Origin of the sequence: Parvimonas pharyngis, from assembly GCF_046569675.1 — a bacterium.
In the GTDB taxonomy this organism is placed as follows: domain Bacteria; phylum Bacillota; class Clostridia; order Tissierellales; family Peptoniphilaceae; genus Parvimonas.
The window spans coordinates 288,358-483,404 of record NZ_JBKICJ010000001.1; the positions used below are offsets into that span (position 1 = coordinate 288,358).

The 195,047-nt window shown below is 26.9% G+C and carries 182 protein-coding genes, 10 tRNA genes, 3 rRNA genes and 1 other annotated feature (1 of these 196 running past the window's edge); of the genes, 13 read left to right on the top strand and 182 right to left on the bottom strand.

Annotation, left to right across the window (positions count from 1 at the left end; all coding sequences use genetic code 11):
- The 9 genes in view from ACLGL0_RS01350 to rsmD are tightly spaced (at most 11 nt apart) and all read right to left on the bottom strand, a layout consistent with a single transcriptional unit that may run on beyond the window.
- Positions 1–177, bottom strand: the start of a protein-coding gene (locus tag ACLGL0_RS01350) for a DNA recombination protein RecO (RefSeq protein ID WP_411013335.1). The gene continues 522 nt to the left of window position 1, outside the view; only the first 177 of its 699 coding nucleotides appear in the window; its start codon is at positions 175–177; its stop codon lies beyond the left edge, outside the window.
- The gene (gene era / locus ACLGL0_RS01355; protein WP_314557624.1) at positions 158–1,054 is read right to left on the bottom strand and encodes a GTPase Era; all 897 of its coding nucleotides are present in this window, start codon (positions 1,052–1,054) and stop codon (positions 158–160) included. The genes ACLGL0_RS01350 and era overlap by 20 nt, the downstream gene beginning before the upstream one ends.
- Position 1,055: 1 nt before the next feature.
- Positions 1,056–1,457, bottom strand: coding sequence for a cytidine deaminase (gene cdd / locus ACLGL0_RS01360; protein WP_411013336.1), 402 nt, complete (start codon positions 1,455–1,457; stop codon positions 1,056–1,058).
- Entirely contained in the window at positions 1,458–1,829 is a 372-nt protein-coding gene (locus tag ACLGL0_RS01365; protein ID WP_411013337.1) for a diacylglycerol kinase, read from the bottom strand.
- Entirely contained in the window at positions 1,813–2,283 is a 471-nt protein-coding gene (ybeY, locus tag ACLGL0_RS01370; RefSeq protein ID WP_411013338.1) for an rRNA maturation RNase YbeY, read from the bottom strand. Before ybeY ends, ACLGL0_RS01365 begins: the two co-directional genes overlap by 17 nt.
- Positions 2,283–3,251, bottom strand: a complete 969-nt coding sequence (locus ACLGL0_RS01375; RefSeq protein WP_411013339.1) for a PhoH family protein — start codon at positions 3,249–3,251, stop codon at positions 2,283–2,285. The genes ybeY and ACLGL0_RS01375 overlap by 1 nt, the downstream gene beginning before the upstream one ends.
- Before the next feature lie 11 nt (positions 3,252–3,262).
- Positions 3,263–3,736 (bottom strand): ATPase, encoded by a 474-nt coding sequence (locus tag ACLGL0_RS01380; protein WP_411013340.1) that lies wholly within the window; start codon positions 3,734–3,736, stop codon positions 3,263–3,265.
- 2 nt (positions 3,737–3,738) lie between these two features.
- The gene (gene coaD, locus ACLGL0_RS01385; protein WP_411013341.1) at positions 3,739–4,215 is read right to left on the bottom strand and encodes a pantetheine-phosphate adenylyltransferase; all 477 of its coding nucleotides are present in this window, start codon (positions 4,213–4,215) and stop codon (positions 3,739–3,741) included.
- Positions 4,187–4,759 (bottom strand): 16S rRNA (guanine(966)-N(2))-methyltransferase RsmD, encoded by a 573-nt coding sequence (gene rsmD, locus ACLGL0_RS01390; protein ID WP_411013342.1) that lies wholly within the window; start codon positions 4,757–4,759, stop codon positions 4,187–4,189. The genes coaD and rsmD overlap by 29 nt, the downstream gene beginning before the upstream one ends.
- Before the next feature lie 257 nt (positions 4,760–5,016).
- Here rsmD and mgtE (ACLGL0_RS01395) point away from each other — a divergent pair, with 257 nt between their 5' ends.
- Positions 5,017–6,411, top strand: coding sequence for a magnesium transporter (mgtE, locus tag ACLGL0_RS01395; RefSeq protein WP_411013343.1), 1,395 nt, complete (start codon positions 5,017–5,019; stop codon positions 6,409–6,411).
- A complete protein-coding gene (gene mgtE / locus ACLGL0_RS01400) occupies positions 6,401–7,777 on the top strand; it encodes a magnesium transporter (RefSeq protein ID WP_411013344.1) in 1,377 nt (458 codons plus the stop codon). Before mgtE (ACLGL0_RS01395) ends, mgtE (ACLGL0_RS01400) begins: the two co-directional genes overlap by 11 nt.
- 65 nt (positions 7,778–7,842) lie before the next feature.
- On the opposite strand, the gene ACLGL0_RS01405 is transcribed toward mgtE (ACLGL0_RS01400), so the two are convergent.
- Positions 7,843–8,481, bottom strand: coding sequence for a helix-turn-helix domain-containing protein (locus ACLGL0_RS01405; RefSeq protein ID WP_314557634.1), 639 nt, complete (start codon positions 8,479–8,481; stop codon positions 7,843–7,845).
- Positions 8,482–8,647: 166 nt separating this feature from the next.
- Here ACLGL0_RS01405 and ACLGL0_RS01410 point away from each other — a divergent pair, with 166 nt between their 5' ends.
- Positions 8,648–8,779, top strand: a complete 132-nt coding sequence (locus tag ACLGL0_RS01410; RefSeq protein ID WP_269836885.1) for a hypothetical protein — start codon at positions 8,648–8,650, stop codon at positions 8,777–8,779.
- 145 nt (positions 8,780–8,924) lie between these two features.
- Positions 8,925–9,539, top strand: coding sequence for a Maf family protein (locus ACLGL0_RS01415; protein ID WP_411013345.1), 615 nt, complete (start codon positions 8,925–8,927; stop codon positions 9,537–9,539).
- A gap of 88 nt (positions 9,540–9,627) precedes the next feature.
- Here the strand turns inward: ACLGL0_RS01415 and truB are convergent, their stop codons facing one another.
- The 17 genes from truB to ACLGL0_RS01500 form a co-directional block, all read right to left on the bottom strand.
- Positions 9,628–10,518: a tRNA pseudouridine(55) synthase TruB gene (truB, locus tag ACLGL0_RS01420; protein WP_411013346.1), complete on the bottom strand. Its 891-nt coding sequence runs from the start codon at positions 10,516–10,518 to the stop codon at positions 9,628–9,630.
- On the bottom strand, positions 10,508–11,497 hold the full coding sequence (locus ACLGL0_RS01425; protein WP_411013347.1) for a DHH family phosphoesterase: 990 nt from the start codon (positions 11,495–11,497) through the stop codon (positions 10,508–10,510). The genes truB and ACLGL0_RS01425 overlap by 11 nt, the downstream gene beginning before the upstream one ends.
- Positions 11,475–11,867: a 30S ribosome-binding factor RbfA gene (gene rbfA, locus ACLGL0_RS01430; RefSeq protein ID WP_314557640.1), complete on the bottom strand. Its 393-nt coding sequence runs from the start codon at positions 11,865–11,867 to the stop codon at positions 11,475–11,477. Before rbfA ends, ACLGL0_RS01425 begins: the two co-directional genes overlap by 23 nt.
- 8 nt (positions 11,868–11,875) lie before the next feature.
- Positions 11,876–14,554, bottom strand: coding sequence for a translation initiation factor IF-2 (gene infB / locus ACLGL0_RS01435; RefSeq protein WP_411013348.1), 2,679 nt, complete (start codon positions 14,552–14,554; stop codon positions 11,876–11,878).
- 15 nt (positions 14,555–14,569) lie between these two features.
- Complete coding sequence (gene rnpM, locus ACLGL0_RS01440) at positions 14,570–14,839, bottom strand: RNase P modulator RnpM (protein ID WP_314559233.1); 270 nt, start codon at positions 14,837–14,839, stop codon at positions 14,570–14,572.
- Positions 14,840–14,847: 8 nt separating this feature from the next.
- Positions 14,848–15,963, bottom strand: a complete 1,116-nt coding sequence (gene nusA / locus ACLGL0_RS01445) for a transcription termination factor NusA (RefSeq protein WP_314559235.1) — start codon at positions 15,961–15,963, stop codon at positions 14,848–14,850.
- 10 nt (positions 15,964–15,973) lie between these two features.
- The gene (gene rimP / locus ACLGL0_RS01450) at positions 15,974–16,438 is read right to left on the bottom strand and encodes a ribosome maturation factor RimP (protein WP_314559237.1); all 465 of its coding nucleotides are present in this window, start codon (positions 16,436–16,438) and stop codon (positions 15,974–15,976) included.
- Positions 16,439–16,567: 129 nt separating this feature from the next.
- The gene (locus ACLGL0_RS01455) at positions 16,568–16,912 is read right to left on the bottom strand and encodes a DUF1667 domain-containing protein (protein ID WP_314559239.1); all 345 of its coding nucleotides are present in this window, start codon (positions 16,910–16,912) and stop codon (positions 16,568–16,570) included.
- Between the two features lie 2 nt (positions 16,913–16,914).
- The gene (locus ACLGL0_RS01460; RefSeq protein WP_411013349.1) at positions 16,915–18,180 is read right to left on the bottom strand and encodes an NAD(P)/FAD-dependent oxidoreductase; all 1,266 of its coding nucleotides are present in this window, start codon (positions 18,178–18,180) and stop codon (positions 16,915–16,917) included.
- 1 nt (position 18,181) lies between these two features.
- Positions 18,182–19,627 carry an NAD(P)/FAD-dependent oxidoreductase gene (locus ACLGL0_RS01465; RefSeq protein ID WP_411013350.1) on the bottom strand — a complete coding sequence of 482 codons (1,446 nt, stop codon included), beginning with the start codon at positions 19,625–19,627 and terminating at the stop codon, positions 18,182–18,184.
- Positions 19,628–19,642: 15 nt separating this feature from the next.
- Positions 19,643–20,272, bottom strand: coding sequence for an MBL fold metallo-hydrolase (locus tag ACLGL0_RS01470; protein ID WP_411013351.1), 630 nt, complete (start codon positions 20,270–20,272; stop codon positions 19,643–19,645).
- A 9-nt stretch (positions 20,273–20,281) separates the two neighbouring features.
- Positions 20,282–20,731 carry a D-aminoacyl-tRNA deacylase gene (dtd, locus tag ACLGL0_RS01475; protein WP_411013352.1) on the bottom strand — a complete coding sequence of 150 codons (450 nt, stop codon included), beginning with the start codon at positions 20,729–20,731 and terminating at the stop codon, positions 20,282–20,284.
- Positions 20,731–22,884 carry a RelA/SpoT family protein gene (locus ACLGL0_RS01480; RefSeq protein ID WP_411013353.1) on the bottom strand — a complete coding sequence of 718 codons (2,154 nt, stop codon included), beginning with the start codon at positions 22,882–22,884 and terminating at the stop codon, positions 20,731–20,733. The genes dtd and ACLGL0_RS01480 overlap by 1 nt, the downstream gene beginning before the upstream one ends.
- Positions 22,885–22,896: 12 nt before the next feature.
- Entirely contained in the window at positions 22,897–24,642 is a 1,746-nt protein-coding gene (gene recJ / locus ACLGL0_RS01485; protein ID WP_411013354.1) for a single-stranded-DNA-specific exonuclease RecJ, read from the bottom strand.
- Between the two features lie 70 nt (positions 24,643–24,712).
- A complete protein-coding gene (gene yajC, locus ACLGL0_RS01490) occupies positions 24,713–25,030 on the bottom strand; it encodes a preprotein translocase subunit YajC (RefSeq protein WP_411013355.1) in 318 nt (105 codons plus the stop codon).
- A 143-nt stretch (positions 25,031–25,173) separates the two neighbouring features.
- Positions 25,174–27,741: an ATP-dependent Clp protease ATP-binding subunit gene (locus ACLGL0_RS01495; protein WP_411013356.1), complete on the bottom strand. Its 2,568-nt coding sequence runs from the start codon at positions 27,739–27,741 to the stop codon at positions 25,174–25,176.
- A gap of 120 nt (positions 27,742–27,861) precedes the next feature.
- A complete protein-coding gene (locus ACLGL0_RS01500) occupies positions 27,862–28,767 on the bottom strand; it encodes a DnaJ domain-containing protein (protein WP_411013357.1) in 906 nt (301 codons plus the stop codon).
- Between the two features lie 188 nt (positions 28,768–28,955).
- On the opposite strand from ACLGL0_RS01500, the gene yedF reads away from it, so the two are divergent.
- Positions 28,956–29,555 carry a sulfurtransferase-like selenium metabolism protein YedF gene (yedF, locus tag ACLGL0_RS01505; RefSeq protein ID WP_411013358.1) on the top strand — a complete coding sequence of 200 codons (600 nt, stop codon included), beginning with the start codon at positions 28,956–28,958 and terminating at the stop codon, positions 29,553–29,555.
- A gap of 37 nt (positions 29,556–29,592) precedes the next feature.
- On the opposite strand, the gene tarQ is transcribed toward yedF, so the two are convergent.
- Genes tarQ through dnaE form a run of 11 tightly spaced genes read right to left on the bottom strand, consistent with a single transcriptional unit; the run spans position 29,593 to position 43,693 of the window.
- Positions 29,593–30,627: a teichoic acid biosynthesis protein TarQ gene (gene tarQ / locus ACLGL0_RS01510; RefSeq protein WP_411013359.1), complete on the bottom strand. Its 1,035-nt coding sequence runs from the start codon at positions 30,625–30,627 to the stop codon at positions 29,593–29,595.
- Between the two features lies 1 nt (position 30,628).
- A complete protein-coding gene (locus tag ACLGL0_RS01515) occupies positions 30,629–32,104 on the bottom strand; it encodes an O-antigen polysaccharide polymerase Wzy family protein (RefSeq protein ID WP_411013360.1) in 1,476 nt (491 codons plus the stop codon).
- A gap of 13 nt (positions 32,105–32,117) precedes the next feature.
- On the bottom strand, positions 32,118–33,218 hold the full coding sequence (locus ACLGL0_RS01520) for a glycosyltransferase (RefSeq protein WP_411013361.1): 1,101 nt from the start codon (positions 33,216–33,218) through the stop codon (positions 32,118–32,120).
- A gap of 9 nt (positions 33,219–33,227) precedes the next feature.
- Positions 33,228–34,073, bottom strand: coding sequence for a LicD family protein (locus tag ACLGL0_RS01525; protein WP_411013362.1), 846 nt, complete (start codon positions 34,071–34,073; stop codon positions 33,228–33,230).
- Between the two features lie 21 nt (positions 34,074–34,094).
- The gene (locus ACLGL0_RS01530; RefSeq protein WP_411013363.1) at positions 34,095–35,114 is read right to left on the bottom strand and encodes a zinc-binding dehydrogenase; all 1,020 of its coding nucleotides are present in this window, start codon (positions 35,112–35,114) and stop codon (positions 34,095–34,097) included.
- Complete coding sequence (locus ACLGL0_RS01535) at positions 35,107–35,823, bottom strand: IspD/TarI family cytidylyltransferase (RefSeq protein ID WP_411013364.1); 717 nt, start codon at positions 35,821–35,823, stop codon at positions 35,107–35,109. The genes ACLGL0_RS01530 and ACLGL0_RS01535 overlap by 8 nt, the downstream gene beginning before the upstream one ends.
- Before the next feature lie 3 nt (positions 35,824–35,826).
- Positions 35,827–36,828, bottom strand: coding sequence for a glycosyltransferase family 2 protein (locus ACLGL0_RS01540; RefSeq protein ID WP_411013365.1), 1,002 nt, complete (start codon positions 36,826–36,828; stop codon positions 35,827–35,829).
- Entirely contained in the window at positions 36,818–37,531 is a 714-nt protein-coding gene (locus ACLGL0_RS01545) for a sugar transferase (protein ID WP_411013366.1), read from the bottom strand. Before ACLGL0_RS01545 ends, ACLGL0_RS01540 begins: the two co-directional genes overlap by 11 nt.
- 60 nt (positions 37,532–37,591) lie before the next feature.
- Positions 37,592–39,343 carry a pyruvate kinase gene (gene pyk, locus ACLGL0_RS01550; protein ID WP_411013367.1) on the bottom strand — a complete coding sequence of 584 codons (1,752 nt, stop codon included), beginning with the start codon at positions 39,341–39,343 and terminating at the stop codon, positions 37,592–37,594.
- A 9-nt stretch (positions 39,344–39,352) separates the two neighbouring features.
- Complete coding sequence (gene pfkA, locus ACLGL0_RS01555; RefSeq protein ID WP_314558035.1) at positions 39,353–40,312, bottom strand: 6-phosphofructokinase; 960 nt, start codon at positions 40,310–40,312, stop codon at positions 39,353–39,355.
- 12 nt (positions 40,313–40,324) lie between these two features.
- A complete protein-coding gene (dnaE, locus tag ACLGL0_RS01560; RefSeq protein WP_411013368.1) occupies positions 40,325–43,693 on the bottom strand; it encodes a DNA polymerase III subunit alpha in 3,369 nt (1,122 codons plus the stop codon).
- A 120-nt stretch (positions 43,694–43,813) separates the two neighbouring features.
- Here dnaE and ACLGL0_RS01565 point away from each other — a divergent pair, with 120 nt between their 5' ends.
- Positions 43,814–44,203: a GrdX family protein gene (locus ACLGL0_RS01565; RefSeq protein WP_314558039.1), complete on the top strand. Its 390-nt coding sequence runs from the start codon at positions 43,814–43,816 to the stop codon at positions 44,201–44,203.
- A 153-nt stretch (positions 44,204–44,356) separates the two neighbouring features.
- On the opposite strand, the gene ACLGL0_RS01570 is transcribed toward ACLGL0_RS01565, so the two are convergent.
- From ACLGL0_RS01570 to ACLGL0_RS01595, 6 genes are all read right to left on the bottom strand, one after another.
- Entirely contained in the window at positions 44,357–45,715 is a 1,359-nt protein-coding gene (locus ACLGL0_RS01570) for a hemolysin family protein (protein WP_411013369.1), read from the bottom strand.
- 146 nt (positions 45,716–45,861) lie between these two features.
- On the bottom strand, positions 45,862–47,871 hold the full coding sequence (locus ACLGL0_RS01575) for a sodium-translocating pyrophosphatase (RefSeq protein ID WP_411013370.1): 2,010 nt from the start codon (positions 47,869–47,871) through the stop codon (positions 45,862–45,864).
- Positions 47,872–47,889: 18 nt separating this feature from the next.
- Positions 47,890–48,114 carry a preprotein translocase subunit SecG gene (gene secG, locus ACLGL0_RS01580; protein WP_314558045.1) on the bottom strand — a complete coding sequence of 75 codons (225 nt, stop codon included), beginning with the start codon at positions 48,112–48,114 and terminating at the stop codon, positions 47,890–47,892.
- Positions 48,115–48,207: 93 nt separating this feature from the next.
- Positions 48,208–48,843 carry a prepilin peptidase gene (locus ACLGL0_RS01585; RefSeq protein ID WP_411013371.1) on the bottom strand — a complete coding sequence of 212 codons (636 nt, stop codon included), beginning with the start codon at positions 48,841–48,843 and terminating at the stop codon, positions 48,208–48,210.
- A 1-nt stretch (position 48,844) separates the two neighbouring features.
- A complete protein-coding gene (locus ACLGL0_RS01590) occupies positions 48,845–49,588 on the bottom strand; it encodes a peptidylprolyl isomerase (RefSeq protein ID WP_411013372.1) in 744 nt (247 codons plus the stop codon).
- A gap of 14 nt (positions 49,589–49,602) precedes the next feature.
- Entirely contained in the window at positions 49,603–50,442 is an 840-nt protein-coding gene (locus tag ACLGL0_RS01595) for a CvfB family protein (RefSeq protein ID WP_314558049.1), read from the bottom strand.
- Positions 50,443–50,677: 235 nt separating this feature from the next.
- On the opposite strand from ACLGL0_RS01595, the gene ACLGL0_RS01600 reads away from it, so the two are divergent.
- Positions 50,678–51,514 carry a hypothetical protein gene (locus tag ACLGL0_RS01600; protein WP_411013373.1) on the top strand — a complete coding sequence of 279 codons (837 nt, stop codon included), beginning with the start codon at positions 50,678–50,680 and terminating at the stop codon, positions 51,512–51,514.
- Between the two features lie 75 nt (positions 51,515–51,589).
- On the opposite strand, the gene ACLGL0_RS01605 is transcribed toward ACLGL0_RS01600, so the two are convergent.
- From ACLGL0_RS01605 to ACLGL0_RS01615, 3 genes are all read right to left on the bottom strand, one after another.
- Positions 51,590–52,093, bottom strand: coding sequence for a hypothetical protein (locus tag ACLGL0_RS01605; RefSeq protein WP_314558053.1), 504 nt, complete (start codon positions 52,091–52,093; stop codon positions 51,590–51,592).
- Positions 52,094–52,105: 12 nt separating this feature from the next.
- A complete protein-coding gene (floA, locus tag ACLGL0_RS01610) occupies positions 52,106–53,089 on the bottom strand; it encodes a flotillin-like protein FloA (RefSeq protein WP_269836886.1) in 984 nt (327 codons plus the stop codon).
- Between the two features lie 102 nt (positions 53,090–53,191).
- Complete coding sequence (locus tag ACLGL0_RS01615; RefSeq protein WP_411013374.1) at positions 53,192–53,593, bottom strand: ATP-binding protein; 402 nt, start codon at positions 53,591–53,593, stop codon at positions 53,192–53,194.
- A 124-nt stretch (positions 53,594–53,717) separates the two neighbouring features.
- On the opposite strand from ACLGL0_RS01615, the gene rodA reads away from it, so the two are divergent.
- A complete protein-coding gene (rodA, locus tag ACLGL0_RS01620) occupies positions 53,718–54,818 on the top strand; it encodes a rod shape-determining protein RodA (protein WP_411013375.1) in 1,101 nt (366 codons plus the stop codon).
- A gap of 66 nt (positions 54,819–54,884) precedes the next feature.
- Here the strand turns inward: rodA and alr are convergent, their stop codons facing one another.
- From alr to ACLGL0_RS01790, 34 genes are all read right to left on the bottom strand, one after another.
- Positions 54,885–56,066: an alanine racemase gene (gene alr / locus ACLGL0_RS01625; RefSeq protein ID WP_411013376.1), complete on the bottom strand. Its 1,182-nt coding sequence runs from the start codon at positions 56,064–56,066 to the stop codon at positions 54,885–54,887.
- Between the two features lie 4 nt (positions 56,067–56,070).
- Positions 56,071–57,294, bottom strand: coding sequence for an NAD(P)H-hydrate dehydratase (locus ACLGL0_RS01630; protein ID WP_411013377.1), 1,224 nt, complete (start codon positions 57,292–57,294; stop codon positions 56,071–56,073).
- Entirely contained in the window at positions 57,294–58,673 is a 1,380-nt protein-coding gene (locus tag ACLGL0_RS01635; RefSeq protein WP_314558062.1) for a GTP pyrophosphokinase, read from the bottom strand. The genes ACLGL0_RS01630 and ACLGL0_RS01635 overlap by 1 nt, the downstream gene beginning before the upstream one ends.
- A 92-nt stretch (positions 58,674–58,765) precedes the next feature.
- Positions 58,766–59,956 carry a MalY/PatB family protein gene (locus ACLGL0_RS01640; protein ID WP_411013378.1) on the bottom strand — a complete coding sequence of 397 codons (1,191 nt, stop codon included), beginning with the start codon at positions 59,954–59,956 and terminating at the stop codon, positions 58,766–58,768.
- Between the two features lie 30 nt (positions 59,957–59,986).
- Positions 59,987–61,165, bottom strand: a complete 1,179-nt coding sequence (gene metK, locus ACLGL0_RS01645) for a methionine adenosyltransferase (protein WP_411013379.1) — start codon at positions 61,163–61,165, stop codon at positions 59,987–59,989.
- A gap of 10 nt (positions 61,166–61,175) precedes the next feature.
- Entirely contained in the window at positions 61,176–61,649 is a 474-nt protein-coding gene (ispF, locus tag ACLGL0_RS01650) for a 2-C-methyl-D-erythritol 2,4-cyclodiphosphate synthase (protein ID WP_411013380.1), read from the bottom strand.
- Positions 61,650–61,651: 2 nt separating this feature from the next.
- Positions 61,652–62,338: a 2-C-methyl-D-erythritol 4-phosphate cytidylyltransferase gene (gene ispD / locus ACLGL0_RS01655; RefSeq protein ID WP_411013381.1), complete on the bottom strand. Its 687-nt coding sequence runs from the start codon at positions 62,336–62,338 to the stop codon at positions 61,652–61,654.
- 156 nt (positions 62,339–62,494) lie between these two features.
- Entirely contained in the window at positions 62,495–62,905 is a 411-nt protein-coding gene (locus tag ACLGL0_RS01660; protein WP_411013382.1) for a rhodanese-like domain-containing protein, read from the bottom strand.
- A 100-nt stretch (positions 62,906–63,005) separates the two neighbouring features.
- Positions 63,006–64,217: a glycosyltransferase family 4 protein gene (locus tag ACLGL0_RS01665; RefSeq protein WP_411013383.1), complete on the bottom strand. Its 1,212-nt coding sequence runs from the start codon at positions 64,215–64,217 to the stop codon at positions 63,006–63,008.
- Between the two features lie 158 nt (positions 64,218–64,375).
- Positions 64,376–64,648, bottom strand: coding sequence for a 30S ribosomal protein S20 (rpsT, locus tag ACLGL0_RS01670; protein WP_233055671.1), 273 nt, complete (start codon positions 64,646–64,648; stop codon positions 64,376–64,378).
- 133 nt (positions 64,649–64,781) lie between these two features.
- On the bottom strand, positions 64,782–69,077 hold the full coding sequence (locus ACLGL0_RS01675) for a PolC-type DNA polymerase III (RefSeq protein ID WP_411013384.1): 4,296 nt from the start codon (positions 69,075–69,077) through the stop codon (positions 64,782–64,784).
- Position 69,078: 1 nt separating this feature from the next.
- Positions 69,079–70,134 carry a flavodoxin-dependent (E)-4-hydroxy-3-methylbut-2-enyl-diphosphate synthase gene (ispG, locus tag ACLGL0_RS01680; RefSeq protein WP_314558077.1) on the bottom strand — a complete coding sequence of 352 codons (1,056 nt, stop codon included), beginning with the start codon at positions 70,132–70,134 and terminating at the stop codon, positions 69,079–69,081.
- Positions 70,134–71,171, bottom strand: a complete 1,038-nt coding sequence (gene rseP / locus ACLGL0_RS01685; RefSeq protein ID WP_411013385.1) for an RIP metalloprotease RseP — start codon at positions 71,169–71,171, stop codon at positions 70,134–70,136. The genes ispG and rseP overlap by 1 nt, the downstream gene beginning before the upstream one ends.
- Positions 71,171–71,953, bottom strand: coding sequence for a phosphatidate cytidylyltransferase (locus ACLGL0_RS01690; RefSeq protein WP_411013386.1), 783 nt, complete (start codon positions 71,951–71,953; stop codon positions 71,171–71,173). Before ACLGL0_RS01690 ends, rseP begins: the two co-directional genes overlap by 1 nt.
- Positions 71,953–72,669, bottom strand: a complete 717-nt coding sequence (gene uppS / locus ACLGL0_RS01695; protein WP_411013387.1) for an undecaprenyl pyrophosphate synthase — start codon at positions 72,667–72,669, stop codon at positions 71,953–71,955. The genes ACLGL0_RS01690 and uppS overlap by 1 nt, the downstream gene beginning before the upstream one ends.
- On the bottom strand, positions 72,669–73,226 hold the full coding sequence (gene frr, locus ACLGL0_RS01700) for a ribosome recycling factor (protein WP_314558082.1): 558 nt from the start codon (positions 73,224–73,226) through the stop codon (positions 72,669–72,671). Before frr ends, uppS begins: the two co-directional genes overlap by 1 nt.
- A gap of 2 nt (positions 73,227–73,228) precedes the next feature.
- Positions 73,229–73,942, bottom strand: coding sequence for a UMP kinase (pyrH, locus tag ACLGL0_RS01705; RefSeq protein ID WP_314558083.1), 714 nt, complete (start codon positions 73,940–73,942; stop codon positions 73,229–73,231).
- 189 nt (positions 73,943–74,131) lie between these two features.
- Complete coding sequence (locus tag ACLGL0_RS01710; protein WP_411013388.1) at positions 74,132–74,728, bottom strand: hypothetical protein; 597 nt, start codon at positions 74,726–74,728, stop codon at positions 74,132–74,134.
- A gap of 105 nt (positions 74,729–74,833) precedes the next feature.
- Positions 74,834–76,861, bottom strand: coding sequence for an ATP-dependent DNA helicase RecG (gene recG, locus ACLGL0_RS01715; protein ID WP_411013389.1), 2,028 nt, complete (start codon positions 76,859–76,861; stop codon positions 74,834–74,836).
- 86 nt (positions 76,862–76,947) lie between these two features.
- Positions 76,948–78,570: a DAK2 domain-containing protein gene (locus ACLGL0_RS01720; protein WP_411013390.1), complete on the bottom strand. Its 1,623-nt coding sequence runs from the start codon at positions 78,568–78,570 to the stop codon at positions 76,948–76,950.
- A gap of 9 nt (positions 78,571–78,579) precedes the next feature.
- The gene (locus ACLGL0_RS01725; RefSeq protein ID WP_233055682.1) at positions 78,580–78,933 is read right to left on the bottom strand and encodes an Asp23/Gls24 family envelope stress response protein; all 354 of its coding nucleotides are present in this window, start codon (positions 78,931–78,933) and stop codon (positions 78,580–78,582) included.
- Between the two features lie 72 nt (positions 78,934–79,005).
- Positions 79,006–80,370: an MATE family efflux transporter gene (locus tag ACLGL0_RS01730; RefSeq protein WP_411013391.1), complete on the bottom strand. Its 1,365-nt coding sequence runs from the start codon at positions 80,368–80,370 to the stop codon at positions 79,006–79,008.
- 163 nt (positions 80,371–80,533) lie between these two features.
- Positions 80,534–82,552: a bifunctional 4-hydroxy-3-methylbut-2-enyl diphosphate reductase/30S ribosomal protein S1 gene (locus ACLGL0_RS01735; RefSeq protein ID WP_411013392.1), complete on the bottom strand. Its 2,019-nt coding sequence runs from the start codon at positions 82,550–82,552 to the stop codon at positions 80,534–80,536.
- The gene (locus ACLGL0_RS01740) at positions 82,533–83,120 is read right to left on the bottom strand and encodes a lysophospholipid acyltransferase family protein (protein WP_347714112.1); all 588 of its coding nucleotides are present in this window, start codon (positions 83,118–83,120) and stop codon (positions 82,533–82,535) included. The genes ACLGL0_RS01735 and ACLGL0_RS01740 overlap by 20 nt, the downstream gene beginning before the upstream one ends.
- Positions 83,113–83,769 carry a (d)CMP kinase gene (gene cmk, locus ACLGL0_RS01745; protein WP_411013393.1) on the bottom strand — a complete coding sequence of 219 codons (657 nt, stop codon included), beginning with the start codon at positions 83,767–83,769 and terminating at the stop codon, positions 83,113–83,115. Before cmk ends, ACLGL0_RS01740 begins: the two co-directional genes overlap by 8 nt.
- A gap of 2 nt (positions 83,770–83,771) precedes the next feature.
- Positions 83,772–85,010, bottom strand: coding sequence for a BaiN/RdsA family NAD(P)/FAD-dependent oxidoreductase (locus tag ACLGL0_RS01750; protein ID WP_411013471.1), 1,239 nt, complete (start codon positions 85,008–85,010; stop codon positions 83,772–83,774).
- Between the two features lie 212 nt (positions 85,011–85,222).
- Positions 85,223–85,429: a 50S ribosomal protein L28 gene (rpmB, locus tag ACLGL0_RS01755; RefSeq protein ID WP_009448982.1), complete on the bottom strand. Its 207-nt coding sequence runs from the start codon at positions 85,427–85,429 to the stop codon at positions 85,223–85,225.
- An 86-nt stretch (positions 85,430–85,515) separates the two neighbouring features.
- Positions 85,516–87,495, bottom strand: a complete 1,980-nt coding sequence (ligA, locus tag ACLGL0_RS01760) for an NAD-dependent DNA ligase LigA (RefSeq protein ID WP_411013394.1) — start codon at positions 87,493–87,495, stop codon at positions 85,516–85,518.
- A gap of 2 nt (positions 87,496–87,497) precedes the next feature.
- Positions 87,498–89,750 carry an ATP-dependent helicase gene (locus ACLGL0_RS01765; protein ID WP_411013395.1) on the bottom strand — a complete coding sequence of 751 codons (2,253 nt, stop codon included), beginning with the start codon at positions 89,748–89,750 and terminating at the stop codon, positions 87,498–87,500.
- Positions 89,751–89,807: 57 nt separating this feature from the next.
- Positions 89,808–91,052, bottom strand: a complete 1,245-nt coding sequence (locus tag ACLGL0_RS01770) for a CdaR family protein (protein ID WP_411013396.1) — start codon at positions 91,050–91,052, stop codon at positions 89,808–89,810.
- Positions 91,033–91,977, bottom strand: a complete 945-nt coding sequence (gene cdaA, locus ACLGL0_RS01775) for a diadenylate cyclase CdaA (RefSeq protein ID WP_314558098.1) — start codon at positions 91,975–91,977, stop codon at positions 91,033–91,035. Before cdaA ends, ACLGL0_RS01770 begins: the two co-directional genes overlap by 20 nt.
- A gap of 106 nt (positions 91,978–92,083) precedes the next feature.
- Entirely contained in the window at positions 92,084–93,028 is a 945-nt protein-coding gene (locus tag ACLGL0_RS01780; protein WP_314558099.1) for an ABC transporter ATP-binding protein, read from the bottom strand.
- The gene (locus ACLGL0_RS01785; RefSeq protein WP_411013397.1) at positions 93,000–94,646 is read right to left on the bottom strand and encodes an ABC transporter permease; all 1,647 of its coding nucleotides are present in this window, start codon (positions 94,644–94,646) and stop codon (positions 93,000–93,002) included. The genes ACLGL0_RS01780 and ACLGL0_RS01785 overlap by 29 nt, the downstream gene beginning before the upstream one ends.
- Positions 94,647–94,687: 41 nt before the next feature.
- Positions 94,688–95,734: an ABC transporter substrate-binding protein gene (locus ACLGL0_RS01790; protein ID WP_233055694.1), complete on the bottom strand. Its 1,047-nt coding sequence runs from the start codon at positions 95,732–95,734 to the stop codon at positions 94,688–94,690.
- A 217-nt stretch (positions 95,735–95,951) separates the two neighbouring features.
- Here ACLGL0_RS01790 and ACLGL0_RS01795 point away from each other — a divergent pair, with 217 nt between their 5' ends.
- A complete protein-coding gene (locus ACLGL0_RS01795) occupies positions 95,952–97,346 on the top strand; it encodes an MATE family efflux transporter (protein ID WP_411013398.1) in 1,395 nt (464 codons plus the stop codon).
- A gap of 436 nt (positions 97,347–97,782) precedes the next feature.
- On the opposite strand, the gene tsf is transcribed toward ACLGL0_RS01795, so the two are convergent.
- The 17 genes from tsf to ACLGL0_RS01880 all read right to left on the bottom strand — a co-directional run bounded on the left by tsf (position 97,783) and on the right by ACLGL0_RS01880 (position 113,920).
- On the bottom strand, positions 97,783–98,853 hold the full coding sequence (gene tsf / locus ACLGL0_RS01800) for a translation elongation factor Ts (protein WP_314558103.1): 1,071 nt from the start codon (positions 98,851–98,853) through the stop codon (positions 97,783–97,785).
- A gap of 87 nt (positions 98,854–98,940) precedes the next feature.
- Positions 98,941–99,708, bottom strand: coding sequence for a 30S ribosomal protein S2 (gene rpsB, locus ACLGL0_RS01805; RefSeq protein WP_411013399.1), 768 nt, complete (start codon positions 99,706–99,708; stop codon positions 98,941–98,943).
- Between the two features lie 197 nt (positions 99,709–99,905).
- Positions 99,906–100,184, bottom strand: a complete 279-nt coding sequence (locus ACLGL0_RS01810) for an HU family DNA-binding protein (RefSeq protein ID WP_004833235.1) — start codon at positions 100,182–100,184, stop codon at positions 99,906–99,908.
- A 119-nt stretch (positions 100,185–100,303) separates the two neighbouring features.
- The gene (locus tag ACLGL0_RS01815; RefSeq protein WP_411013400.1) at positions 100,304–101,290 is read right to left on the bottom strand and encodes a peptidylprolyl isomerase; all 987 of its coding nucleotides are present in this window, start codon (positions 101,288–101,290) and stop codon (positions 100,304–100,306) included.
- A gap of 75 nt (positions 101,291–101,365) precedes the next feature.
- Positions 101,366–104,872 carry a transcription-repair coupling factor gene (mfd, locus tag ACLGL0_RS01820; protein WP_411013401.1) on the bottom strand — a complete coding sequence of 1,169 codons (3,507 nt, stop codon included), beginning with the start codon at positions 104,870–104,872 and terminating at the stop codon, positions 101,366–101,368.
- A gap of 36 nt (positions 104,873–104,908) precedes the next feature.
- The gene (gene pth, locus ACLGL0_RS01825) at positions 104,909–105,496 is read right to left on the bottom strand and encodes an aminoacyl-tRNA hydrolase (RefSeq protein WP_411013402.1); all 588 of its coding nucleotides are present in this window, start codon (positions 105,494–105,496) and stop codon (positions 104,909–104,911) included.
- A complete protein-coding gene (locus ACLGL0_RS01830) occupies positions 105,486–106,448 on the bottom strand; it encodes a ribose-phosphate diphosphokinase (RefSeq protein WP_411013403.1) in 963 nt (320 codons plus the stop codon). The genes pth and ACLGL0_RS01830 overlap by 11 nt, the downstream gene beginning before the upstream one ends.
- A 16-nt stretch (positions 106,449–106,464) precedes the next feature.
- Complete coding sequence (gene glmU, locus ACLGL0_RS01835; protein WP_411013404.1) at positions 106,465–107,850, bottom strand: bifunctional UDP-N-acetylglucosamine diphosphorylase/glucosamine-1-phosphate N-acetyltransferase GlmU; 1,386 nt, start codon at positions 107,848–107,850, stop codon at positions 106,465–106,467.
- A 191-nt stretch (positions 107,851–108,041) separates the two neighbouring features.
- A complete protein-coding gene (locus tag ACLGL0_RS01840; RefSeq protein ID WP_411013405.1) occupies positions 108,042–109,010 on the bottom strand; it encodes an ABC transporter transmembrane domain-containing protein in 969 nt (322 codons plus the stop codon).
- A gap of 207 nt (positions 109,011–109,217) precedes the next feature.
- Positions 109,218–109,913, bottom strand: a complete 696-nt coding sequence (gene rplA / locus ACLGL0_RS01845; RefSeq protein WP_233055706.1) for a 50S ribosomal protein L1 — start codon at positions 109,911–109,913, stop codon at positions 109,218–109,220.
- A 44-nt stretch (positions 109,914–109,957) separates the two neighbouring features.
- Complete coding sequence (gene rplK / locus ACLGL0_RS01850) at positions 109,958–110,383, bottom strand: 50S ribosomal protein L11 (RefSeq protein ID WP_233055707.1); 426 nt, start codon at positions 110,381–110,383, stop codon at positions 109,958–109,960.
- 101 nt (positions 110,384–110,484) lie between these two features.
- Positions 110,485–111,024 (bottom strand): transcription termination/antitermination protein NusG, encoded by a 540-nt coding sequence (gene nusG / locus ACLGL0_RS01855; RefSeq protein WP_411013406.1) that lies wholly within the window; start codon positions 111,022–111,024, stop codon positions 110,485–110,487.
- A gap of 33 nt (positions 111,025–111,057) precedes the next feature.
- Entirely contained in the window at positions 111,058–111,264 is a 207-nt protein-coding gene (gene secE, locus ACLGL0_RS01860) for a preprotein translocase subunit SecE (RefSeq protein WP_233055709.1), read from the bottom strand.
- 22 nt (positions 111,265–111,286) lie between these two features.
- Complete coding sequence (rpmG, locus tag ACLGL0_RS01865) at positions 111,287–111,436, bottom strand: 50S ribosomal protein L33 (RefSeq protein WP_009372623.1); 150 nt, start codon at positions 111,434–111,436, stop codon at positions 111,287–111,289.
- Positions 111,437–111,597: 161 nt separating this feature from the next.
- Positions 111,598–112,377, bottom strand: a complete 780-nt coding sequence (gene udp, locus ACLGL0_RS01870) for a uridine phosphorylase (protein ID WP_411013407.1) — start codon at positions 112,375–112,377, stop codon at positions 111,598–111,600.
- Entirely contained in the window at positions 112,378–113,217 is an 840-nt protein-coding gene (gene rsmI, locus ACLGL0_RS01875) for a 16S rRNA (cytidine(1402)-2'-O)-methyltransferase (protein ID WP_411013408.1), read from the bottom strand.
- A complete protein-coding gene (locus ACLGL0_RS01880) occupies positions 113,201–113,920 on the bottom strand; it encodes a tRNA1(Val) (adenine(37)-N6)-methyltransferase (RefSeq protein ID WP_411013409.1) in 720 nt (239 codons plus the stop codon). The genes rsmI and ACLGL0_RS01880 overlap by 17 nt, the downstream gene beginning before the upstream one ends.
- 82 nt (positions 113,921–114,002) lie before the next feature.
- Here ACLGL0_RS01880 and ACLGL0_RS01885 point away from each other — a divergent pair, with 82 nt between their 5' ends.
- Positions 114,003–115,862, top strand: a complete 1,860-nt coding sequence (locus ACLGL0_RS01885; protein WP_411013410.1) for an ATP-dependent helicase — start codon at positions 114,003–114,005, stop codon at positions 115,860–115,862.
- A gap of 66 nt (positions 115,863–115,928) precedes the next feature.
- On the opposite strand, the gene ACLGL0_RS01890 is transcribed toward ACLGL0_RS01885, so the two are convergent.
- The 9 genes from ACLGL0_RS01890 to ACLGL0_RS01930 all read right to left on the bottom strand — a co-directional run bounded on the left by ACLGL0_RS01890 (position 115,929) and on the right by ACLGL0_RS01930 (position 127,195).
- Positions 115,929–117,668: a flavocytochrome c gene (locus ACLGL0_RS01890; protein WP_411013411.1), complete on the bottom strand. Its 1,740-nt coding sequence runs from the start codon at positions 117,666–117,668 to the stop codon at positions 115,929–115,931.
- A 66-nt stretch (positions 117,669–117,734) separates the two neighbouring features.
- Positions 117,735–118,685: a tRNA dihydrouridine synthase DusB gene (dusB, locus tag ACLGL0_RS01895; RefSeq protein ID WP_411013412.1), complete on the bottom strand. Its 951-nt coding sequence runs from the start codon at positions 118,683–118,685 to the stop codon at positions 117,735–117,737.
- Between the two features lies 1 nt (position 118,686).
- Positions 118,687–119,466 carry a type III pantothenate kinase gene (locus ACLGL0_RS01900; RefSeq protein WP_411013413.1) on the bottom strand — a complete coding sequence of 260 codons (780 nt, stop codon included), beginning with the start codon at positions 119,464–119,466 and terminating at the stop codon, positions 118,687–118,689.
- 153 nt (positions 119,467–119,619) lie between these two features.
- Positions 119,620–120,084, bottom strand: a complete 465-nt coding sequence (locus ACLGL0_RS01905; protein ID WP_411009629.1) for a hypothetical protein — start codon at positions 120,082–120,084, stop codon at positions 119,620–119,622.
- Between the two features lie 120 nt (positions 120,085–120,204).
- Positions 120,205–121,809, bottom strand: a complete 1,605-nt coding sequence (gene pyrG, locus ACLGL0_RS01910; RefSeq protein ID WP_411013414.1) for a CTP synthase — start codon at positions 121,807–121,809, stop codon at positions 120,205–120,207.
- A 166-nt stretch (positions 121,810–121,975) separates the two neighbouring features.
- Complete coding sequence (locus ACLGL0_RS01915) at positions 121,976–123,235, bottom strand: Glu/Leu/Phe/Val family dehydrogenase (RefSeq protein WP_411013415.1); 1,260 nt, start codon at positions 123,233–123,235, stop codon at positions 121,976–121,978.
- A 9-nt stretch (positions 123,236–123,244) separates the two neighbouring features.
- Positions 123,245–125,140, bottom strand: coding sequence for a ribosomal protection-like ABC-F family protein (gene abc-f, locus ACLGL0_RS01920; RefSeq protein ID WP_411013416.1), 1,896 nt, complete (start codon positions 125,138–125,140; stop codon positions 123,245–123,247).
- A gap of 11 nt (positions 125,141–125,151) precedes the next feature.
- Complete coding sequence (locus ACLGL0_RS01925; RefSeq protein ID WP_411013417.1) at positions 125,152–126,339, bottom strand: O-antigen ligase family protein; 1,188 nt, start codon at positions 126,337–126,339, stop codon at positions 125,152–125,154.
- A 208-nt stretch (positions 126,340–126,547) separates the two neighbouring features.
- Positions 126,548–127,195, bottom strand: a complete 648-nt coding sequence (locus ACLGL0_RS01930; RefSeq protein ID WP_411013418.1) for a redox-sensing transcriptional repressor Rex — start codon at positions 127,193–127,195, stop codon at positions 126,548–126,550.
- Positions 127,196–127,460: 265 nt separating this feature from the next.
- Here ACLGL0_RS01930 and ACLGL0_RS01935 point away from each other — a divergent pair, with 265 nt between their 5' ends.
- On the top strand, positions 127,461–128,102 hold the full coding sequence (locus ACLGL0_RS01935) for a Crp/Fnr family transcriptional regulator (RefSeq protein WP_411013419.1): 642 nt from the start codon (positions 127,461–127,463) through the stop codon (positions 128,100–128,102).
- A 55-nt stretch (positions 128,103–128,157) separates the two neighbouring features.
- Here the strand turns inward: ACLGL0_RS01935 and ACLGL0_RS01940 are convergent, their stop codons facing one another.
- The 10 genes from ACLGL0_RS01940 to ACLGL0_RS01985 form a co-directional block, all read right to left on the bottom strand.
- The gene (locus tag ACLGL0_RS01940; protein WP_411013420.1) at positions 128,158–129,138 is read right to left on the bottom strand and encodes an acyltransferase family protein; all 981 of its coding nucleotides are present in this window, start codon (positions 129,136–129,138) and stop codon (positions 128,158–128,160) included.
- Between the two features lie 12 nt (positions 129,139–129,150).
- A complete protein-coding gene (rlmD, locus tag ACLGL0_RS01945; RefSeq protein ID WP_411013421.1) occupies positions 129,151–130,470 on the bottom strand; it encodes a 23S rRNA (uracil(1939)-C(5))-methyltransferase RlmD in 1,320 nt (439 codons plus the stop codon).
- Positions 130,470–131,549, bottom strand: coding sequence for a ribonuclease E/G (locus ACLGL0_RS01950; RefSeq protein WP_411013422.1), 1,080 nt, complete (start codon positions 131,547–131,549; stop codon positions 130,470–130,472). The genes rlmD and ACLGL0_RS01950 overlap by 1 nt, the downstream gene beginning before the upstream one ends.
- A gap of 9 nt (positions 131,550–131,558) precedes the next feature.
- Positions 131,559–131,819 carry a hypothetical protein gene (locus ACLGL0_RS01955; protein WP_411013423.1) on the bottom strand — a complete coding sequence of 87 codons (261 nt, stop codon included), beginning with the start codon at positions 131,817–131,819 and terminating at the stop codon, positions 131,559–131,561.
- Positions 131,820–131,900: 81 nt separating this feature from the next.
- Positions 131,901–133,532, bottom strand: coding sequence for a chaperonin GroEL (gene groL, locus ACLGL0_RS01960; protein ID WP_411013424.1), 1,632 nt, complete (start codon positions 133,530–133,532; stop codon positions 131,901–131,903).
- Between the two features lie 11 nt (positions 133,533–133,543).
- Positions 133,544–133,828 carry a co-chaperone GroES gene (locus ACLGL0_RS01965; protein WP_347714345.1) on the bottom strand — a complete coding sequence of 95 codons (285 nt, stop codon included), beginning with the start codon at positions 133,826–133,828 and terminating at the stop codon, positions 133,544–133,546.
- 209 nt (positions 133,829–134,037) lie between these two features.
- The gene (locus tag ACLGL0_RS01970) at positions 134,038–135,960 is read right to left on the bottom strand and encodes a hypothetical protein (protein WP_411013425.1); all 1,923 of its coding nucleotides are present in this window, start codon (positions 135,958–135,960) and stop codon (positions 134,038–134,040) included.
- Positions 135,961–135,969: 9 nt separating this feature from the next.
- On the bottom strand, positions 135,970–136,953 hold the full coding sequence (locus ACLGL0_RS01975) for a metal ABC transporter substrate-binding protein (protein ID WP_411013426.1): 984 nt from the start codon (positions 136,951–136,953) through the stop codon (positions 135,970–135,972).
- A 147-nt stretch (positions 136,954–137,100) separates the two neighbouring features.
- On the bottom strand, positions 137,101–138,141 hold the full coding sequence (locus ACLGL0_RS01980; protein WP_411013427.1) for a ribonucleotide-diphosphate reductase subunit beta: 1,041 nt from the start codon (positions 138,139–138,141) through the stop codon (positions 137,101–137,103).
- 12 nt (positions 138,142–138,153) lie between these two features.
- Positions 138,154–140,679 (bottom strand): ribonucleoside-diphosphate reductase subunit alpha, encoded by a 2,526-nt coding sequence (locus ACLGL0_RS01985; RefSeq protein WP_411013428.1) that lies wholly within the window; start codon positions 140,677–140,679, stop codon positions 138,154–138,156.
- A gap of 237 nt (positions 140,680–140,916) precedes the next feature.
- On the opposite strand from ACLGL0_RS01985, the gene trmB reads away from it, so the two are divergent.
- Positions 140,917–141,567 carry a tRNA (guanosine(46)-N7)-methyltransferase TrmB gene (gene trmB, locus ACLGL0_RS01990; protein WP_411013429.1) on the top strand — a complete coding sequence of 217 codons (651 nt, stop codon included), beginning with the start codon at positions 140,917–140,919 and terminating at the stop codon, positions 141,565–141,567.
- A gap of 52 nt (positions 141,568–141,619) precedes the next feature.
- On the opposite strand, the gene ACLGL0_RS01995 is transcribed toward trmB, so the two are convergent.
- The 6 genes from ACLGL0_RS01995 to hrcA all read right to left on the bottom strand — a co-directional run bounded on the left by ACLGL0_RS01995 (position 141,620) and on the right by hrcA (position 148,738).
- Complete coding sequence (locus tag ACLGL0_RS01995) at positions 141,620–142,321, bottom strand: HAD family hydrolase (protein ID WP_411009613.1); 702 nt, start codon at positions 142,319–142,321, stop codon at positions 141,620–141,622.
- 88 nt (positions 142,322–142,409) lie between these two features.
- Positions 142,410–143,093, bottom strand: coding sequence for a hypothetical protein (locus ACLGL0_RS02000; RefSeq protein WP_411013430.1), 684 nt, complete (start codon positions 143,091–143,093; stop codon positions 142,410–142,412).
- A 144-nt stretch (positions 143,094–143,237) separates the two neighbouring features.
- On the bottom strand, positions 143,238–145,211 hold the full coding sequence (gene tkt / locus ACLGL0_RS02005; protein WP_411013431.1) for a transketolase: 1,974 nt from the start codon (positions 145,209–145,211) through the stop codon (positions 143,238–143,240).
- A 130-nt stretch (positions 145,212–145,341) separates the two neighbouring features.
- A complete protein-coding gene (dnaK, locus tag ACLGL0_RS02010; RefSeq protein WP_411009610.1) occupies positions 145,342–147,162 on the bottom strand; it encodes a molecular chaperone DnaK in 1,821 nt (606 codons plus the stop codon).
- Positions 147,163–147,178: 16 nt separating this feature from the next.
- On the bottom strand, positions 147,179–147,709 hold the full coding sequence (gene grpE, locus ACLGL0_RS02015; protein WP_411013432.1) for a nucleotide exchange factor GrpE: 531 nt from the start codon (positions 147,707–147,709) through the stop codon (positions 147,179–147,181).
- A gap of 15 nt (positions 147,710–147,724) precedes the next feature.
- Positions 147,725–148,738 (bottom strand): heat-inducible transcriptional repressor HrcA, encoded by a 1,014-nt coding sequence (hrcA, locus tag ACLGL0_RS02020; protein ID WP_233055747.1) that lies wholly within the window; start codon positions 148,736–148,738, stop codon positions 147,725–147,727.
- Between the two features lie 357 nt (positions 148,739–149,095).
- Here hrcA and ACLGL0_RS02025 point away from each other — a divergent pair, with 357 nt between their 5' ends.
- The gene (locus ACLGL0_RS02025; protein ID WP_233055748.1) at positions 149,096–149,521 is read left to right on the top strand and encodes a flavodoxin; all 426 of its coding nucleotides are present in this window, start codon (positions 149,096–149,098) and stop codon (positions 149,519–149,521) included.
- 60 nt (positions 149,522–149,581) lie between these two features.
- On the opposite strand, the gene ACLGL0_RS02030 is transcribed toward ACLGL0_RS02025, so the two are convergent.
- From ACLGL0_RS02030 to ACLGL0_RS02320, 59 genes are all read right to left on the bottom strand, one after another.
- The gene (locus ACLGL0_RS02030) at positions 149,582–150,307 is read right to left on the bottom strand and encodes an HAD family hydrolase (RefSeq protein ID WP_314558955.1); all 726 of its coding nucleotides are present in this window, start codon (positions 150,305–150,307) and stop codon (positions 149,582–149,584) included.
- 8 nt (positions 150,308–150,315) lie between these two features.
- Positions 150,316–150,612, bottom strand: coding sequence for a hypothetical protein (locus tag ACLGL0_RS02035; protein ID WP_314558953.1), 297 nt, complete (start codon positions 150,610–150,612; stop codon positions 150,316–150,318).
- A 1-nt stretch (position 150,613) separates the two neighbouring features.
- Positions 150,614–151,159: a class IV adenylate cyclase gene (locus ACLGL0_RS02040; RefSeq protein WP_411013433.1), complete on the bottom strand. Its 546-nt coding sequence runs from the start codon at positions 151,157–151,159 to the stop codon at positions 150,614–150,616.
- Between the two features lies 1 nt (position 151,160).
- A complete protein-coding gene (locus tag ACLGL0_RS02045) occupies positions 151,161–151,850 on the bottom strand; it encodes a metallophosphoesterase (protein ID WP_411013434.1) in 690 nt (229 codons plus the stop codon).
- 8 nt (positions 151,851–151,858) lie between these two features.
- Positions 151,859–152,683 carry a patatin family protein gene (locus ACLGL0_RS02050; protein WP_411013435.1) on the bottom strand — a complete coding sequence of 275 codons (825 nt, stop codon included), beginning with the start codon at positions 152,681–152,683 and terminating at the stop codon, positions 151,859–151,861.
- 110 nt (positions 152,684–152,793) lie between these two features.
- Complete coding sequence (gene leuS, locus ACLGL0_RS02055; RefSeq protein ID WP_314558945.1) at positions 152,794–155,205, bottom strand: leucine--tRNA ligase; 2,412 nt, start codon at positions 155,203–155,205, stop codon at positions 152,794–152,796.
- A 36-nt stretch (positions 155,206–155,241) separates the two neighbouring features.
- Positions 155,242–155,429: a binding site (T-box leader), on the bottom strand.
- Positions 155,430–155,479: 50 nt separating this feature from the next.
- Positions 155,480–156,832 carry an MATE family efflux transporter gene (locus ACLGL0_RS02060; RefSeq protein WP_411013436.1) on the bottom strand — a complete coding sequence of 451 codons (1,353 nt, stop codon included), beginning with the start codon at positions 156,830–156,832 and terminating at the stop codon, positions 155,480–155,482.
- Between the two features lie 9 nt (positions 156,833–156,841).
- Positions 156,842–157,726, bottom strand: coding sequence for an Hsp33 family molecular chaperone HslO (locus ACLGL0_RS02065; RefSeq protein ID WP_411013437.1), 885 nt, complete (start codon positions 157,724–157,726; stop codon positions 156,842–156,844).
- A gap of 67 nt (positions 157,727–157,793) precedes the next feature.
- Positions 157,794–158,360 carry a GrpB family protein gene (locus ACLGL0_RS02070; protein WP_411013438.1) on the bottom strand — a complete coding sequence of 189 codons (567 nt, stop codon included), beginning with the start codon at positions 158,358–158,360 and terminating at the stop codon, positions 157,794–157,796.
- 126 nt (positions 158,361–158,486) lie between these two features.
- Positions 158,487–158,687 (bottom strand): cold-shock protein, encoded by a 201-nt coding sequence (locus ACLGL0_RS02075; protein ID WP_233055758.1) that lies wholly within the window; start codon positions 158,685–158,687, stop codon positions 158,487–158,489.
- 91 nt (positions 158,688–158,778) lie between these two features.
- Positions 158,779–159,390, bottom strand: a complete 612-nt coding sequence (locus ACLGL0_RS02080; RefSeq protein WP_411013439.1) for a thymidine kinase — start codon at positions 159,388–159,390, stop codon at positions 158,779–158,781.
- Between the two features lie 2 nt (positions 159,391–159,392).
- The gene (locus ACLGL0_RS02085; RefSeq protein ID WP_411013440.1) at positions 159,393–159,992 is read right to left on the bottom strand and encodes a peptidylprolyl isomerase; all 600 of its coding nucleotides are present in this window, start codon (positions 159,990–159,992) and stop codon (positions 159,393–159,395) included.
- Positions 159,970–160,515: a GNAT family N-acetyltransferase gene (locus ACLGL0_RS02090; protein ID WP_411013441.1), complete on the bottom strand. Its 546-nt coding sequence runs from the start codon at positions 160,513–160,515 to the stop codon at positions 159,970–159,972. Before ACLGL0_RS02090 ends, ACLGL0_RS02085 begins: the two co-directional genes overlap by 23 nt.
- The gene (locus ACLGL0_RS02095) at positions 160,497–161,429 is read right to left on the bottom strand and encodes an RluA family pseudouridine synthase (protein ID WP_411013442.1); all 933 of its coding nucleotides are present in this window, start codon (positions 161,427–161,429) and stop codon (positions 160,497–160,499) included. Before ACLGL0_RS02095 ends, ACLGL0_RS02090 begins: the two co-directional genes overlap by 19 nt.
- A 3-nt stretch (positions 161,430–161,432) precedes the next feature.
- On the bottom strand, positions 161,433–162,098 hold the full coding sequence (locus tag ACLGL0_RS02100; RefSeq protein WP_411013443.1) for a uracil-DNA glycosylase: 666 nt from the start codon (positions 162,096–162,098) through the stop codon (positions 161,433–161,435).
- 2 nt (positions 162,099–162,100) lie between these two features.
- Positions 162,101–162,553 carry a signal peptidase II gene (gene lspA, locus ACLGL0_RS02105; protein ID WP_411013444.1) on the bottom strand — a complete coding sequence of 151 codons (453 nt, stop codon included), beginning with the start codon at positions 162,551–162,553 and terminating at the stop codon, positions 162,101–162,103.
- On the bottom strand, positions 162,550–163,329 hold the full coding sequence (locus ACLGL0_RS02110; protein WP_411013445.1) for a YlmH/Sll1252 family protein: 780 nt from the start codon (positions 163,327–163,329) through the stop codon (positions 162,550–162,552). The genes lspA and ACLGL0_RS02110 overlap by 4 nt, the downstream gene beginning before the upstream one ends.
- Before the next feature lie 4 nt (positions 163,330–163,333).
- Positions 163,334–163,804 carry a cell division protein SepF gene (locus ACLGL0_RS02115; RefSeq protein ID WP_233055766.1) on the bottom strand — a complete coding sequence of 157 codons (471 nt, stop codon included), beginning with the start codon at positions 163,802–163,804 and terminating at the stop codon, positions 163,334–163,336.
- 88 nt (positions 163,805–163,892) lie between these two features.
- The gene (locus ACLGL0_RS02120; protein ID WP_411013446.1) at positions 163,893–164,588 is read right to left on the bottom strand and encodes a YggS family pyridoxal phosphate-dependent enzyme; all 696 of its coding nucleotides are present in this window, start codon (positions 164,586–164,588) and stop codon (positions 163,893–163,895) included.
- Positions 164,588–165,724 (bottom strand): biotin/lipoyl attachment domain-containing protein, encoded by a 1,137-nt coding sequence (locus ACLGL0_RS02125; protein WP_411013447.1) that lies wholly within the window; start codon positions 165,722–165,724, stop codon positions 164,588–164,590. The genes ACLGL0_RS02120 and ACLGL0_RS02125 overlap by 1 nt, the downstream gene beginning before the upstream one ends.
- A gap of 26 nt (positions 165,725–165,750) precedes the next feature.
- Positions 165,751–167,034, bottom strand: coding sequence for an adenylosuccinate synthase (locus tag ACLGL0_RS02130; RefSeq protein WP_411013448.1), 1,284 nt, complete (start codon positions 167,032–167,034; stop codon positions 165,751–165,753).
- A gap of 14 nt (positions 167,035–167,048) precedes the next feature.
- Entirely contained in the window at positions 167,049–167,660 is a 612-nt protein-coding gene (locus ACLGL0_RS02135) for a phosphatase PAP2 family protein (protein WP_313962134.1), read from the bottom strand.
- The gene (locus ACLGL0_RS02140; protein WP_411013449.1) at positions 167,660–168,289 is read right to left on the bottom strand and encodes a phosphatase PAP2 family protein; all 630 of its coding nucleotides are present in this window, start codon (positions 168,287–168,289) and stop codon (positions 167,660–167,662) included. The genes ACLGL0_RS02135 and ACLGL0_RS02140 overlap by 1 nt, the downstream gene beginning before the upstream one ends.
- A gap of 242 nt (positions 168,290–168,531) precedes the next feature.
- Entirely contained in the window at positions 168,532–168,762 is a 231-nt protein-coding gene (locus tag ACLGL0_RS02145; protein ID WP_314558907.1) for a glutaredoxin family protein, read from the bottom strand.
- A gap of 141 nt (positions 168,763–168,903) precedes the next feature.
- Positions 168,904–169,746: a 16S rRNA (adenine(1518)-N(6)/adenine(1519)-N(6))-dimethyltransferase RsmA gene (gene rsmA / locus ACLGL0_RS02150; protein ID WP_411013450.1), complete on the bottom strand. Its 843-nt coding sequence runs from the start codon at positions 169,744–169,746 to the stop codon at positions 168,904–168,906.
- A 1-nt stretch (position 169,747) separates the two neighbouring features.
- Complete coding sequence (gene rnmV / locus ACLGL0_RS02155; protein WP_347714261.1) at positions 169,748–170,299, bottom strand: ribonuclease M5; 552 nt, start codon at positions 170,297–170,299, stop codon at positions 169,748–169,750.
- Position 170,300: 1 nt separating this feature from the next.
- On the bottom strand, positions 170,301–171,071 hold the full coding sequence (locus ACLGL0_RS02160) for a TatD family hydrolase (protein WP_411013451.1): 771 nt from the start codon (positions 171,069–171,071) through the stop codon (positions 170,301–170,303).
- Positions 171,071–173,029: a methionine--tRNA ligase gene (gene metG / locus ACLGL0_RS02165; protein WP_411013472.1), complete on the bottom strand. Its 1,959-nt coding sequence runs from the start codon at positions 173,027–173,029 to the stop codon at positions 171,071–171,073. The genes ACLGL0_RS02160 and metG overlap by 1 nt, the downstream gene beginning before the upstream one ends.
- An 11-nt stretch (positions 173,030–173,040) precedes the next feature.
- A complete protein-coding gene (gene mtaB, locus ACLGL0_RS02170) occupies positions 173,041–174,351 on the bottom strand; it encodes a tRNA (N(6)-L-threonylcarbamoyladenosine(37)-C(2))-methylthiotransferase MtaB (RefSeq protein ID WP_411013452.1) in 1,311 nt (436 codons plus the stop codon).
- 7 nt (positions 174,352–174,358) lie between these two features.
- On the bottom strand, positions 174,359–175,087 hold the full coding sequence (locus ACLGL0_RS02175; RefSeq protein WP_411013453.1) for an RsmE family RNA methyltransferase: 729 nt from the start codon (positions 175,085–175,087) through the stop codon (positions 174,359–174,361).
- Positions 175,080–176,018, bottom strand: coding sequence for a 50S ribosomal protein L11 methyltransferase (prmA, locus tag ACLGL0_RS02180; RefSeq protein WP_411013454.1), 939 nt, complete (start codon positions 176,016–176,018; stop codon positions 175,080–175,082). Before prmA ends, ACLGL0_RS02175 begins: the two co-directional genes overlap by 8 nt.
- Complete coding sequence (dnaJ, locus tag ACLGL0_RS02185) at positions 176,018–177,148, bottom strand: molecular chaperone DnaJ (RefSeq protein WP_411013455.1); 1,131 nt, start codon at positions 177,146–177,148, stop codon at positions 176,018–176,020. Before dnaJ ends, prmA begins: the two co-directional genes overlap by 1 nt.
- Before the next feature lie 155 nt (positions 177,149–177,303).
- Positions 177,304–177,429, bottom strand: coding sequence for a hypothetical protein (locus ACLGL0_RS02190; RefSeq protein ID WP_314558886.1), 126 nt, complete (start codon positions 177,427–177,429; stop codon positions 177,304–177,306).
- Positions 177,430–177,433: 4 nt separating this feature from the next.
- A complete protein-coding gene (locus tag ACLGL0_RS02195; protein WP_411013456.1) occupies positions 177,434–177,994 on the bottom strand; it encodes a hypothetical protein in 561 nt (186 codons plus the stop codon).
- Between the two features lie 185 nt (positions 177,995–178,179).
- Complete coding sequence (locus tag ACLGL0_RS02200; RefSeq protein WP_411013457.1) at positions 178,180–179,151, bottom strand: gluconeogenesis factor YvcK family protein; 972 nt, start codon at positions 179,149–179,151, stop codon at positions 178,180–178,182.
- Positions 179,145–179,996 (bottom strand): RNase adapter RapZ, encoded by an 852-nt coding sequence (gene rapZ, locus ACLGL0_RS02205; RefSeq protein WP_411013458.1) that lies wholly within the window; start codon positions 179,994–179,996, stop codon positions 179,145–179,147. The genes ACLGL0_RS02200 and rapZ overlap by 7 nt, the downstream gene beginning before the upstream one ends.
- A 3-nt stretch (positions 179,997–179,999) precedes the next feature.
- A complete protein-coding gene (gene murB / locus ACLGL0_RS02210) occupies positions 180,000–180,887 on the bottom strand; it encodes a UDP-N-acetylmuramate dehydrogenase (RefSeq protein WP_314558879.1) in 888 nt (295 codons plus the stop codon).
- A gap of 9 nt (positions 180,888–180,896) precedes the next feature.
- The gene (gene hprK, locus ACLGL0_RS02215) at positions 180,897–181,829 is read right to left on the bottom strand and encodes an HPr(Ser) kinase/phosphatase (RefSeq protein ID WP_411013459.1); all 933 of its coding nucleotides are present in this window, start codon (positions 181,827–181,829) and stop codon (positions 180,897–180,899) included.
- A 1-nt stretch (position 181,830) separates the two neighbouring features.
- Positions 181,831–183,693 (bottom strand): excinuclease ABC subunit UvrC, encoded by a 1,863-nt coding sequence (uvrC, locus tag ACLGL0_RS02220; RefSeq protein ID WP_411013460.1) that lies wholly within the window; start codon positions 183,691–183,693, stop codon positions 181,831–181,833.
- Positions 183,678–185,453, bottom strand: a complete 1,776-nt coding sequence (locus ACLGL0_RS02225; protein WP_411013461.1) for an aminopeptidase P family protein — start codon at positions 185,451–185,453, stop codon at positions 183,678–183,680. The genes uvrC and ACLGL0_RS02225 overlap by 16 nt, the downstream gene beginning before the upstream one ends.
- Before the next feature lie 130 nt (positions 185,454–185,583).
- Positions 185,584–185,898: a YerC/YecD family TrpR-related protein gene (locus tag ACLGL0_RS02230; RefSeq protein WP_233055786.1), complete on the bottom strand. Its 315-nt coding sequence runs from the start codon at positions 185,896–185,898 to the stop codon at positions 185,584–185,586.
- A 94-nt stretch (positions 185,899–185,992) separates the two neighbouring features.
- Positions 185,993–186,089: transfer RNA gene (locus tag ACLGL0_RS02235), tRNA-Sec, on the bottom strand.
- Between the two features lie 98 nt (positions 186,090–186,187).
- The gene (locus ACLGL0_RS02240; RefSeq protein WP_411013462.1) at positions 186,188–186,673 is read right to left on the bottom strand and encodes a threonine/serine exporter family protein; all 486 of its coding nucleotides are present in this window, start codon (positions 186,671–186,673) and stop codon (positions 186,188–186,190) included.
- 8 nt (positions 186,674–186,681) lie between these two features.
- Positions 186,682–187,476, bottom strand: a complete 795-nt coding sequence (locus ACLGL0_RS02245) for a threonine/serine exporter family protein (RefSeq protein WP_411013463.1) — start codon at positions 187,474–187,476, stop codon at positions 186,682–186,684.
- Positions 187,448–188,230, bottom strand: a complete 783-nt coding sequence (locus tag ACLGL0_RS02250; RefSeq protein ID WP_411013464.1) for a hypothetical protein — start codon at positions 188,228–188,230, stop codon at positions 187,448–187,450. The genes ACLGL0_RS02245 and ACLGL0_RS02250 overlap by 29 nt, the downstream gene beginning before the upstream one ends.
- Before the next feature lie 97 nt (positions 188,231–188,327).
- The gene (locus ACLGL0_RS02255) at positions 188,328–189,713 is read right to left on the bottom strand and encodes an APC family permease (protein ID WP_411013465.1); all 1,386 of its coding nucleotides are present in this window, start codon (positions 189,711–189,713) and stop codon (positions 188,328–188,330) included.
- A gap of 37 nt (positions 189,714–189,750) precedes the next feature.
- Complete coding sequence (locus ACLGL0_RS02260; protein ID WP_411013466.1) at positions 189,751–190,488, bottom strand: gamma-glutamyl-gamma-aminobutyrate hydrolase family protein; 738 nt, start codon at positions 190,486–190,488, stop codon at positions 189,751–189,753.
- A 286-nt stretch (positions 190,489–190,774) separates the two neighbouring features.
- A tRNA-Arg gene (locus ACLGL0_RS02265) sits at positions 190,775–190,851 on the bottom strand.
- 33 nt (positions 190,852–190,884) lie between these two features.
- A tRNA-Gly gene (locus ACLGL0_RS02270) sits at positions 190,885–190,959 on the bottom strand.
- 5 nt (positions 190,960–190,964) lie between these two features.
- Positions 190,965–191,040, bottom strand: a tRNA-Thr gene (locus tag ACLGL0_RS02275).
- Positions 191,041–191,052: 12 nt separating this feature from the next.
- A tRNA-Asp gene (locus tag ACLGL0_RS02280) sits at positions 191,053–191,129 on the bottom strand.
- A gap of 5 nt (positions 191,130–191,134) precedes the next feature.
- Positions 191,135–191,210: transfer RNA gene (locus ACLGL0_RS02285), tRNA-Val, on the bottom strand.
- 21 nt (positions 191,211–191,231) lie between these two features.
- Positions 191,232–191,308 (bottom strand) — tRNA-Met (locus ACLGL0_RS02290).
- Between the two features lie 14 nt (positions 191,309–191,322).
- Positions 191,323–191,397 (bottom strand) — tRNA-Glu (locus ACLGL0_RS02295).
- 8 nt (positions 191,398–191,405) lie between these two features.
- Positions 191,406–191,494 (bottom strand) — tRNA-Leu (locus ACLGL0_RS02300).
- A 4-nt stretch (positions 191,495–191,498) separates the two neighbouring features.
- Positions 191,499–191,573 (bottom strand) — tRNA-Asn (locus ACLGL0_RS02305).
- Positions 191,574–191,689: ribosomal RNA gene (gene rrf / locus ACLGL0_RS02310) — 5S ribosomal RNA — on the bottom strand. It lies immediately after the preceding tRNA gene.
- Between the two features lie 244 nt (positions 191,690–191,933).
- Positions 191,934–192,049 (bottom strand): 5S ribosomal RNA (gene rrf / locus ACLGL0_RS02315).
- A 65-nt stretch (positions 192,050–192,114) separates the two neighbouring features.
- Positions 192,115–195,014: ribosomal RNA gene (locus ACLGL0_RS02320) — 23S ribosomal RNA — on the bottom strand.
- Positions 195,015–195,047 lie beyond the last annotated feature (33 nt).

Genomic DNA, 195,047 nt, shown 5'->3' on the forward strand with positions numbered 1-195,047 from the left:
TTTAAAATTATAGTTAGAGTACAAAGATAAAAACATCTCTGAATTTTTTGTATATATAGATATAAATCCAAATTCATCTGTATAAACTTTATAAATTTTTCCTTTATTAATATATGTATTTTCCGAAATAACAAATCCATTTACACTATTATAAATACTATTTTCTAAAATATCCAAATTCTTTCACCTTAAATGATTTACTTCTCCAATCATCATCTATTTTAACAAATAATTTCAAATTTACCTTTGATTCTAAAAAGTTTTCTATATCTAATCTAGCAGATTTTCCTATTTTTAATATCATACTTCCGTTTTTACCGATAACCATTCCCTTATGAGATTTTTTTTCAACACAAATTACTGCATCAATGTCAACTATTGGTTTATCTTTTCTTAAAGAAAATTTTTCAATTAAAATATTGATACCATGTGGAATTTCATCTCTTAATAGATTAAGTGTTTTTTCTCTTATTATTTCTGCAACTATATCTCTTTCTGTTAGATCTGTAATCATATCATCAGAATAGTATCTTGGTCCAAACGGTAAAAAAGATTTTATACTATCAATTAAATTATATACATTAGTTCCTTCTGATGCAGATATTGGTATAATCTCGTCAAATAAGTTCATATCTTCATATTTTAATATAATTTTAGATAAATCTTCAGAATTTAAAGTATCAATTTTATTTATAACACAAATTTTTGGAAGATTTATCCTTTTAAGAATATCAATTATTTGATTATCTAGTACTCCAATTTCTAAATTACTATCAACCATATACAAAATTAAATCTACATCTTTTAAAGAATTTTTTGATTCTTTTAGCATAAATTCTCCTAATTTATTTTTAGGATTTTGTACGCCTGGAGTATCAACAAATACTATTTGAGAATCAAGTGAATTGTATATTAACTTTAAATTAAATCTTGTTGTTTGAGGTTTATTAGATATTATTGAGATTTTTTCTCCAATAATTCTGTTTAATAAAGTTGATTTCCCAACATTAGATCTGCCAACAATACTAACAAACCCTGATTTTAAATTATTCATACTATAAATCCTCTGGTCCAAAACTATAAGGTAATAATTCTAAAAAATTAATTATCTTATATTCATTTTCACTTTTTACTAGTATAATTTCACAGTCTTCTGTACAAAATTCTCTAATAACTTGCCTACAAACTCCGCAAGGATATGTGAAAGAATTTTTCTTTCCAACAACTGCAATTTTTTTGATTTTCATTTCTCCATCAAAAATAGCTTTAAATATAGCCACTCTTTCTGCACACACTGTTGGAGTATATGATGCATTCTCTATATTACAACCACCATAAATTTTTCCGGATTCTGTAAGCACAGCAGCTCCAACATTAAATTGTGAATATGGAGTATATGCTCTATTTTGACTATTTAAAGCACAATCTATCAAATCTTTATAAACATTTAAATTCATTTAATCACCAATAAAAACTATTATTTTAGGAATAAAAATTAGTATCCCAACAATTATTGCAATAAAAGCTGATACTAGAACTGCTCCTGCTGCCATATCTTTTATCAATTTTACACTTAAATTATAATCTTTACATAAAAAATCCATAATATTTTCAATGATAGTATTAATAATTTCTAGTACCAAAACAATAGCTATCATAATAAATATTATAGATAATTCAATAAAAGATATTTTTAGAATTAAAGATAATGCTATAGCTAGCAAAGAAAAAAATAAATGAACTCTAAAATTTCTCTCTGCATTAATAACATGTATTATTCCTTTAAACGCACAAGTTAAGCTCTGTATAAATTTAGAATTCTTTTTCATTTTTAAAAATTCCCATTATTTTCATAGTTTCTTTTTCCTTATTTCTCATAATCATTTTATCTGATTCATCAATATGATCATATCCTAATAAATGAAACACCGAATGACAAACTAAATATAAAATTTCTCTTTCGATACTGTGTCCAAAATCTTTTGCTTGTTCGATTGATCTTTCTGTAGAAATTATAATATCACCTAACATATACGGCATATTTTCTTCATAAAATTCAAAATCCATTGGAAATGATAAAACATCTGTCTCTTTATCTATACCTCTAAATTCTGAGTTTATATGTTTGATTTCTTCACTTGTTACAAAAGAAACTGAAACTTCAATATTATTCCTAAATTTATTCTCAACTTTTAATGCTGTTTCTATACATTCTATTATTTTTTTTTTAAGAATATCAGATATTATAAAATAATCTTGCCTATTATCAAATAAAACATTCATTATTTATTCTCCACTATATTATCTTCATATCTAGTATATGCTTCTATTATTTTCATGACAATACTGTGTCTTACAACATCTGAACTATCAAAATAATTAAAATTAATCCCTTTAATATTATTTAAAATTTTACTTACTGAAACAAGTCCGGAATTTTTTCTTCTACCTAAATCAATTTGAGTAATATCTCCAGTGATTACCGCTTTAGATTCAAAACCAATTCTTGTCAAAAACATCTTCATTTGCTCATTTGTAGCATTTTGGGCTTCATCAAGAATTATAAATGCATCATCTAAAGTTCTCCCTCTCATATAGGCCAAAGGTGCAACCTCAATAATACCTTTTTCTTTAAGCTTAAGAAAATTATCATATCCTAATATGCTATATAATGAATCATACAGCGGTCTTAAATAAGGGTCTATTTTTTCTTGCAAATCTCCTGGTAAAAAACCTAAATTTTCACCTGCTTCAACTGCGGGTCTTGTTAAAATAATTTTAGATACTGAATTATTTTTTAAAGCTTTAGCAGCCATCGCTATAGCCAAAAAAGTTTTTCCGGTACCAGCTGGTCCTATACCAAAAGTTATTATATTTTCTTCAATTGCTGAAATATACTTTTTTTGCCCTAATGTTTTTGGCTTAATAGGTTTAAGTTTTGAATTTAAACATATAACATAATCGAGCCAATCATTTAATATTTCTTTGTTTTCAGATTTTACTTTTTCTATAATATAAGATACTTTTTGCCTATCTAAATCTTCGGAAGGATTATCTTTAACAAGAAATTCGATTGTTTTTTTACATAACAATACCATTTTTTCATCCCCACTAATAGATAAACCTTCTTCATTATTTTTTATTGATACATCAAATTTTTTAGAAATATAATTTATATTAGAATCTAGATGTCCAAATAGATTTCTAGTATCATCAATATCTAAAATTAAATTTTCAGTAACTCTATTCATCTGTTCTCCAATTATTTTCTTAACTCGCTTCTGTTATTATCTAAAACAGTAATTAAATCTCTTAATTTTTCTTGAGTTTTAGCTAAAACATCATCAACATAAGTATTAGTTTGCATTTTTATAGTTTTTGCATTTTGTTCTGCTTTTAATAATATTTCATTTGCTTTACTTTCGGCAGCAACAACTACATCATTTTCATTTATCATTTTTTCATATCTTGCTTCTGCATCAGATTTAATTTGGGACGCTTCTTTATTTGCTTGTTCTAAAATTTGATTAGCATCTTTAGTTGCATCATTTAAAATTCTATCTTTTTCTTCATGAATCCATTCAGCTTGTTTAATTTCTTCAGGAATACTTTCTCTCATTTCTTTTAATATGAAAAATAATGCTTCAGAATCTACCATTACTTTCTTAGAAAACGGTAAACTTGAGCTTTCTTCCACTAAATCTTCAATACGATCAATTAATTCTAAAATTTCCATAACTATTTCCTCCTAAATTTTTCACTTAATATATCTAAAACAATTTTATCTACGTATCTAGCTATACTACCTCCATTAAAATAAATATCTTTAACTACTGTAGAGCTTATATGTTCATCTGAACTATCAGAAAAGAATAAAACTGTTTCTACACCACAAAGTTCTTTATTTACTTTAGCATTAATCTTTTCAGATTCAAAGTCTAAAGTATTTCTAACTCCTCTAACAATAATATTAACATCATTATTTTCAATATACTCACTTAACAATCCTGAATATAATTCAACACTAACATTATTATAATCTTTAAATATATTTGAAATAATATCTTTTCTTTCTTCTAGTGTAAAAAGTGATTTTTTATTTATATTATTTAAAATTAAAATATTAACAGATTCAAAAATTCTTAAAGCCTTTAAAATAATTCTTTTATGTCCATTTGTTAAAGGATCAAAACTTCCAGGAAAAACTATTTTCATTATTATCTTTCCTTTCTAAAAATAAGACTCTAATTTTAGAGTATTTTTTTTCTTTTATAATACTAAAGTTTTTTATAGAAATATCTTTATCTGTTTCTATAATTATGATTCCGTCAGTATTCAAAATATTCTTATTATAAATAAATTCTAATGTTTCTTCTATATATTCAAACTTATATGGAGGGTCTAAAAAAATATAATCAAATTTTAAATTATTATTATAAAAATAATTTAAACAATTCATAAAATCCATATTAATAATAATAGAATTATCATTAAATTCACAATTTTGAAGATTTTTCTTTGTAATATTTACACTTTGTTCTGAAATGTCACAAAAATAAACCGTTTTAGCTCCTCTACTTAAAAATTCAATTCCAATAGCACCGCTTCCGCAAAATAAATCTAAAACTAGTGAATTCTCATCAATATCAAATAATATATTAAAAATAGACTCTTTAATCTTATCCGTAGTTGGTCTTATATTATTATCTAATGGAGATAATAACTTTAATCCTCTTTTTTTCCCAGATATAACTCTCATTTTTTAACCCTAATTTTATAAATTTTTAAAAATAGTATACATAAAACAAAAAAATATCATTTACATAAATATATACTTATTGAATTATATCATAAAAATATTAATTTTTCAACATTTAATTATTAAATTTTACATGTTTTTTCTAATTTATTTTTTTGTTATTTATTTATTTTTTTACAAAATATGTATATTATTAAATCTAAAATATGTTATAATATAAAATAATAGAATTTTATTATAGAAAAAGGAGGATATATATGAATTTAAAAGAGAATTCTTTGGAAAAAAGCAAAATAATAGCTAATGAGCTAAAAAATTCTTTAGAAGAAAAAAATATTTTTCATTTAAGAGATTTAATTTACAATACAAATGAAGTTACTCTTGCAAATATTTTTGAAGAATATTTTGATATTAAAGAAATTTTATTTATGTTCAAAGTTATAAAAAAAGAAAAATCTTCAGAGATTTTTGCTTATCTTCCTCAAAATATGAAGCAACAAGTAATAAACGGTTTGCAAGATCATGAAATCAAAGTAATGCTTGATTATATGTTTACTGATGATATTAGTGAATTTTTAGAAGAATTACCTGCTAACATTGTTAAAAGAGTTTTAAATTCTGCTTCTAATCAAAGAAGAAGCGAAATTAATATGATATTAAATTTTAAAGAAAATAGTGCTGGTTCTGTAATGAGTACAGATTACGTAGAACTTGATCCTGAAATCACAGCTGACGAAGCTTTAAAAATGATAAAAGATAAAGAAAGACTGGCCGAAACAATCTCCTACTGCTATATAACCAACGATCAACATATTCTTCTAGGATTTGTTTCAATGAGGAGTATATTATTAGCTTCCTCAAATACATTGATTTCTGATATAATGGAAACTGACGTAATTTCTGTAGAGTGTGATGAAGATCAAGAGCAAGTAGCTAAAATATTTTCGAAATATGACTTATTAGTTTTACCTGTTGTAAATGATCAACATAGACTTATTGGAATTATAACAATTGATGATGTTTATGATATTATTCAAGATGAAGTTACAGAGGACTTACAAAAAATGAGTGGTATCACTCCTATTGAAGGTTCCTATGTGAATATGCCAATATTAGAAATGGTAAAAAGTAGAATTACATGGTTACTAATACTTATGATTTCTGCTACAGTTTCTGGTCTTATTTTATCTAAAAATAGTGATTTAACTTTAAAATTTCCGTCGTTAGTAATTTTTATACCTATGTTAATGGATACTGCTGGTAATGCTGGTAGTCAATCAAGTTCAATGGTAGTAAGAGGAATTGCCATTGATAATTTAAATATTTCTGATTTTAAGTATGTAATTAAAACAGAATTTCTAATTTCTTTAATATTAGGTGCAATATTATTTACTGTAAATATTCTTAGAATTTTATTATTTATGCCAAATATTTCACTTTCAATTGCAATCTTAATATCTGTTACTATTTATATAATTGTAACAATTGCTAATTTAATTGGTGGAATTTTACCATTATTAGCTAGTACTCTTAAACAAGATCCTGCATCAATGAGTGGACCAATATTGACAACCGTATGTGATGCAATTTCTCTTACAATATATTTTGCATTAGCATCTATGTTTTTAGGAGGTGTAATATATGGAATATAATTTTTTAGAATATAGTAAAGAGCAATTATCTTCCCTACTTCCTGAACTCATAAAACAAAAAAAAGTTCTATTAATTAGAGAAATTTTTGATGAATATAATATTGTTGACTTAAGTGAAATATTTAGTGAATTAGAACTTGATGAAGCAATGTTTGTTTTCAAAATTTTACCAAAAGATATTTCAGCTGATTTATTTACTTATTTAGATTCAGAACATCAAGAAAGGTTAATTTCAGCATTATCATCTATTGAACTTCAAAGCATGTTAGATAATATGTTTAGTGATGATATTGTAGATTTCTTAGAAGAAATGCCAGCAAATGTAATTAAGTACATTCTAGAAAATGTACCAGCTGACCATAGAAAAGAAATTAATACATTATTAAGTTATGGAGAAAATACAGCTGGATCAGTAATGAGTACTGACTTTGTAGAGCTTAGAGAAGAGGATACTGTTGAAGAGGCTATTGTTAAAATAAAAAAACAAGCATCTATAGCAGAAACAATTAATGTTTGTTTTGTAATAAATAAAAGAAGAGTATTAGTCGGTATTGTAAACTTAAGAGATATAATAATAGCAAAAAATGATAAATTAATATCCGAAATAATGGATAAGAATATTCATTATGTTTATACAAATACAGATCAAGAAGAGGTTGCTAGTTTACTAAGCAAATACGATTTAACTACAATATGTGTTCTCAATGATCAACACTGCTTAATAGGAATTGTAACAGCAGATGATGTTTTAGATATTTTGACAGAAGAAGCAACAGAGGATATTCATAAAATGAGTGGTATTAGTCCTACAGATGGATCATACTTAAAAACAAGTATAAAAGAAATGGTTAAGTCAAGAATATCTTGGCTATTAATTCTTATGATTTCTGCTACTTTTACAGGATATATATTACAATTTTTTGAAGATAAACTTAGTGCAGTAACGGTGCTCTCAGCATCAATACCAATAATAATGTCAACTTCAGGAAATGCAGGCACCCAGAGTTCAACTATGGTAATTAGAGGTATTGCTATTGATGATTTAAATATAAAAGATATTTTTATAGTTTTTAGAAAAGAGTTATTTGTTGGTTTACTTTGTGGTGCAATTTTATTTGTAACAAATTTTATAAGACTATATATATTTGGGTCAAAAAATACTACATTTTCAATTAGTTTTGTTGTTAGCCTCACAATAACCATATCTCTTATTTCAGCAAATATAGCAGGAGGTATTCTCCCGTTAATTGCTAAAAAGTTAAAAATGGATCCTGCTAGTGCTGCGGCTCCATTAATTACAACAATTGTAGATGCTACTAGTTTAATAATTTATTTTATGCTAGCTATAGCTATCTTGAAAATCTAGATATTATTTTATATTATAAATAAAAAAGTGTAGATAAAAATCTACACTTTTTTTATATAAAATAATTATAAATTTACACAGTACATAACAACTTTACCTAATATACTAAATTCATCATCTTTAGAAAATTTAAAATCTGTAAAGGAGTGATAAGTAGAAGCTGGCCTAAAAATAATATCTTCACCATCTCTAAAAAATAATTTTAAACTATACTCACCATTATTAGAAAACACAACAATGTCTTCATCTTCTAAATTATATATTGGATAGTTCATTTTAACAGCAATATAGCTCCCATTAGGAATTATTTTATTCATACTTTCTCCATTAACATGCATTATTAAAATATCATCATCATTTGCATATGGCCCCATTACAGAATCACTAATCTCTATTTTCTCTAAATCTACTTCATAGTTCGGACCATCTGGAGTTCCTGCTGAAACACCATATGGTAAGTAATTATATACTGAAGCTTTTGTTGAATTTGGATTATTAGAATAATGCTCCCAACCTAAAATTTCAATTGGACTTGTATTATATATTTCTGCTAATTTAACAAGTCTATCAATCGGAATATTAGTAATTATATCGTTCTCATATTTAAATAAATTTTGCTTACTAGTTCCTATTAATTCACCAGCATCTTGTAATGTAAGATTAGCTTTTTGCCTAAGTTCTTTTAATCTATCCCCTGTAGTCATATTATCACCCCTATTATTCTATATTAATTATACACTAAAATAACTTAAAAAGCAATTTATTTTAAAATTTTTTTATTTTTTTTAAAAAAGTCGCTTGACAAGTTATTTTTTTAAGTGTATAATATAAGTAACTTATAAAGTGATTTGTTGATTGGAGGAAATTACAATGCAAAAAAGAAAAACTAGAAATTCAGATATTAATACTTTAGAAATGTTTAAATTACTACTTACATTTACAACTTTTACTTTATCATGTTTTTTTATGATAATGTATGGGGTAACTGGTAAGTTGATTTAATGAAAAATAAATTATTATGAAATAATTTTATTTATAATAACATGTTGAGCAATCCTGGATTTTAGAAGCGTCTTAATTATTTTATATATTGAGATGCTTCTTTATTTTTGATATAATTTATATAATAAAAATTAAGGAGACTTTTATGAAAGATTACGATATTATACTTGCAAGTAATTCTAAGCAAAGAAAAGATTTATTAAAATATATTTTTAATGAATTTAAAATAATTCCAGCAAAAATTGATGAAAGAAAGTTAGAAAAAGATTTTTTAGAATCTAATTTTAATGATAATATATCAAGATTTAGTGAATTATGTGAAAAATTATCTTATGAAAAATGTAAATATATAAGTAAAAATTATAATAATTCGCTTATTATTTCTGCTGATACTATCGTTTTTGATAATAATGTTATATTTGGAAAGCCAAATAATATTTTAGAAGCAAGAAGTATGTTAGAATATTTATCTGGTAAAGAGCATATAGTTCAAACATCTGTTACAATATTTTTTAAAAATATTTATCATACATTTTCAGTAAAAAGTTATGTAACTTTTTACGATTTAGATTCATTACAAAAAAGAACAATAGAAAGCTATATAAAAACAGATTCACCATATGATAAAGCTGGAGGTTACGGAATACAAGATAATGGTAATTTTTTAATTAAGAGTACTAAAGGTGATTTTTATAATATAGTAGGCTTACCCATTTCAAAATTGAATAGAAAAATAATAGAAGTAACAAGTTTAAATTAAAAAAAATCTAATGATAAAGTCATTAGATTTTTTTCATTAATATACCTCTCTATATTTTAGATATTTAATTTAATAATTATTCTAAATATTAAACATTATTTTTATAAAATATATTTAACATCTTTAAAATTTTCCTGTCTTGTTCAGGAACTAATTCACCAATTCCAATAAAAACATTATCACAATATATTTTGAATGTGCCACATTTGTCTATATAAAATGATTTTCTTAATCCATTAGAGATATGCTTAAAATATTTTTTTTCAAAATTAATTTTGTCATATTTTAATACATCTTCTATCTTTAGTAAAGATTCTTTTAATTGCCTGTTATCAAGTCTTTTAAGTCTTTCAATTGAAATCGAATTTTCAATTTTAAAAATTCCATATTTATTCCTACATAAAGAACTCATATACGAATAATTATTTGTATCAAATCCTATATCATTAAATAAACTTCTTATATATGTTCCTTTAGAACAGCTAACTTCAAATCTTATCTTATTATCATAGAAATTTAGGATTAAAAGCGAATAGATATCAACCTCTCTTTTTTCTCTTTCAATTTCAATTCCATTTCTAGCTAACTCATATAATCTTTTTCCATCTTTCTTTAAAGCCGAAAACATTGGAGGTGTTTGCATTATTTTTTTATTATCATAATTTTGTATAACATCAAAAAAAATATTTTTATTAAAATTAATAACCTTTGAATCTATACTTTTCCCCCAAATATCTAAAGTATCTGTTTCTATGCCTAAAGTCATTTCTCCTATATAAGATTTTCCCATTGTTTGAATATAGTCTACAATTTTTGTAGCATTTCCAATAGCAATTGGTAAAACCCCTGTAGCATTAGGATCAAGAGTTCCAGCATGTCCAACTTTTTTTGTATTATATATTTTTCTAACGATATTTACTACATCTCTACTAGTAAATCCTTTTGGTTTATAAACATTCAATATTCCATTAAAACTCATCTGGATACTCACTTCTTAGTTTCTCTAAAAATAAATTAACAACTGTTTTATAATCACCCTCTATAACGCAACCTGCAGATCTTGTGTGTCCTCCACCATTGAAATAAGAACAAACTTTTGAAACATCAACAAATTCTTTACTTCTTATACTACCTTTAAAAATATTATCGTTAATTTCTTTAAATAGAATAGATACTTCAAATCCATTTATGTCTCTATAATAATTTACTATATCATCTACCATTTCCATAGTTAAATTAGTACCTTCAAAATCAGATTTAAACATACCAATTACAGCTACTTTATTATTAAAATATAAGTCAGCTCTAGCTATTAATTTATTCTTTAACATTTCAACTTCAAAACAGTTATTTTGATATAGTTTTTTATAAATATAGTCTTTATTCGCTCCTAAATCATAAAGATTAGCACATGCTCTTAAAGTAGAAGATGTGGAGGATTCGTATAAAAATCTATACGTATCAGTATTAATCCCTATTAACAGTGCATTTGCAACATCTTTTGAAATATTAAAATTAAATTCTTTAAATAAATTATATATTATTTCACAAGTTGAACTCATGTTAGGAAATACATAATTTAAATCTCCAAAAAAATTATTAGTCTTATGATGATCTATATTAATTATTTTTTTAGCTCTTTTTCTAAAAAGTTCACCAATATCTCCAGGTCTATCTATTTCTCCACAGTCAACATATATTAACAAATCTAAATCCTGTTCTGAAACTTCTTTTATATTTACAAGAGTATCTAAAAATAGTATATTACTTGGAAATTCATCAACTTTTATTCCAAATATTGATTTATCTAAATTTTCCCTTATACCAAGAATTATAGAAATTGTAGATCCAATATTGTCTCCATCAGGATTTTTATGTGAGATTACTCCAATTTTACTTGAAGATTTTATCAATCCTAATATTTCTTCAGGACTATTATTCATCTTCATTATTACCATATATTTCTCTCTTTTCTCTATCTTCTTTTGATACTTTTATTATTAACTCGTTCATTAATGCTGCTTTTTCAAAAGATTCATCAAGTTTAAAAACTAATTTAGGAGTATGTCTTAAATCTAAGGTTTCTGAAATTCTTTTTTTCATAAAACCTGTAGCACTTTCTAGTCCTTTTATAGTTTTATCTTTAGTTTTTTCATCTCCAAAAATACCAATGCTAACGTAACAAATTCCTAAATCATTTGTTACGCTAACTTTGGTAATATTTGTAATAGATGGATCTATTCTATTATCTTTAATACCGTTGTAAATAGCATCTGATAAAACTCTATTAATTTCAGATTCAATTCTTCCAAGTCTTTTTATATTCATAAAAACCTCTATCTTTCAACTTCCTTATCAATATAAGCTTCAATTATATCAGTTTCTTTTAAATCATTATAATTAGAAATTCCCAATCCACCTTCATATCCAGTTAAAAGTTCTTTAGCATCATCTTTAAATCTCTTCAACGAACTTATTTCTCCTTCATGAAGAATAATTCCATCTCTAAGAAGTCTTACTTTTGCATTTCTAGTTATCTTTCCATTTAAAACGTATACTCCAGCGACAGTACCAATTCCTGGAACTTTAAAAGTAGCTCTAACTTCAGCTCTACCAATTACTTCTTCAACAAAAGTAGGAGCTAACATTCCTTTTACTGCTAATTTAATATCTTCTATTGCATCATATATAACTCTATATGTTCTTACATCTACATTTTCATGTCTTGATAAATCTATGGCTCCTTGTGAAGGTCTAACATTAAATCCAATAATAATAGCATTACTTGCTGCTGCAAGCATTACATCAGATTCATTTATACCACCAACAGCTCCATGTATTATATTAACTTTTACTTCTTCATTACTTAGTTTTTCTAACGAATTTTTAACAGCATCAACTGTTCCTCTAACATCTGTCTTAATAATAATTTTTATTTCTTTTAAATTTCCATCTTGTATCTTATCAAACAAATCATCTAATGATACTTTATTTCCAGAAGCTATCATATTTTCTTTTTGAACATTAATGATCCTTTGAGCATAACCTCTTGCTGTTTTTTCATCTTTAACAGCATAAATAAAACTTCCTGCTTCAGGTACTTCTGATAACCCTAAAATAACAGCTGGTGTTGATGGAGTTGCTTTTTTAATTTTCTTTCCTTTATCATCAAACATCGCTCTTATTCTACCAGTAGAAGTCCCTGAAATTACCATATCACCAGAATTAAGAGTACCTTTTTGAACTAAAATTGTAGCAACCGGACCTCTTCCTTTATCAAGCTGAGCTTCAATTACTGTACCTATAGCCATTCTGTTTGGGTTTGCTTTTAATTCTTCAACTTCTGCAACCATAAGAACCATTTCTAGTAATTCATCAATTCCTTGTCCAGTTTTTGCAGATACTGGCATTGTTATTACATCTCCACCCCAATCTTCAGGTAACAAACCGTTATCTGCTAATTCAGTTTTTACTCTTTCAGGATTTGCTCCATCTTTATCCATTTTATTTATAGCAACAATTATTGGAACTCCTGCCGCTTTTGAATGGTTTATTGCTTCTATAGTTTGAGGCATAACACCATCATCAGCAGCTACTACTAAAATAGAAATATCAGTTACTTTTGCACCTCTTGATCTCATAGCTGTAAAAGCTTCGTGACCTGGAGTATCTAAAAATACAATTTTGCTATTATTTACGTTTACTGTATATGCACCAATATGTTGTGTAATACCACCAGCTTCTTGAGTTGTAACTTTAGATTTTCTAATATAATCTAATAAAGATGTTTTTCCATGATCGACATGGCCCATTACTGTTACAACCGGTGGTCTTGTTACTAAATCTTCTTTTTTATCTTCGTAATCTAGAGAAAGAATTTCATTCTCTTCTGTTATTTCTGGAGTTTCTAAGACAGTTACTTTTCCAAATTCTTCTGCTATTAAACTTGCACAATCAAAATCAATTTCTTGATTTATTCCTGCCATTACACCAAGTGATATTAATTTTGAAATAACTTGTGAACTATTAACTCCTAATGCTTCAGAAAATTCCTTAACTGTTATACTTTCAGGGATTTTAATTTCTCCAGTATTTTCTACTTTATTTTCAAATTCTAAATCACTATCACTTTTAGTTTTATGATTAGCTTTATTCTTCTTTTTTGCTGGTTTTAAAATAATATTTGGATTTCTATCTTCTCTCTTCTTATGTTCGTTTATAGACTTATTTTTTTTGTTCTTTTCTTGACCTTGTAAATGAGTTTTTCTTGCATCTCTTTTTTCAATAGCAGGATCAACAACTTCTACCACATCATCTAAAAATTCTCTTTTTCTATCATCAAATTTCTTTCCAAAATCTTTTTTATCTTTATTATAAGGTCTATTGTCTTTGTTGAAGCCTTCTTTCTTATCTTTATTATAAGGTCTATTGTCTTTGTTGAAGCCTTCTTTTTTATCTTTATTATATGGTCTATTGTCTTTGTTGAAGCCTTCTTTCTTATCTTTATTATATGGTCTATTGTCTTTGTTGAAGCCTTCTTTCTTATCTTTATTATATGGTCTATTGTCTTTGTTGAAGCCTTCCTTCTTATCTTTATTATATGGTCTATTGTCTTTGTTGAAGCCTTCCTTCTTATCTTTATTATATGATCTATTGTCTTTGTTGAAGCCTTCTTTCTTATCTTTATTGTATGGCCTATTATCTTTGTTATAACCTTCTTTTTTATCTTTGTTATAGCTTTCTTCTAAATTTTTATTATCTTTATTAAAATTTTCTTTTCTATCCTTATTAAAACTATTTTTTTTATCTTCAGTTTTAACTTCCTTTTTTTCTTCCTTTTTTGATTTTTCAGATTCAAGTTTTCTAAAATGTCCTATTACTACTTCTAAATCTTTACCTTCAAGAATTGACATATGACTTTTAACATCAACTCCTAAACCAGTAATTATATTAATTAATTCCTTGCTTTGTAAATTTAAACCTTTTGCAAGTTCATGTACTCTAACTTTACTCATACTAGCACCCCTTTGCTATTCAATAGAATCTACATATCTTTTCAGTTCGTCATAAAATTCACTATTTATCTCTGATTCTAATGCAACATTTAACCTCTTATTCTTCTTAGCCTTATCTATACATTTACTAGAATTACAAATATAAGCACCTCTTCCGTTCTTTTTACCTGAAATATCTAGTAAAATACCTTCTTCTTTATTATTTACAATTCTTAATAATTCTTTCTTTTCTTTTTGTTCACCACAGGAAACACATTTTCTCATAGGAATTTTCTTTGCTTTCATATAATCACCTATAATTCAAATCCATTATCTATAAATTCTTGTTCTCCATCAAAACCTACTTCAATATTTCCATTTCTTAAATCTTCTTTATACTTTTCTAATCCTTTAATATCTATTCTCCAATTAGTTAATTTAGCTGCTAATCTAGCATTTTGTCCTTCTTTTCCTATCGCTAATGATAATTGAGAATCTGGTACAATAATTCTTGCTCTATTTTCACTTTCATTTGTAAAAACTGCTATAACTTCTGAAGGACTAAGAGAGTTAGATAAATATTCTTTTACATCTTTACTAAAAACAATAATATCTATTTTTTCTCCTTTTAATTCATTTATAATTGAACTTACTCTTGATCTCTTATATCCTACACATGCACCTACAGGATCAACATCTTCATTTTTAGAAAAAACGGAAATTTTTGTTCTACTACCTGGTTCTCTAGCAATTGACTGTATTTCTACCGTTCCATCTAATATTTCAGGAACTTCTAATTCGAATAATCTTAAAACAAAATTAACATCTGATCTAGAAAGCAAAACTTGTGCCCCTTTTGTTGTGTTTTTTACTTCCTTAACATAAAATTTTAATCTTTCACCAACACGATAAACTTCATTCTTAATTTGTTCAGGTGGTGTTACAATTGCTTCAAGTTTTCCAAGATTTACAAATAAATTGTTTCTATCAATTCGTTGAATTTGTCCGGAAATAAGTTCTCTTTCTTTATCTTGGAAATCATTGTATATTACTTCTCTCTCTGCATCTTTAATTTTTTGTATTACAATATTTCTTGCAGTTTGAGCAGCAACTCTTCCAAAATCCATAGTTTTAAGTTTAATTGAAACTTCATCACCGATAGAATACTTTGAACTAATCGCTTTAGCATCTTCCAAAGATATCTCCGTTATATTATCTTCAACGACTTCAACTACTGTTTTTAATGAAAATAATTCGACTTTACCATTTGTTCTATTAATATTTATTTTTACATTTTCATACTCGCCAAAGTTTTTTTCATAACTTTTTAAAAGTGCTTTTTCTAATGAATCAAAAATTATTTCTTTTGATACACCTTTATCACGTTCTATTTCATCTAATGCTCTTAAAAAATCTGTTGTTCCTTTCATAATTAACTCCTTAAATTTCTATTTGTGATTTTATTATTGCTATATCTTTTCTATAAAGAACAACTTCTGATTGCCCCACATTCAAAGTTAAGTTTTCTTTATCAAAAGATTTTAAGTATCCAATAAACTCTTTTTCATTATTTATCTTTTTATAACACTTTACTAATATCTTCTTATCAATATATTTCAATAATTGTTCATCGCTTTTTATTTCTCTCTCAGCACCAGGAGATGAAACTTCTAAGAAATATGAATCATCTATTGGATCTACTTCATCTAGCCAATCGCTAACAAGATTACTAGCTATCTCACAAGAATCTAAATCAACACCGTCATCTTTATCAATATATATCCTTAGTACATTTCCCTTAGGTTCCTTAACATACTCTACATCAACAAAATAAATACCTTTTTCAAGAAATAACTTAGTAAAGGTATCCTCAATAGTTTTTAATAATTCATTTTCTTTTTTCAAAATTATCTCCTTTTAAACATAATTTAAACTAAAACGAAAGAGTGGGCTTACCCACTCTTCTCATAATAAGAATATTTTTTTATTATTATAACACAAATCATATACAAAATCAAGCAATACTATAATAAATTACATATCTCTTGTTGCTATAATATCAGCACCTGTATTTAGTATATTTTTTAATACCACATCACCAACTTTAATTGGAGATGAAACTTCTAATTTATTTAATTCTCGCATGATATCAAAAATCATATTTTTCGGAATTTCTGTAGAAGTTTTTACAGGTAGTCTATTATGAATTGCGTTTTTTATCTTAATAGTTGAAGTGATAGTTCTTGTTGGAAAAGTCAACTCCTTTTTTCCGTAAGTTGCTCCTTTTGGGCACTTATTTCCAATTACTGAATAATCATTTTCTTCATCTACAGAGATTCTACACCCAACTGGACAAACAATACAAACCATATCTTTCATTGTTATTCTCCCTTTTTCATTGAAATAAACACCTTATTAGTTGATACCATCTCAAATTGTTTTTTTGTTAATGTAATTTTCTCCATTTCAGCAGGTGCAACATGAGGTTTTTTAAATTCTTTTAGTATTTTACCATCTTCATCAGTAACTGAAATAATTACATTTTTTTCAACACTTTTAACTCTAAAAAATATTTCAAGCTTACTATCCATATTTTCAACTCTAACTTTTTGTGGAACAGTATAAAAAATGCCTTCTCCATTATTAATTTCAATAGTAGTTACTTTAGAATTAGAAATACCATTAATATACTTCGCAGCTGATCTTCCAGCTTTTTGACTTTCTCCAGTAACAAAATCAACTAAATCATGTACATGACATACATTTCCACACGCAAAAACTCCATCCATACTTGTTTCCATATTTTCAAATACAAATGCACCTTTTGTTCTCGTATCAATATTAATTCCTACTTCTCTAGTAATTTCATTTTCTGGAATTAGTCCAACAGATAATAAAAGTGTATCACATTCTAATTCTATTTCTGTACCTTTAATTGGCATTCTATTATCATCAACTTTACTTATGACAACTTTTTCTAGTCTACATTTACCTACTATATCAGTAACAGTATGAGACAATAGTAAAGGAATATTATAGTCATGTAAACATTGAACAATATTTCTTGCTAATCCATTAGAATATGGCATAAGTTCAACACAAGCAATAACTTCAGCCCCTTCTAAAGCTAATCTTCTTGCCATTATTAATCCAATATCACCAGAGCCTAAAATAACTATTTTTTTTCCACACATAAGACCTTGCATATTTACATACATTTGTGCTGAACCAGCTGTTAAAACTCCAGAAGGTCTATCACCTGGAATTGAAATAGCACCTCTTGTTCTCTCTCTACATCCCATTGCAAGTATGATAGCTTTAGATTTAATAATTTGATAGCCATAATCTTTACTTACTGCCTGTATAATTTTTTCATTATTAAACTCTAATACCATTGTATTTAATCTAATTTCAACTTTGTACTCTTTAGCTAAATCTATAAATCTCTGTGCGTATTCTGGTCCTGTAAGTTCCTCTTTGAAATAATGAAGTCCAAAACCGTTATGAATACACTGATTTAATATTCCACCAGCTTCTTTATCTCTTTCTAAAATTAAAACTTTATCTATTCCATTTTTCTTAGCTTCACAAGCAGCGGCAAGTCCTGCTGGGCCACCTCCTATTACAACCAAATCATAAAATTCCATATTAGCTAATTTGCTCCTCTTCTTTTGTCTTTCCAGTTATAATATAACTACCAAAATTTGTATTATATACCTCTTCCGGTGGAATATTTAATTCTCTTGAAATTATTTCTAGCACTTTAGGTCCACAAAAACCACCTAAGCAACGTCCCATGCCAGCTCCTGTTCTTTTCTTTACAGCTCCAAGTGTTCTTGGAGGTAGAGGCATCATTAAAGAGTCTATTATTTCTCCCTCAGAAACCGTAATACATCTGCATATTATATTACCATACAGTGGATTTTCTTTAATTTTTTCAGCTCTTTCTTCTGGAGACAAATGTTTAATTCTAATTACTTTTCTACTATCGTTATAGCTATCTTTTTTAACAAAAGTTACTCCAATTTTTTTTAATATATCTAAGCACATTAAACCAATGGCAGCACATGAAGCCAATCCTGGAGATTTTATTCCAGCTAAATCAATAAAATTCTTACAAGTTTTTGCTTCTCTAATAATAAAATCCTTCTCAGTACTATTAGCTCTTAAACCAGAAAAATTATTAATATTTTCCCAATACGGAACATTAGATATTGTTTTTGAAACTTTATCTTTTACTTCGTTAAGACCTTCAAATGTTGTTGACTTATCATCAACTATAGAATTACTTTCTGCATTTGGTCCAATAATAATATTATTATGTGATGTAGGAGCAATTAATACACCTTTTCCTACTTTTGAAGGACATTGAAATAAAACATGTTTTACTAAATCTTTTTGACTTTTATCTAAAATGTAGTATTGACCTTTTGAAGGAAGTATTTCAAACTCTTTTTCGCAAACCATATTATGAACTTTATCAGAATTAACTCCAGCTGCATTAACAATATATTTTGATGAGTAAGTATTATCTTTAGTTTTTACAATAAAATTATCCCTTACTTTTTCTATACTAGTTACCTCACTGTCTAACTTAATTTCTACCCCATTAGAAACTGCAACTTGTGACATCGCTATACACAATTCCCAAGGATCAATAACTCCAGCACCAGGTGAAAATAGCGCTTTGGTAACTGTTTTATTTATATTTGGTTCAATTCTTTCAACATCTAATTTATCAATAATTTTTAAATTTTCTACACCATTTTTAATTCCATTATCTAGTAATTTTTCTAAAGTTTTTTCATCTTCTTCATTAAATGCTAAAACTAAAGAACCACATTCATTATATTGAACATCTAATTTTTTTACAATATCTTTAATCCTTCTTGAACCTTCAACGTTAAGTTTTGCCATTAATGTTCCTGGTTCCGGATCATAACCTGAATGAAGTATACCGCTATTTGCTTTTGTGGTTCCCTCAGCAACATCTATTTCTTTCTCTAACACTAAAACTTTTAGATGATACTTTGATAATTCATATGCAACATTACTTCCTATTACTCCACAACCGATTACTATAATATCATACATCTTTTGTATCTCCTATCAACCATTTAAATTCTTCATAAATGGATTATTATTTTTTTCAAAACACAAATTACTTTCTGCACCATGCCCTGGTAATACTCTGTAATCATTTTCTAAATTAAATAATTTTTTTACTGAATTCATTATTTCCTCAGTATTACCTGTTGGAAGATCACTTCTTCCAATACTCATTCTAAAAAGTGTATCTCCTGAAAAAATTACATCTCCAAATAATGCACATATACTTCCGTCTGTGTGACCTGGTGTTTCCATAATCACAAGAGTATCTCCATAAAAATCTATTTTCTCATTATCATACAGCCATCTATCCGCTTCTAACTCAATACCTTTAAATGGTGGAATAGACTTAGATAAATTGATTATACAATTATTTAATAATGATTTTTCCTTTATACTAGCATAAACTGGTAAATTATACTTCTCCTTTAACAATTTCACTGCTCCTATATGATCACCATGTCCATGAGTAAGTAATATAAAATCTAAGTTAATATTTTCTTGTTCTATAAAATTAATAATGTCCTCACTATCTCCACCTGGATCAACTATAAATCCTTTTTTGTTATCATTAAATACTATATAGCAATTTACAGCATAAACTCCAACAACTATTCTTTTAACATTCATAACTAACTCCTAGTAATTTTTTTTAGAATCTAATTGTATTGTAACAGGTCCGTCATTTTCTAAAAGTACTTTCATATCAGCTTGAAAAATTCCTGTTTTAATTGAAATATTATTTTCTTTAAATATCTCTAAAAATTCCTCATATTTTTCTCTAGCTTCAATACTAGATAAACTATTATCAAAACTAGGCCTATTTCCTTTTCTACAATCACCATATAGAGTAAATTGTGATACAATTAAAATTTCATATGATTTATCAATAACAGATAAATTCATTTTAGCATTATTATCTTCAAATATTCTGAGATTAACAACTTTTCTAAAAATATAATTTAAATCTTCAATAGAATCATTTTTTCCAAATCCAACAAAAAGAAGAAGTCCATTATTTATTCTTGACACTTCTTTTTTATCAACTTCTATACTAGCAAAATTAACTCTCTGTAATATAGCTCTCATTAGGCACCTACTCTATAAACATCAAGAATACCTTTTAAAGATTTTATTTTATTAATTAATCTATCAAGTTCATCAAGATTCTTAATTTCTACAACAAAATTTGTTATAAAAGTCTTATCTTTACCTGTTTTCGCGGTGATTCCTACCAAGTTTAACTTTGATTCTGAAATGATATGAGCAACATCAGCTAATGCTCCAACTTGATCTAGAGATATAACGGCAACTTCAACTTTATAATATAAGTTTTTAGCATTTGTCCACTCTACAGAAATTAGCCTATCTCTATTTGAAATACTTTTCACATTAGGACAATTACAATTATGAACGGAAATTCCTCTTCCTTTTGTAATATACCCAACTATTTCATCTCCTGGAAGAGGATTACAACATTTTGCAAAACTAACTTCTATATTGTCAATACCTTTTACAATTACACCTTTTGAATTAAGCTGATTTCCTGATTTTTCACTCTTAACTCTATTAATAATATCATCAGCAGATTCTTGATAATATTCTGTATAAAACTCTTTTAATTTTGGTATAATTTGTTTTATACTAATGCTTCCAAATCCTATACCTGCATACATTTCATCAATAGTATTAAAACTTAGTTTTTTTGCAATCTGTAATAACCACTCATCTTTTAAAATTTTACTATAAGTAAATCCTAGTCTCCTAACTTCTTTTTCAAGCATATCTCTACCTTGAACTATATTTAAAGCTCTATTTTCTTTTTTGAACCATTGTTTTATTTTTGTTCTTGCTTGAGAAGATTTTACTATTTTAAGCCAATCTTTACTAGGTCCAGAAGAATTTGGATTTGTAAGTATTTCTACAATATTTCCATTTTTTAATTTGTGATTTAATGGTACTATTCTTCCATCTACTTTTGCTCCTACACAGTTATTACCAACTGCAGTATGAACTTTATATGCAAAATCAATAGGTGTTGCACCAGCAACCAAATTAATAACATCACCCTTTGGAGAAAAAACGAATACTTCATCAGAAATAAAATCCTCTTTAAATGATGTAATAAATTCTCTATTATCATTTACTTCTCTTTGCCAGTCCATAAGTTGTCTAAGCCAAGTTAATTTATCATCAAAACTGGTACTTCTATCTACTCCATCTTTATATTTCCAATGAGCAGCTATTCCATATTCAGCAGTTTTATGCATTTCAAAAGTCCTAATTTGAACTTCAAAAACATCTCCTGAATTACTTATTAAAGTATTGTGTAATGATTGATATAAATTAGGTTTTGGTACTGCAATATAATCTTTAAATCTTGAAGGTATAGGTTTCCATTTTGAATGAACAATTCCTAGAACTGCATAACAATCACTAATAGTAGGAACAATTATTCTAACAGCAGTTAAATCAAAAATCTCATCAAAACTTTTGTTTTGTTTATACATTTTTTTATAAATGCTATATAAACTTTTTGGTCTTCCACTAATTTCACCTTGAATATTATGTTCTTTTAAACTAATAGTTATCTCATCAATAATATCATTAATTATTTTTTCTCTTTCGCTTCTTTTTTTCTTAACTCTCTCAGCTAAATCATAATAGATTTCTGGTTCAAGATATCTTAGAGATAAGTCTTCTAATTCCCATTTAACATTACTCATACCTAATCGATAAGCTAAAGGTGCATAAATTTCTAAAGTTTCTTTCGCCTTTTCTAATTGCTTAGCTTTTTTCATATATTCTAAAGTTCTTATATTATGAAGTCTATCTGCTATCTTAATAATAATAACTCTAATATCTGAATTCATAGCTAATAACATTTTTCTTAGATTATCTGCTTGAGATTCTTGTTTACTTTGATACTTTATTTTCTTTAATTTAGTAACACCATTAACAAGATTAGCAATTTCCTCATCAAACATTTCTGCAATCTCTTTAAATGTTACTTCCGTATCTTCCAAAACATCATGCATAAGTCCTGCTATAATAGTAGCATCATCCATATATAAATCAGCTAAAATATTAGCAACAGCAACAGGATGAATAAAATATGGCTCTCCTGAATTTCTAAATTGTCCTTCATGGCACTCCTTTGTAAAATTATATGCTTTTGAAATTTTTTCAAGATCTGAATTAGGGTTATAGCTTTTAATTTTTAATAATAATTCATCTAACATTACACTCACCTCCTACCTTAAATCTTTTATTAATAATTGAATAGACTTTGTATTCATATATTCATTAATTACAGGTGTATACAAAATATCTATAAATTTATTTTTTATATTATATTGTTCATTTACTATATCACTGGTTTCAAATTTCTTATTTAGATACATAATATACTTATCAAAATTTGTAAAAATAATTCCACTATACTCATTTTCATCTTGACTTAAAACTAGTTTAATAACATTTTTATTATTCCCAATAATAGATAAAGATTTTATTTCTACATTTCTAGTACCAAATAAAGGCTCAGGATTTGCTTTACCATATGGTTCTAGCAATTTTAACTCTTCTACTATATTAAAATTTAGTAATTTAAAATCTAATGAACAATCTATTTTAACCTTTTCTATAAAATCTTCTGAATTTAAACCAGAATTTTTATTTAGTTCAACTCTTAATACGTCTAAATTATTTATATTAATTGTAAAACCAGCAGCCATTGCATGTCCACCTAATTTTTCAAATAAATTTGGAAATTCTCTAAGCTTTGAAATAATGTCATAATCTTCAATACTTCTTGCACTTCCCTTTAACATACCTTCTTCTTTCGCATTAGTAAAAACTAAAGTTGGTTTATAATAAAAATCTTTAATTCTTCCGGCAACAATTCCAGCAATTGATTCATGAATAGATTCGTCATAAACTACTATAATATCATCTTCATAGTACATATTTTCTTTTATTTTTAAAATCACCCTTGAATATGCTTCACTAGTTAAGCTTTTTCTTTTTTCGTTTAGGTCAACTAATTTTTTTGCATAATTTTCAGCAACTTCTTCATTATTTTCTAAAAATAAATCTACTCCAATACTTGCAGATTCAAGTCTTCCAGCAGCATTAATACATGGTCCTAATTTAAAACCTAAGGAAGTAGTAGTAACTTTAGTTACTCCATTTTCATCTTTTAATTTGTTTATTCCGATATTATCACTTCTATTTAATATTTCTAATCCTTTTTTTACAAAAAATCTATTTTCATCAACCAAATCAACAACATCACAAACGGTCCCCATAGAAACGAACTGTAACAAGTCAATTAAATAGTTTTCATCTCCACCTAGTTCATCGAATAATGCTTGCATCAATTTAAAAGCTACACCTGCACCACATAATTCTTTAAAAGGATACTCACAATCTACTCTATGAGGATTTATAACAGCCATAGCTTTAGGTAATATTTGATTTCCTTCATCGTCAAAACACAATTGATGATGATCAGTTATAATCATTTGGATATTTAGTAAATTTGAATATTCAACAACATCAAAAGCTGAAATTCCATTATCACAAGTTATGATTAAATCAACACCATCTTCTTTTGCCTTATCTACAATACCTTTAGAAATCCCATACCCATCCTCAATTCTATGTGGAATAGCAAAACTTATATTATCTGTAAAATAGCTAAGTCCTTTATATAAAACAACTGTTGCTGAATTCCCATCTTGATCATAATCACCAACGATTTGAATATGTAAATTGTTATCTATTGCTTCTACAAGTATTTCTATTGCTGTATCTAAATCTTTCATCAAAAAAGGATTATGAAGGTATTTATAATCTGGATATAAAAATTTTTTAACATTATTATAGTCGATTTTTCTATTTGCTAAAAGTTGGCAAGTAATATATGAAAATTCACTATTATTTAAGAAATTTTCCTTAGTCAATCCATTATCAGATTTTATAAACCATTTTTTCATAAATACCTCCTAATTATTAATATATTATTTATAAAGAAAAAATAGACGCAATCCGTCTATTTGTTTTAAATTAATTTTCTTCACTATTATTATCTTCATCCTCATCTTCTAAAAATGATTCTGATTCGTTAATTGTAGAATGAATAGCAGATTTTATAAATTCTAATTTAGTACCATCATCAGATGTTTCAATTACAACATCAGTATCAGTTAGCTTTACAATTTTACCTTTAATACCACCTATAGTTATAATACTATCTCCTATTTTCAAATTATTTCTCATTTCCATTATTTCTCTTTGTCTTTTCTTTTGTGGTTTTATCATAAAAACATATGCTAATAACATAAAGCCACCAATCAAAACAAATTGCATTGTTAATTGATCCATATTATTCCTCCTAAATTGAAATATATGTCTATATTTTAACATATAATTGATTATAATTCAAATATTTCTAAGATAATTTATAAATAAAAACTTTAAAAAAGCTAAGAAAATTCTTAGCTTTTTTAATTATTTATTAATATTTTTTATGAAATACAAATTTTTCCATCTACATTTACAAATTTAATTGTAGAATTAGGCTGAATTTTACCTTCTATTATCTTTGTAGCTAATTCAGTTTCTATATGTTTTTGAATATATCTTTTTATTATTCTAGCTCCATAATTATAAGAGTAAGTTGAATCTAAAATTAACTTTTTACAGCTATCATCTAAAATTATTTTTAAACCAATATCTTTTAATCTATCCTCTATTTCTGAAATAGTCATATCAATTATCTTGTAAAGCTCTTCTTTTTGTAAAGGTTTAAATAATACTATATCATCAACCCTGTTTAAAAATTCAGGTCTGAATGAATTTTTTAATTCATTCATAACTTTATCTTCAGCTTCTTTAATTATTTTACCATTTTCATCTATTCCGTTTAGCAAGTAGTCAGAACCTATATTAGAAGTCATAATAATGATTGTATTTTTAAAATCTACAACTCTTCCTTGATTATCTGTTAGTCTTCCATCATCTAATACTTGTAATAGAATATTAAATACATCAGGATGTGCTTTTTCTATTTCATCAAATAAAATGACACAATATGGATTTCTTCTAACTCTTTCTGTAAGTTGTCCTCCTTCATCATAACCTACATATCCTGGAGGAGCTCCGATTAATCTTGATACAGAATGTTTTTCCATATATTCACTCATATCTATTCTAACTAAATTTTTCTCGCTATCAAACATACTTTCACATAATGTTTTTGCTAACTCTGTTTTACCAACACCCGTAGGACCTAGGAAAATAAATGACCCAATAGGTTTAGTTTCATCTTTTAATCCACTTCTTGATCTTAATATGCATTCTTTTACTAAATTAATAGCTTCGTCTTGTCCAACTACTCTTTTGTGTAAAATTTCTCCAAGGTGTAATAATTTTTCTTTTTCACCTTCTACTAATTTCTTAATAGGTATATTTGTCCACTTAGAAATTACCTCTGCGATAGTTTCCTCAGTTACTTCTTCTTTTAAATAACTTTCTTTTTCTTTCTTTTTCTCATTAAGCTCAGCTAATTTTAATTCCAGATTTGCAAGCTTGCCATATCTCAATTCTGAAAGTTTTTCAAAGTCATATTCTCTTTCTGCTTTTTCAATATCAATTCTAACTGAATCAATTTCTGATTTTACAGTCTTAATTTCATTAATATCCTTTTTATCACTTTCCCATTTAGCAAGCTCAACATTATATAGATTTTTAACATTAGAAAGTTCAATTTCTAAGTCTTCTAATCTTTTTTTACTAATTTCATCAGTTTCTTTAATTAAACCAGCTTTTTCAATTTCTAATTGAAGAACTTTTCTTCTTAAATCATCAATTTCTTGAGGCATTGAATCTATTTCAGTTCTTATCATAGAAGAAGCTTCATCCATTAAGTCAATAGCTTTATCTGGTAAAAATCTATCCGTTATATATCTATCACTTAAAGTTGCACAAGCAATAACAGCAGCATCTGTTATTTTAATTCCATGGTGAATTTCGTATTTTTCTTTAATTCCTCTAAGTATTGAAATTGTATCTTCAACAGTAGGTTCTTTTACTAATACTTTTTGGAATCTTCTTTCTAATGCGCCATCTTTTTCAATATACTTTCTATATTCATCTAATGTTGTTGCTCCAATTGTATGCAATTCACCTCTAGCAAGCATAGGTTTTAACATATTAGAAGCATCTAAAGCTCCATCAGTTTTTCCTGCACCAACAAGAGTATGAATTTCATCAATAAATAAAATAATTTCTCCGTCTGAATTTTTTATTTCTTCTAGAACTACTTTTAGTCTTTCTTCAAATTCTCCTCTAAATTTAGCACCAGCAATTAAACTTCCCATATCAAGTGAAAAAATTATTTTATCTTTTAAACCATCTGGAACATCATTATTAACAATTCTTTGAGCTAAACCTTCAACAATTGCAGTTTTACCAACACCTGGCTCACCAATTAATACGGGATTATTTTTTGTTCTTCTTGATAATATTCTAATTGAATTTCTAATTTCTTCATCTCTACCAATAACTGGATCTAATTTACCATTTTTGGCTTCTTCAGTTAAATTTCTTCCATATTTTAGTAATTCTTCACTAGTACTACCATCTTTACGATCATTTTTCATATTCTTAATTCCCATTAATGCATATTTGAACGAATTATAAGTGATATCATACTTTTTAAAAATATCTGATGATTTTATATTTTTTTCTTTTAGAAGAGAAAGATATATATGCTCAGGTAAAACTAAACTATCTCCAGTTCCATTTATCTCATCTTCAGAATTAAGTAGAATTCTTTGATAAATAGTATTTGGATAAATGTTAGTTGAGCCATATTGTGATGGTAAATTTTCCAGTGCTACCTTTACATCATTTCTATAATCTTCAATTTTTACATTCATAATATTTAAAATCTTAATAATAATATTGTCTTTATTAATTAATGCGCTATGTAGATGTAAATCTGATATTTCTACATTCGCATTTTTAATTGCTATACTCTGTGATTCTTCAACTATATTCATTGCATCACTACTAAATTTTTCTAAATTCATCGTATTCCTCCTTTTATTTTGTTAATATTTTTCTATTAAACTTATAATAATTTTTTTAATATATATTATCAAAAAAATAAATTGTTTAATTTTAAAAATAAAAATTTTATTCTTTTCATACTAATTCTCCATTAATTTCTTATATAATTCTAATTTTTCTCCAGATAAATTCTTAGGATTATTTATTAAAATTTCTAGATATAAATCTCCAGTTCTTCCTTTTAAATCTGTATATCCTTTATTTGGAATTCTAATTTTTTTCATACTTTCAATGTTTGCTGGTATTTTTACTCTAACATTTCCATTTAAAGTTTTAATAACTTTTGTAACTCCAAAATACGCTTCCCATGGATACAAACTAACAGTTTTTATTAAATCTAAATCTTCTAATCTATATTCATCATTTATAACATTTATTTTTACAAAAATATCTCCATCAAGTTTATATTTATCTCCATTAACTTTCACTTTTTTTCCTGATGTAATTCCTTTAGGAATTTTTACGGTTATTTTTTTAGGAGAATTATTTATATTTACATAAAGTTCTCTCTCAATTCCAGAATATGCTTCCTTAACCGATAAGTTAATGCTTGTTTCATATTTTTGTCTTTGTGGTTGTCTTTCAAAGCCTGAAAATGATCTAGAATTAGTAAATCCATCAAAACTAGAAAATCCACTAAAACTAGATGAATTTTCACTACCAAAAAACATATTAAAAAAATCAGAAAATTCTCCCATATTACTTGAGTTATAGGATGTTCTAAACCCATAATTTCTTGGGTCAAAATTATCTCCACCATTAAAATTATAATTAGAGCCAAACATATCATACTGTTTTCTTTTTTCATTATCAGATAATACCTCATAAGCTTCATTTATTTCTTTGAACTTATTACTTGCAGACTCATCATTTTGATTAACATCTGGATGATATTTTTTTGCTAATTTTCTATATTCTTTTTTAATTTCCGCATCAGTAGCTGTTTTATCAACACCTAATATTTTATAATAATCTTTATATTCCATATATTCCTCCTTATTTGACTATCTTTGACCTTTAATTTTATTATACCCTATATAATTATTTTAAACAAGATTATAATAAAAATTTTTTTCTATTATATATCCTAAATATTATAATTATAAAATCACTTGTATTAATATTACTTATATTGTATAATAACATTGTTAGATGATATTTTAGGAGGTAAAATATGAAAGAAATAAACGCAAAAGGTTTAGCATGTCCTCAACCTTTGATTTTAACAAAAAAAGCTGTTGAAAGTTCAGATGAAAAAGAATTTTTAGTAATAGTTGATAATGATACTGCTGTTAAAAATCTTGAAAAATTTGCTAAAAGTAGTAATCTTGATTTTAAATTTGATAAAAAATCAGATCAAGAATTTAATGTTTATGTATCAAAAAGTAATAATACAGAAATAAAAAAACCGACTCAATTTTGCTCAGTTAACAATTCTGACAATACTGTTATCGCAATATCAAAAGACTTTATGGGAAATGGCTCTGAAGAATTAGGTAAATTATTAATTAAAGGATTTATTTATACTTCAAGTGAATATGATAAATTACCAAAAACAATCGTATTTTTTAACTCTGGAGTTAAATTAACTACTGAAGGTTCTCCATGTTTAGATGATCTTGAAAAACTTCAAGATAATGGAGTTGAAATTATTTCCTGTGGTACTTGTCTAGATTATTATGGACTTAAAGAAAAACTTAAAGTTGGTGAAATAAGCAATATGTATACAATTTACGAAACTCTTTTCAATGCAGAAAAGGTTATTAATATATAAAAAAAACCGGCTAAATTAAGCCGGTTTTTTTATTATCTTATAATTTATATGTTACTACTCCAATTATATTTATATTATAATTATTAATATTTTGTAATAGTTTTTCAAAAGCTGAATATCTAGTAATTCCATATTCTTCAATAAATAAAACATTTTTTAAATTTATAATGTTGTTTAGATTATTAGAACTAACAATATTTATATTCTCAATATTCAAATTATTTATTTTTTTAATAATTTTAGAATTTGATGAAAGAATAGTTAATTCTTCTAAATTTTCTTTATTTTGTTTATATTTTAGAACCTCTAATAACTCATTATTGTTTTTTATTTCTTGAACAAATTTAATATTATATTTTCTATAATCACCTTCTCTATTAATCGTTGGATTAAATACATATATAATAAAATTCATTAATGCTACTAAAATTAATATAGCAATTTCTATTGCAACAACTTTTATCACTAGTTTTTTTAAACTATAACCTGAATTAACATTTTCTTTTGAGCTTAACTCTTTAGAATAATTTGATTCAAGCTTCTCTATAGTTACATCGCTATATACATTTTTATATTTATTTATTAATTCATCAAACTTTTTTTCAATTAAATCATTAACTAATTTACTAGGAGTTAAAATTTTTGCAGAAACTCCTAAATTTGTTGAAATGTAATTTATCACAACTTTTTTGTCCCAATAATCAAAATTAGAATTCTTTAAAGTAGTAGCGGATGTATCCAATTCTTTAGCCATTTGATTTAAATCTTCATCACTAACATCATTAAATAAAAATGCTCCATTTAGATTTAAAGTTAATAATTTTTCATAAAAATCAGAAAATCCTCTTCTACTATACATCCAATTTAAATTATCATTTTCAGGTGCTGTAATTTTATAAGAAACATAAGTGGAATATTTTACCCCTTCCTTAGTTACAGTTTTTTTATTTATTGTTTTCAAAACTAATGGACAAACTAAAGCAATACTCAAAACTATAAATGTAATAATATTCAACAATCTTTTTTTGTAAATATTGGAAAATAAATCTCCTATTGAATAATTTTCAAACATATCAAATCTCCTTAATTTTATAAATTGTATACGAATTATCTTTCGATATTAATTTTGCTACTACAAAAATTAAAACTATTAAAAACCAATATTGGAATGTTAATAGAATTGAAAAGCTTTCAGAAAAGCTACTTCTAGGCATAAAGAATAAATTATTAAGTATAATTAATGTACAAATAAATGGTAAAGTTTTATTATTATATGAAACATTTAACATTCTTATAAACAAAAATCCTAAAAACATACTAAATAAAAACACTCCTATAAATCCATAATCAGTATAATTTTCCATTATAAAGCTACTTCCTAATCCATGTCCTTGTAAATAATCATCTTTTATTGCAATATATGATATATTATGAGAGTAGCTATTACTTCTTATACCAAATTCTATACTATTTGTTGTTGCTGTATAAGGTGTTGTATTAAATAGTAACATACCAAGGTTCCCATGAGTAAAATACTCAATTATTGGTCCAAATGTAAAATTAGTAAAACTCCTTACTGCAATATTACTATTATATAGAAAACCTCTAGCTAATACTCCAAAACTTGTTCCTTGTTTATATATAAAATCAACAAAAATATCAAAAAATCTAAAGGTGGAAACAGATAAATTATCTCTAATATAATTTAAAAGTCCCATTCCAACAACTATAATTGGAATACTTGTATAGATTGCTAATCTCTCTTTTAAACCTATCCATTTGTTGCTAACATCTTCTTGTCCTCTAATAAAATAGTAAATAAAAGAAAATATAAGAGTTAAAATAAATGGATTTCTTGTTCCAATTAGTAAATAGATTGAATTCGCAAACAAATTACTTAATAATACTATGGTTGCATTTCTTTTATTCGGTTTAGATGCCAAGTAAATACACATTGAATACACAGTAAAAACTGATAAAATATATGTAAAATATGGCAAACTACTTTTAAACTCTGCATAATAAGTGTAATAATCAGTATTTAGTTTAAATATTAACCTTTCTACTAATCTTATTACATAAAAAGGATAAGTTAACATATATACAGTAAGCGAAACAACCCTAACATTTTTTAACCATATTGTTTTATCTTTTTTTTCAGTTATATTAAAATTATTACTCTTTTTTGTATTAATTAGCGATCTAGAAATTAAGCCTCCTATAAATAAACCTAATAGAGAAATCATAACAACTATAAATGAAAAAATATAAGCATCTTTCTGATAAGTGTTAAAACTGTTTTCTCTTAAATAATCTATTGTTGGTCTAGAAACCAAGAAAATAAAAATAGTAATATAGAAAAATACATGTATTATATAATATTTTATATCAGTAAAACAAAATATAATCAAACTTACAAAAAATGATAATAGTGTAAATAACAATACATCTAGTCTATCTGTATATAAATAACATATACCAATCAATAATGTAAATATAAAAGATAATGCTACAATTAAAGAATAAATTTTTTTAAAACTAATATTCATATAATTATCTCCACTAATCTAATAATTCATCTACATTTTTAATTTGTTCAGGAATAGTAAATTTAGATATATAACTTGACATTTCAGAATAATTAATCTCTTTTTTGTTTTCAAAAAAATCAATTATATGATTGCAAGCATCATCTGTAGAATAAATTATTTTTCCAAATTTACCATTATTTGATAATTCTTTAATGCCACCAACATCAGTTGATATAAAAGGTACTCCTAAAGCCAAACCTTCAACGATTGCCCCCGAAAAACCTTCTTGTTTTGACATTGATAACATTAAATCCATTCTTTTTATATACTTATACGGATTTTTTTTATATCCTAAAAAATGTATATATTTATCTAAGCCATCTTTAGCTGTCAACTCTTTTAAACGTAACTCTAAATCACCTGAACCTATAAAATATAAATGATATTTTTTATTTTTTTCAATGTGTAATCTTTTAATTGTTTCATAAACTTCTAAAGATCCTTTTAATTTTTCAATTCTTCCAATTACACAAATTGAATTATTTTCAATTTTAAAATCAATATCTTCTTTTGACTTATCCATTATACTTTGGAAATCATATCCATTATATATAGTAATAACTTTATCTTTGTACTCAGGATATATTGAAATTATTGATTCTCTAGTTTTTTCAGATACTGAAATTATTTTATCAACATTTTTTAAGTATTCTCTATGACTGTTTCTTTTCTTACTATCATTGATAAAATCTTCAATACTACCATGGATCCATGCAATTTTTTTTACATTATCATCTTTTGAATATTCAAAAGGCGGATTTATAATAGTAAATGAAATTTCAATATCATACTTATCTTTAACCATTAATTTTCTTACTAAACCAGGAAAAAACTTTCTTATTCTCCATAGAATAGCCCTTTTTACCTTTGATTGTCTATAATCTTGCCAAGGTTTCAATATTCTTATACTATCGTTAACAGGTTCATATCCTTTATCAAAATGTTCTATTTCAAGAATATCAATCTGATATTTTTCTGGATCTAGATTATTAACAATAGTTGATAATATTTTTTCTGCTCCTCCTCCTAAAGAAAAAGACCACAAAAAAAACAAAACTCTTTTTTTATTCATTTAATCACCCTATTTCCAAAGTTCCTTATAATTGATGTATCCATTATTTAAGTCTAAGAAAAGTAAATCATGATGAGGTAATTGCTTTTCTTTAGGCGGTAATGTCATATAATCTCCAAAAGCAGTTTTTAAATAACCATCATATCCTATTGGAATAGGCATTTTTATATCTTCAAAATCAATATATATTTTATCAATAAACCATTTTTTTTTATATTTTTTTTTCATATAATATGGCCCCGAACATAATTCAGTTATATAATCTGAATCTTTAATTTTATACTTAGTCATTTTTTTCTCTGCAATTTTCCATATCTTATATCTTATTTTTTTTGATTTAAATATAGATAGTAAAATTTTGGATACTTTTTTCTTAAGACCACCATGCTTTTCAGGTAAAACCTGAGCGCAAAATAAAGAATAAATTAGCCCCCACATTAACTGAAATTTTCGTTGAAAATTTCCAGAAGGACATCCATCAAGTGGTATTATATCCAATGCAACTCCATGACTAATTTCTAAACCTTTCTGATAAGGTTTAATTGCTGTAGTATCATTATCTCTAATAGTAATAAACAAATTATGATCAACTAAATTTTCATTTGCTTTAACAAGTGAATATTTTTTTGTATTAGCTTTTTCGTTCCATAGTAAGGCTAATTTTTCGTAATCTTCTCTTGGCATGAAAAAATCTAAGTCGTCATCCCAAGGTATAAATCCAGAATGTCTTAAACTACCTATTGCTCCACCACCACATAGATAACAAAGTAAATTATTTTCTTCACAAAAAGAAACAAAATATTTACCCATTTCTAAACTTTTTAGTTGTAACTCTCTTAAATTTATTTCTTCCATAGTTTTATAAATTATATTTAACTAAATATTCCATTTTGCAACAGTCTTGAAAGGTGTATTTAAGTCATTCTTGAAAAATCTATGAATATCATCTATATTTTTTATTTCATCATCTTCAAAAACAATAGACTTAAATCTATTTTGTATTTTTTTATTTTCAAGCATTTTTACAGCTTCTATAAAATCCTTTCTTCCTGATCTAGAACATCCAATTAATGTTAATCCTTTCTCTAATATATCTCTAGTATTAATAGCTACTTTATTTTCACTAACACCCATAAGCATAACAGATCCTTGAGGTTTAATGTATTTAATTATATTATTTATTGCGTCCTCACTACCCGGTCCACCTGCACATTCAAATGCATGATTTGTACAAAAATCAGCAGGTATATCATCAATAGAATAAACATGATCAACAAAAGAAAACATCTTTAATTTTTCTAAATTCCTACCAACTACAACAATTTTACTATTAGGTAATTTGTATTTTAGAACATTAGCCATTATAAATCCTAGACTTCCATTCCCAAATACTGTAATAGTCTCTTTATCTTTACTACTATTTTTTTCAAATCTATCAAAAGCGTGAAAACCAACAGAAATAAATTCTAAAATAGAGGCAACCGAAAGATCAATATCATTAAACTTAACTAGCCTATCTGGAGAAATTTTTACAAACTCTCTCATAAATCCATCATGACCACTTGAAAGAAAATATGATCCTTTTACATAATTTTCATAAAAACTTTCATCATAATCTTCAGGAGGAGTATTTGGTATCATAGACACTTTATCTCCAACATTAAAAGTATTTGTAGGATCAAAAACTACTTCACCACATGCCTCGTGTATTGGTGCCATTGGTAATTTTTTTTCTAAAACTTTAGGATCTCTTTTTCCAAGATAATATCTTTGATCAGCATGACATAATGAAACATATAAAGGTTTAACAATTACTTTATCACCCAAAAAACTTTCATCAATATATTTTACAGAAATAAATCCTGGTTTTATTAATTGAAAAATTCTATTAATCATTTAAATTCTCCATAAGCATAGCTTTAGCAATCTTCAAATCTGTTACTGTTGTAATTTTTATATTTGAAAAATCTCCATTGACAAGAAATACTTTTTCTCCATTTAAAACAAATATTTTACATGCATCAGTTAATATATTCTTTTCTTCATCTGTTAATTTACTATAATATTCCATAAATTTATTAATTTTAAATGTTTGAGGTGTTTGTCCTTGAAACATTATTTTTCTATCTGGAATTGATGAAATAAAATTACCATCTTCAGAAACTACAATAGTATCAAATGCTGGAACAACAGTATCAATAATATTATAAGATTTACAATTTTCTATATTTTCTTCTATCATTTTAATTGATACAAAAGGTCTAACTGCGTCATGTGTAATTAAAACATCATCGTCTGTTAAACCATTATCTTTTTCAATAGCTGAAATTATATTAATAATTGTTGAATTTCTATCTTTTCCTCCATCCACAACTATTATTTTTTCTGATAAATAATTATAATCTTTTTCAATAATGTCAACAAGATACGTATTCCAATCAGGATTAACCCCAACATAAATTTTATCTATTTTATTACATAATAAAAACTTTTCAATTGTATGAATTATAATAGGTTTATCTCCAATATTCAGAAATTGCTTTGGCATATTAGAAATATTCATTCTACTACCAATTCCTCCTGCTAGAATCCCTGCATAAATCATTTTTTAGTCCTCCTTATTATATGTCTTTAAAAATGATGGAATTTTTAAAAATCCAATCAAAGTACCATATCCATAACTAATATGTAAAAGAAAAAAAATAATCGGTAATAATAGATTGTATGGATTAAATTTCCCTTTAAATATTGAACTCAACGACATTAAAATATTAACTATTAGATACGAACCAAATACTAAAACAAATAAATATTTAGTAAAAAACAATGCTATAGTTGAAATAAACAATGATACCAAAAAGGCAAATGGTATATAATGATATAAATTCAAACACTCAGGACAAACTGCAGTAGTAAGACCTATCCACATTCCATTAGCTTTTTTCTGTTTAATCATTTTAGAAAGAGAATTTCTAGTATGTTGATATGATACAATATCATCATCATAGCATAGTTTATATCCTGCATTTCTAATTCTATAGTGAAATTCATTATCTTCAGTTCTTAATAGTTTTTCATTAAATAAACCAACTTTTTCTAATACTTCTCTTTTATACATAGCATGAAACATTGATTTAACATATTTTTTTCCAGAAGTATTCCTGAATGGAGCAATACCACTACCAAACATAGAAGACTCAGCTTCTAATAACATTCTTTTATAAGGAGTATCCTCATCGATTATATTAGGTCTTTTCCCTCCAGAAACATATTCACCAGATTCAATATTTTTAACATTTTTTTCTATAAAATCTTTTGGAATGGAAGAATGCGCATCAATTCTTACTAACACATCTCCAGAAAAATTATTTATTACTAAATTCCAACCAGCAGATTGTATTTTTTTAGGATTATCTATAATTCTTATTTCTACAAAGTCATTATCGTTTTTGAAGTCTTGCATAATTTTTTTTGTATTATCTGATGAAATACCATCTATTAATATAATTTCAATTTTATCATGAGGATAAGTTTGCAATTTAAAATCCTCAAAAAGAGAAGGTAAGGTCTTTTCTTCATTTAAAGCAACTACACCTATACTAACCTTCATTATTTTTTCCTCCTAAAAATACCGATAAAAATGTTTTAAACATTATTTTCAAATCATATAAAAAAGAAAATCTTTCAATATATTCTATATTGTATTTCATTTTATCAGGTAAAATATAATTTACATATATATCATCTATATTTGCATTATCTTTCAAATGTTCAGAAATAATTTCATCTTCATCTTTATAATTTATACTAGAATATGAAGTAAGTCCTGCAGGTAATAACAAAGTTGCATACATATAATCTGAATATTTTTCTACATATTTTGTAACTTCCGGTCTTGTTCCAACAAAACTCATATCACCTATTAATATATTAAAAATTTGAGGAAATTCATCCAATCTATATTTTCTTAGGAATTTTCCAACCTTAGTAATACGATTATCTGATTTTACGGTTACAAGAGTACCGATTTTATCAGCATTTGTAACCATAGTTCTAAACTTAAAAATTCTAAATTTTTTGCCGTATTTTGTTACTCTTTCCTGTCTATAAAATACACTTCCATTCGAATCTATTATAATTGCTATAGAAATTATAATTATTGGAATAAATAAAATCAATAATATTAAAATAGAAAAAATTATATCAAATATTCTCTTAAACAATAAACTAATTTTCTTTCTAGAAACTATTTCATAATACTTTTTTACAGCATCATTTTGAAATTCTTTTGGTAAATCATTATATTTTATCAAAATATTTTCTCCTTATTTAAACTATGTATTATAATATCACATATTTAAAATAAAGTAAAATTATAAAACTTTAACATCTCCATCATAAACTAAGCCACCAACAGTATCAATTGTTACAATTTGACCATCATGGATTATATTATTAGCATTTTCAGCTCCTATTATTGTAGGAATATTGAAGTGTAGTGCAATAATAGCAGCATGTGACGTTAGTCCACCTGTTTCAACAATTATTCCAGAAGCTCGATCTATATATTCTATATACTCTCTATCAGTAAATTTAGATACAATAATATCTCCATCTTTAAATTTATTACTTAAATCATCTATATGATTTATAATACAACATTTTCCAGTAATAGATTCTTTTCCTACTCCGAAACCTTTTATAAGTATTTTCCCAACTGTATGAACTTTAATTAAATTTGTAGTTCCTGCGACTCCTACAGGAATTCCAGCTGTTAACACAACAGTATCACCATCACTAATATAATTTGCATTTAGTGCAGTTGAAATTGAACGTTCAATAACTTCATCGGTATGCTCTGACTTTTGTGAAATAAGAGAAGTTACCCCCCAGTATACTTGCAATTTTCTCCTAACTTTTTCTGAGTAAGTAACAGCTAAAATATCTACAAACGGTCTAAACTTTGAAATTGCAATTGGAGTAATACCAGAAGCGGTAGCACAAATTATAGCTTTTGCTTTTAAATTTTCAGCAATCTCTTTTGTAGATAAACTGATTGAATTCATTATATTCAAACTATCTTGTCTATTTTTATTTTTTATACTATTTTGGAAATCAAATGAATTTTCTGTAGTTATAGCAATATTATTCATAACTTTAACTGCATCAATTGGATATTTACCTGCTGCAGTTTCACCAGATAACATCACACAATCACTACCATCTATAATAGCATTTGCAACATCTGTTACTTCTGCTCTTGTAGGTCTTGGATTTCTAATCATTGAGTCTAACATTTGTGTTGCGGTTATTACTGGTTTTCCAATTAGATTACATTTTCTAATAATTTCTTTTTGAATTTTAGGTATAAATTCTGTCTTAATTTCAACTCCTAAATCCCCTCTAGCAACCATTATTCCATCAGATGCTTCTATAATTTTATCAATATTTTCAACACCCTCTTGATTCTCAATTTTTGAAATTATTTTAATATCTGAATTTTTTTCATCTAAAATTTTTCTAATTTCAAAAACATCTTCTGGTTTTCTAACAAATGATGCCGCAATAAAATCTAAATCATTATCTATTGCAAATAGAATATCTGATTTATCCTTTTCAGTAATAGATGGTAAATGAATAATTTCATTAGGAATATTAACTCCTTTATTGCTTTTTACTATTCCGTTATTCTTTACTAAACATTTTACTTCTTTATCAGTTTTTGAAATTACTTCCATTTCAACTAATCCATCATCAACTAATATTGTACCACCAACTTTAACATCATTAGGTAATAATTTATATGAAACAGAACAAATTTCATGGTTACCTAATACTTCATCAATTGTAAAAGTATATATATCACCAGTTTTCAATTCAACTTCATCAACACTAAATTTACCAAGTCTAATTTCTGGACCTTTAGTATCTAACATTATTGCTATAGGAAGATCTAATTCTTCTCTTGCTATTTTTATATTATCTATTCTAACTTTATGTTCTTCTTGACTTCCATGTGAAAAATTTAATCTACAAATATTCATTCCACTAAGCATTAATTTTTTTAAATTTTCAACTGAATCAGATGCTGGTCCAATTGTACATATAATTTTTGTTTTTTTCATATTATTCTCCTAAATTGATAGTTCATCAACTATATCATACATGCTTTTATTAAATATTTTTTTACTTGAAACAGCTTCTTCTATAGTCACATACTCAACTTGATTATTTTTAAAAGATAATGCTAAATCTGTTTTATCTTGTAATAACAATTTAACAGCAACACTTCCCATTTGACTTGCTATAATTCTATCAACTGAACTTGGAGTACCTCCTCTTTGAATATGTCCTAAAACTGTAACTCTTGTATCAATTTTTGCTTTTTCCTGTATCTGTCTTTTTAGCTCATAAGGACTTAATATACCTTCAGTTAATACAATTATATGATGTAATTTTCCTCTTTTTCTTCCACATATAATCTTATTACATACTTTATTTATATCAAATTCTACTTCTGGAACTATAATACTTTCAGCTCCACCAGCTAAACCAGAATTTAGTGCAATATCTCCACATTTTCTTCCCATAACTTCTAAAATATTAGCTCTTCCATGAGAAGAAGATGTGTCACGAAGCTTCGAAATAGCTTCAATTACTGTGTTAACAGATGTAAAAAATCCAATTGTGTAATCAGTATACCCCATGTCATTATCTATAGTACAAGGTATTGCTATTGTCTTAATTCCACGTCTACTTAATACATTAGCACCTCTAAAAGTTCCATCTCCACCCAAAACAACTAGTCCTTCTATTTCAAAATCTTGTAAATTTTTAAGTGCTTTTTCTTGTCCTTCAATCGTTAAAAATTCTTTACTTCTAGCACTTCCTAAAATAGTTCCACCTTTTTGGATTATATCAGCAACACTAGATACATTCATTTCAAAAATGTCACCTTTAATTAGCCCATCAAATCCAAATCTAATTCCATAAATTCTAATTCCATGATATATACATGTTCTTACAACAGCTCTAATAACGGGATTCATTCCTGGGGAATCTCCTCCACTAGTTAGAATTGCAATTTTTTTCAAAATATCCCTCCATCAATTAATAAGAAATTTATCTTTCCCAAAAATATTCTCTAAGTCTTTTATTAAATCTTTATTAGTTAAATCAAATTTATTGTCTAGCTTTAAAGTTTTATCTTCACTTAAAATATATAGGATAACTTGATTATATCCTTTATATTTTTCTGATAAATCACCCAATGTTTTTTTTGAATTTATATCTAAAATGTTCAATTTAATGTACAATTTTTTTGAGTATATTTCATTAATTTCATTAGCATCTATTATAGCGAAATTAGTATTTCCAAAGGAATTTACTGATATTTTTATAGAAATTTCATATATTTTTCCTTTATGAATATCTAAATCCTTTACATCTAATAATTCAATATTACTTGAAAAATCCTCTACATTAACAGTCTTTAATATAATATTCTTTTTATTTCTTCTTGTTTTAACAGAATTAACATAAACTATAGTCTTATATATACCTTTGTCTAAAACTTTTAAATCTAACAACTTCATACTATTGTTATTTATTATATAATTTTTATAATCATCTAATGGATGAGAAGATATATAAAATCCTAATATTTCTTTTTCAAATCCTAATATTTCATCTTTTGAATATTTTTCTGTTTTTGAAAAATTTTCTTGCATAAAATCTGTACCTATTAAAGAAAGCTGTCCAGATAATTCATTTTTACTTTTTGATACTATCTGAGTATATAGATTTTCAAAACTATTTAATATTTCTGATCTATCTTTTTCAATTTCATCAAAAGCTCCAGATTTTATTAAATTTTCCACAGATGGCATACTAATATTTTTAGAATTTTTAAGTCTTTCTAAAAATTCCTTAAAACTTTTAAATAAACCATTTCTTCTTTCTTCAAGGATATCATTAGCTAGTAATCTATTAAATCCCTTGATTTGAGAAAAACCAATTCTCATACACTCATTCTCTGTACTATTTTTATAAATACTAAGATTTACACTTGGTAGTAATATTTTTATACCCATTTTCTTTATTTCTTGGAAATATTGAAAAAATTGTCTTTCAAAGTTTATAACTGAATTTAAAAGACATACCATATACTCTAGAGGATAATAAAATTTTAAATAAGCAGTTCTATACGCATTTAAGGAGTAACATGCACTATGTGATTTGTTAAAAGCATAGTTTCCAAATTCAACTATTAAATCAAAAATATTGCGTGCTAAAGCCTCATCTACACCATTTCTAACACAGCCTTTAATTTTAATACTTCCATCTAAATCATCTAATCCATAAATAAATATTTTTCTATTATATTCCATAATTTCCATATGTTTTTTTCCTATGGCTTTTCTTAAATTATCAGCTTGCCCCCAAGAATAACCCGCAAGTTCTCTAGCAATTTGCATAACTTGTTCTTGATAAACAATAATACCATAAGTAGATTTTAGGTATTTTTCTAGACGTTTATCCAAATATCTTATTGCTTTTGGATTTTTTTTGTTCTTAATATAATTTGGTATTTGATTCATAGGACCTGGTCTAAATAAAGAGTTTGCAGCAATTAATTCATCAAAATTATCTGCCTTTAAATCCTTTAAAAACAGTCTCATACCAGTGCTTTCAAACTGAAAAACTCCAATTGTATCTGCAGTCTTAAATAAATTTAAAACATTTTTATCATCTAATGGTATATTATCAATATCTATAATTTGATTATAATTATTTTTTACTAATTTAATAGTATCGTCAATAACAGTTAGAGTCCTTAAACCTAAAAAATCCATTTTTAATAATCCAAGCTCTTCTAATTCCACCATATTATATTGTGTTACTATATTTTCTCCACTTTTTGAAAGAGGAATATATTCTGTAAGTTCTTCTTTTGTTATTACTATTCCAGCTGCATGGATTGATATATGTCTATGAAATTTTTCAAATTTTTCAGAAGTATTTATTAATTTTTTTATATTTATATCTTCTTCATATAATTTTTTTAGCTCTGAGTTATCCTCTAATGCTTTTTTAAAAGTTATATCTAAACTATTTGGAATCAGTTTGGCTACTTTATCTACTATAGATAATTTATATCCTAATACTCTACCAATATCTCTTATTGCAGCTCTTGGTTTCATTGTTCCAAATGTTACAATTTGTGAAACATGATTTTTACCATATTTTTGAATGACATAATTTATAACTTCTTCACGTCTTTCGTTACAAAAATCTATATCAAAATCAGGCATGGAAATTCTTTCTGGATTTAAAAATCTTTCAAATATTAATTCATATTTTATAGGATCAATATCTGTTATTTCTAGACAATAAGCAACTATAGAATTTGCACCAGATCCCCTTCCTGGTCCTACTGGTATTTTATTATTTTTTGCAAAATTAACAAAATCCCACACTATTAGAAAATAATCTATAAATCCCATTTTACTAATAACTGAAAATTCATAATCTACTCTTTTTTTTATTTCGGTAGTAATATTACTATACCTTTTTTTCATACCTTCAATAATTAGACAATATAAATAATCCTCTTTTGTACTTATTCCATCAGGGACTATATATTCTGGTAAATGATAGGTTGAAAAATCAAATTCAACATTACATCTTTCAGAAATAATTCTTGTATTATCAACAGCATCCTTTAATGAAGAAAAGATTTTTAACATTTCATTTTCACTTTTTAGATAATATTCAGATTGTGTAAAATTCTTATCTTTTAATTCTGAAAGAAGAACTCCTTTTGATATACATCTAGCTATATTAAAAAGATTAAAATCAGTATTTTCAATATAATGAACATCATTTGTTACAACTTTATTCAATGAATGATCATTTGCAAATTCTATATACTTATTTATCATTAGTTCATCATTTTCTTCAAAATGAAAATTTAATTCTAAAAACAAATCATCATGATTAAATATACTTTTAAAATTTATTATTTCATTTTTTGCATTTAAATAATCATCTGATAATAAACATTTTCTAATATAACTTCTTCTTGAACCTATAATTAGAATTAAATTACTAGAAAATTTTTCAAGTTCATCTAATGTTATATATTCTCTATTTCTATTTTCAACTGTATATAGATTAGAAACTAATTTACATAAATTTTTATAACCATGATTATTCTTAGCTAATAATATTATATTGAAAAATTCATTATTTGGGTATGATAAAGTAAGCTCACAACCTATTATTGGTTTTATTCCATTTTTTTTACATCTTTTGTAAAAATCTATAACTCCATACATATTATTATAGTCTGTAATTGCCATTGCTTTAAATTCTAGTTCTTTTGCTTTATCTATTAATTTCCCTATAGGATTATAATTGTTCAACAAGCTATACTCAGTATGAACATTTAAATGTACAAAATTATTAGCCAAATTTATCACCTCTTTATTGATTTTACCATATTTTACAATTTTTTTAAATATATTTAACTTAATCACTTTATATTTTTCTATTTTTATGTTACAATTTTATAGTATGAAGGGAGAAATGATATGAAGTTTACATTAATTACAAATAACATTGATTTATATGAAAAAGTAAAAGAAAAAAAAGATTTAGAAATAATATTTGATGAAAATTATACATATGGAGACATTTTGGATATAGTTAAAAAGAAATTACAAAATGGTTATGAATTATCAACACATCCTCTTTGTGGTAGTATAAAACCAAACGAAACACCTTATAGATCAATTTTAATAGCAAAAGCAAAAGAATTAGATGTCAATGGAATTATAATAATAGATGAAGCCATAGAGACATATAAGAAGTTTCAAAATAATATGAAAACACCTCTTTGGATAGATAGAGTTTTAAGAGATTTTAGATATATTGATTGTAATTTATTGTATCAAACAATTGAAAAATTGGACATTGAATAAGAACTACTACTCTTCCATGATGCTTTGCATCGGGTGCATTCCAGAGAACCTTGTTGTTTCACAATAAAAAAACCGCTAAGAAATTAGCGGTTTTTATTTTTATTTAAGTAAGTTTTCAAAATTTGAAAAATAATAACTAATTACAAGCTTATATTATTTTTCAGAATTTTTTTGATCATCTTCTTCAGTTTCTTCAACTTCAACTTTAGGAAGAATTATTCTAACTTTTTTTACTCTATGTTCATAAATTGATAGTATATTATAAATAACACCATTATCCTCAACAGTCAACTTTTCTCCATCATTAGGTATATATCCTAAAAGATAAATCAACATACCTCCTAATGTGTCATAATCTTCAGAATTTTCATCAAGCTTTAAATTACAAGCATTATTCACATCTTCAATTTCACAAGCTCCTGTTGCGATAAAATGTCTATCATCTATCTTTTTGATTGCAGGGTTAGTTTTCTTATCATACTCATCATCAATTTCTCCCATTACTTCCTCAATCAAATCTTCCATTGTTACTATTCCAGTAAAACCACCATACTCATCAATTAGAACTGCCATCTGGTTTCTTGAATTTTTTAGTTCTAAAAATAAGTCATTAATATTCTTTCTTTCAGGTATAAAGTAAGCCGGTCTTAAAATTGATCTTATATCAACTTTATCGAATCCAACTTTATAAGCTTCTAAAAAGAAGTCTTTGATATATAATATTCCAATTATATTATCAATATCATCTTCATACACCGGAACTCTAGAATATCTCATTTGCATTAAAGTTTCAAAATCTTCATCAGGTTCATCTACATCAATCATAAATACTTCAGTTCTAGGTGTCATTACTTCTTCTGCTAAAACATCATCAAATGAAATTACTCCATCTATCATCTCACGTTCAGTAGGATTAATTATACCTTGTTCCTGACCAACTTCTACTATAGACTTAATTTCCTCTAGTGTAACTTGTGCCTCAACTCCATTTGTTGGAACCGATAGTATTTTTAAAATAAGATTTGTAGATATTGATAGCAAATATACAAAAGGACTCATAAATTTATATACAAAATTTATTGTTCCTACAGAAAATAAAGCAAATCTCTCTGCGTTTTGTAATGCTATTCTCTTAGGTACAAGTTCACCAAAAACTAAGCTAAAAAAAGCTAAAATTATTGTTATTAATACAAGAGAAACTCTATTAGCAAAAGGAATTGATAAACTTTGTAAAAAACTACCAAATTTATCCGATAAGCCAATAGCTGCAGAAGCAGAAGTAAAAAAACCAGCGAAAGTAATACCAACTTGAATTGTTGATAGAAATTTTGAAGGCTCTTTTAAAAGCTTTTCAACCTTTATTGCCCTTTTGTCTCCTTGTTCAGACAATGCTAGTAACTTTTTCTTATCCATTGATACTATCGCCATTTCTGAGGCTGCAAAAAAAGCATTGACTAAAGTTAATAAAATTAAAATAATAATCTGAAAATAGACCTCGGGTCCACTATCCATAATAACCTCCTAAAAATTTTTATTTAAAAAAATTATATCAAAAATTTAATTATTTTGCAAATTTTTAAATCTCATAAAAAATTCTATAAAACAAAAAAATAAAAAGTGTATATAAATACACTTTTTATCAATTTTTATATTTAATACTATTTAATTAACATTCCACCATAATTTAAAATAACTTGAGCAAATACTAATGCAACTACAGTCATTAATTTGATTAAGATGTTTAATGAAGGTCCTGATGTATCTTTAAATGGATCACCTACTGTGTCTCCAACAACAGCAGCTTTATGTGGATCTGAACCTTTTCCGCCATGATGCCCTTCTTCAATATATTTCTTAGCATTATCCCAAGCACCGCCTGCATTTGACATAAAGATAGCCATTAAAACACCTGTTACTAATGAACCTGCTAATAATCCACCAAGAGCTTCTGCTCCGATTAAAAGTCCAACTAATACTGGAACAACAACAGCTAATAATCCAGGAATAATCATTTGTTTTAATGCTGCCATAGTTGAAATGTCAACACATTTTCTATAATCTGGAGTTCCTGTTCCTTCCATAATTCCAGGAATTGTTTTGAATTGTCTTCTAACTTCTTGAATCATTTCATTAGCAGCATTTCCTACAGCTTCCATTGTTAAAGCTGAGAATAAGAATGGTAACATACCACCTATAAACATACCAGCAACTACTTGTGGCTTAGTAACATCAATAGATGTTAATTTTACTGCTTGAGTGTATGATGCAAACAATGCTAAAGCTGTTAATGCAGCTGATCCAATTGCAAATCCCTTACCAATAGCTGCTGTAGTATTCCCAACAGCATCTAATTTATCTGTAATATTTCTAACTTCATGAGGTAATTCACACATTTCTGCAATACCACCAGCATTATCAGCGATTGGACCATAAGCATCTACTGCAATTGTCATACCACAAGTGGAAAGCATACCAATAGCTGCAACTGAGATACCATATAATCCTTGTCCTGCATTTGAGAATCCATTTGAAGCCATATAAGAAACTAAAATACCAATAGCAATAATTATAATTGGACCAGCAGTTGATTTCATACCAACAGCTAAACCAGAAATAATATTTGTTGATGAACCAGTTTCTGATTCTTCAGCTATATGTTGAACTGGCTTTTTATCTCCTGATGTGTAGTATTCAGTAAATTGTGAAATAATTAAACCTACCAAAATACCAGCAACTGATGAAATAAACGCTGAATTACTTCCTAAAATTTTACTACTTAAAAAGTAAGTAGCAACAATAGTTAAAATTGAACTAACTATAGTTCCCATATTTAAAGATTTTTGAGGATCTTTATCTCCTCTAACACAGAATAAGCCTATTAATGATGCTAAAATTCCAACTGCAGCAAGTGCTAATGCAAAAATTACTCCTTCTTTTCCAAAAGCAACTGAACCAAGTGTAATACCAGATAAAATTGATCCAACATATGATTCAAATAAGTCAGCTCCCATTCCGGCAACGTCCCCTACGTTATCTCCTACGTTATCAGCAATAACTGCTGGGTTTCTAGGATCGTCTTCTGGGATTCCAGCTTCAACTTTACCTACAAGGTCAGCTCCAACATCAGCAGCTTTAGTATAAATACCACCACCAACTCTTCCGAATAAAGCTATAGATGAAGCACCAAAACTAAATCCAGTTACAATATTAACATCTTCAACTAAGAAGTAACATACTGTCATACCTAAAATACCTAAACCAACTACAGAAAGACCCATTACAGCTCCCCCTGAAAATGCAGTTTGAAGTGCTTTTCCCATACCAAATTCTTTAGCAGCATTTGCAGTTCTAACATTTGCTTTTGTAGCAGCTTTCATACCGAAAAATCCTGCTAAAATTGAACAAATTGAACCAGCTAAGAAACATACTGCTGTAAGTAAATTAATGGCTGCTCCTAAAATAATTGCAACAACAACAACGAATATAACTAAATATTTATATTCACGAACTAAGAAAGCCATCGCGCCTTCTTCAATGTAACCTGATATTTCCTTCATTCTTTCATTACCAGGTTCAATTTTTGTAATGCTTAAATACTTAATATAAGCAAATACTAACGCAACAACACCTACGGCAATTGCACAATAAAAAATAAAATTAGTATCCATTTTATCCTCCTAAATGATTTATTTAATCGCAGCCATAGCTATAGCTACTATAAAAAACACAACTGATGCTATAATAGTAATTTGACTCAAAATAGCGTCTTTAGATTTTTTTCCACCTTTTCCTGAAATATTAGTTTCAGCAGTTAAAGATGCAACTCCATCTGATTTTGATTCTTGCATAAGAACTGCAACAATTATTACAATACTTGCAAAGAATAAAATAATTTCCATTAAAACTTGCATAATACACCTCCGTACTTTTATAATTAACCTGCTACTTATAATAACATATTTACAAGCAAAAATCAACTTAAAATATTGATTTTTAAGTTGATTTTAAAAATAAATTATAATTAAATAACTACATAAAATAAATGGAACTAGTGGTATTTCTTGTTCTTTAAACAAATTTAAATCTCTTATCAACAAAAATTTTATAAAATAAAAAATTCCTGCTATAACAAAAGTAAAAAGTCCGATATATAATACAGTATACCAATCACTTGAAATTCCAATAAGTCCTAACATGTATATATCTCCTATTCCAAAAGATTCCTTTCCATAAACTATTTTTGACACTCCGTAAATTAGTCCGTAAAATATAATTCCAGATAAAAATCCAAGAATAGAAATCTCGATATAATTACTAAAAATATTAAGAGTAATTATTGGAATAAAGAAGGCTATAACTATATTTAAAAATATATATTTAATAAAAATATCTGTAACTGAGCAAATATATAAACACAAAAAGCATAATAAATTTATAAAATATAATATAGTATTTGTTTGAAATATCATAATAAAGTAAAAATTAGTTAAACTTATTATAATCAAATGTATTAAATTATAGTTTTTTTTTATATTTTTAAATGAAATTTTAATAGTTTCTGTATTTATTAGATAATCTAAATCAATTATTGATACAAATAAATAAACTAGAAAACATATTATCCCACCTATTAGATACATATTAATAGTTTCTTTCTACATTACTCGCTTTCATTAAAGAATCCATTTTTGAAACATATGCAATTTGTTCTTTAGCTTTAATAATACTTTTTTCTATTTCATCTTTAACTTCTTCTAAACTTAATTGTTCAGGAGCAACTTTAGATTCTAATTTTATTAAATGATAACCAAACTGTGTTTTTACTGGTTCACTAACTTTTCCAACTTCTGAGTCTATACAAGCATTTTCAAATTCTAATACCATTTGACCTTGAGTAAATTCACCTAAGTCTCCTCCAACTTCTTTTGATGGACACATAGAACATTCCATGGCTAATTCTTCAAATGATTCTCCATTTTCAGCACGTTTTTTTAATTCTTTAGCTTTTTCTTCACTTTCAACTAATATATGTTTAGCCTTAAAAACATATTTACTCATAAATAAATTTTTATTTTCTTCATAATATTCTTTAATTTCTTCATCAGAAACTTTAATATCACTAAATAATTCATTTAAGAAATGTTTTGCTAAAATTGAACGCTTAATTTCAGTGATTTCTTTAACGAAAGCCTCACTTTCATCTAACTTTTTATTATAACAATCTTGAATAATAAGTTCTTGTTTTATAAGCTCTTCACATAATTGTTTTTTTCCTTCTGGATTCTTATATGGTAAAGCTCTGTTTCCCATTAAGTCAATAAATCTATCAACATCACTTTCTAAAATTTCTACTCCATTTACAACAGCCATTACATTTTTTTCCATTATAATTGTCTCCTTTATATTAATTTTATACCATTTCCTTCAAAAATAATCTTTTTTGTTTTTAAAAGTCTTCCTACAGCTTTTTTAAATGATGATTTACTCATACCGCAAATATCCTTAATTTTATCTGGATTACTTTTATCATTTAATTCCAAAAATCCATTTCTTTCTTTTAAAATTTTAAAAAGAATATCTGCATTGTCATTAATTTCTGCATGAGAAAAGTTTTTTAGTACTAAATTTAGACGACCATCTTTTTTCACTTTTGAAATCCTAAAATTTATAGGCTCACCAATTTCTAAAACACCTACAATATCTTTGTTCTCTATCATTGCATCATATTTCTTTTCAACTGCAACAAATGCACCATAATCTTTATGAATAGAATATATAATTCCATCAACCCATTCACCCTCTTTATATGGTGAATCTGATGTTAAGTAATCCCTAATTTTCATTGTTGCACAAAGTCTTTCAGACTTATCAATATATAATGCAACTAAATATTTTCTACCTTTTTCTAATTTCATAGTTTGTTCTTTAAAAGGTAAAAATAATTCTTTTTCTAAACCCCAGTCTAAAAAAGCACCAATTTTTGAAATATCCATAACTTCTAAAGTTTCTAATTTGCCCATAGAAATTTTTGGAATTCGTCTAGTTGCAACATATCTTGCTTGATTATCTTTATAAATAAAAACCTCTAATTCATCACCTAAGCTATCTGTTTCAAGAACTTCTTTTTTTGGTAAAAGTATATCCAATTTTTCATTCTTAATATCCTTTAGACCAATATATGCACCATTATTTTTAAAACGTTTAATTGTAAGTTTTTGAAACTCTCCTAAATTATACATAAATTCTCCTCTGTTTTTAAATTAAAAATATAAATAATTATATAATTAAAATTAATTTTTAAAATAAAATGTTAATTATAAACTGATTATTATATTGTTTTTTTAAAACTATAAATATTATATCATAATAGTTCAATTAATGTAACCATACTAATTAAAAATAATAATTAAATTTGAAATCTATTTAAAATGTAGTATAATAATTATATACTATTATTATTTTAGGAGTATTATTATGTTTAATCTTAGAAAAAAAATTATTTTTTTATTTTTGTGTTTCTTTGTGCTTACATCATGTAGTAAAACCGGAACAAAAAATGTAGATAAATTAAATAATGAAATTAAAAATTCTTCAACACAATTTTCACTTACAACTGAAGAAATAAATGTATTAAAAAAATCATACAGTGAATTTACTGATAGTGATAAAGAATTATTTAATAAAATATTAGAAAAATATAACAAATTTAAAAATGAATCTTCTAATGATATTGCTTTTGAAGCAAAAATTTTAGAAAAACTTCAGGAAATTGAAAATTTTTATGAAAAAAAATATATTAATTTTAAAAATGAATCATCAATTGATGTAAAAGTTGAGGAAAAATTATTAGATCAAAATAAAAAAATATCACTAAACAAAATGGATCTTACAAATGAAAATTATTTAATTAAGTTAACTGAAAAAGGTAAGTTTATTTATAGTGTTAATAATAAAATTATTTTAGAAGAAGTTTTGAAAGAAAATGATAAACCTCGATATGTAAGAATTAAAATTTTAGATAATTCAAATGTTGAATTTAAAGGGGATATAATTGGAATTATTTTTAAAGACAATATTAAATATAATACTTTTAAAAATTTACCAAGTGGAATTTATGATATTGATAAAGATATAAATGGTGGAACATATAGAATATCAAATTCAACAAAAGATACAAAGATAAAGGTAATGAATAAAAATAACGAAATAACTGTTCTTAAACTAGAGGACTATAATGAAGTTAAATTAGATACTGGAATGAAACTTATAATTTCTGGTGTTGATTATATAACGTTAGAAAAAATTGACTAAAAAAGGAGACTACATAGTCTCCTTTTTTAATTAACATTTTAATAATAATTTTTCTATTGAACAAAGATTGAAAAATTATTTTAATGATTTAGGTTTCCCAATTATTTCAGAGTATATAATAGCTTTTGAAAGACTTTCTTTACCCTTCATAGCAAATTTTTTTGTTTTTCTTTCAATTAATTCATCTAAAGTTAAAAGATCTTTTCTCATTGATACTCTTTCAGTCTTTTTAGAATTGTACATCTGACTTTTTCCTTCAATAGAAGAATTCATAATACTTTGACCTTCCAAAGAAGTTGTCATTGCAGTTTTTCCTTCGTAAGAATAATTCTCTTGACTATTACCTTCAATGCTAGTAGTCATTACACTTGTACCTTCTGGACTTTCAAAATCATCATATGATTTTAAATTTTTGTTGTTCTTATTTTTAGATTTTGACCTTGTTTTAGATTTTTTTGAACTAATTATATAATCTCTATTATAATCTTCAGTACTTACTTCATTAATTTGATTTTTTATATTATTAATCTCAGATTTTAAATCTTCAATAAAAGATAAAAAGCTAGTATCTTTTTTCATAGAAATTCACCTCTATTCTGAAAGTGATTCTCTCATTTTAGTATCAGATTTTAAATTCTTTAACTTTTCATATTCATATACAGAAATATTTCCTTCTTCAAAAGCTTTTGCAATAGCAAGAGGAATTCTACTTTCTGATTCAACAACTTTAGCTTTCATTTCTTCAATCTTAGCTTTATTTTCTTGTTCAACTGCAACTGCCATTGCACGTCTTTCTTCTGCTTTGGCTTGTGCTATTTTTTTGTCTGCTTCTGCTTGATCAGCTTGTAATTGAGCTCCAATATTTCTACCTATATCTACATCTGCAATATCAATAGATAAGATTTCAAATGCTGTTCCTAAATCAAGACCTTTTTTAAGAACTGTTTCGGAAATTGCATCTGGATTTTCAAGAACTAAGCTATGTCTTTCAGCACTACCTACAGTAGTAACTATACCTTCTCCAACTCTGGCTATGATTGTTTCTTCTCCAGCACCACCGATAAGTCTTGATATATCTGCTCTAACTGTAACTTTAGCAATAACTATCACTTCTATACCATTCATTGCAACTGCTGCAATTTTTGGTGTATTGATAACTTTAGGATTTACACTAACTTGAACAGCTTCCAAAACATCACGTCCGGCAAGGTCAATAGCTGTTGCCATTTCAAAAGTCAATTCAATATTTGCCTTTTGAGCAGCAATCAAAGCATCAACAACATTATTTACATTTCCACCAGCCAAATAATGCGCTTCTAATTCTGAAATGTTAATTCTAACATTAGCTTTTGTCGCCTTAATCAATGGATAAATAATCTTTGACGCTCTAACTCTTCTTAATTTCATCCCTATAAGATTTGATATCTTAACTTTAACTCCACTAAATAAAGCTGTAATCCAAAGACCTACAGGTACAAAATAAAAGAATCCAAACACCAAAACCACAACTAAAATAACAATAGTACTATTAGTATTTGGTAACAATTTCATAACTGTTTGCGGTAAAATTCTCATAATTAAACCCTCCAAAATATATTTACACCTTCGTGTATATTTTAATTATATCACTTTTTATAAAAATTTCAATAAAAAAAGAAATCAATTTTTTACTGATTTCTATATATCACTTGTTTCACATTTAATCTTTGCACTTATTTCATTATTATTGATTTCAAGTTCATCTACTAGTTGTTTAACAATTCTAAGTCCTCTACCTGAAGTAGTCATGTTTATATCCCTATTTTCATTAAATATATAATTAATACCATCACCTTCATCTTTTACATTTATATGAATACAGTCCATGTTTACACAAACTTTTAAATTAATTCCTTTTTCTCTATTACATTTATTTCCATGTTCATAACTATTAATTACAATTTCATTAATAACAATTCGTATATTAAACATTATTTCTTCATTTCTAATAACACTTGATAGTTTCTCTAAAACATAAGAAACAGCTTTATCTATATCATCTAAATCACTCTTAATAACCTTAATATATTCAAAGTCCATTTTTTTCTCCTAGTTTTTAATAACTGATATATACCCAACTAAAAATAATTTTTAACATTTTTTCATTATTATTTGCATATTTAAATTATTTTTAATATAATATATACATTATGAGGTGATTAAGATGTTTTTTAAAAATAAAAATATATATAAAATTGATTTATTTATTCTTGTTTCTTTAGTTTTAATTATTTTAATAGGTTTACTTAATTTGTATAGTGCTACAATTAGTTTAAAAAGAAATTTTATGTTATCACAATTAATTGCGACGCTTTTAGGGTTTATACTAATGTTTGTACTTATTGCAGTTAATATACAATTCTTAAAGAGGTTATATTTACCTATTTATATAATCTCTATAGGATTACTAGTTTTAGTACTTATAATTGGAACAGGAGATTCAGTTGGAGCTAGAAGTTGGATTAAATTTGGCCCTATATCTTTTCAGCCATCAGAATTCGTTAAATTAGCAATGATAATTTGTTTAGCCACAGTTATTGAAAAAAATAGTACCAAATTAAATGAGCCAAAAACATTATTAAAGGTTTTAACTTTTGCATTTTTACCTGTTGGATTAGTCCTTATGCAACCAGATTTTGGTACTGCATTTGTATTTATTTTAGTTATCGGAACTATGTTATTTGTAGCAGGAATTAGCTTACGACTAGTTGTGTATACACTACTAGCTGCTATAGCAAGTTTGCCTATATTTTACTTTAGTTTATCTCCTTATCAAAAAAATAGAATTCTAAACTTTCTACATCCAGAAAGAGATATAACAAATACTGGGTATCAAGCTGTTCAGGGAAAAATTGCTGCTGGCTCTGGTAAATTTATCGGAAGAGGATTATTTAAAGGACCTCAAAATCAATTTAATTTTATACCTGAAAAGCAAACAGATTATATTTTCCCTGTTTTTGTTGAAGAGATGGGATTCGTAGGAGGAACAATATTAATAAGTTTATACACTATTATGTTGTATAGATTTATAAAACTTTCGAAAAAAACAATTAATAAGTTCAATCAAATGTTAATTATTGGAATATTTGCAATGTTTTTAGCTCATATATTTGAAAATATTGGAATGACAATAGGTTTAATGCCTATAACGGGAATTCCATTACCATTTTTGAGCTATGGTGGCACATTCCAACTTGTAAATTTAATAGCTATGGGAATAGTATTATCAATATCATGTGAAAAAACTCCACTTGATTTTATGTAAAATATTATTACTATTATTACTAATTTATTTGACAATTGAAAAAAACTCGGTAGATACCGAGTTTTTTTATAATTCATAGTAATTTTTTTCAGTGGAAAGATAGTCAACAACCCTTACAACTTTATCACCCTCTAAATATACCCTAGGAATTCTCATATTTATTCTACAAATTAAATCATATACATTTGTATTTGCCATCTTAGCTATCTCAAATATATCAAGTTTCATATCTTTATATTCTCCATAAAGCAAGACTGTATCCCCAATCTTTACATCATCAATGTCAGATACATCTATCATTGTTTGATCCATACAAACTCTTCCTAATATTTTAGCTTTTTTATTATTAATTTTAACATATCCTTTATTACTTAATTCATATGGATATCCATCTGCATAACCTACAGAAATTGTTGCCACTTTTATTGTTTTATTCGCACAAAAGGCTCTACCATATCCTACTGTATCACCTTTATGAATATATTTTATATTACTTATAGTACTTACAAAGCTTACAACAGTATCCATTTTAATTTTAGAATTATCTTTCACATACTCTGAAGGGTAATGTCCATAAATACCAATTCCAACTCTTACCATATCATAATAATAACTATGAAGAAGTGAACCTCCATCATTTGCAATATGTAACATAGGAACTTTAAGTTTTTCATTTACTAAAATATGTTTAACTTTTTCAAATCTTTCTACTTGTAATTTAGTGAAAGAATAATCTTCAATATCTGAAACACATAAGTGAGTAAACATTCCTTTAACTACAATATTTTTCATAGAATAAATTTCTTTTAAATAATCTTTAAGATTATCGTCAATTAAAAAACCAAGTCTATTCATTCCTGTATCAATTTTTATATGAATCTTACATTTTTTTCTACATTTAGCAGAAATTTCGTTTAGTTCTCTTATCATTCCTATATTATAAACAGTTAATTCAACATTATTTTTTATTAACTTTTCAAATAGTGCATTCGGAACATAACCTAGAATTAAAATTGGTAATTTAATTTTCTTTTTTCTAAGCTCCATAGCCTCGGAAAAATTTGCAACACAAAAATAGTCAGCACCTTGTTTTTGCAAGAATTCTGCAACAGTACAAGCGCCAAGACCATACGCATTTGCTTTTAAAACAATTCCAACTTTCGCTCCATTACATTTTTCTTTAATTTTTAAAAAATTATCCTTTAATTTATCTAAATCCACAAAAATTAATGATTGATTTTCATACATACTATCACTTCCTAATAAATTTAATTGCCTTTGGTAAATATTTGATTATATCTGATGCTAGCAAAGAGTCTTCTCCTATTTCTTCTTCGGCAAAATCTCCAGATAAACCATGTAAAAATACTCCTAGTTTAGCAGACGCAAACGGATCTAATCCTTGACCTAAGAAAGATAAAATAATTCCCGTCAAACAATCACCACTACCTGCTGTTGCCATTCCTGAATTACCAGTTTGATTAATAAATATATCTTTACTTGACTTAACAATTGTATTTTTACCTTTTAAAACTAGAGTAAAATTTGTATTATTTTTATAAAACTTATTAATACATTCTTCTCTATTTACTTTGATTTCATTTAAATCATATGAGGAAAATCTTGAAAACTCTGCTTCATGAGGAGTTATAACTATATTATTCCTATTTATGATTTTAAAATCTATATCTTTCAAAAAATATATAGCATCAGCATCTATTACAATTGGTTTTTTATATGTTTTAAAAATGATTTCTAATAATTGTAAATTTTCTTTATTTCTACCCAATCCACAACCTATTGCTATTGCATCTAAATTACTAATTCTATTAAGTATATCGTCAATATATTTTAAAGTAAAACAACCTTTATTTTCATCAGAAATTGGTAATATAATATTTTCAATTGCTTTTACTTCTAAAATATTAGAAATAGATTTAGGACAAATATTATAAACAAGTCCACTTCCAGTTCTAAGAGAAGATTTGGCACACAAGTCAACACTTCCACTCATACCAATACTCCCACCAACAATTCCAACTTTTCCAAAGTCACCTTTATGTCCATCTTTCTTTCTACTTGGCATGAGTTTCTTTATTTCACAAATATCTATATTTTCATATTTAATATTTAAAAGTTTTACTTCTACAACTGCAATAGCATAATCTCCATCATGAGAAACTGAACATGAAATATCTTCAATTTTTTTAACTATATCATTATGAATAATTAAATCTGGTTTTCCGGAAAAATTGTGTGTAATTTCAACATCTATAGGTCTAACACTTCCAAAGCCAGTTCCAATAGCCTTAACAAATGCTTCTTTTAAAGAAAATATTCCAGCAATAGTCTCTTCCCTATTTCCAGTATTTAATATATAATTATTTTCATCATGAGTAAAATATCTATCTAAAAACTTGTCTAAATTTTTCATACTTGAAAATCTAGAAATATTACAAATATCTATACCTATCATTATTCAAATTCATCCACTTCTTTTTTTACAAAATTATTTTCTAAAGAATTATATAAATCTTCATAATTTAAAGCTAATATTTCTTCAGGTTGATCTATATTTTTTAAGAAATATCTTATTTTATTTTCAATTTCTTTCATACTTTTAAAAGTAATTAAGTTTGGAGAATATGAATTACAAATAAACTCCATTACTACATAAGAAATATCCCATTTTAATTTGCTCTTATCTTCATTTGATATATTCAAATCATCTACAGCTCTTTTTACTCTTTTTACAACTGCATAAACTATAAATTCAGAAAACAACACAAATTCTTCGGAAAATTCATTCTCTTCAATATCTCGAATTACCGAGAAAATTAAATTCCATTTAAAGTCTTTATTAACTAGATCTAAAAGACCTAATCCGAATTTTTCACATAAATCATTTTTAAATTCAATAGTATTAGCAATTTCAAAAGTTTCTCCAATTATAATTGTCCTAGAATTTGCTCCATTCAATCTATTTAAAAATTTAACAAAATAATCTTCGTATTTCATTGAATTATAATACTTGTTCTTAGAAAATATATAATCAACAATGATATCAGCACAATCTTTAAAGTCAACAACAAATCCTGTACTTTCTTTTATTTTAACAGAATATAAATCATGCAACATTTTAGACACTATTGTCTTTAACTGTATTTTTGAAGAATCATAATTACTTTTATCCTCAACATTTTTTAAATGATAATATACACTTTGAAGTTGATTGTCTATCATTGATAAATTTGCTTTAATAGAAAACATAATTGAACGAATAAAATCTTCTGTAACCATATAATTAAAATTCTTATATAATACTCTGTGATCTATCTCTCCCCAAAAAATATTGACTAATGATTTGATTTGAAGTTCAAAATTTACAAAATAGTCACCTTCAACAACGTAACGGCCATCTATTTTATATATCTCAAATCCATTTTTTTGAAATGTTGGTTGTTTTTCACTTAAATTCAATTCTATATTAGAATTTAATTCACTTCTAAAAAAACCATCTTCTAATTGAATAGTAAAATTTTTAGAAATTTCATCAAAAATTTTCTGTTCATCATCAATAAATCTACATTCAACTCTAATTCCTATTAAATCAGGTAGATTTTCAATTGCAACTTTATGATTTGGATATTTATAATAATAATTATTTCTTAATAATTTTTCTCTAATACTATCTTCACTCTTAATTCTAGTGGTTGTATTAATAAAAAAATCGCAATTCAAAAAAATATCATTAAAAAATTTTTTTAATGCATCTGAAGAAGTGGTAATAAATTCAATATTATTATCCATATGTTCTATTGATTTTTCTAAAAATTGAAATATTTCAAGCTTCAAAAAAACACCTCCAATCACAAAAATATTTTACCATAGATTGTTAATATTTACAATGATATACATTAAAAAAGACTGCATAAGCAGTCTTAATTTTATAAAGTATCTACAACTTTTTTTAATCTATTTAATCCGTCAATTAGCATTTCTTTATTACATGCTATATTCATTCTAAAGAAAAGTCTTGCATTTTCTCCATAGTTTATTCCGGAATTAAGTAATAATTTACCTTCGTTTATTAGTTTTTGATGTAATTCATCATGATCAACATCGAACTCTCTAAGGTCTAACCACAATAAGAAACTAGCTTGAGGTCTTTTTACTTTAACTTTTGGAATTTCTCTTTTAATAAAATCAATTGCAAAATCAATATTATCCTCAATATAACTAATACATTCTTCAAACCATTGTTTTCCATAAGTATATGCTGCAACAAAACCTACTGCTGCAAAACTTGCCATATGGAAAATTCCATAACCTACAAGACCTTCAATAAAACTATTTCTTAACTCTTCATTAGGTATAATCGCAACAGATTGAGAAAGTCCCGCAATATTAAAAGTTTTACTAGGTGCTGTTAAAGTAACAGTATTATATAGAAAATCTTCATTAATAGAAGCTATTGGAATATGTTTATAGTCTTTAAGAATTAAGTCGCCATGGATTTCATCTGAAACCATTAATACATTATGCTTTCTACAAATTCTTCCATATTCTTCTAATTCTTCTTTAGTCCATACCCTTCCTACTGGATTATGAGGACTACATAATACACTTAACTTAACATTATTTTCTATTATTTTCTTTTCAAAATCTACAAAATCTATTACATATTTATCTTCTAATTCAACTAGTGGATTTTCAACGACAATTCTTTTATTTAATTCAATTACATTAAAGAAAGGAGGATAAACCGGAGTGTTAATAATAATTGTATCTCCCTCTTTTGTATTTTTTAAAATTGTATTTGCGATCCCTGGAACTACTCCTGGAACAGGAACTATCCATTCTTTTTTTATTTCCCAGTTATTTTTTTCTTTTTGCCAATCTATAAATGAAGTAAAAAATTTTTCACAAGGACAATCATATCCTATTACACCATTTGAAATTGGCTCTTTTAAAGCATCTAAAATTTCATTACAACATTTAAATTCCATATCAGCAATAGACATAGACAAAATTGAATGATCATTTTTAGGAGCTCCGGCTGCTATCATATTATTCCATTTTTCAGCATGTGAATTTTTTCTATCTACATATTCGTCAAAATCATAACATTTACTCATAATATAATCTCCTGTAATAAATATGCTTAACTATATCAATTTTTTTATTTCTTCTATCTTATCTAATCTTTCCCAAGGTAAATCTAAATCATTCCTTCCAAAGTGACCATAAGCGGCAATTTGACGATAAATAGGTCTTCTTAAATCTAAAATATCAATAATTGCTGCAGGTCTTAAGTCAAATACTTTCTTAACAATTTCTATAATCTTATCATCTGAAATTTTTCCTGTTCCAAACGTATCTACATAAATAGAAAGTGGCTTAGCAACACCTATAGCATAAGAAATTCCAATTTCTAATTTTTCACAAATTCCACTAGCTACAATATTTTTTGCAATATATCTAGCCATATATGCACCAGATCTATCTACTTTTGTTGGATCCTTTCCTGAGAAGGCTCCACCACCATGTCTTCCAAAACCACCATAAGTATCAACAATTATTTTTCTACCAGTTAATCCAGCATCTCCCATTGGGCCACCAATTTCAAAACGGCCAGTAGGATTCACATAAATTTTTGTATTTTCATCTATTAAATTAGATGGAATAACTTCATTAATCACTACTTCTTTAATATCTTTTTCTATTTGTTCTGTTTTAACTGATGGACTATGTTGAGTTGAAACAACTATCGCTTCTATTCTTGTTGGAATCCCATCAATATATTCAACTGTTATTTGACTCTTACCATCTGGTCTTAAATACGATAATATATTATTTTTTCTAACATATGATAATCTCTTTGATAGCTTATGGGCTAATGTTATAGGTAATGGCATAAACTCTTCAGTTTCAGTACATGCATATCCAAACATCATTCCTTGATCTCCTGCACCAACTGAATTATATTTATCTTCATTTCCTTTTTTGTATTCTAATGCATTATCGACACCTAATGCAATATCTCTTGACTGTTCATTGATACTTGTAACTACAGAACAAGTTAAAGCATCAAATCCATATTTGGCTCTTGTGTATCCAATATCTTTTAAAACATTTCTAACTATACTTTGTATATCAACATATTCAGAAGTTGTTATTTCACCAACAACCATTACAATTCCAGTTGTTGTTAAAGTTTCACAAGCAACTCTTGCTACTGGATCAACTTTTAAAATTTCATCTAATACAGCATCAGAAATTTGATCACAGACTTTATCAGGATGTCCTTCAGTTACAGACTCTGATGTAAATAAAACTTTTTTCATTTTTACCCCCTTAAATTTTTTCTAATAAAACTACTGCATGAGAAGATATTCCTTCTTCTCTACCTTCAAATCCTAAATGTTCTGTTGTAGTAGCTTTAATACTTATATTTTCAATATCAGTTTCTAAAACCTTTGAGATATTTTTTCTCATTTCTAATATAAAACCAGCAAGTTTTGGCTTTTGAGCACAAATTACACTGTCAACATTACCAATTTTATATCCTTTTTCTTTCATAAGTCTAATAACTTCTTTAGTCATTATTAATGAACTTATATCTTTATACTTAGGATCATTATCTGGAAATAATTTTCCTATATCACCCAAACATAAAGCACCAATTACTGCATCATTAATAGCGTGTACTAAAACATCTGCATCACTATGTCCTAAAAGACCTTTATCATGTTCTATTTTAACTCCACCTATTATTAAATCACGACCAACAACCAATTCATGAACATCAAATCCAAGTCCAATTCTCATAATTAAATACCTCTTTCTAATAATACTCTAGCATAAAAAATATCTTCCTTAGTTGTAATTTTTATATTTGAATATTCTCCTTCAACAAGTTTTATTTTGACATTTAAGTTTTCTACAATTGAAGAATCATCTGTTACAAAACCATTATCTTTAAAATATTTCTTGTAGCCTTCCAAAATAACTTCCTTACTAAAAGCCTGAGGAGTTTGAATATTATATAAAGATCTTCTATCAGGAGTAGAAATTACCTCAAAATCATTAGAGACAACTTTAATTGTATCTTTTGATTTAACCCCTGTTATTACAGCTTTATAATTATCTAGTTCATTTATTACATTTAAAATAGTTTTTTTACTGATTAGAGGCCTTGCACCATCATGACATAATACAAATTCTGAGTTCCTTGATACTTCTAAAAGTCCATTATAAGCAGACTCCTCCCTAGAAGAGCCTCCTTCAACCAATTTTATATTTAAATAGAATTTTTTTAGTATGTTTTTGAAATCTTCAAAAAATTCTTTTTTGGTTACTAAAATTATTTCATTAATCTCAGGTATATCAATAAAAGCACTAATAGTTCTTTCTATAACAGTTTGTCCGCACAAATCTAAAAATATTTTATTTGTATCTAAACCCATTCTATTTGAAGAACCCGCAGCAACAATTATAGCAGAAATTTTTTTTGTCATAATTCCACCTCGACCTATATTGTATCATATTTTAAATTTCTTTTCTAGATTTAAAAGTAACTTTTTAAAAAAGTAAAATTAAATAAATTTAGAATAATTATCTAAGTGAAAATTATAAAAAATAAAAAAGCGATGAATAATCACCGCCTTTTAAAATTATTTTACAAGTTCATATTGATATTGTTTAACACCTTGTGCATTAAATACATTAGTATAACCTAATTTTTTTAATTTTTCTAAAGCTTTACCACTTTTATTTCCAGTGTTGCAGTAAAGAATAATTTTTGTGTCTTTTTTAGGGAATTTAGCTTCAATTTCTTTTTCAATTACATCTTCTGGAATGTTAAGAGCATCTTTAATATGTCCTTCACTGTATTGTGCAGTAGGTCTAACATCAATTACTGTAGCACCTTTTTTTTGTTCTTCTAAAAGAGTTTCCCCTTTCATAACTTCTGTTTTACTTTCAGCTTTATTGTCAGCTGTTTTGTTATCACTCTTTGCTCCACAACCAACTAAAGTAGTTGCTGTAATTAATGATAAAAGTAACATTTTAGATAATTTTTTCATAATTTTCCTCCTAAAATTTATTCATATAGATAATAACATATAATAAGTTATAAGTAAAATAGTATTTTCTTATAATCTACATCATTTTTATAAAAAAAACTTATTTAACTATATTTATTATGTCATTACATATATTTTCCCAGCTATATTTGATTATTTTTGCTGTAAAATCTTTTTCATATTGGTAATTATACAAATTATTTATCTGCTTTTCTAAACCTAAACTTAGCCTATTAATATAATCTTCAACTTCAGTTTCTAATATTTTATCTGTATCATAAAGAACTGGCATTTTTACAAAAACTATATTATTTGATTCTGTAATTTCTTTTCCCACAAAATCAATGAAATTCTCAAGTTCATTCATTACGACCTTCAATCCACATGCTAAAGCTTCTATTGTTACAAGTGAAAGTCCTTCATAAAAAGAAGGCATAACAAAAATGTCACAATCTCTAAATAAATCGGAAATTTCTCCTTTGCTCATATATCCATAAAGTTTGACCTTGTCTTTTAACTTATTTGAATAATCTATGATTTCTTCAAATTCATTACCCGTTCCACTTCCTGCTAGTATCAATTCTATGTTATATTTATCTTTAATCTTTTCAAAAGCTTTTAGTAGATATATTATTCCTTTTGATCTACTAAATTTTCCAGCATATATAAGTTTAATTTTAGAATTTTTATTGTATATCTTATCTTTTCCTTTATAGCAGAAATCTATATCATAACCTCCACCTATAACATAAATTTTATCTGGACTGTAATTAAAAACATTTATAATCTCAATTTTTTGTTTTTCAGATAAACAAAAAATACCATCTAGTTTTGGTATATTGCTGTATATAAATTCTTTATGAGTATCATTTTTATATAACTGTCTTAAATCAGTACCATGACAAAACCCAAAAACTTTACATTTTAGTTCTAAACTAGCTACAATTGATGACATTATGTACAAATGATTTGTAAAAATAATATCAGGATTAAAACTTCTAATTACATCTTTAATTCTATTTGTAAAAACATCTATATATTTTTCAAAACTATCACCTATTAGATTAGAAAATAAATATGACTCGTATGGCATTACATCACTCATTCCTACAACAGGGAATGGCAAATCATTAGTCTTAAAATTTATAATCTCATAATCATCAAAATTAGTCTCTATTATATCATCTTCGTTCATGCAACATACTACTTTTTGAATAAAATTCATTTTTTTTAAATTTTTATAAACTTCAGTTAAATATATTCCACTTCCAGTTTTTGATGGATATTGACTAATTAAATGTAAAACTTTCAATACAATAATTCTCCTTACACAACAACATTTTTTTAATTTAAAATAAATATCGACTTAACTGTTACTTGCTAATTATAACATATAATATAATAAAAAAAAAGCAAAAAAAAAGCTCCACACGGAGCATATATAATGTGTTGGATCCATACACACTATATTTACGCTTGTGTTGAAGCATCATGTAATTTTTTACTTAATTTGCTTACCTTTTTAGATGCAGCATTTTTATGGAAAACACTGTTTAAAGTAGCTTGTTTAAGTCTCTTATCAATCTTTCTTAATAACTCATTAGCAACTTCTAAATTATTTTCTTCTAAAGCTAATTCGAATTTTTTAATATAAGTTTTTATTTCAGATTTTCTACTTTTATTTTTAAGAGTTTCTTTTTTAGTAACATCAATTCTCTTAATTGCTGATTTTATATTTGCCATTTATTTCACCTCCTCAAAAATAACAGTAATATTATACTATAATAAGATATTTTTTTCAAGTCTTTTTTGTAAAATATTTAATTCAAATACTATAAAAATAAAGAACTGTGAAAATCCATCCACAGTTCTTTCATTACATTAAGTCAAACAAACTAACTTGATTAGTTTGCTGTAAATCATTTAAAACTCCATGTTCTTTTAAAGACTCTAAAGCATTTTTATTAATTTTTGTTCTTTCTTGAAAATCTTCTATTGAAATAAATGGTAATTTCCTAACTTCATCATATATTGAACTTGAGTTTACATCACTAACAAAATCTAACGCTCTAAACGGCGGTAAAATTTTACCTTTACCATCTATTAAAAATCTAGAAAAATGAGATTTTTCCAAGTCTACTTTACTTACAACTATTCCTCTAAGATACATTTCTTCAGCAACTTCAAGAATATCATAAACATCTTGATCTTTTTTTGAAGCTGACTTTCCTAATTCTAAAATTTCTTTCATTTTTGATTGAATCGCATTAAGTCCTTTATATATAAGATTTCCCGGATAGTTATCTATTTTTGTTGTAAAATAAGTAGCATAAAAAGCTTCAGGAAAATGTACTTTAAAATATGCAATTCTATAGCTCATCATTACATAAGCAACAGCATGAGCTTTTGGAAATAGATATTTTATCTTTTTACAAGATTCAATATACCATTCAGGTATCCCATTTTGTCTCATATATACTTCAGTTTCTTCATCAAGACTTTTTCCTTTTCTAACAGTTTCCATTATTTTAAATGAACGTTTATTATCTAAACCGTTAAAAATTAAATATGTCATTATATCGTCTCTAGTACATATTGTTTCATTAAGTGGTATCCCTTTTCTTATAAGTTCTTGAGCATTACCTAACCATACATCTGTACCATGAGAAAGTCCAGAAATTCTTATAAGTTCAGTCAAAGTTTTTGGTCTAGTATCAAGCAACATTTGTCTTACAAAATTAGTACCATATTCTGGGATTCCAAGAGTTCCAACTCCATCTTTGTTTTTATCATCTACAAACTTTAAACTTTCTGTTGAGTAAAAAATATTTAAAGTTTCTTTATCATCCATAGGAATATTTAATGGGTCTATACCTGTCAAATCTCCTAGATGTTTAATTATTGTAGGAACATCATGACCCAACAAGTCAAGTTTTAATATTCTACCACTTATAGATTTATAACTAAAATGTGTAGTCATAGTTTGAGATGTGGGATCATCAGCAGGATACTGAATAGGTGTAAAATCATAAATCTCTTTATCGTGAGGAACTATCATTACTCCACCAGGATGTTGACCACTCGTTCTTTTAACCCCTACAATTTTTCTTGCAAATCTTTTTATATTACCAGCAGTCAAATTTAATTCTTTTTCTTCTACAAATTTTTTAACATAACCAAATGCTGTTTTATCTGAAATTGTACCAATAGTTCCAGCTCTATAAACTTTGTCAGCACCAAATAATTTTTCTGTATACTTATGACAAGTTGATTGGTATTCTCCTGCAAAGTTTAAATCTATATCAGGTTCTTTATCTCCATCAAATCCTAAAAATACCTCAAATGGGATATCATGTCCTTCCTTAATCATATTCGTTTTACAATGCGGACACTCTTTATCAGGCATATCTACACCGGATTGTCCACTATATTCTTCATGAAATTCTGAGAATTTACATTTTGGACATATATAATGTGGTATCAAAGGATTAACTTCAGTAATACCAGCCATTGTTGCAGCAAATGATGATCCAACAGACCCTCTAGAACCTACTAAATATCCATCATCATTAGATCTCCAAACCAACTTTTGAGCGATTATATATAATACTGCATATCCATTCTTAATTATTGAACTTAATTCTCTTTCTAATCTATCATTAACAATTTTTGGTAAATTATCTCCATATATTGACTTAGCTTTATCATAACAAATTTTTCTTAATTCATCATCTGAACCTTCAATAAATGGTGGGAAAGTTCCATTTGGAATTGGTAAAATGTCCTCTAACATATCCTTAAATATATTTGTATTTTTAACAACAACTTCGTATGCTTCATCTTTTCCTAAATAAGAAAATTCTTCAAGCATTTCTGTGGTTGTTCTAAAATAGTAGGAACCTTCCTTTTCTAAGTTTCTATTACCTTGTCCATATAAAATAACATTTCTAAAAATATAATCATTCTTATCGAGATATTTAACATTTCCAGTAGCAACTACTAACTTATTCAGTTTTTTCCCTAACTTGAAAATTCTATTATTTATTTCCTTTAAATCGTCAAGTTCTAATACTTTTCCTCTATAATATAGGTGTTTTAAATTTGAAATTGGTTGAATTTCAAGAAAATCATAAAATTCAGCAATATTTAAAATTTCTTCCTCACTTTTTTCATCAACGAAAGCTCTAAATAGTTCTCCATCCCAATTTCCTGATCCTATCAAAAGTCCATCTCTATATTCTTTTAATCTAGACTTAGGAAATCCACCAACTTTTCTAAAATATTTCATCAAACCTTCAGAAATCATTTTATAAAAACCACTTAATGCTTTCATTTCCTTTACATATATTATTGAATTAAAAGAAATATTTCTTGATACAGGCCAACTTGTTTCAATACTATTTATATTCTTATCAAATATTTTACCATCTTTTTCAATTATTTTAATTAACTCTAACAAAATTCCAGAGCAAGCTTCAGCATCAGAATCTGCTCTGTGATGATTTAATAATTTAACTCCCAATTCTTTAGATAATGTATTAAGTTTATGATTTTTTAAATGTGGTAATACTGCTCTAGCAAAACCCATTGTATCTATGAATGTAGGGTTAAATTCAATATTCAATCTTTTACAATTTGTTCTTATAAAAGAAATATCAAATTCAGCATTATGCGCTACAAAAACTGCATCTTCAGCAAATTCAATAAATTTAGGTAAAATTTCACTTATTAAAGGTTTATCTGCAACCATTTCATTTGTTATACCTGTTAATTCTATAATTTCATCTGAAATTTCTTGTTCAGGATTTATTAATTCATTAAATCTACGTATAAGTTTTCCATCTTCAATTAGAACCGCTCCAATTTCTGTTATATTATTCTTTAAGTGAGAAAGGCCTGTTGTTTCGATGTCAAAAACTACAAATTTATTAAATTTTGTTCCTTCCTTGTAATTATACAAAATTCTTGGATTATCTTCTAATAAATTTAATTCAATTCCATATAGCGGTTTAATTTCTCCATTTCCAAATAAATCCATAATTTGTGGATATGCTTGAACAACACCAATATCTGTTACTCCAATTGCTGTATGACCCATATCTTGTAATCGAGTTTTTAATAATTCTAGATTTACACATCCATCAAGACCGCTCATCTGAGAATTTAAATGAAGTTCAACTCTCTTTTCAGTTGAATTATCACTATAAACAATTTTAGGAGCTTTTTCAATTCCATCAATCATCATAGCAATACATTTTGAATATTGATCGTATTCAACTCTACCTGTGACAGTTATATTAATTCCATTTTCTATGGACTTTGAATTTATATGTTCATTAAAAATAGAAAATCTTTTATCATCTAAGAAACACTTACAACTCATGGCAGAAGTCTCATCTTCTAAATCAAATAAAGCTAATTTTTTTCCATTCTTTAAATCTCTTATTTCTAACTCATATACTCTTCCTTGAATTTTACAATAACCACTATTTTGATCTAATTCAGAGATATTCAAAAGAGGTTCTTTATCTGATATTTTTTTCCCTATTTTAAAAATATCATTATCTTTAGTATTATCTTTAATAACTTTAACTTTATCTACTTTTACTTCATTTACTTTTATAATTTCTTTTCTTTTATCTTCAAGTTTGCTTTCGAACTTTTCAATACTCTTTTCATCTTTTGTAAGTAAACTATTTAACATAAGTACTTCTACTTCATCATTAAATTTTTGTGAAATAAATTCTTTTATATCATTTAAAAACGAATTAGAAAGTAGTTTGAATCTACAAATAGAATTTGATATATAAATCTCTATATAATCTTCTAAAAAATTTATTCTATCATTGTTAGTAAGAGAAAAACCGTGATTTTTTAATAGTTTTTGAACTTCATTAATAAATTCATCATATTTTATATAATAGAAATATCTTTTTGGATAATTCGAATCTATAATATTTTGAACTGAAAAATTTACTTCTCGTCCATTAAATATTTCATGAAGTTCTTTATCTAAAATGATAAGTTCATCTATTCCTATATCATTAGAGTCAGTAAGTAATTTAAAATCTATTTTATCATCACCAAAAATAAACTCATCAATAATAAAATCTTCTGACAAGCTATAATTTTTACGTTGTGAAAAATAAAAACTTTTTAAACTCCTATACATACTATTCCTCCAATTTGTTTATTTCATTAATTAGCTCTTTTAATAAGTCTTTTTCATCGACTTTCTTAATAATTTGTCCTTTTTTAAAAATAAGTCCTTTACCATTACCTCCTGCAATTCCTAAATCCGCCTCTTTTGCTTCTCCAGGTCCATTTACAGGACAACCCATAATGGCTATTTTTAAATTTTTCTTTATATGTTTTAATTCTTTTTCAGCTTGCTCAACTATATTAATTAAATCAATCTTTGTTCTAGAACAAGTTGGACAAGAGATTAAATCAATTCCATCTTTAAGAATACCTAAAGAACGTAAAATTTCTTTTCCTACTTTAACTTCTTCTACAGGGTCTCCTGTCAAGGATACTCTGATAGTATCTCCAATACCTTTTGCCAATATAATACCAAGTCCAACAGAAGACTTAATTGTACCTCTAAAGCTAGGACCGGCTTCAGTAATTCCTAAATGCAATGGATAATCACATAAACTACTTAAAAGTTCATATGATTCAACACAAATTGGTACATTACTTGATTTTATTGATATTTTAATTTGATCAAAATTTAGTGATTCTAAAAATTCAACTTGATCTAATGCACTATAAACAATTGATTCCTTATTAACACCTTTATATTTATCTATAAATTTTTGATTTACAGAACCTGAATTAACTCCTACTCTTATTGGAATATTATGATATTTACAACATTCCACAACTTCTTTAACTTTTTTTCTTCCTCCAATATTTCCAGGATTAATTCTTAAACAATCAGCTCCATTTTCTGCAGCCATTATCGCTAGTTTATAATCATATTGAATATCTGCAATAAAAGGTATTGTAGTTAATAACTTAATTTTCTTTATAGCTAAAGCATCATCTAAATCATTTACTGCAGAACGGCTAATATTACATCCTTCTCTGGCAAATTGATTAATTTGATTAACCGTTGAAATTACATCTTTTGTAATTGTATTTGTCATTGATTGTATAGAAATAGGAGAACCACCTCCAATAGGTACGTTCCCCACATAAATTTTCTTAGTTATTTTTCTTTCCATTAATTTGCTCCAAATATTCCTAATCTTATTACATCTTTAAAGGAAACGAATAAAATAAGTCCCATTAAAAATATAAATCCTATCGTATGAATTAGACCTTCTTTTGATCTTGAAATTGGTCTTCCTAAAATTAATTCTATAAATAGGAATACTAGTCTACCTCCATCTAAAGCTGGTATAGGTAATAAATTAATAAAACCTAAATTTACACTTAAAAATGCTGTTATATATAGTAGAGAATAAAATCCATTACTAGCAGCATTACTTATTGCACCAACTACTCCTATTGGCCCAGACAATTGTCCAACTCCTACTTTACCTGTAAATAATTGTCTTAATATATCAAACATTGAACTTATGAAATAAAAAAATGTATTTAAACTTTCTCTAAGAGAAACAATTATATTTCTCTCCAGTTTTGAAGTTACTCCTAACACTTTTTCTTTTGAATCATCAAATTTAACTTTGATTTCTTTTTCTTGTCCATTTCTTAAAACTTTGACTACTGTATCTTCTTTATCTAATTTTGATAATGAAGTTTGTACATCTTTCCAAGACTCAATCTTATAATTACCTATATTTACAATAATATCTCCTGATTCAATTCCATATTTTTGAGCAATTGAGCCTTCTTTAACACTTCCAATTGTAGTTGTTTGATGTCCTCTAATTCCAAACAATGCAAATAGAATTACAAAAGCTAATATAAAATTGAATAAAGGTCCAGCAAAAATAGTTAAGATTCTACCTCCTATTGATGCACCATTAAAATGTCCTCTTTTTGAAAAGTCTAATTCTTCGTCATTTTCTCCGTCAGATTCATCTTCACCTTCCATGGCACAAAAACCACCTAATGGTAATGCCCTGATTGAATATAAGGTATCTCCTTTTTGCTTTCCAATTATTTTTGGACCCATACCTACTGCAAATTCATTTACTTTTATTTTAGCTCTTTTAGCGAATATAAAGTGCCCAAATTCATGGACTACAACAACAACCATAAACACTAAAAGTGCAACTATTATTTTTAAAATCATTAAATACTACCTCCAAATATACTAAAAAGAATATATACTAAAGGAGTTACAAAAATAATACTATCAAATCTATCTAAAAATCCACCATGTCCTTTTATAATATTACTAAAATCTTTTATACCTATTTCTCTTTTAATTTTAGATGCAAACAAATCACCTATTTGTGCAACAATTGAAAGTAAAATTCCAGAAACTATTATAAAAGTATAATTATATTTTAAAACAAAAATATTAAATAAAATTAAAAGTAACAGAGAACCAATTATTCCTCCTATTGAACCTTCAACTGTTTTTTTAGGACTAATACTTGGATACAATTTATGTTTCCCAAATATCATGCCAAATAAATAAGCAAATGTATCTGTACCCCAAGAAATAAAGAAAACTACCCATAGTAGATATGTTTCTCCTAGTCTTAAAAAAACACCCATAGGTACAGTAATATAGATAAATGAAAATATTAATTTCCCTAAATTTACAATATTAATTTTATTAAAAAACAAATAATAAATTGATACTACAAGAAAATATAATGAAAATGAAGTTAATACTAAATTTTTATTTGAAGTTCCTATAAAATATAACACAACAATGGAAAATAAAATGCTAGTACATTCAATTAATATGTCGTTTAATTTAAATGTTTTAAACAACTCAACTAAACATAATAATGCTATTGCTATACTATAAGCAATAAGTGCAGAACCTTTAATATAGATACAAATAAAAGATATTACTAACATCAAAGCTCCACTTATAGTTCTGTTAATAAAACTATTCATTATATTCCCCCAAATCTTCTATTTCTATTTTGAAAATCATAAATCGCATCATACAAATCATCAGCATAAAATTCTGGCCACAAAACATCTGTAAAATAGAATTCAGAATATGCTAATTGATAAATTAAAAAATTACTAATTCTTTTTTCATTTCCTGTTCTTATCATTAAGTCAACATCTGAATTTTCTTTAGTATACAAATATTTTTTGAAACTATCTTCATTTAATTCATCTAAAGATAATTTTCCTTTTTCAATATCTTTATATAAATTTTTTATAGATGAAATAATCTCTGCTCTTCCACCATAATTAAGTGCTATGTTTAATACCATTCCATTATTATCTTTAGATTTATCAATACTATTATCAAGTAGCTTAACAATAGAACTAGGTAACTTTCTATAATCACCAATAACTCTAAAAATTATATTATTTTCTAAAATACGTTTCAATTGAGAATTTATATAAATAACTAAAATATTCATAAGACCATTTACTTCTTCCTCTGGTCTTTTCCAATTTTCAGTTGAAAACGCATATAAAGTTAAAGTTCTAACTCCAATTTTACAACATTCTTCAACAACATCAACTACTCTATTCATTCCTTCTTTATGTCCAGCAATTCTAGGCAAAAATCTATTTTTTGCCCATCTTCCATTACCATCCATAATTATACCTATATGTTTAGGTATATTTGTAAAATCTATATCTCTCATTAAATTTCCATTAATTCTTTTTCTTTAGACTTTGTAATATCATCTACTTCTTTGATAAATTTATCTGTAACTTTTTGAACTTCTTCTTCAGCTTGTCTTAATTCATCTTCACTAACTTCTTTATCTTTTTCTAATTTTTTTAACTTATCTATAGCATCACGTCTTAAGTTTCTAACAGCTATTTTTGCATTTTCAGCATAGCCTTTAACAACTTTAACTAACTCTTTTCTTCTATCTTCAGTTAATGCTGGGAATGGTAATCTTATAACTTTTCCATCATTAGAAGGTGTAATTCCTAAATTTGATGCTAAAATAACTTTTTCTATTGAAGTTATTAATGATGCATCCCACGGTTGAATAACAAGTAATCTAGCTTCAGGAACTGAAATTGAAGCAACTTGTTTAATAGGTGTATCAGTTCCATAATAATCTACACTAAACTGATCTAGAATTGCTGGATTTGCTCTACCAGCTCTAACAGTTGTTAATTCCGTTTCATAAGCTTCTATAGATTTTGACATTTTTCTTTCTAATTCTTTTATAATTTCTTTATGCATTATTATTTCCCCCTAACTATTGTTCCTACTTTTTCACCTTTTGCAACTGCAACTAAATTTTCTGGTTCATCAATTCCAAAAACTACTAATGGAATATCATTATCCATACAAAGTGAAGTAGCAGTAGCATCCATTATTCCTAAACCTCTATTTAAAATTTCTATATATGATAATTCTTCAAATTTTTTCGCGTCTTCAAATTTATTTGGATCTTTATCATATATACCATCTGTTCCTGTTTTACCAAGTAAAATTACGTCTGCATGCATTTCAGCAGCTCTTAAGGCAGCTGTGGTATCTGTAGAAAAATATGGCATTCCTGTACCCGCACCAAAAATTACGATTCTGCCTTTTTCAAGATGACGTTCAGCCTTTCTTTTTATGAAAGGTTCTGCAACTTCATGAACATTTATTGCTGTCTGTACTCTAGTTGGCACACCCATATTTTCTAGTGTTGCTTGTAACCTTAATGAATTTATTATTGTAGCAAGCATACCCATGTGATCTGAAGTTGATCTCTCAATTTTTTCACTAGAACGTCCTCTCCAAAAGTTTCCTCCTCCAACTACAATACAAATTTGAATACCTAAATCATATACGTCTTTTACTGATTTACAAATTTTTTCAATCGTTTCATCATCGAGTCCGTGTCCGATTCCTCCTGATAAAGCTTCTCCACTAAGTTTAATAACTACCCTTTTAAAATCTAAATCCATAAGACAGTCTTTCTCCTTTAATTTTATACAATAAGTGTATCATTTTTTCGAAAATTTTTCAATATTTAAATATATTTATAAATATATAAACTTCAAAAAATATATTAAAATTAAATTTTGTGTTTAAGAATTAAAAAAAAGATTGAAATATAATTTCAATCTTATCTTATTTTTTATCAATAAAATATTTTATTTTTTATCTTTTTTCATTTCTCGCTCTATTTCATCTTTAACTTTTGGAGAAAGTTCATCTTTATTATTCTCCATACCTTTAACTGTATTTTTATATTGATTAACTAAATCCTTAGCTTCTTTATAAGCATTTATATATTCGTTGTCATCACTCTCTATTCCATATTTACTCAAATTATCAACATATTCTATCCCCAAAAGTGTATCTAAAATCGTAAATTCATCTTTAATTTCAAATCTATAATTTGGATAAAACTTACTATCAGAATTTATATATTTTTTCCCGTTCCTTACTTCTATTTTTAGGTTAAAGGCTTCAAAGAAGGCTTCTTCTCTGTTTGGTTTTTTAAAAACTTCTCCATTTTTAGTAACTATAACACCTGAATTTTTGTTCCAACAATAGTCAGGATATTTTATATTAACTTTATCCATATGAAATACAATACGTCCATTGTCATTTGCTAAAAATACTTTATTTCTAAACTTTTCTATACTAATATTAGAACTTTTACAAGAAGAAAAAAGAATTAAAAAGCAAAAAGAAAATGTTGCCAATAGGACTTTAAAATCAAAAAGTTTAATTTTTTTACTCATAATAGCCACCTCTGTATATTCTCTTCCATTATATCACATTAGCGAAACGAATTCAATAATCATTACTGTAAATTATATAAAAAAAGACAAACAGTAATGTTTATCTTAATTCATAATTATATTTTCACTTAGATTTTTGATGAATTCGTCAACATTTCTTTTTACAACTTGATTTTCTTCTTTTTCAAAATTAAAATCATCCTTCAAAAGCTTATCAACATATTTTATAGCTAATTTTAAAAGCTCATAATCTTTCTGAATATTTAAAATTTTAAATCTTGCTTCTCCTGATTGACGATATCCAAGTATATCACCATATCCTCTTAGTAAAAAATCTTGTTCTGAAATATAAAACCCATCATTTGATGAACACATTATATCCATTCTCTTTTTAACATTTGTACTTTTATTATTGCTAACTAAAATGCAAAAGCTATCGTAATTTCCTCTTCCAATTCTTCCTCTAAGTTGATGTAACTGACTAAGACCAAATCTTTCAGCATTATAAATTACCATTATATTGGAATTAGGAACATTAATACCTACTTCTATTACAGTTGTAGCAACTAGAACTTTTATTTTTCCGTTTTCAAAATTTTTCATTATCCTATCTTTGTCAACAGGTTTTAACTTCCCATGTATAAACTCGATTTCAATGTTTTGAAAATATCTTTCTTTTAAACGTTCATATAAATTTATAACTGACTGTAACTCCAATGTATCGCTCTCATCGACAAGTGGACATACTATATAAGCTTGACGTCCTTCTGATATATGTTTTCTTATAAAACTCATGTATCTATCTTCATAATTTTCATCCACAAAATAAGTATTTACCTTTCCTCTTCCGCTAGGTAACTCATCGATAGTAGAAATATCTAAATCACAAAACATTACAAGTCCTACTGTTCTAGGTATAGGTGTTGCACTCATAACTAATATATCTGGATTTTTTGATTTTTTAGAAAGTAAAAATCTTTGTTTAACTCCAAATCTATGTTGTTCATCTGTAATAACAAATCCTAAATTCTTATATACGACTTTTTCTTGAAATACAGCATGTGTCCCAATTATGATATCAACTTGTCCATTTTCTATTTTTTCTCTTATAGTTTTCTTTTCTGATTCTTTCAAACTTCCTACTAGTAATTCAACTTTAATATTATGTTTTTCAAAAAGTTCTATAGCATTTTCAAAATGTTGTCTTGCTAATATTTCAGTAGGAGCCATTAAAACAGATTGAAATCCATTTTTAACAACATTAAACATTGCTATAAATGAAACTATCGTTTTACCACAACCAACATCCCCTTGAATTAATCTGTTCATTTGTCTATCAGAAGACATATCATTAAAAATATCCTCTAAAACTTTGTTTTGTGAATTTGTCAATTTAAAACTTAAAGAATTTATAAATTCTAATGTTTCATCTTTTATTTGAAAACTAATAGCATCATCATTTTTCTTTTTAAATTTTTTCATAGATAGTTGAAAATAAAAAATTTCATCAAAGGCTAATCTTCTTTTTGCTCTAATAAAACTTTCATTATCTTTTGGAAAATGAATGTTCCTAATTGCATTGTCATAGCTTTCTAAGTTTAATTCATTTAGAATATTACTAGGTAGTTTTTCTTCAAAATATGAATTCTTTTTTAATAAATTTTGAATAATCTTAACTAAGTCTAAATTTGAAATCCCTTTGCATAAATGATATTGTGGAATTACACTACCAATTATATTTACTTTGTTTTGCATAGTTGGAGATTGAATTTCAACATTTTTTCCAAGCAGTTTAGCTCTTCCATACATTTCATATACATTATTAATCTTTAAATTTTTTGAAATAAAAATATTATTAAAATATACAATAGTACAATAATTCATTTCTTCATCCATTGCCAAAAATTTTGTAACTCTAATATTCCTTTTCTTTCTATTTTCCATTAAAGAAATAATTTTTAATCTATATGAATAGTTTCCTTCTTCTGTTATTTCAGAAATTTTTTTAAATTTTGTGGTATCAATATATGAATACGGATAATATTCTAATAAATTGTTTATAGTAAAAATACCTAATTTATTTAGTAGCGCTAATTTTTTTTCTCCAATACCTTTTAAATCTTTTAATTCCATAATTATCCTTACAAAAAAAGTCCTTTCGGACTTTTTAATTTTTTAATGTAAAAGCAAAATAATAAATTATTTTAATATTAAGCTTATTATTCTACTGAAATTAAATAATAATATAGTGGTTGACCACCATATACTAATTCTACTTCAATATCTTCATATTTTTCTTCAACTAATTTCGCTAATTCACTAGCTTCTTCTTCTTTAACATCTTCTCCGTAATATATACTTACTATAGAAGAATCTGCATCAACTAGTTGATCTATAAGTTTTTCAAATGTTTCTTCAATTTTCTTTTCTGAAATTGTAATCTTATTTTCATTCAAACCCATAAAGTCATCTTTTTCAATTTTTACACCTTCGATTTCTGTATCTCTAAGTGCATATGTTATTTGTCCAACTTTTATATTTGAAATCGCTTCAGTCATAAGTTTAACATTTTCTTCTACAGATAAAGATTCATCGAAATTAAATAAACAACTAAAAGCTTGTGGTATTTGTTTAGTCTTAATAACATGAAGTCTTTTTTCTGAAATTTTCGCGGCTTGTTCAGAAACAAGTATTATATTACTATTGTTTGGAAAAACAAAAATATCATCAGCGTTAATCTTTTCAACTGCTTTTAAAATATCTTCAGTTGAAGGATTCATTGTTTGTCCGCCAGTTATAATTTCGTCTACTCCCATACTTTTAAAAATCTCATCGATACCTTCTCCAGTTGATATGGAAATAAAACCATATTTTTTATGTTCTTTTACTTCTTCAGAACTTTTGGCTTCTTCAACTTCTTTATCAGTATGATGTAAATGATTATGTTGCCTTCTCATATTATCAATTTTTAAGTCATGTAGAGGTCCAAATTCTAATGCCCATTCAATTGCTTGTCCTGGGTGGTTAGTATGAACATGTACTTTTATAAGATTATCTCCTTTAACAACAATTAAAGAATCACCAATACTTGCAAGCTTATCTCTTAAAATACCATATTCTTCTGAATCACTTGTAACCATAAACTCAGTACAGTATCCAAATTTAATATCTTCATCTTGTTGTGCTGCTAAATGTTCAATTCTTGCTGGTTTATTAAATTCATATGTGTTTTTAATTTCTACAACTTCATCTCCTAACGCACCTTCTAAAAGATACATTAATCCACGTCCACCAGCATCTACTACTTCAGCTTCTTTTAAAATAGGTAATATTTCAGGAGTTTTTTCCAAACTTCTAAATCCTTCTTTTAAAATTTCTTTACAGAACTCAAATTCATCATCAAATCTAGTATAATTAGCTTCAGCGTATTCTCCCATTTCTCTAATTACTGTAAGAATTGTGCCTTCAGTAGGTTTAATTACAGATTTATATGCTACTTTATATGCATTAACAAAACATTCTTTAATTGTTTCAACATCAAGAGTTACACTTTCTTTACTTCCTAAATAGAACCCTCTTAAAATTTGAGATAAAATTACTCCTGAATTCCCTCTAGCACCCATCAAGGCTCCATCACTTATTGCTTTTGTTACATCAGCACAAGTATTAACTTTTGAGTTTTCTAAATTCTTTATAGCAGACTTAATAGTCAATGACATATTAGTACCAGTATCTCCGTCTGGAACAGGAAATACATTTAAGCTGTTAACTATCTCTTTATTTGATTCAAGATAATTACGAGCTCTTACAAATGCCATTTGCAATTGTTCACTATTTATCATAAATTCCTCCTAATTATCTTCTAATTTAATTCCATGAACATTAACATTAACCTTTTTAACAGTTAATCCTGTTAAGTTTTCAACATTATATTTTACATTTTCTATGATATTTTCACAAACAGTTGATATTTTTATTCCATATTGAATAACTATATGCAAATCTATAAAAATACTATTTTCTTTAAGTACAACATGAACACCTTTACTAGAATTATCCCAACCTAAAAGTTGATAAATTCCATCTTTAGGAGAAACATTAGCTAATCCGCAAACTCCATAACTTTCTCTTAAAACATTAGCTACGATTGTTTTAACCACAACAGGATTAATAGAAACTTTACCTAATTCATTATTAAATTCCATATAAATACCTCCTAATTTATACATAAGTATATAGATTACTATATCAAATTTTAGAAAAAAAATCAATATATTTTACAAATCTTTAATTGCTGATTCCCATTTTACTCTTAATACAAAAAAGAAAAATATAAATGCTGCCATACAATTAGAAAATAAATTACCCCAAAAAATAGAATACACTCCTAAGTACTTTTCTGTAAAAATTATAAAAATATATCTTAGAAGCCAAACTCTCATTATACCTGTTAATAATGGCATTTTTGTTCGTCCAAGTCCTATAAATACTCCTTGTTCAACAGTAAATATTCCAAAACCAATAACCGAATACATATATATTGTAAGAGCTTTATTTGTTATTGTAGTAATCTCTGGATTCTTTTGAAATAGATCTACAATATATGGATTTAATGGTGTAAAAATAATTATGATTGAAAAGACAATCAATAATGAAATCAATATTCCATAATAAAAAATCTTTTTTGCATTTTTAGAATTACCATTTCCTATGTTCATACTTATCATTGTAGTAACAGTTGTTCCTACACTGGTTGGTAAAACAAAATAAATAGAATTTATATTTGATGCAATTGTAGAAGCATTTAAAGCAATTGAACCATATTTAACTACTTCTTTATTAATTAAAAAGAATCCAATATATACTAAAATATAAGATAATACACTAGGAATAGCTAACTCCATTGTTTTTTTTATAAACTCTAAATCAAATTTAAAATTATGTAAAGATAATTGCATATCAGATTTCTTTAAAAAAAGATCACAATACATCCAAATCCCTATTAAAAGATATGACATAAATGATGCTGATACTGCACCAATGACTCCTAAATTTAGTATAGAAAGAAATATAGTGTTAAAAATTACTTTTAAAACTAATAATATAATCATTCTTAAGAATGGTGCTTCAGGATGTCCCGTACCATTTTTTATAGAATTAAATATAGCAGCCATAAATAAAAATGGTAATACAAAAGAATATAATCCCAAGTATTGAAATACATGAGTTGAAAGCTCTTCATTTACACCTCTTGAAATTATATACGAAAGAATCAAGCAAATTGGAGAAAGTAATAATCCAATTATAAAAGATAAAACTAAAATTTGAACCGAAGCTTGTTTAGTTTTTTCAATATCTCCTTTCCCATATAGTTGTCCTATTATTGCAGAAGCTGCAACACTGAGCCCTTGAGAAAAAGCATTTAAAATATTTATAACTGATTGTGAAAACCCAATAGCCCCAGCTATGACATAACCAGCTTTATTATTTAAGAATAAGCCATCAGAAATAGGAATTAAAGATTGAACAATACCCATCATAAATACTGGTATAGTTAATAAGAAAATAGTCTTCATTACATTTTCACTTAAAATCATTTCTCTTCTTTCTTCAGAACTCTTGTTAAAAATTTTTGTATTCATAAAATCACTCCAATTAAATTATATACCTTAATAAAAATAATTTCAAATAAGAACCCCACACTTCCACGATGCTTCACATCGGATTAGTTCTCGGGAACCATGTTGTTTCACAATAATAAAAAAGCTACCGATTTAACGATAGCTTTTAAAATATTTTAAATTTTTATAATTCTATATCAAGTAATGCTCCAATTGAATTGTCTAATTCTTGATTTTCAAATTTTGCTTGTTCTTGTTCTTCTTCTATAACAACTTCTTCTTGTTCTTCTTCTACAACTTCTACTACTGGTTTTTCAAGAAGCTCTTTAATAGATAAAGAAATTTTTTGATTTTCTTCATCAATATTAATTATTTTAACTTCAACTTCATCTCCAATATTTAAAACATCAGCTGCTTTTTCAATATGATCATAAGAAATTTGAGAAATATGAACTAATCCTTCAACATTTTCTTTTAATTTAACAAATGCACCAAAATCAACTAAATTAATTACTGTTCCTGATACAACATCACCAACTGCATTATTTTCTAAGAATAATTCAAAAGGTTTCTTTGTCAATTGTTTTAATCCTAAAGAAATTCTATTTCTTTCTCTATTTAATTTTAATACAACTACTTCAACTTCATCTCCTACAGATAAAATATCAGAAGGTTTCTTAATTCTATTCCAAGATATATCTGATACATGAATTAATCCATCAACATCTCCTAAATTAACAAATGCACCAAAGTCAGTTAATTTTCTAACAGTTCCTGTTAAAACATCATCAACAGATAATTTGCTCCAAGCTAAATCTAATTTTTCATTAAGCTCTTTTTGTTCAACTTCTCTTCTTGAAAGAACAACTTTTTTCTTTCTTTCATCTAAACTGATTATTTCACATTCAATTTTCTTTCCAATATATGGTGTAAAATCTTTTACGAAGCTAGTTGTAATATGACTTGCAGGAATAAAAGCATTAATACCATCAACAGTAGCTAATAGGCCTCCTTTAACTTCTTTTACTACTTCAGCTTCTACCAACTCTTTATTGTTGAATTTTTCAACAAGATTTTGCCAATCTTTTAGAGATTCAACTCTTTTAGTTGATAAAACAACATTACCTTCTCCGTCATCAAGTTTAATTACATAAACATCAATTTCTTGACCTTCATGGAATAAATCCTTAGGTTTTTTAGTAATGTCAGAAGATAACTCATCAAGTTTAATAATCCCATCACTTCTATAACCTATATTTACCATAACTTCAGTTTCAGTAACATAAATTATAGTACCTTTCACTATGTCTCTTGGATAAATTTTCTTAATACTCCCTTCTATTTGTTCCATAAATTCATCCTTGCTTAAAATTTCCATACCTTCAACTACCTCCTCTATTAACCAATCCGGAGTTGAAGCGCCGGCGGTTAATCCTATTTTCTTATATTTTACCATATCTTTCAATGGTAAATCTAAAAATGTCTCAATTCGATATACATTTTTACAATGCTTTTTAGCTACTTCATAAAGCTTATTTGTATTTGAGCTACTGTATCCCCCAATAACTATCATACAATCTACTTTTTTAGAAATTTCTTCGCAAGAATTTTGTCTTTTTGAAGTTGCATCACAAATTGTATTTTCAATTATAACATTTTCATTTCTATCTTTTATTATATCAGAAAATTGAAAAAATTTCTCTACTAAATTTGTCGTTTGTGAAATAATATATAAATTTTTTTTATTTTTTATCATTTCAGCTTCTTCTTTGGTATTAATTACACAATATTTATCACCACAATAGCCAACCATTGCTTTTATTTCTGGATGATTTTCATCTCCAATAATAATAATTTCATAACCATCTTTTACTTTTTTTTCAATTTTTCTGTATATATTTAATAAAACTGGACATGTACAGTCAATACATTTATGTCCTAAGTTTATCATTTTTTCCTTAATACTTGGATGTATTCCATGAGAACGTAAAACTATAGTTCCTTTATTCTCTTTTTCATAGTCATTAATAATCTTAAGTCCTTTTTTATCAAATTTTTGAACAACTTGAGGATTATGAATTAACTCACCATAAGAATACACCTTTTCATTATTTTTATTTTCATTTAAAGTTTTTTCAGCTAATTTTACAGCTCTTTTAACTCCAAAACAAAAACCAGCATTATTAGCTATTAGTATTTCCATATTTTACTTGATAAATTTGATTGAATAATTCTTCTGTTAATTTATCAATTGCCTCCGAATCTTCCATATTTTCAAAATTATTAATTTCAATCATAGGATATATATCAACAGTTATTTTAGAGAAAATTCTATAGGTACCTTCTATATGAATTGGTAAAATATTAACTTTATTTTTTAAAGCAATAAGTGCTACTCCCTTTTTCATATTATTTATATCAACTGTTTTAACTCTAGTTCCTTCTGGAAATATACCAAGAATATTTCCAGCTCTAATGACTCTAAAACAAGATTTTATAGCTTTTATATCAGTATTATCTCTATCTATAGGAATTACTCCCAACTTCCCAAAAAACTTAGCAAATAATTTTTTTTCAAAAAGTTCTTTTTTTGAAAGAAAAAATATTTGTCTCTTAGTTAATGTTGCTAGGATAACCGGATCAAAAATATGAATATGATTTGCACTAATTATAAAAGGTTGATCATCTTTTAAATTTTCAATTCCATTAATTTTAACCCTATAAATAAGTTTAACTAAAACAGAAACTATTGAAACTAAAAACCTATACATTATTTTCGCCTCTTATATATGATAAAAATTCTAAAATTGTTTCTTTTAAAGTCTTATCTGTAGAATCTATTTCAATTGCATCTTTTGCCTTTTTTAAAGGAGAAGCAGATCTATTCATATCATCAAAATCTCTTTTTTCAATACTTTCTCTGACTTGCTCTAAATTAAGACCTTTTTTTCTTTCACTTTGTAAAAATCTTCTTTTTGCTCTTTCTTTTGAAGATGCAGTTAAATAAAATTTAAAATCTGCATTAGGAAAAATTACTGTACCGACATCTCTACCATCTAATACACAGCTTCCTTCCATCCCAATTTTTCTTTGAAGTGAAACTAAATGATTTCTTACATAATCATAACTTGAAACAAGTGATGCTCCCTTAGAAATTTCATCAGTTCTAATTTCTTTACCAAGCTTTACTCCATCTACATAAAGATAATTAGATTTATAAGTGAAATCAGTATCTTCAAGTATCTTCTTAATCTTATCATGATCATCTAAAGAAATATTATTAGAAATAACCTTGTATGCAATAGCTCTATACATAGCTCCAGTATCAATATAATTAATTTTTAATATCTTAGAAAGTTTTTTTGCTATTGTACTCTTTCCAACACCTGATGGTCCATCTATTGCTATAATATAATCCATATTTACTCTCCTTCTATACAAGAAACTCCTGCTAAATGTCCAGTTGAAAAAGCAATTGTTAGGTTATACCCACCAGTATTTGCATCAACATCTAAAAGTTCCCCTACAATATATAAATTTTTAATTAGTTTACTCTCCATAGTTGATGAGTTGACTTCTTTAACTGAAACTCCCCCAATTGTTATTATAGCTTCACTTAAAGGCCTTAAACTATTAAAATTAAATTCTAAATTTTTAATTGTTTCTACTAATTTCTTTCTATCATCTTTGCTTAGTTGATTTACACTAATTTCACCATTAACACCAGATTTTTCTAGTACTAGCTCAACCATTGCACCAATTAATACATTAGATAATACATTTTTTAAACACTTATTCTTATTTTGATCAAATTCTCTAAGTAATCTTTGATCTAAAGTATGATGATTAATCTTAGGTTTTAAATCAATAGAAACAATAAAATCTTTTGAATTATCAAAATACTTACTTGACTTTAAAACAATTGGTCCACTAAAACCAGTATGTGTAAAAAGCAATTCACCAAATTCTGAATGAATTAGTTTATGATTTGAATTATATATCTTAAAATCTACAAATTTTAAACTAACACCTGAATATTTTCTAATTTTTTCTTTTACATCTATACCTACCAGTCCTGCTTTTAAATCAGTTATCGTATGACCTAATCTGTTTAAAATTTCATGACCTTTACCTCTAGAACCAGTAAATGGATAAGATTTTCCTCCAGTTGCAAATACAACTTTATCGAAAAGACCATAATCTTTATTACAAACTAATTTAAATTTTTCTCCAACAAGTTTTACATCCTCAATTTCAGTATTCAAAATTACATTTACACCTTTTGAGTTTAACGCATTTTCTAAGGCTTTATTTACATCACTAGATTTATCAGAAATTGGAAAAACCCTTCCTCCTCTTTCAACCTTTGTTTCTAAGCCATTGTCTTTAAAAAATTTAAGTATATCTTCATTAGTAAATGAATATAAACTACTATATAAAAAATTTTTATTACTATTAATTTCATCAAAAAACTCATAAATCTCTTTTGAGTTTGTTATATTACATCTTCCTTTACCGGAAATATATATTTTTTTTCCAATTTTTTCATTACCATCAAATAAAAAAACTTCAGTATTTTCAGTTTTTGAAAAAATTGCACTCATTATTCCTGATGCTCCAGCACCAATAACTGCTATTTTTATAAAATCACTACCTTGAATCTAATAATTTACCACTTATAAGTATAAATTATTTTTTGCATTTAGTCAAATATTTTTAAAAATATTTTTGATTTTTTACATTTAAAAGAATATTATTAAAATGTAAAATCACGTTATATATCATCACAAGAAATTTCTCATGAGAAATTTTTATAAAAAATATATATAAAAAAATAGGGAGATAATCATCTCCCTAAAAATTTATTGTTTTATTATTCAGCTGAAGTAAATGAAGGTCTTTCAACAAAACCACTCTTTAAACATGTTGTACAAACATTAATTCTCTTTACAGAACCGTCAACAACAACTCTGACTTTTCTGATGTTTGCTCCCCATGATCTACTGCTTTTTCTATTTGAGAAAGTTACTTTATTTCCAAATAATTTTGTTTTATCGCAAATTGCACATCTTTTTGACATTTTCTTACCTCCTTTTACAAACTCATATTTAACACAAGTATTATACCACACTACACTTATCTTTGCAAGTACTTATGTTAATCATATTAAATTTTTTTTATAAAACTATCAAGGTTTTTCTCATCGATTATATCTATTCCAAGCTCTTGTGCTTTTTTTAATTTTGATCCAGCTTTTTCTCCAACAACTAAAAAATCAGTTGATTTGGCTACGGCAGATTGAACTATAAGTCCTTTTTGCGAAAAAATATCTTCTAAATCTTTCCTCTTATAATTTTCAAACGTACCAGTAATTACAATTTTTTTATCAGTAAATTCTGTTTTTGACACTTCTTCATATGGTATTATATTAATTCCTTTTTCAAGCAATTTATTTAAAGCATCTTTGCTATATTCATCGTTTAAAAATTCATAAATAGAATTTGCAACAATTTCACCAATATCATTAATTTGTAAAAGTTCATCTATCGTAGCATCTTTTAAATTATCTAAAATTATATATTTTTTTGCCAAATCTTTTGCAGTTTTTACACCAACATTTTTAATTCCAAGCGCATAGATAAAGTTCTCAAAATTTACATTTTTACTCTCTTCTATTGAGTTTAATAAATTATTAACTTTCTTATCCTTAAATTTTTCTAGAGTAATAAGTTCATCATATTTTAAATCATATATTTTATAAACTTTATCCACTCCCAATTTGTCATATAGTAGTTCAATAGTTTTTTCGCTTAGTCCTTCGATATTCATTGCATTTTTGCTTGAAAAATGAACAAGTGAAGATGTTAACTGTGGTGTGCATGCTAAAGTATTTGTACAGAAAAAATGTACTCCATCTCTAATTAATTCACTCTTACAATAAGGACAATGTGTTGGCATTTTAATTTCTATCTCATTTCCATTATCTTCATCCATAGTTCCAAGAATTTCTGGAATCACATCATTTGAACGTCTAATTAATACTCTAGAATTTATTTTTACTTTCTTTCTTAAAATATCATCATAATTATTTAACGTTGCTCTTTGAACAGTTACATCACCAATTTCAACTGGCTCTAAGATTGCCGTTGGAGTAACTTTCCCAGTTCTACCAACATTCCATACTACTTCTTTTAATATTGTTGTATATTCTTCTGCTTCAAACTTATAAGCTATAGCAAATCTAGGAAATTTATTTGTATATCCAAAAAAATCTCTCAGCTCAAAATCATTAACTTTTATTACAACACCATCTGTTAAATAGTCAACTTCTTTTCTTAAAACTTCTATCTCATTTATTTTATCTTTAATTTCTTGAATATTAGAACATTTTTTTTCATATTCATTTACTTTAAATTTATTTTGTCTTAAAAAGGATATCATTTCTTCTTGAGTCTTAAATTGATAATCAGATTTAAAACCAACATTATATATAAACGCATCTAAGTTTCTGCTAGCTGTCTTTTTAGGATCAAGATTTCTAATTGCTCCAGCTGCAGCGTTTCTGGCATTTTTCAAAGGAACTTCAGCGGTTTCATTATATTTAGAAAGTGCCGAAAGAGGCATAATAGCCTCTCCTTGAATTTCAACCAAACCCTTGTACTCAATTTCAAGAGGAATGCTCTTTATAGTTTTTACTTGTTCAAAAACTTCTTCTCCATAAACACCATTACCTCTAGTTGACGCTGATACTAAAACACCATTATTATATGTTAAATTAATTGTTAACCCATCAAATTTAAACTCAACAAAATACTCTAAAGTTTTGTTAGTATTATTTATGGAGTTATATTCATTCAATAGTTTAGTACACCTATTATGAAACTCCTCAAGTTCTTCAAAACTTTGAGCCTTTTGCAAACTATATAACTCTTTTAAATGTGTATGTTTTTCAAATTTTTCCAAAACTTCACCACCAACTCTTTGTGTAGGTGAATTTGGTAAAACTATACCTGTTTCTTTTTCCATTTTTAAAAGTTCATCATATAATTTATCATATTCTGCATCACTTACGATAGGATCATCCAATGTATAATACTGATAAGCCCACAGATTTAATTTTTCAACAATATTTTTCATTTTATCCATAATTAAACCCTCTTTATACGTTTATCCTTTTTTAGGTCAAATAGTTTTATTCCTTCACCATCAAATGCTACCATAAGCATTACTTTTGAACCAGCTTTGTCACATTTAATTACAGTTCCTAAACCATACTTTTCATGCATGATTTTTTCTCCAACTTTATATAAATCCTTAGAAACTGTCTTATTAGTTTTTTCATAGTGATTTAACGGTTTATCTAATTTTGTTCTTCCTATATCTGAATTTGATACATAAGTTCTAGAGTAATCTGTATAAGCATCATTTCTAATCTTAGAAGTAGCAACTCTTTCTTCATCAAAATTAAAATCAAGATTAATTGTCTTATCATCTACATAATTTATTATTTCATCAACAAAACTTGAAACCCTATAAAGATTTAATTTTCCATACATAGTCATGCTCTTTGTTGATGATATGAATAATTTTTCCTTAGCTCTAGTAATAGCAACATAAAAAAGTCTTCTTTCCTCTTCAAGTCCATCATCTCTTTCTTTTATTGATCTTTCACTAGGAAATATTCCTTCATTCATTCCTATTATAAAAACTACTCTATATTCTAGCCCTTTTGCAGAATGAATAGTTGTTAATGTTACTGTTTCATCCGAATCTTCAGTCTTATCAATATCAGATAAAAGGCTATTTGTTTCAAGATATTCTAATAGTTTAACCTCTTTATAATTATTTGATATCTCTTCTAAAAATAAGCCAATATTTTCAGATTTTTTTTCATATTCTTTACTTTCATTTTCTCTTAAATACTCAAAAAACTTAATAGAATCTAAAAGTTCCTTCACTAAAGTTTCAACATCTGTATCATCAACACAAGTAATAAATCCAAAAATTAAATCTCTAAAATTTTCAAATTCTACTCTTAATTTATTACTTATAGATTCTAGAAATTCATTTCTAAAAAGCCCATCAAAAAGACTTATATTTTCTGAATAGCAAAAATCTTCAAGTTTTTGTAAACTAACATTACCTATAGAACGTTTTGGATAGTTAATTATCCTTCTAAAAGCATTATCATCTTTAGGATTAGCTATTAACTTAAGATAAGCTAGTATATCTTTAATTTCTTTTCTATCGTAAAATTTAAGGCCACCAACCATTTTATAGGCAATAGAATTTTTCCTTAGAGCATTTTCAATAGCAAAAGATTGAAAATTTGCACGATACAGAATAGCAATATCAGATAAATTATAACCTTCGAATATTAACTTCGATATATTTTGTGCAACTTCAATAGCTTCATAGTTTTCATTTTGGTAACTTTTATATACTATCTCGTCACCACCCTCTTTTTTTGTCCAAAGATTTTTATCTTTTCTATTTATATTATTTTTTATAAGCTCATTTGCACAATCTAATATTTTCTGTGTTGAACGGTAATTTTCTTCAAGTAATATTATTTTTGAGTTTGGAAAGTCGTTTTCAAAATTTAATATATTTGAAATATTTGCACCTCTCCACCCATATATTGATTGATCTATATCTCCCACTGCACAAACATTTTTATACTTTGAAGCTAAAAGTTTTATTATTTCGTATTGAGCATCATTAGTATCTTGATACTCGTCAACATATATATATTTAAATTTTTCTGAGTAATATTCTAATACTTCTGGAGATTTTTTAAACAGCTCAATAGTTTTAAAAATTAGATCATCAAAATCTAATGCATTATTTTTAGTCAAAATTTCTTCATATTTCTTATAAATTTTTTCTACCACATCAGTATTGTTTCCAAAAGAAAAATATTTTGAAAATTCATTAGGTTTTACATTTTTTGCTTTAGCATCACTAATCATTCCAATAACGGCATTTTTATATTCTCCTAGTACAGTTTCCCATGTTGGATTTTGTTTAAAAATTTCTTTTAAAACTAATTTTTGATCATCTCTATCATAAATTGTAAAATTATTTGAATAACCTATTTTTTCTATATTAAATCTTAAAATTTTAGAACAGATTGAATGAAATGTTCCAATCCACATATTAGAAATATCTCTATTAAAAATATTTTCTATTCTTTCTTTCATCTCTTTTCCAGCTTTATTTGTAAATGTAATAGCTAAGATTTCATATTCACTAACATTTTTTTCTAAAACTGCATAAGCAATTTTTGTTGTTAGTACTTTTGTTTTTCCACTCCCAGCACCTGCTAGAACTAATAGTGGAGAACCAAAATGTTCAACAGCCTCCAATTGCTTATTATTTAAACCTTTTAATAAATCCATATTTACCCTCATTAACATCTATAAAAAAGCAATGGAATTACCATTGCTTAATTAAAATTATTTTCCAACAGCTTGAACAATATCATTTGAAATTCTTACAATTTCAATATTATCTATATTCTTAGCTTTAATCTGAACATTTTTACCAATATCTTCTTTTTTTACAGAAACATAAAGTTCTAGATTATCTGATCCAAAATTAGCTAAATCAGACTCATATCCTTTAACTGTAACTTTGACTTTGCCTACCAAACCTCTTAAAATAATATCTCTGCCAGATTCGTTTTCAATTGCTAATTTTGATGTATCTACTTCTAATACTTTTTCAATCTTTTTATCAACATCAATATTAACAACTATCTTTAAATCGTTGTTAACTAATGCTATATCAGTAGGTAATTCTAATCCAACACTAAACGATCCAGATTCTTTTATTTGAGATAGATCAAAAGGCTTAGTCTGAATTTCAGAAATTTGTTCTAAACTAGATAAATTTCCAACAATAGAAACTGTATTCGGCACAATATTTTTCTTCGTAATTCTTACATCACTATGAGGAGAATTAATCTCTATTAATTTAAGTGGAACTTCTTTAAAGTTTCTAAATCCTATGGAAACATTCGTATCTGTCTTACTAATACTAACTTTTTTTACTTCTTGATTAGTTTCATCAACAGGAATAATTTTTGTTAATACAACTTCATCACTATCCTTATTCGTTACATCTACAACTCCAAGAACTTTCTTTACTTTATTTACATAAGATACAGGTCCACTAACAATAACTTCAGTATCAGCCGGTTCCTTCTTTGAGATAACCTGATTTTTATTTTTTATCTGACCAACTGTTTCAACTTCTACTTTAAATGTCTTACTAATTTCTTCATCTAAAGTTACTAATAAATCACTTTCAGAAGAGGATTTAAATTGTACATTGTATGGAACTTTAAAATTTATAGAAATTCTATGAGCTCCAGATGTTGTTGCATTTTGTAAGTTAACTTCCGCAACAATATCGCTTTTATTTACAGAATAAACATCACTTCTTTTCCCTGTAATAGTAACTGTTACTGTTGGATTTTCAGGACTAATTCTTACAAGTTTTTTTGATTCTAAAACTGATTGATTTTTAAAACTAATAGGAACATCATAAAAGTGTCTTGTTACCACTGGATTTACTCCTCCAATAACAAGAAACCACATTACAACTCCAACAGCAAATGAAATTAATTTTAATTTAAAATCTTTCTTGATTGATTCTACAATTTTTTTAAAATTTATATTATTTAACAACTTTATCACCTTGATTTTCAACTATTTCATTAACTTCTTCTTTTATATCTTCCATTATTTCTTTCTTAACTTCTTGTTTTATTTCTTCTTTATTTACAATTTCTTTAGTCTCAAATAAACTTTGAATCATTTCTTTAAATGAATTAGTTGTTTTTTCTTCAACTACAAAATTTTCAACTAAATAATTTAATAAGAATTCTTTTGAAACATTTCTATTTATTGATGATTTTTCACAGATAGAAACATGACCAGTTTCTTCACTAACAACAATAACAATTGCATCAGATTTTTCTGATATCCCTATCCCAGCTCTATGCCTTGTTCCAAGTTCCATTGAAATTTCCTTACTATCAGTTAGTGGTAAAAAACAAGATGCTGCAATAATATGATCATGACTTATAACAACAGCTCCATCATGTAAAGGAGTATTTGGAATAAATATATTCATTAATAATTCGTAAGATATATCAGAATTTAACAAAATACCTGTTTCAATTATATCTCTAAGACCTGTCTTTCTTTCTAAAACCATTAAAGCACCAATTTTTTTATCTGCTAAGGAATAAGTTGCTTTTACAAGTTCTTCTATTCCTTTTGCATTTCCTGTTGCTACCTCAAAATTAACTGGCTTTAAAAGCTTATTATTACCAATATGTTCCAAAATCCTTCTAAGTTCTGGTTGAAATACTATTAGTATAGCTATAAATCCTACAGTAACAGCATTATTTAAAATCCAGCTTATAGTATAAAGCTTAAAAAATTCGCTTAGTTTAGAAGCGATAAAAATAAATAATATACCTTTTATAAGTTGTGTTGCTCTAGTTCCTCTAATTAAAACAAATAACTTATAGAACATAAAACTAACTATAAATATATCTAAAACATCTGATATCCTAATTGTAGATAAAAGAAAAAATAATTTATCAAACCACATAAAATCACATCTTCCTAATTTTAATATTATACATAATAATTATAATATAATATTAACTAAAATTCAACATTTGATTATTATCTAGATTAAATAAAAAAACTTTCAATTAATTTGAAAGTTTTTGTAATTCATATTCAATGTAAACATTGTCTCCAATTCTTTTTTCTTTACCTGTATTTAACTCTATAACTTTTAAAATATTGGAATTATTATCCAATTTTAGTTGATATTCAATAAAAGATCCTCTAAACTGTTTAGAAATAATTTCTGCAAAATTATCTGTTTTATAATCAACTATATTAATTTTTTCTGGCCTTATAAAATAATTGTTATCTAGTTTGTTTGAGTTACCAATAAAAGATAGAGAAAATTCACTATTAGGAGAATTGTATAATTCTGTAACAGTAGAATTTTGAATAATTTTACCTTCATTCATCAAAATAACTCTGTCAGCCATAATGAAAGCATCTTCTTGATCATGTGTAACAAGTATTGTAGTCATTTTAAAATATTTTACTAATTTCTTAATTTCATTTCTCATTGTAATTCTTAGATTTTTATCAAGATTTGAAAACGGTTCATCAAGTAAAATAAGTCGTGGACTTATGACTAGACTTCTAGCTAATGCAACTCTTTGTCTTTGACCTCCAGAGAGTTCATGAACTTTTCTATATTCATAACCTTCTAGACCAACAATCTTAAGAATTTCTAGTGATTTATTAATTCTATCTTGTTTTTTTACATTTCTAAATTTTAAACCATAAGCAACATTTTCTAAGACATTTTTATTGCTAAATAAGCCATAAGATTGAAAAACTGTAGATATATTTCTATCTTCAGGATTTAAAGAGCTTATATCTTCTCCATTTAAAAAAATTTGACCAGAATTGTTTTTAATAAAACCTCCAATGGAATTTAAAATAGTAGTTTTTCCACAACCTGAAGGTCCTAATATACATAGAATATTTCCTTCATCTAATGAGAAACTAACATCTTTTAGCACTTCTTTTTCGCCATAAGTTTTATTTAAATTTTTTACTTCTAAAAACATAAAAATCTCCTAATTTATCTAAAATATAATTTATAAACATAAATAGCAAACTAAAAATCAAACAAATAAGTATAATAATAATTGCTAAAACTGATGCTGTATTATATTTTCCACTGTTTATAACGTCAAACATAACTAAAGTCAGAACTTTCTGTGCAGGATATACAATAAAAATAATTGAACCTACTGTCGTCATAGTACTATTAAATCCATTTATCATACTTATAACAAAATTACTTCTCGTATGTGATAGTATTACATCTTTAAAAATAAAGAATTCATTAGCACCTAAATCTTTAGCACTTAAAATCTGATTCTTATCTATAGTTTCTAAACTTGAACTAAAAACTTTTGTTGAAAAAGGTAACTGTTTAAAAGTAACATTTAAAATAACAATCAATGCAGTCCCTGTAATATAAATTGGATATTCATTAAAAGCTAATATATAACCTATTCCAAAAAATGTACCTGGTAACATATATGGCATTGTAGCTATAAAGTCAAAGAACCTTAAAAATTTAACTTTTCTTATATGAATATAGTATTGAAGTAGTAAACCAATTAAACTTCCAAAAAAAGCAGAAATAAACGAATAATAAATACTTCTAAAAACTGTTTTATCTATATGATCCCTAATATCAGCAAAATGTTCAAAAGTAAAATACAATTTTCCCTTTGAATAATCAGTAAATGCAGAAATAATAATTGAACTATATTGCAAAACTAATAAAATTAGGAAAATTGAAGATAGAAAAACAGCTAAATAAAAAACTGTTCCCTTTTTTTCAATTCCGACCTCTGAAAGATTTGATCCAAAGTTTGTATTCGAAACAATTTTTGAATTTTTTATATAAAAAATAAATGTAAAAACAACAGGAATACAAAGTATTATATTCATTGCTCCAGCTTGAACTATATTCCCATTAGAAATAAATACATTGTAAGATCTTGAAGCTAATGTTTCAAAAGAACCACCTATAATTAATGGTGTTGAAAAGTCAGCGATACTTCTTATAAAACTTAATATTGCAACAACCTTAATACTTGGCAATAATTGTGGTAACATTATATCTAATATTATATTATTAGTTTTAGCCCCTAGAGATCTAGCACTATTAATTTGTTCCTTATCTATACTGTCTAGAGTTGAAATAATCATAAGAGCACTAAGTGAAATTAATCCAATACTTTGCATTAAGATAATTCCAAAAGAACCATAAGCATTTAATGATAAATTAAAAATATCATGTGTAATAAATCCCCTACGTCCAAAAAGTTTTATATACGCTAGGGAAGAAACAAACGGTGGTGAAATCATCGTAATCATTAATACAAATGAAATTAATCTCTTTATACTGTTTTTAATACTAAAGCAAAAAATACCTATAGAAACAGAAACAATAGTTGTAATAATAGTAGCAAAAAAAGCTACAAATATAGAATTATATAATAATTTACTTTGTGTTTTTAAAAAAGAAAATCCTTCTAAAGTAAATTTACCATCATAAAAAAATGTCGAAACAAAAACCTTTAAAAAAGGATATAAAATAAAAGTAAATAAACAAAAAACTAAAGTAAAAATTATAAGTCTATCTATAAATTTAAAATATTTTTTCATAACTTATATTAATTAAAAAGGGAGATTACTCTCCCATTTTTTTATTTTCCTTGTGTTAATTCTGCCCATCTCTTAAGGATAGCATCTCTTTGTTTTCCAAAACTTTCAATATCTTCTTTAATGAATTTATCTTTTGGTAATCCTAATTCAAAACCTTTAGTACCATCAATAACCATTTGAGCTCCATCTTTTCCATCAAGTTCAGCAATTAATTGTTGATTTTCTGGTCTTAAGATAAAATCTTCAAAAGCTTTTGCAAGTTCAAGGTTTGGAGTGTTTTTAAAAATAGCAACACCTTCTGGTACCCAACATAATCCATCTTCTGGATAAATTGCTGTTAAATTATTTTTTTCAGCAACATCAAAAGCAGATTTATCAATTGGAATAATACCAATTCCAAATTCTCCAGCTACAGTTTTTTCTTGAGGATCTTTTCCTCTTTTACCATAGAATTTAACATTATCATTTAATTTTTTGAAATATTCCCATGCTTTTTCTTCGCCGTATAAGTCAATAAGACCTTTAACATTTGCATAACTTGTTCCTGATACAGCAGGATTTGCCATGATTATTTCATCTTTATATTTTGGATCTGCAATTTCTGCCCAAGTTTTAGGAATTTCAAGTCCTTTTTCTTGTAAAATTTTATTATTTACTAAAAATCCTACAACAGTTACACCTTTAGAAATCCAATAACCTTCATTATCTTTGAATCCTTCTTTAATTTTATCGAATCCTTCTGGTTTATACATTTCTAAAAGACCATCTTCTTTTGCTTTCATAAAAGCATCAATTCCACCACCGAACCATACGTCAGCACTTGGTTTTCCACCTTCTGCTTTAATCTTAGCAATAACTTCCCCACTTGACATTGAAAGAAACTCAACTTTAGCTTTAGTTTCTTCAGCAAACTTATCAAAAAGTTTTTTGTATTTTTCTGATGTTGCAACAACATTTAATGTTTTGCCTTCGAAAGTTTTAGTAGCTTCTACTTTCTTTTCTTCTTTCTTTTCTTCAGCTTTTTTTGGTTGACAACCAACTAACATTAAACCTGCTAGTGCCAAAGATAAAAATCTTGATTTTTTCATAATTCCCTCCTTAATTTTTTTCATAACTATCTTTAATATGAAAAATAAGCTGTAAAAAAACAACCAATAATATTATATCATAAATTTAACATTTATCAATATTTTTTTATGCTTAAAATTATAAATATGATATAATATAAATATATTTTAATAAAGTTGTTTTATTATATAATTTTTGTGGAATATAATAAAGGAGTATTTTTTAGGGAGGAATTATATGAAAAAAGAACGTAGTGAAATGATCTTACACGGAAATATCTACAAAATAATTGCAATAATATCCATTCCTATTATATTAAATAATTTTATCCAACAATTATACTCATTGGCTGATGCTTTTTGGCTTGGAAAATTGGGTACAGCAGAATTTGCTTCGACTAGTTTTACATGGCCAGTTGTATTTTTATTTAATTCAATAGGTATTGGGCTTTCAATTGCTGCAATATCTTTGATTTCACAATTACTTGGAAGAAAAGATTATACTAATGCACAAAAATATGCAGATACATTAATAAATATTTCATTAATATTTTCTATTATGTTTATGATATTAGGATTTGTAAGTGCAGAACTTATTGTTAATTTAATGGGTGCAACTGGAGACCTTGCTAAATATAGTATTATTTACTTGCAATATAGTTATTTAGGAATTCCATTTATATTTTTATATTACATATATTCTTCAGTATTGTCTGCTCAAGGAAAAAATGCAATTCCAACAATGATAAGTGCTATATGTGTAATATTGAATATGATTTTAAATCCAATTTTTATATTTGATGTAATTCCATTCACTTCAATACCAGGTTTAGGCATTGGAGTAAAAGGTGCTGCATTAGCAACTGTTTTAACTCAAGGTATTATGTTTGTAGTTGGATTTATTCACTTAAGATTTAATAAAGATTTCATTAAATTAAATCTTAACAGTCTTCTATACATAAAATGGGAAAGATCAATATTAAAAAGAATTTATAGAATTACTCTACCTTCTGTTTTAGGACAAGTTGGAAGTTCAATAGGATTTATAATAATGAACTCATTCATTCAAAGCTATGGAACTGAAACTGTTGCAGCATATGGAATGGTTAATAGAATAAGTGGTCTATTAAATATACCTCCTGGCGGAATAGGTTCAGCAATAACTTCAATAATTGGTCAAAATATCGGAAACCACAATATTGAAAGAGTTAAAGAAACATTTAAAAAGGCATCAATTATAGTTATTATTATGTCTATAATAATTGCATTTATAAGCTTTATATTTAGATTCGAAATTTTATCATTCTTCATAAGTGCACCAAAGGACTCTGTACTTATGAAACAAGCAGATAGTTATATGTTCTACACTTTAATAACTCTAGTAATGTTAAATATGTTTTTTGTTTATCAAGGATTATTCCAAGGATCTGGAAATAGTAAATATTCAATGCTCATTGACATGATAAGACTTTGGATAATAAGATTACCATTAATTTTAATTTTTAAAAATTTCACTGGTTATGGAGCAACTGGCATATGGCTTGCAATGGCAATTTCAAATGTTTTAGTATCAATAATTGCTCATTTCATATACTTACAAGGTGGATGGCAAGAAGGTTCATTTTATAGATAAATATAAAAAAGGTTAGGAATATTAAGGTGAATCCAAAAATACGAATAGTTAAATAAATTATTCAAAGGAATGTAATCTAATCAATAGGATACATTCCTTTTAAATTCTCCTTAATTCTTTTCGTATTATATCATTTAATATACTTTTTTATATCTTCTATTTATTTTTCATAAGAAGAATAATTTCTCCATAAAACATTTTTATCCAATTTGAAATAGTTGTTTGTGGTATCTTATTTTTTTGATAATACAGATTGACTAATATTTTTTTCATATTCTTTAATTACTTTTATTTTTATACTTATATCATATTTTGACATTCAAAAACCCCCAAATCCTTTGTCTGGATTTAGGGGTTCATATCATATTCATAACCTTTTAATTTTTATACAGAATAATTAAAAAAGGCAGTTATTACCCACTGCCTTTAAAAGATATTATAATCCCATTTGTTTAGCAACTTCTTCAGCAAAGTTTTCTTCTTTCTTTTCTAGTCCTTCGCCTACTTCGAATCTAGTGTATTCTACTATTTCAATATTTCCACCTAATTCTTTAGCTTTATCATTAACAGCGTCTAAAACTGTTTTGCTATCATCTAAAACATATTGTTGGCTAAATAAAGCATATTGTTGGTCAATTAAAGTATTGTCTTGAATAAATCTTTCGATTTGTCCTGGTAAAATTTTATCCCAAATTTTTTCCGGTTTTCCTTGTCTCTTTAATTCTTCTTTTAATTCTTCTTCTTCAGCTTTTAAAACTTCATCAGTAATTTGAGACATTGAAGCATATTTTGGAATTCTCTTTAATTGTTTTCCTAATCTTACTAATTCTTCATTTTCTTTTTCAATTGAACCTTTTAGAGCTAAATATTCTTTTTCAACGAAATCAGCATCTAAATCTTTATAGCTTAAATATTGTGGTTTCATTGCTGAAATATGCATACAAATATTTTGTAATAATTCTTTTGCAGCATCTTTTGTAGCTTTACTATCACAGTTAGCTTTAAGAATAACACCAACTTTTTTATTAAAGTGAACATATCCACATACAATACTATTTTCACAACAAGCTTTAGCAAATGCTAATCTTCTAACTACAATATTTTCTCCAATTGATGATATTTGTAATTTTAAGAATTCTTCAAAATTAGTTCCATCTATATTTGATGCATTTAATTCATCTATATTCTTTAATTCATTATCAAAAACATGTTCTGTTATTTTTTTTGTTAATGCTACAAAGTTTTCATTCTTTGCAACGAAATCTGTTTGAGAATTTACTTCAGTAAGAGCAGCTTTAGTGTTGTTTTCATCAATAACTAAAGTTATTAAACCTTCAGCAGCAACTTTGCTTGCTTTTTTTGCAGCTTTAGCTAATCCTTTTTCTCTTAAAAATTCAATAGCTTTTTCCATATCTCCACTAACTTCCTGTAGTGCCTTTTTACATTCCATCATTCCAGCGCTAGTAATTTCTCTTAAATCTTTTACCATTTTTGCAGTAATTTCCATAAAACCCTCCTATAATATTATATAAAAATAAGGTAAGGATAAATATTAAAAATTTGAATCCTTACCCTTTAAAATTCTAATTACTAATTATTCAGCCACTTCTTCAAAAACTTCTTCAACTTTTACAGTTTCTTCAACTACAGTTTCTGATTCTTCAACTTCTACTTGTTCACCTTGTTTAGCTTCAACAATAGCATTTGCAATTGTACCAGTTAATAATTTAACAGCTCTTATAGCGTCATCATTTCCTGGAATAGCTATATCAACTTCATCAGGATCACAGTTAGTATCTACAACACCAACAACTGGAATACCTAATATTTTTGCTTCATTAACAGCAATTTTTTCATTCTTTGGATCTATTACGAAAAGTACATCTGGAAGTTTTTCCATTTCTTTAATTCCGCCTAAGAATTTTTCTAGTTTTTCAGCTTCTCTTCTTAATTTAATAACTTCTTTCTTAGGTAATCTTTGGAAAGTTCCATCTTCTTCCATAAGTTCTAATCTTTTTAATCTTTCAATTCTTCTTCTAATAGTTTTGTAGTTTGTTAACATACCACCTAACCATCTATGACTAACATAGAATTGTCCACTTCTTTTTGCTTCTGTTTCAACAGCTTCTTGAGCTTGTTTTTTAGTTCCTACAAAAAGAACTCTACCACCATCAGCAACGATATCTCTTACAAAATCATATGCTTGTTCAATTTGTTTTACAGTTTTTTGTAAATCTATAATATAGATTCCGTTTCTTTCTGTAAAAATAAATCTTGACATTTTTGGGTTCCATCTTCTAGTTTGATGTCCAAAATGAACTCCTGCTTCTAATAAATTTTTCATTAAAATTACTTGTGACATTTTCTTACCTCCTGTTTTTCGCCACCCATATTCATCATCTTGACAAGAACCTCTTTGGGCAACACTTGTTCAATCAGAATATGTGATTATTCACCTGAATATTATAACATAACAGAATATTTTTTTCAATATATAATTTTTATTTTTTACAAAAAAAAATCAGACCATAGGTCTGACTTTTTATTAGTAATCAAAAATTATTTGTTTACAATTTCTTTTAATGATTTTCCAGCTTTAAAAACTGGTGCTTTTGATGCTGGAATCTTGATAACTTCTTTAGGGTTTCTTGGGTTTCTTCCGCTTCTTGCTTTTCTTTCTCTAGCTTCGAAAGTTCCAAATCCAACTAATTGAACTTTTTCCCCTTTAACTAAAGTTTCTTCAACAGTTTGAATGAAAGCATTTAATGCTCTTTCAGCATCAACTTTAGTAATTTTTCCTTTTTCAGCCATACTAGCTAATAATTCAGATTTGTTCATTAAAATTTCCTCCTAAATACACTACTATATTTAATAATTGCCTATATAAATGGTCACTTAACCATTCTGCATTATTATTATATATTAATTTTCAAAAATAATCAAGCTATTTAGCTAATTTATTTGAAATTTTTAATTGGATAGTATCCAATTTCTTCTTGAATCTTTTTAAACTCCGTTTTAAACTTTTCAGCCATTATAGTTCTTTTTAAACTTTGTTTAATATTTTCTTTACTTTCATCAGAAAATTGTGCATAATCGTCAACAATTTTATTTACTTTTATTATATGGTAACCAAATTTAGTTTGTACTGGTTCACTTATTTCTCCTTCTTTTAATTTAGAAGCAGCATTATAAAACTCGTCAACCATAACACCCTTAGTAAATGTACCTAATTCACCTTTATTAGTTTTAGCAGATGGATCTTTAGAAACTTCAACAGCTACATCTTCAAATTTTTCTCCAGCATCTAAACGACTTTTAACATTTTTTGCTTCTTCTTCTGTTTCAACTAATATATGGCTTGCATCAATTTCAGGTCCATCAAATTCACTGCCTTTAAACTTATTAGCGATTTCTTCATCCGTAGGTGAAAAGTTATCTGAGAACCAAACTTGAAATTTTTGTGAATATAAATTATCTTTAATCTTTTCTTTTAATTCTTCTTCTGATAGTTTTGATTTTTCAAGTTCTTCATTGAATTTATCGCCTAATTGCTCTTTAATCTTTTCAATTTGTTCACTAACTTCTTTATCCGTTACAGTAACTTTTGAAATTTCTTCTTCTGATTTTCCTGCATCCTTATATTCTTTCTCTAATTTAGCAAATTTTTGCTTAACAACTTCTATATCAGCAAATGCCTCTAATATATTTTGTTTTAAATTAAGAGAAGCCATTTTACCTTCATCAGTTGATTCATCATATTTTGCTTTTTGTTCGTCTGAATAAGAAGACATTATTTTATCATATTCTTTTTTAACTTGTTCTTCAGTAATATATTTATCACCAATTTTTACCAAAGCATCTTTAGGAGCTTTAGCACAAGCTGTAAAAAGTATTGCAGATAGTGCAATTGCACTTGCAAATTTTACAAATCTATTATTCATATTGCTCTCCTTTTTTGATTAATATTTCAATCTTTTGATATTATACATTATTTTTTTAGTAATGTCAAAGCTTTTTTAACTTTTTTGCTTTAAAAATTGTAAATTTTCAACAAATTCTATACTTTCAGTTAATTTATTCTTCTCATAATTGAAAATTAACTCTGCATTTTCATTCATATTGAAGGCAATCCTCTTGAAAAATTTATCTGATATTCTGCCAATTAACTCTAATATATCTCTATTTGTCTGTTCAAACTTAAATACTACTGACTTATCTCTATCTATTATTTTAATAAAACTCAAATTAGTAGAAATTGATTTCAAATATGAAACATTCATGACATTTAATACTGTTGTAGGAACATCTCCAAATCTATCAGTTAATTCATCATATATTTCATTAAAATCTTCTCTAGAAGAAATTTCTGCTATTTTTCTATACATGTCAATTTTTTGATTACTATCTCCTATATAGCTTGATGGTATATATGCATCTACTGATAACTCAATTGTTGTTTGATTTTTAATCTGTAAAGTTTCTCCTTTTACTGTTCTTATACTTTCTTCCAACATTCTTACATACATTTCATAACCAATTGTCTCTATATGGCCAGATTGACTTTCACCAAGAATATTACCAGCTCCTCTTAGTTCTAAATCTCTCATAGCTATTTTAAACCCTGACCCAAACTCAGAGAAATCTCTAATAGCCATTAATCTTTTCTCAGATATTTCAGTAAGAACCTTATCTTTTTCATAAGTAAAATATGCATACGCTCTTCTAGTTGATCGTCCAATTCTACCTTTTAATTGATAAAGTTGAGATAATCCCATTTTATCTGCATCATATATAATCATAGTATTACAATTTTTTATATCCATTCCAGTTTCTATGATTGTTGTGCAAAGTAATATATCATATTCTCCTTCTTGAAAATCATACATGATATTTTCTAATTCTTTATTAGTTAATTTGCTATGAGCCATTGCAATTCTTGCATCTGGGACAAGTTTTGATAGTTCAACATACATTTTATCCATATCTTTAATTCTATTATAAACAAAATAAACTTGACCACCTCTATTTAATTCTTTATAAATAGCTTCCCTAATCACAGAATCATTATATTCTAATACGAATGTAGCTATAGTTACTCTTTCTTCAGGAGCATCATCTAAAATACTCATATCTCGAATTCCTACTAAACTCATTTGCATAGTTCTAGGAATAGGAGTAGCAGATAAAGATAAAACATCAATATTCTCTTTAATCTTTTTTAAAGCTTCTTTATGTTTAACACCAAATCTTTGCTCTTCATCAATAATCAAAAGTCCCAAATCTTTAAATTCCAATTTGTTTGATAGTAGCTTATGTGTTCCAATAAGTAAATTTACCTTCCCGTTTTTTACATTTTTTAAAATTTCTTTTTGTTTTAAAGGGCTCCTAAACCTACTAATCATTTCTATTTCAAGAGGAAAATCTCCAATTCTTTCACGAGCAGTATTGTAATGCTGTTGAGCTAGAATTGTTGTTGGAACTAGAAAAGCAACTTGCTTATCATCCATCATAGCTTTAAATGCAGCTCTTAAAGCAACTTCAGTTTTTCCGTATCCAACATCACCACAAAGCAATCTATCCATTGGCTTAAATTGCTCCATATCTCTTTTTATTTCATTAATAGCTCTTAACTGTGAATATGTTTCTTCATAAATAAAACTGTCTTCAAATTCTTTTTGCCAAGCCGTATCTTCAGAGAATGCAAATCCTCTTATCTTATCTCTTTTCGCATATAATTGAACTAAATCTAAAGCAATCTCATCTAAAACTTTTTTAGTACGAGTTTTTGTTTTAACCCATTCACTAGATCCTAATTTATTTAATTTAGGTCTATATCCATCTTTTCCAATATATTTTTGAATCAAATTCATTTGATCTGTAGGAATATATAACTTATCATTTCCTTTATATAGTATCAAAATATGATCTTTAACTATTCCATCAACATCAATTTGTTCAATTCCTCTATATTCACCTATACCATGATTTTCGTGAACAACAAAATCTCCCACATTTAAATCAGTATAGTCTAATAAATTTTCTTTACTTTTTTTCTTTGATTTTTTAGAAGTCTTTTTAACTGTTCCATAAATTTCTTTATGAGTTAAAAATAAAACTTTTTGAATAGGATATTCAAATCCAGACTCTAAATTAAGAGTTGAAATTCCAAGAATGGAACTTTTTAACTCAAATTCTAAATCCTCAAAAATATTACAATTAATATTTTCAGAATTTAAAATTTCTTTTAAATTATTTGCCTTTTCAAGTGAGCCAGCAAAAATAATTATTTTATAACCTCTTTGAAGTTTATATTTTAAGCTTTGAAACAGCATATCAAATTTTCTGTTGAAAACCTCTGTTTCAATAGTTTTTAAGTTTACAATACTTTTTGGATTAATAATCTTAGTTCTCTTTAAAAGTTGTGTAAAATTAACAATGCTAAATTCTTTTATTCTATTTAATATTTTTTCAAAAGGAATTAATATATCTTTATGTGAATCTAATATTTCGGCATTTTCAAATGAAAAAAGTACATTTTCATGAAATAAATTTTCTATTTCTAAATTTCTATCATATATTTTTAATATATCTTCAGTACAAACAATAGAATCTTGACTTAAATAATCCAAAAGAGTTGCAAAACTTCCCTTTTTTATATAAGGTGATATTAAGTCCATATTTGAAATATGATAATTCATCTTTAAATCATCATATATCTTATAAAATTTTTCAGTTGACTTTTCTATATCTTTACCAAACAATTTCAACTTTTGTAATTTTTCTATATCTTTTTTTAGTCCAGTTAGTATATTATCAACATCTTCTTTTGACAATACCATTTCCTTTGCAGGTATTAATTCAACACTTTGTAATTTTTCAACAGATCTTTGACTATTAATATCAAAACTACGAATAGAATCAACATCATCTCCAAATAACTCTATTCTAACAGGATTTTTAAAATTTACAGGGTATATATCAAAAATTGAACCTCTTATTGAAAACTGACCTTTTGCTTCAACAAAATCCACCCTATCATAATGCATCTTTATTAATCTTTCAGTTAATTCATTAAGATTAACTTCAGAATTTTCGTCAATATAAATATAATGTGATTTAAAAAATTTTGGAGTGCTAAGTTTTTTCGACAAAGCACTAGCAGTTGTAATTATTATGAATTTTTCATTAGAAATAAGCCTATTCATTATCTCTATTCTATGATTTTCGAGATTTGCTTCCAAACTATTAATATTGTGAAATCTAATTTCAAAATTCGGATAAACATCTACTTTATCTCCAATCAAATTTTTTAATTCATCACAAAGTTCATTAGCTCTAGCTTCACTTTCAACTAATAAAACTAGATTTTTATTAGGAATCTCATTAAAAATAGAATATATTAAATGGAATAAACTTTCTTTTATAAGTCCATTACAATAAATAGGAACATTATTTGATTTTAAATTTGAAATCATATCTAAATATGATTCATTATTTTTTAAAAAATCAATTAAAAAATTCATAACTAACTCCTTGTTTATAAAAAATATAGAGGAATATTATTCCTCTATATTAATTCCATTAAATTTACACATTGTTTTATCAACATCACTTTTAATAATTTCTTCAACTGCATCTGCTGAAATTTCTAATTCTTTCTTCAAAATTTTCTCTTCAGAAGATGAAAACTTGCTTAAAACAAAATCTTTTAAGTCCATATAAGAAGGACATTTTCCAACGCTTACTCTAATTCTAGGAAAATTTTCTGTTTCTAGATGGTAAATTATAGATTTTAAACCATTATGTGTTCCTGCACTTCCTTTTTTCTTAATTCTAACAGTACCAAAAGGAATGTCAATATCATCTACTATAACAATAATATTTTCAGGTTTTATTTTAAAATAATTAACTGCATCAATTACAGCCTCTCCTGATAAATTCATATAAGTAAGTGGTTTTAAAAATATGCATTTTTTCCCGAACATATTTATTTGACCGTAATATGATTTGAATTTTTCTTTGTTCATGTTGATAGTATATTTATCTGCTAAAATGTCAACAACACCATATCCTACATTATGTCTTGTTCCAACATAATTTTTACCAGGATTACCAAGGCCAACAATTAAATAAATATTATCTTCCATCAAATAGCATACTCACTGGTCTATTATTATTTATTCTATCAATTGCTTTTGCAAAATATTGAGCAACTGAAACAACTTCAATTTTCCCACCTAAGTTCTTATCTTGAGGAATTGTATCAGTTACAACACATTTTTCAACCTTAGAATTTGTAATATTTTCCAAAGCCTTTCCTGAAAATACTCCATGACTTGCAGTAATATAAACTTTTTTTGCTCCCTTAGCAATTAAAGCATTAGCAGCATTTGTTATTGTTCCTGCTGTATCTATAATATCATCAACGATAATACAAGTTTTTCCTTCAATATCACCAATAACATTCATTACTTCTGAAACATTTGGACGAGGTCTTCTCTTTTCTAAAATAGCTATTGGTAAATCTAAATAATTTGAGAATTTTCTAGCTCTTGTAACTCCACCTAAATCAGGAGATACTACAACCATATCATTTTTATCTTCATCCTTTAATTCTTCTTTGAAGAAATCAGCAAGTGGTTTTATAGCTGAAAGGTGATCTACAGGAATATCAAAGTATCCTTGAATTTGTCCTGCATGTAAATCCATTGTTATAACTCTATCAGCACCTGATTTTTCAATCAAATTAGCAACCAATTTTGCTGTTATTGGTTCTCTAGCTTTTGTCTTTCTGTCTTGTCTTGCATATCCATAATATGGAATTACGACATTAATTCTACCAGCTGAAGCTCTTTTAAATGCATCAACCATAATTAATACTTCCATAAGATTGTCATTAGTTGGATTACAAGTAGGTTGTATAATATAAACATCATATCCTCTAACAGTTTCTTCAACCGAAAGATTAATTTCACCATCGCTAAATTTACCGATATGTATTTCACCCAATGGCATGTCAAGACATTTACAAATATCTTCTGCAAACTTTTTATTTGCAGTTCCTGAAAAAATTTTCATAGGTCCAGTATAAGCTAACATAATTCCTCCTAAAATATTACTTTTTTATTTTTAAATTTTTTTTATAAACCCAATCTTCTTTTTCGAAAACTTCACTTCGCCCTATTATTAACGAACCTTCATTTTCTACATTAGATACCACAGTTGTTCCAGCAGCAATAAAAGTATCATTCGCAATTTTTACTGGAGAAACTATATTTGAATTACTACCTACAAAACAACCATCTCCAATTTCAGAAACATGTTTGTTTTTACCATCATAATTAACTAAAATAGTTCCACAACCCATATTAACTTCTTTTCCTACAATAGCATCACCAATGTAGGATAAATGTCCTGCTTTTGTATGTTCACCAATTGTTGTATTTTTAACTTCAACAAAATTACCTATATGAACGTCATTTTTTAGAATACTCTTCGGTCTAAGGTGAGCAAAAGGTCCCATAGTAACATCATCTCCAATAGTACTATACTCTATATATGAGCTTTTAATTATAACACCATTTCCTATTGTAGAATTTTCTATAAAAGTATCTCCTGTTATATAAACATTTTCTCCAATTGAAGTATTACCAATTATTCTAGCTCCACTTCCTATAAAAGTATCTATTCCTATACTTACTCCCTTTTCAATAACAGTATTTTCCGGATTTTCCATAATAACACCATTTTTCATATATTCAGCATTTATTCTATAACGCATAATTTTTTCAGCTTCAAATAATTGAAGTTTAGAATTTATACCATAAATTTCTTCAATATCATCCAATTTATATGTAGAAACTAGTTCTCCTTCTTGAACTAAAACTTTAATAGCATCAGTAAGATATAATTCATTTTGAACATTATTTCTATCAATTTTTGTTATAGAATTCTTTAGAGCCTTACCATTAAATACATAAATTCCAGAATTTATCTCTTTAACTCTTTTTTCTTCTATACTTGCATCTTTATCTTCAACTATTTTTAAAAACTTTCCATTATTATCTTTTATTATATGACCATATCCAGTTGTATCATCAATAAAAGCAGTAAGAACTGTTGCTTTAGAATTCATTGCAATATGTCCTTCTAATAATTTTTGTAGTGTTTCCCCTTTGATTAATGGTGTATCTCCACTAAGTATTAATACATTATCATCATCACTAATTTCATCTACAGTAAGCTGAACAGCATAACCAGTTCCATACGGATACTCTTTACCAATTTTTTGTTCTTTATAAAATACTTTATCACCAAATTTATCTTGAACTTCTAATTTATTTTTACCTACAATAATAATAGTTTTATCACTACCTGCATCACAACTAGCATCATAAACATAATCAATAAGTGTTCTATTAACAATTTTATGTAAAACTTTTGATTTTTTACTTTTCATTCTAGTTCCTTCACCAGCTGCTAATATGATTGTAATATTCATATACTAACTCCTAACTGTAAAATGTTATAATTTAAAATCTACTATAAATACCTATTTTAAGGTAATTAAGATGATTATTATTTAGTTCTATCTAAAGGCATAAAACTATATTAATTATATCATATATACTAAAAAAAAACAAAAAGAGATATAAATAAATATATCTCTAAAAAACTTGATTTTTATTATTCTTAAATTTTTTTAAAGTGTTTTTTCAAAATTATATTTCCAATTACAACACCTAATCCACCTAATATAAAAACAATCAAAAGGCTAATTAATCCATATGTTCCCGTTGAAAACTTAATCATTTCATTTAATGCGCTTTCAGTTACTCCACCTTTACCTAACCAAGTGTTTTTAAATGATTCTAAGAAAAAGTTAACTGGAATAATTTGACCACACGCACCTAATAATATAATTTGAAAAATAACAAAAGGATTTTTACAACTCTTACTATATTCATATGCTGATTTAGAATAATCAATGATGGAATCATAAAATGACTTAAAAGAGAAAATTGAAGCTTTAAAGATTTTTAAAACTTGCATACCTCTAACATATTCAACCGCCTCACTATTAACTCTTTCAAGAGATTTGTTATATTTATCCATAAACTTAATATCACCATACATAAGCATTGTAAATATAGCAGATAGTATAGTTAATACTACAGTAGCAATTCCTAAATAAATATCAACTGAAAACATTATAACAAATAAAAGTATTGGAGTTATCAATGCAAGAGTAATATCAGGAATTAAATGTGCAACTATCATATGTGTATCTGTTGCATTATCATCTATAATTTTTCTAATTCTACCTGACTGATTAACATCAAAAAAATAAAACGATGCATTCATTAGATGCTCTATTCCTTTTTTTCTAAGATTACTTTCTAATCGAAAAGCAAATAAATGAGTTAACCATGCTGCAAAAAAATAAATAAGTGACTGTAATACCATTATAATAAAAATTATAAATGCATAGTATTGAGCTTTTTCAAAATTTTTCATCAATATAAATTCATTTAAAAATTTATACAAAAACCAATATGGTAAAATTGAAAGTGCAGATGAAATCATGCTCATAAATATTCCACTATAAATAAGATACTTTTTATCAGGCACATACTTAAATAATTTCTTATAAATATCCATTTAATCCTCCTAAGTTTATACTATTCTTATTTTTCAACCAAATAAAAATTTTTATTAACATTCTTATCTTCAAATTTATTATAGCACTATTGATAATCCTTTTCAATAATTTTGATAATAATTTTTAATATAAATAAAAAAATAATCTAATAATATTAGATTATTTTTCACACAAAAAAGACACCTTTCGGTGTCTTAAATTTCTAATTATTCTCCTAATTTTGTAGAAGCTAATTTAATTCCAGGTCCCATTGTTGTAGCAATAGAAACTGATCTTAAATATTTACCTTTAGCTGCAGCTGGTTTAGCTTTAATAATAGCAGAAATTAATGTTCTTAAGTTTTCTTCTATTTTTTCAGCACCAAATGAAACTTTTCCTACTGGACAGTGAACGATATTAGCTTTATCTACTCTGTATTCAACTTTACCAGCTTTGATTTCTTTAATAGCATTAGCTATATCAAATGTAACAGTTCCTGATTTAGGGTTTGGCATTAAACCTTTAGGTCCTAAAACTTTACCTATTCTACCAACAACACCCATCATATCTGGAGTTGCAACTATTACATCAAATTCAAACCAGTTTTCATTTTGAATTTTTTGAATAAGATCATCTGCTCCAACATAATCAGCGCCAGCTTCTTGAGCTTCTTGAACTTTATTTTCTTTACATAAAACTAAAACTCTTAAAGTCTTACCAGTTCCGTGAGGTAATACTACTGTACCTCTAACTTGTTGGTCAGCATGTCTTGAGTCAACACCTAACTTAGCGTGTAATTCAACAGTTTCATCAAATTTTGCAGTTGAAGTCTTAACAGCTAATTCACATGCTTCTTTTAAATCATATAAATTTGTTTTATCTATTAATTTTAAACTTTCTAAATATTTTTTACCTTTTTTCATTTATATCCTCCTTGTGGTGTTCGCATTATTGCTCCCACTTTATATTACTCTTCTACAGTTACTCCCATACTTCTAGCAGTACCTTTAACCATGCTTATAGCAGCTTCAATACTTGCAGCATTTAAGTCTGGCATTTTTAATTCAGCAATTTCTCTAACTTGATCTTTTGTTAAATTACCTACTTTTGTCTTGTTTGGTACTTTTGATCCTGATTCGATACCTAATTTTTTCTTAATTAATACTGGTACCGGTGGAGTCTTAGTAATGAATGTAAATGATCTATCTTGGTATACAGTCAATACAACCGGAATGATTAAACCAGCTTGATCAGCTGTTTTTGCGTTAAATTCTTTTGTAAATTGCATTATATTTACACCATGAGGTCCTAATGCAGTACCTACTGGTGGAGCAGGAGTTGCCTTTCCTGCTGGAATTTGTAATTTTACTAATGCTTGTACTTTTTTAGCCATTTTATAGTTCCTCCTTAAAAACTAATGTGGTTTTCGGGTGCTAAACCCCTCCCACTCTCGTATATCTCTGTTTTGAATATTTTTTCAAATTATTTTCAAATTTAATTTTTTATTACGTCACTAAAATCTAATTCAGCAAGCGTATCTCTTCCAAATAAAGAAACGAAAGCTTTTAATTTACCATTTTCTTGAGATACTTCTATTACTTTTGCGGTTAAATCTTTAAATGCACCATCTATTATTGTAATAGAATCTCCTTCGTTAATTTCCACATCATTATATGGTTTTGTTGAAACTCCTAATGCTTCAACTTCTTTTTCTGATAGTGGTACAGGTTTATTACCTGACCCTACAAATCCAGTTACTCCTCTAGTATTTCTTACTAAATACCATGAAATATCTGTGATTATCATTTTAACTAAAACATATCCAGGAAATAATTGTTTTTCTTTAATTTTTCCAGTTTCAGTTTCTTCTTTAACCGTTGGAACAACCACTTCAAATATATCTATGTCATTCCCACGATTCACAACTAACTTTTCAATATTAGCCTTAACTTTGTTTTCATGCCCTGAATATGTATGTACTACATACCATTTGGCTTCTTTTTCTTTAATATCCTTTAATTCTTCTGTTGCCATATAAACGGACTAAAGTCCTTCCCTCCTTAGTAATTAATGGATTATGAAACCTAATAATTTTTTTAATACAGTATCCAATCCCCAAATCATTGCTGAACTAATTATAGAAATTGTAACTACTGCAAGGCTATAATAAAAAACACTTTTTTTTGAAGGCCAGATTATCTTCTTGAATTCAGAACGTACTCCACGCATAAAGCTAGTTTTCTTTTGTTTTTGATCAGTAGTTTTTGTTGCCATACTACTCTCCTCCAATCTCTAACTATTTTGTTTCTCTGTGAAGAGTGTGTTTTTTACAAAACTTACAATACTTGTTTAATTCAATTCTGTTAGTTGTAACTTTTTTGTTCTTCTTTGTATTGTAATTTCTGTTTTTACATTCTGTACATGCCAACACAACTTTATCTCTCATAGAAACACCTCCTTGATAGCTAAATTTGAACATAACTATACATTATATTACTCATAAAATAATATCATAAAGAAATACAATTGTCAAGCTATTTTAAACATATATTTAAACTTTATTTTTTAATTAATATGAATTTTATTAGTCTTAAAATTTTATAATTCTTATCTATTTTCTCTATCTTTTTTTATAATATTTTTAAGAGCAACAATAGCTGTTTTTATAGCTCTATCTGTATCTTCTACAATATTATTTGATAAGTTTTGTTTTACTCTTTCTTGATTATTTACAACTAAAAATATTGATCCAGCTCTAGTATTTAAATAACTCGAAACGACAAATATAGCTGCAGATTCCATTTCACTTGCCTTTGTATGAAGCCTTTTCCACGCTTCCCATTTATTCATCAAGTTATAACTAACAGGCTTATTTTCAGGTTGATGTTGGCCATAAAAAGCGTCTTTACATTGAACAACCCCAACATGATATTTTTGATTTGTTTCAACACATGCGTTTACAAGTTCATTCGTTATATTAAAATCAGCAACTGCGGGAAACTCAATTGGTGCATATTCTTTAGTAGTACCTTCCATTCTTATTGCTCCTGTAGCAACAACTAAATCTCCAGCCTCTACTTCTATATCTATTCCACCACAAGTTCCAACTCTTATAAAAGTATCTGCACCTATTTTATGTAGTTCTTCTACAGCAATGGATGCACTTGCACCACCAATACCTGTGCTTGTAACAGAAACTTTTTCTCCTTCTAAATAACCAGTATATGTTACATATTCTCTATTATCAGCAACTAAAACTGCATCATCAAAATATTTTGCAATTAATTTACATCTTTTAGGATCTCCTGGTAAAATTACATATCTACCTACGTCTCCTTCTTTCATATCAATATGATATTGTTTTTCCTTTAATAATTGTTCTGACATTTAATTTGCCTCCTTATTTTCAAAATTCAACACTAATTCATATGCTTCATTTTTAGAAATATTAAAATTATCTTTTAATGTTTTTACTATATCCTTATTACTGTACCCTTCTTTTTTTAATTTAAAAATTTCATTTGCTACATCAAAAGTTTCTTTTTCATCTACAATTTTTTCTATTACAAGAACAATTTCACCTTTTACCCCTTTTTCTTCATAATAAGAGATAATTTCATCAATACAACCTCTCTTATACTCTTCAAATAATTTTGTAAGTTCTCTACAAACACAAACATTTATATTTCCAAATTGAGCGTACAATGATTTCAAAGTTTTTAAAAGTCTGTGAGGACTTTCGTAAAAAATACCTGTTACATTCATATCTTTAAAATTTTTAAAAAATTTTTCTCTTTCAGCTTTTGTCTTAGGTATAAATCCCATATAAACAAAATTTGTAGTATCAAAACCACTTCCACAAATTCCATTAATTAATGCACATGCACCAGGTAAAATTTCATAAGATATGCCTTTTTTAATAACTTCTTGTAAAATAACAAATCCTGGATCATTTATTATTGGCATTCCTGCATCTGATATTACAGAAACAGTTTTTCCATTTTCAATATTACTAATGATTTCTTCAACTCTTTCACTTTCATTAAATTTATGATATGAAATTAATTTAGTATTAATATTATGAAATTTTAGTAAATTTTGACTATTTCTAGTGTCTTCACAATAAATTATATCGCTATTTTCTAAAACCTCTAAAGCTCTAAGTGTAATATCTTTCATATTACCAATAGGAGTTGGAACAAAATAGATGTTAGATACTCTTTCCATAATATATCTCCTTAATTTTATTTGTATATTCTCCGTTTTTATCATAGATATATATATTTTCTTCAACAAACAAATTACTATTTCCATTTTTTACTAATTCAACCATAAATAAATGAGGTTTTGAATCAACATTAGTAGAAATAAATTGTATTCTTTTTGGTTCTAATTTGTATTTTCTTGATTCACTTAAAACATCTATCAAACGTTCCATACTGTAAATCAAGTAAACTTTTCCATCTGACTTCAACTTTTTATACGAAAATTCTAAAATGTCTTCAAGTTTAAGAGAATATTCATATCTTGAAATCAGAAAATTTTCATCTTCATTTAGTATTCCTGTATTCATTTTTTTGTATGGAGGATTTGACACAATATAATCAACTGAGGAATTTGCAAAATCATCAAAACATAAATTTAAATCTTTATTTAAAAGTATAACATTACTTAACTTATTCTCTTCAATACTTTTTTTTATAAGTTCAGAATTTTCATTTTGTATTTCTATAAGATAAATAGATTTTAAATTATTTAAAAAATTAATTCTAAAACCTATAATTCCAGTTCCAGCACCTATATCAATTAAAATTTTATCTTTTTTTACTTTAGAAAAATGTGAAAGCAAAATAGAATCAATACTAAAAGAAAATTTTTTCTTATTTGCAAATATAACACCTTCAGTGTTAGGAATAAAATGTTTTTCCATGTAATAACCTCCGACTTATATTTTACCATAAATGCGCTTTAAAAGGAATTATTTTTATGTTAGAATATATTTAGGTGATTATATGAAATTTACAAATCAACAAATTGATGCTATTAACCATTTCAAAGGTCCAGCATTAATTTTGGCGGTTCCAGGTTCTGGTAAAACAACTGTTTTATTACATAGAATATTAAATTTAATAAAAAATCATAATATTGATCCTAGTGAAATTATTTCAATTACTTTTAGTAAATCACAAGGCATTGATATGGAAAGAAGATTTTTAATTCAAAATCCTGAATTTAAAGGAAAAATTACTTTTAAAACAATTCACGCTTTCTGTTATGAAATTGTTAGAAATTATATGAAACTAAAAAACATAAAAAAAACTTTAATTGAAGGTAATAATGAATTTAATAGAATGCTTATTTTAAAAAGAGCATATTATCAAAAATATTATAAGAAATTATCTGATGATGAAATAAATGATTTTTTCTCTATATATGACTTTATAAAAAATAAAATGTTTGATTTCGAAGAATATCTTAAAAAAAATCATTTCATTTCAAATAGAACTTTAATGTTAAAGTTATATGTTTTATACGACGAGATAAAGATTAATAACAATTTTATGGATTTTAACGATTTATTAATTTTAGCTAATGAATACATTTCATCAGATAAGAAACTTTTAAGAGCTTTAAAAAACAGATATAAGTTCTTTCAAATAGATGAAGGACAAGATACTTCTACTTTACAATTTGAAATTATTAGAAAAATTGTATTTCCAGAAAATAATGTATTTATCGTTGCAGATGATGATCAATCAATTTATAGTTTTAGGGGTGCAAGTCCTGAAAATTTATTAAATTTCAAAAGTATCTATCCTGACTCCAAAATATTTTTTATGGATAAAAATTTTAGATCCACAAAAAACATTATAAGTGTAAGCAATAAGATAATTCAAGGAAACAAAATAAGATATGAAAAATTCTCAAAATATACTACTGAAGAAAGTTCACAAATAATGCTTTTTAAAGTTAAAAATTCAATGATACAATCAAGAGAAATAATAAAAAAAATCTGTGAGATTAATCCAAACGAAACAATCGGAATTTTATATCGAAATAATATTTCTTCTTTGTACGTTGCAGAAGTTTTCAAAAATAATAATATAGATTTTTTTATAAAAGAAAATAAATTTGATTTTTATTCAAATCGAATACTTAATGATATTAAAAATATTATATTATTTTCTGAAGATACATCTGATTTAGAAGTGTTTAAAAGGATTTATTTTAAACTTAATGCATATATAAAAAAAGATTTTATTTCAAAATTAGAATACAAATCTTACAATCAATGTGTTTTCGAGAGTCTACTAGATTTAGATGAATTAAATGATTTTTATATAAATAAGTTTACATCTTTAAGAAATGATTTTAAAAGATTGAAGAGAATGAAAATGGAAGATAAAATTGACTGCATTCTTTATGAAATTGGTTATGGAGATTATCTAGATAATTTTAATGATTTTTCAAATCTTAACTATAATCTAATTTTTGATTTAATAAAATACTTATCAAAAAACATAAAAACTTTTGATGAATTTATAGAAAAATTAGAAAGTTTAAAAGAAATACTAAAAAAAGCTGCTAATTCTAAATCTAATATATCAATTTCAACTATTCATTCTTCAAAAGGACTAGAATACGATAATGTATTTATAATTGATTTAGTAGATGGTGAATTTCCACAAAAAAGTGTGTTAAACTCTTTTGATGAAAAACTATTAGAAGAAGAAAGAAGATTATTCTATGTTGCAATGACAAGGGCTAAAAAGAGACTATTCTTATTTACCATTAAAGAGAGAAATAATCTTCCAGTTGATCCTTCAATTTTCTATAATGAATTAAAAAAGAAGAACCACTCCCTTCCTTAATGCTTCGAATCAGGTAGTACCCAGGAACATTGTTAATTCTTAATAAAAAAGGAGCTAAGCTCCTTTTTATTTGTTTTTTGCAGCATTAATACCAGCAATAATTCCAAAAACAGTTATATCTGTAATTGAAACAGACCCTAATCTATTATTTCCATGTATTCCACCTGTAGTTTCACCAGCTGCATATAGTCCTTTAATTATATTTCCGTTTTTATCTAAAACATTAGCATCTTTATTTATTCTAAGCCCACCCATAGTATGATGTACTGCAGGAACAGCTTTTAAACAATAAAAAGGTGCTTTTTCAATCTTAAATCCTAATCTTCTAAGATTAAATAATGTATCTTTTCCATTCTCTGAATCTTCATTAAACTTTTTAATTGTCTCTTTTAAATTATTTTTATCTATTCCAAAAAATTCAGCCATTTCATCTATAGAATTAACCTTACAAAGCTTTTTACCCTCTATTAAATTATTATATTCTATTTCATGAGTTGGTAAAATTTTTGATTTTTGCATAGAATCTTCATCCCAAATTTGATATGCAATGCTATCTGTTTGAGACTTTATTCCCAAAGAAATTTCTCGTCTAGTTCCTAACTCTTCAACAAACCTCTTACCCTCTTTATTAACAAGTATAGCTCCACCTACCAGTCTAGTATCTCCGGTATACAAAAGTTTACCAGTCTCAACATCACAAACAGGATACAATTGTATTTTATCTAAATCAACTACATCTGCTCCAATTTTTTGGGCCATTTTTATTCCATCTCCTGTAGATCCAGGAGAGTTTGTTGAAAGAATTTTATCATCAATTTCTTTATCATTATCATTAAGCATTTTTTTATTAGCGCCAAAACCTCCAGTAGTTAAAATTACAGATTTGGCATTAACAATCAATTCCCCATTCTTTGTTTTAGCTTTTACACCTGTAACCACATTATCCTTTACAATAAGCTCATATGCATTTGTCTCAGTTAAAATTTCTATGCCTAATTCTTCAGTTTTTGCATGTAGTTTATTAATTAATTCTTTACCTGATTGTCCTTTTGGAATTAAAGATCTTTTAACAGAATGTCCTCCAAAAAACATTAGTTCATCCGTCCACTCAACCTTAATATCATCTTTTAACCATTTTGCACCATCAAGAGCATTTTTAGCTAAAACATCTATAAGTTCTTTATCTCCACCTGCTTTTTCAACATCTTTTTTAAATAATTCAACACTGTCACTTATATTATCTTTTTCTTGCAACCAATTCATTGGAGCAGCATATTCAGCTCCTGAAATTAAAGTATTACCTCCAATTAAAGGTAATTTTTCTAGCACAACAACATTAGCTCCTGCCTCTTTAGCTTTTATCGCTGAAATTAAACCAGCACCACCAGAACCAACAACAACGACATCAACATTTATTTCTTTAACTTCATACTTTTCATTTAATTTAAGATTATTATTTAAAATTTTTTTATAATCTAAACCCGCTTTCTGAATAGCATCTGCAAGTGCATTTATGAAAGCCTTAGAGGAGTATGTAGCTCCAGTAATTTCATCTAAATTATAATTACCAGAATTAACTTTTTCAAGCAATTTTTCAATAGCAATCTTACCTACATCATCAGTTTCAACACTCTCCTTTAATGTAACTTTTTTAATTTTACTATTCTCAAAATTTACATCTAATACTACTTCTCCATTATGTCCCCTTGCTTTACCTTCAAAAGTACCATTTACAGCTGACTTACAAGAAGCTAATAATAGTACAAAAACAAGCAAAAATGACAGAACTCTAAATTTTTTTTTCATAATTTCCTCCCAATTACAAAAAGTAAAGACTAAGTACTAATTTTAATATTTCCTATTTTAATTAATCTAGTTAAAAGTATTTTTGTATTCATTTAATACTTCAAATATTTCATTAATATTAGTTAAAGTATTTATATTATTTTTTATCTTGTTTGAATCTTTAAAACCTTTTAAGTACCATAAAATATTTTTTCTCATCTCTCTTATAGCAATTCTTTCAGGTTTAAATTCTAATTCTAATTTATAATGTCTTTTTATTGTTTCTATAACTTCTTCTAAAGTTGGATTAGAATATTTTTTTGTTAAATTAAAATCTTTTATTTGTTTAAAAATAAACGGATTCCCAAGAGCATGTCTTCCGATTGCAACTGCATCTACTCCAGTTTCTTCTTTCATTCTAACATAATCTTCAACACTACACACATCACCATTGCCTACAACTTTTATAGGAACATGATTCTTTAAAGCCTTAATAGCAGTCCAATCGGCTTTCCCAGAATAAAACATCTCTCTTGTTCTAGCATGCAATGTAATCATATATGCTCCAGCTTCTACAATTGCATCTGCAACTTCTAAAAAGTTCTTATTACTATCATCAAAACCTAATCTTATTTTAACACTAACTGGAACTTTTGAATTTTTTACCATTGACCCAACAATGCTTTTTACCTTTTTAGGATCCTTCATTAAATAGCTACCTTCATGATTTTTTACGATTTTAGGTGCAGGACATCCTAAATTCAAATCTAGTTGATATATATCATCTCTATTATTGAATCTATTTTGTATAACTTCAGCCATGATATTCTCATCACTACCGAAAACTTGTAATCCAACCGGACCTTCTCTTTTATCTATATATGTGATAATAGATGTATTATCATTTTCATAATATAATCCTTTTATAGAAACCATTTCTGTAAAAGTCATACTAGCTCCCATTTCACTTGCTAATATTCTAAAAGCTACATCACTTACACCTGCAAGTGGTGCTAAAAAAATATCTCCATTAAGCATATTATAACCTCTTTTTCATTTTATAGATTTCTAACATTCCGTCTAGGGTTAGCTTTTTGTCTATAATATCTATTTTATTTATATCCTTTGAAATTAGACTTGAATAACCTCCAGTAGCAACAACCTTCAATTTTGAAGTATCAAATTTCATTTCTTTTACAATTTCATCAATTAATTTTTCTATTAGTCCAATATATCCTATAACCATACCAACTCTAATATTATCCATTGTGTTTTTAGCAACTATTTTTTCAGGTTTATAAAGTTCAACCTTTGGTAATTTTGCAGTTTTTAAAAACAATGCTTCTGATGAAATTCCTATTCCAGGAATTATAGCTCCACCTTGATATACTGAATTTTCATCAATTACATCAAAAGTAATAGCTGTTCCTATATCAATAATTATCAATGGTACACCATATTTTTTTATTCCTGCAACTGAGTTAACTATTCTATCTGCCCCAATAGTCTTGGGATTATCATGATTAATTTTAATTCCCAATCCACAATTATCATCAATAATAATTGGCTTCAAATTAAAATATTTCTTTATAGCATTTTCAATTGAATGCATAACATCTGGAACTACTGAAGCCACAATAACATCTTCAATTTCTGTTTTTTTTATATCGTTAGCATGTAGTATTTCTGTTATTGACATTGCATACTCATCACTGGTTTTATTTTTTATAGTATTTAATCTAAAGTCACATATTAATGAATATCCTTTATAAACACCCAATACAATATTTGTATTTCCAACATCTATTACTAATAACATATATCTCTCCCAAAATTAATAAATTTTCTCAATTTCTATATTTATAATTAATTTTACCATTTTTTATATTTTATTACAATTATTTTTACCCTACATTTCAATAAGTAATGGCAAATAAAAACGACTAAGAAATAATCTTAATCGTAATATATTTTATAATCCTTTTTTAAAGAATTTACGGAATTCTGATACTTCTGCTCCGGTTTGTGTAATTGCAACTGAGTACTTCGCACCTTTTACAATTCCCGGTTCATATGTTATAGGTACAAATTGATAATGTACATTTTCTTTATCAGCAACACAGTATCCTATAGCTGTTTTTATAGTTGCACCATTTTCTTTATTAAAGAATTCCGGTTCTCCATATTCAGTTAATGTAGCATTAACATTAATTATAACAACTTCACCCTCTTTATATCCAACAATAAAATTGCTATGTTTTGTAATCTCTACGATAACTGCATTAGTATAATTTTCCATGTGACAATATATTAATTTATATTCATCACCATTTGGAACACAAGAGTTGAAAATTTCACGCATTCTAGCCTTGTTTTTTCTATTATCTTCATCACTTGCTCCAGTTAGAGCTTTTTTTACAACATCAAATAATCCCATTTTTATCCTCCAAATTTTAAAAATAAATATAATAAATTACATACAAATTATATCACTTAAAAATTAAGTTGTCTATAATTATTAAAAAATAAGAAACTATTAAGTTTCTTATTTTTAGTTCTATTTATTTTTATTTTTTATAGATGCCTTTATAAATCCATCAAATAATGGATGTACTTTATTTGGTCTAGATTTAAATTCAGGATGGAATTGACAAGCTACAAAATAATCACTTCCATTAAATTCAATAATTTCAACTAAATCGAGTTCAGGATTTATACCAGAAAATACAACTCCTGCCTTTTCAAGTTCTTTTCTATACTTATTATTAAATTCATATCTATGTCTATGTCTTTCTTGAATTACTTCAGAATTATATAATTCTCTAGCTTTTGAATTTTCTAGAAGTTTACAGTCATAATTTCCAAGTCTTAATGTACCACCAATATTTTCAACATCAAATTGATTTTCCATCAAATCAATTACAGGATGTTTAGCATTTTCATCTTTTTCAGTAGAATCAGCACCATTTAGATTTGCAATATTTCTTGCAATGTCGATAATAGCAATTTGCATACCAAGACAAATACCGAAATAAGGAATATTATTTTCTCTTGCATATTTACTTGTAGCAATCATTCCTTCTATACCTCTGCCACCAAATCCACCTGGAACAATTATTCCATCAAGTCCATTAAATAATTCTTTTGTATTTTCTTCAGTAACTTCTTCTGAATTGATCCAGCGAATATTAATCTTATGAGCATTTTTATATCCTGCATCTATTAAAGCTTGTGACACTGAAAGATAAGCGTCATGAAGTTGAACATATTTACCTACAAGTCCAATTTCTAATTCATCTTTTACATTTCTATAAGAATCAATCATTTCCTTCCAGGCATTCTTAACAATTGGTTTTCCTTCAAGAGAAAGTTTATGTAAGACATACTCATCTAATCCTTGTTCTTGTAATTTAACTGGTACTTCATATATAAAGTCAACATTTTCAGACTGAACTATAGCACTCTTTGGAACATCACAGAAAAGACTAATTTTATTTTTAATTTCATCAGAAATTTGTTCTGGACTTCTAACAACAATAATATTTGCCTTTATTCCTTGACTCATAAGTTCTTTAAAAGAATGTTGAGTTGGTTTTGTTTTTAATTCATTAGAACCTGGTATTGTTGGAACTAATGTAATATGAATAAATAAAACATCTTCTTTTTTATTTTCAGCATGAATTTGCCTAATAGCTTCAATAAAAGGTAATGATTCAATATCACCTACAGTTCCTCCTATTTCAGTGATAATAATATCAGCTTTACTTTCTTCAGCAGCTTTATATACATAACCCTTTATTCTATCAGTAATATGAGGAATAACTTGAACAGTAGCTCCATTATAATCTCCTCTACGTTCTTTTTGGATTACCTCACTATAAATTCTTCCTGTTGTAACATTACTTCTTTGAGTAAGTTCTTCATCAATAAATCTTTCATAATGTCCTAAGTCTAAGTCAGTTTCAGCACCATCTTTAGTTACAAAAACTTCTCCATGCTGATAAGGACTCATTGTACCAGGGTCTACATTTATATAAGGATCAAATTTTTGCATAAAAACACTAAATCCTCTATCCTTTAAAAGTCTACCTAAACTTGCTCCACATATTCCTTTACCTATTCCAGAAACTACTCCTCCTGTAATAAAAATAAATTTGCTCATAATATCCTCCTAAAAAAAATTGGTCTTTTTTTATCTCTAAATAGAGAAAAAAAAAACCAATTTACAAATTTTTTATTTATTCACTTATGTCTTTGTTTCACTTATATTAATATGATAAAATATTTTTTTCATTATGTCAAGTAGTAAAACCCTAATAATTCAAAAATTAAATTCTAGATCTTAATTTTAATATTTTATATAGTCTTAATACTGAATAAATATAAGAAGCAAGTCTCATTGTTACATCATACTTTTGTTGAATTTTTAATATTTCATTATATGCAAATAACATTTTATACTCTACTTTATTTAAAACATCATCTTCTGTCATATCAATAGCTGAAATGTTTTGTACCCATTCAAAGTAAGATGCAATAACTCCTCCTGAATTAGCTAAAATATCTGGTATAACAATAATATTTCTATTTTTTAAAATAGAATCTGCATAATAATTAACAGGACCATTAGCTCCTTCAACTATTAATTTTGCTCTAATTTTATTTGCTTCTTCTTCTCCGATAGAATTTTCTAATGCACATGGTATAATAACATCAACGTCTAATGAATAGAATTGATCAATTGAAATATGTTTTACATCTTTATAATCATATAAAGTATTATTTTTTTCAAAATGTTCAATTAAATCAGCAATATCAAAACCATCTTCATTATAAATTGTATAAACACCTTTTTCTTTATCATATTCAGAAATTGATACTATATTTCCACCCATTCTTTCTAAGTGTTTCGCTGTATTTGAACCTACATTACCAAAACCTTGAATAGCAATTTTTGATTCTCTAATATTAATACCTAGTTTTTTTAATGATTCTCTAGTAATTACTGCAACACCAACTCCTGTTGCTTCTTTTCTACCATAAGATCCACCAAATCCTAATGCTTTTCCCGTAAAAGTGGCTAATGTATTATTTCCTGTCAATTTTATATATTCATCTAACATCCATGCCATTATCTTTTCATTTGTATTTACATCTGGTGCTGGAATATCATATCTATCTCCGATATATTTATAAAGTTCTTTAACATATCCTCTTGAAAGTCTTTCAAGCTCATTATCAGATAACTCATTTACATCTACTATAATTCCACCTTTTCCGCCACCAAAAGGAAGATGAGTAGCTGAACATTTTAAACTCATCCAAGCAGATAATGCTTTTACTTCATCACCATTGACAGTTGGATGAAATCTAATACCGCCTTTATAAGGACCCATTACATCACAATGTTGTGAACGAAAGCCTTTAAAAATTCTAAATTTTCCATTATCCATTTTAACTGGAATATTTATTTCTATTGTTCTTTCAGGCTCTTTTAATAAATCATAAACACTCTCATCTAAATTTAAAATTTCACAAGATTTTTTTAAAATCTTTTGTACATTTTCTAACGGATTAAAACTATTCATACACTTCTCCTACAAGTAATTTTCCCACTCTAAATATAAATTTTCCTTTTCTTTTATTAAGTTTGATAAATCTTCATTAATCTTTAAAAATCTATCTTTATCATTAAAAACTTCTGGATCTTGAATATCTAAATTACATTTCTCAATTTTATCTTCAATTTCAAAAATCTGATTTTCAATCTCCTTCAATTTTTGTTTCTTAGCTCTTTCTTGTTTTTCTATTTCTCTTTTTTTCTTTTTCTCTTTCTCAATTTCTGTTTTTGAAATCACTTTTTCTTCAACTACGTCTTTTTCATTTAATTTTTCTAAGAAGTAATCGTAATTTCCATAATATTCTGTTATTTTACCGTCTTCTAAATACCAAATCTTATTAACAACTTTATTTAAAAAATATCTATCATGAGAAATAGTTAGCACAGTTCCAGAATAATCTACAACTGCATTTTCTAAAACCTCTTTACTTTCAATATCCAAATGGTTAGTCGGCTCATCAAGTAATAAGAAATTTGATTTTGATAACATAAGTTTTAAAAGTTCAAGTCTGGCTCTTTCTCCACCACTTAATTCTCCAACACTCTTAAATAAATCTTCATCAAAGAAATTAAACTTAGCTAAATGACTTCTAACTTCAAAATTATTCATATTTGGATAAGCATCCCAAAACTCTTCCATTACAGAATTTTGATTATTTAAAGTTTTTTGCTCTTGATCATAATATCCCAAAGAAACTCTAGCACCTAAATCACAGCTTCCACTTAAAGGTGATAATTTATTACAAATTATCTTGAATAATGTTGTTTTACCAACACCATTTTTTCCAACTAAACCAATTTTATCTCCCTTATAAACATTTAGATTTATAGAATTCAATAAAATTTTATCACTAAAACCCATTGTTAAATCAGAAATAGATAAAACATCTTTTCCTGATTCAACCTCAGGCACAAGTTTCAATTTCATTGAATTTTTATAAATTTCAGGATTTTCAACTAAGTCAATTTTCTCAAGCATTTTTCTTCTCGAACTAGCTTGTTTTATAAACCTATTATTTCCATAATTTTCAAATCTCTGAATAATTTCTTTTTGTCTAGAAATCTCTTTTTGTTGTTTTTCATAAAGATGTCTATTAATTTCAAATTCTTTTTCACGTCTAGATACAAAATCATCATATCCACAATTATAGGTTTTTAATTTTTTATTCTCAATTGAAAACATTCTATTACAAACAGAATTTAGAAAGTATCTATCATGTGAAATTATAATACAACTTCCTTTATAATCTCTTAAAAAAGCTTCCAAAAACTGAATTGAGTCTATGTCTAGATGATTTGTTGGTTCGTCTAGTAAAATTAAATTTGACGGCTCAAGTAAAATTTTTGCTAAATGTAATCTACTCTTTTGTCCACCACTTAAATTATAAACCAATTTTGAAAAATCATCTTCTGAAAAACCAAGTCCAAATAAAACTCCTCTAACTTTTGAATTATATGAATATCCACTATTTTCTTCAAAATAATGTCTCTTACTCTCATAAATATCAAAAAGTTTATGAATTTCTTCTTCACTTAAATTTTTATTTCCCATTTCAATTTCTAATTCTCTAAGTTCTTTTTCTAGTAAAATAATTTCTTCAAAAACTTCTAGACATTCCTCATAAACTGTTTTTTCACTAGTATATGAGATATTTTGTTTTAAAATTGATAATTTTACATTTTTTGCAAAATTTATTTCCCCACTATCAGAAGATAATTCATTTGTTAGGAGATTAAATAGGGTAGTCTTTCCACTTCCGTTATCTCCAACAACTCCTACCTTATCTCTATCAGAAATTGAAAAAGTTAAATTTTCTAATATATTTTCATTCAAAAACGACTTTGTCAAGCCATTTACACTCAAAATTATCATAATACACCCTTTTAGAAAATAAACTTGGATTCGAAACCACTAACCTTTCCAACAGCAAGTAAAATACTAAAGTATATATATGCTGTTTGATGCCAAAGTATTGTAACATCTAACATACCATGTAAAATAACAACAACAGTTAAGGCAATAATAAGTCTAAATAAATTTCTTTTCCTTATATCGTAAACTTGCTTACATAATCCAATAAAAAGTGGTGCTATTACTAGATTTCCAATAATACCAAAATTTATCAATACATCTAGTAAAATGTTATGTGCATGATTTGCAGGATGAGTTACCCATGTGGCATTTTGATATGCCATTGGCCCACTTCCAAATAAATAAGTTTGTTTAAATAATTCAATTGCATTTTTCCAAATCTCTTTTCTAGTTCCTAAAGAATTTCCAATAAATTCATATCTAGGAAAAATTTTATTCGAGAAGAACATCAAAACTACAATTACTACTGTAAATACACCAAGAAATGCAAATACTTTTTTGTTATTTTTCGTCAAAGAAAGTACCAATGTAGCTATTAAAATAGTTGGCAGAGCTGTTCTGTTTTCTGTTAGAAACAGTACAATAAACGCAAGTGTACTTACACACAAAAAGTACAATCTATTCTTTTTATTTTTATTGGATAAAAAGTAATACATTGCAATTATTATTATAAATTCACAGATTGTTGCATAATAATTTGTATTAAAAAATGACGAAATTGGTCTATGCAATGACAAATACTCTATAAATTCATAAAATTTTAAATTCATACTGAATTTTTTATATAACACCGTAAGAATAGTTAAAATAAAACAAAAAATTGAAACTATCATATATAAATTTATTATCTTTGAAAACAACTTCCTATTTATCACTGTTCTATAATACATAAAAAATACAGAAAATTCAAAAATAATAATTGAAACTCCTATACCATATAAATTTTGCTTTATTACTGATACACTGAATATAAGAGCAGTAAATGCTAAAATATTTTTAACAAAAGGAGTTTCTTTAAATACTGGAATAATTTTTCCACTAACTAATAAATAAAAAAATAGAGCATTAAAAGAAAATACTAAAAAATAAAAAGGTAAAAACACCGTAAATGATACTACTAAAATTAATAGTTCATCAATATTAAGCTCATATTTTTTTAATATACAATTAATATATTTCATATATCTAAAGCCTTTCATAAGCCATTCTATTCTAATTAGAAAATTGTAAAATCATTTTAAATATTTTTATAAAAAACAATCTAAAAAAAATACAATTTTTAAATAAAACTTATCCCAATTATAGCATAAAACATAAAAAAATAAAACTCTTAAAAAAGAGTTTTATCAAATAATTCCATAATATAAAGCTTCATAAATACTAATATAATTTGTCCCTATTATATTTTTATCTTACACCAGGATAATCTTTTAAACTATTCATATAGTACGTAAGTGTCAATAAACTTCCATCCAAATGTACATTTTCAAGAACAACACTTCTAGGTAATTTTAAATCAATTGGTGCAAAGTTCCAAATTCCCTTTATTCCACAAGAAACTAATTTGTCAGTGATTTCTTGTGCAGGTCTAGCAGGAATAGCTAAAATTGCGATATCAACTTTTTCTCTTGTAACAACTTCTTCTAATTCAGAAATATCTTTTACAACTACTTCATTCTGTTTACTTCCAACAATATCAGGTGAATTATCAAAAATTCCAACTACTTTGAAACCTTTTTTTCTAAATCCACTATAATTTAATAATGCACTTCCTATATTGCCAAATCCAATAATAACTACATTATAAGGTTTATCAACACCCATGATCTTTTCAAGTTCAATTTTAAGTTCTTCAACATTGTAACCATAACCTTGTTGGCCAAAAGCTCCAAAATGATTCAAATCTTGTCTAATTTGTGAAGCAGTCAAACCTGTAATTTTACTAAGTTCTTGAGAAGATACTCTTATTATTCCCTTATCTCCAATTAGTTCAAGGTATCTATAGTATTTAGGTAAACGTTTTATAACTGCAACAGAAATTTTCTCGTCTAACATATTAACCTCCTACCACATTTGCTTTTCAATCAATTTTTAATTAACTAAAATTTTAAAACAGAATATCGTTTTAAGTATTATAACACCAATTCAAAATTATTGCAATATTTTTTACAATGTTTTTTACAATGTATAACTAATTTCTTCAAACTTTGTCACTTTTTTAATACTATAATAAATATTTTTAAAAATTTTTTATACAAAATACCTTGAAAAATGTAAGAAAAAGTTCTAAAATATAATTAATAAATTTTAGGAGGCCGACTTGAATAATTTTGAAATAATTAAAGCTTGTCCGATATTTAAGGACTTCACAATAGATGAAATTATTGAAGTTTTTTCAGTAATATCCTATTATGAAAAAGAATATAAAAAAAATGATATTATTATAGCTGAAAATACAAAAATAGAATATTTTGGGATTATAACTGATGGTAGAATTACAGTATCAAACTTTGATTACTTTGGAAATAGAAATATATTAAATGTTTTTGAAAAAGGAGATTCATTTGCAGAAGCATTAGTTTCTTTGGAAATGCAAATACCACATGAAATTGTCTCACTTACAAATTCATCAATAATTTGGATTGAATATAAAAGTCTTTCAAAATCTCAATATTACCAAAAAATTCTAAATAATTTTTTGACTATAATTTCTACAAAAAATTTGATTTTAAATAAAAAATTGCATATTCTATCTAAGAGAACAACAAGAGAAAAAATACTAGAATATCTTTCAATTCAAAAAAAATTACTATCAGTAGATAATAATTTTGAAATAAATCTAAATAGAAATGAAATGGCTGATTACCTTGCACTCGATAGGAGTAATCTCTCAAGAGAGTTAGGAAAATTAAAAAAAGAAGGAATAATTGACTTTGAAAAAAATAAATTTAAACTATTATAAAAGACCTGTACTCACAGGTCTTATTTGTTATATTTTTGAATTATATCAAAATTCTTTAATTAAAACAATATTTTTTAATTTGTTTAATAGGAATACTAAATATCCAACCTTGAGATAAAATAATACTAATTAAAACACCTATTAAAAGAAATAATATTTTTCCATATACTCCAATATAAAATAGTCTTGAAACAACAAATATTTCTTCTAATAACATATAAAATTTCCAATGCCAAAAATAAACATATATTGAATTCCCACCCATTCGACTTATAAATTTAATTTTCCTACTAGGAACTAAAATTATAATAGAAAAAAGTAATAACAAAGAAATTATGTATGAACATAATCTAGCTAATGCTCCATATTTTAATATAGGTTCATAAAAAGCATTTCTACCTGTAAATAAATATCTTAATATATAGAATTTATCAATTTTATAAAAACATAAAAATCCCCAGATTAAAACTATTAGTATAGAAAATACAGATAGAATTTTATTTTTACTTTTTATTTTAACTATATCTTCACTTTTTATCATTGTGCCTAATAAATAAAAAGGGAAAAATACAATAGATCTAGATAAATATAAGAAATCTCCTATAGATTTATCATAACCAACAAAACAAGCTAAAATAATTGAATATACTAATAGATATTTCTTATTTTCATTTCTTATCAAATATGTTATAACTGTATAAATTGCTAATACAAACATAAACCAAGATACCCCACCATCTGATAAAAGAGAAAAAGTGACATTAATATTTCCACTTAATCTATCTATAACCAAACTAATTATTTTATATAAGAAACCAATACTGCAATAAAAAATACATTTTTTCAAAATATTTTTTTCATTATGGAATAGTCCTGAAATAAATATAAATGCAGGCATATGAAATGAATATATAAATAAAAAAATACTTTTGTAAGCATTTGAATTATTTGTGAATTCATCAGCTAGATGACCGATTACTACCAGTGTAATTAATATAAATTTTATATTATCCCATAAAGCAACTCTTTCTTTCATAATTTCTCCCTATTAATTAAAAAATTTCTCAATCTCAACTACCACTTCACAATGGGCTGTTTTACTAAACATATCGCATAGTTTAACTTTCTTTAATTCAAATCCACCGTCAATAAAAAGTTTTAAATCTCTTGTTAATGTTGCTCCGTTACAACTTACATAGACAACTTTTTTGATATTACTTTTAACGATAGTATCTACAACTTTTTTGTCAAGTCCTTTTCGTGGAGGATCTACAGAAATTATATCAATATTATTATTTTTTAATATTTCATCAATCTTTTCTTCACTCTTACCATATAAAAACTCGACATTTTTTACATCATTTAGTTTTAAATTTTCTTTAGCGTCTTTTACTGCATCTTTTACAACTTCTACACCAATTACTTTTTTAAAATTTTCTGAAAAATATATGCTCGTAGTTCCAATACCTGAATATAAATCCAACAAATTCTTATCTTTGTTTTCTCCTAAAAATTCTTTAGCTATTTTATATAAATTTTCAGTTTGAAATCTATTTACTTGAAAAAAGCTCTTTGGAGAAATATTAAATTCATATTTTCCGATTTTATCTGTAAAATTCTTCTTTGAAAATATTAATTTACATTCTTGTCCCATAATTATACTTGCTTTTTTAGGATTTATATTTATATATCCACTTACTAATTTTTTATATTCACTTAAACTTTTTACAAAATTTTGAACTTCTTTTATGTCTTTTTTTACAACAACTGTAATCATAATTTCAGAATTGAAATTTGATCTTATGCTGATATTTTTTAAAATTCCATCATCCGTATTTACATCATAGGACTTAATTTTAAATTCTTTTAATTTTGCTTGTAAAAAGGGTAGAAATTCATTTATGCTCTCATCACTTAATGGACAATTTTCAAGTTTTATTTTGCTTTCACCATTATCCACACAATAACAAAGTTCAAAATTTTCATTTGTCTTTAATTCAATTTTATTTCTATAATTTAAGTTATTTTTATTCTCTAAAATTTCAACATCTTCTAATTCTATGTCTGTATTTTTTCTAAGGCTGTCTAAAAACATCTTTTTCTTTAATGCAAGTTCTTTTTCATATTTTAGATTTATAAAATGATAGATATCTGTTAGTTTTTCATCGTATAAATTTTCCCTGTATTCACTATATTTCAAATATTTTTTAACATATCCGTTAGAAAATTTTTTCTTTTTTTGAGTAATTTCAACATCAACAATATCTCCAACAAGTCCACCTTTTACAAAAACTATTCCCTCTTCACTTTTTGCAACTCCAAGTCCTTCATTGGTATTGTCAATTATTTCTAAATTTTTAAGTTCCATTATTTTCCTCTTTGTCTTGTAATTTCATAGAGTCCAAGTTTAGTAAACCCATGAAAATTCCAAATTTTATTATCAGTAATTTCTAATTTTTTTATATTTTCTTCTAAAATTTCTTGATCTTTAATTTTCATATTTATAAAATCTACAATTATTATTCCCGAAATATCCCTAAAAGATATCTGTCTAATAATTTCTTCAATTGCTATTAAATTTACAGATAAAGCATTTTTACTTTTATTTATTTCACTTGTTTTTTTCTTTGAATTTACATCTATTACTGTAAGAGCTTCCGTTTTTTCTATAACTATATTTATATCATCAATTTCAACTGTTTTTTTAATTAATCCCTCTATATATACTCCTATATTATAATCATATTTAGGAGAATATTCTTCATCATATTTTAATTCATTTTTCAAAAATTTATTATCTTTAAAGCTCTTATATAGCTCTTTATCATTTAATACACATGTATATTTTTCATTTTCAAATAAAAAGTCCTCTAAAAAATTCTCCTTTTTGTAGATTAATTTCGGAACTGGTAAATTATTTAAACTATCCACTATTTCTTGCATTTTTTCTACATTTTTTCTTATATCATTTAATAAAGTATCTTCATCACAATCTACACTTTTTGTTCTCAATTTTATTGAAAAGTTTGATTTTATATTTCTTATCTTTTCAATATTAAAGTTATGTTCTTTTAATTTTTTTGAAATAAAAATATCTTCTCTATTTTTGTAAGATATAACTGAAAAAATTGAAGAAATAGAAAAATTCATTGAAACATTAGGTGCTTTATCTCCTGCATTAATTTTATATATTTCAACAAATATAACATCTCCAACCCGAACTTGTCCAACAGTATCCTTAAAATCTAAAAATCCATTTTTTCCATTTTTAAGTTCTACGAAAAAACATTGTAATGCGTCAACTTTTTTTACAACCCTTGCCCTATATATGTCTCCAATTTCAAAATTACAAAATTTTTTAACGAAATAGGAGCTTAATTGTGAATCTAAGACTTTTCCATATTCAATTTTTTCTTCATCTTTATAAATAAACAAATAATTATTCAAAACAATCTCCTATTCAATATATTCAAATTTAATCTTTTTTAATAGAATTTTTTTTACAATACCAGAAAAATATATACAAAGAATATAATTAAGTCGTGAAAGATTATAATTATATTCTAAAATTAAATTTCTATCTTCTTTAATTTTTTCATCTTCAAGTAGAAATGTAATTCTACTTAAAATTTTATTATATTTGTATAAATAAAAACTTTGATGTGTTACTAAAATTACTATACAAATCACAAGAATAATATTAAAAAACAGTCTCATAATAAAAACTCCATAAAAAAAGAACTTGGATTATCTCCAAGTTCTATTTTACCATAAATTTAATTATAAGTTAACTATTTTCTACATATATCCCATTCCAGGATTCATTCCACCAGGCATTTGTCCCATTGGTTCATCTTTAGTTACATCAGCCACTGCGGCTTCTGTTGTTAGAACCATTGAAGCAACACTTGATGCGTTTTGAAGTGCTGATCTAGTAACTTTTGTAGGATCAACAATACCACTTTCAAGCATATTTACATATTTTTCATTCAATGCATCAAATCCTACACCAACTTCAGCATTCTTAACATTTTCAACTATTACTGAACCTTCTAAACCAGCATTAATTGCAATTTGTCTTACAGGTTCTTCAAGAGCTTTAACAATTATATTAACACCTGTTTTTTCATCTCCATTTGTTTCTTCAAGAAGAGCTTTAACTTTAGGAATAACATTTAATAATACTGTTCCACCACCAGGAACAATTCCTTCTTCAACTGCTGCTCTTGTTGCTGCAAGTGCATCTTCAATTCTTAATTTTCTTTCTTTAAGTTCTGTTTCAGTTGCAGCTCCAACTTGAATTACAGCTACTCCACCAGCAAGTTTTGCAAGTCTTTCTTGTAATTTATCTCTATCATATTCAGAATCACTAATTTCAATTTGACTTCTAATCAAAGCTATTCTTTCTTCAATTGCAGATTGTTCTCCTGCACCATTTACGATAACAGTAAGTTCTTTTCCAACAGTTACTCTTCTTGCTCTTCCTAGCATTTCAATAGAAGTTTCTTTTAATTCATATCCTAAGTCTTCTGAAATAACTGTACCACCTGTTAAAATTGCAATATCTTGTAATAAGTCTTTTCTTCTATCTCCAAATGCAGGTGCTTTTACTGCTACACAGTTAAATGTTCCTCTTAATTTATTTACAACAAGAGTTGCCATTGCTTCACCTTCAACATCATCAGCAATAATTAATAGTGGTTTTCCTTGTTGAACAATTTGTTCTAAAACAGGTAAAACTTCCTGAATATTAGTAATTTTTTTATCAGTAATTAAAATATATGGATCTTCCAGTTCTGCTTCCATTTTTTCAGTATTTGTTACCATATATGGAGAAACATAGCCTCTATCAAATTGCATACCTTCAACAACTTCTAAAGTAGTTCCCATACTTCTAGATTCTTCAACTGTTATAACTCCATCTTTACCTACTTTTTCCATTGCATCTGAAATTAATTTTCCAACTTCTTCATCTGCTGCAGAAATTGATGCAACTTGTGCAATACTTTCTTTTGTTTCAACTGGTTTAGAAAATTCTTTAATACCCTCAACTGCTTTTTCAACAGCTTTTTTAATTCCTTTTTGAATAATCATTGGGTTTGCTCCAGCTGCAACATTTTTTAATCCTTCTCTAATAATAGCTTGAGCTAATAGAGTTGCAGTAGTTGTACCATCTCCAGCAACATCATTTGTCTTTGTAGCAACTTCTTTAACAAGTTGAGCTCCCATATTTTCATATGGATCTTCTAATTCAATTTCTCTAGCAATAGTAACACCATCATTTGTTATAAGTGGTGCACCAAATTTTTTATCTAATACAACATTTCTTCCTTTTGGTCCAAGTGTAACTTTCACAGTATTTGAAAGTTTATTGATACCAGCTTCCATACCTTTTCTAGCATCTTCATAAAATTTAATTTCTTTAGCCATTTAAAAACCTCCTAATCTTCAACAACTGCTAAAACATCAGCAATTTTTACTACAATATATTCTTTTTTATCAAGTTTAACTTCTGTTCCTGCATATTTTGAGAAAATTATTCTATCTCCAACTTTTATTAAATCTTTCTTATCATCATCTTTTAAAATTTCATCACCAATTGCTAAAACTTTTGCAACACTTGGTGCTTCTTTTGCGGAAGTAGGAAGAACTATCCCAGAACTAGTCTTTTCTTCTACCTCAACCATTTCTATAACTAATTTATCTCCTATTGGTTTTAATTTCATAATATCCCTCCTAATTAAAAGTTATTAGCAGTCTAGCAACTCGACTGCTAATCAGTTACAAATATATTATACCACATAAAATATATTTTAAAAACATTTTTAAGAAAAAAGTTTAATAAAATTTTTAATTAGTTATGTAAAAATAAAAATCACTCAACTATTACATTATTTAGTGAGTGATTTTTATGAATTATTTTAGGAAAATTAAATTATTGTTCTACTTTATCTTCATTCTTATTATCTACTTTATCTTTTTCTTTATCTTCATTCTTATTATCTATTTTATCTTTATCTTTATTTTCCTCAACTTTTTTATCTTCAGTCTTTAAAGAATTCTCCTTATTATTTTCTTCAGTTTTCGCTTCAATTTTTTCTTCAATTTTTGCTTCTTTATTTGAAGTTTCATTTATATTATCTTTTTCTTCTTTATAATCTGAATAATCATTTGTTTTTTCTTCTTCAACTTCTTCATCAGTTGGTTCAGGTTTAGCTGGTGCTTCAGGTAATTGTTTTTTATATCTAATTTTTCCATCAACTTTTTCAAAGTCAGTTAGACTAAATGTGAATGTCTCTTCATTAATATAAACATAAACCATATTTCCTATATTATAAGCATCCGAGTCATCTTCTAAATTATAATATGTTCTTAGATATTTTAAAACTTCATCAGTATCTACTGTTATCTTAGATTCAATATTTGCATCCGGATTTTGAATAATATATTTTATTGCTGCTACAATATCTTTAGCTGTACAATTTCCGTATTGTCCAGATTTTGCATTTTGAATAATTTGTTTAATAGTTATTGCATGATAGTGATTTCCATGTAACCAATAGAAAATTCCTTTTGTTTCTCCATTTGAACCATAAACTGATAAAGTAGTATTTAAATCTCCATAAGCTCTCATAGCCTTAAGATTATTATCAAGATAAGGAATTACATAATCTTTTAGTTCAGCTTTTACACTTTCATAAGTAAATAATTCATTTTCATCAACAGTGACATCTGTATGGTCATTTGTTTCTTTAATATATTCTGCATCAGGATAATGATCTTTTGGATTTTCGTGAACAACTCCAATTTCTTCATCATCAATATATAAATGCCAATGATCTCCATGATCTACTATTTTTGTTACACCTTTTGGCCATTCAAATAGTTTCTCATTATCGTCGCCATGATTACCTACATACTCTCCAAATTCAGCGTTAGGATAAAGTTCTGATGGATTTGTGTAAGTAATACCTTCATTTCCTTTTGAGTCATATATATGATAGTGATCTTCATGTTTTAAAATCTTTACAATATCATATCTATCTACAGGATTTTTACCAAGAACAGTTACTATATTTAGATTCTTAATTGCTTCTTGTAATTTATCAGTAGCACTAGGCACATTAGGTTTTACATTATTTGAATTATCTTGTGAAACATTATTTGAACTTCCATGATTTCCAACATATTCTCCTACTTCTGCATCAGGATATTTTGAGCTTGGATCAGAATAACTTATATACTCTTGTCCACTTGAGGTATAAATATGCCAATGATCCCCATGTCTTAAAATCTTTATGACTTTATCTTTTTTATCTTCAATAATGTTAGCATGAGAATAATTGTTTGAGTTTCTTTTATTATTAGACCCATGAGAACCAACATATGTTCCTATAGCTATTCCTGGAAACATTCCTGATGGATCTTCATATGTTAAAAATTCATTTCCATCAGCTGTATAAACATGCCAGTGATCTCCATGTTTTAAAATAGATTTAACATTTAATCCGCTTAATTTACTTTTTGAAACAACACTTACAAAAGATAATGAATTACCATCTGTTATCTTTGAAGGATCTGAATAAGTTATATGTTCTTTACCATCTTTAGTAAAAACATGCCAATGATCTCCATGTTTATAAACCCTTACAATATCATCTTTTTTTATTTCGGCATCAATCAAAACTTCAGTAGTTTCATCTTTTTGATATTTTGTTTCTTTTTCAACAAATTCAACTTTTTTTGTATTATTTTGTTCTTTCTCTTCTACTTTTTTTGCACAGCTTGTAAGTGCAATTGCACTACAAACAATGATCAAATTCATTCTTGTAATTTTATTTTTTAATTTATTACTCATAATTTCTCCTTAATCATTAAAAGATTTAACTAAAGCTTCTAGATTTAATTCCATCAATTTTAAATATCCCATATTAATTTCTTCATCAGTTAAGTTTTCCATAGTAAACATTGTTGATGTCTTTGTATTTGTATTTTTTGCAAGAGTTTCTGCAACTTTAGGAGTAGCTTTACCTTCAAAGAAAATTGTATTAATATTATGTTTTTTTACAAACTCAGCTATCTTTTGTAGTTGCTTTGCAGATGGTTCATCTTCTGGTGAAATTCCAGTTACAGCTACTTGCTTTAATCCGTAATCATGTGCTAAATAATTAAAAGCAGCGTGGCTTACAACAAAATATTTTTCCTTACTTTTTACTTTTGAAAGTTCTGTTTCAAATTTATTATCTAAAGCTTTAAATTCTTCCTGAGCTTTTTGTAAATTTTCTTTATAGTATGGTTCATTAGCTGGATCGATAGAAGAAATTTTCTTATAAATTGTATCTAATTGAATAATAGCATTTTTCACACTTAACCAAGTATGAGGATTGATTTTATCATGGCCATGCTCATCTTTATTTTTTTCGTCCCCATGCTCATGTTCTTCTTCTAAACCATCCCCACTTTCTAAAAGAGTTAAGCCTTGAGAAAGATTTAAGAATTTATTTTTATCTTTAACAGATTCTTCAATAGCTGGTATAAATGATTCCATATTAGCACCATTATAAATAACCAAATCTGCTTCTATTATTTCTTGCATATCTCCTGCTTTAAGCTCAAAAGAATGAGGTTCTTGATTACCTTTAATGATAGTTTTTACTTCCATTTTATCTCCAACAATTCTTTTAGTAAGATCTGTTACTGGAAAAAATGTTGTGTATATTACTTTCTTTTTATCCTTTTGTTCGGTACTTTGTTGGTTGTTATTTTTTCCATTATTGCTAGAATTACAACCAACTAAAAAAACACAGCAAACTATAATTGCTGAAATAATTCTTTTAAATTTTATATTCATAAAATCCTCCTCTTATATTTTTAATGCAAATAATTCTTATTTGTATTTATATTATACTATTTATAATTTTATTTTTCAATAGGTAAATCAAAAAATTCAAAAAAAAACTACTAATTTGAATAATCAAATAGTAGTTTTATTTTTATTCTATAAATCGTCATCAATTACACTTGATTTTGAGTAAGCAGAAGGTTTTGCTTCGAAGAAATCTGTTTTAATCGCATTTGGATCTGAGTATTCACTTACCCACTTCATACTTTCAGGTTCTTCATCATAACCATCATAAAGTTTACCAAAATTTAAAGCTGTACTTCTAAGATTTCCAAGATATTTAATATAATCTTCAATCATTTCCATTGTAAGTCCTGGAATATTTTCACCTAAAACATATTTTCCCCAAGCTATTTCTTGTTCAACACCTGTTTTTATCATATCTTTATAAACAGCAATTTTTTCTTCAGTAAATAGATCTGGTTCTTCGTTTTGTAATTCAAGAAGCATTTTTTTGAATAACCAAAGATGAGTATTTTCATCTCTATTTATATATCTAATTTCTTGAACTGAACCAGGCATTTTTCCATTTCTTCCTAAATTATAGAAGAACATAAATCCTGAATAGAAGTAAACACCTTCAAGAATATAATTTGCAACCATTGTTTTTACTAAACTATAAGGATCTTTATTTTCTTGGAATTCATTATATAAATCACCAATAAATTTATTTCTTGCTAATAAATGTTCATCATCTCTCCATTGATATAGTATATTTGTTCTTTCTTCTGGTGAACATATACTGTCTAACATATATCCATAGCTTTGTGAGTGAATAGCTTCTTGGTATGCTTGAATTGTTAAACAAAGATTTATTTCATTTGCTGTAATATATTCCCCAATATATGGTAAATTTGCAGTTTGGATACTATCTAAAAATATTAAAAAACTTAAAACTTTATCAAAAGCAGTTTTTTCATATTGATCTAAAATTTTATAATCTTTTAAATCTTGAAATAGATTAATTTCTTCTGGAATCCAAAAATTATTCATGGCATTACGATACCACTCAGTAGTCCATGTATATTTTACATTGTTAAAATCATTTAAATTTGTTGTATTCCCATTTATCATCTTTCTTTTTGATAATTCAATGTCTCCATTTTCATTAAACAGAGCTTTCTTATTTAATTCCATAAAATCTCCTTTCTATGCTGAACAACTATCGCATTCTTCAATATCTAAACTTTTACTTCTTATATAGTAAATACTTTTTAGTCCTACCTCACAAGATAAAATTAAAAGATTCAAAATTTGACTCATCTTATAATCTGTTGTGATATAAAGGTTTAAGCTTTGTCCTTGGTCAATATGTCTTTGTCTAATTCCACCAGCTTTTATAGACCATGTTTGATCAACTTCATGAGCATTTTCATATAACCAGAAAGTCTCTGGAGTTAAGTCTGGAGCAACTCTTGGAATAATTGAACCTTTCTTTTCTTCAAGGAAATATCTCATCATTACTGGATCAACACCTGCTGTAGTTCCAGCAATTATTGAAGTAGAACCTGTTGGAGCAACAGCTAAAAGATATGCATTTCTTAAACCATTTTTAGCAACTTGTTCTTTAAGTTCAATCCATTCTTTAGAATTATATTCTCTTTTTTCAAAGTACTTACCAGTTTGCCATTCAGAACCTTCAAAGTATTTGTAACTTCCTTTTTCTTCAGCAATTTTTGAACTTTCTTTTATAGCATAATAATTTATCTTTTCATAAACTTTATCCATAAATTCTAAATGTTCTTCAGTTTGCCACATTATTTTATTCTTAACAAGAGCATGGTGATAACCACTTGTACCAAGTCCAATTGCTCTATATTTAGCATTTGTTATTTTAGCAAAAGGTGTTGGATAGTAGTTCAAATCAATTACATTATCTAAAGCTCTAATAATTGTTGAAACTACAAATTCCATTTCTTCATCATTTTGTAAATCTATATTTCCAAGTACTAAACTTGCAAGATTACAAACAACAAAATCTCCAGCCTTTACATCAGTAACAACATGGTCTTCTCCATCTATTTGTAAAATCTTTTCATCAGTATCTAAGATTTCTTTCATATTTTGCATAATCTCTGTACAAAGATTTGATGAATAAATCATTCCTTTATGAGAGTTTGGATTTGTATTATTTGCATTATCTCTATTAAATATAAATGGTGTTCCAGTTTCAACTTGACTCTTTAGAATTAATTTAACTAAGTCTTTAACAGTTAATACTCTCTTATCAAGTCTAGGTTCTTTAACACAAAGTTTATATTTTTCTTCCCACTCTTCACCATAATAATCTTCTAAGCAGAATCCCATTACTTCTTTAACTTCATGAGGACAGAATAAATACCAATTAGAATTAATATTTTCTTTTGCTAATCTCCAAAATAGATTTGGGAAACAGATTGCTGGGAAAACATCATGGGCTTTCATTCTATCATCCCCATTATTTGTTCTAAGATTTAAAAACTCAGGAATATCTCTATGCCATACATCTAAATATACTGCACAAGAACCTTGTCTTACACCAAGTTGATCGACTGCAACAGCTGTATCATTAGCAAGTTTAATCCATCTTATAACTCCACCTGCAACACCTTTAAATCCACGAATATCAGACCCACTAGCGCGAACTTTTCCGAAATATAATCCCATTCCACCACCATGTTTTGAAACTTGTGCGAAATTATCTATACTTCTATAAATTCCTTTTAATGTATCAGGTACAGTATCAATAAAGCAAGAAGAAAGTTGATGGAATGGCTTTCTAGCATTTGACATTGTTGGAGTTGCAACAGTTGCTTTTAAGTTACTTAAAACATCATATACTTTTTTAGCAAAAGAAACTCTATCCTTTTCTGGAATGGCTAAATGCATAGCAATACCCATAAACATTTCTTGCATTGTTTCAATTACTTTTTTGTGAGAATCACAAATTAAATATCTCTTATATACTAAATCTAAAGATGAATATGTAAACAATTCATCTCTTGAATCATCTATATATTTTTCAAGTTCATCAATATCATCACTTGAATAATTTTCTAAAATATATTCTCCATATAAATTAGCTTTTGTTAAAACTTCTATCTTTGATTTAAAATCAACAATATGCCATTCTTTTTCATAATGAGAAATTTCTTTATGAATTTTATAAGCGTAAATTCTTGCAGAAATATATTCCCAATTTGGATTTTCCTTAGAAGTTAATTCTGATGAAGCCTTTATTAAAAGTTCAATTTTTTCGTTTAATGCTGAACTTGGCTTAACAAAAGATAAAAACTTTCTATATAATCTATCAAGTTCATAACCTTCTGTTGTAAAATCTTTTTGAATTTTAGCAAGTACTTCAATCAAGCCTTCATCTTCAATGTACTCTCTAAAATAATTCAATTCTTTTCTAAGTGCATTTCTCTTTTCTCTATATAAAATATAACTTTTTAAAGTTTCATAATGATTATTTTTAGTTAAGGTCTTTTCAACACAATCTTGAATCTCTTCTACAGTTATATTAGAACTTTCGTCTTTATCTTTCAAAATAATTTCTAAAACTTCTTCAGCTAATTTTTTTGAAAGTACTCTCTTATCTTCATCTCCTACACTAATAAATGCTTTGTAAATTGCATTTTCAATTTTCGAAATATCAAATGATACTTCTGATAAATCTCTCTTTATAATCCTCAAATAAATCACCTCCGCTCTAATATACCCATTATAAAACAAAATATATATAGAATGCAAATTTTATTTTTAACTATATATAGTATGTTTTAATATTTTTTTAAAAATTGTTTGCTGGATAAAAAAATATTACTATTAGTAGTATAAAAATTTTTTTTATTTTTTTCAAAAAAAATTATTTTTTATAAATTAAATATATTACAAAAATATGATATAATATTTAGGATATAAAATATTTTTATGAAAGGAAAATTCATGAGACTTAGAAAAAAATGGTGGGCAGTACCTGAAATGAAAGAAAATGCTCAAGTAATATTTAACGCAGAAAATCTAAAAGGAAAATGGAATGAAGAATTTAAAAATATTAACCCTATAAATCTTGAACTAGGTTGTGGAAAAGGAAAATTCATTAGTGAAATAGCTGAAAAAAATAAAGATATTAATTACTGTATCTTAGACTTAGATACAAATGCAATAGTATATGCAACTAGAAAAATTAGAGATTTAGAATTGTCCAATGTTAGAGCTATTCCAACAAATATAGAAAAAATTGATGAGTTCTTTATCGAAAATTCAATAAGTAGAATATACATTAATTTCTGTAATCCTTGGCCTAAAAAAAGACATCATAAAAGAAGATTAACACATCCAAATTTCTTAAAAAAATATAGTAAGCTACTTGTAGATGAAGGAGAGATTCATTTTAAAACAGATGATGACGATCTTTTTGAAGCAAGTTTAGAATATTTTAACGAAAATGGCTTTGAAGTAATACTAATTACATATGATTTAGCAAATTTTGATTATCCAAAAAATATAGAAACTGAATACGAAAATAAATTCAAATCATTAGGAATAAAAATAAAATTCTTAATAGCAAAAAAGAAATAGTTAATAACAAAAGACAACAATAATAATTGTTGTCTTTTTAATTATATTTATCCTATAAAGATTTTAATTTTTCTATTAAATCTTTAAAACTTCCTCTTTCACAATTAATTTCATATTCTGGAGCTGGATTTAAATTATCTGTAACTAAATAACAGTTCATTCCAACACTACTTGCTGCATGAATATCTTCTCTTTCATCATTACCTATCATTAAACAGTCCTTAGGTTCAACCCCAAATTTTTCGCATAAATGTAGATAATATTTTGGATTAGGTTTTGAAAAAGAACTATTACTATAATGAGTAATATAGTCGAAGTCATCTACATCTAAACCTGTCCATTTTAATCTAACTAAAGCATTTTCAGGAAAAACGGGATTAGTTGCTAGAACAACCTTTCTTCCATCCTTCTTTGCAAGCTCAACTGCTAACTTTGCAAGATTATTTTCAGTTGAAGCTTCTTTTACTAAAGTAAAAAATTCATTAGCATAAAACTTTTCAAGAACATCTTTAACATCAGATAAATCAGTATCCACTTCACTCTTAAACTTTTCCCAAAAAATTTCCTCATTTGTTCTCCTACCATCATTTTTAATCATCTCATGAGTAGCAGCCCAAATAGTTTCAACAAGTTTTTTTGGATCAATATTATATTCTAAAAACACCTTAGACAATTCTCTAAAATAAATATCAACAAACAATTTTTCATCTAAAGGAAGCAAAGTTCCATCTAAATCAAATAATATTACTTTCATTTTTCCTCCTTATTTACATTAGTTTTTACTAATTTAATAATAACTATATTATAACCTATTTTAAAAATTTTAACAAATTAAATTAATTTTAGTATTCTTTAGGTTCATAAATTTTATAATATGTTCCTTTGTATTTTATTATATTTTCTGATTTTTCAAACTCATTTGTTTCAATATTTTTAACTTCTGCTTCATACAATTCTGATTCAATCAGTAACTTTCCTTTTTGGTCATAAAACTCTATTTTATTATCTTCTATTTTAGATATATTCTTTATATTTTCGTTAGGTATTTTCTCTAGATACGAATTTTCTGGAAGTTCTTTAAAATCACTTAACCCATTTTCGTATACAATTATATACGAAACATTATAAAGATCTCTTGCTGGTTCTCCATTTAAAGTTAATTTAAAATAACTAATTTGAATAACTATTATAAAAATAATGCTTATTATATATTTGAATTTTTCTTGTTTTTTAGATATTATTAATAAAAATAAATTATCTAAAATCATTAATCCAAAAGGTAATAGTAAAACTAATTCTACATTCTTTATAAAAAAGAAAATCAAGCTAAAAACAGCAATTATAATGTGAACTAATCCATAAATTTTTAAAATTTTTTCTGGATTTTTTATCTTAGAATTGTTCAACAAAATATCATAAACATTAGAAACGTAATCTTTATTTTTTAATCTATAAAATATTACGCCATAATATATGTTTACTGCTGTTAAAAAAGCAATCATTCCATAATAATATATATCTTTCATAATAACCTCCTATTAAATATCTTAATAATTTACAACTTAAGATGATTATAACAAATTAAAGTAATATATTCAACAATTTAATGAAAATATTTTCATAAAAAAATAGCGAAGTTTTCTTCGCTATTTTTTATAATTATTTATTAATTAGAATAATTCTTTTTTTATTTTGTCATATACAGCATCAACTGTAAAGCCAAATTTTTCAAATAATAGATTTGCAGGTGCCGATGTCCCAAATGTATCCAGACCTATTGAAATTCCATCTAAGCCAACATATTTGCCCCAACCAAATGTTGATAATGCTTCAATGCTAACTCTCTTTCTGATGTTATTAGGTAATACACTTTCTTTATATTCTTTACTTTGTTTTTCAAATTCTTCCATACATGGCATTGATACAAGTCTTGTTGAAATGTTTTCTTCTAAAAGTTTTTCACAAACTTTGTAAGCCAATCCAACTTCTGAACCTGATGCCATTATAATTACTTCAAAGTCTTTTCCAAAGTCTTTTAGTACATATCCACCTTTTAGTGCTTCTGATGAAGTTTCTTCTAAATTAGTTAATTTTTGTCTTGTAAGCGCTAGACAGCTTGGTGTTTTTCTATTCTTTAACGCAGAAATCCAAGCATAAGCTGTTTCTTTAGCATCACAAGGTCTATACATTGAAACATTTGGTATTGATCTAAACATTGCTAAATGTTCAATTGGTTCATGTGTAGGTCCGTCTTCTCCAACTCCAATGCTATCGTGAGTTAAAACATAAATAACACCTTGATTCATAAGTGCAGAAAGTCTTACAGCAGGTTTTAAATAGTCACTAAATACAAAGAATGTCGCACAATATGGTAAAAGTCCTCCATGTAATGAAATACCATTACAAATAGCAGCCATTGCATGTTCTCTTACTCCGAAATGAATGTTCTTTCCGTTTCTATTTTCTGGTGAATAAAATTCATATTCACTCATTGTAGATTTGTTTGAAGGTCCTAAATCGGCAGAACCACCAAAAAGATTTGGAAGTAATTTAGAAAATCTGTTAAGAACAATTCCACTTGATTCTCTTGAAGCCATATCCTTATCAAATTCAATAATTGATGGGTCATTTAAGATTTCTTCATCAATTTCTGCTTTTATAAATTTTCTGAATAAATTATATTTTTCAGGATATTTAACTTTATATTCTCCAAGTAGTTTTTCCCATTCGTCAACAAAAGTATTCTTTTTTTCAACTACTTCTTTCATATATTTTTTAACTTCTTCAGGAACGTAAAAACTTTCTTCATATTCCCAACCAATATTTTTCTTAAATGTTGGAATATTGTCTTCTCCTAAAGGTTCTCCATGTGCTGAAGCACTTCCCTCTTTAGTTGAACCATATCCGATTTTTGTCTTTATTTCAATTAATGAAGGTTTTTCAGTTAACTTTGCCCTTTCTATTGCTTCTTTAATTTCATTGATATTATTTCCATCAGCTACAAAATAAGTTTCCCAACCAAGAGCTTCATATCTTGCTCTTACATTTTCGCCAAAAGCAGTTGAAGTATCTCCTTCAATAGTTATATTATTGCTATCGTACAAAACTATAAGTTTTCCTAATTTTAATGTACCTGCTAGTGAAGATGCTTCATTGCTGATACCTTCCATTAGACATCCATCACCAACTATTGAGTATGTATAATGATCTACAAGCTTACAATCATCAGTATTAAAAATAGAAGCTAAATGACTTTCAGCTAATGCCATACCAACAGCCATAGAAATACCTTGTCCAAGTGGACCAGTAGTTGCATCTATCCCTGCAGTATGTCCATATTCAGGATGTCCTGGTGTTAAACTGTCAATTTGTCTAAAATTCTTTATATCATTAATACTAACACCGTAGTCAAATAAATGAAGTAATGAATATAAGAGCATAGAACCATGTCCTGCTGATAAAATAAATCTATCTCTGTCAAACCAATTTGGATTTTTAGGAGAAATCTTCATACAATCATTAAATAAAGTAAATGCCATTGGTGATGCTCCAAGCGGAAGTCCAGGATGTCCTGACTTTGCTTTTTGAATAGCATCAGCACTTAATGTTCTCATAGTATTAATACATAAATTCTTAATTTCCATATCATTCCCTCACTTAAATATATTAGTTATAAAATAAACTTAACAAATTTATTATAACAATAATTAGAAATTTTTTCAATTATAATATAAAAAAAGGTAGCAATTTAATTACTACCTTTTAGAATTTTTTCTATTTATTTTCGTCTTCGTCAACTACTTCATAGTCAGCATCAACTACATCATCTTTCTTTTGTTCTGCCCCTTGTCCTTGTGGGTTAGCATTTTGATATAATTTTTCTGAAAGTTTATAGAATTCTTGAGTTAAAGCATCATTTTTAGCTTTAATATCTTCTGTATTATCAGTTGTTAAAGCTGTTTTTAATTCTTCTAATTTAGCATTAACTGCAGATTTTTCATCTTCAGATAATTTACCTTCTAAATCTTTTAAAGTTTTTTCTGTTTGGTAAACTAATGATTCAGCATTATTCTTAATTTCTACAGCTTCTTTTTTCTTTTTATCTTCTTGAGCAAATTGTTCAGCTTCTCTTACTTTCTTATTAATTTCTTCTTCAGATAATTTTGTTGAAGCAGTAATTGTAATTTTTTGTTCATTTCCTGATCCTAAATCTTTAGCATGAACATTTACAATTCCGTTAGCATCTATATCAAAAGTAACCTCGATTTGAGGAACTCCTCTTGGAGCAGCAGGAATACCTGTTAATTGGAATCTTCCTAATGTTGTATTATCGTGAGCAAATTCTCTTTCACCTTGTAAAACATGGATATCTACTGCTGTTTGACCATCTGCTGCTGTTGAGAAAATTTGGCTCTTCTTAGCAGGAATAGTTGTATTTCTTTCGATTAATCTTGTCATAACTCCACCCATAGTTTCAATACCTAATGATAATGGAGTAACGTCTAATAATAATAAATCTTTAACTTCTCCAGTTAAAACACCACCTTGAATTGCAGCTCCGATAGCAACACATTCATCAGGGTTAATATCCTTTTGAGGTTCTTTACCGATTAATTTCTTAACTGCTTCTTGTACAGCTGGAATTCTTGTTGAACCACCAACTAAAAGAACTTTATCAATTTCTGATGCAGTAAGACCAGCATCATTTAAAGCTTCTCTAACTGGAACTAATGTTTTATCAATTAAGTCTGAAGCTAATTCTTCAAATTTTGCTCTCTTAATATCCATATTTAAGTGAACTGGTGCTCCATCAACTGCAGTGATAAATGGTAAGTTTACATTTGTAGTCATTGTAGTTGAAAGTTCTTTCTTAGCTTTTTCAGCAGCATCTTTCAATCTTTGCATTGCTGTTACGTCTTTGCTTAAATCAATTCCATTTTCTTTCTTAAATTCAGAAATCATGTAATTCATTAAAACTTCGTCGAAATCATCTCCACCAAGTCTATTATTTCCTCTTGTAGATAATACTTCGAAAACTCCATCTCCAATTTCCAAAATAGAAACGTCAAATGTACCACCACCAAGGTCGAATACCATTATTTTATGTTGTTCAGTGTCTTTGTCCATTCCATAAGCAAGAGCTGCTGCAGTTGGTTCGTTAATAATTCTCTTAACATCTAAACCAGCAATCTTACCAGCATCTTTAGTTGCTTGTCTTTGGCTATCTGTAAAGTATGCAGGAACTGTTATAACAGCTTCTGAAACTGTTTCTCCTAAATAACTTTCAACATCTGATTTAATTTTTTGTAAAATCATTGCAGAAATTTCTTCTGGGCTATACTCTTTATCATCAATTTTTACTTTGTAATCTGTTCCCATTTCTCTTTTAATTGATGTTATTGTTCTTGCTGCATTTGTTATTGCTTGTCTTTTAGCAGTTTCTCCAACCAATCTTTCTCCATTTTTTGTAAAAGCAACTACTGAAGGAGTTGTTCTATTTCCTTCTACGTTTGCTATAATTGTTGGTTCTCCACCTTCCATAACAGCTACTGCTGAGTTTGTTGTACCTAAATCAATACCTATAATTTTTGACATAATTTTTCCCTCCTAATTATTCACTAACTTTAACCATACTTGGTCTAATTACTTTATCTTTAATTTTATATCCTTTTTCAAAAGTTTCTAATACTATACCACTTTCTACTCCTTCTTTACTTTCAGTCATAACTGCATTATGTAAATTCGGATCAAAAGTAACTCCATCACTTTCAATTTCCTCAACCATCTCGGATTTTAAAATTGATTCAAATTGATCTTTAATCATTACAAAGCCTTTAACAGCATCATCTTCTAAATTCACATGAGCAAAAGCTCTATTAAAATTATCTAATACTGGTAACAGCTTTAAAATCAATCCTTCATTTGCAAGTATAATAGAATTTGATTTTTCTCTTTCTGTTCTGTTTTTATAATTTACAAAATCAGCTTGAAGTCTTAAAAGTTGATTTTTTAATTCTTCAATTTCAGAATTAACTTTATTTTCAACTTCTTCAGAAGAGTTTTGATCGGATTCTTTATTTTCTACTTCTTCAGTAGTCTCTTCTTTAATTTCTTTTTCTAATTCTTTATTTTCTTCTTTCAACTATTTTGCCTCCCGTCATTTTAAAATATCTCTAAATCTATCATTTAAACTTATTAAAGTAGATATTATCTTTTCATAATCCATTCTAGTAGGACCTATTACCGCAATCTTACCTTTGCTACCATCTCCAAGATCATATGACGTTGCAACAATTGTATTTTCATTTAAAAAGTCTTTATTATTTTCACGTCCTATACTTACATATATTTCATCTCCATTATAACTTAAAAACAAATCTTCTAACTCATTTTTATTCTCTAAGAAATGAATTAATTCCTTAGCCTTATTTAAGTCTCTATATTCTGGAAAATTAAATATATTTGAAATACCTTCAAGTTCTATGTTAGATTTTTCAGTTTTTGAAATTTCATTTCCTATCAAATTCGTAATATCTGTTATAAATGGAATCTTTGATACAAAAGTTAATTTCAAATACTCTAATCTATCATTTAAATCAGTTACTTTTACATTAATTAAATATTTTTTTAAGTAAAATATCAAATCTTGTAAAAGTTCATCGCTAAGTTCAGTTTTTGAATCAAATACTGTATTAATTACCTTACCATTATCAAAAACAAAAACTAGTACATAAGAATTTCCGCTTATTTTTATAACATCAATACTCTTAACAGAACAATCCATATAATCTGTAATCATTGTAGCAGTAATACATTCTGTTACTTCAGAAATTATCTTTGCAGACTCTTTGAAAATTTTACTTTTCTCTTTAATATGTCTTGATAAAATGTCAACTCCATAAGTGTTTTTAGAAATCTCATCAAAATGAGAGGACAATAGATAATTAACATAATGTCTATATGCCTTGTCTGATGGAATTCTCCCAGAAGATGAATAAGCTTTATTTAGAAAACCTAATTCTTCTAAATCACTCATCTCATTTCTAACCGTTGCTGAACTAACTCCCATATCATATTGTTTTGAGATTGTTCTAGAGCCAATCGGTTCAGATGTGCTAATATAACTATCTATTATGGCATATAAAATTTTCAATTTTCTATCATCAAGCATTTTATCACCTCTTTTTTAGCACTCAATCTATTAGACTGCTAACAATATTATATTATTATTATTCCCCTATGTCAAGTTTTAAAACATTTTTTTTAAAAAATTTTTAAAATTAAGTAATTATCACTAGTTTTTAACAGTAATAAATATATCTTAATTAGTAATAATATATTTTTATATATTTTTTTTAAAATAAATTTTAAATAGTTGACAAATTTTTATAATATTGTTATTATTATCTTGTAAAAATTATAACTTAAACTTATTTAGTTTTTAGGTTTAATTATAATTTAATATTGTATTACATATTAATACAATAAATTTTTACTTTGTTAGTTAAAATTTAAGGAGGACTTTTAAATGAAAGTAGCAGTTGTATATTGGTCAGGTACAGGAAATACAGAAAAAATGGCTGATTGTATCGCAGAAGGTATTGAAAATGTAGGTTCTGAAGTAGAAGTAATCTTCTCTGATGATTTTGGCGCTGATATGTTAAACGATTATGATTTAATCGCTTTTGGTTGTCCAGCAATGGGAGATGAAGTTCTTGAAGAAACAAGCTTTGAACCAATGTTTGAAGAAGTTGAAGAAGAACTTAATGGTAGAAAAATTGCTTTATTCGGTTCATATGAATGGAATGAAGGACAAAAATGGATGAAAGACTGGAAAGTTAGATGTGAAGGAGTTGGAGCTGTATTAGTAGCTGAACCACTTTGCGTATATGATTGTCCAACACCAGAAGATGAAGATGAATGTGTAGCATTCGGAGAAAAAATTGGTAAATAATTAATAGTAAAATAAAAAGTAGCTAATTTATTAGCTACTTTTTTTAAAATATTCATAAAATTACAGAGTAATTACATCTGCTTTTAATTTATATATTACATCTTTTCTTTCTACTATTATATTAACTTTTTTTGAAAGTTCTTCATCGCATCTTATTTTTTCTAATAGTCTTTTTGATGGATTAATAGTATATGCATTACCAAATCTTCTAAGCATTGATAAATCTCCGGTAGTATCCCCATATGCATATGATTTTTCAGTATCTATATTATATTTTTCAATTAACTCATTACATACTTTATCTTTTCCTTCACTATGCCACATAGGATCTATTTCACCAGTAAATTTTCCATTTTCATCATATAAATATTTTGTCGCTCTAAATTCTGTGACGTCATATTTACTTGCCATCTCTTCAACTAAAAAGTCCGGACTTCCTGAAACAAAAAAAATTAAATGGCCATTAGTTTTATGAAATTCTAACTCATTTCTAGAAAAAACATATACTCTTTCAAAAACTTTTTTTATTGATTGTTCTGCTATAAACTTATTGTAGTTTATATCAAAGCCTTTTAAATCACTTCTATATTTTTCAGAAAGAGCTTCAATATATGCATCATATGCTCCATATCTGTTAACATATTCCATATATAGTTGTTTTACGTCATTTACCCAAACACTCTCATCCAATATTTCATATTTAATAAGTCTTTTAAAATGTTCAATCATTAGTGATTCTCTCGCTATAGTCCCATCTATATCAAAAAAAGCAGCAATATTTCCCATATGAACACCTACTTTCTTTTAAAATTCATAAGTAATAAGGCATAAAATAGTGAAACAACTCCACTTGTTCCAATAATCATTGCATAGTATAACGAATTGATACCTCTAGATGTTAAAATATTTGTCCATCCATCTGCTAAAAAAACAGTACCAACTATAATTAAAACGAATGCTGGAATAAATTTTATAAATCTATTTTTTAATCTACCTAGTAAATATGTTACAAGCATTCCAACGAATATTGCAAGTAATACTGCAATAACTGACAATCTTTTTGCAACTAAAATTCCTAATAACTCTTTCATACTAACCCCTACTCTCTAATTCTTCTTTAAGCTCAGGTAATGATTTCAAACAAATCTTGTCTTCGCTTATATTCAGTAATTTTAAAACTTCACACAAATCTTCGTAATTCGATACCTCAATTTCTATATATGGATAAGGATATACTTCTTTATCCCAAATATCAATATCTATATGAGCATTTTTTAATTTATATGATGTCCTAAATTTTTTCTCTATATCAAGTTTATCATATCCTATAAGAGACATTATTTTTAACATTTCTCCACTATTTTCTAATGAAACATTATATTCATTAAACTCTTTCAAAAATTCATTTTTCTTATGTTCCTTATAAGTTAATTCTGAGTTAATTTCTTTTCCATTATCATCTAAAAATTTTCTAATTCTTAAAAAACTTCCCTTTGGAATGTATTCAAATTTTGAAGAAGATAATCTAATATTTTCTTGATTTTCACATCCAATAAATTCTGCTCCCAAATCTTTCAATTTATTTTTTATATCTTCAACATCTATATTTAAAATTTTTACTTCTAATTCTTTTTCCATTTTATCTCCTAATAAGTCTTGGGATAAATTGCAAGTAATCCGCAGAAATACAGTGAAATTCAATTCCTTCAACAACTTCATCAACTACATTATTTAAAGAATATGCATGAAGATGGCCATATACTGCAACTTTTATATTATGTTCCTTTAAAAATAATCCAAAATCATTTAAAGTTCTATCTTTTTCAACTGGTGGATAATGAAAAAGGCAAATAATATCTTTTTCTTTGTTTTTAACAGAATCCAAACTAAGTTTTAATCTTGAAAGTTCTCTGTTATAAATCTTTCTATCAGTATCCTCAGAAAATTCAGAAGACTTTGGAGAAAGCCAACCTCTCGTTCCAATAAAAACATAGTCTTCAGTTTCAAAACTATTATTTTGTAAAAAAAACATATTTTTTAAATTGAGTTCTTTTATTTTAGTTAAACTACTCCACCATAAATCGTGATTGCCCTTCAAAAAAATTTTCTTTCCTGGAAGACTTTCAATTCTCTTTAAATCATTATATGCTTCTTCAATTCTTAAAGCCCAAGATATATCTCCTGGAACAACAATATAATCATTTTCTTTTACAATATCTTTCCAAGCCTCAAACATTCTCTGTTCATAATTTTCCCATGCCGAGCCGAAAACTTCCATAGACTTATCTCCAGTATAATCTAAATGTAAATCAGATAAACCGTAAATCATTCTAACTCCTAAACAAAATTTTTAACCTTATCTATACTTTGACTTGCAAGTAAATATCCTTCCTTATATAAATCAATAACATCTTGAAAATTAGTTGTAAAAGATTTAAATTTTAAAGGATTTACAGGTGCAAATACCAACGCTTTATTATCTTTTTCTAACTTATCAACCAAATCCATTGTTTCATTATATATATATTTTTCATTTTCCATTACCTTAATAAACATAGGATAATCTTTATAAGCAAGTCTTACTCTATCACTAACTTCTGATTTTACTCTTCTATATCCTCTATTTTTTGCTAGTAAGATTATAAATTTTTCATAGCCTTTTTCTATCGCTCTTTCAAGAGGATTTGTATTATACATTCCACCATCAAAATATGGAATACCATCAATTATAACATATTTTGCCATATCTGGTAGAGAAGATGAAGCTATTATTTTATTAACCATATCTGAGGTGTTTTTTGCATCTTTTGATGAAAAGAATTTATAACTACCATCAATCAAAGAAGTTACCCCGGCTTCGAATTCACCTTCTAAATTTTTATCAAATTCTGGAAAATCAAAAATTCTATTAACCATTGATACTAAATCAATAGGTTCTGAAGAATTTTTTAATAATTCCATATTTTTTAAAAATTCATTAAACAATTTATTTACATCGAATTCTATTCCACTAAGGAATTCAAATCCTGTAATTGCCCCTGCAGATACACCAACAACATAAGGAAATTTAATTTTATTTTCTTTAAAGCAATCTAGGACTCCTTTTAAAAAAGCTCCTCTCATCGCTCCACCTTCAATTACTAATGCAACTTTATTATCCATAAATTACCTCACATTTACTAAGTTATATTTATTATTTTACCATAAAATAAAAAAATATACAAAAAAGCAAGTCAATATGACCTGCTTTTTTTATTTTTTAATTTAAAATTCTATTTAACAACTATATTACAAATTTTTCCTGGAACAAAGATTTCTTTTACGATAGTTTTTCCTTCTACAAACTTTTTAACACTTTCATTGTTATATAGTTCTTCTTTAAAATCTTCAAATTTAGCATCTTTTGGAATCATCAAAGTAGCTCTAACTTTACCATTAATTTGAATTGGCATTTCAACTTCGTCATCTATTGTTTTTGCTTCATCATATTTTGGCCAAGTTTGTTCAAAGATATATCCTCCAAAATTCATTTCTTGCCATATTTCTTCTGTTATATGTGGAGAAACAGGATTTAATAAAATTAAGAATACTCTTAAATCTTCTCTAGAAATTTCTTTCGCTGAATAAAATTCATTAATCAAAGTCATAAGAGCAGCTATAGCAGTATTAAATTTTAAAGATTCGAAATCTTCTGAAACTTTTTTAATTGTCTTATGGATTGATTTTTCTAAAGATTTGGACATTTCTTCGGATGAATTTGTTATTTCTTGTAATTTCCAAACTCTGTCTAAGAATTTTCTACAACCATTAATTCCACCATCAGACCAAGACGCACTTCTTTCAAAATCTCCTAAGAACATTTCATAACATCTCAACGCATCTGCCCCATATTTATCAATCATTTCATCAGGATTTACAACATTCCCTCTTGATTTAGACATTTTTTCTCCATTTTCTCCAAGAATCATTCCATGTGATGTTCTCTTTAAATATGGTTCTTTAGTATTTACTACACCTATATCATAAAGGAATTTATGCCAAAATCTTGAATACAACAAGTGCAAAGTAGTATGTTCCATACCACCATTATACCAGTCAACTTGATTGAAATATTTTAAAGCATCCTTTCCAACAAGATTTTCTTTATTATGTGGATCCATATATCTTAAATAATACCATGATGACCCTGCCCATTGTGGCATTGTATCAGTTTCTCTCTTTGCCTTTCCTCCACATTTAGGACAAGTACAATTTACGAATTCATCAATTTTTGAAAGTGGAGACTCTCCCGTTTCAGTAGGTTCAAATGATTCAAGCTCAGGAAGTCTTAATGGCAATTCTTCTTCTGGAATTGCAACCCAACCACATTTTTCACAATTTACTAGAGGTATAGGTTCTCCCCAATATCTTTGTCTAGAAAAAACCCAATCACGAAGTTTAAAGTTAGTCTTTTTATTTCCAATACCAAGTTTTGATAGATATTCAAAAATCTTTTCTTTTGCTTCTTTAACTGAAAGTCCGTTTAGAAAACCTGAATTTACCATAATACCACTATCTGTATCAGTATATGCTTTTTCTTGAACATTTTCTCCACCACTAACAACTTCAACTATTTCTAAACCAAATTTCTTAGCAAAATCAAAATCTCTAGTATCATGTGCAGGTACTGCCATAATTGCTCCACTACCATAAGTCATTAGAACATAATCAGAAATAAACACAGGTATTTCTTTTTTTGTACAAGGATTAATTGCTGTTATTCCGTCAATCTTAACTCCTGTCTTATCTTTATTCATTTCAGTTCTTTCAAATTCTGATTTCTTTTGAACTTCTAAAATGTAGTTTTCTATTTCTTCCTTATTTTTTATTCTGTCTTCATATTTTTTAAGTAATGGATGCTCACATGATATAACCATATAAGTAGCACCAAAAATTGTATCTGGTCTTGTAGTATATACTAAAATAGAATCATCAACATCTTTTATTTGGAATTTAATTTCCATACCATAACTTCTACCAATCCAATTGATTTGTTGTGTCTTAACTCTATCAATAAAATCAACTTCCTCAAGATCATCAATAAGTCTATCAGCATATTCAGTTATTTTAAGCATCCATTGGTTTTTAACTTTATGAATAACTTCACTACCACATCTTTCACAACATCCACCAACAACTTCCTCATTTGATAAACCAACTTTACAAGAAGGACAGAAGTTTATTGGCATTTCCATTTTGTATGCTAGCCCTTTTTCAAACATCTTCATAAAAATCCATTGAGTCCATTTGTAATACTCTGGATCTGTTGTGTTTATTTCTCTATCCCAATCAAAAGAAAATCCAATACTCTTTAATTGTTTTTTGAAATTTGCAATATTATTTTTTGTTACAACTTCAGGATGAATTTTATTTTTCATCGCATAATTTTCAGTAGGCAAGCCAAAAGCGTCCCAACCCATTGTAAACAATACATTTTGTCCTTCAAGTCTTCTTTTTCTACTTACAACATCCATTGCAGTATATGGTCTTGGATGTCCTACATGAAGTCCTTGACCAGAAGGATATGGAAATTCAATTAAAGGATAAAATTTCTCTTTATCATTAATTTCACATTTAAAAGGCTTCTTTTCATCCCAAATATCTTGCCATTTTTTTTCGATATTTTTTGGATCATAATTTTTCATAACATTCCTCCATTCCATAAAAAAACTTCCGCCTCACAAAGAGACGAAAGTTGAAATTTCCGTGGTACCACTCTAATTAGTATTAAACTCACTCTATGATTATAACGTAATCAACGGCATTTGCATTTTATGAACAAGTTCAATACTTCAAAATATTATTTTCCACCAAACAATAACTCTCTAAAAATTTGAATATATTTACTACTTTCAATCAAAAATTTTCTAAATCTATAGTATAAATATTCTATCATATCTTTTATTTTTTTTCAATACATCAAAGTTTAAAATCAAAGTTTTCCCTTATAAATTTTTTAAAGAAAACATAATTTAGAAATCCCTTTACAAATGTACAAAAAGATATTACAACCCATATATATGTTATATCTAATTTTAAATATAAAACCAAATAAGCTAGCGGAATTCTTAGAGCATTCGAAAAAGTACTTATTATAGTAGGTGTTTTCGTGTTTTTTAATCCATTAAACATACCAGAAATTCCTATTTCAAGAGCTAAGAATATTTCTGAAAATGCTAAAATTTTTAAATAGCTAACTCCCATTCTGATTGTTTCTAAATCGTCTTTAATAAATAATCTAATTATAAAATCTGAAGAAACAAATAAAAAGACTGAACAAAAAACTCCAATCCATAAAATTATTTTAAGTCCTTTTTTATAACCAGATTGAATATTTTCATAATTTTTTGCCCCATAATTTTGAGCAATTAAGGCACATAAGGCAATAGAAAAACCTTCAACTGTCATCCAATTTATTGCTTCAATTTGTACAGCTACATTTTCTGCTGCAACAGCATTTTCTCCCCAGTTTGCTATTATTCTAAGTAATATAGTAGAAATGAAAGCAAATATACAAGATTTAAAAGCCGTTGGAACACCGAGTCTTAAAACCTCTTTAAATATTGCTTTACTAAAATTCTTAACCAAATTAAAGCCATGTAATATTTTCCCATCCAAAAATGAAAATACTATAAAAATTCCTGTAACTATCATTTGAGATAAAGTAGTTGCAATTGCAGCTCCACTTACACCGTATTTTGGTAATCCAAAATATCCATAAATTAATATTGGATCTAATACTATATTTATAATAAGCCCTGCTGAGTTCGCTATAAATGGCACTTTACTATTTCCTGAACCATTAAACACTCCAGAAAATAATGGATTTAAAAATGTAAAAGGCAGTCCCAATATTACAATATTTAAATAACTACTCGCTAGAGAATTTACTGTTTCACTTTTTATGTTAAAAAATTTAATTATATCAACTCCGAAAATATATAATAATATCCCAAAAGTTATTGACATAAATAGATTAATTGCAACTGATGTATCAATATATTTTCTAAATTGTTTATCATCTCTTGAACCTATACTATATGCTACACCTATTTCAATACCTGTTTTTGAAACTAGGACTAATGAATTAGCAAACCACATAATAAACGAAACTATTCCAACACCAGCAATAGCTTCTGTTCCAAGCTTTCCAACCCAAAATGTATCCATCAGACTATAAGACATCTGAATAAAAGAAGTTGTCATTATAGGAAGTGAAAGCAGTATTAAATTTCTATAAATTCTGTTATCTAATAAATTAATTTTTTTCATTGTTAATTCCTACAGTTTATTTAATAAATTTTTAATATGTTCAACACTTCTCTTGTACTTCTTATCACAGAAATTACAAGAAATCTCAATTTCTTTACCTTCTTCTATTATATCATTAAGCTCTTTCTTGCCTAACCCTAATAACATATTATCAATCTTTTCATTACTACAATTACATTTATAGTGAATTATTTTTTCTTCAATAACTCTAATATTAAAAATTTTCAAAATAGAACAAATATATTCATAAAAACTCATATCATCAGTCTTTGAAGATAAATAATTTTCTAGTTCAACTTTAAACATATCTGAATATATTTTAAATTGAGATAAATCTTTTTCTGTATAGTTAGGTAAAAGTTCCATCATAAAACCAAATGAAAAATACTTATCTTCAACTTTTTTTACCTGTAAATCAATTGATGTTACAGTTTGGTTTGAAGCACTGAAATAATTACTAAAATTTTCACTAATATTAGAAGAAATTATACTTGTTTGTCCAATATATGGTGCTTTAAGGCCTAAATCTTTAATTAAAACAAGTATTCCATTATCTCCTATAAAATCTTTTGAAGATTTTCCCTTTTCGTATATTTTATCGTATTTACTTATATTTTTGTTTTCTAAATATCCTGTTATAAAAGAATTATTATATAATTTTGAAATTATAAGACCACATTCTCCATTTGTCTTTAATTTTAAATCAATAGAATCAGTATCATTTTTTAAGTCGGAATAAAGTAACGCATTCATCGTTAAAACTTTTCCCATTTCAATATTTGCACTAACAGAACTCTTTTGTAATTTTTCAAAGTCTTCAACTATATCATCAGTAAAAGCAAAGAAAAATCTAATTGAATTATGTTCGTCAATACATCTCAATATTTTAGCCATAAAATCTCCTTAATATCAATTTCATATAAAATTATATACTAAAAAATTAAAGAAATCAATTGATAAATTAATATATTATCCCGTATTTTTTCTTTGCAATTTCAGTATATTTTTTTATAAATTCTTCTTTTGATTCTGTATAAGCATCTCGATTATGTTCAAATTTTTTCCAGAGAGATAGTTTTAATTTTTCATACTCTTTTGCTATTTCAAAATTTTCTAATAAATAGTCCCTAAAATACAATTCATCATTATCTCCATCTAATCTTATATGCAAATGAAATACTCTTTTAGCAAATCCTTTTTCAGTATATCCTTTATTCATAGAAATTCTCTTTTCATCTTCACTCATACAAAGCCAATTATTTTTTAATAATATATCTTTTACAAATTTTAAATCTTCATTATTCTTAACCTCTAAAAGAATATCCACAATATTTTTTGCCCATATTGTAGGAATATATGTACTTCCTATATGCGAAATTCTGTAAATTTTTTCATTTGGAATTAAAAATAAAATATTTGCTTTTTCATCGTTATACCAAGTTTTCCATTCATCATTATGTTCAACTAGAAATATTGGAAAAATTTTCCACAATTCTTCTAAACTCATATCATATAATTTTTTACTCATAAAATGTCCTTTTAATTAAATTTAAAAAATCTCCTATAAAGGAGATTTTACTTCTTGATTAATATTAATATTAATATCATAACATACAATGTATGCTGAAATTGAATTTTTATTTAAAAAACAATCTTATAACTTAACAACACCAGAAGCTTGAGGACCTTTAGCGCCTTCTACTATTTCAAATTCGACAGCTTGTCCTTCTTCTAAAGTTCTAAATTCACCAGTTTCTTCTAATGCTGAAAAATGTACGAATACATCTTCTCCATTTTCAGTTGAAATAAATCCAAATCCTTTAGCCGCATTGAACCATTTTACAGTTCCTTTCATATCCTTTAAATCCTCCATTACTATAGGAAATTGTAGCAAAAAATTACTACCTTCATACTATAACACAATTAAACGAATAAATCAAGTATTTTTATTCATCTTCTAACATACTTAACTGATTTTCCATTTGTTTTCTGATTTTTTCTTTTTCATAATAACATTTTCTGCACAGAGGTTCATAGCTTTCAGCAGCTCCTAGTTTTATTCTCTCATCGTCATGAGTTTTTCTATAACTAACCCATGCATCAACCCCACAATTAGCGCATACAGCATGATGTTTATATAGATAATCCGCTCTTGGCATTAATTCCTTTACTAATTCAAAAGGATCTGCTTTAAAGTCCATATCTAATCCAGCAAGTACAACTGTAAACTCATTTTCTAAGAATAAATTTAAAGTTTCAACAATTTTGCTTATATCGCCTTTAATAAATTGTACTTCATCTATTCCAATTATACTTGCTGTACTAGTTTTCATATATTCAATTATATCGTCAATATTTTCAACTGGAATTGCTCTCATTTTATTATTATCATGAGTAACTATCTCTTTTTCTGCATATCTATTATCAAATTTAGGTTTGAAAACAACTGTTTCATACTTTGCAATTTCAAATCTATTTAAGTCCTTCCACAAACTTGAAGTCTTTCCCGAGAACATACTTCCAGTATGTAAAATTAATTTACCTTTATATTGATGCATGACTAGCCCTCAAATACTTTTTCTTCAATTGATAAAATTACCATATCTTCTATTGGTTTATCATCTTTTGAACAATAAGTATTTGCTATTTCATCAACTACTTCCATTCCTTTAAACACTTGTCCAAAAACTGAATGTTTAAAATCTAACCAGAAAGCTCCTCCAAGTTTTTCGTAAGTATCAACAACTTCATCAGGATATATTTTTTTATCTGAATTTCTTAAGTGATTAATATGTTCATCAGAAACTTTACTATTTTGTACAATAAAAAATTGACTACCATTTGTATTAGGACCAGAATTTGCCATTGATAATGCACCTCTATAATGTCTAAAATCACCATCAAATTCATCTTCAAATTCTTTTCCCCAGATACTTTCTCCTCCCATACCTGTTCCTTCTGGATCTCCACCTTGAATCATAAAATCTTTTATTACTCTGTGGAAAGTAACTCCATTATAATATCCTTTTTTAGCTAAAGTTATAAAATTTTCACAAGTTTTTGGAGCAATTTCATTAAATAATCTTAAATAAATATCTCCTACATTTGTTTTCATTATATAAACTTTTTCTCCAACTTTAGGCATTTCTAATTGTTTCATATTCTTTTTCTCCTTTTAAATAATTTTTTCTTAAAATTGCTCTATACACTAAGGTTATATATCTTCCTTTTAAAAATTCTACATCTTCAAAGATACCCTCTATTTCAAGTCCACATTTTTCCATTACTTTTCCTGAGGCTAAATTTTCTCTAATATGTGTTGCACTTACTCTATTAACTTTTAGAGTTTTAAATGCATAATCTAACATGAATTCAAGAGTTTCAGTCATATAACCTTTGTTCCAATATTTTTTATTTAAAACATATCCAATTAATAGTGAATTGTTTTTTAAATCAGCTCTATATTCAAAACAACCAATACATTTATTTGAAATCTTTTCAATGATTGCAAAGCATAGTTTGTTTGTCATATAGTATTCTTTAATAACTTTTTCAGTTTCTAAAATATTTTTATGTTTATCCCATGTTACAAATTTACAAGTTTCTTCATCGTTGGCAAATTCAAAAACATCATCAATATCTTCTAAATTAAAATTTCTAAAAATCAGTCTTTCGCTTTGCATAATAGCTCCTCACTAAATTCCAATCCTGTTTTGAATAGAATACTAAAGAAATATTCATCTGGTAAAACTCTAAACTGTAATTTTTCATTAGTTATTGGATGTAAAAACTCAAGATAATAAGAGTGTAACATCTGTCCTTTAGCTTTTATCTTTTCATTTTTATTTCCATATGTGTCATCACCTACAATAGGATGATTTATACTGCTAAAATGAACTCTAATTTGATGAGTTCTACCTGTATGAAGAGTTACATCAACTAAAGAATACTTTAAATTTGAGGTTAAAATATTATATTCTGTAAGTGCTTCTTTTCCAGACTTACTTTTAACACTCATTTTTTTTCTGTCTTTTTCATCCCTACCAATAGGCTTATCTATGAAACCAGATTCTTTCGAAAAACTACCATTACAAATCGCTAAATATTTTTTACTTATTTCTCTTTTAGAAAACATATCAATCAATTTTAAATGTGTTTCATCATCCTTTGCACATATAATAAGTCCTGTTGTATCTTTATCAAGTCTATGAACTATCCCAGGTCTTTCAGAATTAATCATTGATAATTTACAATGGTTTAAAAGTGCATTTACTAAAGTATGCTCTTCATTTCCTGCAGCGGGATGAACAACCATATTTCTAGGCTTATTTATTATTATAATAAAATCATCTTCATATATAATATCCAAGTCTATTTCTTCAGCAACTAATTTAGTTTCTTTTTTTTCAGGAATTGAGACTGAAATTTCATCCCCAATATCCAAAATAACATTAGGTTTTATATTCTTTCCATTTACAAAAACAAATTTCTCTTTTATCAATTTTTGAATTGAAGTTCTAGATAAATTAGAAATTTTTTCCGATAAAAAAACATCACATCTGACTTTCTTATCACAAATATAATTCAATTCTGTCAAAAATTACACTCTCCAATCTATTGGTTTAACTCCTCTACTAATCAAAAAATCATTCGCTTTAGAAAATGGCTTGCTTCCAAAAAATCCTCGATGAGCAGAAAAAGGAGACGGATGCGGACTTGTAATAATAAAGTTATTTTCATTACTTTTTATTAAACTGCTTTTTGATATAGCAAAACTTCCCCATAATATAAATACTTTTGGATAATCAAAATTTGAAATTATCTCAATAACTCTATCGGTAAAAATTTGCCAACCAATATCCTTATGAGAATTAGGTTTTGCTTGTTCTACAGTGAGTGTAGCATTTAAAAGAAAAACACCTTGTTCTACCCAAGCAGTTAAATCTCCATGCTTTGCTGGAATAATACCTAAATCTGAATTTAATTCAATGTAAATATTCCTAAGTGAAGGTGGAATTTTTTCTCCTTTATTTACAGAAAAGCTCATTCCATTTGCTTGATTTAAACCATGATAAGGATCTTGTCCTAAAATAATAACTTTAACGTCTTTAGGTGCTATTTTATCAAAAATTGTAAAAACAGCTTCATTAGGTGGAAAAATAGTTTTATGTTTATATTCTTCATCTAAAAATTTTTTCATTCTAATGAAATAATCTTTATTAAATTCATCTTTTAAATATTCGTTCCAAGCAGTATAATTTGACATTTTTAGTTCTCCTTCTTAGTAAACGAAACTACTATTAGTAGAAAACAAGCTACACATATATAAATATCTGCAAAATTAAAAACTGGAAAATCATATAGTCCACCAAATTTTGTGTGTATAAAATCTACAACAAATGAATATCTAATTCTATCAATACAATTTCCTAATGCACCACAAGCTATTAAAGTATATAATATTTGCTCTACTTTTGAGATTTTATCCTTATTTTTATAAATATAAAGCAAAATTCCAAAAAATGCTACTAAAGAAATTATAATAAATAAGAATTTATATCCTCTAAAACTACCAAAAGCTACTCCAGTATTCTCTACATAAGTAAATTCTAACCAATTCTTAATTATTACTACTGAATCTACACCTTTTAATTTTGTTATTGTAATGTATTTTGTAAACTGATCTAAAACTAGACCAATAATTAAAATTGCATAAATCATATAGAATACCTCTTAATGTTGACCACATATTTATTCTTTTTTGTTAAACCACCAAGACTATCAACTTTAAACTTACCTTCTTTTCTGATGGAAATAATATCATTCTCATTTATCTTCTTGTCAAAGTCTTTGCATTCATCGTAATTCAAATTAACATTACCAGACTTTATAAATTTTTGAGCAATTTCTCTTGAAGTTCTTGCAAGTTCTTTTACAAAACAATCTAATCTTAAACTAGAAACAATTATTCTTTCATCTTCAAATTTTCTAAAATTTGAAGGAATAAAATTCTCATTTAAAATCTCTAATTTTAAATCTTGTCCTGCAAATCTTAAGCCATTAGAAAACAAAAAGGTTCCTATTGGTTTTAAACAGTAAACATACCAACAGTCGTCAACTTTTATAATTTCTCCGACTTTTTCACGATTTATCCCCAAGTGTGTAATACTTCCTAAAATATTTCTATGTTCAATACCAGAAATATCTTTAAATCTTAAAGTTTCTAAATACTCACTTAAAGAATAATTATATCTATAAAAAATCAAAAACTTTCTCTCATAATCATCATCAGAAAATATTATATCAAAATCTAAATCAATATTTGCCAAAATTCTCTTAACATATTTAAACTCCAAAGGAGTAAAAAAATTAGAGACAAAAATATCTTTATAATTTTTTTCCATAGAAACAAGACCATCTAAAAATTTATTGATGGTCTTTTTTACTTCTATATTATTAATATTATCTAAGATTTTTAATTTATCAAATGACTTCATTTAATTATAATTGATAAAATCCATTATTTTCAATTTGATCTTTAACTTTTCCGTCAATATCAATTCCCTTAGGAGCTAAGATGAAAATATCTTTAGTAACCTTTTGGATTTTTCCGGATAGAGAATAAATACCTCCACTAACGAAATCAAAAATTTGTCTTTTCTTATCAACTTCTAACATTTCTAAATTAAGAACTACAACCTTACCTTTTAAAACATCATCTAAAACTTGAGTTCCATCATCAAAAGTAATAGGTTCTCTAATAGAAATTAAAAATCTACTAATATTTGGCATTGTAACAATATTTGATTTTTCCTTTTCTAAAGCTATTTTGCTTCCAGCGCTTCTTGCATAACTTTCTCCTACTGATTTAGGTTGTTTTTCTACAATAGCCTCTTCTTCATAATCATCATATTCATCATCCAAGTCATCACTTCCAACAAATTTTTTAATTTTGTCCATAAACCCTGCCATAATATTCCTCCTCATATTTTTATTATTTTTTATAACAAATGAAAATTCAAAAATTTTCTAATTATAATCCTTTTATATACTTTCATAGTTATGAAAGTACTCTATAATCTCTTTTTCCAAATATTGAAGTTCCAATTCTAATTAGATTTGCACCTTCTTCTATAGCAATGATAAAATCATTACTCATTCCCATAGATAATATTTTCATATCGATATTTTTTAATCCAAGACTTGAAATCTCATCAAATAAAGATTTCATCTTTTTAAAATAAATTCTAGTATCTTCAACATTTTCTCTATATGGAGCAACTGTCATAAGACCTTCGATTAAAACATTATCTCTTTTTGAAACTTCTTTAATAAAATCTATTACTTCTTCCTCAAAAAGTCCAGATTTACTATCTTCTTTCCCAATATTCACTTCAACTAAACATCTAACTTTAATTTTTTTATTTTTAGCTTCAGTTTCTAGCTTATCTAAAAGTGATATTCTATCTAAAGAATGTATTAATTCAACTTTATCAATAATTGATTTTACCTTATTTGTTTGAAGATGTCCAATCATATGAAATTTTACTTTTCCTTCAAAAAAATCATATTTTTTAAAAATCTCCTGAACTTTATTTTCTCCAAATGTATTAAATCCTAATTCTATTGCCTCTTGAATTTTTTCTACATCTACCGTCTTAGAAACAGGTAACAAAAATATTTCATCTCTATCTCTATTTGAATTATTACAAGCTAGAGCTATATTATTTTTTATTAAATCAATATTTTCTTTCATTACTTTGAAATTGCACCTTCTTTAACTTTACTAGCATCTTTTAAAATGTTAGAAAAAATTCCTACAGAACTATTTCTAGAATCTATATATACTTTAGAATTAATCTTATCAATAAAATTAACTTTAACTTTTGCTCTACTAATGTTGTCAAAAGAATCTACTACTAAAACATAATCTTCACCATCTACTGTAGATAATGCTGTTAAAGGTAATTCAAAAGAGTTAGAAACCGTCTGAATAACATTTAAATCAATAAATCTTTTATCTGCAATTTCATTAAAAGCAGAAGAAAATTGACCAATAATTAAATCATATTCTGAACCTTTTTTGAATTTTTTAACTATACCCGTAGCTACTGAATCTCCAATTTTAACTTTAATACTCTTATTTTCTTCTAAATTTTCAAATGCACCAGCTTTAACTCTTATACACAAATAATATTTTAAATTATCAACAATTTTAATACCATCAATACTAGAGATATTATTTGAACTATCAAAGTTAAAATCTTTTTCATCAATAGAATCAATAACAGAAAAGTCATATACATTCTCAAGACCGTCAATTTTATTTAATACAACTCCAGAATTCTTTGAAATAATTTTACCAGAGTTAATTGTATCGTTTAATAATGAATATCTGAAAAGTTTATCTGAGCTATATTTTTTACCAAAAGCATTTTTGTTCTGATCACTTGATAAAATTTCAAAAGTTTTGGAAAAGTTCTTTTCTCTCACAAAGTTTAAAATATTTTCTATATCAATACCTTCAACTTTAGAATCTTTATTCTCTTCTTGTGCTTTTAAAACTTCAACCTTTTCTGCTAAATAATCTTTTAAATTTTGGTCAATTTGATTTACATCAACTTCACCAATTTCTTTTTCTACTGCAACTTTTGAATTATCAGTTTCAATACTGCTTTTTCCAATAAAATATAGGTACTCATCTTTTATAACTAATGCTTTAGAAGATAAGTTTATGTCGTAACTTTTTGGATTTTCTAAAGCTATGATATCTTTATTTAAGTTTTTACTAAAAAATATATTTTTAATTAAAAATAAACTTACAAATAAAAATAAAATTACTAAACCTATATTTTCTCTAGCATTAGGTAACAATTTTTTACGTTTTTTCATATAATACCCATTAGTCTTAATTTAAATTAAAGACTACTATTCTTATAAATTATATCTTCTCTCTTTGGACCATTAGAAATCATTTTAATAGGAACTTCCAATTCTTTTTCGATAAATTCTATATATTCTCTACATTCAACTGGTAGTTCATCATAATTTTTAATTCCTCTTATATCTCTATTCCATCCCTTTAAGACTTTCCAAACTGGTTTAGCCTTTTCAAGTTTATCGGATGTTGGAAAATCTCTAGTTACTTCACAATCAATTTCATATCCGATACAAATAGGAATTTCTTCTAAATATCCTAAAGCGTCAATAACTGTTAATACAGCTTCTGTACTTCCTTGTACTCTACAACCATATCTTGAAGCAACTGCATCAAAATATCCAACACGTCTTGGTCTTCCAGTTGTAGCACCATATTCACCTTTATCTCCACCACGTTTTCTTAATTCTTCTGCTTCTTCTCCGAAAATTTCACTTACAAATGCACCAGCACCAACTGCACTTGAATATGCCTTAACAACAGTAACAATATCAGTAATTTCATAAGGTGGAATTCCAGCTCCAATAGATCCATATCCAGCTAATGTTGATGAAGAAGTTACCATTGGATAAATACCATGATCAGTATCCTTTAAAGATCCAAGTTGTCCTTCAAGCAAAATTTTCTTGCCATATTTAATGGCATCATTTAAGTATTTTGATACATCACAAACATATGGTTTAATTGCATCTCTCCATACTAACATATGGTCATATAATTCTTTTGCATCAATTTTTTCTTTTTTATATAAATTTTCTAAAATTACATTTTTTAGTTCAACAACTCTTTGAACTTTTTCAAATAAATTATCATCAAAAAGTTCATTTACTTGAAAACCAATTTTAGCATATTTATCTGAATAACATGGTGCAATTCCCGATTTAGTTGACCCAAAAGAATTTTTACCAAGTCTTTCTTCTTCATATGCATCAAAATCAATATGATAAGGCATTACAAGTTGTGCTCTGTCTGATACTAAAATATTAAGATCTGGAACATTTTTTTCCTTTAAATACTCAATTTCTTTAAGTAAATAAGGAATATTTAATGCTACACCATTTCCTATTACAGATGTTGTATGTTTATAAAAAACACCTGATGGTAATAAATGTAGGGCGAATCTTCCATACTCATTAATAATAGTATGTCCCGCATTGGAACCGCCTTGAAATCTAACAATAATATCAGCATTTTCTGCTAACATATCTGTTATTTTCCCTTTTCCTTCATCTCCCCAGTTTGCTCCTACTACTGCTTTAACCATAATTCCTCCTCATATTAAAACAAAAATTTATAATAAAAACCAATATTATACAAATAAATAGTCCAGCTAAAAAATACAAGTCCTAATAAGGAACCGAATATAACATCTGAAAACCAATGAACTCCTACAACAATTCTACTTATTGCAATACTAAGTCCAAACAAAATACCTAAAGACATCCAAATTGGAAAAGAACTATGACCATTAAATAATACATACATAACAGTCGGATAAAAACTTAAACCAATACAAGAGTGTCCACTTGGGAAACTATATCCCCAGTATTTAATATCAGAATGTGATACTGGACGTTCTCTCCTAAATAAAAATTTAAAAGAGTTTAAAAATATCATATTAAATAGTGACGAATTTAAAATAGCACTAGCTAACACATAGTTTTTTTCTGAAACAGAATAAAAGAAGATTGGAAAAATAATAATCAATGATGTAACAACATCGCCCATTGAAGTAATATGTTTCATTGAAGATTTCAAAAATCTTAAATTATTATTTTGAAAAAAGTTTTTTAACTTTAAGTCTATTAAAAAATTCTGTTTCTTTAATTTATTTCCTACTATTGAAGTAAAAATAAATACTACAACAGTAAAGATAATTAAATATACCATTAATCCCTCCAAAAATTAAGATATATCTCTTTAGATAATCTATAAGATAAATATCCTAATGTAAGTCCTACAATAACATCAGTTGGCCAATGAACACCTAAAATAACTCTACTTAAAGCGATCATTATTATTAGAACATATATAAATATATCTAAATACCTGTTCTTTTTCTTTCGATTTAATAAAAATCTAAAAGTTAAATAAAAAGCTGATATATTCATTGAATGTCCACTTGGATAACTATATCCTGCAACATTAATTATAAAAAACTCAATAGGTCTTTTTCTTAAAACTATATGCTTAATCAATTCATTTAAAATATAAGTTATTAATAATGAACAGACTAAAAATATAAAGTCTTTCTTTAAATCATTAAAATAAAAATATATTCCCATTGGAATTAATAATATAAAGCAACCTATCCCACTTCCCAATGATGTTATAAACTTTATAAAATTTAGGAGAATAGTATTCTTAGTAAAAATATTATTACTTTGAACAAAACTCATTAGTTTATAATCAAAACTATCAGTAAGTTTTACACTTTTTAAATAAAAACCAAATAAAACGCTACAAAGTACAACTATAGAAAATAAAATAATCAATTGTCTTAATTTTAATTTTTCCATTTTTCCTCCTAAACAACAATTATTATACCATAAATTGAGTTATTAATCAAAGAAATAACATAGTTTTTAACAAAAAAACTACCATTAAATTACAAAAATTTAACAGTAGTTTAAAATTATTATTAACAATATTATTTAATATCTATAAATGCTAAAAAAAGTAAATATTTTTTATTTTTTTAATAGTTAATCATAAAAAAAGGTTCAGTTAAAAACTGAACCTCTTATTTATTATATTAATATTATAATCCTAATGCTTTTGATAATGCTGCTTTGTCAAAACCAACCATTTCAAAATCATCAACATAGATTACAGGAACACCCATATGTCCTTTTGCCATTAATTCTTTTCTAGCTTCTAAATCAGTTGAAACATTTTTTTCAACGTATTCAACATTATTTGCCTTTAAGAATTCTTTTGCTTGTTTACAATATGTACAAGACTCACTTGAATATACTACTACTTTTGCCATTTTAGTTTCCCCCTAAAAAATTTTTTTGTAATTTTAAATATTTTCAATATTTATTTCAATAAATTTATACCCTATGATTTTTTATTTAAACAAAGCATAAATTATTTTTATACAAATCAAGTATAAATTTATCTTATTTAATTATAAATTTTCATATTCTCTTGCAATATTTTTAAAATCTTCGAGTGATAGTTTTTCAGCTCTTGTTCTAGTATCAATGTTTAATTTATCTAAAACTTCAATAATCTTTTCTTTTTCAATACCAGATTTACAAAAAGAATTTAAAATAGTTTTTCTCCTATTTTCAAATCCATTTTTTATAAGTTTAAACATTGTTTTTTCATACTCAAATCTATCTTTTTTTAATTTCATATTTACAACAGCACTATCAACATTAGGTGCTGGAACAAATACATTTCTTGAAACATTAAACGCAATATTTGCATCTGCATAATATTTTACAAACAAACTAATACTCGAATTATCTTTGCTAGTTTCATCAGCAACAAGTCTTTGAGCAACTTCTTTTTGAACCATAATAGTTATAGATTCTAAGTCTAAATCACTCTCAAGAAGCTTTGTTATAATAGGTGTAGTTACATAATAAGGTAAATTCGCCACAACTACAATTTTCTTTTGAGTAAATTTTTCTTCGATAAGTTTTTTAAGATCAATTTTTAGAGCATCTGATTGAACAAATTCAAAATTATCATAACCACTAAGTGTATAATCTAAAACTTCTTTTAATCTTGTATCAATTTCAATTGATACAACTTTTCCAGCTTTTTCAAGCAAAAACTTAGTAAGAACACCAAATCCAGGTCCAATTTCTATTACACCATAGTCCTTATCAATAGCTGAAACTTCTACAATCTTTTCCAAGATATTTCTATCTGTCAAAAAGTTCTGTCCAAAATTTTTAGAAAAAGAAAATCCGAATTTATCACAAATTTCTTTTATTACTGATAATTTATATAAATCCATATTAAACTTCCTTTCCTAAAATATTTTCAACAGCTAAAATTAACTCCTCTTCAGTAATTCCAAAACTATTCAATCTATTTACAAATTGTTTTGAGTTACAATATCCTATTTTAAAATACTCACAAAGTTGTTCTCTAAGTTCTTTGCTATTACCCATACCACTAATTCCTAAGGATGTTAAAAGACTTAAATCTATTTCATCTTTTCTATCTAAAACAGTTACTTTAGCATTCTCAATAGCCTCTATAATATCTTCAACTTTAGCATTTTCTACTCCAATATTATCTCCTTTTAAAGCAAGCCTTCTACTCAAAAATGCATTTTTACAATTAGGAACAACTTTGTTTATATTTTTTCTAATCTTTTCTCCTGCGTAGTCAGGGTCAGTAAAAACTATTACTCCACATTTTTCATTTGCTTCTTTAATTTTTTTTAGCAAGTTTTTTGAAAAATGCGTTCCATTTGTTGCAATAACATCACAATCAAAAGCAGCTTTTACTTTAGAAATATCATCTTTTCCCTCAACTACTATTATTTCTTTAATTTTTTTCATACTAATCCTCTATTGAAAAAAGATTTCTAACATTGCTATTAGTATTGTAAATTAAGTCATTCAATTCCATTTCTTTTAGTTCAGCAACTTTTTCAGCTGTAAACTTTACGTATTTTGGTTCATTTCTTTTTCCACGATGAGGTTCTGGAGTTAGATATGGACTATCTGTTTCCACAAGCAAATTATCTAGCGGAATAGTTTTTACCATTTCTCTAATATTAACTGCATTTTTAAATGTTACAGCACCAGAAATTGATATATAATAACCCAAATTCATAAATCTTTTAGCCATCTCACTAGAACCAGTATAGCAATGCATTACTCCTATTACTTTACCTTTAAATTCAGATAAAATATCATAAGTATCTCCCATAGCATCTCGCGTATGAATTATAACTGGAAGTTTTCTCTTTTCAGCAATTTCAAGTTGTTTTCTAAAAACTTCTTTTTGCTTTTCTCTAGGAGAGTTATCATAATAATAATCTAGTCCAATTTCTCCAATAGCAACTATTTTATCACTAAAAGATATCTGATAAATTTTTTCTAAATCTTCATCAGTAATTCCTTCAACTTCATGTGGATGAATACCAACCGCACCATAAACTTTATCATATTTCTTTACTATTTCAATAATTTTTTCACTTGATGCAATATCTGAGGCTGGATCAACTATAAAATCAATTCCATCATTTTCAAAGTTAGAAATAACCTCTTCTCTATCATAGTCGAATTTTTCATCATCAATATGACAGTGACTATCTACTATTCTCATTATGATACCTTTGATCCTTCTTTAATATCATTTAAAACAGTTAATACACTTAAGTTTTCTTCATCAGAAGCAGCAAGTATCATACCATTACTTTCAACACCTCTTAGATTAACTGGTTTTAAATTTGTAACAACAATGACTTTTTTACCTATAAGGTCTTTTTCGTTATAGAATTTTCTGATTCCTGAAACGATAGTTCTTACTTCATCCCCAATATCTATTTTAGAAACTAAAAGTCTATCAGCTTTAGGATGTGGTTGGCAATCTATAATTTTTCCAACCTTAAGTTCTACTTTTGCAAAGTCATCTATTGTAATTAATTCTCTTTCTTCATCAACTACTTCTTTTTCTTCATTAGATCCCGAATTTTTCTTCTTTCTTAGTTCAATTAATTCAGAATTCTTTTCTACAATTATTTCTAATTCCTTATCTACATCAAGTCTATCAAATAAATTTTTACCTTTACATACTTTTGTTCCAACTTTAAGTAGTCCAAATTTAGTTAAGTCTTCATAAGAATAATCTGAATATCCTATTTGTTCATTAATCTTAGATGAAGTTTCTTTCATGAAAGGCTTAATTAATCCAGAAATAATTCTTATGCTTTCAAGTAAATTATAAATAACTGTTTTAAGTCTATCTTCTTGTCCTTCTTTAATCAAAGTCCAAGGAGTTGTTTCGTCAATATACTTATTTGTTCTTCTCACTAACTTCCAAATTTCTTCAAGCGCCATTGAGAAGTTAAGTTTATCCATTAATTCAGCGACTCTATCTCTAGTTGTAACAGCTGTTTCAATTAAATCATTATCAATTTCTGTTAATTCAGTTTGAGCAGGTACTATTCCACCGAAATACTTTTCGCACATTGCAACAGTTCTTGAAACTAAATTTCCTAAGTCATTTACAAGATCTGAGTTTATTCTATTTAACATTTTTGTATAAGTAAAATTACCATCTTGCCCAAAAGTAAATTCTCTAAGCATGAAGTATCTTAATGCATCCATACCATATCTTTCTATAATCGGTTCTGCATAAACAATATTTCCTTTACTTTTACTCATCTTATCATCATCAAACAAAATCCAACCATGACCAAAAATTTTCTTTGGAAGTGGTAAATCTAAAGCCATTAGAATTGAAGGCCAAATAATTGCATGGAAACGCATAATTTCTTTTCCTATTAAATGAACATCACATGGCCAGTATTTATTGAATTTTTCTTCATCTGTACCATATCCAACTCCAGTTAAATAACAACTTAGAGCATCTATCCAAACATAAACAATATGTTTTTCATCAAATGGTACTCTAACACCCCAGTCAAAACTTGAACGTGTAACTGATAAGTCAGTTAAACCTTCATTAATGAAGCTAATCATTTCATTTTTTCTTGATTCTGGTTGAATAAAATCAGGGTTTTCTTCATATAATTTTAAAAGTTTATCTTGATATTTTGAAAGTCTAAAGAAATATGTTTCTTCTTCACTCTGAGAAACTTCTCTACCACAGTCTGGACATTTATTTCCCTCTACTAATTGACTCTCAGTCCAAAAAGCTTCGCAAGGAACACAATACATTCCTTTGTAACTACCTTTGTATATTTCTCCCTTTTCATATAACTTTGTAAAAATATCACTTACATTTTTTTCGTGAATTTTATCTGTACTTCTAACAAAAGCATCAAAATCAATATCTAAAGTCTTCCACAACTCTTTTGCACTATCAACAATTGGATCAATATATTCTAAAGGTTCTTTTCCAGCTTTAATTGCTGATTCTTGTAATTTTTGACCATGTTCGTCAGTTCCAGTTGTTAAAAATACATCATAACCTTGAGCTTGCTTGTATTTTTTTAATACATCTGCAACTATTGTAGTGTAAGTATGACCCAAATGTAAATTACTATTTGGATAATAAATAGGTGTTGTTAAATAAAAGTTTTTCTTTTCCAAAATAATCCTCCTAAAATTTATATCTTTATTTTACTTGCTAATCCAAAAATTTCTTCCCCTTCAACAGAAACTCCATTACAATAGACAACTTTATTTTTCATGTTTTCATTATAAGGGGCTGAAAATCTTATATAATTTCTTGTATATCCTACAAGTCTATTTCCATTAACATTTTCTTCAAATAAAACCTCATGTTTTTCTGAAAGTTGTTTTTTCAAAAATTCCGTTGTCATTTCCTTAGCTAATAATATTAATTCATTACTTCTTAACTTCTTAATATTTCCATCAACTTGTTCTTTAAAATCATAAGCAGGAGTCCCTTTTCTCTTAGAATATTTAAAAACATGAATTTTAGAAAAACCAATTTCTTTTACAAAATTTACCGTTTCCCTAAAATCTTCATCATTTTCTCCTGGAAATCCTACGATTATATCAGTTGTAAGAGCAACATTTGGAAAAATCTCCTTAATCATAGTAACTTTTTTTCTATACATATCAGTTGTATATCTTCTATTCATAAGTTTTAAAATTTTATCGCATCCACTTTGTAAAGACAAATGGAAATGTTCACAGACTTTTTTACAATTTTTTAATCTAACTAAGAAATCTTTAGAAATTATTCCAGCTTCAATTGAGCTAAGTCTAATTCTATCCAAGTTTTCTATTGTAGATAATTTTTCTATAACATCAATAAGTCTAGTATTATTATCTAAATCCAATCCATACGAACCAACATGAATACCTGTAATAATTACTTCTTTATATCCATTATTCGCAAGTTTAACAGCTTCATCATAAATATCATCAATTGGTCTTGATTTAATAGGACCTCTTGCATAAGGTATAATACAATATGTACAAAACATATTACAACCTTCTTGTATTTTTATATATGCTCTAGTTTTACTTTCCTGATTTTCAATTGATAATACATCGAAGCCACAATCCTTTGTAAGTTCCGAAACTATATTAAACTTTAAATTAGATTTCTTTGATTCTTCGCACAATTCAACTATTCTAGCTCTATTTTTTGTTCCAATAATAACATCAACATCTTCAATTGCTGATATTTCATCTGGAGCAACTTGCGAATAACAACCTACAACCGCTAAAATAGCTTCTTCATTTAATTTTTTTGCTCTAGAAATAAATTGTCTTGACTTTCTATCGCTTAAATTCGTAACAGTACAAGTATTTATAACATATACATCACATATATCTTCTTCATTACAAATCTCATACCCTCGTTTCTTAAATAACTCTTGCATAGCCTCAGTTTCATACTGATTTACTTTACATCCCAGAGTTAAAAAACTAACTTTGTTCATAAACCTCCTACATAAATTCATATTGTAGAATTGAAAGCAAATTAATACCAGCAGTTTCAGTTCTCAATATTCTTGCACCAAGTCCAATACTATATGCACCATTATCCTTTAAGAAATCTACTTCTTCTCTTTCAAATCCACCTTCTGAACCTATTAATATATAAATATCTTTGCAGGAATTCTCTTTTTTTATTTTACTAATTACTTCTCTTAATGAAATATTTTTATCTTCTTCATAAGCTACGAGTAAATAGTTATCTCCTACAATATTTATAATATCCTTAAATTGTATTACTTCATTTATCTTTGGAACAATTAATCTCTTAGATTGCTTTGATGCTTCATAAGCAATTTTTTGCAATCTTTCAATTTTTTTATTCTCCTTTTTCTCATCAATCTTTACGATACATCTTTTTGAATTAACCAAAGTTATATCATAAACTCCTAGCTCAACTGATTTTTGAACTATTAAATCCATTTTTTCACCTTTTGCTAAACATTGCAATAGATGAATTCTAATATTTGATTCAGTATTTTCAGAAATTTTTTCTAAATTATAAACAGAAATATATTTGTCACAAATCTCTATATTCCCAATATAAAGCTCTCCTAAAACAACGACTTCAATTTTTTCATCTTCTGTAATTCTAAGAACTTTTTTTATATGATTATAATCATCTCCGTATATTTTAACTTTTCCTTCTATGATTGACTCATCAGTAAAAAATCTATGCATTCTTTCTCCTTGCAATCACACAAACCCAATCTTTATTTTTATTTACTTCTAAAATTTCAAAATTATTTTTTATTAAAGCATTTTCAACATCAATATACTTTTCTTCAATTATTCCAGAGCCAATAAAAATTCCATCAGTTTTTATAAATTTACTTATATCATCTAATAGTTTTACTAAAATATGCGCAAGGATATTAGCTACAATTACATCAGCTTTTGAAGTTAATTTTTCACACAAATCACCATGATGAACTATAATTCTATCTTCAACTTTATTTAATTTTGCATTATCTATTGTTGCTTCAACTCCTAAAATATCAATGTCAACAGCTTCAACTTGTTTCGCGCCCAGTTTCAATGCACCAACAGATAAAATTCCACTACCTGAACCGATATCAAAAACTGTTTTATCTTTTAAATCAATTTTTTCTAAAGCTTCTAAACATAGAGCTGTAGTTTCATGAGTTCCAGTTCCAAAAGCCATTCCAGGATCTAATTCAATCATAACTTCATTCTCACTTAAATTATAATCTTCCCAAGTTGGTTTTATTATAAAATTTTTACCAACTTTTGTAGGCTTATAATATTTTTTCCACTCATTTGCCCAATCTTCTGTTTTTATTTTAGAGTCTATTTTTAAAATTACTTTTTCATTATATTCTTTTTCAAATTCAGAAATTCTATCTTGTAAAACTTTAAGATTATCTTCAAGCTCATCATCATTTTTCAAATAAGTTTTTACAGTAATATATTCACTCTTTTCAAAATCATCCTCATCTAAAACTACCCAGTAAGGCTTATCTTTTGCAAACTCTTCATAGTCTCTTGAATCCTTTATATTTATCCCGTCTATGTCAAATAAATAAAGTATACCAACTATATTATCTTCAAATTGATTTTTTACTACAACCTCAATTTCAGTCCAATCCATTAGTCAAATAGCTCCTTTACTTTTTCAAAAAAGTTCTTTTTATGTTCTGTCAAATGCTCTTCTCTTTCATTAGAAAATTCTCTTAGTAATTCTTTTTGCTTATCAGTTAGATTTTTTGGAGTTATAATCTTTACTTTAAATTTTAAATTCCCAGTTCCGTAACCATTAACATCTGAAATTCCTTTGCCTTTTAAAACAAACTCAGTTCCTGTTTCTGTTCCTTCTGGAATTGTATATTTTTCTTTTCCATCTAAAGTAGGAATTTCAACTTCAGCTCCTAAAGTAGCCTCTGTGAAAGAAATAGGCAATTCATAAGATACATCATTTCCATTTCTAACAAATAACTCATGAGATTTTACTTTGAAAATTACATAAACATCTCCATTAGGTCCACCATTTTCACCACAATTTCCTTGACCTTTCAATGTCATAATATTATTTGTATTTACCCCTTTAGGAGCTTTAATAGTAAATTTCTTTTTTACTAAAACGTACTTTTTACCTTTACAATTTTCACATTTTTCTTCTATCATTTCTCCAGAACCATTACATTCATCACATAATTCTTCAGAAACAACAGTTCCAAAGAAGCTTTGTCTTTGAATTCTAATACTTCCTCTACCATTACATTTTGAACATGTAACTTTCTTTGTACCTGGTTTTGCGCCACTTCCAGAACAAGTATTACAAACTGTCTTTACATTTATAAAAATTTCTTTTTCAACACCATTAACAGCTTCAAAGAAATCTAAATCTAAATAAACTTCAGTATCTTCTCCTTTTCTTGGACGATTTGAATTTCTATAATTAGATCCAAATCCACCAAAGCCTCCAAAGTTACCAAAAATACTTTCGAAAATATCTTCCATATCAGAGAAGCCACCAAATCCACTACCTCCAGAAGCATTAGCATTAAAACTAGCCTCTCCATAAGTATCATATTTTTGTCTTCTATCTTCATCACTTAGTATTTCATAAGCGAAATTTACCTCTTTAAAATTTTCTTCTGCCTCTTTATTATCAGGATTAACATCTGGATGATACTTTTTTGCAAGTTTCCTATATGCAGATTTTAATTCTGCCTTATTACAATTTTTATCCACCCCTAAAATTTCATATAAATCTCTCATACTCTCTCCTAAAAACATATAATTTATAATTACTCAATATATTATTTTACCATAAAATGAACTTTCTTTCTACTATTTTTATAATAAATAATGTAATGCACAAATTTCAAAATTAACAAAAATAAAAAGGAGCTTTCGCTCCTTAAAAATAAAATTTACAATTTTGACCTAATCCTCTCAATCTCTTCTTTAATTTCTTTTTGATTTTTTAGAACTTTATCTAATTTATATGAAAGTAGATATAACATCAAAAATAAACAAAATACTATAACTGTATCCATAAAATCACCTCGAATATCCTAATTTACTTAAATCTGGAGCTGTATTACCTTCATAAGTCATGTACCCATTATAATTAAAAATATAATATTTACTTCCTATCTTACAAAGACATCCTGCTAAAGCTTCATAATCTCCCGGAACATGATACATCCATTCATCTCCATATCTTTCCCAACCATTTAACTCTTTTAACTTTCCTCCAATATTAAACCAGTACCATTTATTATTTATTGATAACCATTCTGAATTATTATACCTTGGGTCAAACATAAAATTATGTTCTGGAGAAAAATAGTACCAACCTTCATAGTAATTATCATAATGCCAACCTGTTTTAAATTGACCATATGTTTTATAGTACCACATAGTTAATCCATTCTTAGTTATATCTATCCATCCATTAGCTGTGGCTTGTAACTTTATTTTATGTTCTCTTTCTAAGTCAAAATGAGGTTTCATCTCTTCAGCAAAAATCGTTTTCTCTTTACAAAAAATCGGCAAGAATATCGAAGATAACATGCTAACTAATAACATAAAACTTACAATTTTCTTAAATTTTTTCATGATAAAAAACCTCCTAAACTATTATTTTTACCATTATATCACAGCGTTATAAGTATGTCAAGTAAAATTCTTTTTTTCTATTTTTGTTTATGTTATGATACAATTTAATTGAAATTTAAACAATCTAAATATACAAAAAAAGATTGGGAAATCCCCAATCTAAATGTTAAAAACATAATTATTATTTAAAAATTTTCTAAAATCAATCTTGCAAGTCTATCTTCGTTATGCCTTGAATATCCAGATGACTTACTAATCAAGTTGTCTTCTAAAACTCTTATGTTTAACTTTTTCAAATTTTCTCTTTCTTCATCACTTAATAATAATTGACTTGCATTTTTTCTCTTATATTTCAAATCAACTTCTTCAGGAATTATTTCATTATTTACTATAATTGTATCAATTTTAATCCCTTCACAATGCTTATAAATTGCGTTCAAATGATCAGTAACCTTATAATCAAAGGTTTCTGTTGATTGATTAACAACATTTAAAATAAAGCAAATTTTTGCTTTGGTATTAGTTAATGCTTCACTTATTTCAGAAATTAATAGATTTGGAATTACAGAAGTATATAAACTTCCCGGACCTATTAAAATTACATCAGAATTGTAGATTTCGTGAACAACTTCATTAAGCGGTTTTGCATATTTTGGAGAAATAAAAACTCTATTTATTCTACTACTATTTTCATCTTCTAAATTCAAAGCAGTAATATTACTTTCTCCCTCAATTATTTCTCCATTTTCAAGTTCTGCAAATAATTTTATATTATCTAAAGTAACTGGTAAAACTTTCCCAGTTATTGCTAAAATATTTGAAGTTTCTTGTATTCCAAGCATAAAATCCTTATATATATCAGCCATTGCAACTAGAAATAAATTTCCAAAACTTTGACCTTTTAAATTTCCTTCTTTAAATCTATATTTCATCAACTTTTCCATAGATTTTTCAGTATTAGCAAGAGAAATCAAACAAGCTCTAATATCTCCAGGTGGTATAACTCCTAAATCATCTCTAAGCATTCCAGAACTTCCACCATCATCAGCAACAGTTACAATTGCGGTAATATCTTTAAAATATTTTTTTAATCCTTTTAGAAGAGTAGAACTACCTGTTCCTCCTCCAATCGTCACAATTTTTAAATCCTCTACCATAATCTATCGTCTCTATGTGCAATATTAACATTAGAATGTCTTTTTTTAAGTTCAGCAAATAATTCTTCAGCTAGGCAAACTGAACGGTGCTTTCCTCCGGTACATCCTACACCTATTGTCAACATAGTTTTCCCTTCAGTTTTATACTTTGGAATTAAAAATTCCAACAAATCTACAATTTTATTTAAAAATATTTTTGAGTCTTCAAAACTCATTACAAAGTTCTTTATTTCTTCATTTGTTCCATTAAAATCTTTAAGATCTTCAAGGTAATATGGATTAGGTAAAAATCTAACATCAAAAACTAAATCCGCTTCAACAAGTATACCATTTTTGAATCCAAAAGATTCTATATTTATAACTAAATCTTTTTTATTCCCATTAAAAAATAGAGTATTTAATTTGTTTCTAAAACTACTAGCGGTTAATCTTGTGGTATCAATAATTATATCTGATTTATCTTTTATATCACTTAACATTTCTCTTTCTAATTGTATAGACTCAGAAAGATTACCCTTTGGATTTACCGGATGTGGTCGTCTTAATTCTTTATATCTGTTAATAAGCGTTCTATCACTAGAATCTAAAAATAGAACTTTTAACTCACAATCCATTTTCTTTAAGTTTTGAATTGTTTCTGATAAATCTTCAAAAAATCTAGCTCTTACATCAACAACTATTGCTAAATTTTCAATTCCTTTTGTAGAATTATTTATAAGTTCTACAAAATCTACAATAAATTTTGGAGGAAGATTTTCCATACAATAATATCCCATATCTTCAAAATGGTTTAATGCTAATGTCTTTCCTGCTCCACTCATTCCTGTAATAATAACTGCTTCCATAATCTAATCCTTTAATATTCTTACCTCAGTCTCTAATTTGACTTCAAATTTTTCAAAAACAACTTTTTGAACATACTCAATAAGTTCCATAACTTCTTTATAACTTGCATTGCCTTTATTTACAATGAATCCGGAATGTTTTTCAGAAACCCATGCATCATTTATATGATATCCTTTAAGTCCAGCATCTTCAATCAATTTTGAAGCAAAATGTCCCTCAGGTCTTTTAAAAGTACTTCCGGCAGAACCAAAGTTTAAAGGTTGTTTTGAATTTCTTTTTTCCCTTAAATCTTCATAAACAGCTTTTATTTCTTCTTTATTTCCTTTTTTTAATTTTAATTTTATAGTTAAAACTATATAATTTTTTCTTTGAATTATACTTTTTCTATAAGAGAAATCTAATTCTTCATTTTTTAATTCTTTTACTTCATAATTATCAAGATCTAGCACTTCAACAGATTCAACTATATCTTTCATTTCTCCACCATAGGCTCCAGCATTCATAAAAATCGCTCCACCTATTGTTCCTGGAATCCCAGAAGCAAATTCAAATCCAGTTAAAGAGTTTTCATATGCAACTGTGTAAACTTCTGATAGTTTCGCTCCAGAATGAGCAATTAAACATTCTCCTTCAACTTGTATATTTGAAAATTCACTTTTTATTTTAATTATAACTCCGTTATAGCCATCATCTGGAACTAATAAATTAGATCCATTACCTATAACGAAAAATTTTAGATTATTTTCTCTACAAATTTTTATTGCTTCAATTATATCTTCTACCTTTTTTGGTTCGATAAGAGCAATACATTTACCACCAATTTGAAATGTTGTATGATTTTTTAATGGCTCATCATATTTTACAACACAATTCAATTTACTAAATAACATAATTACCACCTAATTCGATTTATTATTAATTTCTTCCATTATTCTTTTAGTTAGTTCCTCAGCAGCATTATAACCATACATCTTTTGGCGTATATTTCTTGCTGCAACCTCTACTATTAAGGCTATATTCCTACCCGGTTTAACTGGAATAACAATATGAGGAATTTCTATTCCTAATATATTTTTATATTTATCATCAAGACCTAATCTATCATATTCTTTATCCTCAACCCAGTTTTCGAGTTCAATAACAAAATCAATATCAGTAGATCTTTTTATCGCTCCTGAACCGTATAATCTTTCAATATCTAAAATTCCTAAACCTCTAATTTCCAGAAAATGTCGAATGTTTTCAGGAGACTGTCCATATAGTTTATTGTCAATTTTTTTTATATCAACAGCATCATCTGCTACCAATCTATGACCACGAGCAATAAGTTCTAATGCCGTTTCACTCTTTCCAATACTACTTTTACCTATTATTAATATGCCCATACCAAAAACTTCTAGTAATCCCCCATGAATTCTAATTTCTTCACTTAAAGCATATTCTAAGAAATCACTCATTTTAGAAATTAATTTTGTTGTTCCATAGTCAACTCTTAAAATAGTTCTATTATGTTTTTTTGCTAATGAATAAACTTCATAAGGTACATTAATATTATAACTATAAATTAAAGCGGGTATTGGATAAGAAAAGTATTTATCAAAAACATTTCTTCTTTCATCAAATGGTAAATGTTTATCATAGTATTCATGTTCTGGTTGTCCAATTATTTGAATTCTTTGATATGGAAATGTATCAAAAAAGCCATTTAGTTGAAGACCAGGTCTATTAAATTCATTAAATTTTATTTCAATATTATCATAATCATCACTTTTATATACAATTTCAAGCTCTAGTTTTTCAACTAAATCTTTTAATAGAACACTTTTTTCCATACTATCCCTCATTATTAAAAAATTCAAATATATTTTTTGCCGTTCTTTTATCCATTTTATCAACAGTCATAAGTTCATCTATACTTGCCTTTTTAATCGCAGAAACATTTCCAAAATGAGATAAAAGTTTTATCTTCTTAATTTCTCCAACACCTTTAATTTCATCAAGAATTGAATTTTGTAATTTTTTATTCTGCAAACTTCTATGATAATTAATAGCAAATCTATGAACCTCTTCTTGAATATCAAATAAAAATCTATATATATTTGTATTTATATCTAGCTCGATATAATTATCTTCAAAAATTATTCCTTTTGTTCTATGCTTATCATTTTTAACAAGTCCTATAACAGGAACATTTAGGTTTTTCTCCAAAAGAACTTCTTTTGCTACATTAACATGCCCCTTACCACCATCCATTAAAATAAGATCTGGCATTTCAGAAAAACTACTTCCAATAGAATTTATTTTTTCATCTAAAAACCTGTTAAATCTTCTTGTAAGCATCTCTTTATGACTAGAATAGTCATCTTGACCTACAACAGTTTTTATTTTAAACTTTCTATAATCTTTTGAACTCTTAAATCCATTTTTATAAACTACCATACTTCCAACATTAAAATCACCAGAAATATTTGAAATATCATAGCATTCTATTCTGTTAAGAGTTTCAATATCTAAAATATTCTTTAAATAGTTAATTGCCTCTAAATATTTTATATTAATATTTTTACTATCAAAAATATGTTTAGTTAAAATTTCTTTTGCATTCTTTTGTAAAATCTTAATTTGTTCAAATTTTACACCTTTTTTAGGATTTTTAACCGAAATTGAATTTTCATCAAAAATTTTTGATAAAAATAAAGATATCTCATTTAAAAATCTATCATCTGAATAATCAATATATATTTCTTTAACCTTATTATGATGACTTATGTAAAATTGTCTAATTACATTTGAAAATAATTCTTCAAACTCTAAGTCTAGATTGTTTTCAACAATAAAATGCTTTCTATCTATTACAAGACCGTCATTTACAATAAAAATTGCAACTACCAATATATTTTCAACATATGCATACGAAATCAAATGATATTCTTTAAATTTCTTTATGTTAAATATTTGTTTTGTAAATAAATAATCTAATTCACTCAAAAAATCTCTGTATTTAATCGCAAGTTCATACTCTTCTTTTACAGAGGCTTCTTTCATCTTATTAAGCAAAATTTCTTTAATTTCAGAAGTATCTCCAGAAAGAAATTTAATAACTTTTTTTACATCATTATTGTAATTTTCTCTATCTATATTTTGAGTACATGGAGCTGAACATCTTTCCAAATAATAGCTCATACAAGGTCTTTGTAAAAACTTTCCCCTGTCAAAATTTAATTTACAATCTCTAATATTATAAATTAATATAGATAATTCCATTAATTTTTCTAAGTCTGAAATTGTAGGAAAAGGCCCAAAATATTGAGCCTTATCATCCTTTACATCTCTAACTTTTAAAATTTTTGGAAATTTTTCATTTGTAATCTTTATATAAGGATACTGCTTATCGTCCTTTAAGTTAATATTATATTTTGGTCTATTTTTTTTTATCAAATTTGCTTCTAAAACTAAACTTTCAGTTTCATTATTAACAATTATATATTCAAATCTATGAATATGTTCTACCATAGCTTGAACTTTCTTATACTTATGATTAGTAGTAAAATATGACCTAACTCTATTTTTTAAAGAAACAGACTTCCCAACATATATAATATTGTCATCCTTATCATACATTATATAAACTCCAGGTAAATCTGGTAGTTTTTTTAATTCGTAATTTATATCAAATTCTCTTAAATTTCCTTGCATTGTTCTCTTAAGTATTCTAAATCATGTCCACTTAAATATGGAGATAATTTTTCATAACACATTTTATTATAATCATTTAACCAAGCAATTTCATCATCACTTAATAATGATTTATCAACTGGTCTTGTATCAATTGGAACAACTGTTAAATTATCAAATTTTAAGAATTGTCCAAATTCAGTCATTTCATCTTCAACACAAACCATTATACTTTCAATTCTAATACCATGGCTTCCACTAATGTAGATACCTGGTTCATCTGAAGTAACCATTCCAACTTCCATTGGATACTCATTTCCAGCAGTTGCTATTCTTTGTGGTCCTTCATGAACATTTAATACGTGACCAACACCATGTCCAGTACCATGATTGAAGTTAATTCTATTTTTCCATAAGCAATATCTAGTAAATGCATCTAAATATCCACCATTAGTTCCTTCTAAGAATTTAGCTTCCATTAAATTAATATGAGCTTTTAAAACAAGAGTATAGTGGTAAATTTCTTCTTCTTTTAATTTACCAACAGCAATTGTTCTTGTAATATCAGTTGTTCCATCTAAATAATGTCCACCACTATCAATTAAATATAATCCTCTAGGTTCAACCTTTACAGGGTTTTCATGACTTGGTTTATAATGTGGCATTGAAGCATTTGCACCATAAGCAGAAATTGATTCAAAACTATCTTCTATAAATAAGTCTTGTTGTTTTCTAAATTCTAATAATTTTTCAGCAGCTATCATTTCTGTTATAGTTCCTGTTGGAATTCCAGTTTCTAACCAATTTAAGAATCTTACTAAAGCAACACCATCTTTAATGTAAGCATTTTTAGTATTCTTAATTTCTATTTCATTTTTATGACATTTCATTAATGAAGTAAGATTTGTTCCTGTAACAATATTAACACCTCTTGCAATTGATGAATAAACTGCTACATTTGTTTTTCTTGGTTCTAAATATAAAGTTTTTCTTGCTTCAATATCAGAAACATCTCTTCCTATAACTTCATATGGTTTAATACTAACATTATTTTCTTTTAAGTAATTTGCAACTTCTTCAGATAATTTTGATTTATCAATATATAAATTACAAGCCTTATCAGAAACTAAAAGGTATGAAATAACAACTGGGTTACATTGAACATCATTCGCTCTAATATTTAAAACATATGCAATATCATCTAATGATCCGATGAAATGATAGTCAATTCCTCTATCTTTCATCATAGCTCTTAATCTAGCTAATCTATCAGAAGTTGACTCTCCAGCATATTTTTCATCAAAGATATATACTTTACTATCTGGACTTGCTGGACGACCTTCTTCATTCCAAATTTCTCCAACATAGTCAACATCTGTTATAAATTCAAAATTAGGTAATTTTTTAATTAAATTTTCATATTCAGCAACAGAAGTATTATTACCATCAAATGCAATTTTTCCTCTATTTGGAAATTCTTGTAATAAGAATTCTTCAATAGAAATTGATTCTGGTAATCCTGTTTTATATAATTCAACTTCTCCAACTGCTAATTCTTTTGCAGCTTGAATGAAATATCTTCCGTCAGTCCATAATCCTGATTTCTTTGTTGTAATAACAGCAGTACCAGCTGAACCTGTAAAGCCTGTTATAAATTCTCTTGTTTTGTAATAATCAGCTAAATATTCTGATTGATGAGGATCTGAGCTAGGTACAATATAGGCATCTATATTTCTTTTAGCCATCATTTTTCTCAACTTACTAATTCTTTCATTAATCATAATAATACCCCCTAAAATTTTTAAATTTTAACAATTATATTATATCATTGTAAACTTATTATTTCAATAATAAAAAACTTTTAAATAAAAAAGATACTATTTAAAATAGTATCTCACTTAATTTTCTTAATTATTTTTTTCCTTTTAAATCTTTTGCAATTAAAGCATCAAGAACTAATTCATATCCTTCAGCGCCAAATTGCAAAGATCTATTTACTCTACTAATTGTAGCAGTTGATGCTCCAGTTTCAAGTTCTATTTCATTGTATGTTTTTCTAATTTTTAAAAGTTTTGCAACTTCTAATCTTTGAGAAATAGAATTTAATTCACGTAAAGTACAAACATCTTCAAAGAATGCATAACAATCATCTTTGCTTTTTAACATAAGAATAGCTTCAAAAAATTCATCTAATTGTTTTGATTGTAATTTTTTTAAGTTTGACATAATAATACCTCCATTTATTTAATAATATCACGAACTAATTATACTTCATTGTACAATAATAGTCAAGTGTTAAATCACATTTTATAAAAAAAATTGGCGGGAATATGTGGGAATCGAACCCACCTAAGAAGCTACAAACTCCTTACGCTGGTTTTGAAGACCAGAGAGCACACCAGAACTCATCTACTCCCATAAAACAACATTAAGTATTATACATTATTTAGTAAAAAAAATCAACCTTTTAAGAAATCAATTCATAAAAAAGTTGATTTTATATAAAAAATTAATACTATTTATCTGAAAACTCTCCAATTTTATCTGTAATCTCATTTATTTTATTAACTCTATCAAATTTAACTCTTTTAATTGATTTAGAAAAAACTGCAGATATTAAAACTCCTATTGCTATAGAGCATGCATGAATAACAGTGCTGATACCACTATTTAAAGCTAGTAGATACTCGTTTTTTGCAAAATATTCCATAGTGCGATACATTCTATAACCTGGAACTAACATGACAATTCCTATATATAAAAATACTGTTGATGGAAGTCTAAGTCTTACAGAAAAATATTCAGCAAATAGTCCGACAACTACTGAAGCTATTAAATTGCTAACTGCATTTCCAAAATGTTTACTACAAAAATAGTAAACAATCCAACTGATTGTCCCTGTTATTGTACAATATACAATTGCTTTTTTTGGAACAATAAAAAATATCGAAAATGCTATACTTGAAACAATAGCACATATAACATTTAAAAATAAATCCATAAAAACTCCTATCCAAAAATTCTAAGAACTAAAACTACTCCAACCGCAATAGAAACCGCAGTAAATATTGCAGACATTATTCCAATTATCCCAGATAAAATATCTCCAGATAAAATATCTCTCATTGCATTTGTTATCTGAATTCCAGGAAATAAAGGCACGATTGACGCTATCATAATACTTGATATATTTGCTATACTTACAATTTTAGACATAGTCATAACAAAAAGAGCAACACCACTTGCCGATAAAAATGTTGTTAAAAATGAAGGTAATCTAGCTTTTTCTATATATACTAAGATTAACATTTCAACAAACATAGCTAAGCAAGCAGGAATAAAATCGACTATAGTACCTCCAAAAATAAATGCCAAGAACGGAGCTGATAATGTTACTAATGAAATTTTAGTAAAATTGCTATATGAACTCTTATTTTTTATATTTTTCAATTCTTTAAATCCATCATCAATATTTACTTTTCCAGAAACAATACTTCTGGAAAGTTCATTCAACATGGATATCTTCTCTAAATTTTTAGCGGTATCATTTAATCTTCTCATACTAGTATAATTCGTTTCATTATACACAAAGGAAATCATAACCATATTACTCAAAGCAAAAGTATTAACTGCTTTAATATTTTTAAAAGATTTACAAATTCTATTAATACTATCTTCTACTCTATAAACTTCTGCACCATTATAAAGTAAAGAATATGAGAATTTAATGCTAAAATTTAGTAGCTTTTTAGCTTCTACATCACTATTTATTGTATTATTCTGATTCATCATCGTCGTATTCATCAAAACGATCTTCCATTTCTTTTTTAAATTTATTTCTTGAACGAACAACATATATTATTAATAACATTAAAACTCCTGGAACAATTAACATTACAGGGTTACTAATAAAATTTGAAATTGTCTCCATTCTTTGTTTATAATCTTTTTCTGACTTTTCATTAACAGCTTTTATTCTTTCCTTCTTTTCTTCTTCAGTTAATTCATCATAGTTCTTAGTAAAATCATCCTTAGGTTTTGTATACTTATTTGCTTCCAATCTTTTATTTTTTTCAATTTCATCAAGATTAGGGACATACTCTCCCTTATTTATCATATTCTGGAATAATTTAACTTCTGCATTATTAGGATCTTTATCGTTTGCTAAATATAGAGTTTCATAATTACCAGATGTGGCTTTAAAAATCCATGTTAAATCTAATGTATTATCTTTCTTTAGTATCCCAACAAAATAATCTCCTTTTGCAGGAACTAATCTACTATAGCTATATTCAGTAAATTTAGGAACTTCAATTTCATCAATATTTTCTCCAAGAAAAATTGTAGTCGCTTTAACTTTAAACTTACCATCTGAGTCTTCTATAATATTTCCTATAAAGAAAGATTTATAGTCCATATCATAAATTCTATTTGCTCTATCAAAATTATCGTCTGCAAAAGAAATTTTTGAAACAAAATTTAAACTTAAAATAGATATTAATAATATAACAAATATCTTATCTAGATAAGTTCTTATATTAATAAATTTATTTTTCATAAAAATCACCTCTATTAATATTTTACCATAAAAAAATAATAAAAAATAGAGAAGAAAAGATTCTTCTCTATAATTTCTAATTTTAATATCTTATTTATTACTTACTTTCTTTTCTAGTTTTAGAATAAATAAACATAATAGCTGGTAAAACAACATATCCAACTATCATTGATACAATAGCTTTAACATTAGTTACTACAGCACCTGTGCTATCTTTAACTGAAAATTGTCCTTTCCAGTCAAATTTAACAAGAAGTAAGATAGTAAGTAATAATGCTATTATAGGAATAATAACGTCTGCTACCATATTCTTCTTTGAATCTAAAACAGGTTCTTTTGATTTTCCATAGAAGAAAATTACAACTGCTATAGGTACGATTAAGAATTGAACAAAACGTGAAATTGAACTTATAATCGTAATACTTGTTGAATCATATCTAAAGCTTAATGGTATAATTATAGCAAATATAGCTGTAAATAAGAATGCAGGTAATGGTAAATCATTTGATAATCTTTTTGCAAAAATTTCAGGAACTTGTTTTTCTTTAGCCATAGCTTCTAATACACGTGGTGTACTGAATGAAGCAGCAACATTAATACCAAACATAGAAACTAATGCTCCAATAATAACAACTTTTTCTAATATAGGATTTGTAAAGATTGAAGCTAGAACAACAACTTCATTTGATTGTACTAATGCAACTGGATTAAGATGCATACCAACTAATATAATTCCGAAATAAATAGCAGCTATAATACCAATAGCTAAAGGAATAGCCTTTGGTAAATTCTTTTCAGGTTCTTCCATATCTTGTGAACCACTTGCAACAGATTCAAATCCTGTAAATGCATAGAATGCTGCGATTACAGCTGTTACAAAAGTAGTAGCTGTCATTTCTTTAATTAATGGAGTTCCATCTTTAGCTTTTAATAAACTTAATTCTGAAATATGAGAAGTTCCAGTATAAGCTAAAATAGCAACACCGGCTATAATAGTAACAACTAAAGCTAAAACTTTTCCTATTGTTGAAATATCACTAATTATAGTTAATAATTTTGTTCCAAAAATATTAATTAATAATAAAATAATCATCAAAACTAAAAATCCAATAGTAACATAAGTTAAATTAGCAGAATCAAAACCAAATATTTTTAATGTAGTTCTAACAACAAATGTTCCCATTGTTCCCCAAGCTATACTTGCAGCAATAACTCTAGTAACACCAACATATTGTCCTAGAGAATCTCCAAAAGCTGCCTTTGAATATGCATAAGCCGCTCCACCTTTTGATACATACTTAGCAGCAGAAGCAAAAGTAATAGCAAGCATAGATGTAAAAATAGCAGCTACAATATAAATCAGTGGTGCTTTAGTACCTGCTGATTTAGCAACACTACCAGGTGATAAAAATATACCTGTACCAATAATTGAATTTATAGTCAAAAGTACTATTGACCAAAATCCTAATTTTTTCTTATCCATTGAAATAATTCCCCTTTCATAGTTAAAAAACTAAAAACTATTTACTTTTTCTTTTTTCAACTTCTTTTACAAATTCGTCAAAAACTTTTTGAGAATCTTCATATTTTACTGACAACATTTCTGGATGCCATTGAACACCAACTACAAAACAATCTTCTGTAATTTTTTGAATAGATTCTACAACCCCATCTGGACTCTTAGCAACAACCTTAAATCCAGGTGCAACATCCTTTAATATTTGATGATGGAAACTATTAACTTTATTTTCTTCACCCAAAATTTCTCTTAAGAATGCTCCTTCTTCAAAACTAACAGAATGAGTTGCTTGACTTGGATTATCTTGTTGATCATGTTTTAATTTAACAAAATCAGCATAAGATAAATCTTGATATAAAGATCCTCCATTAACAACGTTAATAATTTGGAAACCTCTACAAATACCAAACACAGGCTTATTAAATTTAACAGCTGTTTTATAAATTTCCATATCAAAAACATCTCTTTCATGGAAAACTTCCCCTATTTTTAATAATGGATCTTCTCCATAATTATATGGATTAACATCATGTCCACCTGATAAAATTACTCCATCTACATGTTCTACCATTTCTCTTATACTTTCTAAATCTTCATTAAATGGTATAATGAAAGGAATACCACCTGCTCTTAATATAGCTTCAACATAATCTTGATTGACATAAGATCTTCTATATCCAGAAAAAGTATTACCTTTACTAATTAAAATATTACCTGAAATTCCAATAACTGGTTTCATCTTACTCGCCTCCTTAAATAGTATCCTAACAATTATATCAAAAAAGTGTAATAATTACAATATAAATAGACTAAAATACATAAAATATTATACTAAAAAAACATAAAAATGATCTTATTTAAATATTATATAAATAATATTTTCAATATAATATATATTATTATCTAATTAAAGTAATTGTTTTACTTTTTAGTAAATAAAGTAGCAATATTAATATACCCAAAAATAAAAATAAAAAAAGAGTCAACATAATATTTGACTCTTTTTTTATCTGGTAATTCATACTTGGCGTGCCATAGAGGATTCGAACCCCTGGCCTTTTGGTCCGTAGCCAAACGCTCTATCCAGCTGAGCTAATGGCACATATTAGAAAACTCAGAATAAATTCTGAGTTCTTGGAGCGGAAGACGAGATTCGAACTCGCGACCCTCGCCTTGGCAAGGCGATGCTCTACCACTGAGCCACTCCCGCAAATATGGAGCTGGTGGGAGGACTTGAACCCCTAACCTACTGATTACAAGTCAGTTGCTCTACCAATTGAGCTACACCAGCAAAAAAATTTATTGGCGACCTGGATGGGACTCGAACCCACGACCTCTAGCGTGACAGGCTAGCATTCTAACCAACTGAACTACCAGGCCTTATTTGGTGGGCACAATAGGGCTCGAACCTATGACCCCCTGCTTGTAAGGCAGATGCTCTCCCAACTGAGCTATGCGCCCAAATACAACCTAATAAAAAAATGGTAGCGGAGAAGGGATTTGAACCCCTGACACTGCGGGTATGAACCGCATGCTCTAGCCAACTGAGCTACTCCGCCACAAAAGAATATAATGGTGACCCCACCGGGATTCGAACCCGGGTTACCGCCGTGAAAGGGCGATGTCTTAACCGCTTGACCATGGGGCCTAAAAAACTGGTGCCGAGGACCGGAATCGAACCGGTACGATGAGTTAACATCGCAGGATTTTAAGTCCTGTGCGTCTGCCAGTTCCGCCACCCCGGCACATTGGCTCCCAGGGTGGGGCTCGAACCCACAACCTACCGGTTAACAGCCGGGTGCTCCACCATTGAGCTACCTAGGAGTTTGGCTGTTTTCTATTCTCCCAGTACGAGATGTACTAGTACCTTCGACGTTTAGGAACTTAACTTCTGTGTTCGAGATGGGAACAGGTGTATCCTCCTAGCCATCACAGCCATACTGTAATTTAATTTTTGCTGTTAAGCTCCGAGCTTTCACTGTCGAAACTTACCATTTGTTTCACAAATGGAGTTTCTTAGTATCTGACCTACGACGCAATCATAGATTGCTGTTAGGTCATGAACTTCTGTGTTCGAGATGGGTACAGGTGTATCCTCCTAGCTATCACAGCCATACTAAATATTTTAATGTCAAAAAAATAAATAACATTAAATAAACAAAAAACCATTCTTTCGAGTGGTTTGTTTGGCTGTTTTCTATTCTTCCAGTACGAGATGTACTAGTACCTTCGACGTTTAGGAGCTTAACTTCTGTGTTCGAGATGGGAACAGGTGTATCCTCCTAGCCATCACAGCCATACTTATTTGTTTGTTTTTTTAAAATATATTTCTGTTTGATACCCTCCAATTAAAGAGTATATATTTCTGGTCAAGCTTTCGATTTATTAGTATCAGTTAGCTTTGATGTTGCCACCTTTACACCTCTGACCTATCTACGACATTTTCTGTATCGAATCTCTCTTGCATTGCTGCAACAGGAAATCTCATCTTGAGGGGGGCTTCGTGCTTAGATGCCTTCAGCACTTATCCCTTCCAGACTTAGCTATTCAGCATTACCATTGGCATGATAACTGATACACCAGCGGTCTGTCCATCCCGGTCCTCTCGTACTAAGGACAGCTCCTCTCAAATTTCCTACGCCCACGATGGATAGGGACCGAACTGTCTCACGACGTTCTGAACCCAGCTCGCGTGCCTCTTTAATGGGCGAACAGCCCAACCCTTGGGACCTACTCCAGCCCCAGGATGAGACGAGCCGACATCGAGGTGCCAAACCTCCCCGTCGATGTGAACTCTTGGGGGAGATAAGCCTGTTATCCCCGGGGTAGCTTTTATCCGTTGAGCGATGGCCCTTCCACTCGGTACCACCGGATCACTAAGTCCTAGTTTCCTATCTGCTCCACTTGTTGGTGTCGCAGTTAAGCTCCCTTTTGCCTTTGCACTCTTAGAATGATTTCCATCCATTCTGAGGGAACCTTTGAACGCCTCCGTTACTCTTTAGGAGGCGACCGCCCCAGTCAAACTGCCCAACTGACAGTGTCCTTATACTCGTTTCAGAGTATCAAGTTAGAAATTTAGTATCAAAAGAGTGGTATCCCAACGTCGACTCCACGAAAACTGGCGCTCTCGCTTCATAGTCTCCCACCTATCCTGTACATTTAATACCAAATTCCAATGCCAGCCTACAGTAAAGCTCCACGGGGTCTTTCCGTCCTATCGTGGGTAAGTCGCATCTTCACGACTACTACAATTTCACCGGATCCTTTGTTGAGACAGTGCCCAAATCATTACACCTTTCGTGCGGGTCGGAACTTACCCGACAAGGAATTTCGCTACCTTAGGACCGTTATAGTTACGGCCGCCGTTTACTGGGGCTTAAGTTCTATGCTTCGATTGCTCTAACATTTCCCCTTAACCTTCCAGCACCGGGCAGGTGTCAGCCCCTATACTTCATCTTTCGATTTAGCAGAGACTTGTGTTTTTGGTAAACAGTTGCTTGGGCCTATTCTCTGCGACCACTCTATGCTCCATACGAAAGTATCTCACATCTAATGGTACCCCTTCTCCCGAAGTTACGGGGTCATTTTGCCGAGTTCCTTAACAAAGGTTCTTCCGCGCGTCTTAGGATTCTCTCCTTGCCTACCTGTGTCGGTTTTGGTACGGGTATCTTCTCACTCAATAGTACCTTTTCTTGGCAGTTTGGAATCTGTTGCTTCACTACTTATTTTTCGCTCCCCATCGCATCTCGATATTAAAAATAGGGATTTGCCTCTATTCTCTACCTACTTGCTTAGACGTGCTCTACCATTCACACGCTCAACATATCCTCCTGCGTCAGTACATCTCTCAAACATTCAAAGATAGTACAGGAATCTCAACCTGTTGTCCATCGCTTACGCTTTTCAGCCTGGGCTTAGGTCCCGACTTACCCTGAGAGGACGAGCCTTCCTCAGGAATCCTTAGGCTTTCGACGGGAGGGATTCTCACCCTCCTTTTCGCTACTCATGCCAGCATTCTCTCTTCTGTAAAGTCCACTTCGTCTTCCAACTTAGCTTCGCCCCTTACACAATGCTCCTCTACCACTAATTAAATTAGTCCACAGCTTCGGTATTAGATTTTAGCCCCGTTCATTTTCGGCGCTCTACCACTTGACCAGTGAGCTATTACGCACTCTTTAAATGTATGGCTGCTTCTAAGCCAACATCCTGGTTGTCTAAGTAGTAAAACATCCTTTACCACTTAATCTATATTTAGGGACCTTAGCTGGTGGTCTGGGCTCTTTCCCTTTTGACTATGAAGCTTATCCCACATAGTCTGACTCCCAATCATCATTTATCAGGTATTCGCAGTTTGATAACTTTCGGTAATGTCTAACACCCCTACGGTATTCAGTGCTCTACCCCCTGTAAACTAAATTGAGGCTAGCCCTAAAGCTATTTCGAGGAGAACCAGCTATCTCCAAGTTCGATTGGCTTTTCACCCCTATCCACAAGTCATCCGATAGCTTTTAAACGCTACCCGGTTCGGTCCTCCATGAAATTTTACTTTCACTTCAACCTGCTCATGGATAGATCACCTGGTTTCGGGTCTATGGCATACGACTTATCCGCCCTATTCAGACTCGGTTTCCCTACGGCTCCGTAACTTCATTACTTAACCTTGCCGCACACCATAACTCGCTGGCCCGTTCTACAAAAAGTACGATATCATCTCTCTTAAGACTCTATCTGCTTGTAGGCATAAGGTTTCAGGTTCTATTTCACTCCCCTCCCGGGGTTCTTTTCACCTTTCCCTCACGGTACTATTCTCTATCGGTCACTGAGTAGTATTTAGCCTTAGGGGGTGGTCCCCCTATATTCACACAGGATTTCTCGTGTCCCATGCTACTCTTTCTAAGCCAGAATCAGTTAGATTTCGTTTACAAGACTTTCACTTTCTTCGGTTGGTCTTCCCATACCATTCTACTATCCTTCTTCTTCATTGACTTAATTTGGGCTCTTTCCATTTCGCTCGCCGCTACTTTGAAAATCGAATTTTTTCTTTCTTTTCGTCTGGCTACTTAGATGTTTCAGTTCACCAACTATTCCCTCTTGTTGCTATGTATTCACAACAAGATACTTGAGGTTTGCTCAAGTGGGTTTCCCCATTCGGACATTCACGGATCACAGGATATTTGCTCCTCCCCGAGACTTTTCGCAGCTTATCACGTCCTTCTTCGGCTCTCAGTGCCAAGGCATTCACCTTATGCCCTTGGTCGCTTGACCAGAAATATATTTCTCTTTAATTGTCAGGTTTCT

Bases quoted from the DNA above. Each gene is read 5' to 3' on its own strand.
- era (WP_314557624.1), bottom strand. From the start codon at position 1,054: ATGAATAATTTAAAATCAGGGTTTGTTAGTATTGTTGGCAGATCTAAT.
- cdd (WP_411013336.1), bottom strand. From the start codon at position 1,457: ATGAATTTAAATGTTTATAAAGATTTGATAGATTGTGCTTTAAATAGT.
- ACLGL0_RS01365 (WP_411013337.1), bottom strand. From the start codon at position 1,829: ATGAAAAAGAATTCTAAATTTATACAGAGCTTAACTTGTGCGTTTAAA.
- ybeY (WP_411013338.1), bottom strand. From the start codon at position 2,283: ATGAATGTTTTATTTGATAATAGGCAAGATTATTTTATAATATCTGAT.
- ACLGL0_RS01375 (WP_411013339.1), bottom strand. From the start codon at position 3,251: ATGAATAGAGTTACTGAAAATTTAATTTTAGATATTGATGATACTAGA.
- ACLGL0_RS01380 (WP_411013340.1), bottom strand. From the start codon at position 3,736: ATGGAAATTTTAGAATTAATTGATCGTATTGAAGATTTAGTGGAAGAA.
- coaD (WP_411013341.1), bottom strand. From the start codon at position 4,215: ATGAAAATAGTTTTTCCTGGAAGTTTTGATCCTTTAACAAATGGACAT.
- rsmD (WP_411013342.1), bottom strand. From the start codon at position 4,759: ATGAGAGTTATATCTGGGAAAAAAAGAGGATTAAAGTTATTATCTCCA.
- mgtE (WP_411013343.1), top strand. From the start codon at position 5,017: ATGAATTTAAAAGAGAATTCTTTGGAAAAAAGCAAAATAATAGCTAAT.
- mgtE (WP_411013344.1), top strand. From the start codon at position 6,401: ATGGAATATAATTTTTTAGAATATAGTAAAGAGCAATTATCTTCCCTA.
- ACLGL0_RS01405 (WP_314557634.1), bottom strand. From the start codon at position 8,481: ATGACTACAGGGGATAGATTAAAAGAACTTAGGCAAAAAGCTAATCTT.
- ACLGL0_RS01410 (WP_269836885.1), top strand. From the start codon at position 8,648: ATGCAAAAAAGAAAAACTAGAAATTCAGATATTAATACTTTAGAAATG.
- ACLGL0_RS01415 (WP_411013345.1), top strand. From the start codon at position 8,925: ATGAAAGATTACGATATTATACTTGCAAGTAATTCTAAGCAAAGAAAA.
- truB (WP_411013346.1), bottom strand. From the start codon at position 10,518: ATGAGTTTTAATGGAATATTGAATGTTTATAAACCAAAAGGATTTACT.
- ACLGL0_RS01425 (WP_411013347.1), bottom strand. From the start codon at position 11,497: ATGGTAATAATGAAGATGAATAATAGTCCTGAAGAAATATTAGGATTG.
- rbfA (WP_314557640.1), bottom strand. From the start codon at position 11,867: ATGAATATAAAAAGACTTGGAAGAATTGAATCTGAAATTAATAGAGTT.
- infB (WP_411013348.1), bottom strand. From the start codon at position 14,554: ATGAGTAAAGTTAGAGTACATGAACTTGCAAAAGGTTTAAATTTACAA.
- rnpM (WP_314559233.1), bottom strand. From the start codon at position 14,839: ATGAAAGCAAAGAAAATTCCTATGAGAAAATGTGTTTCCTGTGGTGAA.
- nusA (WP_314559235.1), bottom strand. From the start codon at position 15,963: ATGAAAGGAACAACAGATTTTTTAAGAGCATTAGATGAAATAGAACGT.
- ACLGL0_RS01455 (WP_314559239.1), bottom strand. From the start codon at position 16,912: ATGAAAGATATGGTTTGTATTGTTTGTCCAGTTGGGTGTAGAATCTCT.
- ACLGL0_RS01460 (WP_411013349.1), bottom strand. From the start codon at position 18,180: ATGGAATTTTATGATTTGGTTGTAATAGGAGGTGGCCCAGCAGGACTT.
- ACLGL0_RS01465 (WP_411013350.1), bottom strand. From the start codon at position 19,627: ATGTATGATATTATAGTAATCGGTTGTGGAGTAATAGGAAGTAATGTT.
- ACLGL0_RS01470 (WP_411013351.1), bottom strand. From the start codon at position 20,272: ATGAATGTTAAAAGAATAGTTGTTGGAGTTTATGCTGTAAATTGCTAT.
- dtd (WP_411013352.1), bottom strand. From the start codon at position 20,731: ATGAGAGCTATATTACAGAGAGTTAATTTTGCTAGTATAGAAGTTGAT.
- ACLGL0_RS01480 (WP_411013353.1), bottom strand. From the start codon at position 22,884: ATGTTAGATGAATTATTATTAAAAATTAAAAGCTATAACCCTAATTCA.
- recJ (WP_411013354.1), bottom strand. From the start codon at position 24,642: ATGAAAAAATGGTTTATAAAATCTGATAATGGATTGACTAAGGAAAAT.
- yajC (WP_411013355.1), bottom strand. From the start codon at position 25,030: ATGGATCAATTAACAATGCAATTTGTTTTGATTGGTGGCTTTATGTTA.
- ACLGL0_RS01495 (WP_411013356.1), bottom strand. From the start codon at position 27,741: ATGAATTTAGAAAAATTTAGTAGTGATGCAATGAATATAGTTGAAGAA.
- ACLGL0_RS01500 (WP_411013357.1), bottom strand. From the start codon at position 28,767: ATGGAATATAAAGATTATTATAAAATATTAGGTGTTGATAAAACAGCT.
- yedF (WP_411013358.1), top strand. From the start codon at position 28,956: ATGAAAGAAATAAACGCAAAAGGTTTAGCATGTCCTCAACCTTTGATT.
- tarQ (WP_411013359.1), bottom strand. From the start codon at position 30,627: ATGTTTGAAAATTATTCAATAGGAGATTTATTTTCCAATATTTACAAA.
- ACLGL0_RS01515 (WP_411013360.1), bottom strand. From the start codon at position 32,104: ATGAATATTAGTTTTAAAAAAATTTATTCTTTAATTGTAGCATTATCT.
- ACLGL0_RS01520 (WP_411013361.1), bottom strand. From the start codon at position 33,218: ATGAATAAAAAAAGAGTTTTGTTTTTTTTGTGGTCTTTTTCTTTAGGA.
- ACLGL0_RS01525 (WP_411013362.1), bottom strand. From the start codon at position 34,073: ATGGAAGAAATAAATTTAAGAGAGTTACAACTAAAAAGTTTAGAAATG.
- ACLGL0_RS01530 (WP_411013363.1), bottom strand. From the start codon at position 35,114: ATGATTAATAGAATTTTTCAATTAATAAAACCAGGATTTATTTCTGTA.
- ACLGL0_RS01535 (WP_411013364.1), bottom strand. From the start codon at position 35,823: ATGATTTATGCAGGGATTCTAGCAGGAGGAATTGGTAGTAGAATGAAT.
- ACLGL0_RS01540 (WP_411013365.1), bottom strand. From the start codon at position 36,828: ATGAAGGTTAGTATAGGTGTAGTTGCTTTAAATGAAGAAAAGACCTTA.
- pyk (WP_411013367.1), bottom strand. From the start codon at position 39,343: ATGAAAAAAACAAAAATTATATGTACAATTGGACCAGCATCTGATTCA.
- ACLGL0_RS01565 (WP_314558039.1), top strand. From the start codon at position 43,814: ATGAAGTTTACATTAATTACAAATAACATTGATTTATATGAAAAAGTA.
- ACLGL0_RS01570 (WP_411013369.1), bottom strand. From the start codon at position 45,715: ATGGATAGTGGACCCGAGGTCTATTTTCAGATTATTATTTTAATTTTA.
- ACLGL0_RS01575 (WP_411013370.1), bottom strand. From the start codon at position 47,871: ATGGATACTAATTTTATTTTTTATTGTGCAATTGCCGTAGGTGTTGTT.
- secG (WP_314558045.1), bottom strand. From the start codon at position 48,114: ATGCAAGTTTTAATGGAAATTATTTTATTCTTTGCAAGTATTGTAATA.
- ACLGL0_RS01585 (WP_411013371.1), bottom strand. From the start codon at position 48,843: ATGTATCTAATAGGTGGGATAATATGTTTTCTAGTTTATTTATTTGTA.
- ACLGL0_RS01590 (WP_411013372.1), bottom strand. From the start codon at position 49,588: ATGGAAAAAAATGTAATGGCTGTTGTAAATGGAGTAGAAATTTTAGAA.
- ACLGL0_RS01595 (WP_314558049.1), bottom strand. From the start codon at position 50,442: ATGTATAATTTAGGAGAGTTTCAAAAACTTACAATTAAACGTTTTAAA.
- ACLGL0_RS01600 (WP_411013373.1), top strand. From the start codon at position 50,678: ATGTTTAATCTTAGAAAAAAAATTATTTTTTTATTTTTGTGTTTCTTT.
- ACLGL0_RS01605 (WP_314558053.1), bottom strand. From the start codon at position 52,093: ATGAAAAAAGATACTAGCTTTTTATCTTTTATTGAAGATTTAAAATCT.
- floA (WP_269836886.1), bottom strand. From the start codon at position 53,089: ATGAGAATTTTACCGCAAACAGTTATGAAATTGTTACCAAATACTAAT.
- ACLGL0_RS01615 (WP_411013374.1), bottom strand. From the start codon at position 53,593: ATGGACTTTGAATATATTAAGGTTATTAAGAGTGATTTAGATGATATA.
- rodA (WP_411013375.1), top strand. From the start codon at position 53,718: ATGTTTTTTAAAAATAAAAATATATATAAAATTGATTTATTTATTCTT.
- alr (WP_411013376.1), bottom strand. From the start codon at position 56,066: ATGTATGAAAATCAATCATTAATTTTTGTGGATTTAGATAAATTAAAG.
- ACLGL0_RS01630 (WP_411013377.1), bottom strand. From the start codon at position 57,294: ATGATAGGTATAGATATTTGTAATATTTCTAGATTTTCAAGTATGAAA.
- ACLGL0_RS01640 (WP_411013378.1), bottom strand. From the start codon at position 59,956: ATGAGTAAATGTTATGATTTTGACGAATATGTAGATAGAAAAAATTCA.
- metK (WP_411013379.1), bottom strand. From the start codon at position 61,165: ATGAAAAAAGTTTTATTTACATCAGAGTCTGTAACTGAAGGACATCCT.
- ispF (WP_411013380.1), bottom strand. From the start codon at position 61,649: ATGAGAATTGGACTTGGATTTGATGTTCATGAATTGGTTGTTGGTCGT.
- ispD (WP_411013381.1), bottom strand. From the start codon at position 62,338: ATGACAAAAAAAATTTCTGCTATAATTGTTGCTGCGGGTTCTTCAAAT.
- ACLGL0_RS01660 (WP_411013382.1), bottom strand. From the start codon at position 62,905: ATGAAAAAATTATCTAAAATGTTACTTTTATCATTAATTACAGCAACT.
- rpsT (WP_233055671.1), bottom strand. From the start codon at position 64,648: ATGGCAAATATAAAATCAGCAATTAAGAGAATTGATGTTACTAAAAAA.
- ACLGL0_RS01675 (WP_411013384.1), bottom strand. From the start codon at position 69,077: ATGTATAGGAGTTTAAAAAGTTTTTATTTTTCACAACGTAAAAATTAT.
- ispG (WP_314558077.1), bottom strand. From the start codon at position 70,134: ATGGAAAGAAAAATAACTAAGAAAATTTATGTGGGGAACGTACCTATT.
- rseP (WP_411013385.1), bottom strand. From the start codon at position 71,171: ATGATTTTAAAAATAATAGTTGCACTTTTAGTGTTTATGGTTGTTGTT.
- ACLGL0_RS01690 (WP_411013386.1), bottom strand. From the start codon at position 71,953: ATGAATAGTTTTATTAACAGAACTATAAGTGGAGCTTTGATGTTAGTA.
- uppS (WP_411013387.1), bottom strand. From the start codon at position 72,669: ATGAGAGATATAGATTTTACAAATATACCTAAACATATAGGTATAATT.
- frr (WP_314558082.1), bottom strand. From the start codon at position 73,226: ATGCATAAAGAAATTATAAAAGAATTAGAAAGAAAAATGTCAAAATCT.
- pyrH (WP_314558083.1), bottom strand. From the start codon at position 73,942: ATGGATTTAGATTTTAAAAGGGTAGTTATTAAACTTAGTGGAGAAGCT.
- ACLGL0_RS01710 (WP_411013388.1), bottom strand. From the start codon at position 74,728: ATGAGTAAAAAAATTAAACTTTTTGATTTTAAAGTCCTATTGGCAACA.
- recG (WP_411013389.1), bottom strand. From the start codon at position 76,861: ATGGAATTAAAAGATTTAAAAGGTATTGGAGAAAAAAAATTAGCGCTA.
- ACLGL0_RS01720 (WP_411013390.1), bottom strand. From the start codon at position 78,570: ATGATAAATAGTGAACAATTGCAAATGGCATTTGTAAGAGCTCGTAAT.
- ACLGL0_RS01725 (WP_233055682.1), bottom strand. From the start codon at position 78,933: ATGGAATTTAATAATGAATTAGGTAAAGTTTCTATTAATCCTGTTGTG.
- ACLGL0_RS01730 (WP_411013391.1), bottom strand. From the start codon at position 80,370: ATGAATACAAAAATTTTTAACAAGAGTTCTGAAGAAAGAAGAGAAATG.
- ACLGL0_RS01735 (WP_411013392.1), bottom strand. From the start codon at position 82,552: ATGGAAATACTAATAGCTAATAATGCTGGTTTTTGTTTTGGAGTTAAA.
- ACLGL0_RS01740 (WP_347714112.1), bottom strand. From the start codon at position 83,120: ATGTATAGGTTTTTAGTTTCAATAGTTTCTGTTTTAGTTAAACTTATT.
- cmk (WP_411013393.1), bottom strand. From the start codon at position 83,769: ATGGATTATATTATAGCAATAGATGGACCATCAGGTGTTGGAAAGAGT.
- rpmB (WP_009448982.1), bottom strand. From the start codon at position 85,429: ATGTCAAAAAGATGTGCAATTTGCGATAAAACAAAATTATTTGGAAAT.
- ligA (WP_411013394.1), bottom strand. From the start codon at position 87,495: ATGGATAAAATGAAAAATATTGTTGAAAAATTAAATCTGTGGGCTTAT.
- ACLGL0_RS01765 (WP_411013395.1), bottom strand. From the start codon at position 89,750: ATGGATTTATTAAAAGGTTTAAATAATAAGCAATTGGAGGCTGTTGAA.
- cdaA (WP_314558098.1), bottom strand. From the start codon at position 91,977: ATGTGGTTTGATAAATTATTTTTTCTTTTATCTACAATTAGGATATCA.
- ACLGL0_RS01780 (WP_314558099.1), bottom strand. From the start codon at position 93,028: ATGTTTTTAGAAGTAAAAAATTTAAATAAAACTTATGGCGAAAAAGAA.
- ACLGL0_RS01785 (WP_411013397.1), bottom strand. From the start codon at position 94,646: ATGAAAAAATATTTTAAATTTATAGATAGACTTATAATTTTTACTTTA.
- ACLGL0_RS01790 (WP_233055694.1), bottom strand. From the start codon at position 95,734: ATGAAAAAATCAAGATTTTTATCTTTGGCACTAGCAGGTTTAATGTTA.
- ACLGL0_RS01795 (WP_411013398.1), top strand. From the start codon at position 95,952: ATGAAAAAAGAACGTAGTGAAATGATCTTACACGGAAATATCTACAAA.
- tsf (WP_314558103.1), bottom strand. From the start codon at position 98,853: ATGGAAATTACTGCAAAAATGGTAAAAGATTTAAGAGAAATTACTAGC.
- rpsB (WP_411013399.1), bottom strand. From the start codon at position 99,708: ATGTCACAAGTAATTTTAATGAAAAATTTATTAGAAGCAGGAGTTCAT.
- ACLGL0_RS01810 (WP_004833235.1), bottom strand. From the start codon at position 100,184: ATGAACAAATCTGAATTATTAGCTAGTATGGCTGAAAAAGGAAAAATT.
- ACLGL0_RS01815 (WP_411013400.1), bottom strand. From the start codon at position 101,290: ATGAATAATAGATTTGTAAAATTTGCAAGTGCAATTGCACTATCTGCA.
- mfd (WP_411013401.1), bottom strand. From the start codon at position 104,872: ATGAATTTTTTAATTGATTTTTTAAAAAATAATGAATCATATTTAGAT.
- pth (WP_411013402.1), bottom strand. From the start codon at position 105,496: ATGGAAGATAATATTTATTTAATTGTTGGCCTTGGTAATCCTGGTAAA.
- ACLGL0_RS01830 (WP_411013403.1), bottom strand. From the start codon at position 106,448: ATGTTAGCTTATACTGGACCTATGAAAATTTTTTCAGGAACTGCAAAT.
- glmU (WP_411013404.1), bottom strand. From the start codon at position 107,850: ATGAATATTACAATCATATTAGCAGCTGGTGAAGGAACTAGAATGAAA.
- ACLGL0_RS01840 (WP_411013405.1), bottom strand. From the start codon at position 109,010: ATGGATATTTATAAGAAATTATTTAAGTATGTGCCTGATAAAAAGTAT.
- rplA (WP_233055706.1), bottom strand. From the start codon at position 109,913: ATGAAAAAAGGTAAAAAATATTTAGAAAGTTTAAAATTAATAGATAAA.
- rplK (WP_233055707.1), bottom strand. From the start codon at position 110,383: ATGGCTAAAAAAGTACAAGCATTAGTAAAATTACAAATTCCAGCAGGA.
- nusG (WP_411013406.1), bottom strand. From the start codon at position 111,024: ATGGCAACAGAAGAATTAAAGGATATTAAAGAAAAAGAAGCCAAATGG.
- secE (WP_233055709.1), bottom strand. From the start codon at position 111,264: ATGGCAACAAAAACTACTGATCAAAAACAAAAGAAAACTAGCTTTATG.
- rpmG (WP_009372623.1), bottom strand. From the start codon at position 111,436: ATGAGAGATAAAGTTGTGTTGGCATGTACAGAATGTAAAAACAGAAAT.
- udp (WP_411013407.1), bottom strand. From the start codon at position 112,377: ATGTCAGAACAATTATTAAAGGAAAAACAATATCATATTGATATGAAA.
- rsmI (WP_411013408.1), bottom strand. From the start codon at position 113,217: ATGGAAAGAGTATCTAACATCTATTTTGTTCCAACTCCTATTGGTAAT.
- ACLGL0_RS01880 (WP_411013409.1), bottom strand. From the start codon at position 113,920: ATGGAAAAACATTTTATTCCTAACACTGAAGGTGTTATATTTGCAAAT.
- ACLGL0_RS01885 (WP_411013410.1), top strand. From the start codon at position 114,003: ATGAAATTTACAAATCAACAAATTGATGCTATTAACCATTTCAAAGGT.
- ACLGL0_RS01890 (WP_411013411.1), bottom strand. From the start codon at position 117,668: ATGAAAAAAAAATTTAGAGTTCTGTCATTTTTGCTTGTTTTTGTACTA.
- dusB (WP_411013412.1), bottom strand. From the start codon at position 118,685: ATGCTTAATGGAGATATTTTTTTAGCACCACTTGCAGGTGTAAGTGAT.
- ACLGL0_RS01900 (WP_411013413.1), bottom strand. From the start codon at position 119,466: ATGTTATTAGTAATAGATGTTGGAAATACAAATATTGTATTGGGTGTT.
- ACLGL0_RS01905 (WP_411009629.1), bottom strand. From the start codon at position 120,084: ATGGGATTATTTGATGTTGTAAAAAAAGCTCTAACTGGAGCAAGTGAT.
- pyrG (WP_411013414.1), bottom strand. From the start codon at position 121,809: ATGAGCAAATTTATTTTTATTACAGGAGGAGTAGTTTCTGGAATAGGT.
- ACLGL0_RS01915 (WP_411013415.1), bottom strand. From the start codon at position 123,235: ATGAATAGTTTTAATCCGTTAGAAAATGTACAAAAGATTTTAAAAAAA.
- abc-f (WP_411013416.1), bottom strand. From the start codon at position 125,140: ATGATAATTTTGAGTGTAAATGGCTTGACAAAGTCGTTTTTGAATGAA.
- ACLGL0_RS01925 (WP_411013417.1), bottom strand. From the start codon at position 126,339: ATGAAAGGCTTTAGATATATGAAATATATTAATTGTATATTAAAAAAA.
- ACLGL0_RS01930 (WP_411013418.1), bottom strand. From the start codon at position 127,195: ATGTTAGACGAGAAAATTTCTGTTGCAGTTATAAAACGTTTACCTAAA.
- ACLGL0_RS01940 (WP_411013420.1), bottom strand. From the start codon at position 129,138: ATGAAAGAAAGAGTTGCTTTATGGGATAATATAAAATTTATATTAATT.
- rlmD (WP_411013421.1), bottom strand. From the start codon at position 130,470: ATGGAACTTAAAAATTTAGAAATAATTGACAATACCAATGAAGGACTT.
- ACLGL0_RS01955 (WP_411013423.1), bottom strand. From the start codon at position 131,819: ATGAGACTGTTTTTTAATATTATTCTTGTGATTTGTATAGTAATTTTA.
- groL (WP_411013424.1), bottom strand. From the start codon at position 133,532: ATGGCTAAAGAAATTAAATTTTATGAAGATGCTAGAAAAGGTATGGAA.
- ACLGL0_RS01965 (WP_347714345.1), bottom strand. From the start codon at position 133,828: ATGAAATTAAAACCAATAGGAGATAAATTAGTTATAGAAATGGTTGAG.
- ACLGL0_RS01970 (WP_411013425.1), bottom strand. From the start codon at position 135,960: ATGAGTAATAAATTAAAAAATAAAATTACAAGAATGAATTTGATCATT.
- ACLGL0_RS01975 (WP_411013426.1), bottom strand. From the start codon at position 136,953: ATGAATATAAAATTTAAAAGAATTATTTCAGCAATTATAGTTTGCTGT.
- ACLGL0_RS01980 (WP_411013427.1), bottom strand. From the start codon at position 138,141: ATGGAATTAAATAAGAAAGCTCTGTTTAATGAAAATGGAGACATTGAA.
- trmB (WP_411013429.1), top strand. From the start codon at position 140,917: ATGAAAGGAAAATTCATGAGACTTAGAAAAAAATGGTGGGCAGTACCT.
- ACLGL0_RS01995 (WP_411009613.1), bottom strand. From the start codon at position 142,321: ATGAAAGTAATATTATTTGATTTAGATGGAACTTTGCTTCCTTTAGAT.
- ACLGL0_RS02000 (WP_411013430.1), bottom strand. From the start codon at position 143,093: ATGAAAGATATATATTATTATGGAATGATTGCTTTTTTAACAGCAGTA.
- tkt (WP_411013431.1), bottom strand. From the start codon at position 145,211: ATGGAAATTAAGAATTTATGTATTAATACTATGAGAACATTAAGTGCT.
- dnaK (WP_411009610.1), bottom strand. From the start codon at position 147,162: ATGTCAAAAATTATAGGTATTGATTTAGGTACAACAAACTCAGCAGTA.
- hrcA (WP_233055747.1), bottom strand. From the start codon at position 148,738: ATGCTTGATGATAGAAAATTGAAAATTTTATATGCCATAATAGATAGT.
- ACLGL0_RS02025 (WP_233055748.1), top strand. From the start codon at position 149,096: ATGAAAGTAGCAGTTGTATATTGGTCAGGTACAGGAAATACAGAAAAA.
- ACLGL0_RS02030 (WP_314558955.1), bottom strand. From the start codon at position 150,307: ATGGGAAATATTGCTGCTTTTTTTGATATAGATGGGACTATAGCGAGA.
- ACLGL0_RS02035 (WP_314558953.1), bottom strand. From the start codon at position 150,612: ATGAAAGAGTTATTAGGAATTTTAGTTGCAAAAAGATTGTCAGTTATT.
- ACLGL0_RS02040 (WP_411013433.1), bottom strand. From the start codon at position 151,159: ATGGAAAAAGAATTAGAAGTAAAAATTTTAAATATAGATGTTGAAGAT.
- ACLGL0_RS02045 (WP_411013434.1), bottom strand. From the start codon at position 151,850: ATGATTTACGGTTTATCTGATTTACATTTAGATTATACTGGAGATAAG.
- ACLGL0_RS02050 (WP_411013435.1), bottom strand. From the start codon at position 152,683: ATGGATAATAAAGTTGCATTAGTAATTGAAGGTGGAGCGATGAGAGGA.
- leuS (WP_314558945.1), bottom strand. From the start codon at position 155,205: ATGAAAAATTATGATCCAAAAAATATCGAAAAAAAATGGCAAGATATT.
- ACLGL0_RS02060 (WP_411013436.1), bottom strand. From the start codon at position 156,832: ATGAAAAAAATTAATTTATTAGATAACAGAATTTATAGAAATTTAATA.
- ACLGL0_RS02065 (WP_411013437.1), bottom strand. From the start codon at position 157,726: ATGGCTAAAATATTGAGATGTATTGACGAACATAATTCAATTAGATTT.
- ACLGL0_RS02070 (WP_411013438.1), bottom strand. From the start codon at position 158,360: ATGAGTAAAAAATTATATGATATGAGTTTAGAAGAATTGTGGAAAATT.
- ACLGL0_RS02075 (WP_233055758.1), bottom strand. From the start codon at position 158,687: ATGAAAGGAACTGTAAAATGGTTCAATGCGGCTAAAGGATTTGGATTT.
- ACLGL0_RS02080 (WP_411013439.1), bottom strand. From the start codon at position 159,390: ATGCATCAATATAAAGGTAAATTAATTTTACATACTGGAAGTATGTTC.
- ACLGL0_RS02085 (WP_411013440.1), bottom strand. From the start codon at position 159,992: ATGAAACAATTAGAAATGCCTAAAGTTGGAGAAAAAGTTTATATAATG.
- ACLGL0_RS02090 (WP_411013441.1), bottom strand. From the start codon at position 160,515: ATGCAAAGCGAAAGACTGATTTTTAGAAATTTTAATTTAGAAGATATT.
- ACLGL0_RS02100 (WP_411013443.1), bottom strand. From the start codon at position 162,098: ATGTCAAATTATACTGCTTGGAACGAATATTTAAAAGATGAATTTAAT.
- lspA (WP_411013444.1), bottom strand. From the start codon at position 162,553: ATGATTTATGCAATTTTAATTATTGGTCTAGTTTTAGATCAGTTTACA.
- ACLGL0_RS02110 (WP_411013445.1), bottom strand. From the start codon at position 163,329: ATGAAGTCATTTGATAAATTAAAAATCTTAGATAATATTAATAATATA.
- ACLGL0_RS02115 (WP_233055766.1), bottom strand. From the start codon at position 163,804: ATGGCAGGGTTTATGGACAAAATTAAAAAATTTGTTGGAAGTGATGAC.
- ACLGL0_RS02120 (WP_411013446.1), bottom strand. From the start codon at position 164,588: ATGAAAGAAAATATTGATTTAATAAAAAATAATATAGCTCTAGCTTGT.
- ACLGL0_RS02125 (WP_411013447.1), bottom strand. From the start codon at position 165,724: ATGAAAAAACGTAAAAAATTGTTACCTAATGCTAGAGAAAATATAGGT.
- ACLGL0_RS02130 (WP_411013448.1), bottom strand. From the start codon at position 167,034: ATGGTTAAAGCAGTAGTAGGAGCAAACTGGGGAGATGAAGGAAAAGGG.
- ACLGL0_RS02135 (WP_313962134.1), bottom strand. From the start codon at position 167,660: ATGGTATATTTAATTATCTTTACTGTTGTAGTATTTATTTTTACTTCA.
- ACLGL0_RS02140 (WP_411013449.1), bottom strand. From the start codon at position 168,289: ATGGAAAAATTAAAATTAAGACAATTGATTATTTTATTTTCTATAGTT.
- ACLGL0_RS02145 (WP_314558907.1), bottom strand. From the start codon at position 168,762: ATGGCAAAAGTAGTAGTATATTCAAGTGAGTCTTGTACATATTGTAAA.
- rsmA (WP_411013450.1), bottom strand. From the start codon at position 169,746: ATGGATTTATATAAATTATCAGTAATAAAAGAAATTTGTGATAAATTC.
- rnmV (WP_347714261.1), bottom strand. From the start codon at position 170,299: ATGAAAAAAATTAAAGAAATAATAGTAGTTGAGGGAAAAGATGATATT.
- ACLGL0_RS02160 (WP_411013451.1), bottom strand. From the start codon at position 171,071: ATGAGAATAGTAGATAGTCACTGTCATATTGATGATGAAAAATTCGAC.
- mtaB (WP_411013452.1), bottom strand. From the start codon at position 174,351: ATGAACAAAGTTAGTTTTTTAACTCTGGGATGTAAAGTAAATCAGTAT.
- ACLGL0_RS02175 (WP_411013453.1), bottom strand. From the start codon at position 175,087: ATGCATAGATTTTTTACTGATGAGTCAATCATAGAAGGAAAAGTTAAA.
- prmA (WP_411013454.1), bottom strand. From the start codon at position 176,018: ATGGATTGGACTGAAATTGAGGTTGTAGTAAAAAATCAATTTGAAGAT.
- dnaJ (WP_411013455.1), bottom strand. From the start codon at position 177,148: ATGAGAGATTTATATGAAATTTTAGGGGTGGATAAAAATTGTAATAAG.
- ACLGL0_RS02190 (WP_314558886.1), bottom strand. From the start codon at position 177,429: ATGGATACAGTTATAGTATTTTGTTTATTTTTGATGTTATATCTACTT.
- ACLGL0_RS02195 (WP_411013456.1), bottom strand. From the start codon at position 177,994: ATGAAAAAATTTAAGAAAATTGTAAGTTTTATGTTATTAGTTAGCATG.
- ACLGL0_RS02200 (WP_411013457.1), bottom strand. From the start codon at position 179,151: ATGGTAGAGGATTTAAAAATTGTGACGATTGGAGGAGGAACAGGTAGT.
- rapZ (WP_411013458.1), bottom strand. From the start codon at position 179,996: ATGGAAGCAGTTATTATTACAGGAATGAGTGGAGCAGGAAAGACATTA.
- murB (WP_314558879.1), bottom strand. From the start codon at position 180,887: ATGTTATTTAGTAAATTGAATTGTGTTGTAAAATATGATGAGCCATTA.
- hprK (WP_411013459.1), bottom strand. From the start codon at position 181,829: ATGGAAAAAAGTGTTCTATTAAAAGATTTAGTTGAAAAACTAGAGCTT.
- uvrC (WP_411013460.1), bottom strand. From the start codon at position 183,693: ATGCAAGGAAATTTAAGAGAATTTGATATAAATTACGAATTAAAAAAA.
- ACLGL0_RS02225 (WP_411013461.1), bottom strand. From the start codon at position 185,453: ATGATTAATGAAAGAATTAGTAAGTTGAGAAAAATGATGGCTAAAAGA.
- ACLGL0_RS02230 (WP_233055786.1), bottom strand. From the start codon at position 185,898: ATGTCAAACTTAAAAAAATTACAATCAAAACAATTAGATGAATTTTTT.
- ACLGL0_RS02240 (WP_411013462.1), bottom strand. From the start codon at position 186,673: ATGGATTTATTTTTAAATGTTATATGTGCTATTGTTTCAAGTATAGCA.
- ACLGL0_RS02245 (WP_411013463.1), bottom strand. From the start codon at position 187,476: ATGAATACGACGATGATGAATCAGAATAATACAATAAATAGTGATGTA.
- ACLGL0_RS02250 (WP_411013464.1), bottom strand. From the start codon at position 188,230: ATGAAAAATAAATTTATTAATATAAGAACTTATCTAGATAAGATATTT.
- ACLGL0_RS02255 (WP_411013465.1), bottom strand. From the start codon at position 189,713: ATGGATAAGAAAAAATTAGGATTTTGGTCAATAGTACTTTTGACTATA.
- ACLGL0_RS02260 (WP_411013466.1), bottom strand. From the start codon at position 190,488: ATGAAACCAGTTATTGGAATTTCAGGTAATATTTTAATTAGTAAAGGT.